Source organism: Halomonas sp. 18071143 (assembly GCF_019211725.1).
GTDB classification, from domain to species: domain Bacteria; phylum Pseudomonadota; class Gammaproteobacteria; order Pseudomonadales; family Halomonadaceae; genus Vreelandella; species Vreelandella stevensii.
On the sequence record NZ_CP078120.1, the window covers coordinates 1133732 to 1364417 of the forward strand.

Here is a 230686-nt window from a genome sequence, read left to right on the forward strand (position 1 = left end):
CTTCTTGTATGCCGGTTTGATGATCGACGCTGCGGGCCAACCCAAAGTGATCGAATACAACTGCCGCTTTGGTGACCCGGAAACCCAGCCCATCATGATGCGTCTGGTGTCGGATCTGGCGGAGCTTTGTCTGGCGGGCGCCAAAGGCGAGCTGGCAGGCAAGCAGTGTGAATGGGACAGCCGTGCGGCGGTGGGCGTGGTCATGGCGGCGGGCGGTTATCCCGGCAGCTATCGCAAAGGCGATGTGATTCACGGTCTGGCCGATGCCGAGCAGGCCCAGTGCAAGGTGTTCCACGCCGGCACTGCCCTGACCGATGAAGGCGAGATCGCCACGGCCGGTGGGCGCGTGCTGTGTGTCACGGCGCTGGGCGACAGCGTGTCGGCTGCTCAGCAGCAGGCCTATCAGGGGGTCAAGGCCATCCAGTGGGAAGGTGCCGAGTTCCGCCGTGACATCGCCTTCCGCGCCATTGCCCGGGAAGTGAATCACTAACGACCCCTTTCGTCACCCAAGCAGGAGAGCCGTCATGGAACGCGTTGCTATCGAATTTCCCGCAGACGCGGTGATCCACCGCCATACCCTCTCGGTGCGGGTGACCGACATGAACTACGGCCGCCACCTGGGGCATGATGCCCTGGTGTCGCTGCTGCATGAGGCCAGGGCACAAGCACTGGGTAGCCTGCACTTGCCCGAGTGGGACATGGGCGGCTATCCCAGCGTCGTGGTGGACCTGGCGATACAATATCAGCAGGAAGCGCGCTTCCCGGAGGTGCTGGTCATCGAGACGGCGGTGCCTGAACCGCAGGGCAAGGCACTGACTGTCTATCAGCGTGTCTTGAAGGAAGGCAGCGAGACTGTGGTGGCCACGGCCCGAATCAACAAGCTGCTGCTGGATCTGGGGGCGGGCAAGCCGGTGCCCATTCCTGACGCGGTGAAGCAGACACTCGCCGAGGCAAGGGGGAGCTGATGTCCCGAGAGTATCCCATCATTGCCATCACCGGCTCCTCTGGGGCTGGCACCACCACGGTGCGCCGTAGCTTCGAACGGATGTTTCTAAGAGAAGACGTTCACGCGGCCATGGTGGATGGTGATGCCTTCCATCGCTATACCCGCGATGACCTCAAACGTATCTTCCGCGAAGAGCCCGAACGCAAGGATGAGCTTTCTCACTTTGCCGTCGAGGCCAACCTGCTGGATCGCCTGGAGGGCCTGTTCGTCGAGTACGGTGAACACGGCACCGGTACCTACCGGCACTACATCCATGCAGAAGACAAGCAGAAGATCGAAGCCGGTTACCGAGTGGGCACCTTTACCGAATGGCAGGCGCTGCCTTGCGGCACTGACCTGCTGTTTTACGAAGGGCTGCACGGTGGGCTGGTGACCCGCGAGTACGATATTGCTCGGCACGTGGATTTGCTGGTGGGCGTTGCGCCGACCATGAACCTGGAGTGGATTCAGAAGATCGATCGTGACACCAAGCTGCGTGGCTACTCACAGGAAGCGGTCATCGACACCATTCTGGGGCGCATGGACGATTACGTGCGCTATATCCAGCCGCAGTTTTCGCGTACCCATATCAACTTTCAGCGCGTGCCTACCGTCGACACCTCCAACCCCTTCGAGGTGCAGGATATCCCCACCGATGCCGAGTCTTTCGTGGTGATTCGCTTTCGCGACCCCTCGACCGTGGATTTCCCCTGGCTGCTGGCCATGATCAAGGATGCGTTCATGACGCGGCCCCACACGCTGGTGGTGCCCGGTGCACGCATGTCGTTGGCGATGGAGTTGATCCTCGCCCCGTTGGTTCGCCACCTGCTGGCTCAGCGCCGTTTCCGATAGGCGCGTTTAGCTGGCTCTTTTGACAATAACGCGCCACACCAAGGAGGCTGCGATGGAGTGCCTGTTTTGTAAAATCATCAACCGCGAGATTCCTGCGGACATCGTCTACGAAGACGAGCATGTGCTTGCCTTTAACGATATTAGCCCTCAGGCGCCTACGCATCAGCTGATCATCCCCAAAAAGCACATCGCCACGCTCAATGACATTGCGCCTGACGACCTGCCGGTGATCGGCCGCTTGCAATATACCGCTGCCCAGTTGGCCAAACAGCAGGGATTTGCCGAAGACGGCTATCGGGTGGTCATGAACTGTAACGAAATGGGCGGGCAGACGGTCTACCACATCCATATGCACCTGATGGGCGGGCGCCAGTTCACTTGGCCTGCAGGCTAAGTCTAACGCGGGAGGCTCGCTTTGGCGGGCGAAGGGCGCCGTCAAGTGCCTTGGCAAAGTCAGCCATCGCGAGCTAAAGCTTCCTCCCACACCCGCCCTGCCAGGCACTGGGGGGAGGTCGCTTTAGCAGGCGAAAGGCGCCCGCGGTCAAGCGTCGATACGCTTGTACTTCATGCGCTTCGGCGTGTCGTTGCCGACTCGTTTCTTGTGATCTTCTTCGTATTCCGTGTAATTGCCATCGAAGAACACCACTTCCGAGTCGCCCTCGAAGGCCAGGATGTGCGTGGCGATACGATCCAGGAACCAACGGTCGTGGGAGATCACCATGGCGCAGCCGGGGAAGGCCAGTAGGGCTTCTTCCAGGGCGCGCAGTGTCTCGATGTCCAGGTCGTTGGAGGGTTCGTCCAGCAGCAATACGTTGGCACCCTGCTTGAGGGTTTGCGCCAGCTGCAGGCGCCCGCGCTCACCGCCCGACAGCTCATCCAGGCGCTTCTGCTGGTCGTTGCCCTTGAAGTTGAAGCGACCCACGTAGGCACGCGAAGAGACTTCGTAGCCGTTGATATTGAGAATGTCCTGACCGTCGGACACCGCTTCCCATACCGTCTGCTTGTCGTCCAGCGCATCGCGCAACTGCTCGACGTAGGCGATATCCACGGTTTCACCGATCACCACGTCGCCCGCATCCGGCTGCTCCTTGCCGGTGACCAGCTTGAACAGCGTCGATTTACCCGCGCCGTTACCGCCGACGATGCCGACAATGGCCCCTTGGGGAATGGTAAAGGAGAGGTCCTGGTAGAGCAGCTTGTCATCGAAACGCTTGGTGACGTTGTGGAATTCGATGACCTTGTCACCCAGGCGCGGGCCAGGCGGAATGTAGATTTCGTTGGTTTCGTTGCGCTTCTGGTAGTCGCCGGACTGCATCTCTTCAAAGCGATTGAGACGCGCCTTGCTTTTTGCCTGACGGCCCTTGGCGTTGCTGCGTACCCACTCCAGCTCCTGCTTGATGGCCTTCTGGCGCGAGGCTTCCTGCTTGGCTTCCTGGGTCAGGCGCTGCTCTTTCTGCTCCAGCCACTGAGAGTAGTTGCCCTCGAAGGGGATACCCTGGCCACGGTCCAGCTCGAGAATCCAGCCTGCCACGTTGTCCAGGAAGTAACGGTCGTGAGTGATCGCCACGACGGTGCCGTTGTAGTCGTGCAGGAAGCGCTCCAGCCAGGCCACCGATTCCGCATCCAGGTGGTTGGTGGGTTCGTCCAGCAGCAGCATGTCCGGGCTGGACAGCAGCAGGCGGCACAGAGCCACACGGCGGCGCTCGCCCCCGGAAAGGTTGCCTACCTTGGCGTCCCAGGGCGGCAGACGCAGCGCTTCGGCGGCCACTTCCAGCTTACGCTCGATGTTATGCGCATCGGCGGCTTCGATGATGTTTTCGAGACACGCCTGTTCGCTGGCGAGGGCATCGAAGTCTGCATCCGGTTCTGCGTAAGCCGCGTACACCGCATCCAGTTTCTGCTGAGCTTCCTTCAGGGCACCCAGCGCTTCTTCGACGGTATCCCGGACGTTTTTCTCGTCGTCCAGCTGCGGCTCCTGAGGCAGGTAGCCCACGTTGATGCCGGGCATCGGACGAGCTTCACCTTCAAACTCTTTATCGACACCGGCCATGATGCGCAGCAGCGTGGATTTACCGGCGCCGTTCAGGCCTAGTACGCCGATTTTGGCGCCCGGGAAGAACGACAGCGAGATATCCTTGAGAATTTGCTTCTTGGGCGGCACGACTTTGCCAACCCGATTCATGGTGAATACGTATTGCGCCATGGAAATCCGTTAGGTTGTGGTAAAAGCGGGGCCAGCGGTGCTGGCTTGGTGTACAGATGATAGTGCCCAGCGCGGCTAAAGGCCAGCCGCACGGTACTGAGTCAGGTGAGCAGGATGAAACGAAAAACCGTGCGGAAATGAAAAATTCTACGCAGACTGGTTTGAATCTATTGGCCTCCCACAGGCTGGCCTGGAGGCACTCACTGCTACGGGAGGGGGTTGTTGTGGGAGGGAGCTTTAGCTCGCGACGATTCAGGCACCAGTGCCTGCCCAGACAGTCGCCCAATGAAATTGGCCTCCCACAAGCTGGCCTGGAGGCACTCACTGCTGTGGGAGGGGGTTGTTGTGGGAGGGAGCTTTAGCTCGCGACGATTCAGGCACCGGTGCCTGCCCAGGCCGTCGCCCAATGAATTGGCCTCCCACAAGCAGGTTTGGGTGGCTACCCAGGCTATCCTGAATCCATTACGCGCTGAATTAAATGAAAAGGGGCAATCCAATGATTGCCCCCTGTTCGAACGACAGAGCATCTACCCGTAAGGCGCTACTCTTCTTCGTCCCAGTCGTCTTTGATGGCACGCTGCAGGCGTCGCTCTTCTAGCCATGCTTCCACCTGGCGCCGTGCGCGCAGGGTGTCGGCCTTGCTGGGTTTGCTCTTGGCGTATTGATCGTCGTTGACCGCGTCCAGGTTGTCGAAGTCGTCGGCGTCCAGCCCGTCGCTGGTGTAGGTCTCACGATTCAAGGGGTCACGGCTCATGGTATGCCCTCCAACCCAAGCCGGCGCACCGGCATCACAACGGCTCCCTTCCGCAGGGAGCGCCTAACGCTAAACAAGCGCCTAGGCGCTATATAACGCCAGTTGGGGTGAAGTTCAAGCACAAACTTGCCTTGGCCGCCATTAAATCCCCAGAGCTACCAAAATCCCCAGAGCTACCAACAGCAGCATGGCCACAAACGCTATTCGGCCAGCGCCTGCTGCTTTTTCAACGCTGCCAAAGCCAGCTGGGCTTCGACCCGTTCGGTGACGTCTTTCTGCACGCCGATGAAGTACATCAGGTTGTCGGCTTCATCATAAACCGGCGTAATCGATAGCTCGTTCCAGAACATCGTGCCGTCTTTACGATAGTTGCGCAGCACTTCGCGAGAGGGGCGGCCATCCTGTAGGGCATCACGAATCGACGCGAGGGCATCCTGGTCGCGGTCTTCGTTCTGCAGGAAACGACAATCTCGATACAGGATTTCGTCTGCACTGTAGCCGGTCAGACGCTCGAAGCCCTTGTTGACATAAATCAGAATGTTTTCGTCACCTTCCTGCTCTGCAACGACAATGCCATCTTCAGAAGCATCAACAATGCGTTCGAGTAACTCCGGGCTGATCAAGGGAGATCGTTTCATCAATGGATTCCTGTTGCTTCTCGTCATTCTAGCAGTCTGTCGGACTTGAGGTTAATGGATGAGCTGAGGCGTGGGTTCTTCACCCCCCCCTGTGTTGGTGTTGGTGCTGTTGTGTGGCTCTTAACCTGCCCCTCAGCTTCTGCAAGGCGGTTCTGACGCCTTGCCTGCTGGCCGGTTGGGCGCGGCGAGCCCTCAGCCCGCCGTCAACCGGTGCATCCGCTTGATATTCCACGCCATGGTGGCCAATCGCCACTCGCCGCTGACCTTATCCAGTCCGCGTAGCGAGAACTGCCGGAACCCCATCACGTGTTTGATGATCCCGAAGACCGGCTCCACGGTATGTTTGCGCAATGCGTAGAGCGCTCGGCCCGCCTGCGTCTTCAAGCGGTGTGCCATCTGTTCGACGGGGTCCTCGCTCTCCGGGGCAGGCGGATCCGCGGCGAAACGTTCAAAGACCGGAAGGTGATGGACGTCTCGCTTCATCGCCAACAGCGGTTCGATACCATGGTCATGGCAGGCCTGGATATTGCTGGCACTGAAGTAGCCGGTATCACCCAGCAGGTGGTCAGGTTTTCCCAGCGTTTCCGGGTAACCTTGCCAGGCCGTCAGTAGCGGCATGACTTGCTGCTTGTCATTGGTCGCCTGCGTGACGTGGACATGGGTCACCAGCAGACTCTCGGTATCAACCGCGGCTTGGGCGTTGTAGCACTGATCAAACCCCTTGCCGGTGACCGGCATGATGCGCGACTGCGGGTCGGTGAAATTGATCTGATCCTTGTCACGCGGGCCACCAGTGGGCGGTTCGGGGTCACGCCCACGGGGCTTCTTGCCGGCCTTGCGCTGCCCCTCCCGCCGCGCCACCTTTTCCTGATAGGCGGCTTGCTCGGTGGCGTCCCGCTCCTCGGCGCGCGCCTCGATCTTGGCCTTCGCCTCAGCGATGGCCGCCAGGCGGGCTTCACGGCGGGCAATCTCGGCGGGGATATCCATGCCGTCGGCCGCGTCCTCCTTGTCCGCCGACTCGGCCCGCTCGGTCAGCGCTTTCACCTCTGCCCTGAACTGTGCCTCCAGCTTCTTGGCATGGCTATACGACAACGCCTTGTGCTTGCTGGCGTTGGCCTTGAGCTTGGTGCCGTCGGGCGATGGTGCCAAGCTTGAGCAGCTTCATCTCGCGGGCCAGCAGCAGCACCTGTACGAACAACTGTTCCAGTTCCGGCAGAAAGCGGCGGCGAAAGGTGGCCAGCGTGTCATGGTCGGGATGGGTATTGGCGGCCAGGTAGCGGAACGCCACCGAGTCATAGGTGGCACGCTCGATCTTGCGGCTGGAGACCACCCCGGTGGCGTAGCCGTAGATCAGCAGGCTCAGTAGCACCGCCGGGTGATGTGCCTTGGAACCCCGCCCCATGTAACGCCGGGTCAACGTCGAGAGGTCCAGTTGTTCGACAACATCGACAACGAACCGCGCCAGGTGACCATCGGGCAACCACTCGTCTACCGAAGGCGGCAGCAGGTAATCGGTCTGGCGATCCACAGGGATGAAGCGGCTCATGGCGATCTTCTCAGCTCGGCGATGACGGTGGTCAGTATCTCACGGTGCAACGGAAAGACCGACAGGCTGCTAGCCGTGTCGCTGTTCGTCAGCGCGAGGCTCGTTATAGGCAGGGTAGGCGATGCCACTTACCACTGATTACAGCTAGGATAGCAAAAAAACCACGTTACGCCGTGATTCCCGCTCATCATGGCGAGCGTTGCACGGGTTTGCAATCCTTGAAGATCACTCTGCTTCTGGAAGGCGCTGAGCGCTTACCATGGCCCCCAATGCAGTGACCGCCAGCACCAGCAGCAGAAGGCTGCTGCCAAGCCACTGTGCCAGCCCGCCAATCAGGCCACCCACTGCCAGCATGAGCACTCCTGTGAAGGTGTTGGATAGCGCCACATAGAGTGCTCGGTTGTCCTGACTGGCTATATCGACCAGGTAGGTTTTGCGGCCCAGGCGAACCCCATGGTGAATGAGCATCAGCAGGGCATAAACGCAGGCATAGGGCAGCACGCTGCGTGTCCACTCGCCCGGTAGCCAGGCAATGCCCGCGCCCAGGCAGCAACACAGAGCGGTACCGGCGGCAGCATCACGCATGACGCGGCGGCTGGAGTGGTCCGCGCGTTTTCCCCAGATGGGGCTGGCAATCATCGCTGACAACCCGGACACCACCACCATGATGCCTAGCCCGCCCAGCTCACTGCCGCTTTGTTGTTGGCCCAGCAGCGCCAGGTAGGGCAGGGCAAGCGCACTGGAAAGCAATAAGGCCCTGGCCAGATTGAAGTGCAGGAAGGTGCGATCCTCGCGCATCAGGGTGGCCCCGAGCTTGATGCTGTCCCAGGCGTTTTCACCGCCTTCTACGGCCCCCGGCATTTCCTTGATGCGCGCGGCGCTGAACGCGTTGAGCAACCATCCCGCCGCCGCGACACATAGCAGCATGGCCAGCGCCACGTTACCTGGGCGATCACCGAACCACAGCAACACACCGCCCGCCGCCAGCGTGGCGGCACCTGCTACGCTGCCACTCCAGCCCATGAGGGTCCCTCGCCTGCGCTTGGCGATGGTCTTGCCAAGGACGTCCTTGGTGGCGATCGATGAGAGCCCTCTCGCTAATGACAGTACCACCAGCACCGCCAGCACCAGAAATCCGCCCAGCGTGCCACTTCCCCAGAGCGCCAGTAGCGCGAGGCACAGTGCGGCCAAGGCTTGAAGCAGCGCTCCGGTGACCCATACCCACTTGCGCTGAGGTTTCAGGCGAATGAAGCCTGCCACGAACAGCTGAGGCAGCAGCGCGCCAGCCTCACGGATGGGGACCAGCAAGCCCACCATCCACACTGGCGCACCGATGATGCCCATCAACCAGGGCAATACCAGCCGTGCACTGGAGAGTTCATCCGCCAGCTTGTTACCCAATGCCGCCCATAGATGATGGAAAAAGTTACGCGGCTGCTCCTGGCAAGCGCCCTCGGGGATGTCGGCACACATACGGCTGTCGTCATCGCCCGTCAGCCACTCATAGAGACGCGTTTGTGAAACACCTGGCTGAGCCATGGAGTTCCTTGGCAGTTGCTAATTTGACATCCTCCCCTCCCTCACTAAAAGTAAGCGGTTTTTCGCGCTGATTGATAAGATGACAGAATGCTTGATCAATATCATAGCGTAATCGACATGATAGTTTAGCTTGTCAGGGAATTGGCCGATAAGGAGTACGCCATGCCGCAGGTCCGGATTCACTACTGCACCCAGTGTCAGTGGCTGCTGCGCAGCGGCTGGTATGCCCAGGAGTTACTGTCCACGTTTGGTGAGCAGCTCGACCAGGTCGCGCTCGTGCCTTCCCATGGGGGCCGGTTTGAAATCTGGTGTGATGACACGCTGCTTTGGGAGCGCAAACGTGACGGCGGCTTCCCGGATATCAAGACGCTCAAACAGCAGGTACGCGATCACATCGACCCTGACCGTGACCTTGGGCACATCGACCGATGAGCCAGGATAGAGCGGCTATTTTATATGGGCTGGGGGCGGTCGCCCTTTGGTCGACGGTAGCGACCGCCTTCAAGCTGGCACTCTCCTGGATGAGCCCGTTAGAGCTGATGTGGCTAGCGGCGTTGGTGTCATGGCTGTTGATGGGCGCGCTGGTAGTTGCTCAAGGGCGCATGCAGCAGGCGCTCAGGTACGGCTGGCGCACGGCCTTATGGGCGGGGCTGATGAACCCCGTCGCGTATTATCTGGTGTTGTTTGCAGCCTACGACCGCCTGCCAGGCCAGGAGGCCATGGCCCTGAACTACACTTGGGCATTGGCCATGGCGTTTCTGGCGGTGCCTCTGCTGGGTCACCAGTTGACACGAAGAGACATGGTGGCCGGGCTGATCGCCTATGCCGGGGTGTGGGTCATTGCGACGCGTGGACAGGTTTTCAACGTCGCCTTCGAGGATGGTTTAGGCGTTGCGCTGGCGCTGGCCTCAACGTTGTTGTGGGCACTCTACTGGCTACTGAATGCGCGAGATGCCCGGCCGCCGTTAGTGGGGCAGTGGCAAAACTTCAGTGTTGGGTTACCTTTTTTAACCATTCTGTTACTTTTTGGTCCGGGGTTTCAGTGGCATGGCATGACCGCGCTGGCCTCCGGCGTATACGTAGGATTGTTCGAGATGGGCATTGCCTTCGTGCTGTGGCAGTTGGCGATCCACAAGGTGTCTCGAACCGCCAAGGTGTCTACGTTGATATTTCTCTCTCCGCCGGTCTCTCTGTTATTGCTCTATGTCGTGGTGGGCGAGCCATTACTGAGCTCGACGTTGACTGGTCTATTGCTGATCCTGGCGGGGCTGGCGCTTCAGCAGTGGCCGAGAAAGGAATTGCCCGCTACCGATTGAGTGTTTTTTCAGCATGTTATTGTAAATTTTTGTGACTTTTGTTTTTATGGCTTGCGACTGGTGCTCAGACGTTTAATTTTAGCTAATAGCAATTTGCCAGGGTGTTTTGTCTAGGCAGCACTCATGGTCAATTGAACTCGGCGACAACAAAGCGCCATAGATGAGCCAGTGTTGGCGGGTAAGCAGCCAAGAGGGGTAACAATGCGCGGCAGCGTTGTTGCACAGGGAAAGGCTACTTGCTCATCTGCAGCGAGAAAACGTTCATTAGGGATTTACGGCCATGAAGAACAGCAAAACTACGCAAACACCAGCTTTTTTTTTACAACGCGGCCTGCTCCCCGCAGCCGTGGCAACCCTGGGTTGCTTGCCGCTGACGGCATTGGCGCAAAACCTGCCTGCCACGCTGTACGCGCCCGGCACTACCGACGTGGTCAGCACCATTCAACAAACCATCGTCAGCAACCCTCAGGTTAATGCCGCCTGGGCTAACTTTAGCGCAGCAGGTAGCGACGTGCGCGTTGCTCAAGGTAATTATCTGCCCTCTATCGATGTGTCGGCGGGGGTAGGTCGTCAAGACCAGCAGAACGATGGGCGAGGCAGCTATAACAGTGATTTTGCCGAGCTGACGCTGACCCAGATGGTCTTCGATGGTTTCGCGACGCGCAGTGAAGTGGAGCGTCTGGATCGTACGCGCTTGATTGCCTACTTCGAGTTGCTGGGGTCCAGCGAAGAGATTGCCCTGGAAACCTTCCAGGCTTATCTGGATGTCATGCGCTTCCGTGAAATGGTGCGTTTGGCGCAGAATAATTACCGCGAACACCGCCGCGTGTTTTCGCAGATCGAAGAGCGCGCTCTTTCGGGTGCGGGCAGAGGGGTCGACCTTGAGCAGATTAGTGGCCGCTTGGCGCTCGCCGAGTCCAACCTGATGACCGAAGCCTCCAACCTGCATGACGTGACGGCGCGCTATCAGCGCCTGGTCGGCCAACTGCCGCCTCAGAACATGACGCCTGCGCCCTCACTGGCGGCTGATTTACCCACGGATGTGAGCCAGGCCATTCAGATGGCGTTCCAGGGGAATCCTGAATTCCACGCTGCCATCGAGAATATTGCTGCCCAGCGGGCCGTGCAGAGCGCTGAGCGTGCTGCGTTTATGCCGCGTCTGGATATCCAGGGGCGTACCGGCACCAATAATCAAGACGACGCCATTTCAGGACGTCGCGACGAGCACAGCATCCAGCTGGTCGCGAGCATGAACCTTTACCGCGGTGGTGCTGACAGTGCTGCCTTCGAGGCGGCCACTACCCGTATCGAGCAGGCGGTCAATCAGCGAGAAGTGGCTTGTACCAACGTACGTCAGACCACACAAATTGCTTACAACGATACCCAGCGCATTGGCGAGCAGCTGCGCTATTTGAATGACCATCGCCAGTCCATCGACCGGGTCCGCGGTGCTTATCAACAGCAGTTCGATATCGGTCAGCGCACCCTGCTGGACGTGCTGGACAGCGAAAACGAGTTCTTCGAGGCCAGCCGTGCCTATGCCAACGCAGAGTTTGATCTGACGCTGGCCCAGGCCCGCACCTTGGCCGCCATGGGCCAACTAATGCAAACCCTGGACGTCGTCCGTGACGACATCCCCAGCCTGGCAGAGCTGGGCTACGAAGGCATGGCGCAGAATCCCGAAATGGCGTGTGGTACGGAAGGGCCGCGCGGGTTTACGCTGGAAGACTTCACTCGAGGTATCAGTGCCCAGTTCAGTCACGAGTCAACTAGCCAGTCACCGGTGTACGCGTCAGCAGCCACCTATGTGATGATGCCTGACGTCTAAACAGTGTCGCTACGGCTGACGGTGTTCCATGGTTTTGAAAACGCCGTCAGTCTAGCTATCCATTATTATCCGGCTCACAAAAGCCCACCGCTGGCGGCCACTTTTTAGTCGTCAGGCATGTATAGTTAAGCGCTTCCCTGAGGATACGAGGTCTGTGTGACACAAGCGAAGCTAACGAAGACAGACGCAGCAAACTCATTTGCCAGCGAGCCGCCAGGTGGCGATGAATTGCTGGAATGCCTTAAGGCAATTGCCTCGTTTCATCAGCATGAAGTCTCTGCAGAAGCATTGCGAGCGGGGTTGCCGCTGGAAGACGGCAAGCTAACGCCTTCTGTGTTTGGCCGGGCAGCCTCCAGAGCTGGGCTGACTGCGCGTATCGTCAAAAGCCCACTCTCAGGGCTCAATCCAGCACTGCTACCTGCTGTGCTGCTACTCGAACCTGGCCGGGCCTGTGTGCTGTTGGCCATTGATCTCAAACAGCAAAAAGCCCGTGTGCTGTTTCCTGAACTGACGGAATCCGAAGTCGAAATCCCTTTAGCGGAGCTCCATGCGGGCTATAGCGGCGATGCTATTTACGTTCGCCCGAAGTTTCTGACGGACAATGCTTCCGAACCAGGCGTCAATAGTAAGAAGCGCCGGGATCAGCACTGGTTCTGGGGCGTAATTCGCGAGAATCGGCGGTTATATCGAGACATCGTGCTGGGGTCGGTGGCCATCAACTTGTTTGCCATCGCCATGCCGCTTTTCGTGCTCAACGTTTACGACCGCGTCGTACCCAATCAGGCGACTGAGACGTTGTGGGTGCTGGCTATCGGTATTTTTATCGTGTTGTGTTTCGATTTGGCGCTGCGACTGATGCGCAGCAGCTTTGTGGATCTTGCTGCCAGCCGCGCGGATGTCAAACTCTCTTCATCGCTCATGGCAAAAGCACTGGGTGTCCGGTTGGAAGAGCGGCCGGCATCGACCGGCGCGTTCACAGCCACCATGCAGTCGTTCGAATCGGTTCGTAATTTTATTGGTTCGGCGACGATTCTGGGGATTGTCGATCTTCCCTTCGTGCTGATGTTTGCGGCCATTATTGCACTGATCAACCCTTGGCTAGTACTGCCGGTATTGATCGGAGCCGTGTTTGTACTGCTATATGCATTGGCCGCGCAAGGCAAGTTGCACGAACTTTCGCAAACCGCTTGGGAGGTCGGTGCTCAACGCAACTCCTTGTTGGTCGAGTCGGTTTCTCAATTGGAAAACGTCAAGGCCCTACGGGCCGAGAGCCGCATTCAACGCCAATGGGAAAAAGCCACAGCGTTTTTGGCTAAAACCGGTAGCCAGCTGAAAATGGTCAGTACGTCGGTATCCAACGTGGCGCTATGGGCTCAGCATAGCGTCGCGGTCTGCGTGATCATTATCGGTGTCTACCAGATTATCGAAGGTAATCTCACCCAAGGGGGGCTAATCGCGGCCTACATGCTGTCTTCCCGTGCCATGTCGCCCATCAGCCAAACGGCAGCGCTACTGGCGCAGTACCATCAGTCTGCTACTACCTTGGAAACGCTCAACACCGTAATGGATAAGAAAAGCGAGCGTCATGAGGGTAAGTCCTACGTCGAAAAACCCAGCTTCGAAGGTAATATCCGTCTCGAGAAAGTCACCCTGCGCTACCCCAATGAAGAGCGCGATGCTTTGCGTGAGGTCTCGATTCACATCAAAGCAGGAGAGAAAGTCGCCCTGCTGGGTCGTATTGGCTGTGGCAAGTCATCTCTCAATAAGCTGATCATGGGGTTCTACCAGCCAACGGCAGGTGCCGTGCTGGTCGACAACGTCGATATCCGCCAGCTGGATCCGCTGCATCTGCGCCGCCATATTGGCTATGTGCCGCAGGATGTCAGTCTGTTCTCGGGTTCCTTGCGCGAGAACATCGTAGCCGGGGGTGGGAATGACCGCGTCGATGACGAAGCATTGCTCAGGGCGCTGGAACTCGCCGGGCTGGAAACACTGGTGAATGGCCACCCTCACGGGGTGGATTTGCAGGTGGGCGAGCGCGGTCAGGCATTGTCTGGTGGGCAAAAGCAGGCGGTGGCCATTGCCCGAGCGCTGGTGCAGGACCCGCCCATCTTGTTGTTGGATGAGCCGACCAGCTCCATGGACAACGCCAGTGAAGAAGCCTTCAAGGCCAACCTGACCCGCATATCGGCAGGCAAGACCATTCTTGTGGTGACCCACCGCACATCGCTGCTGTCGCTGGTCGATCGCATCATCGTCATGGATGCGGGCAAAGTGGTGGCCGATGGCCCCCGCGATACCGTGGTGGAAGCGCTGCGTAAAGGGCAAATCGGGAGGGCTTCCTGATGACACGCAAGCCTTCCGTGACACCAGAGCAAAAAGGCTTCGATGCGATTGGCCGTTTTTCCGAAAAGGGTCAAAAACCGTTCCGACCTTTCATGGATCGACTGTTCGCCAAACGGGTCACCTCTGCGCACCTCAATCGTGACTGGGCAAGTGATACCGACTGGGCGCGCATGCAGCAAGAGCCTATCCGTGCGCGCCTGTTTCTCTATACGGTACTGCTGACCATCGTAGCCCTGCTGACATGGTCCTATTTCGCCGCTATCGATGAAGTCACCCGTGGCACGGGCCGCGTCATCCCCGCCAGCCAGCTCCAGCGGATCCAATCCTTCGATGGCGGCGTGGTTAATCAGATCATGATTCGCGAGGGGCAGCTGGTCAGCGCGGGAGATGTGCTGATGCAGATCGACCCGACTCGCTTCGTCTCGGATTTCAGGGAAAACCGCGCCCAGCGCTTTGCGCTGGAGGCACGTGCCGAGCGGTTAAGGGCGCTGGCCACCAATTCACCCTTCGAACCCTCCGATGAGCTGCGCGAAGAAGTGCCGCATATCGTCATGCAAGAGCGCGAGGTGTACGAGAGTCGTCGCGAAGAGCTGCGCGAGCAGGAAAACGTACTCAATGACCGTATCCGTCAGCGTCGAGAAGAGCTACGTGAAGCACAGGCACGGCGCGACACGGCTCAGCGTGAAGCGAACATGGCTAGCCAGGAACTGAACCTGACGCGCCCCTTGCTGGCATCCGGTGCGGTGTCGGAAGTGGAGGTGCTGCGTTTGCAGCGGGAAGTGTCGCGTGCCACGGGTGAGCGCAGCCAGGCAGATGCTGCGGTATCACGTTTGCAAGCTGCCGTAGAAGAAGCCGAAACCCAGCTGAGGGAGCTGGGGGCCGAGCGTCGCAGCGAGTGGCGTAATGATTTGGCACAGGCGCTGGGTGATTTGAATGCATTGCAGCAGTCAGGCACCGGTTTGCAGGATCGCGTCCGGTTGACGGAGATCCGGTCACCGGTAGACGGCATCGTACAGCGTATCCACATCAATACGATTGGTGGTGTCGCTCAGCCGGGCCAGGAAGTTGTGGAAATCGTGCCGACCGATGATCAACTTCTGGTGGAGGCACGCATCGCCCCGCAGGATATCGCCTTCCTGCACCCGGGCCAGCCAGCCACCATCAAGCTCACCGCCTACGACTACGCGATTTATGGTGGGTTGCAGGCCGAACTCGAGCATATCAGCGCCGACACTATTACCGATGATGATGGCAATACCTTCTATCTGGTTCGCGTGCGCAGCCAAGAGAATGAAAACGTAGCCGACCGGCTACAGGTCATACCGGGGATGACCGCACAAGTGGATATCGTCACCGGTAAGCGAACCGTCATGCAGTTCATGCTGAAACCTGTTTTAAGGGCGTGGCGAGATTCCATGGGAGAGCGCTGATGAAACACTGGTTTATAACAACAGACGGGAGTTTGAAGGCGCGCTGGAAAAAAGCGTTTCAGGATGTGGGAGCCCTGACGCCTGACACCTTGGGCCAGCGCGTAGCGCCCAATGATCTTGTATGGCTTTCCACTACCGTGGATAGCTGGCCACTCATGGTTCCTGCCCTGATAGAGCAGGGTGCCATCGTGGTGGTGCTGAGCTATACCCCCGACGACCGTGAGGCGCTAAGGGCATTGGATCTGGGCGCCAGGGGCTATGTGCATACCCTGGCGGCGGCTGATGTGCTGAACCAGGTGGCTCTGGTCGTGACCCATCAAGGTGTGTGGGTTGGGCAAGAGTTATTGGCGAAAGTCCTCGGTGGTACGTTCAAGGCTCTCCAGCAGCGCGTTGACCATGACCGTTATCAACACAGCGACTACCTGCAGCTGCTCACCGAGCGAGAGCGTGGCGTTGCGTTGGCCGTGGCGCGTGGCGCCACGAACAAAGAGGTGGCCCGCCAGTTGGAGATCACTGAACGCACGGTCAAAGCGCATCTGAGCGCTATTTTTCGAAAGCTGTCAGTACGAGATCGGCTGCAGCTGATTCTCAAGTTGGCGCCGGTGGCGGAGCATGCCCCTGACAACGTTGAGTGACCCGCTGTGGCTGCGTTTTTGGGGGCCACATCGTTGCACACCAAAGCGTCCGCTGCCAGTACCTCACCTCGTTCATCACTTATACCCTCACTACTTATGCGAGCCATGACATGTCGGATCACGCCGTTCAGGAAGCACACGTTGCCCGTGAGGCTATCCACTCAGCCTTGCATGCTGCGGGTTCTGACGTGTTGTCACAATGGCAGCGTCAGCATGCCAGCGTAGCTCCTTTCGACTCACTGTTACTGGTCTCGGTAAGCGACGGCTATGCGCGGGCTCAGGTCACGACGCTGACGGTCGATGTCAGCGCACTGCGGGCGGGCCAGTGGGAAGTACTGGTGCCTGCGCTTGAACAAGCGATTACCCGACTGCAGCGCAAATTCGGGCATCCGCTGGTGGGGTGTCGCATCGAGTGGCCTTTCGCCGTGCGTGAAGGCCGTTGGGGGGCCTTCAAGCAGGAACTCATGCGCTATAAGCGTAGCTACTTTCGCAGTGGTTTGGCGTTTGAAGGCAAGCGCGAAGCCAGGCTGCTGCTCAGTGAAATGGAGCTGAATGCCAACGCCTGCCTGTATGGCGGGCACCAGGTGGGCCATGCGCAAATTAACCAAGCCCACCTGGAGCGCTACCTCAAGGCCCGCCACGGCTCTAGCCAGATGCCAAGCTTTGCCGACGAGATGCCCATGTGGAGTTTTGCTACGGCTGGCGTCTTTTTGGCGCTTGGCGGTGAACAGCCGAGCCATCATCTTCTGAGCACGCAGCCCCGCTGCTGGGGGCGTCGTGAAACTCCGCCGTTGACGCCTGCCTCCACCGCTGAACTGATAGCCCGCTCGACGCGCTTTCTGGGTAGGCAGGTACAGGCGAATGGCCGCTACGTGTACGGCTATTTTCCCTGTTTCAATCGTGAGATTGGTACCTATAACATCCTTCGCCATGCCAGCAGTACTTATGCGCTCTTGGAAGGTTATGAAAGCTGCCTTACTCAACGGCTTCTTGACGATGAACCGCTCCGTCAGTTGCATGGCCAGATAGACCGCGCGTTGGAGAGCTTGCGCGATCAAGACATCATCGAGCGTGATGGTGCCGCCTATGTGGTGGATACCGGCAACATCATCAAGCTAGGGGCTAATGCAGTGGCTATCCTGGCCCTGGTCAAGTATCAGCAGGTGATGGACGATGACCGCTATGCTGCGTTGGCCGACGCGCTGGCGTTGGGGATAGTCCGCATGCAGGAGGCTGATGGCAGCTTCGTGCATGTGCTGAATGCGGCGGATTTATCGCTCAAGGAAAAGAGCCGAATCATCTACTACGATGGCGAAGCAGCCTTTGCGCTGATGCGGCTTTATGGCCAAACCCGTAACCCCCAGTGGCTGGCGTGTGTCGTCAAGGCCTTTGACTATTTCATCGACAACGGCCATGAGCAGGCCCACGATCACTGGCTGGCCTACTGTACCAATGAGCTGGTGATGTACCGCCCCGAACGCCGCTATTTTGAATTCGCGGTGCGCAACGTAGCGGGGTACATCGACTTCATCCGTGATCGGATCACCACTTTCCCAACGCTGTTGGAACTCTCCATGGCGTTCCACAAGACACTGCTCACGCTGGAGCAGATGCCGGAGCTTGCCGATGTGCTCGATGGCCTGGACATCGATGCGTTCTATCACGCGCTGCATGCCCGCGCGAACTACCTGCAAAATGGATTTTTCTGGCCGGAAGTGGCCATGTACTTCAAGGCCCCGTACACCGTGCAAGACGGTTTTTTCATTCGTCATCACAGCTTTCGCGTGCGCATCGACGATGTCGAACACTACCTTTCTGGGCTAGTGGCTTATCAGCAGTTATTACTGGCGGGGCATCAGGCAGGGAGTGCATGACGCACCTGACCGTCGCGGTGCGTAAAGGGGCGCTGGTTCTGCTGGCCCTGTTGCTCGGCAGCGACCTGTGGGCGGGCGTGGCACAACAGGATGCCTCGATTGCCAGCGTTTGTCGCACCTTGTCACGTGAGCCCGCGCTGGCCCTTGTGGGGGCAGAGCACGCGCAAGTGGCCCATGAAGTGGGGGCGCATTTTTCCATGCAGGCGTCAGATCAGTACCGTGTCTCCGAGGCTGAGCGGCTTACAGACATTGCCACCCAGCTGCTGGCTGCCGACGTGCTGTTTCGTGAGGTATTGGGTCTGACGCCCCCCTTGCAAAGGCCCCGTTATCAGCAGGCCGACTTTATCATGGTGATTCTGCGTACGGAGCAGGTTCGCGGCGGCCAAGCCTATGACGAAGTAGTGCGAAACCCGGCCATTCCCGAATGCCATATTCGCATGGCCTTGGGCGGACGTGTTGAAGCTGCCACTAACCTGACACCAGCCCACGAGCTTTTCCACCTTTATCAAAACGCCCACATGATGTTCAAGCAAGGGTGGGTACACGAAGGGCTGGCACGCTGGTCGGAATCGCTGCTGAGTGGTGACGTGCAGCCCGGTCCCCCTCTGCCTACGGCTAGTAGCGACCTGGAAATCATCATGCAGTCGAGCTATGGCGCCGTGACCCTATGGCAACGATTATTTTATCTACTCGACCCCCAAGGCAGTATCTCGCTGCCCAGCTCACTGATGTCGCTGCGCTACCACGATGGCAGCCAGGTAGTGACATTGGAGCATCTTCACGGTAGCCGCTTCGTGGCTCCCCTGTTCGAAGCACTCCATCAGGCGAGTATTTCTCTGGCTCAACAACATCAATGGCCCACTTACGGCTGGGCCGAAGCCGAGCAGCGCAACTTGCAGTATAACCATGCCATTCTGGCGGCTTTATACCAGGCGATATCGGCCTATGCTCCGAAGGAGCAGCAGCCTGAAGAGTTGCGTAGTTTCATGCAGCTGATCGATACCATGCTGGAATCACGGGAGTGATGGGCTTCATGTCGGCAACCGAAGAGCAGAGGGCTCATCGTCGCCACCTACGCGACCTGATGTGGGCCCTTTTGGGTGAGGTGGTGCGACCATTCCGCTGGCAGGTAGGCGCCATTCTCTTGAAGCAAGTAACAGCGCAGATACTGTTGCTAGCCAGCCTGTTGCTACCTTGGCAGCTGTTACAAGTCTTGATGAGCGGTCAGAGTCGTTTGACCCGCGGATTGCCCGCACAGTTTGGCGATAATGACAAGATGGCGATGCTACTGGCTTTGGCCGTTCTCTGCTTTTGCGCGTTTGCGCTAATGCAGTGGTGGGTCAAACGCAGCATCTCACGTTTGTTCGACGCCCTTTTGCTTAGGCTCAACAAGACACGCCTGGTAGCCAATCATCGGCCTTTGGGCAGGCGCATGCTGGCCATCGTGATGGGAGCGCTCTCCTCGACGTGCATTGCCCTATTGTTTTGTTTGGTCATTGCCCTTTTGCACCCGGCGCTAGGGTTCCTGGCAGCGGTTTGCGTGGCCATCCTGGGGTTTATCGTGGCGCGTTACTACCGCTTCGAAAAAGTGCCACAGCTTCAGGAAACGCTGCAAAGCAACGTATTGTCGGTCATCAATATCAGCTTTGCGCTTGGCTTTGTCATCCTGGTCATCGACTATCTGTATGGATCGGCGCGTCCCCTGTTCACACTGTTCGTTCTGCTGATTGCGTTGCGCCAAATGATGGCCGCCAGCGTCAACGGCATGGTCAACGCTCTGGGTATCATCAAACACGTTCAGCACATCAACATGCTGTTGCTCCCTCGCGCCCGGCAGGTAGCGATTAGCGAAGCGACAGACTTCCTCAAGCGCTTCGATGCGGCACGATTGGCCCAATGGCTGCCCGGCTGGTTGGCCGAACGTCATCATCGCGTATTCGTCGATATCGTCGAGTGCCGTCTGCTGCACAGTCGTACCGTCGCCCATGTGCTGCTACGCACGCAGCAGGACAGCGCAAGCCCCTCCTACTGGCTGTTGAAATGTTACGTGCCTTCGCGAGAGAACGAAGCGCACCACGAAATTGCGCTGCTCGAAGAGCGCAGTGCGGCGGCGGGAGCAATGCCGTCTGAAGTACCCAAACTGATCGGTCATGGCGACTTGCTCTGGTGCCATTACGTCGCTCTAGACATCGGCAGCCTGCGCCCGCAATGGCTCAACTCGGAAGAACGCAAACCCTGGCTGGCGGCGCTTCGCCAAACGTTACTGCAGACGCCACTGTCACTGAGCCTGATAGCACAGTACCGAGCTACCTTTGCCACGTTGCCAGAACGCATGAGAAGCATTGATACGAACCGCTTTGATTATTTGACGCAGGAAGATCGGCAAGGCTTTCAGATCACGCGATTCCAGGAAAGCTGGCCACATATGATCGCTCTAGTCGAGAAGGTGCCAGCTGGCCTCACGCTTCAGAACCCCTCCAGTGCACGCCTTGCATTGATAAACCAACAACCTCTATTACTCGACTGGCAAGGCTGGAGCCATGATACCCTGGGCGCCCATTGGCCCCTCTCGGCCAAACTTAATAAAGAAGTACTCGCGCTGTTGTCGGCAAATTGGCCGCAGCTCACCCAGAGCCCCGAGTGGGAAGCGCTGCACTCCCCGGAAGAAGCCACGCTCCATATTGCGCTAGCCGCACGAGCCCATGAGTTTTGCCACCGCTGCCGCTACCATAATGACGCTGGCGCTCTCAATATGATGGCGGGTCTGTTAAAGGCTCATGAATCCCTGCGCGCAGACCCATAACCTCCGTTTCTCGTTTGCTTGACACGCAAATTTTGCCCGTTCATTACGTATTGGCCACCGGTACAATAGGCAACCCCGTTGGCCAGCGCTACCTTGTTTACAATGCCGCCAATAGGCTTTTCTGCGTCTGCAGTCAGTCAGCCTCGGCAACCCCTTAATCGAGCGGTGGGTGGAGAACAAGACATGGCAACGGTAATTGCGATTTCAGGTCAAGCATGGGCACGCGACGAAGATGGCAACCTGCGTGAACTGCGCATTGGTGACGTCATTCAGGAGGGGGAAACACTCATTACCTCCGCCGATGGCCGCGTCGAGCTGGACTTTGCCGACGGCACCGGCGCCAACGTGGTCGAGGGTGGCCAGGAAGTCGCCGTTACCCCTGAGCTGAACACAGACGCCATTGTCGCCACCGATGCCAGCGCCCAGGACGATGACCTGGAAGCCCTGCTTGCCGCCCTTGAAGATGAAGACGGTGACCTGCTCGACCTCCTTGATGCTACTGCTGCCGGCGCTGGCGCAGGTGGCGGCGGTGGCGGCGGCAGCAGTTTCGTCCGCGTTGCCCGGATCGCCGAAGAAACCGACCCACAAAGCTTCAACACCGACGGCGGCCTGGAAGGTGCCGAATTCGTAGAGTTTGACGGAGGTGCTGCCGCTACCGCTACTGCTGACGATACAGATGCCGACGCCGACGCCGACGCCGACGCCGACGCCGACGCAGATGCCGATGCAGATGCTGACGCTGATGCTGACGCTGATGCGGATTCCGATGCGGATGCTGACGCAGACGCCGATGCGGATGCCGACTCAGACGCCGATGCGGATGCCGATGCGGACGCAGATGCGGACGCCGACGCAGATGGCGATGCCGATGCTGACGCGGATGCCGATGCCGATGCGGATGCAGACGCCGATGCTGACGCAGATGCGGATGCTGACGCCGATGCGGATGCGGATGCGGATGCGGATGCCGATGCAGACGCCGATGCGGATGCGGACGCCGACGCCGATGCGGATGCCGACGCTGATGCCGATGCCGATGCCGATGCCGACGCCGATGCGGATGCTGACGCTGACGCTGATGCAGACGCCGACGCCGACGCCGACGCTGATGCTGACGCAGATGCCGATGCGGACGCCGACGCCGATGCGGATGCCGACGCAGATGCAGATGCAGATGCAGATGCCGATGCAGATGCCGATGCAGACGCCGATGCGGACGCCGACTCAGACGCAGATGCGGATGCAGACGCGGATGCCGATGCAGACGCCGATGCGGATGCAGACGCTGACGCTGACGCGGATGCAGATGCAGATGCAGATGCAGATGCCGACGCGGATGCGGACGCCGACTCAGACGCCGATGCCGATGCCGATGCGGATTCCGATGCGGATGCGGATGCGGATGCGGACTCGGATTCCGATGATCCCGAAGATCCCGAAGATCCCGAAGATCCCGAAGATCCCGAAGATCCTGAAGATCCTGAAGATCCCGAAGATCCTGAAGATCCTGAAGATCCCGAAGATCCTGAAGATCCTGAAGATCCCGAAGATCCCGAAGATCCCGAAGATCCCGAAGATCCCGAAGATCCCGAAGATCCCGAAGATCCCGAAGATCCCGAAGATCCCGAAGATCCCGAAGATCCCGATGATTCGGATTCGGATTCAGATGCGGACGCTGACGCTGACGCTGACGCTGACGCGGATGCCGATGCGGACGCTGATGCGGATGCAGACGCCGATGCCGACGCTGATGCCGACGCCGACGCCGACGCCGATGCAGATGCCGACGCAGACGCTGATGCAGATGCAGATGCAGACGCCGACGCGGATGCCGATGCAGATGCCGACGCAGACGCTGATGCGGATTCTGATGCTGACGCGGACGCGGACGCGGACGCCGATGCCGACGCAGACGCTGACGCGGATGCAGACGCTGACGCTGACGCTGACGCCGATGCGGATGCGGACGCAGATGCAGATGCCGATGCCGATGCCGATGCCGATGCCGATGCTGACGCAGACGCAGACGCAGACGCAGACGCGGACGCTGATGCGGATGCAGACGCCGATGCCGACGCTGATGCCGACGCCGACGCCGATGCAGATGCCGACGCAGACGCTGATGCAGATGCAGATGCAGATGCAGACGCCGACGCGGATGCCGATGCAGATGCCGACGCAGACGCTGATGCGGATTCTGATGCTGACGCGGACGCGGACGCGGACGCCGATGCCGACGCAGACGCTGATGCGGATTCTGATGCTGACGCGGACGCGGACGCGGACGCCGATGCCGACGCTGACGCGGATGCAGACGCTGACGCCGATGCGGATGCGGACGCAGATGCAGATGCCGACGCGGATGCGGATGCAGATGCTGATGCTGATGCTGATGCGGACGCCGATGCGGATGCAGATGCCGACGCCGATGCCGACGCTGATGCGGATGCGGATGCAGACGCTGACGCCGATGCGGATGCCGATGCGGATGCTGATGCTGATGCGGATGCGGACGCCGACGCTGATGCTGACGCAGATGCGGATGCCGACGCGGATGCGGATGCGGATGCGGATGCTGATGCCGACGCCGACGCCGACGCCGACGCCGACGCAGACGCAGACGCAGACGCCGACGCCGACGCCGACGCCGATATTACAGTCACTATCGATGTGCCGGGCAATGATGATTTTATTAATGCAGAACAAGTAGTTGGCGTCACTATTAGCGGCACCAGTACCGGGATTGAGAACGGTCAAAGTGTTGCCGTTACAGTGAATGGTGAAAGTGTGGGGGCGGCGTCTGTTGCTGAAGGCAAATGGAGTCTTGAAAATGTAAACTTGAGTAGTTTTGAAGAAGGCACGTTGACTGTGACCGCTAGTTTTACTGATTCAGCGGGCAGTCTTTCGAGTGATACTACTACTCCATTACTGGACACCACCGCCCCGGATGCGCCCGTCATCAGCCTGGATAACGACACCGGCGCGGACGCCAGCGACGGCATCACCAAGGACGGCGCGTTCACGGTGAGCGGCGTCGAAGACGGCGCGCTTGTGGAATACAGCACCGACGGTGGCAACACCTGGAGCACCGACAAACCGACGGCGGTGGAAGGTGAGAACACCATCAGCGTGCGTCAGACCGATGCGGCGGGTAACGTCTCCGACAGCAGCAGCCTCACGTTCACGCTGGACACCACCGCCCCGGATGCGCCCGTCATCAGCCTGGATAACGACACCGGCGCGGACGCCAGCGACGGCATCACCAAGGACGGCGCGTTCACGGTGAGCGGCGTCGAAGACGGCGCGCTTGTGGAATACAGCACCGACGGTGGCAACACCTGGAGCATCGACAAACCGACGGCGGTGGAAGGTGAGAACACCATCAGCGTGCGTCAGACCGATGCGGCGGGTAACGTCTCCGACAGCAGCGACCTCACGTTCACGCTGGACACCACCGCCCCGGATGCGCCCGTCATCAGCCTGGATAACGACACCGGCGCGGACGCCAGCGACGGCATCACCAAGGACGGCGCGTTCACGGTGAGCGGCGTCGAAGACGGCGCGCTTGTGGAATACAGCACCGACGGTGGCAACACCTGGAGCACCGACAAACCGACGGCGGTGGAAGGTGAGAACACCATCAGCGTGCGTCAGACCGATGCGGCGGGTAACGTCTCCGACAGCAGCAGCCTCACGTTCACGCTGGACACCACCGCCCCGGATGCGCCCGTCATCAGCCTGGATAACGACACCGGCGCGGACGCCAGCGACGGCATCACCAAGGACGGCGCGTTCACGGTGAGCGGCGTCGAAGACGGCGCGCTTGTGGAATACAGCACCGACGGTGGCAACACCTGGAGCATCGACAAACCGACGGCGGTGGAAGGTGAGAACACCATCAGCGTGCGTCAGACCGATGCGGCGGGTAACGTCTCCGACAGCAGCGACCTCACGTTCACGCTGGACACCACCGCCCCGGATGCGCCCGTCATCAGCCTGGATAACGACACCGGCGCGGACGCCAGCGACGGCATCACCAAGGACGGCGCGTTCACGGTGAGCGGCGTCGAAGACGGCGCGCTTGTGGAATACAGCACCGACGGTGGCAACACCTGGAGCATCGACAAACCGACGGCGGTGGAAGGTGAGAACACCATCAGCGTGCGTCAGACCGATGCGGCGGGTAACGTCTCCGACAGCAGCAGCCTCACGTTCACGCTGGACACCACCGCCCCGGATGCGCCCGTCATCAGCCTGGATAACGACACCGGCGCGGACGCCAGCGACGGCATCACCAAGGACGGCGCGTTCACGGTGAGCGGCGTCGAAGACGGCGCGCTTGTGGAATACAGCACCGACGGTGGCAACACCTGGAGCACCGACAAACCGACGGCGGTGGAAGGTGAGAACACCATCAGCGTGCGTCAGACCGATGCGGCGGGTAACGTCTCCGACAGCAGCGACCTCACGTTCACGCTGGACACCACCGCCCCGGATGCGCCCGTCATCAGCCTGGATAACGACACCGGCGCGGACGCCAGCGACGGCATCACCAAGGACGGCGCGTTCACGGTGAGCGGCGTCGAAGACGGCGCGCTTGTGGAATACAGCACCGACGGTGGCAACACCTGGAGCACCGACAAACCGACGGCGGTGGAAGGTGAGAACACCATCAGCGTGCGTCAGACCGATGCGGCGGGTAACGTCTCCGACAGCAGCAGCCTCACGTTCACGCTGGACACCACCGCCCCGGATGCGCCCGTCATCAGCCTGGATAACGACACCGGCGCGGACGCCAGCGACGGCATCACCAAGGACGGCGCGTTCACGGTGAGCGGCGTCGAAGACGGCGCGCTTGTGGAATACAGCACCGACGGTGGCAACACCTGGAGCATCGACAAACCGACGGCGGTGGAAGGTGAGAACACCATCAGCGTGCGTCAGACCGATGCAGCGGGTAACGTCTCCGACAGCAGCAGCCTCACGTTCACGCTGGACACCACCGCCCCGGATGCGCCCGTCATCAGCCTGGATAACGACACCGGCGCGGACGCCAGCGACGGCATCACCAAGGACGGCGCGTTCACGGTGAGCGGCGTCGAAGACGGCGCGCTTGTGGAATACAGCACCGACGGTGGCAACACCTGGAGCATCGACAAACCGACGGCGGTGGAAGGTGAGAACACCATCAGCGTGCGTCAGACCGATGCGGCGGGTAACGTCTCCGACAGCAGCAGCCTCACGTTCACGCTGGACACCACCGCCCCGGATGCGCCCGTCATCAGCCTGGATAACGACACCGGCGCGGACGCCAGCGACGGCATCACCAAGGACGGCGCGTTCACGGTGAGCGGCGTCGAAGACGGCGCGCTTGTGGAATACAGCACCGACGGTGGCAACACCTGGAGCATCGACAAACCGACGGCGGTGGAAGGTGAGAACACCATCAGCGTGCGTCAGACCGATGCAGCGGGTAACGTCTCCGACAGCAGCAGCCTCACGTTCACGCTGGACACCACCGCCCCGGATGCGCCCGTCATCAGCCTGGATAACGACACCGGCGCGGACGCCAGCGACGGCATCACCAAGGACGGCGCGTTCACGGTGAGCGGCGTCGAAGACGGCGCGCTTGTGGAATACAGCACCGACGGTGGCAACACCTGGAGCATCGACAAACCGACGGCGGTGGAAGGTGAGAACACCATCAGCGTGCGTCAGACCGATGCGGCGGGTAACGTCTCCGACAGCAGCAGCCTCACGTTCACGCTGGACACCACCGCCCCGGATGCGCCCGTCATCAGCCTGGATAACGACACCGGCGCGGACGCCAGCGACGGCATCACCAAGGACGGCGCGTTCACGGTGAGCGGCGTCGAAGACGGCGCGCTTGTGGAATACAGCACCGACGGTGGCAACACCTGGAGCATCGACAAACCGACGGCGGTGGAAGGTGAGAACACCATCAGCGTGCGTCAGACCGATGCGGCGGGTAACGTCTCCGACAGCAGCGACCTCACGTTCACGCTGGACACCACCGCCCCGGATGCGCCCGTCATCAGCCTGGATAACGACACCGGCGCGGACGCCAGCGACGGCATCACCAAGGACGGCGCGTTCACGGTGAGCGGCGTCGAAGACGGCGCGCTTGTGGAATACAGCACCGACGGTGGCAACACCTGGAGCACCGACAAACCGACGGCGGTGGAAGGTGAGAACACCATCAGCGTGCGTCAGACCGATGCGGCGGGTAACGTCTCCGACAGCAGCAGCCTCACGTTCACGCTGGACACCACCGCCCCGGATGCGCCCGTCATCAGCCTGGATAACGACACCGGCGCGGACGCCAGCGACGGCATCACCAAGGACGGCGCGTTCACGGTGAGCGGCGTCGAAGACGGCGCGCTTGTGGAATACAGCACCGACGGTGGCAACACCTGGAGCACCGACAAACCGACGGCGGTGGAAGGTGAGAACACCATCAGCGTGCGTCAGACCGATGCAGCGGGTAACGTCTCCGACAGCAGCAGCCTCACGTTCACGCTGGACACCACCGCCCCGGATGCGCCCGTCATCAGCCTGGATAACGACACCGGCGCGGACGCCAGCGACGGCATCACCAAGGACGGCGCGTTCACGGTGAGCGGCGTCGAAGACGGCGCGCTTGTGGAATACAGCACCGACGGTGGCAACACCTGGAGCACCGACAAACCGACGGCGGTGGAAGGTGAGAACACCATCAGCGTGCGTCAGACCGATGCGGCGGGTAACGTCTCCGACAGCAGCAGCCTCACGTTCACGCTGGACACCACCGCCCCGGATGCGCCCGTCATCAGCCTGGATAACGACACCGGCGCGGACGCCAGCGACGGCATCACCAAGGACGGCGCGTTCACGGTGAGCGGCGTCGAAGACGGCGCGCTTGTGGAATACAGCACCGACGGTGGCAACACCTGGAGCATCGACAAACCGACGGCGGTGGAAGGTGAGAACACCATCAGCGTGCGTCAGACCGATGCGGCGGGTAACGTCTCCGACAGCAGCGACCTCACGTTCACGCTGGACACCACCGCCCCGGATGCGCCCGTCATCAGCCTGGATAACGACACCGGCGCGGACGCCAGCGACGGCATCACCAAGGACGGCGCGTTCACGGTGAGCGGCGTCGAAGACGGCGCGCTTGTGGAATACAGCACCGACGGTGGCAACACCTGGAGCACCGACAAACCGACGGCGGTGGAAGGTGAGAACACCATCAGCGTGCGTCAGACCGATGCGGCGGGTAACGTCTCCGACAGCAGCAGCCTCACGTTCACGCTGGACACCACCGCCCCGGATGCGCCCGTCATCAGCCTGGATAACGACACCGGCGCGGACGCCAGCGACGGCATCACCAAGGACGGCGCGTTCACGGTGAGCGGCGTCGAAGACGGCGCGCTTGTGGAATACAGCACCGACGGTGGCAACACCTGGAGCACCGACAAACCGACGGCGGTGGAAGGTGAGAACACCATCAGCGTGCGTCAGACCGATGCGGCGGGTAACGTCTCCGACAGCAGCAGCCTCACGTTCACGCTGGACACCACCGCCCCGGATGCGCCCGTCATCAGCCTGGATAACGACACCGGCGCGGACGCCAGCGACGGCATCACCAAGGACGGCGCGTTCACGGTGAGCGGCGTCGAAGACGGCGCGCTTGTGGAATACAGCACCGACGGTGGCAACACCTGGAGCATCGACAAACCGACGGCGGTGGAAGGTGAGAACACCATCAGCGTGCGTCAGACCGATGCGGCGGGTAACGTCTCCGACAGCAGCAGCCTCACGTTCACGCTGGACACCACCGCCCCGGATGCGCCCGTCATCAGCCTGGATAACGACACCGGCGCGGACGCCAGCGACGGCATCACCAAGGACGGCGCGTTCACGGTGAGCGGCGTCGAAGACGGCGCGCTTGTGGAATACAGCACCGACGGTGGCAACACCTGGAGCACCGACAAACCGACGGCGGTGGAAGGTGAGAACACCATCAGCGTGCGTCAGACCGATGCAGCGGGTAACGTCTCCGACAGCAGCAGCCTCACGTTCACGCTGGACACCACCGCCCCGGATGCGCCCGTCATCAGCCTGGATAACGACACCGGCGCGGACGCCAGCGACGGCATCACCAAGGACGGCGCGTTCACGGTGAGCGGCGTCGAAGACGGCGCGCTTGTGGAATACAGCACCGACGGTGGCAACACCTGGAGCATCGACAAACCGACGGCGGTGGAAGGTGAGAACACCATCAGCGTGCGTCAGACCGATGCGGCGGGTAACGTCTCCGACAGCAGCAGCCTCACGTTCACGCTGGACACCACCGCCCCGGATGCGCCCGTCATCAGCCTGGATAACGACACCGGCGCGGACGCCAGCGACGGCATCACCAAGGACGGCGCGTTCACGGTGAGCGGCGTCGAAGACGGCGCGCTTGTGGAATACAGCACCGACGGTGGCAACACCTGGAGCATCGACAAACCGACGGCGGTGGAAGGTGAGAACACCATCAGCGTGCGTCAGACCGATGCGGCGGGTAACGTCTCCGACAGCAGCAGCCTCACGTTCACGCTGGACACCACCGCCCCGGATGCGCCCGTCATCAGCCTGGATAACGACACCGGCGCGGACGCCAGCGACGGCATCACCAAGGACGGCGCGTTCACGGTGAGCGGCGTCGAAGACGGCGCGCTTGTGGAATACAGCACCGACGGTGGCAACACCTGGAGCATCGACAAACCGACGGCGGTGGAAGGTGAGAACACCATCAGCGTGCGTCAGACCGATGCGGCGGGTAACGTCTCCGACAGCAGCAGCCTCACGTTCACGCTGGACACCACCGCCCCGGATGCGCCCGTCATCAGCCTGGATAACGACACCGGCGCGGACGCCAGCGACGGCATCACCAAGGACGGCGCGTTCACGGTGAGCGGCGTCGAAGACGGCGCGCTTGTGGAATACAGCACCGACGGTGGCAACACCTGGAGCACCGACAAACCGACGGCGGTGGAAGGTGAGAACACCATCAGCGTGCGTCAGACCGATGCGGCGGGTAACGTCTCCGACAGCAGCAGCCTCACGTTCACGCTGGACACCACCGCCCCGGATGCGCCCGTCATCAGCCTGGATAACGACACCGGCGCGGACGCCAGCGACGGCATCACCAAGGACGGCGCGTTCACGGTGAGCGGCGTCGAAGACGGCGCGCTTGTGGAATACAGCACCGACGGTGGCAACACCTGGAGCATCGACAAACCGACGGCGGTGGAAGGTGAGAACACCATCAGCGTGCGTCAGACCGATGCGGCGGGTAACGTCTCCGACAGCAGCGACCTCACGTTCACGCTGGACACCACCGCCCCGGATGCGCCCGTCATCAGCCTGGATAACGACACCGGCGCGGACGCCAGCGACGGCATCACCAAGGACGGCGCGTTCACGGTGAGCGGCGTCGAAGACGGCGCGCTTGTGGAATACAGCACCGACGGTGGCAACACCTGGAGCACCGACAAACCGACGGCGGTGGAAGGTGAGAACACCATCAGCGTGCGTCAGACCGATGCGGCGGGTAACGTCTCCGACAGCAGCAGCCTCACGTTCACGCTGGACACCACCGCCCCGGATGCGCCCGTCATCAGCCTGGATAACGACACCGGCGCGGACGCCAGCGACGGCATCACCAAGGACGGCGCGTTCACGGTGAGCGGCGTCGAAGACGGCGCGCTTGTGGAATACAGCACCGACGGTGGCAACACCTGGAGCATCGACAAACCGACGGCGGTGGAAGGTGAGAACACCATCAGCGTGCGTCAGACCGATGCGGCGGGTAACGTCTCCGACAGCAGCAGCCTCACGTTCACGCTGGACACCACCGCCCCGGATGCGCCCGTCATCAGCCTGGATAACGACACCGGCGCGGACGCCAGCGACGGCATCACCAAGGACGGCGCGTTCACGGTGAGCGGCGTCGAAGACGGCGCGCTTGTGGAATACAGCACCGACGGTGGCAACACCTGGAGCATCGACAAACCGACGGCGGTGGAAGGTGAGAACACCATCAGCGTGCGTCAGACCGATGCGGCGGGTAACGTCTCCGACAGCAGCAGCCTCACGTTCACGCTGGACACCACCGCCCCGGATGCGCCCGTCATCAGCCTGGATAACGACACCGGCGCGGACGCCAGCGACGGCATCACCAAGGACGGCGCGTTCACGGTGAGCGGCGTCGAAGACGGCGCGCTTGTGGAATACAGCACCGACGGTGGCAACACCTGGAGCACCGACAAACCGACGGCGGTGGAAGGTGAGAACACCATCAGCGTGCGTCAGACCGATGCGGCGGGTAACGTCTCCGACAGCAGCAGCCTCACGTTCACGCTGGACACCACCGCCCCGGATGCGCCCGTCATCAGCCTGGATAACGACACCGGCGCGGACGCCAGCGACGGCATCACCAAGGACGGCGCGTTCACGGTGAGCGGCGTCGAAGACGGCGCGCTTGTGGAATACAGCACCGACGGTGGCAACACCTGGAGCATCGACAAACCGACGGCGGTGGAAGGTGAGAACACCATCAGCGTGCGTCAGACCGATGCAGCGGGTAACGTCTCCGACAGCAGCAGCCTCACGTTCACGCTGGACACCACCGCCCCGGATGCGCCCGTCATCAGCCTGGATAACGACACCGGCGCGGACGCCAGCGACGGCATCACCAAGGACGGCGCGTTCACGGTGAGCGGCGTCGAAGACGGCGCGCTTGTGGAATACAGCACCGACGGTGGCAACACCTGGAGCACCGACAAACCGACGGCGGTGGAAGGTGAGAACACCATCAGCGTGCGTCAGACCGATGCGGCGGGTAACGTCTCCGACAGCAGCAGCCTCACGTTCACGCTGGACACCACCGCCCCGGATGCGCCCGTCATCAGCCTGGATAACGACACCGGCGCGGACGCCAGCGACGGCATCACCAAGGACGGCGCGTTCACGGTGAGCGGCGTCGAAGACGGCGCGCTTGTGGAATACAGCACCGACGGTGGCAACACCTGGAGCACCGACAAACCGACGGCGGTGGAAGGTGAGAACACCATCAGCGTGCGTCAGACCGATGCGGCGGGTAACGTCTCCGACAGCAGCAGCCTCACGTTCACGCTGGACACCACCGCCCCGGATGCGCCCGTCATCAGCCTGGATAACGACACCGGCGCGGACGCCAGCGACGGCATCACCAAGGACGGCGCGTTCACGGTGAGCGGCGTCGAAGACGGCGCGCTTGTGGAATACAGCACCGACGGTGGCAACACCTGGAGCACCGACAAACCGACGGCGGTGGAAGGTGAGAACACCATCAGCGTGCGTCAGACCGATGCGGCGGGTAACGTCTCCGACAGCAGCGACCTCACGTTCACGCTGGACACCACCGCCCCGGATGCGCCCGTCATCAGCCTGGATAACGACACCGGCGCGGACGCCAGCGACGGCATCACCAAGGACGGCGCGTTCACGGTGAGCGGCGTCGAAGACGGCGCGCTTGTGGAATACAGCACCGACGGTGGCAACACCTGGAGCATCGACAAACCGACGGCGGTGGAAGGTGAGAACACCATCAGCGTGCGTCAGACCGATGCGGCGGGTAACGTCTCCGACAGCAGCAGCCTCACGTTCACGCTGGACACCACCGCCCCGGATGCGCCCGTCATCAGCCTGGATAACGACACCGGCGCGGACGCCAGCGACGGCATCACCAAGGACGGCGCGTTCACGGTGAGCGGCGTCGAAGACGGCGCGCTTGTGGAATACAGCACCGACGGTGGCAACACCTGGAGCATCGACAAACCGACGGCGGTGGAAGGTGAGAACACCATCAGCGTGCGTCAGACCGATGCAGCGGGTAACGTCTCCGACAGCAGCAGCCTCACGTTCACGCTGGACACCACCGCCCCGGATGCGCCCGTCATCAGCCTGGATAACGACACCGGCGCGGACGCCAGCGACGGCATCACCAAGGACGGCGCGTTCACGGTGAGCGGCGTCGAAGACGGCGCGCTTGTGGAATACAGCACCGACGGTGGCAACACCTGGAGCATCGACAAACCGACGGCGGTGGAAGGTGAGAACACCATCAGCGTGCGTCAGACCGATGCGGCGGGTAACGTCTCCGACAGCAGCAGCCTCACGTTCACGCTGGACACCACCGCCCCGGATGCGCCCGTCATCAGCCTGGATAACGACACCGGCGCGGACGCCAGCGACGGCATCACCAAGGACGGCGCGTTCACGGTGAGCGGCGTCGAAGACGGCGCGCTTGTGGAATACAGCACCGACGGTGGCAACACCTGGAGCATCGACAAACCGACGGCGGTGGAAGGTGAGAACACCATCAGCGTGCGTCAGACCGATGCGGCGGGTAACGTCTCCGACAGCAGCAGCCTCACGTTCACGCTGGACACCACCGCCCCGGATGCGCCCGTCATCAGCCTGGATAACGACACCGGCGCGGACGCCAGCGACGGCATCACCAAGGACGGCGCGTTCACGGTGAGCGGCGTCGAAGACGGCGCGCTTGTGGAATACAGCACCGACGGTGGCAACACCTGGAGCATCGACAAACCGACGGCGGTGGAAGGTGAGAACACCATCAGCGTGCGTCAGACCGATGCGGCGGGTAACGTCTCCGACAGCAGCGACCTCACGTTCACGCTGGACACCACCGCCCCGGATGCGCCCGTCATCAGCCTGGATAACGACACCGGCGCGGACGCCAGCGACGGCATCACCAAGGACGGCGCGTTCACGGTGAGCGGCGTCGAAGACGGCGCGCTTGTGGAATACAGCACCGACGGTGGCAACACCTGGAGCATCGACAAACCGACGGCGGTGGAAGGTGAGAACACCATCAGCGTGCGTCAGACCGATGCGGCGGGTAACGTCTCCGACAGCAGCAGCCTCACGTTCACGCTGGACACCACCGCCCCGGATGCGCCCGTCATCAGCCTGGATAACGACACCGGCGCGGACGCCAGCGACGGCATCACCAAGGACGGCGCGTTCACGGTGAGCGGCGTCGAAGACGGCGCGCTTGTGGAATACAGCACCGACGGTGGCAACACCTGGAGCATCGACAAACCGACGGCGGTGGAAGGTGAGAACACCATCAGCGTGCGTCAGACCGATGCGGCGGGTAACGTCTCCGACAGCAGCAGCCTCACGTTCACGCTGGACACCACCGCCCCGGATGCGCCCGTCATCAGCCTGGATAACGACACCGGCGCGGACGCCAGCGACGGCATCACCAAGGACGGCGCGTTCACGGTGAGCGGCGTCGAAGACGGCGCGCTTGTGGAATACAGCACCGACGGTGGCAACACCTGGAGCACCGACAAACCGACGGCGGTGGAAGGTGAGAACACCATCAGCGTGCGTCAGACCGATGCGGCGGGTAACGTCTCCGACAGCAGCAGCCTCACGTTCACGCTGGACACCACCGCCCCGGATGCGCCCGTCATCAGCCTGGATAACGACACCGGCGCGGACGCCAGCGACGGCATCACCAAGGACGGCGCGTTCACGGTGAGCGGCGTCGAAGACGGCGCGCTTGTGGAATACAGCACCGACGGTGGCAACACCTGGAGCATCGACAAACCGACGGCGGTGGAAGGTGAGAACACCATCAGCGTGCGTCAGACCGATGCGGCGGGTAACGTCTCCGACAGCAGCAGCCTCACGTTCACGCTGGACACCACCGCGCCGACGCTGACGGTGGATGCGCCGAACAGCAACGACACGACCCCGACCATTACCGGTACCTCCGATGAAATCGGTGCCACGGTGACCGTGGTGGTGACGGACGCCAATGGTGTTGAGCAAACCCTGACGGCCGAAGTACAGCAGGACGGCAGCTGGAGTGTTGATGTCACCACACCGCTGGCCGAAGGCGACTACGAGGTCGAAGCGAGCGTGAGCGATGCGGTGGGTAACGAACAGACCGCGAGCGACACCGGCGAGATCGACGTGACTGCGCCGACGCTGACGGTGGATGCGCCGAACAGCAACGACACGACCCCGACCATTACCGGTACCTCCGATGAAATCGGTGCCACGGTGACCGTGGTGGTGACGGACGCCAATGGTGTTGAGCAAACCCTGACGGCCGAAGTACAGCCGGACGGCAGCTGGAGTGTTGATGTCACCACACCGCTGGCCGAAGGCGACTACGAGGTCGAAGCGAGCGTGAGCGATGCGGTGGGTAACGAACAGACCGCGAGCGACACCGGCGAGATCGACGTGACCGCGCCGACGCTGACGGTGGATGCGCCGAACAGCAACGACACCACGCCGACCATTACCGGTACCTCCGATGAAATCGGTGCGACGGTGACCGTGGTGGTGACGGACGCCAATGGTGTTGAGCAAACCCTGACGGCCGAAGTACAGCCGGACGGCACCTGGAGTGTTGAGGTAGAAAATGCGTTGCCGGAAGGCGGCTACACGGTCGAAGCGAGCGTGAGTGATGCGGTGGGTAATACCACCACGGCAACGGACAGTGGAGCAATCGATTTAACGCCACTCATTATTGCTGAAGATGACTTTGCAACGGCACAGCTGAATATCCTTCCAGCAGAGGGCGGGACAATAAGCGAGAGTGATAGTCAGAAGGTTCTTGTAAAGCTAGGGCCGATAGGACTTGGTACTCGCTCTCCCGAGGTTTACTTTACCATCCCGGAAGGGCAGACGGGGGACGCTACCGTAACAGTCACTAATAATGCTGTTGTAGGCGTTTTTGACGATGCATATGCTATTGTTCAAAAGCTTGATCCGGAGACTGGCGAGTATGAAACGGTAACGACAATAGGCTCTCAGGGCTTGATTGGCTTCGTTTTTCTCTTTGGTGAAGGTGCCCAAGTCGAGCTGAGTGGCCTTGAAGCAGGCGATTACCGAATCGTCGGGGGATCAAGCTCTGCTCTAGCTGTAGGGTCTATTACAACCGTTAAAGTGGAAGTCGATCTCCTTGATACCACGAGCACGGTCGAGGCGGATCTGGTAAGTGGCAACGTGCTGATCAATGACATCCCCGGCTCTACCGACACCGTGTTGAAGGTTTGGAACGGTAGTGAGTTCGAAATGGTCACAGACTCAGGTATCAAGGTTATGGGAGAATACGGCGAATTTGAGCTGTTCGCAGACGGTACGTATACCTATTTACCTGATGCGAACCTGGATAACGTCGGTGAGATCGATAGCCTCACGTATCAACTGGTGCACCCAACGGGTGTGACGGCGGAAGCCACCCTGCACGTTGGTATCACTGGCCCCGGCGTCGACAGTTTTGTCTGGGGAAGTGAAGGAGACGACACGCTGCAGGGCGATGACTACAACGACGTTATCTACAACGACGTTATCTACGGCGGCGAAGGTAACGATATCCTCACTGGTGGAGCGGGAGCAGATACCTTCAAGTGGGAATTCGGTGATCAGGGCACCAGTGGGTCGGGTGCTGCCGTGGACAAGGTCACGGACTTCACGCTGGGTGAGTTTGGCGCAAATGCCTCGGCAGATCGCCTGGATCTTGCGGATCTTCTCCAGAACGAAAACGCTGATACTATCGATCAGTACATCATGGCTGTGCAGCAGGGTGGAGACACCGTATTGCACATCAAATCTGATGGCGGCATTGCCACTGATGGCAGCAACGCGGATCAGCAGATCGTGCTGAAGAACGTACAGATGTCGCCGGAAAGCACTTCATCTGACTTCATTCAGTCTCTTTTAGAGAATGGCCAATTGAAGATAGACCTCTGATATCGTTGACCCAACCCAAAGGCCGCCTACGGGCGGCCTTGTTGTATCTACAGTAAGATGACGTTTAACAACCAACCAGCGCGTTGACTGACAGGGGAAGCCGCTATGCTCTATATCAAACGTAACGCCAAGGGGGAGATCGTGACGCTTAGCAAGGAGCCTACGCCCGAGTGTAGCGAGACCATCGCGGCCAATTCGCCAGAGGTGTTTGCCTTTCTGGCCCAGCAAACGGGGCAGTCGGCGCAAATGATAGCGTCTGACCTGGCTTTCGTGAGGGTGGTAGAAGACATGCTGGAGGTGTTGCTGGAGAAGGGCGTGCTGAGCTTTACCGATTTGCCTGCTGCCGCCCAGAGCAAGGTGATGGAGCGTAAGTCGCTTCGCGCAAGGAATGACGTGAACCTGCTAGGGGATGACGATACGCCACTCTGGTAAGGACGTGCCTCAGGCACGCCCTTACCACCATGGTGGGGCCTAGCTGGCTCGAACAGCTGGGCCTGTCACGCCATCTACACCGGTGCGGAACAGGCTTTCCAGCTCCTCTGGGGCGGCCACGCCCTCGGCGATCACCTCAATGCCTAGTGAGTGGCACAGGGTGGCCATGCCGCGCACGATGGTTTGCTGCTCGTGGGAGGTATCGATACCCCGCACCAGGCTGCTGTCCAGTTTCAGGTAGCTCAACCCTACGTCGTGCAGGTCGGCCAACTTGGTGAATTCAGCACCCACGTGTTCGATGCCGAACTGGCAGCCCAGCGGGCGCAGAGCGCTGCATAGCCCGCGCAAGCTGCCAATGGCGTGTGGCGTTAGCGTAGCGGGTACCTCGAAGCAGAGCTTGCGTGCCTGGGCAGGCTGCTTCTCCAATAGCTGTCTCAGCTCATTGACGAACTCGGCGTTGGTAATCGATGCAATCGACAGGTTGATCCCGAGCGACTGCTCGCCGTGGGCCTTGAGCTTGTCAAGTGCCTTGCGCACTACTGCGATATCCAGCGCGGGCTCCATCGAAAAACGCGTGACCCAAGGAATGAAGAGCCCCGCACTTTGCCACTGGTTAGCCAGCTGTAGGCGGGCAGGGCATTCGTAGTGCAACACCTGCTGCTCGGCATCCATGACCGGGAAGTAGGCCAATTGCGGCCCCTGGGCAATGGCGTCGGTCAGGGCCGTGCGCCACTGCGTGTGGTTGCCGAACAGAGAGCCCTGTTCACGCTGCCGCACCACGATATGGGTAGCGCTGCTGGCACTTTCCGCCTCTGCCAGGGCGTCGTCCAGCGTCGCCAGCAGCGGGCCACGTTCATCATGCGGATGGTAGGCTACCACGGCGGTGGCCAGGCCCGGTGTGGCGCTATTGTGGGGCGACGTTACCTGTGCCAGCGCTTCTTCCAGGCGAGGCAGTAGTGCGTGAGGCTCCTCCTCCATGGGTAGTATCAGCAGAAAGTCACTGCCGTTGAGTCGGCCCACCAGGGGCTCTTCCGACGTGCTATCCAGCGCGGCCAACTGCTGGGTGAGCTGCTTGAGCAGGGCATCGGTGGCCTGGTGGCCAAGCTGCTCGTTCAACTGCTCCAGGGCGCGCACACGCACCATGACCAGCAGCCCCGTGGCACGGGCGTCTTCACTCTCCAGCAGAGCGCCCAGCTTGCCCAGCATCACATCGCGGTTCAAGGCGTCGGTCACACGGTCGTGCTGCAGATGACGGCGTAGCTCGTCCAGCTTTTGCCCTTCGTCGCTGAGCATCTGGCGCACGTTGGCCGACAGCACGTTCATGGCCTGGGCCACTTCACGCAGCTCCAGCGTGCGGGGTTCCTTGATGGTGGTGAAGCGGCGCGCGCTGATGTCCTTGGCCTGGGCCACTACTCGTACCAGCGGGTGCTTGATGCCCCGCACCATCACCGTGGCCAGGGTCAGGCTGATCGCCCCCGCCAGCAGGAACCAACCCGCCAGCTCCAGCATGCTGCGCCATAGCGAGGCATAGGCAAAACTGTGCTGGCTCTCCAACTCCAGCGTGCCAAACTGCCGCCAGCCATCCTGAACGGTGGCCGTGCCCGTTGGCACATCGAACTGCACCAGGCTACGAAACCAGCCGGGGACGTCGCCGCTGTACTCACCGGCGCGGCGTTCCACCAGCACGTCGCCTTCGGCATCGCGCAGCACGATAGAACGGTAGTAACCGGTATCGAACTGCGCTGCAATCAGCAATTCGAGGATCACCAGTTCCTTGTCCAGCTGGCTCATGGAAAGCGCCAGTGCCGTGGCGTTGTCCTCGTTCTTGATGCGCACTTCCTGCTCGATGTAGGCGCGGCTGCTGTTGATGCTGATGGCCAGGCTGCCGACGAACGACAGCAGCAACAGCACGATAATGGCCAGCCAAAGCTGTTTGATCAGCGACATGGTGCCTGTTCCTCTTAGATGAATCCTTGTGATTGCATGCGCTCGATGACGCTGCGCCAGCGAGACAACCGCGCCAGCGGGTCGGCGCGAGACTCGGAGCCGCCGCCTGCCCACAAACCACTGCTATTGAAACTGAAGACCGGGTCCAGGTCGTTACGCTGGGAAGCGGGCGTGATGGAAGGCATCAGGTTATCCAGCACCAGCGGTTCGGCATTGGGCGTCGAGTAGTAGCCCAGCACCATGTGCGCCTGGGTAATCTGACTACGCCCGATCCGCGCGCGTACGTAAATCATGCGAAGCCGGTCACCCGGAACGCCCAACTGCTTTAACGTGATGTATTTGGCAATCGAATAATCTTCGCAGTCGCCCTGGCCCTTGCCCATGGCTTCCAGGGGCGTGGCCCAGAAGTCTTCCTGGCCCCAGTTGTTGATATCATCTACCCAGCGAATGCGCCGGTTGAAGAAGTCATTCACGTCGCGCAGTTGCGTTTGAATATCCTGGCCCTGCAGGCGGTCGAGCAGGCTGAACCACTCTTCCAGCACGTTCACGCCGCTTTGGCCATAAAGCCGTTGCATGGATTGACGCAATTGCTGAGGGTTGAAGGCGGCCGCAGGAGAGGGCTGAAACCCCAGCCCAACACCCAGCAACAGAGCGCCTGTGACGGTCAAGAACCGCCGACGTGTCAGGCCATGGGGAGGAGGGAGTGAGTGCAGGGACATGGACGCCATGAGCGTTGGGTAAATAGGCCTTCAGATTACTCGCTGACATGCAAAAGCGCTATCCCTGCTGGTCACAAATCATCAACGTTTTGTTACCGAGTGGCCTGGTGCGATGCCTCCAACATAGGCTCCAGTTCGGGCCAAACGTTGTCCAGAATGATAGGCTGAGCCTCTGCCGTGGGATGAATGCCATCGCTTTGCATCAACTGGGTATTGAGCGCCACATCTTCCAGCAGGAAGGGCACCAGTGAAAGCGCGTACTCATCCGCCAGCGAGTGGAACACGCCGGTAAAGGCATCACGATATGCCTGCCCGTAGTTGGGCGGAATATCGATGCCCAGCAGCAGTACCTCGGCATCGGCCTGCTGGCTCTGTTCGATCATGCTGGCCAGGTTGGCGCGCATCTGGGCGGGGGGCAGGCCACGCAGGCCATCGTTGCCGCCCAGCTCCAGCAGAACGATATCCGGCTGACGCTGTCGGAGAATATCGGCGAATCGTTGCGCACCGCCAGCGGTGGTTTCACCGCTGATGCTGGCATTGACCACCTCGGCCTCGCCCTCCAGACGCTGGGCGAGCAGCGCCACCCAGCCTTGCTCTTCTTCGATACCATAGGCAGCGCTCAAGCTATCGCCCATCACCAGCAACGTGGGCAATGCGCGAGTATCCGAGGATGTGTCGTCGTCATCGGCGTACAAGGGGAGCACGCTCAAACAGGTCACCAGGGTGACGGCCGTCAGCATGAAGGCTCTTGAAAGTGCTGTTGGTGAGAAAGCCGTGTTTGCGAGTGTCGTGTGCATCGCCTGTCGTACAGGTACCATTCGTTGTCGAACCGTTATTAAAGGGAATCCACGCTTCATGTCCTACTCCTCTGACCCTACTTCCAAAGTGCCCACCGATGCTGCCAATGCGCATGCGCCCACCACCGACACGCCAACGTCAGGTAAGGTTCCCCCGGCCATGGCGCCCAACGTGGTGCTACATGCCCATCAGTTGGCAAAACGCGTCGCCAGTGGCGAGCGTTCGCTGACCATACTGGACCACCTCGACCTCAGCGTGGCCGCCGGTGAAAGCGTTGCCATTCTAGGCAAGAGCGGGGCAGGCAAGTCAACCTTGCTGGGGCTGCTGGCGGGGCTGGACACGCCAAGTGATGGTGAGCTGACGCTGTTTGGTCACCCGCTGAGCCAGCTGGATGAGGATGGGCGTGCCGCGCTCAGGGCCGGACGAGTAGGTTTCGTGTTTCAAAACTTCCAGCTGCTGCCCACGCTCAGCGCCTTCGAAAACGTGCTGCTGCCGCTGGAGTTGTCGCCCCGGGCAGGGGAAACCGCCGCCGCCCAGCAGTGGCTGGAGCGTGTGGGGCTAGGGGAGCGCACCTCGCATCTGCCCAAACAGCTCTCTGGGGGCGAACAGCAGCGCGTGGCGATTGCCCGTGCCTTCGTCACCGACCCGGAGCTGGTGTTCGCCGACGAACCCACCGGCAACCTCGACCCGGATACCGGCGCACAAATCATCGACCTGCTGTTCACGCTGAACCAGCAGGCGGGCACCACGCTGATCCTGGTGACTCACGACCACGCATTGGCGCGCCGTTGCGACCGCTGCCTGCGGCTCACCAATGGCCAATTGACGCCTTTCGTTCCCGCCCCGGCCACCAGCGAGGAAGGCAATGAGTGACATCAACTGGCGGCTGGCCGCCCGTAGTTTAAAACGTGACTTGCGCGCGTCAGATGTCCGGGCGCTGTTCGTGGCCTTGATGTTGGCGGTGGCGGCATCCACCATGATCGCCTTCTTCCTGGACCGTCTGGAGCGTGGCCTGGAGCGCCAGGCCAGCCAGATATTGGGCGGCGACCTGGTGCTGGAACAGCGTGAGCCCTTCGATGAGAGCCTGCGTGCCGAACTCGAAGCGGCGGGCTTTATCCTGAGCGACCAGGTAGACCTGGTGTCGATGATTAGCCGCGGTGAGCGCTTTCAACCGGCCAGCCTCAAGGCCGTCGATGATATCTACCCGCACTATGGCGTCAACCTGGTTGATCTGGGCAATGGCGTCGAACGCCTGGCCTCCGGGCCTGGCGCCGGTGAGGCTTGGGCCGACCCGCGTCTGGCGGAGCTGATCGAGATCGAAATCGGTGATCAGGTACAGGTAGGCCAAACCGAGCTGACCATCACCGGCATCATCGAGCGTGAAGCCGACCAGTCCGCAGGGTTTGGCAACTTCAACCCTCGGCTGATGCTCAATACCGCCGACCTTGACGCCACCGGACTGGTGCAGCCTGGCTCCCGGGTCGAGTTCGAGCTGCTGGCCGCCGGGCCGCCTGCCGCTCTGGAGCAAGTGCAAGGCTTGCTGGCGGAATTACGCCGGGAGGGCGTGGACGTGCGTGATGTCCGCGTCGACCGGCCGCAGTTGGGCAATGCACTGCAGCGCGCGGAGAGCTACCTGGGGCTGGCAGGGCTGGCGGCCGTGCTGTTGGCCGGGGTCGCAGTGGCCATGTCGACTCGTCGCTATGTCGAGCGCCATCTGGACACTGCCGCGCTGCTGCGCTGCTTCGGCGCTAGCCAGCAACAGCTGGTCATGCTGTTTAGCCTGCAGCTGGTGGGCCTGGCGTTGATAGCCTCGCTGCTGGGGGCCATTCTCGGGCTGGTAGGCCAGGCACTGCTGCTGTGGTTGTTGAGCAGCTTCCTGCCCATGACGCTGCCTGCCCCCGGCATCATGCCGCTATGGCTGGGCATCTTCACCGCGCTGGCGGTACTGGTGGGTTTTGCTGGCCCCACCTTGCTGCGCATCAAACAGGTGAGCGCGCTGAAAGTGCTGCGCCGTGAACTGGACCCGCTGCCGCCTGCCGCCTGGCTGGTGGTGGGCGTGGCCAGCCTGGTGTTTGGTGGCCTGCTGTGGCTCTACTCGGGCAGCTTCTCGCTGGCTCTGGCGCTGCTGCTGGGCGGTTCGCTATTGCTGGCACTGTTGTGGGGCGTCAGTGCCTTGCTGCTGAATGGCTTGTTGAAGGCAGTGCAGCGCCTCTCCGGTGCCAGTGAATGGGGCCAGGCCCTGCGTTTGGGAGGGCGGCAGTTGGCCCGCCGCAAGCAGGCCGGGCTAGGGCAACTGCTGGCCTTTTCGGTGACGTTTTTCGCCATGGCCATGATCGTGCTGGTACGTGGTGATCTGCTGACCACCTGGCAAGACCAGCTGCCGGACAACACACCCAACTACTTTGCCATCAATATCCAGCCCAGCGAACGCGAGGCCTTCGAGCAGGCCGTGGCCCCGCGCGTCGAGACCCAAAGCACGCTCTACCCCATGGTGCGCGGGCGCATCAGTGCCATCAACGGGCAAGCCCCTCGGGACGCCGTGCCACCCGATGCCCGGGGCGACAACTCCTTGCGCCGCGAGCTGAACCTCACCTGGCAAGCCACGCTGCCGGAAGGCAATCGCGTGGTGGCCGGGCAGTGGTTTCGCACCCCCAGCGAGCCCCAGGGTTGGATGAGTGAAGTCGAGGCCACTGCCTCGGCGGTGGCCAGTACCGTGCCCATTTCGGTGGAAGAGGGGCTGGCAGCCCGCCTGGGGCTAGGCGTGGGCAATGAAATGACCTTCACCGTGGGGGGCGATACCATCACCACCCGCATCGACAGTTTGCGCAGCCTGAACTGGGATAGCTTCAACCCCAACTTCTTCGTGATCTTTCCGCCGGGCGTACTGGAGTCCTTTGGGCATAGCTTCATCACCGCCTTCCACTTGCCAGACGCGGAGCAGAGCCTGGTTCGCCAACTGGTCAGCGACTTCCCGGGCGTCTCGTTGCTCAACGTCGATGCCATCCTGGGCCAGGTGCGTGACGTGCTCACCCAGGTAACGCGGGCCGTCGAACTGGTGCTGGCCCTGGTGCTGTTGGCAGGGGTGAGCGTGTTGTACGCCGCCCTCACGGCCAGCCGACCGGTACGCGCCCATGAAAGCGGCCTGCTGCGGGTGTTCGGGGCGGGTAATCGGATGATCTCCCGCGTGCAAGGAGCCGAGTACGCCCTGCTGGGCTTTGCCAGCGGGCTGCTGGGCGCGGTGCTGGCCGAGCTGGTCACCGCCGCGCTCTACCTCTACTGGCTCGACCTCACCCCGCGCCTGCATTGGGGCCTATGGCTAGTGCTGCCCCTGGGCGGCGCGCTGCTGATCGGCATCATTGGTCATCTGCTTTCTTACCAACTGCGCCGCCAAGCCCCCGCCGCCAGCCTGGGGCTGTTGGGAGAAGCGTAGGCAATGAAGGAGTGGCTGCCCCGGCAGCCACTCAAGCCCACTTGAGGGAGGCCCATCCATTGGCTTATAGCCAGAGCAGCCACCCAAGCTATCCTGTGGGAGGCCAATTTCATTGGGCGACTGCTTGGGCAGGCACCCGTGCTTGAATCATCGCGAGCTAAAGCTCCCTCCCACAATAGGCTTCCAGCCACAAGAAGCTCCCAGCCACAGCAGGTCTTCTTAACCTCTGGGAGGTCAACTCATTGGCTATAGCCTGAGCAGCCACCCAAGCTATCCTGTGGGAGGCCAATTTCATTGGGCGATTGCCTGGGTAGGCACCCAAGCTATCCTGTGGGAGGCCAATTTATTGGGCGATTGCCTGGGCAGGCACCTAGGCTATCCTGTGGGAGGCCAATTTATTGGGCGACTGCTTGGGCAGTCACCCAAGCTAACCTGTGGGAGGCCAATTTCATTGGGCGACTGCCTGGGCAGGCACCCGTGCTTGAATCATCGCGAGCTAAAGCTCCCTCCCACAAGAAGCTCCCAGCCACAGCAGGGCTTCTTAACCTCTGGGAGGTCAACTCATTGGCTATAGCCAGAGCAGCCATCCAAACCATCCTGTGTGAGGCCAATTTCATTGGGCGACTGCCTGAGTAGGCACCTAGGCTATCCTGTGGGAGGCCAATTTTATTGGGCGATTGCTTGGGCAGGCACCCGTGCTTGAATCATCGCGAGCTAAAGCTCCCTCCCACAAGAAGCTTCCAGCCACAAGAAGCTCCCAGCTTCACCTGCGCTTTCTGTCATCGCTCAATCGATTAACGAAAATATGCTAGTTTAAATAAAGTTAATCACATAAAGGGAGAGTGGCCACATGAATAGAAGTTATCAGCTGAGACGTGGCAGGCTCTCCATCCCCAACAGTTACTACCTGGTGACCATCACCACTCAGCGTCGGCAACCTGTCTTTTCCACTTTTTCCCAGGCCCGTCACGCGGCTCGACACTTTTATCATCCACGTGTGTCAGTTCTTGCCACTACCTACGCCTATGTCGTCATGCCAGACCACATTCATTGGCTTTTTCAACTAAATGAACAGCTATCGGAGGCCGTAAGACGCTACAAGGCTTATGTCTCTTTGGATATTGGACAGAGCGTTTGGCAGGACGGCTTTCATGATCGAATGATTAGGGATGAAACTGCCCTAAAAGCGGCGGCCAGATACATTGTCGCCAATCCATTGCGTGCCAACCTGGTCGACGATATCAAAGCCTATAGCTACTGGAATGCTATATGGCTGTAACTGGGTAGCGCAGCCACCCAAACTAACTTGTAGGAGGCCAATGCATGGGCTTATAGCCTGAGCAGCCAACCAAGCTATCCTGTGGGAGGCCAATTTCATTGGGCGACTGCTTGGGCAGGCACCCGTGCTGGAATCATCGCGAGCTAAAGCTCCCTCCCACAATAGGCTTCCAGCCGCAAGAAGCTCTCAGCCACAGCAAAGCTTCTTGAACAGAAGGAGGCCAATTCATTGGGTTATAGCCTGAGCAGCCACCAAACCAACCTGTGGGAGGCCAGTTTATTGGGCAACTGCATGAGCCGGCGCATTCTTCGCTTTTCACAAAGCAGGCTTCGTGTATGCTACGCGCCTCTTCATTGGAGTTCGCGGCATGTGGTCGTTCAACGTCTCTCATTTCTTACCTGTGCTTCCTCGTTTTCAACAGGGCATGCCGATCCTGGCAGGACTTGTCGTCACCCTGTTGAGCGTTGGTGATGCCCATGCATCCGTGGCGCGTCTGGAGGCTGACCTGCAGGCCCAGTGGGGCCGTGGCGAGCAGCTCATCGAAATCGGCGAACTCCGTGAACAGGAGCAGCGCGTGATCGCCGAGCACATCGTGATCCGGCAGGCGCAAGGCGATGTGGTGACCATCGAGGCCTACCACGTGCAGGGCGATTACGACCAACCCGAGAGCGTCTCGTTTCACGGTATTCGCGTCATCGAGCCTGACGTCAGTGACCCGGTCTTGACGCTGACCGAGCTGGCCCTCGATCGCCCAGGAGCGGCCGTCCCCGACTTCGCCAACTTCACGACCCCAGATGCACCGCTTCACGGCTTGCGTTTGCAGGAGCTTTCGCTGTGGCTGGACGGCACCTTGGCCAAGCAGTGGACAGCAGAGTGGGGCAACGACGCGGCGCTGACGGGCTACCTCACCTTGCAAGCGTTGGTGCTGGAAGAGATGAGCGACGCTGCCCTTGGGCGCTTTGAGCTTCAGGGGCTGAAGGCCGAATTCAATGATCTGGCGTTGGGCTTTAGCGCTTCGCTGGGGCTGGATGAGCTGAGTATACGTGGGCTGGAAGGGCTCGATCGTCCAGGGCAGGAGCAGCTGGCGTGGGCCGAAGTGAACGGCTTCAGTCTGACCGGTGACCGCTGGAGCATACTGCTGGAGCGTGCCTGGGCCAGCGGCAACCTCTACGTCAGCGATATGGGCTTTCAGGGGGCCGCGCTGGATATGGGGGCGTTGATTGACCTGGCGCCACCGCAAGAGCGTCGGGATCTACAGGCCGTGAATAACGTGCTGACCGGTGGCAGCGGGCGCCTGAATGCCGCAGGGCGCAGTGCCTCTGAGTGGCATGAGGATACTCAACCGCCGCAGCTGAAGGCGGAAGGTTTTTTACAGCTCAGCGAGGCGGGGGAGGTGAGCTACCAGATGGCGCTTCCCGTGACGCTACCTGGGCGTGCCACCATCGAACAGGCGATGCAACACCCAGCCCTGTTCGAAACGGCCAGGCTTCACGGCGGTAACGTCACCCTGGCTTACAAGGATGCTGGCCTGCTGCCGCGCCTCGCCACCGAGCTCGCCACCCAGGAGGGGATCAGCACCTCGCAAATGGTGGCGCAAGGCTGGGCTCAGGCTCGCCAGTTCGAAAGGCTGGCAGGCCCGCAGGTCGCCAAGCTGATGGTAGCTCTGGTCGATATCATGGGGGGGCACGCCCAATCCTTGACCACGCACATCGCGCTGCCGGACCCCTTTACCCTCGAACAATTCATGATGGACCCGCTGGGCAGCAGTCAGCGCCTACGCGTCACTTTCGAATTGAAATAGCGCGGTTGTCCAGTTGGTCAGCCTGTAAAGGCTACCGCCAACATGAAACATGCTCATGTAACACCTGATACGGATGCGATGAAAGTCGCGTCCGAGTGGGTTATCATGGCTCCCTCGCTTCTCCATGATGACCGTTTCGTTACGAGGTTCCCGCCGATGTTCAGCCGCGACATGACAATTGCCGGATTCGATGATGTGCTGTTTGATGCCATGCAGAAGGAAGTGGCACGCCAGGAAGCCCACATCGAACTGATTGCTTCCGAAAACTACGCCAGCCCGCGTGTCCTGGAAGCACAAGGCAGCCAGCTGACCAATAAATACGCTGAAGGCTACCCCGGCAAGCGCTACTACGGCGGCTGTGAGTTTGTCGATATCGCCGAGAACCTGGCCATCGATTACGCCAAGGAGCTGTTTGGCGCCACCTACGTCAACGTGCAGCCGCACTCCGGCTCTCAGGCAAACAGTGCCGTATTCCAGGCGCTGGTCAGCCCCGGCGATACCATCCTCGGCATGAGCCTGGACGCGGGCGGTCACCTGACCCACGGTGCCAAGCCCAACTTCTCTGGCAAGCACTACAATGCTATCCAGTACGGTCTCGATGAGCAGGGCCTGATCGATTACGCTCAGGTGGCTCAGCTGGCTCGTGAGCACCAGCCGAAAATGATCATTGCGGGCTTCTCGGCCTACTCCCAGATTGTCGATTGGGCCAAATTCCGCGAAATCGCCGACGAAGTAGGGGCTTACCTGCTGGTCGATATGGCCCACGTGTCGGGTCTGGTGGCGGCCGGTGTCTACCCCAGCCCGCTGCCCCACGCCCACGTGGTCACCTCCACCACCCACAAGACCCTGCGTGGCCCCCGTAGCGGCGTGATCCTCTCGGCGGAAAACAACCCCGAGATCGAGAAAAAGCTCCAGTCTGCCGTGTTCCCCGGCGGCCAGGGCGGCCCGCTGATGCACGTCATTGCGGCCAAGGCGATCTGCTTCAAGGAAGCCATGGCGCCCGAGTTCAAGACCTACCAGCAGCAGGTCGTCAAGAACGCACAGGCCATGGCAACCGTGTTCATCGAGCGTGGCTACGACATCGTCTCGGGCGGTACCGAAGACCACCTGTTCCTGCTTTCTCTGATCAAGCAGGGCGTGACCGGCAAGGATGCGGATGCTGCCCTGGGCCGCGCCCACATCACCGTCAACAAGAACGCCGTGCCCAACGACCCGCAAAGCCCATTCGTCACCTCCGGCCTGCGTATCGGCACCCCGGCAGTGACCACCCGCGGTTTCGGTGAGCAAGAGTGTACCCAACTGGCAGGCTGGATCTGCGATATCCTCGATGTGCTGGCCAAGGGTGAAGACACCAGCGGCATCGAAGCCCAGGTGTTGGATAAAGTGGCAGAGGTGTGTGGCCGCTTCCCGGTTTACAAGTAAGCGCTTCTGTCTTCAGTAAGTAAAAACGCTAGCCTTGGGCTAGCGTTTTTTTTGGTAGGTCGCGTTTCCCAGGTCAATCGGCAGAGCGGTCCTGAGCATCACGTGCAGGCTCTGGTCTCACGACGCTGACGGTGCGCTGCTCCTTGGTCCATTTTCCCGCTGTTTTGTCGATATACTGAAAATGCTCGTTGGTGAAGCTGCCCTGGTTACAGGCATGCCGATAGGAGACAGTGGGCACGGCTTGTTGATCGAGTAGTTCGATGAACACCCCCGGCCCGGTCAGCTCGAAGACGTTGGTCAGGGAGCTGTCCTGAATGTTGTGCTGCACTCGTTCGATCAGCTTCAACAGGTTCGGATTGCCGGGGCGGCTGGCAATGAAATAGTTGCTGAGCTCACCACGGCGGGTGGTGATATACAGCTCCTCATGCTTGCCTAACGTGTTGGCCAAGGGCCAGATCGCGTGGGCATCGATATCCAGATATACGCCACCGTGTTGGTAGAGCACCAGCAGCCTCCAGAAATCGGCCTGGGCGGCACCGATTTGTAGGCGGTCATATTGCTGATTGATCTCTGGAGAGTAGTGAGCGGCAATGAACGCTTTTCTGGCCTCGGTAATCATGAACCGATATTCGAAGCGCGGGGCCATCAAGCGATTGAACAGGTAGTTCAAGTAAACAGGGAGCGTGACCTTATTGGTGAAGTTGGTTTGCCAGATGATCCTGGGGATGGGCGTTGGCTCTTTGGGCTTCAGCCAGGGGGCCGCTTGTTCCGGTAGCGTAAAGCGTTTTTTGGGGAACAGGGCATGAAAGCCATAGCTCAACAGCTTGGTGATGTTGGCCACTAGCTTGATGACTCTGCTGGTCGCCACGATATGCGGCTTGCGAGGTTTCGGTTGAGACGGCATCGCTTCTCTTTGCTCATTTCAATGAAAAGCCTGGGGAGTAAGCTCCTCAGGCTTTTCGACAATATTGAATGTTGCGGGGACGTTTACCCGATCATCACCAGCCGCCCTGGCCTTCCAGCAGGCTGCGGATGTTGTTATCGAGGGGGAGACGGAAGTCTGCACTGCCCAGCACCATGGCATCACCCGCACGCACTACCCGTGCACTCACATACAAGGAGTCCTGACCCTGGGCATAGGTTCCCATGAGAATGGAGCGAGCGTTGTGCTGAGAGCTGAGCCTTTGCACCTGACGGGATAGAATCAGTTCCCCTACATTTTCTTCGATGAACATGCTATCACGCATTTTGACTTCACGGACCTGCATGCCTTGCTGGGCTAACGCAGACGCCATGATTTCGGAACTGATACGCCCAAACGTGGAGGACTGGCTCAAGTTGTCGATGCTGACAAAAGTCGCGGCAATCATGGGGCTATAGCGTGTTAAATCTGGATTGCTGGCAACCATTTGCTGCGCGGCTTGATGCGCCAGGCTGGAAAGGTCGGGCTTTGGTTCTACTGACGATGCAGTGTTGCCAAACGTTGAGCAGCCTGCCATCAACAGTGAGGCAAGAAGGGTGGTCATCGTGATCAGGCAGCGAGGCAGTCGCTGTGCTCTCAAGGCATTGGGAAACATATACATTACCACGTGTCGGTGATGGAAACGGTGGGCGTCGAGGGGGCTTGTGGGACTCTGTGGGGGGCGTATTGGCGACGGTCACCGGCGTTGATGTAATAGATGTTGGAGGAGGAGTATAAAATGCGCTCGCCATCGACGATTTGGGTGGTAATGATGACTTCTTCATTGCCGGTATGAGTCCAGCTGCCGCTGGTGATGTCGGCCAGGATGCCGCCGGGAATGAGTCCCAGAGCGGGTTCGCTCCACTGGTTATAGGGGATAGTGGCAACGGCAATACCCGCCGTGAGGGCGGTAAAGGCACCGACAGGGGGGCGAATGAAGCCTCGGTCACGGTGAGTGACGATCTCAACACCCACGTGTACCTCCGCCGTGTCGGCGGTGGGTTCGGTCATGACCGATGCCCCACGCGTGACGAGTTCGCTGGTTAGCAGGGTACGAAAACCTCTGCCAAATTCGCCGCCGCTGTAGCCATGCAAGCTTTGATCATCGGCGGGTGTAATGTACAAGTCGCGAAACCGTACGCGTTCACGCTGCAAAATGTGGTTGGCTTCGTGATGGGCCAGTACGTTCCAGTGATGTGCAGCCTGCATGCGCTGCTGCTCACTGTAAGGGTAGGTGGTGGCAATCGGCGCCTGGGATGTGTTGGCGTAAAAACAGCCGCTTAGCATCAAGCTAACCGCGCCAAGCCCGAGTGGGGCAAGATAGCGGCGAGTGAAAGACAGCAAAGGACGAATGCGCACCGGGTAGTTCCTTATCGCTAGTAAACGGCTTTTTGACAGGGCTTTTTGATAGACTAGTTTGCCATGCTCATAGTAGATCGGCCACGAGGTTTAAAACTTGAATGAGTAACCCCCATGCTTGAGGACCACCGTAGCGGCCCCCGTCACGATTCGTTGTTGTCATCATACCCGGAAGACGATAGCAATAATGGCTGGATGATTAGTTATATCGACATCATGACGCTGCTGGTGGCGCTGTTCGTGATCATCATTGCGGCGGCCGGGGTGACCGGCACCAGTTGGAGCCCTGAAGCAGATGACACCGACGTCAGCGAAAGCAGTGTGCCTGCTCTTGAAGTGCCGCTGCCCGCATTGTTGGATGAGCGACGCCAAAAGCGCAACATCGCTTACCTGAATGAGCCCGGCACGCTTAGCCCGATGGCCATCAGTGCGGCTCTGGGGGTCGCAGGATTACCTGCTCCGATCATGCGCGTTCCCGAGCCTATGGGGGCGCCACCCTTGCTGGCATTGGCACCCGCCGAAAGCGACACATCGCCCGTCGCGCCGCTGCTGGAGCGCTACTTGCCCGCCTTGCCTACGCCGCTGCTCGTCGATGAGACGCAGCGCCTGGGCCAGCCGTTGGCCAGTTACATGGTACTGCTGACCGACCGGCCGCCTGTCAACGTGCAACAGATCGACGATGAGGCCATTAGCAGCGCTTTGGCGCTGGATGAGCAGCTGCCCGAACGTGTCGAAACATCGCTTTATTTGCCGAACCTGGAAGGCGTCGAGGTCTCCAGGGTAGCGGAAGGCATCAGTCTGCGGGTGCAGGATCAGCTGCTGTTTCCCTCTGCCGCGGCGGGGTTGTCGGAAGGCGGCACATCGCTGGTAGGCAGCCTGCTGGAAACCATCCAGCGCTATGACGGCGAAGTATGGGTCGAAGGGCACTCGGACAGTCAACCGATCAATACCCCTGAGTTCTCGTCCAACTGGGCGCTCTCCAGCGCACGGGCCATTGCCATCGTTGAAGCACTAGAGGCCGCTGGGGTCGAGCCTGAGCGGCTGCGCGCCGTCGGGTTTGCCGATACCCGCCCGCTGGAGGATAACAGCAGCGCCGAAGGGCGCGCCCGCAATCGCCGTGTCGAAGTAGTGATTCACGTGGAGTAGGTACTCACACACTGGCTTGGGGCGGCTCACTGTTGTAGGAGGAGGCTTCAGCCCGCGATGATTCCTGCACTCAGCTTGATATGGGTGGCTACTCAAGCAGTCGCCCAATAAATTGGCCTCCCACAGGATAGCCTGGGTGGCTGCTCTGGCTATAAGCCAATGAATGCTCCTCCCACTGTTCAAAAGCCCTGCTGTTAGTGGGAGCTTCATAATCCCGCGCTATTTCTCCGTCTTCCGTGCCTCTTTTTGGCGCTCTATTTTGGTGCATCATGGGTTGCCCTATTTTGGTGCTTGCTCTGGCATCGCTTCGATCGTGTTTTAATCTTTTGATTTTATTTAATTAAAGCATCTTGGCGTGCATTTTGCTTTGGTGGTTGTCTACCTTGGGTATTGATCTCAAAAGATGGCTACGTTGGGCTTTTGGGTGACCTGATTTCAGTTTGCAGAAGGTGCTGCCATGACCGAGTTCACGAGTCCTGAACTACTTGATCCCGCGTTACAGCCGCGTTTGGTGGTCACGGATCTCGACGGTTCCTTGCTGGACCACCATAGCTATGACTTTTCGCCTGCCGCTCCCTGGCTTGCTCGTCTCAAGCAGCTGGGTGTCCCGGTGATTCCCGTGACCAGCAAAACCCGGGCAGAACTACTGCCACTGCGTGAAGCCCTGGGGCTGACGGCGACGCCCTTCATTGCCGAAAACGGTGCCGTGATTGGCCTGCCGCCAGGCTGGTGCCATGCCAGCCTTGATCGGCCGGGTAGTGGGCCAGACGGCGTGGTCATCAAGCACACGGGGGTCGATATCCGCTTTATCCGTGCGCGGTTGGCCATCTGGAAGCAGCGCCTCAACCTGCGGTTTACGCCCATGGGAGAGATGCAGGTGGCGGAAGTCATCGCCAGAACCGGCCTGGACGAGCCTCGGGCCAAGGCGGCCAAACGGCGTGAGGGCAGCGAGCCGCTGATCTGGGAAGACGACGAGCGTGCCCTGGAGACCCTGCGCGAGGCGCTGGAGGGCGATGGTTTGACCATGACCCAGGGCGGGCGTTTTTGGCACGTCATGGCGCAGGCATCAGGCAAGGGGAGTGCGGTGACCTGGTTGATCCAGCGCTTTGCGGCGCTGCGCGGGCGCCAGCCGCTGGCGCTGGGGCTCGGCGATGGCCCCAACGACGTTACCATGCTGGAAGCCGTGGACCAGGCCGTGGTGATCAAGGGCTGCCATGACCTGATAGTGGCACCGCACAACCGGGCGTTGTATCGCACCCAGGCAACCGGGCCAGCCGGATGGGCCGAGGGGGTGGCTCACTGGTGGGGGCGAGACGACCGCCGATTAGCGGCGGACTCCCACCAGCAAGCGGCCACGGCTTAACCCAACGAGGAAGTGCCCATGAGTGATTTTCATCAGAATGGCGTCATCACCGATTTTCATAACCTGACCCGTCGCCCCGTGGAAGAGCTCGAGCGGGAGCTGTGCCAATTTGCCAAGCGCCGCCCCATGGGGCTGATTCTACCGTCGCTGTTTTCCGAGCTGGAAGGGCCTGCACTCTCGGCCATTGTGGACGAGCTGGCCAAAGTGCCGTATCTCAACGAAATCGTGATTGGACTGGACCGGGCCGATCGCGAACAATTTCTTTATGCCCGCGAGTTTTTCTCACGCTTGCCGCAGCACACCCGCATTCTATGGAACGATGGACCCCGGCTGCGTGAGCTGGATGCCGAGCTCGAACACCACGGGCTGGGAGCGTTGGAACCTGGCAAGGGGCGCAATGTGTGGTATTGCGCGGGCTATGTGCTGGCCTCCGGGCGCTCGACCGTGGTTGGGCTGCACGACTGCGACATTCTTACCTATGACCGTAGCCTGCTGGCGCGCTTGATGTACCCGGTGGCGCACCCACGCTTCAACTACAGCTTCTGCAAGGGGTACTACCCGCGCATCGCCGAAGGCAAGCTGAATGGCCGGGTGTCTCGCTTGATGGTAACGCCGCTGCTGCGAGCGCTGAAGACCGTGTGCGGCCCGCTACCGTATCTGGATTACCTGGACAGTTTCCGCTACCCACTGTCGGGGGAGTTTGCCATGCGCAGCGACGTGCTGGAGGGCATTCGCATTCCTGCCGATTGGGGGCTGGAAATTGGCGTACTCTCGGAGCTACAGCGCAACTACTCGCATCGCCAGCTGTGCCAGGTAGATATTGCCGATGCCTATGACCACAAACACCAGCCAGTGAGCGAAGAGGATGCCAGCGGTGGCTTGAACCGCATGAGCCTGGATATTGCCAAGGCCCTTTATCGCAAGCTGGCGACCCACGGGGTGAGCTTCAGCAGCGAGGATTTCCGTACACTGAAAGCAACCTATTATCGGCTGGCGCTGGACTTGATCGAGGCCTACGACCACGACGCTACCATGAACGGTTTGAGCCTCGACCGTCACTGCGAAGAGCAGGCAGTAGAGCTGTTTGCCAGCAACCTGCTGGAAGCCGGTAACCTGTTTCTCGACAACCCGCGTGAGCGCCCATTCATTCCCAGCTGGAACCGAGTGCAGGCTGCTGTACCCGACCTGCTGACCCGCATGCACGAAGCCGTTGCGCTGGATAACCAGGGCAAGGTGTAGCCGGTGTCGCCATGGCGGCCCTTTGCTGACAAGGGCCGCTGGCCTTGGCGCACACCCTGCAAGGGTGTGCGCTGTCAAAGGCGTTCGCTATCACTGTGGTTAAACATCGGGGTTACATCGGGGTTAACAGCGCTGCTGGATAGCGTTACTGGATAGCGCTGCCAGGGGACGTTTCTAGAAGTCGTCGTGGTGGGTAGATTGGCGTGGCGGCGTGAGCGACAGCTCAGTGGCCTGACGCCGCTGGGCGTTGAGCTTGAAGTTGCTGACCATTTGGCGCAGCTGGGTGCTCAAATGTGCCAATTGCTGGGTAGCATGGTTGCTCTGCTGCACCAGTCCGGCATTTTGCTGGGTCATTTGATCCATCTGTGTCACGGCCTGGTTGACCTGCTCGATGCCGCTGCTCTGTTCGATGGTGGCCGCAGAGATCTCCTGAACCAGCGTGCTGAGCTGCTGAATATCGCCCACCATGCCATTGATCACTTCGCCAGTACTGCGCACTCGGCGGCTGCCTTCCACCACCTGGGCATCGGCATTTTCGATCAGCCCCTTGATCTCCTGAGCGGCAGAAGCGGAGCGGCTGGCCAGTTGGCGCACCTCATTGGCCACCACGGCAAAACCGCGACCCTGTTCCCCGGCGCGGGCGGCTTCTACGGAGGCATTCAGCGCCAGGATATTGGTCTGGAAGGCAATCGCATTGATCGTCTCGACGATGCTGCTCATGCGAGTGGCGCTTTCATTGATGGTGGCCATGGTGTCGATGACGGACGACATGGCGTCACTACCGCGTTGAGCGCTCTCAGCGGTTCGCGAGGCCAGGTTGCGGGCATGGTCGGCATGCTCAGCGTTCTGTTTTACCGTGGCGGTCAGCTGCTCCATGCTGGAGGCCGTTTCCGCCAGCGACGCAGCCTGCTCTTCGGTGCGCGTCGAGAGTTCTTCGTTGACCCCCACGATCTGCTCGACGCCGTTATTGACCTGGTCCGCGCCGTGATGGATATCGCTGATGGTGTCCGCCAGGGTTTCACGCATGCGGTTGATCAAATTGCGCGTCAAACCTCGGCCTTCCAGGCCGGGGAAGGATAGCGCGAGGCGTGCAGCGCCTCTTGGTTGACAGGCTATATTTACCGCGCTAGATTCAAATCATGATGACCGTACACCGCGCCTACCGTTATCGTTTTTATCCTACGCCTGAGCAAGCCGATCAGCTTGCCCGGACGTTTGGCTGTGTGCGGTACGTCTACAACCACTTCCTGCGCCAGCGCACCGATGCCTGGTTCGAGCGCCAGGAACGCATGGGCTATAACGCCACGGCCAAAGCGCTCACCAGCCTCAAGAAAGAGCCGGACACCGCCTTCCTGGCCGAGGTGTCCAACGTCTGCTTGCAACAGTCGCTCCGGCATCTGGATCGGGCCTTCAGCAACTTCTTCAAAGGCCAGGCGCGGTATCCCACCTTCAAGAAGAAGCAGCGCAAGCAATCGGCCACTTACATGGCCAACGGCTTTCGCTGGCGCGACGGCAAACTGTGGCTGGCCAAGCAAAAAGACCCGCTGGCTATCCGCTGGAGCCGGTCTTTTTCCGGCACGCCGAGCAGTATCACGGTGAGCTGTGACACCGCTGGCCGTTACCATGTCAGTTTTTTGGTGGAGGAAGCGGCCACACCACTGCCGGTCACCCCCAACATGGTCGGCATTGATCTGGGGCTGACGCACCGCGTCATCACCAGCGACGGCGACAAAATCCCCAACCCGCGTTTTTTGCGGCGCACTGAGCGTAAGCTGGCACGGGCGCAACGGAACCTGTCGCGTAAACAGAAAGGGTCGCAGAACCGCGCCAAAGCGCGGCATCGGGTCGCCAGGGTGCATGCCAGGCTGACCGACCAGCGCCGTGACGCCACCCACAAACTTTCCACGCAGCTTATTCACGAGAACCAAGTCATTGCTGCCGAAAGCTTGCAAATCAAGAACATGGTCAAAAACCGCTCGCTGGCCAGGGCCATCAGCGACGTGGGCTGGCATCAGCTCACCCAACAACTGACGTACAAGGCCGAACGATACGGGCGTGAGTTCGTCCAGATCGACAAGTGGTATCCCAGCTCGAAGCGTTGTTTTCACTGTGGTCATATCACCGAGAAGATGCCACTGAACGTCCGCACCTGGGACTGCCCTGGCTGTGGCACCCAAGGCATTGACCGCGACGTAAACGCTGCCCGCAACATACTGCAATCGGGCAAAGCCATTCTGGCCGGGGCTGACAAGCTTCGCCAGCATGAGAAAACTACCGTGGGGCTCACGGGAGGTTAAGCCTGTGGAGCTTGTGTAAGACCTGAGGTGCTATCACCAGGGGCAACGGGCTGCGAAGCAGGAACCTGGAAGGCAACAACCAGGGAATCCCCTTCCTTTCCGTCGTCAGACGGCAGCGCAAGCTGAGGGAGGGGAGGAGGTCAAGTCGAACAGCAGGCTGCTGTGGTCACTGCTTTTCAGCGTGGCGGCCTGGGTCAGGTCGCCATCGGCAATATGACGCACTACGCTGGCGGCATAGCGTGGGTCACCGCCCAGCCGACCCGCCACATCCCTGATCACCCAGCCCATCAGCAGCGTCACGGGCAGACCAATGATCAGCAGAATGACCGCCGAACGCACCAGCCCAGCGACAAAGGCAGCATCGATATCGTCCACATAAACACCCGCCGCCATGGACCAGCCCCATTCGGGTAAGTGGGCCACATAGCTCACCTTGGGCGATTGCTCTTCCCCCGAGATGCGTCGTGAGTAGTAGTCCACGTGGCCACCGCCCGCCTGGGCCACGTCACGCAGTACGCTGTAAAGGCGCATACCGCTGGCGTCCTGGAAGTTGGTCATGTCTTCGCCACGGGGGCGATTGGGGTGTGACACGATGGCCAGCTGGTTGTCGAACGCAAACACGTACTCGCCGTCACCAAAGCGTACGCTGGCAAGGTTGTCGATGGCCCGCTGCTGCGCTTCATCGACGCTCAGTTCACCGCTGGCGGCACGGGCCTGCAGATCGGCGAGCTGACCGTGAACGCTGTTGACGATGTACTGGATGCTGTCGCGGCGTTCATTGGCGATGGTCTGGCGGTTTTCCCACGCCAGCCAGCCCACCAAAAGCAGCATGGCCACCCAGATGATGCCCAGCGTGCTCCAGAGTTTCTGTGTTGTGGTCAGGTTGTTCATGGCGTCCTTATATCAAACGAGTTCAGTGAGTAAGCCTTCACTTTTATCGGCCATGGTGCATGCAACCTTAGTAGAAAGGAGTATTTTTAACTAAATTTTACAATTGATAATTCTAAAAGGTAATAAACATATAATATTTTGTGCGCTACACTGGGTGAAATGCCTAACGCATGCGGTCAACTGCTGGAGGTCCATCATGCAACGTTCCGTCGTCACGCCCTTTTTCGATGAGCCAACCAACACGTTCAGTTACGTGGTGAGAGACCCCGATGGCACCGCCTGCGCCATCATCGACTCCGTACTCGATTTTGATTACGCCGCTGGGCGAACCGATACCCGTTCAGCGGAGCAGATCATTGCGTTTGTGCGCCGTGAAGGGCTAAGCGTGGCCTGGATACTGGAAACCCACGTTCATGCCGACCACCTTTCGGCGGCCCCCTACTTGCACGCCCAGTTGGGCGGCAAGACCGGCATTGGAGCGTACATCGTCGAGGTACAGGAGATCTTCGGCAAGGCCTTCAATGCGGGCACCGAGTTTGCCCGGGACGGTAGTCAGTTCGACGCGCTGTTCCAGGAGGGTGATACCTTCATGATTGGAGCCCTGGAGGCCAGCGTCCTGCATACGCCTGGCCACACGCCCGCCTGTTTGACCTATGTGGTGGGGGATGCCGCGTTTGTCGGCGATACGCTGTTCATGCCCGACTACGGCACCGCCCGCTGTGATTTTCCCGGTGGCGATGCCCGCACTCTCTATCGTTCGATTCAGAAAGTGCTGGCCCTGCCTGACACGACACGGCTGTTTTTGTGCCACGACTACAAGGCCCCGGGGCGTGACGTGTACCAGCACGAAACCAGCGTTGCCGAGCAGCGCCAGGCCAACGTTCATGTGCATGAGGGCATCAGTGAAGACGCCTTCGTGCGTATGCGCACCGAGCGAGATGCCACCCTGGGCATGCCTCGGCTGATCATCCCGTCGGTGCAGGTCAACATGCGGGCTGGGGAGCTGCCCCCCGAGGAAGACAACGGTCAGGTGTATCTCAAGGTGCCGCTCAATCGTTTCTGAATCTTTTCAACCCACGTAATACGAGGAGCAGACGGTGGACGTAATGGCAAGCCTGCAAGGGCTGGTGGGGGGCGTGTTGATTGGGCTCTCCGCCGTTTGGTTGATGGGGGCGCTGGGGCGTGTTGCCGGCATCAGCGGGATTATTGGAGGGCTGGTGCTTCAGCGGCCCAAGGGCGATAGCGCCTGGCGGGTGGCTTTTTTGGCGGGCCTGGTCAGCGGCCCGCTGCTAGTCATGGCGCTGGGCGGAGGCCTGGGCAATGTGGCTGGCAGCCCCGGTGAGGTGATTGGCGCGCCTGCCGGTGGCGTTGTGTTGATGCTGTTGGCGGGCCTGCTGGTGGGGCTGGGCACCGGGCTGGGCAGCGGCTGCACCAGCGGCCACGGCGTATGTGGTTTGGCGCGCTTGGCGCCGCGTTCCATGGCGGCCACGGGCATGTTTCTGGTGACCGCCATCGCCACGGTGTATGTGGTGCGTCATGTCATTGGGGGTGGCGTATGAGCCGGGCGGCGTTGAAAACGGCAGCGGGCTACGTGGCAGGGCTGCTGTTTGGGTTAGGGCTGGCTATTTCCGGCATGACCGACCCAGCGAGGGTGCTGGGGTTTCTGGACATCGCGGGCGCCTGGGACCCCACGCTGATGTTCGTGCTGGGGGGCGCGGTGTGCACCACGTTTGTCGGTTACCGGCTGGTGTTTGCTCGGGGGCAGCCGCTGTTGGCCGGTGGCTTTCAACTGCCCACGCGCCAGGAGCTGGATGGCAAGCTGCTGGGCGGTGCGGCGCTGTTTGGAGTGGGTTGGGGGCTGTCCGGCTACTGCCCAGGGCCTGCCATTGCTTCTTTGGGCGGCGTCACGCTGCCGTTACTGGCCATGTTGGCGGCCATGATGTTGGGCTGGTGGGGGGCTGCACGCCTGTCTCGCTAGCACCACCGAACCAACGCGGCATGTTGTCGCCCTTGCCTCTGTCGGCAGGGGCGTTTTTTTTGATCTGCGGCAAGGGTTTTCGACCGGCGCTTAACGCTCGGTTAATACGCTTTTGTCATGCTGCTTCCATAACAAGGAAACCGCTATGCACGTCCTATTGATTGAAGATGACCCGCTGGTGGCGTCGGGTATTCGCGCCGGACTGATGATGTATCACTTTGTGGTCGAGCACGTGACGTCGTTACAGGCAGCGCGGCAGGCCATGCAGAGTGTCGCCAGCGACGTGGTCATCCTCGACCGTGGGTTACCGGATGGCGATGGCTTGACCCTGCTGCAAGCCTGGCGTGACGAGGGGGTCACCACGCCGGTGCTGGTGCTTACGGCCAGAGATGCCGTGCGTGACCGGGTGGATGGGCTGCAAACCGGTGCCGACGACTACCTGATCAAACCCTTCGACCTGGATGAGCTGGTCGCGCGCCTGCATGCGCTGTTGCGGCGTGTGGCAGGACGCAGCCAGGGCTTGACCGTGCACGGCACCCTGACCCTGGACCCGGCTGCCCGAGAAGTGAGAGTGGCCGATCACCTGGTTGCCCTGTCGCGTCGTGAACTGGTGCTGCTGGAAGCTTTCCTGCATGCGCCGCGCAGCGTGCTTTCCGCCGACCAGCTCAAGGATAGCCTGTATGGCTTGAGCGACGATGTCGAAAGCAACGCGCTCAATGTGCACATTCACCACCTGCGGCGCAAATTGGGCAGCGGCATCATCGAAACCGTGCGTGGGTTGGGGTATCGGTTGGGCAAGCCCGAGGCGGTCCAGGTGCCCGGCCAGCGGCCCAAGGGGCAGCGATGAGCCTGCGCGCACGGCTACTGTTGACGCTGGGCATCACGCTGGTGCTGCTCTGGGGCGTGGCTGCCGCGTGGCTGTTGAACGATTTGCAGGCGTCTTTCGTGCGCACCCTCGACCAGCGGCTGGCCCAGTCGGCGCGCATGGTGGCTGGGCTGGTTCATCAGCTGCCGCCAGAGGTGTGGGAGCAGAACATGACTGCCGCGCTTTCCATTCCACCCATTGAAGGGCTGGCCTGCCAGGTGCACTCGCCACGTGGAGAGATCATTGCACGCACCCACGCCAATATGGAGGCCGTGTTGGCTCCCGGTCAGCACGGCCATAGCTACCGTCAGGAAGGGGAGACCACCTGGCGTGTGTTCACCTACGAGCGAGGTGGGCTGATCATCACCACGGCAGACCGCATGGATGAGCGCAACCTGCTGCTGGGCGGCATCGTGCGGGTGGCTGTGGTGCCGTTCGTGGTGGCGCTGGTGGGTAGCCTGGTCGCCCTGTGGATTGGGGTATGGCGTGGGCTGGCGCCACTGTCACGTTTGCGCGCCTCCCTGGCCAGCCGCCATCCGGAAGCGCTGGCGCCGGTGTCTACCTATGGTGTGCCCAAGGAGATCAAGCCGCTGATCGACACGCTCAATGGGCTGTTGGTGCGCGTTCAACAGACGCTGGTGCGCGAGCAGCGCTTCACCAACGATGCCGCCCATGAGCTGCGTACGCCGCTAACGGCTATCAAGACCCACCTTCAAGTGGCGCAGCGGGCAGAAGGCCCGCTGGCACGCGAAGCCTTGAGCCACGCCGAAGAAGGCGTGGTGCGGCTGGCCGATACGCTGGATCAGCTGCTCACCCTGGCCCGGGTGGAAGGGCGCATGCGTTTCGACGATGGCGAACCCTGCAGCGTCGTTCCGGTGGTCGAGCTGGCCGTCACCGATAGCGTGGTCGACCCAGCACAGTGCCGCGTGCCTGAGGCATTACCCGATGTGCAGCTGGCCATGCCTCGTGAGCTGGCGATTACCGCGCTGCGCAATCTGCTGGACAACGCTGTACGCCATGGGCCTGCCAACGCGCTGATTCACCTGAGCGTGCAGCGTTTGGGTGGTCGGGTCACGTTCACCGTGGCCGACGAGGGGCCAGGGGTGGATGACGCCACGCTGAAACAGCTAACGCAACGATTCTGGCGGGCCAGCAAGCACCAGGGCAGTGGCCTGGGGTTGGCCATCGTGGCCGCCATCGCCGAGCGCTTTGGCGGCAGCGTTCACTTTGCCAATGCACCCACCGGAGGTTTCCTGGCCCACCTCACGGTGCCCGAAGTGCTACCACCACACGCGTCATCACCAACGACGACATTACTGCAAGACCCAACATAACAAGCAATGCCAAGGGGGAAGAATGCCATACATCCAATCGACGCACGTCGGCCTGCTGGCGGGGGCCTGCTTGCTGGCAAGTGCTGCCATGGCCCAGGCGGGAGACCCGGAACGGGGGCAAACCGCCGCCGCCACCTGTGTTGCCTGCCACCAGGCAGACGGCAGCGGCATGAACATTCCGGGCGGCGAGTCCTGGCCGCGCCTGGCGGGGCTGGATGCCGACTATCTGGCCAAGCAACTGCACGACTATCAGTCCGGTGAGCGGCAAAACGCCACCATGCTGACCTTTGCCAACATGCTCAATGACCAGCAAATCGCCGATGTGGCTGCCTACTACAGCCAACTGCCCGCGACACCAGGCCAAGGCGGCGACGTGGAAGACAGCTTGCTGGCGCGTGGCCAGCAGCTGGCCGAACGTGGCGACTGGAATGCCTACATCGTGTCGTGTCAAAGCTGCCATGGGCCCGGCGGCTACGGAGTGGGCAGCGACTTTCCCGGGATTGCCGGGCAGCATGCAGGCTATATCAGCGCCCAATTGCACGCATGGAAAAACGATACCCGTCATAACGATCCACAACACCTGATGGGCGCCGTGGCCAAGCGCATGAACGATGACGACATTGCCGCCGTCTCGGCCTGGTACGCCGCTCAACCCCCTCAACGCGACCAGGAGGCTAGCCAATGATGACGCGTCCAACGACCTTGACGTTCACCTTGTCGGGCGGCCTTCTGGCCTCGGCAGCCGCGCTGGCGCTCTATGCAGGCGCGGTGTCGGCCCAGCAGCCGCGTGCCGATGACGCCCTGGACATGCTGGTCCACGAGCCGCCCACCATGGACGACCTGGAAGCCTCCGATCTGCACCCGGAGCTCAAGAAAGTCATTCGCTACGGCTACGACCTGTTCACGGATACCCAGCAGCTGCGCGGTGAGTACGTGTACAACGATATGAACTGCTCCAGCTGCCACCTGGGAGAAGGGCGCGTGCCGTTCAGCGCGCCGGTATGGGCCGCCGCCATCACGCTACCGGATTTTCGTGGCAAGAATCAGCACGTCAACAATCTGGAAGAGCGCATTGCCGGATGTTTTGCCTACTCCATGAACGGCACACCGCCGGCGTACGGCAGCGATGAAATGCTGGCGTTGAGCGCCTACCACCAGTGGCTGGCCACGGGGGCGCCCATGTACCCCGACAAGCCCATCTATGGGCGCGGCTTTCCAGCCCCCGAGCATGAAGAAGCGCCCAGCTATGCCCGAGGGGAAACGGCCTACCTGGAAAATTGCGCTCTGTGCCATCAGTCCGACGGCTCAGGCCACTACGAAAACGGGGAATACGTCTTTCCACCGCCCTGGGGCGATGGCTCCAACAACTGGGGGGCCGGCATTGTTCGGGTAGAAACCATGGCAGGCTTCATCTATCAGAATATGCCGCTGGGCCAGCCACGCTCGCTCACCGGCCAGCAAGCCTGGGACATCGCCTACTACATCAATAGCCAAGAGCGCCCCCAGGACCCACGCTACACCGGCGATATCGCCGAAACCGCCGAGCGCTTCGGCCCCACCTTCCACAACCGTTCGCTCTACGGCCACACCCGTGAGCATGACGGCCACGTCCTCGGCGACCACGACAACTACGGCGAAAACGGTAACATCCAACCCTGGAACGTCGGCGCCCCGCGTTTTCAGCACCTTTCGGAGGAGTAGCAGCTGTGGGGTGGGCGGCGGCTGCCCGTAACGATGAGGCCGCCGCCACGTTCGGTGGCTCCATCGGCAACGCTGGCGCGTTGCTTCGCGGGTGCGCTCCGCTTACGCCGCGCTACGGGTACATCGCCAACATTGGGTATGGGGGCACGGGCACGGATACCCCCGTAGCGCGGCGTAACGAAAGAGCGAGAGCAACGAGCGAAAGAGGCACCCGCGGAGGCGGCGCCAGCCGCCCTGATGGTGCCACAGCACCCACAGCATCCTCGAATGACAACATACCACCGCCACCCCCGTCGCCCTCATCGGCAACGCTCTCCGCGTTGCTTCGCGGGTGCGCTCCGCTTACACCGCGCTACGGTATGTCGCCAACATTGGGTATGGGGGGCACGGGCACGGATACCCCCGTAGCGCGGCGTAACGACTGAGCGAGAGCAACGAGCGAAAGAGGCACCCGCGGAGGCGGCGCCAGCCGCCCTGAGGTGCCACAGCATCCACAGCATCCTCGAATGACAACATGCCACCGCCACCCCCGGCGCCCTCATCGGCAACGCTTTCCGCGTTGCTTCGCGGGTGCGCTCCGCTTACACCGCGCTACGGTATGTCGCCAACATTGGGTATGGGGGGGCACGGGCACGGATACCCCCGTAGCGCGGCGTAACGACTGAGCGAGAGCAACGAGCGAAAGAGGCACCCGCGGAGGCGGCGCCAGCCGCCCTGATGGTGCCACAGCACCCAAAGCACCCAAAGCACCCACAGCATCCACAGCATCCACAGCATCCTCGAATGACAACATGCCACCGCCACCCCCGGTGCCCTCATCGGCAACGCTTTCCGCGTTGCTTCGCGGGTGCGCTCCGCTTACACCGCGCTACGGTATGTCGCCAACATTGGGTATGGGGGGGCACGGGCACGGATACCCCCGTAGCGCGGCGTAACGACTGAGCGAGAGCAACGAGCGAAAGAGGCACCCGCGGAGGCGGCGCCAGCCGCCCTGAGGTGCCACAGCATCCACAGCATCCTCGAATGACAACATGCCACCGCCACCCCCGGCGCCCTCATCGGCAACGCTTTCCGCGTTGCTTCGCGGGTGCGCTCCGCTTACACCGCGCTACGGTATGTCGCCAACATTGGGTATGGGGGGGGCACGGGCACGGATACCCCCGTAGCGCGGCGTAACGACTGAGCGAGAGCAACGAGCGAAAGAGGCACCCGCGGAGGCGGCGCCAGCCGCCCTGAGGTGCCACAGCACCCACAGCATCCTCGAATGACAACATGCCACCGCCACCCCCGGTGCCCTCATCGGCAACGCTCTCCGCGTTGCTTCGCGGGTGCGCTCCGCTTACACCGCGCTACGGTATGTCGCCAACATTGGGTATGGGGGGCACGGGCACGGATACCCCCGTAGCGCGGCGTAACGATTGAGCGAGAGCAACGAGCGAAAGAGGCACCCGCGGAGGCGGCGCCAGCCGCCCTGATGGTGCCACAGCACCCAAAGCACCCAAAGCACCCACAGCATCCACAGCATCCACAGCATCCTCGAATGACAACATGCCACCGCCACCCTCATCGGCAACGCTTTCCGCGTTGCTTCGCGGGTGCGCTCCGCTTACGCCGCGCTACGGTATGTCGCCAACATTGGGTATGGGGGGCACGGGCACGGATACCCCCGTAGCGCGGCGTAACGACTGAGCGAGAGCAACGAGCGAAAGAGGCACCCGCGGAGGCGGCGCCAGCCGCCCTGATGGTGCCACAGCACCCACAGCATCCTCGAATGACAACATGCCACCGCCACCCCCGGTGCCCTCATCGGCAACGCTCTCCGCGTTGCTTCGCGGGTGCGCTCCGCTTACACCGCGCTACGGTATGTCGCCAACATTGGGTATGGGGGGGCACGGGCACGGATACCCCCGTAGCGCGGCGTAACGACTGAGCGAGAGCAACGAGCGAAAGAGGCACCCGCGGAGGCGGCGCCAGCCGCCCTGAGGTGCCACAGCATCCACAGCATCCTCGAATGACAAAGCGCCACCAGCCACCCCCGTCGCCCTCATCGGCAACGCTCTCCGCGTTGCTTCGCGGGTGCGCTCCGCTTACGCCGCGCTACGGTATGTCGCCAACATCACTCCCAATACGTCACCACTTCAAATCGCGGCACCCCCGTAGCGCGGCGTAACGATTGAGCGAGAGCAACGAGCGAAAGAGGCACCCGCGGAGGCGGCGCCAGCCGCCCTGAGGTGCCACAGCACCCACAGCATCCTCGAATGACAACATGCCACCGCCACCCCCGGTGCCCTCATCGGCAACGCTCTCCGCGTTGCTTCGCGGGTGCGCTCCGCTTACACCGCGCTACGGTATGTCGCCAACATTGGGTATGGGGGGCACGGGCACGGATACCCCCGTAGCGCGGCGTAACGATTGAGCGAGAGCAACGAGCGAAAGAGGCACCCGCGGAGGCGGCGCCAGCCGCCCTGATGGTGCCACAGCACCCAAAGCACCCAAAGCACCCACAGCATCCACAGCATCCACAGCATCCTCGAATGACAACATGCCACCGCCACCCTCATCGGCAACGCTTTCCGCGTTGCTTCGCGGGTGCGCTCCGCTTACGCCGCGCTACGGTATGTCGCCAACATTGGGTATGGGGGGCACGGGCACGGATACCCCCGTAGCGCGGCGTAACGACTGAGCGAGAGCAACGAGCGAAAGAGGCACCCGCGGAGGCGGCGCCAGCCGCCCTGATGGTGCCACAGCACCCAAAGCATCCTCGAATGACAACATACCACCGCCACCCCCGGCGCCCTCATCGGCAACGCTTTCCGCGTTGCTTCGCGGGTGCGCTCCGCTTACACCGCGCTACGGTATGTCGCCAACATTGGGTATGGGGGGGCACGGGCACGGATACCCCCGTAGCGCGGCGTAACGACTGAGCGAGAGCAACGAGCGAAAGAGGCACCCGCGGAGGCGGCGCCAGCCGCCCTGATGGTGCCACAGCACCCAAAGCACCCAAAGCACCCACAGCATCCACAGCATCCACAGCATCCACAGCATCCTCGAATGACAACATGCCACCGCCACCCCCGGCGCCCTCATCGGCAACGCTCTCCGCGTTGCTTCGCGGGTGCGCTCCGCTTACACCGCGCTACGGTATGTCGCCAACATTGGGTATGGGGGGCACGGGCACGGATACCCCCGTAGCGCGGCGTAACGACTGAGCGAGAGCAACGAGCGAAAGAGGCACCCGCGGAGGCGGCGCCAGCCGCCCTGAGGTGCCACAGCATCCACAGCATCCTCGAATGACAACATGCCACCGCCACCCCCGGCGCCCTCATCGGCAACGCTTTCCGCGTTGCTTCGCGGGTGCGCTCCGCTTACACCGCGCTACGGTATGTCGCCAACATTGGGTATGGGGGGGCACGGGCACGGATACCCCCGTAGCGCGGCGTAACGACTGAGCGAGAGCAACGAGCGAAAGAGGCACCCGCGGAGGCGGCGCCAGCCGCCCTGAGGTGCCACAGCACCCACAGCATCCTCGAATGACAAAGCGCCATCAGCCACCCCCGGTGCCTTCATCGGCAACGCTCTCGCGTTGCTTCGCGGGTGCGCTCCGCTTACGCCGCGCTACGGTATGTCGCCAGCATCACCCCATACGTCAAATCGCGGCACCCCCGTAGCGCGGCGTAACGATTGAGCGAGAGCAACGAGCGAAAGAGGCACCCGCGGAGGCGGCGCCAGCCGCCCTGATGGTGCCACAGCACCCACAGCATCCTCGAATGACAACATGCCACCGCCACCCCCGGTGCCCTCATCGGCAACCCTTTCCGCGTTGCTTCGCGGGTGCGCTCCGCTTACACCGCGCTACGGTATGTCGCCAACATCAATCCCAATACGTCACCACGTCAAATCGCGGCACCCCTGTAGCGCGGCGTAACGATTGAGCGAGAGCAACGAGCGAAAGAGGCACCCGCGGAGGCGGCGCCAGCCGCCCCGATAGCGCCACGGTCATTACCCCAGCACGATATCGCTAAAAGCCACAGCCACCTTGGGCGTGGTGGCTAGTCTGGCCTCCATGCTTACGGTGCTTCGCTGCCCATCATGTCCAGAAGGCGGGCTTCGTTGGGCATGCCTTGGATGCGGTCGATGCGTAGCAGGCCTGTGTCGGTTTCGCGTTGGTAGGCGCTGGTGGGGGTGGCGTACAGTCCCAGCTCATCGAAAAGCTGGTTATTGGCATAGACCTGTTCTTCGATATCGCGAGGTTGCGCACTGGCGCTCAGGGATTCGCCGTCGCTGTGGCGGTGCAGGGCCTCGGCGGGGTCGTCGGCACCGAGGAGGGTGGCGGCGAGGGCGGGACTATTCGGCGCCAGAATGCCTACCATGATGTGGCGTAACTGAACTTCGCCTGCTTCCACCCAAGGGCGCGTCTGTTGCCATAGCTGGCGGCAGTAAGGGCAGTTGGCGTCGGTGAAGGTGTAAATCACGCGGGGGGCGTCCGGGTTGCCGTCCTGAATCCAGTGACTCTCTTCCAGCAGTTGCCAGGTTTCGGCTTCGAGCGGGACGCGCACATGTTCGTCCAGCTGCGCTTCGGTCAGGTCATTGCCCGCGCTGTCCATCAGTGTGCCGACAATGGCGTGTTCGCCGTCGGCGGTCAGGTAGATGGCCATGTCCTGGCCTTGCACGCTGGCGCCGTAGCCGCGCATACCGCCGGGGGCCTCGAATTGCCCGTGAATGCTGATGCCCTGGTCGGCCAGGGCTTGCACCGGGGCGGGTAGAACATCGGCCTGGCTGGTAATGGCAAAGCCGCTCAACGCAGCCAGCAGGGTCAGACGGCCCGTCTGAATGGGAAACATCCGTTGCATCACTTTATCCTCAAATAGGCCGCACTCGCGGCAGCGGGTAACTCATGATCACGCTGTAGAAGGCTTAACGAATACGTGATAGCCCATCGTTCAGGGTGGCTCGGGAAAGCTCGCCAAAGTGGGTGCTGACCAATTGGCCCTGGGCGTCATAATAAAGCGTGGTGGGCATGGCGTGGGCACCTGTCACTTGACCCAGCGCATTGCGCGGGTCTTGCCAGACGTTGTCGAGCTGAAAGCCATGTTCTGCCATGAAGCGGTTGATCTGTGGAAGACTCTCCCCCTGATTGACGAACACGAACGTCACGTCCTGCTCCTGCTGCTGAGCCGCTTCGAAGACCGGCATTTCGCGAATGCAGGGCGGGCACCAGCTGGCCCACAGGTTCACTACCATGGGTTGGCCCTGTTGCTGAGCCAGCTCCGGCAGGCTGATGGGGGTGTCTTCCAGGGTGCTGAGCGGGGTGGTGGGCAGCGGCCGGGTCTGCTGTTCGATGAGCAGGGTGCTGCCCAGCGTGACGCCCCACACCAGACCGCCGGTGAGCATGGCCGCGCCCAGCGGCGCGCGTTGACGCGGCGAGCGCCACAGTGCCCAGACGCCATACCCTATCCCGGCCAATGCACCGGCCAGCAGATCAAAACCACCGTCACGAATATCCAGCCGCGCGAGCAGGCCGTCGTATTCCCCCCAGTAACGCACGACGAATACCAGCCTGGCCGCCAGCAGGGCGACCATCAGCAGGGTAAACAGGGTATCGCTGACCGAAACCTGCTGGCGCCTGCCCAGCAGGGCGCCTACCAACAGGGCGAGTAAGAAGGCAAAACCGATGATCAACTGATGCAGGCTGAATCCCATGGGGCCAATGGCCAGGCTTTGTTGCAACATAAACGCTCACGTATCCACCGTCGAATTGGATGGACAGTGTCGCAGGACAGGATTATTAAAGGATTATCTTGTTCTGTCCTGAGACGTTATGTCGCAAGGCGTCAGGCGTTAGCCACCAGCCAGAGCACGGCATAGGGGGGCAGGGATGCCAGCGGGTGAAGCGAAGACGAGGTGTCCAGCGGCTGCCAGGCGTGCTGCTGCAGTCGCTGAGTCAATGCCTCGCCGCCCTGGTCGAGGGCTATGCGGCGGTCGGTGACGTTGAACAGGGCCAGCAAGCGTCGGCCATCGGCCAGCGGACCGCGCTCGATGGCCAGCAGCTCTGCTGGCGTGCTGATGACCTGCTGGGGTACGTTGGGGTGAAAGCAGGGCTCCTGACGGCGAAGGTCCAGCAGCCGACGCAGGGCATGGAAGACATCGTGGGTCGGGGTAGAGGGGCTTTCCAGCAGCAGCTCCAGTTCGTCCAGCGGCCAGCGACGCCGGTTGATGGAGCGCAGCCGCCCGCTGCGCTCGACACCTTCGACATCGTTGAGCGTGCCGGTCAAGGTGTGCAGGTAGAGCGCAGGAATGCCTTGCAGGCTGAGCATGATGGCCTGACTGCACAGGAAGCGCGCAATTTGCCAAGGGTCGGGGCCGCGCCGGGTGCCGCGCATGGCCTCGAACCAGGTAATGTTGATTTCGTAGGGTGTGTCGCTGCCGTCCGGGTTGCTGCGCATGCTGACGAAGCCACCGAAGCGGTGCATCAGCTCCAGCAGGGCGTCCCGTTCGTGGTCCGGCAGCAGGCCCTCCAGCGGGCGTACCCCGATGCCATCGTGGCTGGCGGTAAAGTTGAGGTAAGTGCAGTGTTCAGGCAGCACCGGCAGGCTGGATAGCCAGCTTTGCAGTGTGCTGGCCTCCCCACGGGTGAGGGTGTGCAGCAGCAGCGGGGGCAGCGCGAACTGGTACACCATGTGCGCTTCGTCCGGCGGGCCTTCCGCCAAGCGTTCGAGACCGAAATAGCTGATGTTTTCGGCATGGGGCACGTTGGTTTCGGTGATGATCAAGGTGCCGGGAGCGATCTCATCGACGATGGCGCGTAGCAGGCGTACCACAGTATGGGTTTCGGGCAGGTGAATACAGGCCGTGCCCAGCCGCTTCCATAGGAATGCCACGGCATCGAGGCGAATGATTCGCACTCCCTGCTGCAGGTAAAACAGCAGGATGCCGACGAATTCCAGCAGGACATCCGGGTTCTCGAAATTCAGGTCGATCTGGTCTTCCGAAAACGTGGCCCACAGGTGGCGGGTGCCCCGGCGGGTGGAAACAGGCACGAGCAGCGGACTGCTGCGTGGCCGCGTGACCTGGGAAACATCGGTATCTGGGTCCACCTCGATAAAGTAATCCCGCCCCGGCAGGCTGCCGGTCAGATAATCCACGAACCACAGCGATTCACGGGAAACATGGTTGAGCACCAGATCGCCCATCACGTCATAGTGGCTGGCCAGGTCACGAATATGCGACCAGTCCCCCAGTTCAGGGTTGACCTCTCGGTAATGGATGACCGAAAAACCGTCGTCGCTGCTCCAGGGGAAAAAGGGCAAGACATGCACCCCGCTGATCGTCTCCCCCAGGTGGCGCTGCAGAAAGTGGTTCAGTACGCCCAGTGGGGGCGTGCCGTCTGCCACGATGGAGTCACCATAGCTGATGACCCACTGATCCTTTTCGCTCCATGTTGGTGCAATGCCGCTCTGCTCAGCAGATAAAGGCGCCGCTGGAAGCAGCGGTCGGAAGTGGGCCAAATGCTGTTCGAGGCGCCGCTGTACCTCTCCTGCGCGCTCGCCGTACAGGTGGGTCAAGTAATGCTGTAGCCTGAGCTCAAATGCCGTCATGGGTGCCTCCTTTCAATCAACCTTCGACAAACGCTGCAGCTTGTGTGCCAAATCGTTACAATATAGGAGAATACTGTGCGAAATGACGTACAAGTCATGAGTACGCCTGCTTTTGCAGGCACGACAATCGGTAGTGGGATGGTTTACCCAACGATCCTTGAAGAGTTCTTAAAATAGCTTACAAAACAAGAGATAGCAGGCGGCCTGTTGGCACGGCTGGTATCTACGGGGCTGACACGCTGAGCGCACTTGAGGGTGCGTGCCGACAATAGGTTGACTGCCATGCATTGTCCTTTTTGTGGTGCAAACGATACGCGAGTAACGGATTCACGCCTGGTGGCCGACGGTGACCAGGTGCGTCGCCGTCGCCAGTGTGCAAGCTGCCATGAGCGCTTCACGACCTACGAAACGGCGGAGCTGATCATGCCCAGGGTGGTGAAGTCGGATGGCTCGCGGGAGACTTTCAGCGAGGCCAAGTTAAGGGCTGGCATGCTGCGGGCGTTGGAAAAGCGCCCGGTCAGCGCGGAAGCCATCGAAGCCGCCGTGGAGCGTATCCGCCAATCCCTGCGTGCCCGCGGTGACCGCGAGGTGAATGCCCGTGACGTGGGCGAGGCCGTCATGCAGGCGCTACGCAGCCTGGATCAGGTGGCGTATATTCGCTTTGCGTCGGTGTATCGCAAGTTTCAGGATCTGGACGAGTTTCGGGCTGAAATCGACCGGCTGTCTCAGGAACCTGCTCAAGCGCCTGGCGATGACGCTGCCAGTGGGCCCGCGTCGAAAGAGGCTGAAGGATGAGCCTGTTCTCTGTTGCAGACCACCGTTTCATGGCCCGCGCCCTGAAACTGGCCCGCCACGGCCTGTATACCACGGACCCCAATCCCCGCGTGGGGTGCGTCATCGTCCGCTACGATCGTTCGGCCGAAGGGCAGGTCGTGGGCGAAGGCTACCACTTACGCGCCGGTGAGCCTCATGCCGAAGTGCATGCGTTGGCAGCTGCAGGGGAACAGGCCCGTGGGGCCACGGCCTATGTGACGCTGGAGCCCTGTTCCCATACCGGGCGTACCGGCCCCTGTGCCGTGGCGCTGGCCAATGCCGGTGTAGGGCGCGTGGTAGTGGCCATGGGGGACCCCAATCCGCAAGTGAGTGGGCGGGGGATAGAGCATTTGAGAGCTGCCGGTATCGAGGTTCACGTGGGCCTGCTTGAGCAGGATGCACGGGCGCTCAACCCCGGGTTCGTGTTGCGCATGCAGTCACGGCGTCCGTTGGTGCGCTTGAAAATGGCGATGAGCCTGGATGGTCGAACGGCCATGGGCTCAGGGGAGTCGCAGTGGATCACCGGCCCGCAGGCGCGCACCCAGGTGCAGCGCCTGCGGGCACGCTCCAGCGCGATCCTTAGCGGTGTGGAGTCCATGATCATGGACGATGCGCGGCTAACGTTGCGGCCCGAACAGCTGGCGCTGCCCCAGGCCGATGAGATCGTGCTGCGCCAACCGCTGCGGGTCATTCTGGATTCTCGGTTGCGGCTGCCGCTGGCGGCGGCCTGCCTGCGTGAGCCGGGGCGCACGCTGATCATCACCACCGAGCAGCACAGCCCCGACAAGCGTCAGCGACTGGAAGCGGCTGGTGCCGAGATTCAGGTGTTGCCCAGCGACGCCGGCGGGCGCGTCGAGCTTGCTGACATGCTGCGCTGGTTAGCCGATAATGAGCAGGTAAACGAACTACTGGTAGAGACCGGTGCGACGCTGGCCGGGGCACTGCTGGACGCGCAGCTGGTCGATGAGTTGCAGCTGTTCGTCGCTCCTACACTACTCGGGGGCGATGCCCGGCCGCTATTCGAGTTGCCGGGGATCACCCGAATGGCGGATCAAAAGCGCCTGGTGTTCAAGGAGTTTCGCCAGGTAGGCCAGGACTGGCAGATTATCGCGACCCCCCGGGGCGACTAGCGCAAGCGGCCATAGCAAGGTACCCTGACGCCCGAAATCGCATCCCATGCGACCACTTTTTTTGGAGATTCCATGGCGCACTCCGCTTCTGAGGGCCTGTCCCCTATCGCCGAGCTGGTGGAAGACATTCGCCAGGGCAAAATGGTGATCCTCATGGACGATGAGGATCGCGAAAACGAAGGCGATATCATCATGGCGGCCGAACTGGTCAAGCCAGAGCATATCAACTTCATGGCGCGCTACGCCTGCGGTCTGATCTGCATGCCCATGACCCGAGAACGCTGCGAGCAGCTTAACCTGCCGCTCATGGTGCGCGACAACGGGTCCGGTTTTGGCACCAAGTTCACGCTGTCCATCGAGGCGACCGAAGGCGTGACCACCGGCATCTCTGCCGCGGACCGCGCACGCACGGTGCAGGCCGCCGCTGCGCCCAATGCCAAGCCCACGGATATCGTGCAGCCCGGCCATATCTTTCCGCTGATGGCCGAGCCGGGTGGCGTACTGCGCCGGGCAGGCCATACCGAAGCGGCCTGCGACCTGGCGGCGCTGGCAGGGCTTGACCCCAGCGGCGTGATCTGTGAAATCATGAACGACGATGGCAGCATGGCGCGCCGCCCCGAGCTGGAAGCCTTCGCCAAGGCCCACGGTATCAAGATCGGCACCATTGCCGATTTGATCCACTACCGGATCGTCAACGAACAGACTGTCGACGCCATCGAGACCAGTCGTGTGTCCACGGTGCATGGCGAGCTGGCGCTGCATGTGTTCCGTGACCGTATCCAGGGGGCTCACCACCTGGCGCTGGTGAAAGGCCAGCCCACCGCCGAGCAGCCCACCACGGTTCGTGTACACTTGGCCGATACGCTGCGCGACGTGCTGGGGCTGATGAAAGGCGAGCAGTGCCGCTGGGATGCCCACCGTGCCCTGCGTGAAATCGCCGAAGCGCCCGCCGGTGTGTTCGTCCTGATCGATGACGGGCGCCCCCATCAGGATCTGAAAGATCAGCTGGACATCTTCCTGGATCGGGTACGCCAGCCGCGTACCAACGATTCGGACGGTGCCGGCAACTATTTAACCATTGGTACGGGTTCGCAAATTCTGCGCCATCTGGGCGTCGGCAAGATGCGGCTACTCAGCTCTCCGTGGAAATTCTCGGCGCTTTCCGGGTTCGATCTTGAAGTGGTCGAGCGTCTGGGGCCCAATGACACGGCGTATGAGCCCACTACTCAGCAGGAATAAATCGATGCAATCCCTTTCGCAAGTTGAAGGCACTTTTGTCGACGTCGATGGCCGTTATGTCATCGTGGTGGGGCGATTCAACCATCACGTGGTCGATAGCCTGGTAGAAGGCGCGGTGGATAGCCTGACCCGCCACGGCGTCGATGCCGAGCAAATCCATATCGTTCACGTGCCGGGTGCCTGGGAACTGCCGTTGGCGGTCAAGCGTGTGCTCAGCGTCATGAAGCCGGATGCCGTCATCGCGTTGGGCGCGGTCATTCGTGGCGGCACGCCGCATTTCGAGTACGTGGCGGGCGGCTGCAACACGGCCATCAATCACCTGCAGCTGGAATTCGACACGCCGGTCGCCAACGGCGTGCTGACCGTGGAATCCATTGAACAGGCCATCGAACGAGCGGGCACCAAAGCAGGCAATAAAGGCACCGAAGCCGCCATGGCCGCCATGGAAATGGTGTCGCTGCTGCGCGCGCTGCCCGCAGGAGATACCCAATGAGCGAGCGACGTGAGCGCAAGTCCTCTGCGGCACAGCAGGGACGCCACGCCGCAAGGGAGTTGGCGGTACAAGGGTTATATCAATGGCACATGACCGGCAAGTCGATCTCGACCATCGAAGCCGAGTTTCGTAGCCAGAAGGCGGACGACGACCTGGAAGACCACGAGAACTGGGTCAAGGTCATGGAAATCGCCGACAAAGCGCTGTTTCATGAGCTGCTGCACAACACGGTGCGCTTCAAAGCCGAGCTGGATCGTGACATTGCACCGCTGCTGGATCGTCGTCTGGAAGACCTGGACGCGGTAGAGCTGGCTATTCTGCGTCTGGGCGCTTACGAGCTCTCGCGCCGCATGGAAGTGCCTTACCGCGTGGTCATTAACGAAGGCGTTGAGCTGGCAAAATCGTTTGGCGCCACCGACGGCCATAAGTACGTGAATGGCATTCTCGACAAGCTGGCCAACCGCTTGCGAAGTGCCGAAGTCAGCGCCCGCCGCTTGTAAGCGGGCGACCTGATCAAGCGTTTAAGGGGCCTTTGTGCTTGCCGAATTTGATTTGATTCGACGTTTCTTCATGTCGCCGCAGGAGGCGAAAGCGACGGATGGCGTTGCCCTGGGATGCGGCGATGACGCCACCTTACTGCTGCCCCAAGCGGGGCAGCAGCTCGTGGTCAGTGTGGACACCTCCGTGGTGGACGTGCATTTTCCCCATGATGCGCCTGCTCATGCGGTCGGCCATCGCGCCCTGGCCGTGGCGCTCAGCGACCTGGCGGCCATGGGGGCACGCTCCCGCTGGTGCTTGATGGCGCTGACCCTCGACCAGCGTGCGTTCCCCGGCAGTGCGGCCGCCGAGGCGTGGCTGTCGGGCTATGCCGATGGCTTCCATGACCTGTGCCGTCGGCATGAGACCACGCTGGCGGGGGGCGATGTCGCCGCAGGAGCGCTGAGCATAGCCGTGACGGTGATGGGAGAAGTGCCTTCCGGTGAAGCATTGACCCGCTCCGGGGCTCGTGTCGGCGATGTGATTGCCGTCACGGGCGCTTTGGGCGGTGGTGCGGGCGGGCTAGCGCTGTGGCAACAGGGTGAAAGAGACATGCAGCATCCGTTGCTCCAGCGCTATCTGTTGCCCCAGCCACGCCTGGCGGCGGGTGTTGCCCTGCGTGGCCTGGCCAGCGCGGCGCTGGACATCTCCGATGGCCTGCTGGCGGATCTCACGCATCTTTGTGAAGCTTCCCAGGTGGGGGCTGCGCTGGAGGCAGAGCAACTACCGCTGGCGGAAGGGCTGGAAGCCTGTCTGGGCGCGCAAGCAGCCCAGCGGGCAGCGCTTTCCGGAGGCGACGACTATGAGCTGCTGGTCACGCTGCCCCCTGCGCACGTTTCCCAGGCCAGGCAACGGCTGGCAGAGCAGGGGACCGCGCTCAGCGTGATTGGCCAGTGCACCGATGCGCCTGGCATTACCGGCGTGGCGCCGGTGGCCGAGTCTGGCTGGCAGCACTTTCGTGGGGGTGTCCAATGAACCGCGCACCGGCTAGCGTCTGGCGACGCCCCACCCACTTCTTCGCCTTTGGCTTGGGGAGTGGCACGGTGCCCTGGGCGCCGGGCACTTTCGGTACGCTGGCGGCAATTCCCTTCTATTGGATGATGGCGGACCTGCCGCTGGTCTGGTATCTCAGTATCGTGTTCGTGGCCTTCATTGTCGGTGTCTGGCTATGCGATAAAACTTCCCATGATCTAGGGGTGCACGACCACTCCGGCATCGTGTGGGACGAGTTCGTCGGTTACTGGATCACCATGGCCGCGGTGCCCTTTTCCTGGGAAGCTGCCCTCTGGGGGTTCATCGTCTTTCGTATTTTCGATGTGTTCAAGCCCTGGCCCATCCGTTGGGCCGACCGCCGAGTGGCGGGGGGCTTTGGCATCATGATCGACGACGTCATGGCAGGCATCTACGCCTGGAGTACCATGCACTTATGGTTCTGGCTCCACTAGTCGACGCCCGATAGCAGGCGCTGCGCTTTGTCAGGAGGCCATACAAGGAGATAGCATGCGCAAGGAACGTTTAATCGTGCCTATCCTCTCGGTGATTGCCGTGATATGGATGGTCGCGCAACTGCTATCGAGCATCCTGTTCGAACGGAGCCTGCGTCAGGGGCTGGAAGACCTGGAAGCCCGAGGTGAATGGCGGGTAGAGCGCCTGGATAGCCGTCAGGGCTGGTTGACATCACGCGGGCAACTGGTGCTGTCGCCCTTATTGGGCCGCCCTTGGCAGTTGGAGCTGACCTACGACGCCCGCCATGGATTGCTGTCTACCGATGTGCAGGGCACTCTGCTACCCCGGCTGGACAATGTGCTGCAAAAGGCCGTGGGCGATGTGTCTGCCCCCTCCGTGCCGCGTTGGCAGGGTCGCTATCAGACGCTGAGTGGTCGCACCGAGCTGCGGCTGGCGCTGGCCCCCTTCGTGATTCAGCAGAATGGCCGTGAGTTGGAGGTGCGGGGGGCTCGCGTGCGCCTGGAGGGCATGTTTGGCGACTGGCGCTTGCGGGGGTTGTTCGATCAGTTGACGCTGACCGATGGCTTGTCCCAATTGACGCTGGGGCCCACCACCCTGGAAAGCCGCTACACCTACATCGACGATGCCTACCACTTCACCCAGCGTGACCACCTGCGCATCGACCGCCTGTCGATGCACTACCCCGCCTACGATATCCAGATCACCCCGCTGGATCTCTACAGCCAGATGACGCTGGATGAAACCGAGCTGAGCATTCAGGGAGAGCTGGTGCTGGGCGAGGTGCTGGTGCCTAGCGAAGCGCCGGAGACACCGCTGCTGAGCGGTCGTGTCGCGGCCGAACTGTCGCGGCTGAACGGTGATGCCATGCGTCAGGTGATTCGTCGGCTGCGCCAGGAAGCTGCCTGGGGGGATACCGCGCTGCCCATGGCCGAAGGCCTGCTGGCGCGGCTGGAACCTGATCTGCTGCAAGTATTGAGCGACTCTCCGCGGCTCGATGTGACCACCATCGAGCTCGATAGCCCGCTGCTCGGCCTGCAAGTTGCCGCAGACGGGGCGCTGTTTTTCGACGGTCGACAGCTGGATAGATTGCGCGTCGTCTCGCTGAACAAGCCCGAGGAGCAAGCGCGCTGGCGGGCACGTATCGACGGCGACTTCATCTGGCACGACGCCCCTACCGTAGCGGCCCTGTGGCTGGGGTTGCCCCTCGGTACCCGGGAGCTGCAGTTCGACGTGGTGCGCGGCGTCTGGCGCGTCAATGGTCGTCCCATGCCGACACTGTGGCCGTAACGTTCCACCAATAAGTACGCTGTCAAATGGCGCTCAGGGTTGAAGTTTTCCCTGGCTGCCCACATCCCAGTAACCATACGAAGCGGCGACAGTGGCAGGCAAACCACTTGCTGGCCACTGCTGCTGGTTACTGTGGATGGGGAGGGCGCATGAGCGACCAGGATTACGACCGCGATCACGAACACCTCGATTGGCTCGCCGCAGGCGAGCATTCGGACCGTCACGAAGAACACCACGCAGAACACCACGACGAAAACGACCACCGCTCGGATGGTGAGCGCACCCATTCACTGGTGCCTGCCAGCGATATGCTGCCCGAGCGTATTTATCTGCTGCCAATTCACAACCGCCCGTTCTTTCCCGCTCAGGTGCAGCCGCTGGTGATCAATCGTGAGCGCTGGGAAGAGACCATGCGCCGCGTTGGCAATACGCCACATCACACCATTGGGGTAGCGTTCGTAGGCGAGCAAGGGGTGGGCTCCCTGGGTCACGATGGTTTTCCCGAGATCGGGACAGCCGTCAAGGTGCACAAGCTGAAGAGCGAAGAGCAGCAGATCCAGTTCATTGCCCAGGGCCTTCAGCGTTTCAAGATTCAGCGCTGGCTCTCCAAGGAACCGCCCTATCTGGTGGAAGTGACCTACCCGAAAGAGCCGGTCAATGCCGAAGATGAAGAAACCCGGGCCTACGCCATGGCGATCATCAACGGCATCAAGGAACTGCTGCCCATCAACCCGCTGTACGGGGAGGAGCTGAAGCACTACCTCAATCGATTCAGCCCCCATCAGCCTGGGCCGCTCACCGATTTTGCCGCTGCCATCACCTCGGCCAAAGGCCCTGAATTGCAGGACGTGCTGGCCACGCTGCCCGTGGCGGAGCGCATGCACAAGGTGCTGCCGCTGCTGCGCAAGGAGATCGACGTTGCCCAGCTGCAAAGCGAAATCAGTGAGCAGGTCAACGCGCAGATGCAGGAGCGCCAGCGTGAATTCTTCCTGCGTGAACAGTTGAAGGTGATTCAGCGTGAGCTGGGTATCTCCAAGGGCGACCGCGAGAACGACGTGGATACGTTCAGGAACCGTCTGGAGTCTCTGGTGGTGCCGGAGCGTGTTCAGGCCCGCATCGACGAAGAGCTCAACAAGCTCAGCGTGCTGGAGACCGGCTCGCCGGAGTATGGCACCACGCGCAACTATCTGGACTGGCTGACATCGCTGCCCTGGGGTGTCACCAGCCAGGACAAGCTGGACCTTGGCCATGCCCGCGCGGTGCTGGACCGAGACCACGATGGCCTGAAAGACGTCAAGGAGCGCATCATCGAGTTCCTGGCCGAAGGCACGTTCAAAGGCGATGTGGGGGGCTCCATCGTGCTGCTAGTGGGGCCGCCGGGGGTGGGCAAGACCTCCATCGGCCGCTCCATTGCCGAGGCGCTGGGGCGTGAGTTCTATCGTTTCTCGGTAGGCGGCATGCGCGACGAAGCCGAGATCAAGGGCCACCGACGCACCTACATCGGTGCCATGCCCGGCAAGCTGGTGCAGGCGTTCAAGGAAGTGGAAGTTGAAAACCCGGTCATCATGCTCGATGAGATCGACAAGCTGGGCCAATCCTTCCAGGGGGACCCGGCCTCGGCACTGCTCGAAGTGCTGGACCCCGAGCAGAACGTGGATTTCCTGGACCACTACCTGGACGTGCGCATGGACCTTTCCAAGGTGCTGTTCGTATGTACGGCCAATACTCTGGACAGCATCCCTGGCCCGCTGCTGGACCGCATGGAGCAGATCCGCCTGTCCGGCTATATCGCCGAAGAGAAGCTGGAGATCGCCAAACACCACCTGTGGCCCAAGCTGCTGAAGCGCGACAACCTGCCGAAAAAACGCATCAACCTGACCGATGCCGCCCTCAAGCAGGTCATCGATGGCTACGCCCGCGAGGCGGGGGTGCGCCAGTTGGAAAAACAGCTGCACCGCATCGTGCGCAAGGCGGCGGTCAAGTTGCTGGAAGAGCAGGTGGAAACGGTCAAGATTTCGGTCAATAACCTGGAAGAGTTCCTGGGCGCGCCGCTCTTCCGCAAGGAGAAAGTACTCAAGGGTGAAGGGGTCGTGACCGGCCTGGCCTGGACCTCCATGGGGGGCGCTACGCTGCCCATCGAGGCGGGCAAGATCCATTCTCTGGACCGCGGCTTCAAGCTCACCGGCAAGCTGGGGGAGGTCATGCAGGAGTCGGCCAATATCGCCTACAGCTACACCTTGGGGCACTTGGCCGAGTTCGGTGCCGATGCCGACTTCTTCGACTCCGCGTTCGTGCACCTGCACGTACCAGAAGGGGCAACACCCAAGGATGGCCCATCGGCGGGGGTCACCATGACCACGGCGCTGCTGTCGCTGGCCAAGCACCAGGCCATCAATCGCCCGCTGGCCATGACTGGGGAGCTAACCCTGACCGGGCAGGTTCTGCCAGTGGGCGGGATACGCGAAAAAGTCATTGCTGCCCGGCGCAGCGACATTTTCGAAGTGATCCTGCCGGAAGCCAACCGCCGTGATTACGATGAGCTGCCGGAGTACCTGAAAGAAGGCATGACCGTACACTTCGCCAGCCGCTACCGGGATGTGGCCAATGTAGTGTTCCGGTAACCTGGAGTATGGCTATGTAATGACTTGGTGTGTCACGTGACGTCAAACCTTGCGATTAGCGCCGCTCTTTGAAGAGCGGCGTTTTTTATGTGGCTATTCAACGATTAATCACGATTGAGTAGGGTAGATAATGAAATCACTAAAAAAATATTGAATCACCCCTGGGGAGCAGCGATGCGTAACAACCAGCCTGTGACACAGCGCGAATACGTGCTGGATGAAGAAACCGTGCTGATTTCTCGTACGGACCTGAAAGGCAACGTGACCTACGCCAATGCGGCCTTTGTGGAGGTCAGTGGCTACAGCCGTGAGGAGTTGGTGGGCGCGCCCCACAACATGATCCGACACCCGGACATGCCCGAGGCCGCCTACGCCGACTTCTGGAAAACCATTCAGGCCGGCGGTACCTGGCAGGGCACGGTCAAGAACCGCCGCAAGAACGGCGACCACTACTGGGTCATTGCTACCGTGGCGCCGCTGCGCGACGGCGAGCGGATCGTGGGCTACACCTCGCTGCGCCGCAAGGCGTCTGCCAAGCGTATCGCCCGGGCCGAGCAGGTATATGCCGAGATTCGTGCCAAGGGCAAGTCACGCCGCTACCGCTTACACCAGGGGGCACTGATTCGGCGTGGCCTGGGTGGGCTCCTTGCTCGCTTTCAGTTCAGTAGTTTAAAGGCCAAGCTGACGGGGATGGTCATTACCGCGCTATTGTTGCTGGGCATGGCGGGTGGGCTTGGCGTTTATGGGCTGATGGTGTCGGGGGAGCGGTTGGATACGCTGAACCGCTCGGGACTCGAAGCGATTGCCAATCTGCAGCTGATGGAGCGCCAGGTGGGGCTCACCGTCGAACAGCTGGAACCCGCAGTGCGCAACCCGCGCCGGGTAGACTTGGTGGCCCTTGAAGCGCGGCTGCAAGAAGTCACTCAGTCGGTTCAGACCCTGTGGGAAGAGTATGAGTCGGATAGCGCAGCCGACCCTGACGTGCTGCAAGTGGTCGAAGAGTCGTTGAATGCCTGGATCACTGGCGTGACCAGCGCCATGACGGCCGTTAGCCAGGCCAATGGCTTCGCGGCGTTCGAGGCCTTCAATGATGCCGTGCAGCCCGCCACTGAGCAGTTGCGACAGTTGAGTGACCAGCTCGTCGATGCCGAGCGGGAAGGCGCCCATGCGCTAGTGGCTCAGGCGCATCAGGGGCGCCAGCAGATGCTGGTGGCGCAACTGGTGCTGATGGCCGTAGGACTGCTGGTGATGATTGGCTTGAGCGTGATGATCCTGCGCTCGGTGATGCGCAGCCTGGCAGGCGCGCGCTATATGACCTTCCAGATTGCCGCAGGTAACCTGGCCGCCCGCGAACGCCGACAAAGCAACGATGAGCTGGGAGAGCTGCTCTATTCGCTGGACACCATGCGTTTCAGCCTTTCCAGTATCGTCAGCGAGGTTGAAAACCGAGTGGCGGTGGTGACGCCTGCGATTCAGCAGATCGCCGCTGAGAACGAAGAACTGGCGTCACGCACCGAACAACAGGCCTCCTCGCTGCAGCAAACGGCCTCCAGCATGGAAGAGATGACCTCTACCGTGCAGCAGAATACCGACAACGCGCGCCAGGCCACCGAACTGGCTCAGCAAAACGCCAGCAGCACTCAGGAAACCCGCCAGCAAATGGAGCAGCTGGTAGAGCGTATGCAGCGTATTGCCCAGCGCGCCGAGAAGATGACCGAGATGATCGGCGTGATTGATGGCATTGCCTTCCAGACCAATATCCTGGCGCTGAACGCCTCCGTCGAGGCCGCCCGGGCCGGAGAGCATGGTCGCGGCTTTGCCGTGGTGGCCAGTGAAGTGCGCACCCTGGCCAGCCGCAGTGCCGATGCTGCCCAGGAAATCCGCAAGATGATCGACAGCACCACTCAGGAAGTCAGCGGTGGGCGCAATGCCGTGGAGCAAGCCGAAAGCGCCATCGAGAACGTCGTCCGCCAGGTCAACCAGGTGAGCGAGCTGATGGCCTCGATCAGCACCGCTTCCAGCGAGCAGAGCAGTGGAATCGGCCAGATCAATTCGGCGATTGCGGAGATGGACAACGTCACACAGCAAAACGCTACCAAGGTGCAGTCCATTGCTGCCTCCGCAGACAACCTGACCCTGGAAGCGTTCGAGCTGGCCAACGTGGTCGATGCGTTCCGCCTGGAAGGTGCCCAGGAAGAGAGTATTGCGGCAGCGCGGGAAAAACTGGCACGTGTGAAGAAAGCCGTTCCTCAGCAGCCTGATGCGTCGGCACGCCATGCGTTGCCCCACCAGGACGAGCCTTGGGAAACCTTCTGACGGAGTGCTGTGCTCAGCATCAATGAAAACCCACGATGTGTTTTGCCTATGCCACCCCCGGGTGGCATATTTTTTGCCTGTTTTTTATAACGACGGCTGCATATCAATGCGCGTCACTAGGTCGGCTTGGTAAAAGGAAGCGCTGGGTCATCAGGCGAAACATGCCTTTCAAAAAACACAGGGGACTTCATGAGCACATCTAGCCAGGCAACCCTTGAGCTGACAGACGATCAGGTGCTGATTTCACGCTCCGACCGCCAGGGTAATATCACCTACGTCAATCAGACGTTCATTGAAGTAAGCGGCTATTCACAGGCTGAGCTACTGGGCGAACCCCATCGTATTTTCCGTGATCCCGAGATGCCTGCTCAGGTCTTCAAGAACATGTGGGCCACCATCGAGCAAGGCAACACCTGGCAGGGGGTGGTCAAGAACCGCTGTAAGAACGGCGATACTTATTGGGTGCATACCACCGTGGCGCCACTGCTGGACGGTGAGCGGGTGGCGGGTTACACCGCCATTCGCCGCCGGGCATCGCACAAGGCCGTCACACGTGCTGCCAAAGGTTATAGCGCCATGCAGCAGGGGCGTGCCAGAGGGTTTATGCTCCATCGTGGTGCATTACGTCGCACCGGGGTGCGTGGTTGGGTGCAACGCTTCAGTTTCAGTAGCATGCAGGCCAAATTGATGGGCATGGTCGTCGCTGCGATTCTACTGCTGACGGTGGCAGGGGCCGCCGGTGTCTATGGCTTGACCAGTTCTGCCGAGCGGCTACGCACCCTCAACCAGACCGGCCTGGAAGGCATCGCCGACTTGCAACAGATCGAGCAGCGTAGCGCCCAGTTACTGCAGGTGTTGGAGCCTGCCGTGCGTAACCCTCGCCGCGTGGACCTCACTCAGCTCGATGAGCAGCTGGCATCCCTTCAGGAGCAAATCGAGCAAACCTGGCAAGGCTTTACCGAACAGCGTCAGCAGGCCAGCGGTGTGCAGCAAGGGTTGACCGCCCATTTGGCGACGTTTCTTGGTGGCTCGACCACCGCCATGACGGCGATTCGCGAGGGCAATGGCTTTGCGGCCTTTGAAGCCTTCAACGACATCGTCAGGCCCACCTCGGAGAGTATCAGTGCCACCATCAATCTGCTGGTAGATAATGAGCGCGCGGCAGCTCACAGCCTGATGGCCGATGCCGAGCGTCAGCAGCAGTGGCTGCTATGGGGCCAGGTGGGCGTGCTGCTGTTCGGTATCGCGCTCATGGTCGGGCTCAGCGTGGCGGTGTTGAAATCACTGCTGAAGTCGCTCAGCGAAGCCCGGCGTGTCACCTTTCAAATTGCCGCGGGCAACCTGGCCAACCGCGTCACCTTGAAGCGGGATGACGAACTGGGCGAACTGCTGGCCTCGCTGGAAACCATGCGGGCCAGCCTCTCAGGGCTGATTACCGAAGTGGGCAACAAGGTCGAGGTGGTCACGCCTGCGTCCGAGCAGATCAAACAGGAAAACGAAGACCTCGCTTCACGTACCGAGCAGCAGGCTTCGTCGCTGCAGCAGACGGCGTCCAGCATGGATCAGATCACCGCCACGGTGCAGCAGAATACCGAAAATGCCCGCCAGGCCAACCAACTGGCCATGCAGAATGCCGCCACCAGCCGTGAAACCGGCGAGCACATGCAGGCACTGGTGGAGCGTATGGAGCGCATTGCGGCCAGCGCCGACAAGATGAACGACATCATCAGCGTCATCGATGGCATTGCCTTCCAGACCAATATCCTCGCGCTGAATGCCTCGGTGGAGGCCGCCCGTGCCGGAGAGCAGGGGCGTGGTTTTGCCGTCGTGGCCAACGAGGTGCGCAATTTGGCGGGCCGCAGCGCCGACGCAGCAGGCGAAATTCGCCGCTTGATCGACACCTCTACCCAGGAAATCGCGGGTGGGACCAGTGCGGTAAAGCAGGCCGAGCAGGCCATCGAACAGGTGGTCAATCAGGTCATGCGCGTCAGCGACATCATGGAAGAGATCAGCACCGCGTCCGACGAGCAGAGCAGCGGCATCGCCCAGATCAATATGGCCGTCTCCGAAATGGACCACGTGACCCAGCAAAATGCTAACAGGGTGCAGTCCATTTCCAGCGCTGCCCAGCGGCTGACCAACGAGGCGCTGGATCTTGCCAACGTGATCGCGGCTTTCCGCCTGGAAGGGGCCGAGGAGGAGAGTAGCGAAATGGCGCGGGTTCGCGTGGCGCGTACCGAGCAATCGGCCAGCTTGCCGTCACCCTCGGCCACTCCGTCAGCGCCGCTCAAGCGCCCGGTGGCGAAGGCCCGTGCCGAGGAGGAGTGGGCAACCTTTTAAAGCGTGTCCGGTATTGGTTGTTCTCTACGTCTAGTCTAAGCGGGTCGCTCATGCCACAATCGAAGACCGCTGGATTCACCCGCCCGCCACCTCGTATGTGGCGGGCCATGATAAAGACGTAGAGGACACCATGCCCCAGTATCGCTCCCGTACCACTACCGCTGGCCGCAACATGGCAGGCGCTCGTGCCCTTTGGCGTGCCACCGGCATGAAGGATGACGACTTTCACAAACCGATCATCGCGGTAGCCAACTCGTTCACCCAGTTCGTGCCGGGCCATGTGCACCTCAAGGACATGGGCCAGCTGGTCGCCCGCGAAATCGAAAAAGCGGGCGGCGTCGCCAAAGAGTTCAATACCATCGCCGTAGATGACGGTATCGCCATGGGCCACGACGGCATGCTCTACTCGCTGCCTAGCCGCGATATCATTGCCGACAGCGTCGAGTACATGTGCAATGCCCACTGTGCCGATGCGCTGGTGTGCATTTCCAACTGCGACAAGATCACCCCCGGAATGCTGATGGCCGCCATGCGGCTCAATATTCCCGTCATTTTCGTCTCCGGCGGCCCCATGGAAGCTGGCAAGACCAAGCTGCTGGATCACGGCCTGGATCTGGTCGATGCCATGGTCATGGCCGCAGACGACAGCGTCGACGACGAAACCCTGGCAGAAGTCGAGCGCAGTGCATGCCCCACCTGTGGCAGCTGCTCGGGCATGTTCACCGCCAACTCCATGAACTGTTTGATGGAGGCGCTGGGCCTGGCACTTCCCGGTAACGGCACCGTGCTGGCCACCCACGCCGATCGCCGTCGCCTGTTCGAAACGGCGGGCCATCGTATCGTCGAGCTGGCCAAGCGCTACTACGAAGGCGAAGAGGCACACCTGCTGCCCCGCGCTATTGGCAACAAGGCCGCCTTCAAGAATGCCATGACCCTGGACATCGCCATGGGCGGTTCCACCAATACCATCCTGCACCTGCTGGCGGCGGCTCAAGAGGCAGAAGTCGACTTCACCATGGCGGATATCGACCGTCTTTCCCGTGAAGTGCCCCAGCTGTGCAAAGTGGCGCCCAATACTCAGAAATACCATATCGAAGACGTGCACCGCGCGGGTGGCATCATGGCCATTCTGGGCGAGCTGGACCGGGCGGGAGTATTGGATACCTCGGTGCCCACTGTATACGGTGACAGCCTGAAAGCCGCGCTGGACGAGTGGGATATCATGCGCTCGCCCAGTTCAGAAGTGGTCGAGTTCTTCAAGGCCGGCCCGGGGGGCATTCCGACCCAAACCGCGTTCTCCCAGAGCGCCCGTTGGCCAAGCCTGGATGGCGACCGTGCCACCGGCTGTATCCGCGACCTGGAGCACGCCTTCTCCCGTGAGGGCGGCCTCGCCGTGCTCTACGGCAACATCGCCCTGGATGGCTGTGTGGTCAAGACCGCCGGTGTAGACGACTCCATCCTGGTATTCGAGGGCAAGGCTCACGTGGTGGAGTCCCAGGATCAGGCAGTGGCCAACGTGCTGGATGGCAAAGTCAAAGAGGGCGACGTGGTGGTCATCCGCTACGAAGGCCCCAAAGGTGGCCCCGGTATGCAAGAGATGCTGTACCCCACCTCCTACCTGAAATCCAAAGGGCTGGGCAAGGCGTGCGCGCTGCTGACCGACGGCCGTTTCTCCGGGGGTACCTCGGGTCTGTCGATTGGTCACGTATCACCTGAGGCCGCCGCTGGGGGCGCCATTGGGCTGGTCGAGCAGGGCGATACCATTCTGATCGATATCCCCAACCGCACCATCAACGTACAGCTGAGCGATGCCGAGCTGGCCAAACGTCGCGAGGCCATGGAGTCGCGTGGCAAGGACGCCTGGAAGCCCGTCGAGCAGCGCCCGCGCAAGGTGACGCCTGCCCTCAAGGCCTATGCCCTGCTGGCCACCTCTGCCGACAAGGGCGCAGTACGCGACCTCTCCAAACTGGATTGATCGGCGTATCTCACAGCCCGCGCAAGCGGGCTGTTTTTTTGTGATATATCACCCAACACCTATCGAGGAGCGTCATGAAGGCGACGATCAATGTGGGCCTGGTCGGCTATGGTTTTGCGAGTAAAACGTTTCATGCACCGCTGATTCAGGCGGTACCGGGGTTGGAACTGGTGGCGGTGACTTCCAGCGATGCCAGCAAGGTGACCGCCGATTTGCCCCGGGTGGACGTCGAGCGCGAGGCCCTGGCGCTGTGTCAACGCAAGGATCTGGATCTGATCGTCATCCCAACGCCCAATGATACTCACTTTCCCCTAGCCAAGGCTGCCTTGGCGGCGGGCAAGCATGTGGTGGTCGACAAGCCCTTCACCGTCACGCTGTCGGAGGCCAGGCAGCTCAAGGCCTTGGCGGCGGATAAAGAGTGCCTGCTCTCGGTGTTTCACAACCGACGTTGGGACAGTGACTTCTTGACCGTCAAGGCGCTGCTGGCCGAAGGCACGCTGGGGCGAGTGACGGGCTTCGAATCCCGCTTCGATCGTTTTCGTCCGGAGGTGCGCGACCGCTGGCGTGAAAAAGCCGCGCCCGGGGGCGGCATCTGGTACGACCTGGGGCCTCACCTGCTGGACCAGGCCTGCGAGCTGTTTGGCATGCCCCACGCCATCCTGCTGGAGATCGGCGCGCGCCGAGACGCCGCCCATGCCGACGATGACTTCCTGGCCTTGCTGGAGTACGACGACTGCCGTGTCAGCCTGAGTGCAGGCACCCTGGTGGCCGAACCCACTCCCCGCTACCGCCTGCATGGCACGCTGGGCAGCTATGTGAAGATGGGACTCGACCCACAGGAAGCGCGCTTGAAAGCAGGCGAGACCCCCACGCCGCACTGGGGACAGGACATTCCCGGCACGCTCACCCTACGCGAAGGGCACGGCGAAGATGCCCCGCTGGTCAGTCACGAACACCCCTCCCTACCCGGCGACTACCTCGCCTATTACCAGGGCGTTGCCGACGCCATCCGCCAACAAGCCCCTCTCCCGGTTTCCGTCGAGGACGCCCTGCGCAGCATGACCTTGCTCGAAGCCGGCCTCGACAGCCACCGCCAACGCCGCTGGATAGCGTTGAAGCACCACTCATAAAGCTGCCCGTGTATTAAATGCCTGCCTGAATGTGGAGCGGCAGGGTGGTTTCGTGGCCTCACCGGGGCGGCTGGTGCCGCCTCCGCGGGTGCCTCATTTGCTCGTTGCTCTCGCTCAATCGTTACGCCGCGCTACGGGAGGTTGCATGTGCTTGGGAAGCGGGTTACCCGTAGCGCGGCGTAAGCGAAGCGCACCCGCGAAGCAGCGCGAAGAGCGCTGCCGGTGGGGGCTCGGGGATGGCGGTGGCACGGTGGGGGTTGGTGGCATGATCGGGGCGGCTGGCGCCGCCCTTCGCGGGTGCCTCTTTCGCTCGTTGCTCTCGCTCAATCGTTACGTTGCGCTACGGGAGGCTGCATGTGCTTGGGGGGCGGGATACCCGTAGCGCGGCGTAAGCGAAGCGCACCCGCGAAGCAGCGCGGAGAGCGCTGCCGATGGGGCCACATGGGGCGGCGGTGGCACGGTGGGTGATGGTGGCATGATCGGGGCGGCTGGTGCCGCCCTCCGCGGGTGCCTCATTTGCTCGTGCCTCGCAAGATTCGTTACGCCGCGCTACGGGGTGTTGCCGGAATTTGGAGGGGCGGGTTACCCGTAGCGCGGCGTAAGCGAAGCGCACCCGCGAAGCAGCGCGGAGAGCGCTGCCGATGGGGCCATCTGGGGTGATGGTGGCACGGTGAGAGATGGTGGCATGATCGGGGCGGCTGGTGCTGCCCTCCGCGGGTGCCTCATTTGCTCGTGCCTCGCAAGATTCGTTACGCCGCGCTACGAGGTGTTGCCGGAATTTGGAGGGGCGGGTTACCCGTAGCGCGGCGTAAGCGAAGCGCACCCGCGAAGCAGCGCGGGGAGCGCTGCCGGTGGGGCCACATGGGGCGGCGGTGGCACGGTGGGTGATGGTGGCATGATCGGGGCGGCTGGTGCTGCCCTCCGCGGGTGCCTCTTTCGCTCGTTGCTCTCGCTCAATCGTTACGCCGCGCTACGGGAGGCTGCATGTGCTTGGGGGGCAGGTTACCCGTAGCGCGGCGTAAGCGAAGCGCACCCGCGAAGCAGCGCGAAGAGCGCTGCCGATGGGGGCTCGGGGGTGGGCGGTGGCGCGGTTGGTTGTGGTGGCATGATCGGGGCGGCTGGCGCCGCCTCCGCGGGTGCCTCTTTCGCTCGTGCCTCGCAAGATTCGTTACGCCGCGCTACGAGGTGTTGCTGCAATTTGGAGGGGCGGTATAACCGTAGCGCGGCGTAAGCGAAGCGCACCCGCGAAGCAGCGCGGAGAGCGCTGCCGGTGTGGCCACATGGGTGGGCGGTGACATGGTGGGTAATGGTGGCCTCATCGGGGCGGCTGGCGCCGCCTCCGCGGGTGCCTCATTTGCTCGTGCCTCGCAAGATTCGTTACGCCGCGCTACGGGAGGCTGCATGTGCTTGGGGGCGGTATAACCGTAGCGCGGCGTAAGCGAAGCGCACCCGCGAAGCAGCGCGAAGAGCGCTGCCGATGGGGGCTCGGGGGTGGGCGGTGGCGCGGTTGGTTGTGGTGGCATGATCGGGGCGGCTGGCGCCGCCCTCCGCGGGTGCCTCATTTGCTCGTGCCTCGCAAGATTCGTTACGCCGCGCTACGGGAGGCTGCATGTGCTTGGGGGCGGTATAACCGTAGCGCGGCGTAAGCGAAGCGCACCCGCGAAGCAGCGCGAAGAGCGCTGCCGATGGGGGCTCGGGGGTGGGCGGTGGCGCGGTTGGTTGTGGTGGCATGATCGGGGCGGCTGGCGCCGCCCTCCGCGGGTGCCTCATTTGCTCGTGCCTCGCAAGATTCGTTACGCCGCGCTACGGGAGGCTGCATGTGCTTGGGGGCGGTATAACCGTAGCGCGGCGTAAGCGAAGCGCACCCGCGAAGCAGCGCGGAGAGCGCTGCCGATGGGGGCTCGGGGGTGGGCGGTGGCGCGGTTGGTTGTGGTGGCATGATCGGGGCGGCTGGTGCCGCCTCCGCGGGTGCCTCATTTGCTCGTGCCTCGCAAGATTCGTTACGCCGCGCTACGGGAGGCTGCATGTGCTTGGGGGCGGTATAACCGTAGCGCGGCGTAAGCGAAGCGCACCCGCGAAGCAGCGCGAAGAGCGCTGCCGATGGGGGCTCGGGGGTGGGCGGTGGCGCGGTTGGTTGTGGTGGCATGATCGGGGCGGCTGGTGCCGCCTCCGCGGGTGCCTCATTTGCTCGTGCCTCGCAAGATTCGTTACGCCGCGCTACGGGAGGCTGCATGTGCTTGGGGGGCGGGGTACTCGTAGCGCGGCGTAAGCGAAGCGCACCCGCGAAGCAGCGCGGAGAGCGCTGCCGATGGGGGCTCGGGGGTGGGCGGTGGCGCGGTTGGTTGTGGTGGCATGATCGGGGCGGCTGGTGCCGCCTCCGCGGGTGCCTCATTTGCTCGTGCCTCGCAAGATTCGTTACGCCGCGCTACGGGAGGCTGCATGTGCTTGGGGGCGGTATAACCGTAGCGCGGCGTAAGCGAAGCGCACCCGCGAAGCAGCGCGAAGAGCGCTGCCGATGGGGGCTCGGGGGTGGGCGGTGGCGCGGTTGGTTGTGGTGGCATGATCGGGGCGGCTGGTGCCGCCTCCGCGGGTGCCTCATTTGCTCGTGCCTCGCAAGATTCGTTACGCCGCGCTACGGGAGGCTGCATGTGCTTGGGGGGCGGGGTACTCGTAGCGCGGCGTAAGCGAAGCGCACCCGCGAAGCAGCGCGGAGAGCGCTGCCGATGGGGGCTCGGGGGTGGGCGGTGGCGCGGTTGGTTGTGGTGGCATGATCGGGGCGGCTGGTGCCGCCTCCGCGGGTGCCTCATTTGCTCGTGCCTCGCAAGATTCGTTACGCCGCGCTACGGGAGGCTGCATGTGCTTGGGGGCGGTATAACCGTAGCGCGGCGTAAGCGAAGCGCACCCGCGAAGCAGCGCGGAGAGCGCTGCCGGTGTGGCCACATGGGTGGGCGGTGACATGGTGGGTAATGGTGGCCTCATCGGGGCGGCTGGCGCCGCCCTCCGCGGGTGCCTCATTTGCTCGTGCCTCGCAAGATTCGTTACGCCGCGCTACGGGAGGCTGCATGTGCTTGGGGGCGGTATAACCGTAGCGCGGCGTAAGCGAAGCGCACCCGCGAAGCAGCGCGGAGAGCGCTGCCGATGGGGGCTCGGGGGTGGGCGGTGGCGCGGTTGGTTGTGGTGGCATGATCGGGGCGGCTGGCGCCGCCCTCCGCGGGTGCCTCATTTGCTCGTGCCTCGCAAGATTCGTTACGCCGCGCTACGGGAGGCTGCATGTGCTTGGGGGCGGTATAACCGTAGCGCGGCGTAAGCGAAGCGCACCCGCGAAGCAGCGCGGAGAGCGCTGCCGGTGTGGCCACATGGGTGGGCGGTGACATGGTGGGTAATGGTGGCCTCATCGGGGCGGCTGGCGCCGCCCTCCGCGGGTGCCTCATTTGCTCGTGCCTCGCAAGATTCGTTACGCCGCGCTACGAGGTGTTGCTGCAATTTGGAGGGTCGGGATACCCGTAGCGCGGCGTAAGCGAAGCACACCCGCGAAGCAGCGCGGAGAGCGCTGCCGGTGGGGGCTCGGGGGTGGGCGGTGGCGCGGTTGGTTGTGGTGGCATGATCGGGGCGGCTGGTGCCGCCTCCGCGGGTGCCTCATTTGCTCGTGCCTCGCAAGATTCGTTACGCCGCGCTACGGGAGGCTGCATGTGCTTGGGGGCGGTATAACCGTAGCGCGGCGTAAGCGAAGCGCACCCGCGAAGCAGCGCGGAGAGCGCTGCCGATGGGGGCTCGGGGGTGGGCGGTGGCGCGGTTGGTTGTGGTGGCATGATCGGGGCGGCTGGTGCCGCCTCCGCGGGTGCCTCATTTGCTCGTGCCTCGCAAGATTCGTTACGCCGCGCTACGGGAGGCTGCATGTGCTTGGGGGCGGTATAACCGTAGCGCGGCGTAAGCGAAGCGCACCCGCGAAGCAGCGCGGAGAGCGCTGCCGATGGGGGCTCGGGGGTGGGCGGTGGCGCGGTTGGTTGTGGTGGCATGATCGGGGCGGCTGGTGCCGCCTCCGCGGGTGCCTCTTTCGCTCGTTGCTCTCGCTCAATCGTTACGCCGCGCTACGGGAGGTTGCATGTGCTTGGGAAGCGGTATAACCGTAGCGCGGCGTAAGCAGAGCGCACCCGCGAAGCAGCGCGAAGAGCGCTGCCGATAACGGCGCAGGAGTGGTTAAACGGCGCTAGAGCAAATCAATGCCGTTGCTGCGCTGCTCTTCGCGTAATCGGTCGCGTGCGATGTAGAGGGCGGCGATGGCGCGTGCTTCGTGGAAGTCTTCTCGAAGCAGCAGTGCGGGGAGCTCTTCGATGGCGTGAGTTTCCACGATCAGCGGTTCGGGCTCGTCGCCGGGCAGGCGTTTGGGGTAGAGGTCGGTGGCGATCAGTACCTGCATGCGGTGTCGCATGTAATTGGGGGCCAGCGAGAGTTCCACCAGCGGCTCGATACGGTGGGCGCCAAAGCCGCACTCTTCCATGAGTTCACGGTTGGCGGCGGCCACGACATCCTCGCCGGGGTCCACCAAGCCTTTGGGCAGGGTGAGTACGTAGTCCTCGAAACCGGCCGCATACTCACGAATCAGCAAGACGTGTTCCGGGTCCGGCATGGCGATGATCATTACGGCGCCTCGGTCGGCACCGGTGAGGCGCTCGAACTGGCGCTCCTCGCCGTTCGAAAAGCGCAGGTCCAGCGCCTCGATCTGGAACAAGCGGCTTTGGGCCACGGGGTGGCGAGCCAGAATCGTGGGCTTGCGCGGGTAGCGCTCTGTGGCGTCGCTGGTGGTGGAATCGTCGCGGTCCATCATGCCTCCGTGGCTGCAAAAAACGGGTTACGCTACAATAGCACGCTTACTCTCAAAGACTGGAGTGGCCATGATTGATTGGCGCGAGATCGACACGGTGCTGCTGGACATGGATGGCACGCTGCTGGACCTTCACTTCGACAGCCACTTCTGGCTGGAGCATCTGCCACGCCGCTACGTCGAGCTGCACCAACTGGATCAAGCCAGTCAGGAAGCGCTGAAGAGCCGCATCATCGGTGAGCAGGGCACCCTCAACTGGTACAGCCTGGCCTATTGGAGCCGCGAGCTGAACGTCGATATCGTGGCCCTCAAGCGTGAAGTACAGCACCTGATTGGGTTACGTGGCGATGCGCTGGATTTCCTGGGCTGGCTCAAGCAGGCCCATCCTCGTGTGGTGCTGGCCACCAACGCCGACCGTGCCAGTCTTGCACTGAAATTGCCGCTCACCGGGTTGGAAAACTACCTGGATGCCATCATCTCCTCGGAAGACGTTGGCGCTGCCAAGGAGGAGCAGGCCTTCTGGTTTGCGCTGCAGGAGCGAGAGCCCTTCGACCCCGCACGCACCCTGTTCATCGACGACAACGCCCGGGTGCTGGAAAGTGCCAGAGAGTTCGGAATCAAGTACTTGCTAGGCATCAAACAGCCTGATAGCCAGCGGCCCGAGAAGGAGCTGCAAGAGTTCGTGGCTCTGGACCGATTTGCCCAACTGCTGCCATGAGTGCGGCCTGGGCATCGGCCACTGAGTGATCCGCCAGTGGCGACCTTCAGGGGCAGCCAATAGATTAGGAGAGTGCCAATGAGCGACAGCGTTCGCCTGGACAAGTGGCTATGGGCTGCACGGTTTTTCAAGACCCGCGCCCTGGCAAAGAAAGCGATAGAAGGCGGCAAGGTTCACTATAACGGTGAGCGTGCCAAGACCAGCAAGAACGTCGAGCTGGGGGCGCTGATTCGCGTGCCCCAGGGCTGGGACATTTACGAGGTGGAAGTCACGGCGCTTTCAGACCAGCGCAGGGGCGCACCTGAAGCACGCACTCTGTACGCCGAAACCGAGGCCAGCGCCCAGCGTCGTGCCAAGGAAGCCGAGGCGCGTCGGCTCACCAACGAAGCGATGCAGCACCCCCTCAAGCGCCCCGATAAGAAGCAGCGCCGCGATATACACCGATTTCAACGCCAGCAGGGCGAGTAGCGTCGCTGACGCCTGCCTTGCCGACGTTCCCCTTTCTCTATTCATGGTTTCACTATGTCTGATCAGATCCAGCGTTTCCTGTTTGACCAAACCAACGTGCGTGGCGAAATCGTCACGCTGAGCACCGCCTATCAGGAAGTGCTCGATCGTCATGCCTACCCACCGGCGGTCAATGCCCTGCTGGGCGAGCTGCTGGCAGCGGTGGCTCTGCTGACCGATACGGTCAAGCTGGACGGTACGCTCAGCATCGAAGTGCGCGGCCAGGGCGCGCTGGCGCTGCTGATGGCAGAGTCCAACCCGGGCGGTGAGCTGCGCGCCATTGCGCGTATCGCCGAAGAGGCCGCGCTGCCCAGCGAGCAGGCCAGCTTCCGTGAGCTGGTCGGTGACGGCCAGATCATGATCACCCTGGACCCCAAGGAGGGGCACCGCTACCAGGGTATCGTGGCACTGGATCACGATACGCTGAGTGGCTGCCTGGAAGCCTATTTCGGCCAGTCCGAACAGCTACCTACCCGGCTGTGGCTGGCCGCCGATGGTCAGCGAGCGGGTGGGCTGCTGCTGCAGCGCTTGCCGGATGCCTCGCAAAACCAGGACGTGGATGCCTGGGAGCGCAGCGTGCACCTTGCCGAAACGCTCAAGAATGAAGAGCTGCTGGGGCTGGAGCAGCGTGAGGTACTGTATCGGCTCTATCACGAAGAGACCGTCAGGGTCTTCGAACCCAAGGCGCTGCGCTTTGGCTGCACCTGTTCACGGGAGCGTATGAGCCATGCGCTGCACACTCTGGGCAAGGAAGAGTTGATGGATATTCTTCAGGAGCAGGGCGCCATCGACACCCAATGCCACTTTTGCCACACGAAATATCACTACACCGCCGCAGATATTGAAATTTTGTTGGAAGACCCGGGCGCACCACCGCCAGTCATTCACTGATTGTGTAGTCGGCTGCTGATGGGGTGGGCTTCCAGGCCGCCTGGCGCCACCCCAGAGGAGACAATGCGCTCGGCGCATCCAGCAAACGGTTGTTTGAAAATATACTGCGCTGCAACACAAAATGTAGTGTCATTGTAGTAGTTTAACTACAAGATATTTGCGAGAAGCCCCCGTTTCCCGGGGGCTTTCTTTTTGCCATAATGCGCCGGACTTCAGCGCGCCCAGCCCGTTCGCGAGTGGTTGGGATGACTTTTAAAGGCGTCGTACGACGCCCGGTAAACGAGATAAACGGCCGCAAGGCCCAGGAATCGACATGACCACGACTCAAGCCGCTCCTCAAGCCCACGTCAATCTCAGCAGCGCCGAACTGATCGAGCGCGCCGTGGCCCGTGGTGAAGGTCGCCTCTCGGCGAACGGAGCCCTGGTAGTCAACACCGGCGTACGCACCGGGCGTTCACCGAAAGACCGTTTTATCGTCGATGAGCCCTCTACTCGTGACAGCATCGATTGGGGCAGCGTCAACCGCCCGTTCGACGCCGAGAAGTTCTCGGCGCTGTGGGCGCGTGTCGAAGACTACCTGGAAAGCCGTGAGCGCTTCGTGGCCGAGCTGCACGTGGGCAGCGACAACACCCACTACCTGCCGGTACGTGTCACCACGGAAACGGCTTGGCAAAACCTCTTTGGCCGCACCATGTTCGTGCGCCCGCTGGCCTACAACCAGGCCGCCAAGGAAGAGTGGACCATCCTCAACGCTGCAGGCTTCGAGTGCGACCCGAACCGTGATGGCACCAACTCCGACGGCTGCGTAATCATCAACTTTGCCGAGCGCAAGGTGCTGATCGCTGGCATGCGTTACGCCGGTGAAATGAAGAAAGCCATGTTCTCGGTGCAGAACTACCTGCTGCCCGCCGCCGACGTGCTGCCGATGCACTGTTCTGCCAACGTGGGTGAAGATGGCGAAACCTGCCTGTTCTTCGGCCTCTCGGGCACCGGCAAGACCACGCTCTCAGCGGATCAGGCGCGCTTCTTGATTGGTGACGACGAGCACGCCTGGGGCGACGGCATTGTCTTCAACATGGAAGGCGGCTGCTACGCCAAGTGTATCGACCTTTCCGAGAAGAACGAGCCGGTCATCTGGAACGCCATCAAGTTTGGCACCGTGCTGGAAAACGTCGTGCTGGATGACCGCCGCGAGCCGGACTACGCCGACGACAGCCTGACCCAGAACTCCCGTGCAGCTTACCCGCTGGAGCACGTCGAGAAGCGCGTGGCCGAAAACCTGGCGGGTGAGCCCAACGCCATCGTATTCCTGACCTGCGACATGTCGGGCGTACTGCCGCCGGTGTCCATCCTGTCCAAGGAAGCCGCGGCCTACCACTTCCTGTCGGGCTACACCGCCAAGGTCGGCTCCACGGAAATGGGCTCTTCCGAAGGTCTGGCGGCAACGTTCTCTACCTGCTTTGGCGCGCCGTTCTTCCCGCGTCCGGCCCGTGAATACGCCGACCTGCTGATCAAGCGTGTCGAAAAGAAAGACGCCCAGGTGTACCTGGTGAATACTGGCTGGACCGGTGGTGCCTACGGTGAAGGCGGCTCGCGCTTCTCGATCCCCACCACGCGCGCCATCATCAGCGCGATTCAGTCAGGCATCCTGCGTGATGTCGAGACCAGGCACATCGACGGCCTGAACCTGCAAGTGCCGCTGGCCGTGCCGGGCGTGGACTCCAGCCTGCTGGACCCCCGCGACACCTGGACCGACCGCGACGCCTACGACCGTCACCTGCAAGACCTGGCCACCAAGTTCGTGGACAACTTCAAGAAGTTCGAAGGCATCAACGAAGCGATCATCAAAGCTGGCCCGCAGCTGACCTGATACTCGCTGTTTCATCGCTTCAAGGGAGGATGCCTGGCATCCTCCCTTTTTTGTGCTTGTGATTTTGTGCTTCCGTCAGGCCATCCTGGACTGGTTCGCCTGGGCGTACAGGCCCTTACAAACGAAACCCCTCCGCAATGTGCTCTGCGAGGCTATCGATGATCGGTGACTGGGTCTGGGAAGTGCGTTGCAGCACGATGGAGGCCTCGGGGAGAGCAGGGTAGCCCTCCTGTCTGCCGAGAATCAGCATGTCGGGGGTGACCAGGCTGTGCATCCAAGCAGAAACGGCCAGCCCAGCCCCGACCACGGCCTGCAAGGTGGCCAGGCTGGGGCTGCTGTAAGCCACGCGATAGGTCTTGCCCGCGCGGTCCAGCGCATGGCAGGCATGGCGGCGGCAGAAGCAGGGGGCTTCGAACATGGCCAATGGCACCGGCGTTTGTAGATGGATGGCGTGGTCGGCGGCCGTCACCCAGACGGTGGGTTCGCGTCTCAATAGCGTGCCGATCTCATCGCCTACCTCCCGGGTCATGATGATCAGGTCGAGGCTGTCCGGGGGCTGTCGTGAGAGTACCGATGAAGGAGCGCAGTGCACCTCGACATCCACCAGTGGCCATGCTTGGGAGAAGGTTTTCAGGATCCCCGGTAGAAAGCGCATGACGTAGTCGTCGGGCACGCCCAGGCGCACACGACCCACCATATCGGGCTGGCGCAAGAGCGTCAGCGCCTCACCCTGTAGCGAGAGAATCTTGCGCGCATAGCTCAGCAGCGTATGGCCTTCGCTGGTCAGCAGTAGCTGCCGATTCTGGCGAACGAAGAGGGGGCGTTGAATGACATCCTCCTCCAGGCGCTTCATCTGCATGCTTACCGCCGACTGGGTGCGGTTGACCGTCTGCGCCGCGCGGGTAAAGCCGCCCTGGTCGACAATCGCCACAAAGGTGCGCAGCAGTTCATGATCGATGGTCGGTAACGTTGCCATGAGGTATCAATCTGTTTGATATTATGGATAAGGAGTATTCGTTGGATTGATTTTAGGCGCTCTTTGATACTTCTTCCACACCCAGAAGGAGAGATCGACATGGAGCGCATCATGACCTGTGTAAACGAGCGTCACGCATTATCAGAGCGGCAGCCGAACGTGGTGGAACGCCGCCGCACCCCTTGGCGGGTCAGGCTGGCGCGATGGCGGCAACTGCGTCGCGAGCGCTATGCACTACAGCAGCTCAACGATGACCTGCTCAAGGACATTGGCTTGAGTCGTGAAGTCGTGCAGCGTGAAGCCAGGCGCCCTTTCTGGGATGATCGCGGCTGGCGTCGTTAAAACAACGTTTATCAAATTTGGTTAATGCACCAATAGTGGGCAAAAAAAGTGCGACTTTAGTCGAGTTGCAGCCGGTTTTTTGCCCATACCAAACCGGCATAGGGTATGCAGAAAAACGCCGTCACAGTTAAATACCGTCATGCGCTGGCCAGCATAACGACAGTCTCATTACGGTAACGGTACGACGCCATGCCCTACGTTCATGACACCCTTGCGCGGCTAGCCAAGAGTAGCCCTGCCCAAACCGAGTTCTATCAAGCCACCGAGGAAGTGCTCGAGTGCTTGCGCCCCCTGTTCGAGCGCTCGCCGCACTATCACCAGCACAGTATCATCGAGCGTATGATCGAGCCTGAACGGCAGATCATGTTCCGTGTCAGTTGGCTGGATGACAAGGGTCGGGTGCAGGTCAACAAAGGGTATCGAGTGCAGTTCAACTCGGCCCTGGGACCTTATAAAGGGGGGCTGCGGTTTCATCCCAGCGTGACCGCAGGCACCATCAAGTTTCTGGGGTTCGAGCAAATTTTCAAGAACGCGCTGACCGGCCTGGCGATTGGCGGCGGGAAGGGCGGCGCGGACTTCGACCCCAAGGGCAAGTCGGACAACGAGATCATGCGCTTCTGCCAGTCGTTCATGACCGAGCTGTACCGCCACGTGGGGCCCCATAGCGATGTGCCCGCCGGCGATATCGGCGTGGGTGCCCGCGAGATTGGCTATCTGTTTGGCCAGTACAAGCGGCTGACAGGACGTTACGAAGGCGTGCTGACCGGCAAAGGGCTGAATTGGGGCGGCTCGCTCGGGCGCAAGGAGGCCACCGGCTACGGCGCGGTCTACTTTGCCCAGAACATGCTGGCCGCCCGGGGGGAGAGTCTGGCAGGCAAGACTTGCCTGGTGTCCGGCGCGGGCAACGTTGCCATCTATACCATCGAAAAGCTGCTGGAACTCGGTGCACTACCAGTGACCTGCAGTGATTCCAAGGGCATGATTCATGATCCTCGAGGCATCGACCTGGGGCTGCTCAAGCGTCTGAAGGAAGTGGAGCGTGTTTCCCTGGAGGCTTACCTTCACGAGCATCCTGAGGCACACTATGTGGCGGCACGGGATTACCCCGCCGATGGCCATGCCGTATGGCGACTACCGGCGCAGGTGGCGTTTCCCTGCGCCACTCAGAACGAACTGACCGAACAGGATGCCCAGGCGCTGATCGCCAACGGGGTGAGCTGTATCAGTGAGGGGGCCAATATGCCCTCTACCAAGGCCGCCGTCGAACGCTTTATTGAAGCCAGGCTCGCTTATGGCCCTGGCAAGGCCGCCAACGCCGGTGGCGTGGCCACGAGCCAGCTGGAAATGGCCCAGAACAGCAGCATGGAGCAGTGGTCGCTAGAGAAAGTCGATGACAAACTCAAGCGCATCATGGCCGATATCTATCAGCAGTGTGCTGACACGGCAGAAGAGTTCGGCGAACCCGGTAACCTGGTGCTCGGTGCCAACATCGCAGGCTTCCGCAAGGTGGCCGATGCCATGATCGAGCAGGGCGTTACCTGATCATGCCAGTGGCCTGGTTCAATGAGTTACCGGGTCACTTTAAATAAGTTATCCTGCATATGGCAGATATTCACAGTCCTTTCCCTTTGGGGAAGGGCTGTTTTTTATGGTCGGTATCATCAAGGAGAGAGACCATGGGGCAGCGTCCTCCAATCATCATCAACCGTCTCGATGCAGAGCGTCTGCAGCGACTGATCGATCAAGCACCGGAAAAGGATCAGATGGTGGCGGAATTGCTCGAAGAAGAGCTGCTGCGCGGTGAGGTGCTCGACCCGCAGGACATTCCCGATAACGTTGTGAGCATGAATAGCCAGATCCGCTTCACCGACCTGACTCGTGGGCGGCAAATGATCCGCACGCTGGTCTATCCCCATGCGCTGGCCAGCGTGGAAGACGGTATTTCCGTCATGGCGCCGATCGGGGCCGCGCTGATTGGCCTCAAGGTGGGCGATGTCATCGAATGGCCGCTGCCTAATGCCACCGAAGTGAAGCTGCGGGTGGATGCCATCTTCTGGCAGCCCGAGCGGGAGAAGCAGTTCCACCGCTAGGGCGGTCTCGGGCGCGCAAGCCATGCCAGCACAGGTGCTTTGTGGTACCGTGTCGGCACCTCGAAGGCTGCATGAGCTGGTTGCACGTTATGGATGTCAAACAACGGATTATTGCGCGCCTGGCGTCAGAGCTGGGCGTACGACCTGAACAAGTCCTGGCCACGGTGGAATTGCTGGATGGCGGTGCCACCGTGCCCTTCATCGCCCGCTACCGCAAGGAAGTGACCGGCGCGCTGGACGATACTCAACTGCGCCAGTTGGATGAGCGCCTGCGTTACCTGCGCGAACTGGAAGAGCGGCGCGAAGCCGTGCTGGCGGCCATCGATGAACAAGGCAAGCTGGACCCCGCGCTCAAGGCCACCATCGAGGCCGCCGACACCAAGCAGCGCCTGGAAGACCTCTACCTCCCGTTCAAGAAAAAGCGCCGCACCAAAGCCCAGATTGCCCGGGAAGCCGGTCTCGAACCCTTGGCGGATGCGCTGCTGGCCGACCCCACCCTCGACCCGGAAAACGAAGCGGCACGCTACCTGCGCCCGGCAGAAGGGGAAGTACCTGCCATCGAAGATGCCAAGGCCGCCCTCGACGGTGCCAAGCAGATTCTGATGGAGCGCTTTGCCGAAGACCCCGAGCTGATCGGCCAGCTGCGTGAGCGGCTCTGGCAGGAAGGCGAGCTGAGCGCCCGAGTGCTGGAAGGCAAGCAGCAGGAAGGCGCCAAGTTTTCGGATTACTTCGAGCACGACGAAAAACTCGCCAGGGTGCCCTCGCACCGTGCGCTGGCCATGTTCCGTGGCCGCAACGAAGGGATTCTGGGGCTGGCCATCCGTTTGCCCGGTGAAGAAGACGCCCCGGTGCATCCTGCCCAGGTGGCCATTGCCCGTCAGGTCGGTATTCGCGATGAAGGGCGCCCGGCCGACAAGTGGCTGGGCGAAGTGGTGCGCTGGACCTGGCGTGTCAAACTCTACACCGCACTGGAAACCGAGCTGCTGGGCCGCCTGCGCGAACAGGCCGAGCAGACCGCCATCGATGTCTTTGCCGCCAACCTGAAAGACCTGCTGCTGGCGGCCCCGGCGGGGCAGAAAGTCACCCTGGCGCTGGACCCCGGCCTGCGTACCGGCTGCAAGGTAGCGGTCATCGATGCCACCGGTCAGTTCATCGACCAGGCCACCATTTACCCCCACGCTCCCCAGAACCGCTGGAACGAATCGCTGGAGGTGCTGGCGCGGCTGGTCAAGCAGCATCGCGTGCAGCTGATTGCCGTGGGCAACGGAACCGCCAGCCGTGAAACCGACAAGCTGGCCGGGGAGCTGGTGAAGGCGCTGTCGCCCGCGCAGCCGCTGAGCAAGGTCATGGTGTCGGAGGCTGGGGCATCGGTATACTCGGCGTCGGAATACGCGGCCCGTGAGCTGCCCGACCTCGACGTCACCATCCGGGGGGCGGTCTCGATTGCCCGCCGCCTGCAGGACCCGCTAGCCGAGCTGGTGAAGATCGAGCCCAAATCCATCGGGGTAGGCCAGTATCAGCATGATGTCTCCCAGGTGCAGCTCTCGCGCAGCCTGGAAGCCGTCATCGAAGATTGTGTTAACGCGGTGGGCGTGGACCTCAACACGGCCTCCAGCGCGCTGCTCTCCCGAGTGGCTGGCTTGAGCGCCGCGATGGCCGAAAACATCGTCGCGCAGCGCAACCTGCAGGGTGCCTTCAAAAGCCGCAAGGAGCTGCTCGGCGTCAGCCGTCTGGGGCCCAAGACATTCGAACAATGCGCCGGTTTCCTGCGCATCAGCAATGGCGACAACCCGCTGGATGCCAGTGCCGTTCACCCAGAGGCCTATACCCTGGTCGAGCGCATCGCCAAGCAGAGCGGGCGTGACCTCAAGGGCCTGATTGGCGACAGCGCTACCCTCAAGGCGCTGAAGCCCGCCGATTTCGCCGATGAGCGCTTCGGGGTGCCCACCGTCAGCGACATTCTCAAGGAGCTGGACAAGCCAGGCCGAGACCCGCGCCCGGAGTTCAAGGCGGCGGAGTTCCGCGAAGGCGTCGAAACGCTCAAGGACCTCACCCTGGGCATGGTGCTGGAAGGCACGGTGACCAACGTGACGCACTTCGGCGCGTTCGTGGATATCGGGGTTCATCAGGATGGCCTGGTGCATATCTCGGCCTTGTCCGAGCGGTTCATCGACGACCCGCGCAGCGTGGTCAAGGCGGGTGACATCGTCACCGTCAAGGTGATGAGCGTCGATATTCCCCGCAAGCGAGTCGGGCTTTCCATGCGTCTCAGTGATGAACCAGAGCAGCCTGAGCAAAACGGCAGCCGCGCCGTTCAGGAGCCGCGCAAGCCTGCGCGCAGCAGCCGTCAGGCGAGCCAGCGCCAAGGGCAGCAACAGGGCAATGCACCAGCGGCCATGGGCGCCCTGGGTGCCGCGTTGTTGAAGGCCAAGCGGGGCAAATAGTCGCGTGTCTTGAAAAACACAGGGTTGCCGCCATATCCTGCCCATTATTCCCTATCAGGTAGGATACAGCTCATGGTCACGCCCGCCGGTTTCCACAAGGCCTGCGTCATGCAGGCCTTATCAACAAGGAGTGTTCACCTTGTCTGAACCACTCACGGTGCCTACGTCGCTGACCGCTCAGGTCGAGCGCCTGCTCCCCAGCGCCCGTCTGGGTCGTTTGGGGCGGCTGCGTCGCGGGCTAGAAAAAGAGGGGCTGAGGGTCGATGCGCAGGGCCATATCGCACAGACCCCACACCCCCAGGCGCTGGGCTCCAAGCTGACCCACCCGCACATCACTACCGACTACTCCGAAGCGCTGCTGGAGTACATCACCCCGGTGTATTCGGAACCCAGGGAGGCGCTGGCCTTCCTGTCCGATCTGCATACCTTTACCTACCATCATCTCGATAACGAGTGGATCTGGCCTGGCAGCATGCCTTCTCGGCTCTCCGGTAACGACAGCGTGCCGATTGCCGACTACGGCAGCTCCAACGTGGGCACCATGAAGCACGTTTACCGCAAAGGGCTGGACGTGCGCTACGGGCGGATCATGCAAGCCATTGCCGGTGTGCACTACAACGTCTCACTGCCTGAAGACATGTGGTACGCCCTGCGCGAGATGGAAAAAGCCACCCACGTACCGTTCAACGACTACCGTTCGACGCGCTACTTTGGCTTGATTCGTCACTTCCGTCGCCATAGCTGGCTGCTGCTCTATCTGTTTGGTGCGTCTCCCGCCGTGGACAAGAGCTTCCTGCCCAATGGGCAAGTGCCGAGCAAGCTGCAGCCGCTCGGTGACGATACTTATATCGCCCCCTACGCTACCACGCTGCGCATGTCCGACCTGGGGTATCAGAACAAGGTCCAGTCGCAGCTGAAAATCTGCTTCAACTCGCTCTCCAACTACGTCAACACTCTGCGCCATGCGATTTCCACACCGTGGCCCGATTATGAAGCGCTGGGCGTTCGGCAAGGCGATGAGTGGCAGCAGCTCAATGCCAATATCCTGCAGATCGAGAACGAGTACTACAGCGATATTCGCCCCAAACGCGTGGCTCGGCACAACGAAACCCCGAGCCAGGCACTCGAAGCTCGTGGCGTCGAGTACATCGAAGTGCGCTGTCTGGACCTCAACCCCTTCGATCCGTTGGGCGTCACGGAAGTGCAGATGCGCTTCGTCGACACCTTCCTGATGTGGTGTCTGCTCAGCGACAGCCCCTGGATTTCCGATGAAGAGTGTGACCGCCTGGATGACAACCGTCGCCTGGTGGTGGAGCGTGGGCGTGACCCCGAGCTGCGTCTCGTGCGTCAAGGGGAATCGGTGACGCTACCCGAGTGGGGCGAGCAAATCTTCGCGGAAATGGCCGAGGTCGCTCGGCTGCTGGACGCCGTGGAAGACGACGCCCCCCATGCGGCCGCACTGGCAGAACTGCAGCCACGCTTGCGACAGCCTGAATTGACGCCCTCTGCGCAACTGCTGGATAAACTGCAATCAGGCAATGGCTCGCTCAGCAAAATGCTGCTGGGTATAGCTCAGGAGCAGGCGGATGCCTTGAAGAGCACTCCCATGCTGCGCTCACGGGAAGCACTGCTGGCACAGCTCATCGACACCTCGCACCAGCAGCAGCGCGATATCGAAGCGGCAGATCACGAAAGCTTCAGCACCTTCCTGGAAAACTACTTCACCAAGGCGCGTGAATCGCGAGCACTATCGGCCATTACACCTGAGGATGGGCAATGACCTCATCCGCTATTCGTCCGGTCGCGCTACTCGGCGTCGCCTTTTGTATCCTGATGATGGCCGTGGCGTTAGGACTGGAGCACATTGGCGGGCTGGAGCCTTGCCCGCTGTGTGTTTTCCAGCGCGTCGCGGTCATCGCCGCTGGGCTGGTGCTGGCCGTGGCTGCCATTCATAACCCCCGCGGCCGTTTCGGCAAGGGGTTATATGGCGTGCTCAGCCTGGCGGCGGTAGGTATCGGGGCATTCATTGCCGGCCGCCATGTCTGGCTGCAGGGCCTGCCCGAAGATGAGGTGCCCAGCTGTGGCCCAGGGCTGGACTATATGATGGATATTCTGCCCATGCAGGAAGTCGTGGCCATGGTGCTCACCGGCTCAGGCGAGTGCGCGGAAATCGATTTCATGCTGCTGGGGCTGTCGCTGCCTGGCTGGACACTGGTCGGGTTCGTCATTCTCGCCCTGGTGCCGTTACGTATGTTATGGCTGGCCGTGACAGGGCAGGGTACGTTAGCCAAGCGTTGATTATTCAAGGCACACTCGGCAGTATCAAGGAAATCGTGTCCGTCTGCATTGACAGGGCTAGAAGGAACAGCGAGTCTAGCCCTGATGAAGGCGGCTATCAGCAAGGAGAAGCCCCATGCTCGAAGATTGCAAAAATGCCCTGGAGCGCTGGGGGGGCGTACACAGCCTGATCGACCGCTGGCTGGATCAACGGCGCGCACTACTGGTCAGCTTCATTGAGCTCAAGGAAGCCTGTGATGCCGAGCTCGAAGCCGTTAGCAAGGCGCGCATCGACACCTTCAGCGAGCTGCTGATGGATTACATCAGCGCGGGTCACTTCGAGATCTACCCCCAGTTGGCCGAAGAAGCCAAGGCCTTCGAAGATGAAGGAGCCCTGCAAATCGCGGCCCTGTTGCTGGAAAGGCTCGAAATGTCCACCGCCATGGTGCTGGAGTTCGACGAAGACTTCGCCAGCCCGGTACGCTGCCAGCAAAACCTGGCCCGGCTGCCCGCCTGGATCGACCGACTCGCCAAAGGGCTCACCGAACGCTTCGCCCTGGAAGACCAGCTCATCGCACGCCTCCACGCAGCCCACAGCCCCCAACAGATCAAATCTCCCGCTTAATGCCGCGCCCCCTGTAGCGCGGCGTAACGAAAGAGCGAGAGCAACGAGCGATAAAGGCACCCACGGAGGGCGGCGCCAGCCGCCCCGATAGCGCCACCGAACCACAAACGTGCCCTCGCAACACAAAACGCCACCGCCACCCGCCGCGCCCTCATCGGCAACGCTCTGCGCGTTGCTTCGCGGGTGCGCTCCGCTTACGCCGCGCTACGGTATGTCGCCCACACCAACCCCAATACGTCACCACGGCAAATCGCGGCACCCCCGTAGCGCGGCGTAACGAAAGAGCGAGAGCAACGAGCGAAAGAGGCACCCGCGGAGGGCGGCGCCAGCCGCCCCGATAGCGCCACCGAACCACAAACGTGCCCTCGAAACACAAAACGGCACCGCCACCCCCGGTGCCCTCATCGGCAACGCTCTCGCGTTGCTTCGCGGGTGCGCTCCGCTTACGCCGCGCTACGGTATGTAGCCCACATCCAGCCCAAGGCGTTACCACGGTAAATCGAGCCACACCAACCCCAATACGTCACCACGGCAAATCGAGGCACACCCGTAGCGCGGCGTAACGAAAGAGCGAGAGCAACGAGCGAAAGAGGCACCCGCGGAGGGCGGCGCCAGCCGCCCTGATAGCGTCACCGAACCACAAACGTGCCCTTGAAACACAAAGCGCCATCGCCACCCCCGGTGCCCTCATCGGCAACGCTCTGCGCGTTGCTTCGCGGGTGCGCTCCGCTTACGCCGCGCTACGGGTACATCGCCAACATTGGGTATGGGGGCACGGGCACGGATACCCCCGTAGCGCGGCGTAACGAAAGAGCGAGAGCAACGAGCGAAAGAGGCACCCGCGGAGGGCGGCGCCAGCCGCCCTGATAGCGTCACCGAACCACAAACGTGCCCTTGAAACACAAAGCGCCATCGCCACCCCCGGTGCCCTCATCGGCAACGCTCTGCGCGTTGCTTCGCGGGTGCGCTCCGCTTACGCCGCGCTACGGGTACATCGCCAACATTGGGTATGGGGGCACGGGCACGGATACCCCCGTAGCGCGGCGTAACGAAAGAGCGAGAGCAACGAGCGAAAGAGGCACCCGCGAAGGTGGCGCTAGCCGCCTTGATAGCGTCACCGAACCACAAACGTGCCCTCGAATCACAAAACGCCACCGCCACCCCCGGCGCCCCAATCGGCAACGCTCTCCACGTTGCTTCGCGGGTGCGCTCCGCTTACGCCGCGCTACGGTATGCGCCCGCATCGACCCAAGGCGTTACCACGGCAAATCGAGGCACACCCGTAGCGCGGCGTAACGAAAGAGCGAGAGCAACGAGCGAAAGAGGCACCCACGGAGGCGGCGCTAGCCGCCTTGATAGCGTCACCGAACCACAAACGTGCCCTCGAAACACAAAACGCCACCGCCACTCCCGGTGCCCTCATCGGCAACGCTCTCGCGTTGCTTCGCGGGTGCGCTCCGCTTACGCCGCGCTACGGTATGTCGCCCACATCCAGCCCAAGGCGTTACCACGGCAAATCGAGCCACACCAACCCCAATACGTCACCACGGCAAATCGCGGCACACCCGTAGCGCGGCGTAACGATTGAGCGAGAGCAACGAGCGAAAGAGGCACCCGCGGAGGCGGCGCCAGCCGCCCTGATAGCGTCACCGAACCACAAACGTGCCCTCGAAACACAAAACGGCACCGCCACCCCCCGCGCCCCCATCGGCAACGCTCTCCGCGTTGCTTCGCGGGTGCGCTCCGCTTACGCCGCGCTACGGGTGTGGCGGCAACGATGCAAATGGGGTTGCCTGTAGCGGGGTGGGGCGGCGTTTCATCCCTGATCTTTCTCCCGCCGTAAGCGGCCGCCGATCACCAGCATGCAGGGGGTGAGCAGCAGGGTGAGGAAGGTGGCGAACGTCAACCCGCCGGCGATGGCGCTGGACATTTGTGTCCACCACTGGGCGGAGGGGGCGTTGAACCCCAGCGCGGGGGCGAAGAGGTTGACGTTGACTCCCAGTACCATGGGCATCAGCCCCAGCACGGTGGTGATGGCGGTCAGCAGGACGGGGCGCAGGCGTAGGCAGCCTGCCTCCAGGGCAGCTTGCGCAGGCGACATGCCGTCGCGGCGCAGCTCGTTGTAAGTGTCGATCAGGACGATATTATTGTTGACCACGATGCCCGCCAGCGCGATCACCCCCATGCCCACCATGACGATGCCAAAGGCCTGGCCGGTGATCAGCAGGCCCATGAGTACGCCCGCCGTGGAGAACACGATGGCGGACAACACCAGCGCGGCCTGGTAGTAGCTGTTGAACTGGGTCACCAGAATCAGCGCCATCAGGCCCACCGCAATCAGGAAGGCGCTGATCAGAAACTGCATCGACTCCTGCTGATCCTCCTGCTCGCCAGCCACATTGACCATCAGGCCATCCGGCAGTTGGTCTTGGCCAGCGGTCAGCAGGGCTCTCAGGCGCTCATCGGCCAGGTAGCCGGGCGCCAGATCCGCTTCCAACGTAATCGCGCGGCGGCCATCGATGCGGTTCAATGTCCCCACCTTGGGCGCCGGGGCGATCTCCACGAAATGAGAAATCGGCACCTGCCCACGGGAGGTGTTGATAGTGAGCCGCTCCAGTTGGTCCAGCGTGCGCCAGTGTTCCGGAAGGCGTACGCGAATATCGACCTCGTCGCTCACCGTGGGTGGGCGGTAGCTGGCCACCTGCAGGCCGGTGGTGAGCAGTTGAACCGCGCTGCCAATGGTGGTGATGTCGGTGCCCATGCGGGCGGCGGCCTCACGGTCCACGGTGATCTGCCACTCCACCCCTGGCAGGCTGCGGTTGTCCTGAATATCCACGAATCCGCCCAGTTCGCGCATCAACCGGGTGAGCTGATCGACCCCCGCATCGGCAACGTCCGGGTCCGTGGCGCTGACTTCCAGCACGATGGGTTTGCCGCCGCCGGGGCCCATTTCCTGCTCGCGGAATTCCAGGGTGATCCCCGGAATATCTGACGTGCGTTCGGCCATGTCCGCCAGAATGGTGCGTGCCGGACGGCGCTGATACCAATCAATGAACTGAAACTGCAGCATGCCGACCACGTCGCTGCCCATCTGCTGGTCGGGCACTGCAAAAGAGCGTGCGTAGAGAGCCTCCACTTCACCCAGGCCGCCCAGGCGCTGCTCCACGCGGCGCAAAATGGCATCGGTTTCCTGAGCGGAAAAATCGCCCCGGGCGCGCACCAGCACCTGGGCGCTATCGGGTTCGACATTGGGGAAGAAATCCACGCCGTGGTTGAACCGCGCATAGCCGGTATACAGCAGCGCGATCAGCAGCAGGGCGAAGGCCAGCACCCAGCCGGGGTAGCGCAGCAATCGGCTCAGCAAATGGCGGTAGCCTCGGCCCATCGCAGTGCTTTCATCCAGGGGGCCAGTGCCTGCACCGCTGGCCTTGGCGGTACGGGTAAACAGCCGCCCAAGCGTGGGCAGGAAGATGAGTGCCATGACCAGCGAGGCCAGCAGGCACAGAATCACCGTGGCGGGCAGGTACTTCATGAACTGGCCGACGACGCCGGGCCAGAACAGTAGCGGTAGAAACACCGCCAATGTGGTTGCCGTGGAGGCAATCACCGGCCAGCTCATCCGCGACGCGGCGTTCAGCCACGCCTGATGAGCCGTCTGCCCCTCGTGCAGATGGCGGTCGGCGAGCTCGCTGACCACGATGGCACCGTCCACCAGCATGCCCGCTACCAGAATCAGCGCAAACAGCACCACGATGTTGAGAGTAAAGCCAAAGGCCCAGACCAGCAGAATGCCGGTCAGGAAAGCCCCCGGAATGGTCAGTCCGACCAGCAGCGCCATGCGCCAGCCCATCACGGCGACCACCACGATCAGCACCAGCACCACGGCGGTCAGCACGTTGTTGAGCAGCTCGGAGAGCATGTTCTGCACGGTGACCGACTCATCCATGATCGTGGTCACCCGCAGCTGCTCGGGTAACAGCGTTTGCGCCTCCGCAAAGCGGTCCCGCACGGCGTCGATGGTGGCGATGATGTTGGCCCCGGCGCGTTTGGAGATTTCCAGCACCACGGCAGGCTGGCCGTCGATACGCGCAAAGCCTTCGGGCTCTTTGTAGGTGGGGTGAATCCAGGCCACGTCACCGAACGTGACCACTTGCTCGCCCTCTACTTTCACGGGCATGTTCATCACGTCTTCCAGGGCGGCGATGATGCCGGGCACCTTCAGCGCCAGCCTGCCTGCGCCAGTATCCAGGCTGCCGGCGGCCACCAGCCGATTGTTGCGCGAGACCTGGTTGAACAAGGCATCGAAATCGACCCCGTAACTCTCCAGCACCAGCGGGTCCACAACGATTTCCAGCAGGTCTTCACGGTCACCGGCAATGTCCACCTCCAGCACGTCGGCAATGCCTTCGATCTCCTCCTTCAGGCGGCGGGCGATGGCAATGCGTTCGCGGGTGTCCAGCTCTCCTGAAAGGCCGATGCTCAAGACCGGGAACTCCGAGACGTTGACCTCCATGACCCTCGGTTCGTCGGCTTCGGTGGGCAGGCTGCTACGCGCAATGTCTACCCGTTCTCGCACGTCGGAAAGCGCGGTGTCCGGGTCGAAGCCCGGGTCGAACTCCAGCGTGACGGAGCCATGCCCCTCGCTGGACTGCGCCGTGAACTTGCGCAGTCCGGCAATGCCCCGCAGCTCCTGTTCCATCGGGCGAATCAGCAGCCGTTCGCCATCTTCCGGGCTGACCCCCTCCAGCGAGAGCGAGACATAAATGATCGGGATGGTGACGTCCGGGTTGGCTTCCTTGGGGATCACCTGCCAGGCCGTGAGCCCAGCCAGCAGCAGCCCGACCAGTAGCAGCAGGGTGGTGCGCGTATGGGTCAGCGCCGCATTAATGAGTGAGCGCATTTCCACCTTCCTGGGCAGGCACGGGAGTCACTTCCTCGCCGGGGCTCACAAGTCCAGCCCCCAGTGTAATCAGCGTGACCGGGTCGGGCAGGCCGCTGACATAGGCGCGCTGGGTGTCGGCACTGACCAGCTCCACGGCAGACTGCACCACGCGGTTTTCGGCGTCCAGATGTCGAATGGCCAACTGGCCCCGCTCATCCAGGTTGAACAGCGCAGGGGAAAGCGTATGCACGGCGCGAGGGGGCAGGGTGATGGTCAGCTCGGCGCTGCCGCCTGCCAGCCGCTGGCGTTCGGGATTGTCGAGGATGACTTCCACGTAAAACGTCCGGGTCGCCTCATCGGCGCGGCGGCTGATATAACTCACTTCGCCCGTCAGCTCGCCGCCATTCAACAGGCGGGCCGCCACCGGCAGCCCTTCACTCAGAGCGCCGACCTGCTGCTGGGACACCCAGGCCTCTCCTTTCAGGTGACGGTCATCGACCAGGCGAGCCCACTCTTCTCCGGGTTGCAGCAGGTCACCCATTTCCACCTGTACTCGGTCCAGCACGCCTTCGAACGGAGCGCTGGGGCGGGTATCGCGTAGCTGCTTCTCCAGTTGAGCCACCTGGGCCGCGCTGGCGCTGAGAGCGCTTTGCAAGCGCAGCAGCTCAGGCTGGGAGATCAGCTCGCGACGACGCAGGTTCTGGGCCCCCGCGTACTCCGCCTGCGCCAAGGCCAGCTCGTCGCGTGCCTGTTGCAGGCGCTCCGGCAGGGCTTCGCTTTCCAGTATCAGCAGCGTCTCGCCCGGTTGAACGTGTTCGCCCTGAGAGACGGGTGTTTCCGCCACCAGCCCGGCTACGTTGGCGCGTAACACCGCCTCGCGCGCTGCCGCCAGCTGGCCTTGAACCACCACCTGAGGAATGTAGAGCGTGCTGGGTTGGGTCGATACCTCTACCCGCGTCAGAGATTCGCCGTGGGTGTCGTGGTTTTCGGCAGGCGTCGACTGAAAACGCTGAAAGTCGCCCAGGGCAAGCCATACCACCAGGGCCAGCACCAGCAGGCTAGCCAGTGCATAAGAGGGGGGGATTCTTCGCATGGGGAGTCACTGTTCCAAATAAAGAGGGGCTCGCAACCCGAGACACCATAGCGCAAGTGCTGCCGGTCAGCGAGTACCAGGCCGCCGTGCGAATGGGTAGTAGTCTCAAGTCTGATTGAGTTTTTGAGCGTGTGGGCATAACATCGGTGCGCGAATCTTTACCGGGCGAACCTTCACTAGGCGAACCATCAAGGAGCAATGATGAAAGATCCAGTACGTATTGCGATTACCGGCGGTGCCGGCCAGATCAGCTACTCTCTTATTTTCCGCATTGCCGCTGGCGACATGCTGGGGCCGGATCAGCCTGTCATTCTCCAGCTTCTCGAAATTCCTCAGGCCATGGATGCGCTCAACGGCGTAGTCATGGAAGTGAACGACTGTGCGTTCCCGCTGGTGCAAGATATCGTCGCCACCGACGACCCCAACGTGGCGTTCAAGGATGCCGACTTCGCTCTGCTGGTAGGTGCTCGTCCGCGTGGCCCCGGCATGGAGCGTAAAGACCTGCTGGAAGCCAACGCCGCTATCTTCTCCGTACAAGGTAAAGCGCTGAACGACCACGCCAGCCGTGATGTGAAAGTGCTGGTCGTCGGCAACCCGGCCAACACCAACGCGCTGATTGCCTCCTGCAACGCGCCGGACCTGGACGCTGGCCAGTTCACCGCCATGACCCGTCTGGACCACAACCGCGCCCTGACGCAGCTGGCACAGAAGACCGGCAAGCACGTCACCGACGTCGAAAACATGATCATCTGGGGCAACCACAGTGCCACCCAGTACCCGGACCTGGCCCAGTGCAAGGTAGACGGCAAAGCCGCTTTCGATCTGGTCGAGCGCGACTGGTACGAAAACGACTTCATCCCGACCGTACAGCAGCGCGGCGCTGCCATCATCAAGGCGCGCGGCGCCTCGTCTGCCGCCTCTGCTGCGTCTTCCGCCATCGATCACATGCGTGATTGGGCGCTGGGCTGCGACGGTATCGTCAGCATGGCCATCCCCTCCGACGGCAGCTACGGCATCGCCGAAGGCATCATCTACTCCTACCCGGTGCGCTGCCAGGGTGGCAAGTACGAAATCGTACAAGGTTTCGAACTCGATGCGTTCAGCAAAGAGAAGATGCAAGCCACGGAAAAAGAACTGCGCGAAGAGCGCGCTGCCGTCGAGCACCTGCTCGGCTAAGTACGCCGTTTGGCACCCGCCAACCGCACCCACCCCGCAAGTTATGCTTGCGGGGTTTTTTTATGGGCATGGGATGCTGCAAAAGTATGCCCCTTCAATAGGGTCGTCGTCGCGAGTCACCGAGCGACTCGAATTTTTGAGCAAAAGCGTGTCAAATGTAGAGGGTATAGAAAAAATATTGGAGTACCGGGTTGCTCATCAGCAGCGCTTGAGGAGAAGAGTATGCAGGCGATTGAATTCGAAACAGATATTCAAGACGGTATGGTTAAAATTCCAGACGAATACGCAGAGCTGAGAAACAGGCATGCCCGGATCGTGGTGCTGTACGAAAACAGCACATCAGCGCCGAGCGAGCCCGAGGCGTCATCCGGTCTTGATTTCTCGTCTGTAAAAGCGCCCACGCTGACAGCGCAGGAAGGGCTCGAGTATCAACGGAGCATGCGGGATGAGTGGTGATTATCTGCTCGACACGAATGTTTTTATTAACGCGATCAAGCGACAGCTATGCCTCCCGCCTGCTCATTACGCTTATTCCGTGATCACTGAGCTCGAACTGTTGGGATTCCCGGGGCTACCCTTGCAAGAAGAGCAGGCTATTTCAGCTTTATTAGCCAATCTGACACGCGTCGAACTCAACCATCTAGTCAAACAGGAGACGATCAATACACGTCGTCATACGCTGATGAAATTACCTGACAGCATCATTTCTGCATCTGCCACCGTTACCCAAGCCACATTAGTCACAGACGATGCCACACTGGCCGCTAGGCACCAGGGCAAAGCGATATCGTTGAATATGCTCTTGCGTTCTTGATAGTCCACATCGTTCCAGACAGAGACTCGTTACGCCGCGCTACGGGGGTGCCTCGATTTGCCGTGGTGACGTATTGGGGTTGGTGTTGGCGATGTGGTCGGGGTGGTTTATGCGTTGGTGTAATGTTGGCGGCATACCGTAGCGCGGCGTAAGCGGAGCGCACCCGCGAAGCAACGTGGAGAGCGTTGCCGATGGGGGCGCGGGGGGGTGGCGGTGGTGTTTTGTGATTCGAGGGCGCGTTTGGTTCGGTGGTGCCATCGGGGCGGCTGGCGCCGCCTTCGCGCCGGGCCGCCGCTGCGGGTGCCTCTTTCGCTCGTTGCTCTCGCTCAATCGTTACGCCGCGCTACGGGTGTGCCTCGATTTGCCGTGGTGACGTATTCGGGTTGGTGTTGGCGATGTGATCGGGGTGGTTTATACGTTGGGGTGATGTGGGCGCATACCGTAGCGCGGCGTAAGCGGAGCGCACCCGCGAAGCAACGCGAGAGCGTTGCCGATGAGGGCGACGAGGGTGGCGGAGGCATATTGTCGTTCGGTGGCTTCATCTCTGTGGGAGGCCAATTTCATTGGGCGACTGCCTGAATAGGCTGGGAGCCTGAATCATCGCGGGCTGAAGCCCCCGCCCACGCACCATTACAGCAACGCGGAGAGCGTTGCCGATGGGGGCATGGTGGGTGGCGGTGGCGTTTTGCGGTTCGAGAGCGTGTTGAAGTCGGTGGCTTCATCGGGGCGGCTGGTGCCGCCTTCGCGCCGGGCCGCCGCTGCGGGTGCCTCTTTCGCTCGTTGCTCTCGCTCAATCGTTACGCCGCGCTACGGGGGGGCCTCGATTTGCCGTGGTGACGTATTAGGGTTGATGATGTGGGCGGCATACCGTAGCGCGGCGCAAGCGGAGCGCACCCGCGAAGCACCCCGATAGGGGTGCCGGTGGTGGCAATGGCTTGGTACACATGACGATAGGGTTGTCGCCACACCATTCAATGCGAGACGCTTACCTCAATCCCGTAAGCTCATGATGCGCCAATGGCGCGCCTCGGCCACTTGGCGCAGGGTATCGTCAGGGTCTACGGCAACGGGGTTGTCGACCACTTCCAGCAGCGGCAGGTCGTTGTGTGAGTCGCTGTAGAACCACGCACCATCGAGGGTGCAGTCCTGGTCTTCCAACCATGCTTCCAAACGTGTGACTTTGCCTTCTCGGAAGCTGGGCACCCCGGCCACGCGTCCGGTATAGCGGCCATCGACCATTTCGGGGTCGACGGCAATCAGATCATCCACGCCCAGCCGCTTGGCAATTGGGCCGGTGATGAAACGGTTGGTGGCCGTAATGATCAGCAGCGTATCGCCCTTGGTGCGGTGGCGGGCCAGCAGCTCTTCGGCCTTGGGCAGAATATGCGGCTCGATCTTGCTAATCATAAACTGTTGGTGCCAGGCAGCAAGCTGTTCCGGGCTGTTGTCAGCCAAGGGTTTCAGCGCCAGCGCCAGAAACGCCATCATGTCCAGCGTACCGGCGTTGTAATCGGCCAGGAAGCGCTCGTTGGCCTCGCGGTAGGCCACTGGGTCCACCGCCCCTTGTTCTACCAGGAACTCCCCCCAGGCATGATCGCTATCGATGGATAGCAGCGTATTATCCAGGTCGAAAATGGCCAGACTCACGGCGCTCCCCTTGGTGGTTGATGTTGGTGAGATGTGCGCGGCACAAAGCGCCGGATTATCGCAGAGTCGCCTGGCTTTCACCACTTGGCGTTATCAAATTGTATTGATACGGTTGACTCCCTTGTGGAAAAATGGGGACAACTGAAAATTTATGAAGGTGATGTCCGTGATCGACGCTGACGGCTTTCGCCCCAATGTTGGCATCATTATTGCCAATAGCCAGGGGCAACTGCTTTGGGCGCGTCGTGTAGGACAAAATGCGTGGCAATTCCCCCAGGGAGGCATCAAGGCAAGCGAGACTCCACAACAAGCACTTTTTCGTGAGCTTCACGAAGAAATCGGCCTGACCGCCGACGATGTTGATATTGTCGCCTGCACCCGGGGCTGGCTGCGCTACCGTCTGCCACGACGCATGATTCGTACCCACTCAAGGCCAGTCTGCATCGGCCAAAAACAGAAGTGGTTTTTACTGCAAATTCGCTGCCAGGAAAACCGGATTTGCATGACGGCGACACCCAAGCCGGAGTTCGACGGTTGGCGATGGGTGAGCTACTGGTACCCGCTGGGTCAAGTGGTGCCCTTTAAAAGAGAGGTTTATCGACGCGCGTTACGAGAGCTGTCTCCCCGCGTTCAACGGTTGGCACAAGATAATGAAGGATGACGTGCGCGTCACTGCTGGAAGTCGGCAGTGGGCTATAGCCGGACACTTCCTCAGCGAGGCAAACAACAGTGAATAGTAAAACGTCGATGCTTGAGGTGCTACGACGCGTGATTCAGGAAGTGAATGGCGCGCGCAACCTCGATGCCGCGCTGTCCACCATGGTACGTCGCATCCGTAAAGCCATGCAGACGGATGTCTGCTCGTTCTATCTTTACGATAAAGAGCTGGAGTCACTGGTGCTGATGGAAACCATCGGCCTGCGCACCCAGGCCGTGGGGCGAGTCATTCTGCCGCTGGGCGAAGGCCTGGTGGGATTGGTAGCCAAGCGCAGTGAACCTCTCAACCTGGAAGATGCGCAGTCGCACTCGCACTTCCGCTATTTCGAGGCTACCGGAGAAGAGCGCTACTGCAGCTTTCTCGGCGTGCCGATCATCCACCAGCGTCACATGCTGGGTGTGCTGGTAGTGCAGCAGGCGGAAAAACGCCGCTACGATGACGAAGATGAAGCCTTTCTGGTCACCATGGCAGCCCAGTTGGCCGGCGTGCTGGCCCATGCCCTGGCCACGGGCCATCTGACCCGCCCTGCGCTGCCCGGCGGCCAAGCCATGTTCAAGGGCGTGGCCGCTTCGCCCGGGATGGCCATGGGCGAGGCCGTGGTCATTACTCCGCCCGCTGACCTCAACAGCGTGCCAGACCTGATTCCCAGCGATCAGGAGTACGAAATCGCCCGTCTCAAGGAAGCCATCGGCAAGACCCGCGACGAGATCCGCGCGGCGGCCGAGCGGCTGGTCAACCGTATCTCGTCTCAGGAACTGGCGCTGTTCGATGTCTACCAGCAGATGCTGGGCGAAGCGGCGCTCTCTGAGGAGGTCGAAAAACGCATCCGTGAAGGGCAGTGGGCGCCGGGGGCGTTGGCCGATGTGGTGCGCCGTCACGTGCAATACCTGGAGCGGGTCGATGACGACTACCTGCGTGAACGGGCGGCGGATATTCGCGACCTGGGCCGTCGTGTGCTGGCGCATCTTCAGGAAGATACGCCCGCCACCCCGGAAATCTACCCGGACGACGCCATTCTGGTGGGCGATGAAATCAGCGTGGCGATGTTGGGCGAAGTGCCCCGCGACAAGCTCAAGGGGCTGGTCTCGGTGCGCGGCTCCAGCACCTCGCATGTGGCCATCGTCGCCCGTGCCATGGGTATCCCCACCGTGCTGGGCATGATGGATTTGCCGCTGCCCCGCCTGAACGGCGCGCCTGTGGTGCTGGATGGCCACCGTGGGCGGCTGTTCGTGCGGCCCATGGCGGAGCTCAAGGCTCGCTACGCTAGCCTGATTGCCGAAGAGAAAGTGCTCAGTGAGGTGTTGGCCCACGAGCAGGACCTGCCCAGCGAAACCCCGGATGGCCACGGCATCCCGCTGATGGTGAACACCGGCCTGGCGGTGGATGCGTCTGCCATGCTGAAAAGCCGGATTGGTGGGGTAGGGCTCTATCGCACCGAAGTACCGTTCATGATCACCGAGCGCTTTCCCGGCGAAAAAGAGCAGATGCGCATGTACCGCGAGCAGTTGGCAGGCTTTGCGCCGCTGCCGGTGGTCATGCGCACGCTGGATATCGGCGGCGACAAGGATTTGCCCTACTTCCCCATCGAAGAGGCCAACCCCTTTTTGGGCTGGCGCGGCATGCGCGTCACCCTCGACCATCCTGAAGTGCTGATGGTGCAACTGCGCGCCATGCTCAAGGCCTCTCAGGATCTGAACAATCTCCACGTTCTGTTCCCGATGATTACCAACGTCGAAGAGGTGGATGAAGCCATTCGCTTGCTCGACCGTGCCATCATCGAGCTGGGCGAAGAGGGCATCCAGGTGGAGCGGCCCAGCGTGGGGGTCATGATCGAAGTGCCCGCCACCATCTATCAGATGGATGCGCTGGCCAAGCGGGTGGACTTCTTCTCGGTGGGCAGTAACGATCTCACCCAGTACCTGCTGGCGGTGGACCGCAACAACGCACGGGTATCCAGCCTCTACGATGCGCTGCACCCAGCGCTGCTGGGCGCGCTGGTCGAGCTGTCTCAGGATGCCCGGCGGCTGAACAAACCCATTTCGCTGTGTGGCGAGCTGGCCGGGGACCCGGCAGGGGCGCTGCTGCTGATGGCCATGGGCTTCAATAGCCTCTCCATGAATGCTCCCAGCCTGCCCAAGGTGCGAGCAGCCATTCGGCGTGTCACCCTGGCTGATGCGCAAACGCTGCTCAAGGAGATCATGCAGCTGGATACGCCTTCCCAGGTGCATGCCCATCTCAACCAGCGCTTCGACGAGTGGCAGCTTTCCCACCTGCTTCCCCCCAGGGATTAATACCCCTTGTAAGCGGGCGTTGCCAACGTGGTCTCACCCAGAAACCGACCGAGGGGCCCAAAACGCTGCTCGGTCAAGGTGACGCTCCCTGCGTGGCTCAATGAGAGCCACGTAGTGGCTCGTGTGCCGTAGGTCTCGCCCACGATGAACGCCGCAGAGAGCTGACGCTCCAGTATCAGCCCCACGCCGGTATCGGGTAGCGCCGCGTCATCGGCAAGGCGGGCATCGTGAAGCGCCTGGCGGGTGGCCTGACGCCAGTGGCCCGCTTCATGCTGGCGTAGGGCATGGCGCACCGCCTGGAGCTTGGGCCATGCGGTGTTCAGACTGGCATTCGATAACCCGTGAACCCCCTCGGCCACTTCGTTCAGCGTCACGCCGTTGCGCCCCCGGTGCAGGTGCCAGCAGTGGGTGGGCGTCGCCACCAGCAGGTTGAACCCGGCATAGCGGGCTGCGCCGTGCTCGGCCATGTCCCTTAACCACTGGGCAGGGTCGCTACTGGTGAGTGCGTTGGCCACCAGTTCGCCCCGGCTGGGCGGGTGAGCGGGGGCCAACAACCGGGTGTCGCGCACGTTGGTCAATGCGGCTACCATTCCTTGCCGGTTGGCCGCCAGCCAGGTGCCACCTGCCTCCAGGTCACGGCCTCCCAACAGCGGTTTGTCACCCCAGTGGCCCAGTGGTGCCGTGGGACGGGCATGAAATTCATCCCGATTACCGGCCAGACGCAGCGGGAAACGACTCCCTGGGCGCCATGAAAAAGTGATCAAGCACATAAACGACCCCTGTTGGTCACGAAATCCGACTCCTTGCAGTGTGCTGCATGACAGCATCCAAGAGTGGACGTACACTTAGCTTAAAAGCTAAAGCAATAAGGCGGTTCACCTGCCGCGACAGAGCCTCATATCAACGAGGAAGACGCACACTATGCAACGTGATCAGCGAGAGCACTTCTGGAACGCCATCATCTGGCCCGTTCTGTGGCCGCTGCTGTTAGTGCAAGCCGTACTCGTACTGCTCTGCCTGTTGATGGGAGTGGTGATCTGGGTGATGTCGCCAGGCCAGGCCTCCTGGTCGACCACGTTATGGCTTACCCTGGCCCTGCTGCTGGGCAGTTGCATGAATGTAGGCGCTTTCTTGATGTTAATCAAAGCCCGGGCCAGATATAAGGATGCCCGTTTCATGCAGTGCCTGGTCGAGCTGGAGTGCCGTGTCGCCTCCTTGGGGCAGAAGGTCGCTCCCAGCCAGCCATGGGCGGCGGAAGAAGACACCCACCAGCGCCCCCTCAAGCGCCTTACCCATGTCAATGATCAGCTGGCCGCCATGCTGGAACAGCTGGAAAAAATACCCACGGCGACGCAAGAGAGCGCGGGCCGGGCCGACCAGGCGCTGCTCGAAGACCTGCACCACCAGCAGAAGCAGCTCAAGCACTTGATGGCAGGCAGAGAGCGGGCCCGAGAAGAGTCACGACTGAAGTCAGGCTATCTGACCTTGATGCAGCGGGAGGCCGATAGCCTGTTCGAGCATCTCGGCAGCCTGCTCCAAAAAGACACCACCGAAGAGTATCGTCAGAATGTCACCCATGTGCGAGAGCGGCTGGCCGACATACGCTCGCTGCTGGCCAATTTCGTGCAGCAGAGCGTTAACGAGGCCACCACCTACGACGTGCTGGACAGCGCCACTCATCAGCCTCGAGTGCTGGTGGTGGATGATGGTCCCGTCAATCTGATGCTGGCGCGGCAGATGCTCGAATCCCAGGGGCTTCAGGTAGAAGGCGTCAGTAGCGGAGAGCAGGCGCTGGAGCGTCAGCAATCGAGCTTTTATGATCTGGTGTTCATGGACATCTTCATGCCCACCCTGGATGGCCTGGAGACCACTCGCCGCTGGCGGCAGCATGAACGCCATGACCCCACCCGCCGCAGCATCATCATCGCCCTGACCGCGAACGTCGACAACGCCGGGCGGGGCACCTGCGAAATGGCCGGCATGGATGATATTCTAGCCAAACCTTATCAACCTGAAACCTTACATCGCATGCTCAGAAAATGGCTGCCTGACGCTTTGGAGAAGCCCGCACAATGACCTTCGCTGCCATTCTGGCCAGTTATCTCGTACTCGGTGCCGCCGCAGGCACCATGGCAGGACTGTTTGGTGTGGGGGGTGGCATCATCATCGTACCGGTGTTGGTGCTCGCCTTTGGTTTGCAAGGCATCGCCCCGGAAATCACCATGCACCTGGCGGTGGGCACCTCGCTGGCCACCATCGTTGTTACCGGAGCTTCATCGGCCCTTGGCCATGTGCGCCGAGGCAGCGTGCACCGCCCCTGGTTCATGGCGCTGCTGCCGGGGCTCATGCTCGGTGCCATTGCCGGGGTGTTCATTGCGGGCAACCTCTCGGGTACCGTGCTGGGCACTCTGTTTGGTGTTTTCGTGCTTCTGCTGGCGGCCAAAATGGTCATTGGCCTGAATCCAAAGCCGGGCAGCGTACCGCCTGGTAAAGTGGCCATGACCGTGGCTGGTGGCATCGTGGGCGCCATTTCGGCGCTGTTCGGTATCGGCGGCGGGGCCATGACGGTGCCCTGGCTGTCCCGTGCCGGGGCCAGCATGACCCAAGCCGTGGGCACCTCCGCCGCCTGTGGTCTGCCTATTGCCATCGTCGGAGCGCTCACCTTCATCGTCGTCGGCTGGGGCCACCCGCTGCTTCCGCCGTGGGCCACGGGCTTCGTCATGTGGCCCGCCTTCATTGGCATTGTCGCCACCAGCGTTCCCTTTGCACGGTTAGGAGTGCGGCTGGCCCATGTGCTGCCCGCTAACATACTGCGCTACGGTTTTGCTTTACTGCTCACGGTGGTAGGGCTGCGCTTCATATTGGCGTAATCGCCACCCGGCAAGCTGCCACTTCTTTTGTTCACCTAGAGAACCGGAATGATCAATTACCCCACGATAGACCCTGTCGCGATTTCGCTCGGCCCCCTGCAAGTACACTGGTATGGCCTGATGTACGTGGTTGGTTTCGTTGCTGCCTGGTGGCTGGGCTGCCGCCGTGCCGCGCGGATTGGGCTCACCAAGGATGATATCAGCGACCTGCTGTTCTACTGCGCGATTGGCGTCGTGGCCGGTGGGCGGCTGGGCTACGCGCTGTTTTACGGCCTGGGGCAGTGGTCTGCCGACCCGCTGTGGATCTTCCGCGTCTGGGATGGTGGCATGAGCTTCCACGGCGGTTTGATCGGCGTGTTGCTGGCCGCCTGGTTCTTTGCCCGTCGCAAGCAGCTGGCGTTCTTCACCCTCACCGATTTCATTGCCCCGCTCGTGCCCATCGGCCTGGGGGCAGGGCGCATCGGCAACTTCATCAATCATGAGCTGCCCGGTCGCGTGACCTCGCTTCCCTGGGGTATGCCGTTTCCCGGCATGGGCCCAGAGCCTCGCCACCCCTCGGCACTTTACGAAGCCGTATTGGAAGGCGCCGTGCTGTTCGTCATCCTCTGGTGGGTCTCGGCCAAGCCTCGCGCGCGCGGGTTCGTCTCCGGCCTGTTCCTGCTGGGCTACGGCGTCTTCCGCTTCATGGTCGAATTCGTCCGCATGCCCGACGCCCACATCGGCTACCTGGCCTTCGGCTGGTTCACCATGGGCATGCTGCTCACCTTGCCCATGATTATTCTCGGACTCCTCCTGATGCTCTGGTCAAAAGGCAAGCCCATCGACGCCAAGGTATAGAAAGCAGTACACCCCGTAGCGCGGCGTAAGCGGAGCGCACCCGCGAAGCAACGCGAGAGCGTTGCCGATGAGGGCGCGGCGGGTGGCGGTGGCGTTTTGTGTTTCGAGGGCACGTTTGTGATTCGATGACGCTATCAGGGCGGCTGGCGCCGCCTCCGCGGGTGCCTCCATCGCTCGTTTCTCTCGCTCTTTCGTTACGCCGCGCTACGGGGGTGCCGCGATCTGCCGTGGTGACGTATTGGGGGTGGTGTACCTCGATCTGCCGTGGTGACGTATTGGGTTGATGTGGGCGCATACCGTAGCGCGGCGTAAGCGGAGCGCACCCGCGAAGCAACGCGAGAGCGTTGCCGATGAGGGCGCGGCGGGTGGCGGTGGCGTTTTGCCGTTTGGAGGCGTAATCAGGGCGGCTGGCGCCGCCTCCGCGGGTGCCTCCATCGCTCGTTTCTCTCGCTCTGTCGTTACGCCGCGCTACGGTGTATGGCTTGCGGTGGAAACGTAGCGCGGCGTAAGCGGAGCGCACCCGCGAAGCAACGCGAGAGCGTTGCCGATGAGGGCGCGGCGGGTGGCGGTGGCGTTTTGTGTTTCGAAGGCGCGTTTGGTTCGGCGGCTCTATCGGGGGCGGCTGGCGCCGCCTTCGCGGGTGCCTCTTTCGCTCGTTGCTCTCGCTCAATCGTTACGCCGCGCTACGGAGCCTGGCTTGCGGTGGAAACGTAGCGCGGCGTAAGCGGAGCGCACCCGCGAAGCAACGCGAGAGCGTTGCCGATGAGGGCGCGGCGGGTGGCGGTGGCGTTTTGCCGTTTGGAGGCGTAATCAGGGCGGCTGGCGCCGCCTCCGCGGGTGCCTCCATCGCTCGTTTCTCTCGCTCTGTCGTTACGCCGCGCTACGGGTGTGGCTCGATTTGCCGTGGTGACGTATTGGGTTGATATGGGCGACATACCGTAGCGCGGCGTAAGCGGAGCGCACCCGCGAAGCAACGCGAGAGCGTTGCCGATGAGGGCGCGGTGGGTGGCGGTGGCGTTTTGCCGTTTGGAGGCGTAATCAGGGCGGCTGGCGCCGCCTCCGCGGGTGCCTCCATCGCTCGTTTCTCTCGCTCTGTCGTTACGCCGCGCTACGGGTGTGGCTCGATTTGCCGTGGTGACGTATTGGGGGTGGTGTGCCTCGATTTGCCGTGGTGACGTCCTGGGGTTGATGTGGGCGCATACCGTAGCGCGGCGTAAGCGGAGCGCACCCGCGAAGCAACGCGAGAGCGTTGCCGATGAGGGCGCGGTGGGTGGCGGTGGCGTTTTCCTGTTTGGAGGCGTAATCAGGGCGGCTGGCGCCGCCTCCGCGGGTGCCTCTTTCGCTCGTTGCTCTCGCTCTTTCGTTACGCCGCGCTACGGGTGTGGCTCGATTTGCCGTGGTGACGTATTGGGTTGATATGGGCGACATACCGTAGCGCGGCGTAAGCGGAGCGCACCCGCGAAGCAACGCGGAGAGCGTTGCCGATGAGGGCGCGATGGGTGGCGGTGGCGTTTTCCTGTTTGGAGGCGTAATCAGGGCGGCTGGCGCCGCCTCCGCGGGTGCCTCCATCGCTCGTTTCTCTCGCTCTGTCGTTACGCCGCGCTACGGGTGTGGCTCGATTTGCCGTGGTGACGTATTGGGTTGATATGGGCGACATACCGTAGCGCGGCGTAAGCGGAGCGCACCCGCGAAGCAACGCGAGGAGCGTTGCCGATGAGGGCGCCGGGGGTGGCGGTGGCGTTTTGTGTTTCGAGGGCACGTTTGTGATTCGATGACGCTATCAGGGCGGCTGGCGCCGCCTCCGCGGGTGCCTCCATCGCTCGTTTCTCTCGCTCTGTCGTTACGCCGCGCTACGGGTGTGGCTCGATTTGCCGTGGTGACGTATTGGGTTGATATGGGCGACATACCGTAGCGCGGCGTAAGCGGAGCGCACCCGCGAAGCAACGCGGAGAGCGTTGCCGATGAGGGCGCGATGGGTGGCGGTGGCGTTTTCCTGTTTGGAGGCGTAATCAGGGCGGCTGGCGCCGCCTCCGCGGGTGCCTCTTTCGCTCGTTGCTCTCGCTCTTTCGTTACGCCGCGCTACGGGTGTGGCTCGATTTGCCGTGGTGACGTATTGGGTTGATATGGGCGACATACCGTAGCGCGGCGTAAGCGGAGCGCACCCGCGAAGCAACGCGAGGAGCGTTGCCGATGAGGGCGCCGGGGGTGGCGGTGCCGTTTTGTGTTTCGAGGGCACGTTTGTGATTCGATGACGCTATCAGGGCGGCTGGCGCCGCCTTCGCGCCGGGCCGCCGCTGCGGGTGCCTCTTTCGCTCGTTGCTCTCGCTCAATCGTTACGCCGCGCTACGGGTGTACCTCGATCTGCCGTGGTGACGTATTGGGTTGATGTGGGCGCATACCGTAGCGCGGCGTAAGCGGAGCGCACCCGCGAAGCAACGCGAGGAGCGTTGCCGATGAGGGCACGTTGGGTGATGGAAGGCTTAACATAGACGTTGCCTTTAGGGGAGCCTAGAATACAGCCTCATATTCGCTGTTAATCTGGAAACCTTGTGACTGCTACAACGCCTTCGCTTACCACGTCGAATGAATTGCCTGCGCTTGAGCAGCCTTACCTGGACTTGATGCGCACTGTGCTCGAACAGGGCGTTGATCGCGGTGACCGTACCGGTACAGGTACGCGTTCGGTGTTTGGCCACCAGATGCGCTTCGATCTTTCCCGTGGGTTTCCGCTGCTGACCACCAAGAAGCTGCACCTGCGCTCGATCATTCATGAGCTGCTGTGGTTTCTGAAGGGCGATACCAACATCGGTTACCTGAAAGAGCATGGCGTGCGTATCTGGGACGAATGGGCCGATGAAGCGGGCAACCTGGGCCCCGTATATGGCTACCAGTGGCGTAGCTGGCCGCACCCCAAGGGCGGCAGCGTGGATCAGATTGCCAACCTGCTGGAGCAGATTCGCCATAACCCGCAGTCGCGCCGCTTGATCGTCTCGGCCTGGAACCCGGGGCAGGTGGATGAAATGAAGCTGCCGCCATGCCACTGTCTGTTCCAGTTCTACGTGGCGAATGGTCGACTCTCCTGCCAGCTGTACCAGCGCAGTGCGGATATTTTCCTCGGTGTGCCGTTCAATATCGCCAGCTACGCGCTGCTGCTCAGCATGGTGGCGCAGGTGACCGGGCTGAAGCCGGGCGAGTTCATCCACACGCTGGGCGATGCCCATCTCTACAGCAACCACCTGGAACAGGCGCAGGAGCAGCTGACGCGTACGCCCATGGCGCCGCCAGCGCTGGTGCTCAATCCGGCGGTCACGGATCTGTTCGACTTCACCTTCGATGATATTCATATAGAAGGGTACCAATCGCACCCCCACATCAAGGCAAAGGTTGCCGTATGAGCCAATCTCTCCCGACTGACGAACTGCTGGTGCCGGTGGCGATGATCGTCGCCATGGCGAAGAATCGTGTCATTGGCGTCGATGGCAAGCTGCCCTGGTACCTGCCGGAAGACCTGAAATTCTTCAAGCGCATGACCCAGGCCAAGCCTCTGGTGATGGGGCGCAAGACCTATGCATCCATCGGCAAGCCGCTGCCCAATCGGCTGAATATCGTGGTGACCCGAGACACGGCCTTCACCGCCGAGGGCACGCGTATCTGCCACGACCTGCCGTCTGCCCTGGCGCTGGCCGACCAGCACGCCACCATCGAAGCGGCGGAGGAGATCATGGTGATGGGAGGCGGCGAGATCTACCAGCAAGCCTTGCCCTTCGCCCAGCAGCTGTATATTACTGAAGTCGATATCGACGTCGAGGGCGACGCGACGTTTCCAGAATTCTCGGCAGACGAGTGGCGTGAAGTGCAGCGCGTACCCGGCCAGCCAGCGGAAGGGCAGCCACGTTATGATTTCGTGGTATATGAGCGTGTCAACGACTGAGCAAGGAAAGGAGGAGGTGATGGCTGCCAACGTACTGCAACTATTAGAACTACTCGAAACACGGCTCGACCAGAAAAACGCCGAGCTGGAAGCATTGCGTGCCGAAAACAGCCGCCTGAAGCAGCAGCTGGCACGTGGGGAAGCAGCACCTCCCCAGATAGCGCAAGCGCCGCTGCCCACGGAAGAGAGCCAGCCCCAGGCAGAGCGTCAGCACCAGGAAAAGCCCCCGGTGGTAGCCGAGCAAACGCCGCCGCAGGAAGAAATAAACGAAACGCCAGCGCCTGCCGTTGAACCTGCTGCCGAAGCGACTCAGCCGCCATCGCCCCACGCGTTGTTGAAACAGTGGTATCAGCGCTACCCCAATGCTTTCTTCAAAGGGCATACCAAGCCGCTGAAAGTGGGCATTCACCACGACCTGGCCGAGCGTGAGCCCTGGTCGGGCAAGCTGGTGCGTCGTGCGCTGGCCAACTACGTCAATCTGCCGCGCTACATCAAATCCATGCGGGAAGGCGTAGAACGGGTCGATCTGGAAGGCAATCCGGCAGGCAAAGTCGACAAGGAAGCGGCACAGCACGCCAGTGCGCGGCGCCACGAAAGCCAGGCGACCAAAGCAACAGAAACCGCGCCGACCCCGCGTGCCAAACCCGCTCAACGAACGCCGCTGCCGAGGAAAGAAAAACGTCAGGAAGTGCCCCGGCAGGAAAAAACCGAGCAGGCAAAACCGCTTAGCCTTGAAGAGAAGCTGAAAGGTTTGCAGCAGAAATTCGAAGGCCGCTGAGACCGGTTTGGGTTGGCTGGGTTCCATAAAAAAACACAAATCATAAAAAAACACTGTTTTTTTCTATTGCGTTCCTTGGAATCCCAGTATAGAGTTTGATCTGCGAGCATTGGACTATAACAAGGCTTTGTTGAGGACATGTCGCATACCACCGGGAAAAACCGGCGGATGAGAAAAAGAGCATGGCCCGCAAGCCACTTACTGGCTTCTACGAAGGCCAGTAATAACGATCGAAACAGTAAGCTAGTTAAAGGAACCTACATCATGAAAAAGACACTTTTAGCGACTGCCATTGTTGGCGCCCTGGGTGCCTCCGCTGCCGCTCAAGCAGCCACTGTCTATGACCAGGACGGCACCAGACTGGACATCTATGGCCGTATCGCCCTGGGTATCGCCGGTGGCGGCCCCGAGTTCGATTCTCAAGACCGTGAAATCGACAACGGCGCTGAGTTCGTAGACGTGGCCTCTCGTATGGGTCTGCGCATGAGCCAGCAGGTCACGACTGACCTGAGCGCTTTCGGTCACCTGGAATGGCGTTTCCGTGCTGACGAGCGTCGCAGCGACGAAGCCTTCCGTGAGACTCGTCAAAGCTACATCGGTCTGAAGAGCGAGCAGTACGGTACTGTTGTTGGCGGTAACTTCGACAGCTTCTACCTCCAGTTCGTTTCCAAGCCGTTCGACGTATACATCGACCAAGGCTTTGAATTCGCTGATCATTCGAAGCAGTCTCGCGGCAACTCTATCGGTTACTACACGCCTGACCTGAGCGGTTTCACTGCCTTCCTGCAGCTGAAGCACTACAGCGAGCGCGGCCTGCTGGAAGGTATCGAAACTACTGAGCAAGGCGAAGTTGTAGCCGCTCAGGGTGGTGTTCGCTACGCTGAAGGTCCTGTGACTGTTGCTCTGGGCTTCGTTGACGACGTAGTTCGTGGCGGCGGCAACGGCGAAATGCTGTACGGCCTGATCGGTTCTTATGACATCACTGACCAGTTCACTGCACGTCTGGGCTACGAAGGCCGCGACAACAGCACTGAATTCGGCGGTGGCTTCGACACCGTAGGTCTGGGTGGTACTTTCACCACTGGTCCTTGGGCGTTCAACGTTGACTACTACAACATCGAGCGTGACGACGACTCTAACAGCAAAGCATGGTCTGCTGGCGCATACTACAAAGTATCCAGCAACTTCGACGTATTCGCTGAGCTGGCTGACGGCGATGCGCCGAGCGTCAACCGTGACACCACTCTGGGCGACCTGACCGACAACGTATACTGGCTGACTGGCGCTCGTTACCACTTCTAAGCCTGGCTTTCGCCAACGCTTGAATGGATAACTGCCTAACAGCAGATAGAACCGGCCCTCAGGGCCGGTTTTTTATTTGATGGCCTATGGTCAGTTAGTGAACAGGTTGGCCAATCTCTTGGCCGTCTGAAGCAAGGTACAGTAGCTTTATCAGTATTTACTAAACACATCTCATTGCTATTGACAATGGAGGAAATAGGCAAGATTTATGAATCCTGCTTCCACCTTGTTACATGCAGGCGCCGAAAAGGGTATGATTCATACGTTAGGCTAAGCACACTTACATTAGTGATAACGCTTATCAGGTAGTGGCGTTCGATGGCCATGCCTTTCTGAATTTACGCGCAAAGTCAAAGAGTTGACTTCTCCAAGAGTCACGGATGATAAAACGAATTCTGCAGAACCAGCTGCTCACCACGCTGGCTGCGCGCGGTATTGCCGCGGGTGGTACATTCCTGCTTTCCTACGTGCTGGCCACGTTCGTCACTATTCAGGCCTTTGGTGCCTTCATGCTGTGCCTGTCGATCATGATTGGCATGCAGGTGTTTGCCAGCCTGGGTACCGACCGGGCCACGCTCAAATACATGGGGGTAGCGACTTCCAATAATAGCCGCCGCGAAGTGGCGTGGATTTACAAGCATGCCATGGTGGTCAACGTGGTGGCAGGTGTGCTGCTGGGGGGAGGGCTATGGACAGCAGCACCCAGCGTGGCGCAAATGCTGCTTTCCTCGACAGACAATGCGGTCGAGACCCTACGAATGACCGCGCTGCTTTCGCCGGTCTACAGCATTATTTACCTGTGCAACTTTCTGATGAAAGGGTGGGGCAGGGCCAATGTCTCCTGTCTGTTCGAAATAGGCTGTATCTCCATCGTGTTGAGTGGTATCGTGCTGGTGTATGCCTGGCTGGGGATCTCGCTGGGGGCGCTGGCGCTGATGACCGCGCTGGGTGTGATTTTGGGGCTCTACCTGCTGGTGGCGCTGTGGGCCGTCTGGTGGCTCTACCGGCGCAGCGCGCTGGTCGACAGTGACAGTGTCAGCTTTACCAAAGGCTTCTATCGTCACCTGCCCGATTTTTTGCTGGTAGGCATTATCTTCTACTACACCCAGTGGGGGGTTGGCCTGGTATTGGGCGCTTTCCATAGCGAAAGCGACGTTGCCCTGTTCAGCCTGGGGCTACGGCTAGCCATGATCATTGGCTTCATCCTGACCGTATACGACAGTATTCTGGGGCCGCGTTTCTCCCGGCTTCAGCACGAAGGCAATGGTGAAGGGCTCAAGCAGCTTGCCCAGAAAAGCGCTTTTCAAATGACCTGCTTTGCGCTGCTGCCTGCCCTGGTCTTCATCATTTGGCCCAGCGCTGTGTTGGCTCTGTTTGGCAGTGATTACAGTGGTGCCGCCAGCGTTGTGAGAATCCTCGTGATTGGGCAACTCGTCAATGTGATGACCGGCTCGGTCATATTGCTGCTTTTAATGGCTGACCAGCAGCGTGCCGCGCGAAATATACTAATCTGGTCTGTGGTGGTAGGGGGCATCGCCTCGCTGCTGCTGATTCCGCGTTACAGCGCAGAGGGGGCGGCCTATGCGCTGCTGCTGTGCCTGCTGATTCAGAATGGCGTGGCGGTTTACGTGGTCAAGAAAAAGTTCGGTTTCCTGATGACCGACTGGCGCTTTGTCTTAACGCCACGAAACCGAGCTTAACAATGATGGTGAACCAAGATGATTAGACTCGAAAGGGAGTTTCACCTGGAAGAAGGGATCGATTACAGCTTCATCAATCCGTTCTCTCTAGGGGGCGTGGCGCAAAGCCTGAGCGAGCAGGAGTGCCGACAGATTCGCTTCTACGCCGATGGCATTGCCGTTGTGCTCTATACCCGGCTGTTCAAGGGCAAAAAGATTCAGCGTACCAGCTTCGACGACACCTCGATTGCCCCAGTGGTACTAGGCCATGCCCAGGCCACACAGAAGCGCGTGGCGCTGGTGGGCGGCACCGAAGAGAACGTCCGTCAGGCGGCGCAGCTGCTGGCGCAGAAATACCCGGGGCTGGAGATCAGCTACGCGCGCTCGGGCTTTTTCAGCAGCGACGAAGAGCGCCAGCAAAGCCTGGTGCAGGCAGCCAGTGCTGACATCGTCATCGTCGGCATGGGCGCGGGCAAGCAGGAGCGCCTGTTGCTGGACCTGCGTGCCATGGGCTGGCAAGGCACCGGCTTTACCTGTGGTGGTTACCTGGATCAGTTCGTGCAGGCCAAAGGGCAAGACTACTATCCCGCGTGGGTAGACCGTCTCAACCTGCGTTGGCTGTACCGAATGATGAAAGAACCCAATCGGTTGCTGAAACGCTACTTGAAAGACTATCCCCGGTTTTTGATCAAATACGGCAACAAGATTGAGTGAATCATGATTCCTAAAAAGATCCATTTCTGTTGGTTTGGCGGTAACGCGATGGGCACGCTCTATAAAGAGTGCATTGCCACGTGGAAAGCAAAAATGCCCGATTTCGAGATCGTCGAGTGGAACGAGTCCACCATCGATCATGACAATCCGTTCATCAAATACTGTCTGGAAAACAAGAAGTGGGCCTTTCTGTCCGATTATGTGCGTATGGCGGCACTTCACGAACACGGTGGCGTGTATCTGGATGTGGACATGGAAGTCGTACGCTCGCTGGAGCCGCTGCTGCAAAGCCCGTGCTTTTTGGGCTATGAAGATGAAGGCCGACTGAATACCGCCGTAGTAGGTGGCGTGGCTGGGCACCACTTCTTCAAGAATGCCATGGCGCTGATCGAAGCTCGGCACCAACAGAAAAAGCCCTTCCTGATTGCCCCAGAAGTCGCCAATGCCTGTGTCGAACAGGATGCCAGTGATATCGATCTCAAGCCCTGGCACTTTTTCTACCCCTATAACCCCTATGCCAAGGCGCATGATCGCAAGCAGCTGATGTACTGCTATATCGAAAGCGATACCTACCTGATCCACCACTGGGGAAAAGGGTGGAAAATGGGGCTGGTGGAAAGAGTATTCAGAAAGTTGTTCAAGTAAGCCATCGCGGTAAAGGGATTCAATTTAGCGAGATCGTTTGGGAGCAAGGAATGCAAGGTCATTACCCATGGGGCAATACTCTGTTGGCTTATCGCCGCAAGGCTCAGCCGTTGGCTGCGATGCTGCTAATGGCCGTGATCGTGGCACTGGGCGTCGTGGGCGTGATGTCGCCCTGGCACTACAACATTCTGCCTGCCGTACCGCTACTGGAACTGGCTGTGCTGGGCATGTCCGTATTGGTGTTTCCGCCGAAAAGCCGCTCTGCGTGGCTATTCATGCTGGCGGCGGGTGGCTACCTGGCCGTCACCCTGGCCATTGCACTGCTGATGAGCGGCAGCCATATTCTCGATTACGTGCAGGCGTACAAGGCATTCTTCTACGTCCTGCTGCTTTGCTCGTTCATCGGTCAGCCGCTATTCAAGCAGGCCCAGGTCGTCAAATTCTTCTATGTGCTATTAGCGCTGTTCTTCCTCAAGTACACCTACTCGCGGCTGATTGGACTGGACGCTTGGGTCAGCCAACGGCCGGGTATCTTCACGGAAAATAATTTCGAGCTGGTGCTGCTGATTCTGCTGCTGTATCTGGTGCTCCCTGTGATGCGCTGGCGGTTCGTCTCGTTTGTCGCCGTGATGCTGATCATCTTTTTATCAGGGTCGCGCAGCGCGTTCCTGTGTTTTCTGGCGGTGTATTTTTTCAGCGTGTTCCGGGTAGGCAAAGGGTTTATCAAGCCCTGGCTGCTGCTTTTTCCATTACTGGTGGCATTGGCTTACGGCATCGTGAACGATCGCATGGATATTTCGCTGGGCAGTAGCGAGGGAGCTGCAAACGAGCATCCCAGCATGCCCGCATTAGAGGAGCAAAGAGAGCCCGAAGTGATTCTGGACAGCCAGGGTGAACTCATCGAACCGCCGCTCACCTTTCGCTCCCTGCTGGAGCGAGGCGCGTCCATCGACCGTGTTCGGTTCCTGCTCTACTTCCTCGACGACGTAGAGGGTTGGCAGTGGTGGAACGTGATGTTGGGTACCCAGCCCCTGACGCCGATGTCTACACAGACGTGCGAAGCGCTCTCCTACTGGAGCGACATGTACAGCTTCTCTGGGGATGGCACCTGCTATTCGGTCATTTTGCACTCTTATATCATTCGCGTGCTTTACGACCATGGCGTGCTGGGGCTGATCTTTCTCGTGGTATTTACCGGCTATGCGCTGCGCAAGAGCGGCTATGGCTGGGTCGACACGCTGTGTGTGCTTGGCGTGCTAATGGCCTCATCGCTCTCCGTTTCGGCATTCAATAGCGTGTTTGCCATGCTTTCCATGATGTTCTATCTCTCATATGGGCGAACGCAACCAGCCCCGGCGCCCTCGGTGGAAGTCGCCAGCAATAGCACGACCTGAAAGTAGCCTGGAAAGCCCATCGCAGCGCCCAATAATTAGATCGTAGAGTAGAGACCGTACTATGCACTCAGACAGTAAGCTGGGAGCCGCTCAGAAAAGAGGCGTGATCTTTTCCGAGCGCTATCCGCCCAAGATCATCTTCCCGGTATTCGACTTCGTCGTTGTCGTGTTCTCGGGGGTAATGGCGTACCTGTTGCGTTTCGAGACCTTTCATTTGCATGAGCGCTACGTTCTGGCGCTGGCCTGCATGGCCTTGCTGGTGGTGGTGGCCAACAGTTCCACAGGTAGCTATAAACGCTGGCGCATCTCGTCCACGTTTTACATCATCACCAAGTTGATGCTGGTCTGGCTGGTGATCGGCATCATCGTCACCTCCATCATCTACTTTGCCCACGCGGCAGAGCGCTACTCGCGGCTATGGGTAGGATTGACCCTGCTGTTCTCCTTCGTGCTGGCCGCCAGTGCTCGAGCGCTGGTGCAATATGGGTTACGGCGCATTCGTATCCGCGGCGGGGCACGGCGCCCGGTTTTCCTGGTGGGTCCCGCCAAGAACGTACTGCACGTGGCGCGAGGCATGCGGGCTGCTTCCTGGGAAGGGCACTCCATTGCCGGGGTCGAGCGCCTTCCTGATGGCTCGCTCGATCAAGAACAGTTGGAGCGCATTGCTGCCCGGATAGGCGACGCAAACGCGGCCGAAGTGTGGATCTGTGTGCCGCTGGAAATGGGCGATACCGTGCATGGCCTGTTCTATGCGTTGCGTAACCACACCGAAGAGATTCGCCTGATCCCGGAATTCAAGGACATGCGCCTACTCAACCACCGCACCAGCGAAGTGGCGGGGCACTTGGCCATCGACCTCAGCGTATCGCCTATCAACGGCATGGCCAGAGTCGTCAAGCGCGCCGAAGACATCATCGTCGGCAGCCTGATCTCGCTGATGATTCTGCCGGTGTGCATTGCCATTGCGCTGGCCATCAAGTTCACCTCGCCTGGCCCCGTACTGTTCAAGCAGCACCGTACGGGCTCCAACGGCAAGGTGTTCAAAGTTTACAAATTCCGCTCGATGAAAGTGCACCAGGAAAAAGAGGGCGTCGTCACTCAGGCCACCAAAAACGACAACCGTCTGACGCCGATAGGAGCCTTCCTGCGCCGCACCTCCCTGGATGAGCTGCCGCAGTTCTACAACGTGCTGCAGGGGCGCATGTCCATCGTGGGGCCACGGCCCCATGCGCTGGCTCACAATGAGTACTACAAGGAACTGGTGGAGTCCTACATGCGCAGGCACAAGGTGAAGCCCGGTATTACCGGCTGGGCTCAGGTCAATGGGCTGCGCGGTGAGACCGATACGCTGGAAAAAATGCAGCGGCGGGTCGAATACGACCTGTGGTACATCGACAACTGGTCGGTGTGGCTCGATCTCAAGATCATCTTCATGACCGTATTCAAGGGCTTTAAACACACCAATGCTTACTAACCGGAGCCTCTGATGATCCTGGTGACAGGTGGCACGGGCTATATTGGCTCGCATATCGCCGTCGAGCTGCTCGCAGCAGGGCACTCAGTGGTATTGCTGGATAACCTTGCCAATAGTGTGGCTTCCGTGGTGCCGCGTATTGAAAAGATTACCGGACACTCGGCGGCGTTCTACCAGGGCGACGTGCGCGACGCCGCGCTGCTGGCAACCATTTTTGAACGCCATCCCATCCAGGCGGTGATTCACTGCGCAGGCCTGAAGGCCGTGGGTGAAAGTGTCACCCAGCCATTGGCCTATTACGATACCAACGTGTACGGCTCCATCGTGCTGTGTCAGGCCATGGCCAGGGCCGGCATCAAACGGCTGATTTTTAGCTCGTCGGCCACCGTGTATGGCGTGGATGCCATTCCGCCCTACGTGGAAACCATGGGGCGGGGCAGCTGTACCAGCCCTTACGGCACCTCCAAAGCGATGGTCGAACAAGTGCTGGAAGATCTGTGTGCCAGCGACCCAGCGTGGTCGGTAGCCATACTGCGTTATTTCAACCCCATCGGGGCGCACCCCTCGGGCCTGATTGGAGAATCCCCCCAAGGGGTCCCCAATAACCTGATGCCCTATATCAGCCAGGTGGCGGCAGGCGTCCTTACCGAGCTGCAGGTCTATGGCAACGACTACCCCACCCAGGACGGCACCTGCGTGCGCGATTACCTGCACGTGGTCGACCTGGCCGTAGGGCATCGTATGGCGCTCAAGGCGTTGGAAGCACCCGGCGCCAGCCACTACAACCTGGGCACGGGGCAAGGAGTGTCCGTCAAGCAGATGATCGATGCCTTCAGCCGGGCGACTCAAGTGCCCGTCGCTTTTCGCTACGCCCCCCGGCGTGATGGCGACCTGGCCGCCTTCTGGGCCAGTGCCGAAAAGGCGCAGCAAGAACTGGGCTGGCAAGCTACCCGAACCCTCGACGATATGATGATCGACACTTGGCGCTGGCAGCAGTACGCCAACCCATGAGAGGGCGCGCCGGGCAAACGCCTGGCGAGCCACCGCACAGCCTGTGCTACTATCGGCCTCCTCAAATGAATTGCCGCCCCAGGGCCATGAAAGGAAGTCTGTTTCAATGTTGGCAACGCACTCCCCCTCGTCACACCCCGGCACTCAGCCTCCTCAGTTATTTACCGGCGTGGCCGTCTTTCTTTTGGCCGCCATCGCGCTGGTCGTGCCCAGCGGCTACTCGCTGGGGGCGTTGTTGCTGCTGCTGGCGGGCCTGGGGCTCATCGCCCTACGCCGTGTTCCTAAGCTGACACGCCAGGATGGTGCCATCATGGCCGTGCTGCTGGCCTATGCGGCCATCACCATGCTGGAAGCATGGCTGGATGGCCAGGGCAGCAAGGGTTTCGACAAGCCCAGCCGCTTCATTCTGGCCATTCCGGCGCTGTTCTGGGTGCTGCGCTACCCGCCCAATCTGGCCTTTCTATGGAGCGGTGCCGCCGTGGGCGCGCTCAGTGCAGGTACCTGGGCCGGGTGGCAAAAGCTGTTCGAAGGCGTAGACCGCGCCCAGGGCCATACCCACGTGATTCAGTTCGGTAACCTCAGCATGCTGCTGGGCGTACTGTGCATGGCAGGCCTGGGGTGGGCCGTGGTGCAGCGCCAGCGCCAAGTTTGGGTCGCCCTGCTGCTGGCGGGGGCATTGGGCGGCATACTGGGCTCGCTGTTTTCCGGCAGCCGTGGCGGCTGGGTAGGTTTCCCCATCGTGCTGCTGGTGCTGTATCGCGCCTACGGTACCCAGCTTTCCAGCCGCCTCAAGGTGGCCGTCGTGGCGGCCGTAGTGGTGGGGGGGCTGGTGGTATATTCAGTGCCTCAGTCGGGGGTTCAAACTCGCGTACAGCACGCCTTCAGTGACGTGGCGTTGTATATTTCCGGTGAAAATCGCTCGACCTCTGTTGGGGCTCGATTCGACATGTGGCGCGGTGCCGCCATGCTGATTCAGGAAAAACCGCTGACGGGGTGGGGCAGTACCGGTTACGCCGAAGCCATGTACGCCTTTGGTGAAGAAGGCGTCATCAGTCGTGAAGCGGCTCAATATGGTCACGCTCACAATGAATTCGTCGATGCTTTCGCCAAGCGCGGCATTCTAGGGCTGGTGATTTTGTTGGCACTTTATCTGGTGCCCATGCGAATGTTCGCCCGCGATTTGCAAGCCCCCGATCTGGCCGCTCGCGCTGTGGCCACGGCGGGCGTGCTGCTACCCGTCACGTTTCTGGATTTCGGGCTTTCCCAGGTCTTTCTGGAGCATAACAGCGGCGTCATGATGTACGCCTTCCTGCTGGTGGTGCTGTGGGGCTGCCACCGTCGGCAATCTGCCCCCAAGGTGGCCTAGCAGCGTTGCTGGATAGACCCGCATGGGAAGCCCAAACGAATACGCCCGGCCTTGGCGCCGGGCGTCGTCTTTGTGGTGTCTCCTGAAGGCTCAGGCAGGCTGAGGGCTGCGGCGGCCAACGCCCACGTAGCGCAGCCCGGCACTCGCCAGGGCGGCGGGCGAATAGAGGTTGCGCCCATCCACCACCAGCTTGTCGTTCAACTGGCTGGCCAGCCAGGCAAAGTCTACCGTGCGGAACGCCTTCCACTCCGTGCAGATCACCAGCGCATCGGCGCCTTTCACCGCCTGAATACGGTCACCGGCCAGCATCAGGTCGTCGCGTTCGCCGTACAGGCGGCGGCATTCGGCCATGGCTTCCGGGTCGAAGGCCTGCACCGTAGCGCCCGCCGCCCATAGCGCCTCCATCAGCGTGCGGCTGGGGGCCTCGCGCATGTCATCGGTATTGGGTTTGAAGGCCAGCCCCCACAGTGCGATGGTCTTGCCCCGCACATCGCCCAGTTCGGCGGTCAGCTTGTCGAACAGGGTCTGTTTCTGGCGCTGGTTGACCGCTTCCACGGCACCCAGCAGCTGGGGTTCGAAACCCAGCGCCCTGGCGGTGCGTTCAAGGGCCTTCACATCCTTGGGAAAGCAAGAGCCACCGTAACCGCAGCCGGGGTAGATGAAGTGATAGCCAATGCGCGGGTCGCTACCAATACCCCGGCGTACCTCTTCGATATCCACCTCCAGCCGCTCGGCCAGGTTGGCCATCTCGTTCATGAAGCTGATCTTGGTGGCCAGCATGGCGTTGGCGGCGTACTTGGTCAGCTCCGCGGCCCGCACGCTCATGAACATCAGCTTGTCGTGGTTACGGTTGTATGGTGCATAGCACTCGCGCATCAACTCTCGCACCCGTTCGCTTTCGGTGCCCACCACGATACGAGCGCCCCGAGTAAAGTCCTCGATGGCTGCGCCTTCCTTCATGAATTCCGGGTTGGAGCACACATCGAAGGCGTGGGCCGTGCCGCGCGCTTGCTGGGCCTGTGCGATGGTGGCCGCCACTTTCTCGGCCGTGCCCACGGGTACGGTGGATTTGTCGATCACCAGCTTGTAGCCGGTCATGTGCTCGCCAATGCTGCGCGCCACGGCCAGCACGTGGCGCAAATCGGCACTGCCATCTTCATCCGGCGGGGTGCCCACGGCGATGAACAGCAGGTCACCCTGGCGAACGGCCTCTTCGGTGTTGGTGGTGAAATGCAGGCGGCCAGCCTCGCGGTTCTGCTGCAACAGAGTGCTCAAGCCTGGCTCGAACAGCGGGCACTCGCCCGCATCGAGCAGGGCAATACGCGCCGGGTCGATATCCATGCAGGTAACCTGATGGCCCACTTCGGCCAGACACGCGCCCGCCACCAGCCCCACATAGCCCGTACCAAAAACCGCAATATTCATGGTGCCTTCACTCGTCAATACAAACGTTCAGCGAGCTTACCACAGCCGTGTGACACACCTACGACAAGAAAGCCACGGAACTAAAAGGCTATTTTTCGTCAAAAGAAACCGTAGTGTGACTGCGCACGGAAGCGCCAGCGTGAAAAGGGCGGGCTGTACAATGCTTGTTGACGTAGAGCCCAAGCAACGAATCCCTTACAATAGCCGAGCATTTTTATATCTCAGGTTAACCTCTATTCATCCGCACAGCGTAGGGCAAGGGAATGCGCCCGTATGAATCCCTGGGCGGTAGCGTGCCTTTTTGATGGAATCTTCTATGTTGAACACCCCTATTTGCGTCTCGCGGCCAGCTCGCATGCTGTTGGCGGCGGTCAGCGTGGCCCTGGTCAGCGGCTGCGCCACCCAGTACCCCTCTGGCAGCGCCCAGCAAGCGCCTCAATACGTGCTTACCCAGGATGCCGCGTCGCTGCTGGAAGACGAAGCCCTCAATCGCTTCCTCACCCAATCGCCCGCCAGCGGTGTGCACACCGCCGCCCGCACCCCCTGGGGCGACAACGTGGAAATCATTGCCGAGGCCCCGTACCTGGCCGCCAGCGGGCGCAAATGCCGCCAGCTCCAAGTGATGGAGCCCGGCGGCAGCGTACGCGCAGCACTCGCCTGTGAAACCCCCAATGGCTGGGCACACCAGCGCCTGGTCACCCAAGCAGGAGGGCGCTGACATGCCGGCCACGATCACTTCCACCCCCGCCCTGTTGGCTCCGCTGAAGCGCGTGCTGGCTACGGCCGGGCTGGTGTTTGCCACGCTGGCCACAGCGCCCGCCATGGCGCAATCCATCAGCCTCTCCAACGACATTCTTCCCCAGCAGGGCAGCCAGCAACGCGGCCAGCCGGGGCAGCAAGAGCAAGTGGACGACACCCCCCGCGCCGACTGGCGCAGCGGCACCTACGGCCCCATCGCCACGCCGCCCCAGGACCCCGATGCCTTGCCGCCCTTTGGTGCCAACCTGTTCAGCGGTGGCTTTCGTGGTGCCATGGGGGATGGCCTGAATGCCGACTACCGCATCAAGCCCGGCGACCAGATCACCGTGCGGGCCTGGGGCGCGTTCGAATTCGACCGCGTGCTGCCCGTGGATGCCCAGGGCAACATTTTCATCCCCGGCTCCGGCCCGTTGAATGTGGAAGGCCAGAACAGCCAGCAGGTAGACGGCAGCGTGCGTAGTGCCATTACGGCGGTGTACCCGGATAACGTCGAGGTCTACACCAACGTGCAAGGCGTTCAGCCCGTGGCCGTGTTCGTCACTGGCTATGTGGAAAACCCGGGCCGCTATGCAGGCACCCCCAACGACTCGCTGCTCTACTTCCTCGACCAGGCCGGTGGCATCGACCAGGACCTGGGGAGCTACCGGCAGATTCGTGTGGTGCGTGACGACCGCACCGTGGCCACCGTCGACCTCTACGACTTCCTCATCAACGGCACCATCGCCCGCCCGCAGTTTCAGGATGGCGACACCATCGTAGTGGAAGAGCGTGGCCCTGCCATTGCCGTGGTCGGTGATGTACACCGTGAACACCGCTACGAACTGATCGGTAATCAGCTTAGCGGTGCCGAAATCATCAACCTGGCCCGGCTGAGAAGCGGCGTTTCCCACGTGCTGCTGCGCGGCGACCGTGACGACGGCCCGATTGCCCAATACTTCCCCATCAACCTGTTTGCAGGCCAAACGGTACGCAGCGGTGACGAAGTAGTCTTCAGCGCCGACCAGCGCAGCGAAACCATCGTGGTGGAAATCGAAGGCAGCTACTACGGCCCCTCTCGGTTTGCGCTGCCCCGCAATGCCCGCCTCAGCGAGCTGCTGGACGCCATTGCCGTACCGGAAAACATGACCGCCGTGGAAAGTGTCTCGCTACAGCGGGAAAGCGTGCGCCAGCAGCAGGAGCAATCCTTGCAGGACAGCCTGCGCCGCCTGGAAACCACTTACCTGGGCGCATCTTCCCGTACCGACCAGGAAGCCCAGATCCGGTTGCGCGAAGCCGAGCTGATCGAACGCTTCATCGAGCGTGCCCGTGAGCTCGAACCCAGCGGCCGGTTAGTGGTGGCTTCCAGTGACGGCATCACCGATATCCGCCTCCAGGATGGCGATGTCATCACCATCCCTGAAATCAGCGACTCGGTACTCATCAGCGGTGAAATCCTCGTGCCCCAGGCCGCCGTTTACCGTCCCGGCATGAGCGTCATCGACTACGTGGAAAGCGCCGGTGGCTTCACCGAACGCGCCGACCGCGACCAGATCCTGCTGGTACGCCAGAACGGCGCCGTCGAACACGCCCGCAACACCCCGCTGCGCCCCGGCGACGAAATCCTCGTCATGCCCAAGGCACCCACGCACAACCTGCAGCTCGCCTCGACCCTCACCCAGATCCTCTTCCAGATCGCCGTCACCACCCGCGTCGCCCTGGACCTGTGATCAGACCCGCTGCAATGGCCCAGCGCCATCACCGGCACCCCTAACGGGGTGCTTCGCGGGTGCGCTTCGCTTACACCGCGCTACAGACAAATCGCCAATGATACGAATGGGCGAGCACCCCGTAGCGCGGCGTAACGAAAGACCGAGAGAAACGAGCGAAAGAGGCACCCGCGGAGGGCGGCGCCAGCCGCCCTGATCGAGCCACGGTAATTGAGCAAACCTCATTGGCCTCACCGGCACCCCTAACGGGGTGCTTCGCGGGTGCGCTCCGCTTACACCGCGCTACGGGAACACCGCCAACGTTATGAGGCGTGGCACCAACCCCGTTTCGCGCCATAACGAGCAACCGCGTCAACACCTCGAATGGCGGCACCAACCCCGTAGCGCGGCGTAACGAAAGAGCGAGAGAAACGAGCGAAAGAGGCACCCGCGGAGGCGGCGCCAGCCGCCCTGATTGGGCCACGGTGGTGGAATAACCCTCATTGGCCTATTCAGCACCCCTCACGGGGTGCTTCGCGGGTGCGCTCCGCTTACACCGCGCTACGAAACACCGCCATCATTGGCCACGTACCCCCGTAGCGCGGCGTAACGAAAGAGCGAGGCAACGAGCGAAAGAGGCACCCGCGGAGGCGGCGCCAGCCGCCCCGATTAAGCCACAGTGATCGAGCAAACCTCATTGGCCTCACCGGCACCCCTAACGGGGTGCTTCGCGGGTGCGCTCCGCTTACACCGCGCTACGGGAACACCGCCAACGTTATGAGGCGTGGCACCAACCCCGTTTCGCGCCATAACGAGCAACCGCGTCAACACCTCGAATGGCGGCACCAACCCCGTAGCGCGGCGTAACGAAAGAGCGAGAGCAACGAGCGAAAGAGGCACCCGCGGAGGCGGCGCCAGCCGCCCTGATCAAGCCACTACTCCATTTACGTTCTTGAATCAAAAGACACAGCATCATGGATAACACAAGCAGTACCCCGAAAGGCGCGCGCACCCCCTGGCAGGTCACGCGCAGCGTGTGGTACGCCATGTTCATGCGCGAAGCCGTTTCGCGCACCATGGCCGACCGCATGGGCTGGTTCTGGATGATCTTCGAGCCCTTCGCGCTGGTGGCCATCATGGTGGGCATTCGTAGTTTCATCCGGGGTGACCGCCTGATCGTGAATGCCGAGTTCATTCCTTGGATGATCGCCGGCATGATGGGTTTCTTCCTGGTGCGAGAAGGCATGCTGCGCGGTATGGGTGCCATCGATGCCAACAGCGCGCTGTTCGCCTATCGCCAAGTGCAGCCCGTAGACCCCGTGCTGGTGCGCAACTTTCTGGAAGGCATGCTGCGCACCTTCGTCTTCCTGCTGTTTATCGTGGGGGGGCTGCTGCTAGGTCTGGACATGTACCCCGACAATGCCATCAGAGCCATGTGGGCATGGGTCTCGCTTTGGAGCCTGGGCATCGGGCTGGGCCTGGTCACCTCGGTGGCCGCTACTCTGGTGCCGGAAGTGGGCCGAGTGATCCGCATGCTTTCGCTGCCACTGTTGATCATTTCCGGCGTCATGTTTCCGCTCAACCAGTTACCCCACTGGCTACTGGAATACCTGATGCTCAACCCCATTCCCCATGCCCTGGAAACTCTGCGGCTGGGATTCTTTGAAAACTATCAGGTCATTCACGGCACCAGCATGCTCTACTTCTGGCTGGTGACCCTGAGTTTGAATGCCCTCGGGCTACTGATGCACCTCCGTTTTGTTGACCGGTTGAAGGCCAAATAACCCATGCAATCCTCATTAACCCGTTTCGTAAAACAGTCACCGCACTGGGCCATGGCCTTGCTCGCCATTCTCCTGGTCAGCTTTTACTGGTTTGTATGGGCAGAAGAGCGCTACGTTTCCCGTGCCACCGTAGTGCTGGAAAGCCCACAAGTCGCCACACCGGAATTCAGCCTCTCATCGCTCATGGGCGGCGGCGGAGGCAACACGGCCGACCTGCTGCTACTGCGCGAGCACCTGCTCTCGGTAGACATGCTGCGCCTGCTCGATGAACAGCTAGGCATTCGCCAGCACTACAGCGAACACGGTGACCTGTTTGCCCGCCTGCGCGACCCGAACGTGCCCATTGAAGACCTGCACCGCTACTACCTGCGCCGTGTAGAAGTGGAGTTGGACGAATACGCGGGGGTTCTCAACATTCACGTTCAAGGCTACACCCCCGAATTCGCCCACAGCATGGCATCGCTGCTGCTGGAAGCAGGCGAAAACCACATGAACGAAATGGGCCACCGCCTGGCCGATGAACAGGTACGCTTCCTGGAGCGCCAAATGGTGCGCCTGGAAGAGCGCTTCAATGACACCCGCGCCCAACTGCTCGAATTCCAGAACGAGCACGGGCTGGTATCACCCACCAGCACGGTGGAAAGCATCAACCAGGTCGTCGCCACCCTCGAAGCCGACCTGGCCCGCTTCCAGGCCCAGCGCAACGCCCTGGCCAGCTTCCAAAGCGCCCAATCCGCCGAGCTGCGCCAAGTAGAACGCAACATCGAAGCCCTGCGCGACCAGATCGTCGAACAACGCGACCGCCTGGCCCAAGCCACCGGCAACTCGCTCAACCGCATCTCGGCAGAATACGAAACCCTGGAACTGCAAGCCCAGTTCGCCCAGGAAACCTACTCCAGCGCCCTGGCCGCCCTGGAAAACACCCGCCTGGAAGCCGCCCGTCAACTCAAACAAGTCAGCGTGTTGCAAAGCCCGCTCATGCCCGAATACCCCACAGAGCCCAACCGCCTTTACAACAGCACGGTATTCGCCATCATCACCATCTTCCTCGCCTTCATCCTCAGCATGATGATCATGATCATCAAAGACCACCGGGATTGATAGCAAGGGGTAGGGCACCGTAGCGCGGTGTAATGGTTAATCGAGGCAACCACCCCGTAGCGCGGCGTAACGAAAGAGCGAGAGAAACGAGCGAAAGAGGCACCCGCAGCGGCGGCCCGGCGCGAAGGTGTCAGCAATACGCCCAAACCAAACAGGATAAGTAATGCGAACTACGTACGATGAAGCAGATGATATCCTGGTTCTGCACCTATCAGAAAAGCCTACCGTTAGGGAGGTTTCTCAAGATTGGCATACACATATTAGTTACGCAGAGGATGGCACGATCAATGAAATCGTCATTCTGGAGGCCTCGAAGCAAGGTGCATGGCCACTCTTAAAAAGCCAAGCCGCTTAACTAACCGCAACACCACTCCCGCTGCTCCTGCGGGTGCGCTCGTTTACACCGCGCTAAGGGAACACCGCCAACGTTATGAGGCGTGGCACCAACCCCGTTTCGCGCCATAACGAGCAACCGCGTCAACACCTCGAATGGCGGCACCAACCCCGTAGCGCGGCGTAACGAAAGAGCGAGAGAAACGAGCGAAAGAGGCACCCGCGAAGGCGGCCCTAGCCGCCCCGATTGAGCCACGGTGATCGAGCAAACCCCAGTGGCATATTCGGCACCCCTAACGGGGTGCTTCGCGGGTGCGCTCTGCTTACACCGCGCTACGAATACGTAGCACCTTTAGAAGCGCGGCAGGATTCCCGTAGCGCGGCGTAACGAAAGAGCGAGGTCACGAGCGAAAGAGGCACCCGCGTTGGCGGCGCCAGCCGCCCCGATCAAGCCACGGTGATCGAGTAAACCCCAGTGGCATATTCGGCACCCCTAACGGGGTGCTTCGCGGGTGCGCTCTGCTTACACCGCGCTACGAATACGTAGCACCTTTAGAAGCGCGGCAGGATTCCCGTAGCGCGGCGTAACGAAAGAGCGAGGTCACGAGCGAAAGAGGCACCCGCGTTGGCGGCGCCAGCCGCCCCGATCAAGCCACGGTGATCGAGCAAACCCCAGTGGCATATTCGGCACCCCTAACGGGGTGCTTCGCGGGTGCGCTCCGCTTACACCGCGCTACGAACACCGCCAACCTCGAAAGCGTGCAACCGCGTCAACACCTCGAATGGCGTCACCAACCCCGTAGCGCGGCGTAACGAAAGAGCGAGAGAAACGAGCGAAAGAGGCACCCGCAGCGGCGGCCCGGCGCGAAGGGCGGCGTCAGCCGCCCTGATCGAGCCACGATATTTAATGAATCATTGCAATAGCCTGCTCTATTCGAAACTACTCGGTCTATAATGAATCTATGGTTTCACAAGCTGTACTGAGAAGGGAGAAATCATGAGTCAGAAATCAAACCACGAGAAGCTAGCGATGGTGCGCAAAGGTAAGAGAAAAGATCCAATGCAAGACACGCGCTCACTCATGCAGTTTGCGAGCGAATCCTCTCGCGCGGCCATCCAAAGAAATTTGGCAGCAGGTGTTTCTGTGGTCTATGAACGTGATGGCTATCTGGTTGAAGAGTCGCCCGATCATCAGGTCAAGCAGCTTAAAAAGTTAAAACAAGCCCAGCCGTTCAATCTTAGGGAGTATTTGTGCCAAGGTTAAGGCTTGTTGCTGGCCCAAATGGCTCGGGTAAAACAACCCTGACTCAATTTTTGCTTAGTAAGAAAATACCATTAGGGCAATATTTAAATCCTGATGATATTGCGAAGCATATTGAGCTAAATGATGTTATTGAAAAAACCTCAACCGCAATGTCTGAGGGCAAGGCGTTCGTAAAGTCTTTTGCTAAAGAGTTTGAAACGTATTTTGCTGCGATCTCTGCGCAAGCGATTGCCACAGGCCTGAGAGAGGATTGGTTGGAGTCTGGCCTATCCCTCACCTATGAATCTGTTATGAGTCATAGTAGTCACATAATATTTGTTGAAAAAGCACTAGATTTTGGGTTTGAGCCCTACCTCTATTATATTTGCACATCAAGTCCTGAGATTAATCAGGCTCGTGTTGCACAAAGAGTTTCGAGTGGTGGGCATGATGTCCCTGCCGAAAAGATAATAAGTCGCTATCAAGCAAGCTTGTCACTTTTGCATGAAATGGTTGTGAAATGTAGAAGAACTTATTTTTTTGATAATTCTAGTGAAATGCATCTGCATTTTGCAGAAGCCACACCTGATGGTTTTCTAGATATCTATGAAAGCGAATTTAAAAAATTTGATTCACAGTGGTTTGTTGATTCAGTGCTTAGAAAATGGGACAGATCTAAAGTGAGATCTGCACGCCCCTCATAACGCACGTAGCAATAAATAGCCGCCAACACCCGTATTAGCGGCCCTAGCCGCCCCGATTGAGCCACGGTGATCGAGCAAACCCCAGTGGCCTATTCGGCACCCCTCACGGGGTGCTTCGCGGGTGCGCTCCGCTTACACCGCGCTATGCTTACACCGCGCTACGAAGCACCGCCATCATCAAAATGTGCCACCCCGTAGCGCGGCGTAACGAAAGAGCGAGAGCAACGAGCGAAAGAGGCACCCGCAGCGGCGGCCCGGCGCGAAGGCGGCGCCAGCCGCCCTGATTAAGCCACAGCAAGGAAAAGCCATGGCGAACCGTACAAGCCACGATCAAAATTTCAAGAACCTGATTTTGGACTATCCTCGCGAAGCCCTCGCTTTCTTTGCATCAGAAGAGGCTGGAGATTTACTGCCTAGCGTCAAAGTCACTCCTATTCGCCAGGAGCAATTAAAAGAGCGCCTGGGTGACAGATTTCATGAGCTAGACGTACCGTTGCTGGTAGAGTGGCCAAATGGGCAACGCGAAGCGCTACTGTTCACGCTAGAAGAAGAAACGGATCCCGGCCGTTTCTCGATCCACAGGCTGGCGCACTACACACTGCACCTGAGTGAGCTATTCGATACAGAACGAGTGGTACCGGTGGTGATTTTTTTGAATTCTAATAAAAAAGTGGTAGAAAGCCTGCATATTCGAAGTGAACGCCATAGCTACCTACAGTTTCACTATTTACATACACATTTAAATAAATTGCCGGCCAATCAGTATTTTAGTAGCCAAAATATCGTAGCACGGCTTAATTTACCGAATATGGAATGGGCAGAGAAAGATAAAATCGATGTATACGCCAATGCCATACAAGGCCTGTTTTCGCTGGAACCAAGCATTGAAAAGCAACTCAAATACATAGACTTTGTCGATATCTACAGCGATTTAAGCACAGATGAAAGAAAAGCCTACCAAAGGCGCTATCCTCAGGAGGAAAGCAAAATGGCTGGTTTAGCAGAGCGTCTTCGTACGGAAGGTATTCAGCAAGGCATGCAGCAAGGTATGCAACAGGGCATGCAACAGGGCCGTCAGCATGAAGCACAAAACATGCTGCGAAAGCTGCTCATGCTGAAGTTTGGCGAGTTACCGTCATGGGCCGATACCCAAATTGAGACGGCTTCCATAGAGCAGCTGGAAAACTGGATGGAAGGCATATTGAGTGCCAACACATTGGAAGCCCTGATCGAACCTATTCAGTAACCGCTGACACTCACGCCATCACCGGCACCCCTCACGGGGTGCTTCGCGGGTGCGCTCCGCTTACACCGCGCTACGGGGGCGCCGCCAACGTTATGAGGCGTGGCACCAACCCCGTTTCGCGCCATAACGAGCAACCGCGTCAACACCTCGAATGGCGGCACCAACCCCGTAGCGCGGCGTAACGAAAGAGCGAGAGCAACGAGCGAAAGAGGCACCCGCGTTGGCGGCGCCAGCCGCCCCGATTGAGCCACGGTGATCGAGCAAACCCCAGTGGCATATTCGGCACCCCTAACGGGGTGCTTCGCGGGTGCGCTCCGCTTACACCGCGCTACGGATGCATCGCCAACGATACGCATGGGCGATCACCCCGTAGCGCGGCGTAACGAAAGAGCGAGAGCAACGAGCGAAAGAGGCACCCGCGAAGGGCGGCGCCAGCCGCCCTGATCGAGCCCTAGCTCGCTAAAGTGCCATCATCGCAGCTATCCTCAGGAGGAAAGCAAAATGGCTGGTTTAGCAGAGCGTCTTCGTACGGAAGGTATTCAGCAAGGCATGCAGCAGGGCATGCAGCAAGGCATGCAGCAAGGTATGCAACAGGGCATGCAACAGGGCCGTCAGCATGAAGCACAAAACATGCTGCGAAAGCTGCTCATGCTGAAGTTTGGCGAGTTACCGTCATGGGCCGATACCCAAATTGAGGCGGCTTCCATAGAGCAGCTGGAAAACTGGATGGAAGGCATATTGAGTGCCAAAACATTGGAAGCCCTGATCGAACCTATTCAGTAACCGCTGACACTCACGCCATCATCGGCACCCCTAACGGGCTGCTTCGCGGGTGCGCTCTGCTTACACCGCGCTACGGGAACACCGCCAACGTTATGAGGCGTGGCACCAACCCCGTTTCGCGCCATAACGAGCAACCGCGTCAACACCTCGAATGGCGGCACCAACCCCGTAGCGCGGCGTAACGAAAGAGCGAGAGCAACGAGCGAAAGAGGCACCCGCGTTGGCGGCGCCAGCCGCCCTGATCGAGCCACGGTAATTGAGCAAACCTCATTGGCCTCACCGGCACCCCTCACGGGGTGCTTCGCGGGTGCGCTCCGCTTACACCGCGCTACGGATGCATCGCCAACGATACTCATGGGCGAGCACCCCGTAGCGCGGCGTAACGAAAGAGCGAGAGCAACGAGCGAAAGAGGCACCCGCGTGGGCGGCGCCAGCCGCCCCGATCACGCCACCAAACGCCAAAATGCCATACTGCTAAGAGAAAGCACGAAAAGGAAGTCAATGCTCAATATCACCCACCACGGCGGAGCCAAAGGCGTCACCGGAAGCTGCCACCAGCTCACCCTCGATAGCGAACATTCACTGCTCATCGACTGCGGGCTATTCCAAGGCGAAGACGCAAAAGAAGACGCCTTCGATCAGCTACAAATCGAATTCGATATCAGCGCCGTCAAAGCGCTGATCATCACCCACGTACACATCGACCACGTAGGCCGCTTACCCTACCTGCTGGCGGCGGGATTCAAAGGGCCCATCATCTGCTCCATTCCCTCGGCCAAACTGCTGCCCCTGGTGGTCGAAGACGCCCTGAAAATCGGTTTCACCCGTAACACCCAGTTGATCGAGCGCTTCCAGCAGCAGTTGGCTTCCCAGCTCATCAGCGTGCCCTACGGTAAATGGCACACCGTGTTTGAAAAAACCGAAGCAGGCCACATCACCACACGGGTAAAACTCAAGCGAGCAGGGCACATACTGGGCTCCAGCTACGTGGAAGTAGCCCACCAGCACCCCAGCGGCGAAAAGGAACGGGTCATCTTCAGCGGCGATCTAGGCGCTCCCTACGCACCGCTACTGCCCGCGCCCCAATCGCCCTACGGCTGCGAACAATTGGTTCTCGAAAGCACCTACGGCGACCGCCAGCACCCTGACCGCCGCCAGCGCCGCGCCACGCTGAAACAGGCCATCGAGCAAGCGCTCACTAACGGCGGCACGGTCATGGTGCCCGCCTTCAGCATTGGCCGTACTCAGGAGCTGCTCTACGAGCTGGAAGGCATCATTTATGAGGCCGAGCGCAACGCCAAACGCGGGCTGCCCAAAAGCCTATGGCAAACGCTGGAGATCATCGTCGATTCGCCGCTTGCTGCCCGCTTCACCCAGGTATACCGCGAGCTGAAGCCCTACTGGGACGACGAAGCCCAACGCCGCCTGCGCAGTGGCCGTCACCCGCTCAACTTCGCCAACCTCTACACCGTAGACAGCCACGAAGCCCACGAGCGAACGGTCAGCTACCTGGCCAGCACAGGCCGCCCAGCGGTGGTCATCGCCGCCAGCGGCATGTGCGCAGGCGGGCGCATCATGAACTACCTAAAAGCCATGCTAGGCGATGAGCGTCACCAAGTACTATTCGTCGGCTACCAGGGCTCAGGCACCCCAGGCCGTGCCATACAGCAGTACGGCCCCCAAGGCGGTTGGGTAGAAATAGACGGCCAGCGAATTGATATCAAAGCAGGCGTCACTTCTATCAGCGGCTACTCCGCCCACGCCGACCAGAAAGACCTGCTCAACTTCGTCAAACGCATGCGCCGCTGGCCCCACACCATCCACCTGGTGCACGGCGAACAAACCGCCCGCAGCGCCCTCAAACGTGAGCTGGAAGCAATGTACGCTCGGAAAGGGAAAGAAGTGAAGGTTCATAATGGCTAATCAACAGGCCAGGTATGTTACTGAGATCGATCAGCTGCACATTTTGAGACAATGCAATGGATAGAGTGTATGCATTTCCAAAAGAAACCAAACATTTTCATTGTTTCACGAGTGATGAAGATATAAAGCAGCATGCTGCTTATAGAGATGCCAAGTCAGGAGATGCAGAAGCTGCTTTACAACTTGTGGGTGATTTGGCTCTTGAGTTTCTGTTCTCTCTTGAAAATGAATTTCCTGAAGGAAGTATTTTTGTATCGCCCTACGCTCAAGAGGCTTCAGGTGATAATGCTTTACCTCTGATCCTCTCGCTGATGTGCGCAGAGGTGCTAGATGGTGTTAGTGAAACAGATATCGTTCAAATGCAAAAAGTGTTTCATACCGGGGCTGACCCTATGGAAAGACTCATTGCAAGACCCTCATTCGAGGGAGCTGTTCAGCATGGTGGTCGTTATATATTAGTAGATGACGTCACTAGTATGGGTAGCACGTTAGCTGAGCTGGCTAATTATTTGTTAATGAATGGTGGATACGTTATTGGGACGGTTCTGTTAGTAAATGCAGGTCGTTCGAAGGAGTTTCGAGCCTTAAAAAAACATACTCAGCTATTGGAGGAGCGTTTCTCTGATGAAATCAAAAATATCTTCGGAATACACATCTCAGCCCTCACCGCCAACGAATCAAGTTATCTCGTCGGCTTCAGAACCGCTGACGAGATCCGAAATCGATGCATTAAGGCAGAAAAAGAGACAGTTAAGCGCTTATTATCAAAAAATTATCCATATGCGGCTGGCAGCTAAGTAATGACTAACGGCTCATCATTTCCCGATGCCTGTTACCTATATGGAACCACCACCCCGTTTCGCGCCATAACGAAAGAGCGAGAGCAACGAGCGAAAGAGGCACCCGCGGAGGGCGGCGTTAGCCGCCCCGATCGAGCCAGGGTGATCGAGCAGGCCTCACCAGCACCCCTAACGGGCTGCTTCGCGGGTGCGCTCCGCTTACACCGCGCTACGGGGCGCCGCCAACGATACGCATGGGCACCAACCCCGTTTCGCGCCATAACGAGCAACCGCGTCAACACCTCGAATGGCGGCACCAACCCCGTAGCGCGGCGTAACGAAAGAGCGAGAGCAACGAGCGAAAGAGGCACCCGCGTTGGCGGCGCCAGCCGCCCTGATCGAGCCACGGTAATTGAGCAAACCTCATTGGCCTCACCGGCACCCCTAACGGGGTGCTTCGCGGGGGCGCTCCACTTACACCGCGCTACGGGAACACCGCCAACGTTATGAGGCGTGGCACCAACCCCGTTTCGCGGCATAACGATCAATCGCGGCAACACCTCGAATGGCGGCACCAACCCCGTAGCGCGGCGTAACGAAAGAGCGAGAGCAACGAGCGAAAGAGGCACCCGCGAAGGCGGCGCCAGCCGCCCCGATCACGCCACCAAACGCCAAAATGCCATACTGCTAAGAGAAAGCACGAAAAGGAAGTCAATGCTCAATATCACCCACCACGGCGGAGCCAAAGGCGTCACCGGAAGCTGCCACCAGCTCACCCTCGATAGCGAACATTCACTGCTCATCGACTGCGGGCTATTCCAAGGCGAAGACGCAAAAGAAGACGCCTTCGATCAGCTACAAATCGAATTCGATATCAGCGCCGTCAAAGCGCTGATCATCACCCACGTACACATCGACCACGTAGGCCGCTTACCCTACCTGCTGGCGGCGGGATTCAAAGGGCCCATCATCTGCTCCATTCCCTCGGCCAAACTGCTGCCCCTGGTGGTCGAAGATGCCCTGAAAATCGGCTTCACCCGTAACGCCCAGCTCATCGAACGTTTCCAGCAGCAGTTGGAAAGCCAGATCATCAGCGTGCCCTACGGTAAATGGCACACCGTGTTTGAAAAAACCGAAGAAGGCGGCATCACCACCCGAGTGAAGCTCAAGCGGGCAGGGCACATACTGGGCTCCAGCTATGTGGAAGTAGCCCACCAGCACCCCAACGGCGAAAAGGAACGGGTCATCTTCAGCGGCGATTTAGGTGCCCCCTACGCTCCGCTACTCCCCGCACCACAATCGCCCTACGGCTGCGAACAGCTAGTACTCGAAAGCACCTACGGCGACCGAAACCACCCCGACCGCCGCCAGCGCCGCGCCACGCTGAAACAGGCCATCGAGCAAGCACTCACTAACGGCGGCACGGTCATGGTGCCCGCCTTCAGCATAGGCCGCACCCAAGAGCTCCTCTACGAGCTGGAAGGTATCATTTATGAAGCCGAGCGCAACGCCAAACGCGGGCTGCCCAAAAGCCTATGGCAAACGCTGGAGATCATCGTCGATTCGCCGCTGGCCGCCCGCTTCACCCAGGTATACCGCGAGCTGAAACCCTACTGGGACGACGAAGCCCAACGCCGCCTGCGCAGTGGCCGCCACCCGCTCAACTTCGCCAACCTCTACACCGTAGACAGCCACGAAGCCCACGAGCGAACGGTCAGCTACCTGGCCAGCACAGGCCGCCCAGCGGTGGTCATCGCCGCCAGCGGCATGTGCGCAGGTGGGCGCATCATGAACTACCTAAAAGCCATGCTAGGCGATGAGCGCCACCAAGTACTATTCGTCGGCTACCAGGGCGCAGGCACCCCAGGCCGCGCCATACAGCAATACGGCCCCCGTGGCGGCTGGGTCGAGATCGACGGCCAGCGATACGATATCAAAGCAGGCGTGACCTCCATCAGCGGCTACTCCGCCCACGCCGACCAGAAAGACCTGCTCAACTTCGTCAAACGCATGCGCCGCTGGCCCCATACCATCCACCTGGTGCACGGCGAAACAACCGCCCGCAGTGCGCTCAAACGTGAGCTGGAAGCGATGTACACCCGAAAAGGAAGGGGAGTGAGAGTGGTGAATGGTGAGTAGTTTTTGGTGAACAGTGAGTGGTGAATGGCGAGTAGTGAGTGATGTGGGGAGGTGGGATGAGGAAGCATCAAGAGTTGAGGGTTTGGCAGCAAACGATGGACCTTGTCGAACATGTATACACACTCACCAAAACCTTCCCAGATGATGAAAAGTTCGGTTTAACAAGCCAAATGCGGCGTAGTGCAGTCTCCGTTCCCAGTAACATTGCTGAAGGTGCCGCTCGGGGCAGTACACAAGAGTTCATCCGTTTTCTCTACATCTCCCAAGGCTCACTCAGCGAATTAGAGACGCAGCTGCTCATCGCAAAGCGCCTTAACTATTTACCAGATATTTCGTTAGCACTAGCATCTATTAACCAAGCTTCTTCCCAGCTAGGCGGCTTAATTAAACATTTAAAGAATCGGTGAAATCTATGCACCCCATGAACTCCCCATTCACCCTTCACCCTTCACCATTCACTAATATCAAATGATCGAAATCAAAAATCTCTACAAGCGCTACCACAACCACCACGGTAGCGATTGGGTGCTGAAAGACATCAACCTCACCATACCCAAAGGCGTGAGCGTGGGGTTGATTGGCCCCAACGGCGCAGGTAAATCGACCCTGTTGCGCCTGATCGCTGGTATGGATACCCCCGATAGAGGAGAGGTCATACGCCACAGTCGTGTTTCATGGCCGGTGGGGCTATCGGGCGGCATGCAGAACAACATGACAGGGCGGCAGAACGTCAAATTCGTGGCCAGGGCGCAAGGGAGTGATGTTGAAGAGGTTCAGCGAGTCATTCGATTCGTGCAGGACTTTGCAGAGATAGGTAGTTCGTTTGATGAACCGGTACGCACTTATTCATCAGGCATGCGCTCAAGGCTTTCCTTTGGTCTATCGCTTGCCTTCGATTTTGATGTGTATATATCAGACGAAGCAACATCCGTAGGCGACTTGCGTTTCCGCAAGAAAGCCACATCAGCATTTAAAGAGAAGGTCGGTAAGGCCAGCATTATTATCGTTTCACACAGTGAAGGTATTTTGCGTGAATTATGCGATGCAGGAATATGGATAAACAATGGTGATGCTATCTGGTACGACAGCGTGGACGATGCCATCAAGGCATATCATGACAACATGGCAGAGCAAGATGGCGATAATCAAACTCAAGGAGAGAGTGGAAGTGCGAACGAGCAAGAAGTCCTAGCGGCCAAAAAACAAATGGAAGTGGCAAGAACTGAATATCAAAAGCTGCGCGACCAGTACGCAGCCCTTCGTGATTCATATTTCGATTAATAGGTGAAACAGTGAGTAAGTTGACCAAGTTTTTTAAACACCCCGTCATGTTTTTTGAAGATGCGCAGAAAAACAAAAAATTAAAAAAGGGGAAACCTAAGATTTTTGTCGTTGGATTCAGTACCTGGAAGACATATCTTCGGATGTACTTCTCGGAATATGACCTTATTTTCTTGCCAAAAGATATTAAAAAAAGTCAGTTCAATTCACAGTATCGCAAGCAAATTGTTTCTCTAAAAGATTCCTGTCAGGTGTTTATCTGGGGTTTCAAAGCGCCTGAATATATTCTGGAGTTTTTAAGAGAAGAAAAAATTTCGACCAAGTTTGTTGAAGACGGCTTTGTGCGCTCTGTACAACTGGGCGCTACCAAAGCACCACCCATGTCATTGTGCCTGGACAGCAAAACACCCTATTTTGATGCTACAAGGCCTTCTGAGCTAGAAGATTTACTGAATAACTTTGACTTTACGAGCAAACCGGAGTTGATCGACCAGGCAAAAGAAGGCATCAACCTGCTGTTGGAAACGGGTGTCAGTAAATACAATAACAGTGAAAAAGTTAGCATTGAAAAATTTTATGGCCCTAAAACAAAAAAACGTATACTGGTGCTAGGTCAGGTAGAAGATGATGCATCTATCCAATACGGTTGTGAGAAAAAACTGACCAACAACGATGTAGTACGCTTGGCTGCTGAGGAAAATCCTGGTGACCAGATAATATACAAGCCACATCCTGATGTAATGAATGGACATCGTCCGTATCAATCGAATCCAACCGATGTTGAGAATATTGCACTGGTGCTGAAGAAAGATGTGCCGCTGTCAAATGCCTTCGAGACAGTTGACCATGTGTATACGGTGACATCACTAGGCGGTTTTGAAGCACTACTAAGGGGCATTAGAGTTACAACGCTCGGTGCGCCCTTTTACTCTGGCTGGGGGTTAACTGATGATAGACAAGTAAGCATTAGAAGAAAGAGAAGCTTAAGTATTGAAGAGTTGTTTGGTATATCATATATAATTTACCCTAATTATTACTGTGTGGAAACAGGAGAAAAGATAAGCTTTTTAGAGGTTGTTAATAAACTTGATAAGTTGAGAAAAGAGGTTGGTTATAATGTTACACATGAAGTAAATGTTTCGAGTGTAGATGTGAATGAATCTTCTGTCAAAACACCTCCCCCTGTTAAAGCAAAAGCCGCTGTTAAAGCAAAGCCTGCGGTGAAAGAAGACGTAATCCCTACATGGTATGATTCAAAAAAAATCGAAATAAAAGATGATTTCAAGCCTGTTTTTTTATATATGCCTTGGATTGCAGAGCATGGTAATACACTTATAGAAAAAATAGAAAATGAACAACACTACCAAATTAAACAGTTCAGTCTTGTCAAAGGAGGAGAGCCTAATGAGTTAAGAAGAGAAGTGTTGCGCTTTGCTTTGAATAAGCCTGATTTATATAGAAAAATGGTAGCGAGAAAACTTATTCCAATAAGTAAACATGTAAAAGCTTTTGTGTTTACATTTGACTGGTCCCCAGTTATGCGGATCATTGTTTCTGTGTGTAAAGAGTTGGGAATAAAAACAATTCTGATACCCCATGAGTCCGTCTTTGCTAATCGAGATAAATACTATTGGTGTCCAACAACATTTGCCTCGGTACCTTCAACAGATATAGTATTAAGTTGGGGTAGCCTACAAAATGATATATTTATTGAAAGGGGATATCCAAAAGATAATATTATCACTGTTGGAGCTCCAAAGTTTGATGTGTATTTCAACTATGAGCCTTTAATTTCTCGCCATCAGTATTGCAGCTTTTTCGGTTTAAGTGCCGATAAAAAAATTATCCTTTTTGCGTCGCAGCCTTTAGACTCACAATACGATGCGCAAGTGGCGAGAAAAGCACAAGTTGATGCAGTGAACGACTTGATTTCGGTCGCTGAAAAAAGAGATATGCAAGTAATTATCAGATTACCTCCTTCTAAAGATAATATTTTAGGTGAGGCACTCATTAGACGAATTGAAGAGTCAAGTTTTTGTGCTATTGATGATGCAATTTGTTATTTTGTAAATGCTGAAGAGTCCATTCACCATGCAGATATTATTACGTCTATTAACAGCACTATGTTGTTTGAAGCGGTTATTGCCGGCAAGCCTTCGTTTAGCCTTAAATATATAGAGTTTACGCAGATTTGGGAGAATGTGGGGATACCAGCTGTAAGGGATATTGAATCATTAGAAGATATTATAACAAGCATTGAAAGTGGTGGCTATGCCATACCTGAGCGAGGAATGAGTTGGGCTAAGAAGCAACTTAGTGCTGGTGAATTCGATGGAAAGGCAAAAGACAGAATTATAAAAACTCTTATTTCAATTGCCAATAATGACATAAATAAAAAATTAAGCTCACCAACCGAAAAACTTTTTAATGAAATGCCTCTTGATGTAATTGGAATTCCCAGTACTAAAAAAGTATGGGAAACTACACAAGCATATGTGTTGCCAATGCTTAGAGCTAGGGCACGTATAGATAGTGGTAGTCAGGTTAATGCATTAAAAGCATCCTCTTCTGCCGATTTGCTTTTTCAATGGGGAATTGGAGAAAATGCAAAAAAAATAAATCAAAGAAAAGTTGCCGTTAAATTAGGAAAGAAAGTCATCTATATTGAAGACGGTTTTATCAGATCATTGAACATAGGTCTTTCAGGGGACCCTGCGTTATCTGTTATCATTGACGATATGACACCTTACTATGACTCTAATTCTGAAAGTCGCTTAGAATTTCTGTTGAACTCAGATAGTGTTGTGGCTGAAAAAAATATTGAAAGAAGCAAGCTTGTAATTGGTCAGATACAAAAAAATCGTATAACTAAGTATAATCACGCTTGTGATATAAAATTAAATATTGGAAAATCTGAAAGAAAAATTCTATTAATTGACCAAAGGTATGGTGATCAATCGGTAGCATGTGGCAAAGCAGATGAAACTACGTTCCAGACAATGTTGCTTGATGCAGTAAATAATAATCCAAAATGCGATATCTTGATTAAACAACATCCAGATGCAATAGGAGGGGGGAAGGAAAGTTATTTTAGCAACGATAAAATTTCATTTACTAAACATTTAGAAAATGTTTATTTGATTGATTATGATGTAAACCCTCATGCTCTTTTTGATATTGTTGAAGAAGTCTATGTGGGAACTTCAGGTATGGGTTTTGAAGCGTTACTTGCGGGTAAAAAAGTTACATGCTATGGAGCACCGTTCTATTCGAATTGGGGAGTCACGACAGATAAGCTAAGTGTAGGTCGTAGAGTAAGAAAAAGAAGTATAGAGGAGATTTTTTACTTTAGTTACATATTTCTTTCTAGGTATTATAATCCTGCTGCGCAAGCTAAGTGTGAAATTGAGGATGTGATTAGCTATATCGTATCAAAAAAATAAAATACTAATTGGCTTAAGGGCTATGTAAAAATTGCATAGCTCTTTTAAGGAAAGGAATAGCATTTATGAATTTTGCAGTATGTATGAGCGGCCATCCAAGAACTTTCGATAGAACAGCCGCTAAGATTTTTGAAGTGTTTCGTGGAGCTGATTTTTATTTTTCTACTTGGGACTCTGACTATAATCAGCAGCTAACCTCACTGTTTGAAAGTTATAATGTTAATTTAATGGCCTATGAATTCGTCAAAGAGCCTTCGCAATTGCACAATGAAAGAAAAATTTGTGAACTTTTTGCAAACTCATATCCTGATTTTTTTATATTGAATCAATGGTATGGCGTTGCAAGATCCATAGCGCTAGCTCATGAAAGCTCCTTTATTCATGGGAAAAAGTATGATCTGATCTTCAGATGTCGTTTTGATTTAAATTTTAAATTTAATTTTGATGATTTGATTTGTAAGCAAAGAAAGGGGACTTTGAATTATATAGAAGCTTTAACAAAAGGGTCGGATCAGTTCTTCTTCGGTGAAACGGAGCTTATGACTCAGCTTATGAATTTGCCTGAGTGGCTAGTTGATTATGGTAATCAGTTCGGAAATAATTTTGGATTCTTTGCTTCCCCATTAATTAAAGCTTTCTTTCTTGATCAGGGCTACGACTTGAACAAGATAAAATTACCTATGACTGTACTTAGGCCTAAAGGTGAAAGCGCATCAGCTCATGAGATTAGAGAGAAAAGAACACGGGATTATATAGCGCGTCACTTTCCAGATTTGAAGCATGTGCTATGGAGTGGTGATCGTTCTAAAGATATTAAGTGTCTTGATCTTAAGCGTCCAGCACCTTGGGATAAAGAGTACTATAATGGGAAAAGAAATTTTTACGTTGACGGTGAGTAGATATGAAGAAATTAATTTTAGATTTAGATGACACCCTGTGTCATACAGTTTCTGGTGATTACAAAAACTCTAAGCCAAATCTAGATTTGATTGATGTGGTTAGAAAATATAAATCCCAAGGATTTGAGATAGTCATTGCCACAGCAAGAAATATGCGGACCTATGAAGGTAATGTTGGTAAAATAAATGCCAACACATTGCCGATTATTATTGGTTGGCTTGATAAGTATGATGTCCCTTATGATGAGGTTATTGTGGGAAAACCCTGGTGTGGAACTGAGGGGTTCTATGTTGATGATAAGGCGATTAGGCCAAATGAATTTTTAAATTTCACATATGAAGAGATAAAAAAGCTAGTAGGGATTAAAGATGATAATAATTAATTCTGGCGCATACGTTGTGCCTGAGCTGCAGGCAGAGTATGGTAAACTGCCTCCAGTGATGCTGCCTTTAGGGAATCGTTTGTTATTATCACATCAATTAGAGTCTCTTAATCGTAGTTTTCCTAGTGAAAAGGTAGTCCTGTCTCTTCCAGAAAGTTTTTTACAGGATGAAATTGCAAAATCTTATCTAAACACTTTAAGTCTCAATGTTGTAGCTGTTCCTGAAGAGTTTTCTTTGGCTGAGTCTGTGTTGTACGTTATCAACACTGTCGAAGGAAGTATGCCTGAAAATGTTCGTTTACTTCATGGTGACACTCTTTTTACTACGCTGCCTCAAGATCTTGATATAGTTGCGGTAGCTTCGACTGATGAAAATTATGGTTGGGAGTTTGAAGGGCATGAAAACGGTTCTGAGTTAGTTTGGTGCGGTTTTTTTGCTTTTGAAAACTCACGTTCATTAGTTCGAGCGCTTGCAAGCGCTAAAGGTTCTTTTGTAAATGCGGTTCGTAGTTATTTTTCGCCAAATACCATTCGCTTCCACTTTGCAGATGATTGGTTAGACTTGGGGCATGTTAATACATATTTTAAATCAAGGGCTAAATTGACCACTCAGAGGTCTTTTAATAGTCTTTCAATTGAAAGCGGAGTTGTGCGTAAAACGGGAAGTCCGCCAGTTAAAATTCAAGCTGAGGCTGAGTGGTACAGAAGTTTACCTTCACATCTAAAAAAATTTACACCTCAGCTCTTACAAGCCTCTAATGGTAGTGCAACATTTTACGAGCTCGAGTATTTGCCATACCTCCCCCTCAATGAGCTATTTGTGCATGGTCGAAACCCTGTTTTTTTCTGGCATAAAATACTTAAAATTTTAAAAGTATTGTTTTCTGATTTTTCTGGAGGTAATGCCCAAAATTTTGAATGCATTGAAAACGACATGCGTTCATTGTACGTAGATAAAACATATCAACGATTACAGCGTATACAAGACGAAGGTTATTTTGATATCAATGCTGATAATATGTATGGTGGCTCTAATTTACCTTCTTTATTGAAGATTTCTAAAGAGTGTATTGAAAAACTATCTGCTAATAGTAATTCTTTGTACGGCGTGTTACATGGAGACTTGTGTTTTAGCAATATCATGTATGATTCGCGCCTTGATATAATTAAAGTTATTGATCCGCGTGGTATTGCTAAAGACAATGAATTTACGATTTATGGCGATCAACGTTACGATGTTGCCAAGCTTGCCCATTCTATTATTGGTCTTTACGACCATATTATATCGGGACAGTATTTTTTGTGCGAATGTCCTGACTCAGGTTGCCATATTGAATTTATATTGGATGATAGATTAACCCAAGTTCAAGACTTGTTTTACAATTTCGAGTTTTTTGAAGGAGTGTCAATTAAGTCCATTATGCCGCTCGTTGTTTTGTTGTTTGTGACCATGATACCGCTTCATAGCGATAGAGAGGATCGGCAAAAAGCTATGCGAGCTAATGCGTTACGTCTTTATAAAGATTATGTGAGGTTTCAATGATTGTAATTCCAATGGCTGGCTTAAGTAGTCGTTTTTTTAAAGAAGGCTATGAGCTTCCAAAACATCAGCTACCCTTGTTTGATCGCACAGTTTTTCAATGGGTAATGAAATCTTTTCAATTGTATTTCGAGACCGATTATTTTGTCTTTATCGTGCGTGATGATTATGACAATGTCGAGTTTATTAATAATGAATTGGCCGCGCTGGGTGTTGTCAATCATACTGTAGTAGTTCTCAATGCAGAGACCAGAGGGCAAGCTGATACTGTCTATTTGGGGCTCTCGGGTTTTGATTTAGATAGTGAACTCTATATTTTTAATATCGATACCATTCGCTGGGGTTTTGTAAAGCCAGATTTTATAGATAAGTGTTCGGGATATTTGGAGGTCTTTGAAGGTGAGGGCGATCATTGGTCATTTGTTCTTTCCAGTGATCAAGGGAAGCGGGTGCTCAAAACTACAGAAAAAGATCGTGTTTCTAATTTGTGCAGCGACGGGCTTTATTATTTTTCTTCGCTTCGTATCTTTAATCAGATCTTTGAGGAGATGGAAGTTCAGGGTGGTTTTGTAAAGGGCGAGTTATATGTTGCTCCGATGTATAATTATTTAATCGAAAAAGGCCTGCCTGTGTTATACGATCTGATTGATAAGAGTAAGATTAGCTTTTGCGGCACGCCTGCTGAATACGTAGCTCTCTTAGATAAAGCTGACATTTTTCATGATTAACAAAATCATTGGCTTTTTCGTGAAGGGAAATGCTTCTACTACTAAAGTGCAAGCTCCTTTGTACTCGTTGAGTGGAGAGAATGGAAATGCTTTCTCTTCTGGATGTGACTCTTTGGTGAAGGGGCGTGTTGAGTTTGATGGCCTCGGAAATTCTCTAGAAGTTAGAGATGGTTCAACTCTGTCAGGTAGAGTCTCTATTGAGGGAAAGAATAATAAAGTTATCTTGGATTCTAATTCTGTCTATCGAGGGCGTCTAATTGTAAGAGGTAATGACCAAGTTGTTTTTATTGGTAAGAATACCACTTTTCAGTCCGTATATATTCTCTGCCAAGAAGGCTGTAATATCGAGATAGGTGACTGGTGCATGTTCTCTCGTGACATAGAGATACGTACCACTGACGCTCATTCAGTAGTCGATGTACAAACGCGTGAACGAGTTAACAAACCTGCTTCGGTTAAAATTGGTAATCATGTGTGGGTAGGTGTTGGCAGCTTAATTAGCAAAGGCTCACAAATTCCCAATGATTCCATCGTAGGTGCATATTCTTTCGTAAATAAGAAATTTACCGAGGAAAATGTGCTAATCGCAGGGACTCCTGCAAAAATTGTCAGGCATGGGGTGACCTGGAACAGGGGCCGTAAGCCCAAGTTCACCCAGGCACAGCTTGAACATTGGAAAGAACCACCATCAAAGACGGAATGATGACCATGAATTTGAACGGCTACAATATCTCTATCGCGAACGACAAGGCATTTACCCTGCTGGCGGGTATCAACGTACTTGAGTCCCGTGACCTTGCCATGACGGCCTGTGAAAAATACGTGGAAGTCTGTGGCAAGCTGGGTATCCCTTACGTGTTCAAGGCCAGCTTTGACAAGGCCAACCGTTCTTCCATCCACTCTTACCGTGGCCCCGGCCTGGAAGAGGGCATGCGCATTTTCGAAGACGTGAAAAAAGCGTTCGGTGTGCCCGTGATTACCGATGTACACGAGCCTTGGCAAGCCGCTCCCGTGGCGGAAGTGGTCGATATACTCCAGTTGCCCGCCTTCCTGGCTCGCCAAACGGATCTGGTCATGGCACTGGCCAAAACGGGCAAGCCGATCAACATCAAGAAACCCCAGTTCTTGAGCCCAGGGCAAATGGTCAATATCGTCGAGAAGTTCAAGGAAGCAGGCAACGACCAGCTCATGCTCTGCGACCGGGGCACCAGCTTTGGTTACGATAACCTGGTGGTGGATATGCTCGGCTTTGGGGTGATGAAAAATACCTGCGGCAACCTGCCCATCATCTTCGATGTGACCCACGCGCTGCAGCAGCGTGACCCGCTGGGTGCCGCTTCCGGTGGCCGTCGCAAGCAGGCCCTGGAACTGGCCCGTGCGGGCATGGCGGTGGGTATTGGCGGTTTGTTCCTGGAAGCCCACCCCGACCCGGACAACGCCAAGTGCGATGGCCCCAGCGCTTTACCGCTGCATTTGCTGGAGCCGTTCCTCACCCAGATCAAGGCCATTGACGATGCCGTGAAGGCCATGCCTGCGCTGGAAATTGATTAAGGAGCTGGCTGTGTCTACCTCTAACCGTGTGGCGCTGGTCATTCCTGCGCGCTTTGGTTCTAGCCGTTTGCCGGGTAAGCCGCTGGCGGATTTGCTGGGCAAGCCCATGGTGCAATGGGTGTTCGAGAAGGCACAGCAGGTGCCTTCTGCGCATACCGTGGTCGTGGCGACGGATGACCAGCGCATTGTCGATGCCGTGAATGCTTTTGGCGGCAAGGCGGTGCTGACTTCGAAGCATCATCCTTCCGGCACCGACCGCCTGGTGGAAGTAATGGGCCAGGTAGAGGCTGATATCTACATCAACCTGCAAGGTGACGAACCGCTGGTTCGCCCGAGTGATGTAGAGCAGCTTGCCCAAGGCATGCTGGCCGACCCCACCGTGGATGTGGGTACGCTTTACCACGCCATCGAAGATGAAGAAGCCCAAAACCCCAACACCGTGAAAGTGGTGCTGGGGCAGGCGGGTAATGCGCTTTACTTCAGCCGTTCGCCCATTCCTTACCCCCGTGAGGGCGATAAGCACCCTGGCTTTAAAAAGCATGTGGGCGTGTATGCTTACCGTAAGCGCATTCTGGAGCAGTATGCCCAATTGCCTGCCTCGGCATTGGAGCAAACCGAACAGCTCGAGCAGCTTCGGTTGTTGGCAGCGGGCCTGAGCATTCGTGCCTTTGAGGTCGAACCGACGGGGCCAGGGGTGGATACCCCCGAATGCCTGGAGAAAGTGCGGGCGATCCTGGAAGGCAAGCCCTATGCACCGGTGTCGCCGCTGGCTCAGGTCAAGCTGCTGATTACCGATGTAGACGGTGTGCTGACCGATGGCGGCATTTACTACGATGCTACGGGCGAATGCTTGAAGCGCTTCCATGTGCGTGATGGCCTGGGCATGCGGTTGCTGGAAGAGTGTGGCATTCGTGTGGCCGTGCTTTCTGGCCGAGATTCGCCCACGCTGCGCAAGCGGGTAGCCGACCTGGGAATTGGCCTGCACGCCTTTGGCGTCAAGGATAAATACGCGGCATGTTTGGCGTTGATGGAACAAGCAGGCGTAACTGCGGATCAAACGGCTTGTATCGGGGATGACTCGATCGACCTTCCTGCCTTTGCGGCGTGCGGGCTCTCTTATGCCGTGGCGGATGCACCCAGCTATGTGAAGCAGCACGCAAGTGGTGTGTTGGCCTTGGCGGGTGGCCAGGGTGCCGTGCGAGAACTGGCGGATGCCATTCTTACCGCCCATGGAAGGGCAGATGTGTTCAATTCAGCGAAGGGCTTCCATTCGGTATCCGGTGGAGCCGCCCAATGAGTGGTAGAGCAACGTGATAGAAAAGGATAGTAATCAAATGTCGAGTGTCGGTGTCGGTAAAGAAGTCTTTGAAGTACAGGCCCGTGCATTGGAAGCGGCGGCTGCCCGACTCAATGGTGCTTTCGACCAAGCTGTCAATATGATCCTCGAAACGCCGGGGCGCGTCATCATCTCCGGGATGGGCAAATCGGGCATCATTGGTAACAAGATTGCGGCCACGCTGGCATCAACGGGCACGCCCAGTTTTTCCGTGCATCCTGCGGAAGCCTATCATGGCGATCTGGGTATGTTCACTGCCGACGATGTGGTGGTGTTGATCTCTTACAGTGGTGAAACGGAGGAGGTCATTCGCTTGATTCCTTCCATGCGCCATTTCGGGGTGAAAACCATCGCGATGGTTGGTAACCCGGATTCAACCCTTGGCCGCAATTGTGATCTGGTATTGGATGTGTCGGTAGAGCGTGAAGCGTGCCCCAACAATCTGGCGCCTACCACGTCCACTACCGTAACACTCGCCATGGGCGATGCCCTGGCGGTGGCGTTGATCGAACGTCGTGACTTCCAACCCCATGACTTCGCGGTGTTCCATCCGGGCGGGAGCCTGGGCAAGCGTTTGCTGACTCGCGTCAAAGACGTGATGCACACCGAGCTGCCCATTTGTGCCCCGCAGGACAACATGAAAGAAGTCATCATGACCATTACCCAGGTGGGGCTGGGCATTGCCGTGGTGGTCGATAACGGCACCATCAAAGGCGTGATTACCGATGGTGACTTGCGCCGTGCATTGTTCAACCACGATAGCTTCGATGGCATGACGGCAATGAGTGTGATGACACCTACGCCGCTCACGATCAATGAGACGGAAATGTTCGCGGATGCCGAGAACATCATGTTGAAAGCAAACGTTACGTCTTTGCTGGTAGTGAACGAGGATGGCGCGTTGAGCGGCCTGTTAAAATTGCAGGATGCCAACCGTCTGGGCTAGTTCTGCGATAAGTGTTACGTTTCACAAAGCCAGCCGCAGGGCTGGCTTTTTTTATGGCCTGAGCAAACGTCAATGATATTAAAAGAAAAACTTTTCTTGGCAAATTGCGATTCCGTGCGCCGCTTGAGTGAACAGGAAGTGCGGGCACGTTTCATGGCGGGGGTATTGTTTGCCGATGGCGTGGTGTTGTCGCCCAATTTATTGATGGATAACCCCTCGATTATTTCGTTACTTTCTTCTGATGCTGTACAGCGTTGGTTCAAGAGTGATCGGCACAATGAAAGCAAGTTGGTGATTAGAGGGTTTAATCTGGGCAGTGAGCTTTCATTGGCGGAGTACTTTACGGCACTGGATGACAACTATGTGGTTTCTCAGTTAGGCGGCGTAGCCAAAAAAGACTTAACTTCTGAACAGTGGAATCATATGATGAAGGCCCTGAAAAAGGCCGATGAAACACTGAGCAGTTATCAGCCCGCCGTGGTGGCATTACCGAAGCAGCCCGGCGCGTTAACGGAACATATCCATTCACGTTTGAAGTCGCCTTCCGCGTTAGCGGCAGCGGAACGCCAGCGCCATGTGCATCTACATACCCTGGCATTGGCCGAGCAAGGCGGTTTGCCGCTGGGTTCGCGCTCCGATTGGTACGCGGCACTGGGCACCTTGGCGGTGCCGGCTACCCCCAGCGCGACCAGTTTCGGCTGGAGGTGGTGGATGCCTGTTACAATGGCCTGTTCGTGGCCCCAGGCGAAGCCTTCGTGATGGACCGCATTGCCGGGCTTTCACGCTTTCCACCCTGGTTGCTGGAAAGTAAGCGTTCATTCCACGACGTTCTGCCACCCCGCTAAAATTCGCCCTAAAGTAACCTCACAGTTTCCAAGCGAGGTTACCCCCATGAGAAAGCACCGCACACCCGAACAGTGGCAGGCCCTGGTCAATCAGCAGCGAGACAGTGGTCTGTCAGCTTCGAAGTTCTGCAAACAAGAGAACATCGGCTACGCCAGTTTCTGCAACTGGCGCAAGCGCCTGTCCGATCAGGCGGCCGGTGACTCAGCGGATTCCGGCGAAGCCGGTTTTCTGGACCTGTCCTCTCTGATGGGTGCAGCGCAGTCCGGCCCAGGCTGGAATATTGTGCTCAGCCTCGGCAACGGCGTCGAATTGCGGCTGAGCCAGAACGGATGATCGGGCTCGATAGTCAGGCGCGCATCTGGCTGTGCACCGAGCCCACGGATATGCGCAAATCGTTCCGGGGCCTGAGCGCCCTGGTCCGGAATCAGTTGAAGCACGACCCACTCAGTGGCCAGTATTTCGTCTTCGTCAATCGTCGCAAGACCCAGATGAAGATGCTGTATTTTACCGCTACCGGTTATTGCCTGTGGGCCAAGCGCCTGGAGCAGGGGCAGTTCCGGGTGCCGTTATCCGCCTCCGGTCAGCGAGCCCTGACCCTGACGGATCTGCAACTACTGATCGATGGCATCGAGGTGCAGAAATACCGCCAATTCAAGCGTTTTCGAGGGGTATAGAAGACGGACTTCCGGTATAATGTCGGCCATGAATTCAACGGCTTCCGACCCCCAACCCAATGCACCTTCCTACTCGGCCCTGGCCGAGGAAAATGCGTTGCAGCGCGAGCAGTTGGAGGCCCAGGCGGAATCCATTCGGCAGTTGAAACACCAGTTAGACTGGTTCAAGAAGCAGCTGTTCGGCCCCAAATCCGAGAAACAGGTTTACGATATTCCGGAACAGGACAACCTGTTCCAACCGGATGACGCACCGCTACCGGAACAGCCTGCCGAGGAAGAAAAGCGCACCATCAAGGCCTACCAGCGCGGCACCGGCAAAAAGCAGCGCGATGACGACTGCCTGAACGACACCGGCCTGCGCTTTACGGCGGATGTACCGGTGGAAGTGATCGAGCAACTGCCGCCGGAGCTGACCGGGCCGGACGCCGACCAATACGACATCATCGGCACCAAAACCACCTACCGTCTGGCCCAGCGGGCGGTAACTGTCAAGGTATCTGTCGCCCTGTTTGATTTTTATGCAGCTATTTTCTCTACCTCCCTAACTACTCGGCGCTCTGGGTTTAGCGATACTAATGTCACAGGATGCCAGTTGCGGGTGTCCCCACTCCAGCGCTCAGGATGCACAGCTCTGGCTGCAAGGTTGAGGGCATGTCTCTTGGCCAATATGACTTTGTCTTCTCCTGTGTGGCGCTGCATCGGCGTCACGAAGCGGATAGCACTGTGGCGGTGCTCATAGTTGTACCACTGGACGAAGCCGTGCACCCAACGCTGGGCAGCTGATAGGTCAGCGAAGCCACTGACAGGGTAGTTCGGCACATACTTGCAGGTGCGGAACAGAGCCTCGGAGAAGGCGTTATCGTTGCTCACACGCGGTCGACTGAACGAAGGCTGGATCTGCAGATCTCTCAGCTTCTCAAGCAAGGTAATGCCTTTGAAGGGGCTGCCGTTATCTGCGTGCAGCACCAGAGGCTGGCCTACCATGTTTTCGGCCAGCACGGCTCGCTCAATGACACGGCGTGAGTTAGCTGCAGACTCCCCCAGAAAGGCTTCCCAGCCCACGACTTTACGGCTGAAGATGTCGAGGATCATCACCAGATAGTAGTAGGTACCCTTGGCTGGCCCAGGAAGCCAGGTGCAGTCCCAGGACCACACCTGGTTGGGGGCGGTTGCTGTATGTGTAGTCGGCGCTGGCTGTGATTTGCGGGCTTTGGCGCGTCCCCGGTGTGCCAGCTGGCCATGTTTACGCAGCACTCGATAAAAGCTCGATACGGAGGCAATGTAACGCTGCTCTTCATCCATCAGCCGAATAACAATTTGATCCGGCGGTAAAGCAGCAAACTCGTCACGGTGGCATTGCCTCAAGATCTCGGCCTCTTCTTCTGGGGTCAGCGCATTAGCGGGGGCTGGGCGTTCGGCTAAAGGGCGTTTGTCGCCTGTTAGCTTTCCCGCCTGCATCCAGCGTTGGTGAGTCCGGATAGAAATCCCGACAACTTCACAGGCAGCCGCCAAGGTGGCGCCCTCGTTGCAGGCAACAGCAATCAGCTCTACGGCATGTTGGCGATCCTCGATGCTGATCATGACTCCTCGTCCCCCCAGATCGCCCGTGCTTTTTTTGACAGCGTCAGCAGTGCAGCTGTCTCCGCGAGTGCTGTGTTCTTGCGCTGTAGCTCTCGTTCCAGCTCTTTGATCCGCTTGCGCTGCTGCTTGGCTTCATCCGCTTCTCGACGGCGGTCCTCATGGGACAAGCTGGCGGCTTGTTCGCAGTCATGACGCCAGCGTTGCAGCTGCTCGGGATACAGTCCCCGTTGACGACAATAGGCAGCAACGTCTTCGGTGTTCATCGCTGCGGTCTCAACCACCGCTGCAAACTTGTCTCGGGACGACCAGCCGGTCGTACCCTGGTCACTTGCATCGGGCAGGCAGCGTCCCTCCGCACGGGCTTCTTTACGCCACTTGTAAACAGTTGCTGGCGAGATCCCCTCCTGCCGAGCGACCTCTTCTACGCTTTGGTTATAAGGCGGTAACAGCTTGGCCACAGCGGCCTGACGTCGCTCATCGGAATAGCGAGGCATACAGATCTCCAAACGCCCCTGAATATTTAAGAGAGTGTAACAAGGGACACGACATCAATCCTGACAGAGGGGGCGGGCCTCCAGCTATGTGGTGCTCAAATGCGAACGCCCGGTGTTCCGTCGTAAGGGCACGGATCAAAAACCTGTGACAACACCAGCCCCGTTCAACGTGCTGGACAACAGCCTGGCCGATGTCAGCCTGCTGGCCGGGTTGCTGGTGGACAAGTTCCAGTTCCACCTGCCGCTGTATCGCCAGCACCAGCGCATTCAACAAGCGGGTATTACCCTCAGCCGCAGCACCCTGACGAACCTGGTGAAGCGGGCCATCGACCTGCTTCGGCCCATTGTGGACGCCCAGACCGACAACGTGCTGCGCAGCCGGGTGCTGGCCATGGACGAAACACCCATCAAAGCGGGCCACCAGGGCCGGGCAGGCCCGCAGAAAGGCAAGATGAAAACAGGCTGGTTCTGGCCCCTATACGGTGATGACGACGAAGTGGTGTTTACCTACTCGAACAGTCGGGGCCGACTGCACATCGAGCAGGTTCTGAACGACCAATTCAGTGGCACTCTGATCAGCGATGGTTATGCCGCATATGCCCGCTATGCCGCGGCCCAGAAAGGCATTACTCATGCTCAATGCTGGGTGCATAGTCGCCGTTGCTTCGTTGAGGCCCAAAAGGATCATCCTGAGAAGGCCACCGAAGCCCTGCAACAGATCGCGAAGCTGTACCAGATTGAAGATACCATTAAGGAAAAGGAGCTCACCGGCGAGAAGAAGCGTCAATACCGGCTGGACCATGCGAAGCCGGTCGTCAGCGGCTTCTTCCAATGGTGCCGGGATCAGTTGGGGCAAGGCGGCCTGTTACCCAGTGAACCGTTAACCAAAGCCCTGAATTACGTGCTCGGCCGGGAAACGAGCCTGACGGTGTTCCTGGAAGATCCGGGCGTACAACCCGATACCAATCACCTGGAACGGGCCCTACGGCCCATCCCCATGGGCAAGAAAAACTGGATGTTCTGCTGGACCGAACTGGGCGCGGAACACCTGGGCATCATCCAGAGCCTGATCAGCACCTGCAAGCTGCACGATATTACCCCCTACACCTACCTGGTGGACGTGCTGCAACGCATCAGCCAGCACCCGGCCAGTGACGTCAGCGACCTGACGCCTCGTCTCTGGAAAACCCGGTTTGCCGACAACCCATTACGGGCGCTGATCGACCCACGCCATCCTGATCGACAGAGCAAACAGCCGGAGGCTACCGTCCGTGCGCATTGAGGACATGAGCATCGACCAGTTGCTGGAATTGAATCAATACGTCTGCCGGCGCATCGACGAACTGAGGGATCAGGAAAATCTGCAGGCACTGAGTCAGTTGCGGGTGGGCCTGAAAGTAACCTTCGAGGGCCGGGAAGGCCCGGTGCTGGGGATCGTCACCAAGATCAACCGCAAGAGTGTGATTGTTCTGGCCGAGGACGGCACCAAACAGTACAAGGTCTCGCCGGAGTTATTAAGGCCTCTGCGTGACGTGAAGTAGGTCAACTACGTCGTGGAATGAACGCTTACGCTGGAAAGTGGTATTGCCATTGGCAGCCGCCGTGAGACGTTGGCGGCTCTGAACACAGGCTATGACTTGTGATGGGGGTGGAACTGAAGCGATGATCGAGTATCAGAACCCTTGGTTTCGGGTGGTGCGCAACGGCGACTTTTTCTACGTGGACGAGCCCCGCTCGGGGAATGGCGCGGCGGTATTGCCCATCGTGGGCGATGAGGTCTGGTTGCTTGAAATGTGCCGTACCGCGCAGGGCGGTCAAACGACCTGGGAAATCCCCCGTGGTTATGGTGAAGTTAATGAAACTTCGGCGGCGTGTGCGCTGCGAGAACTACGTGAAGAAACCGGGCTGGTGGCCGATGCGGCACACTTGAGCTGGTTGGGCAGAATGCGCCCTAATACGGCCATTCTTTCTTCGTGTATCGACCTTTATGTGGTGGCGTTGCCGCCCGAGGCGGTGGCGGGTAACCGCGACGATGAAGCCGAACGCATCGTGAAAGTGCCGCTGGCATTATTGCCGCTACAAATGGCGCAGGGCAAACTGGAAGACGGTTTTACCCTGGCGGCCTTGAGTTATTATCAGTCAGCGCGTAAAACCTCGTACTTTGAGTGCGAGGATGGATAGCGCGGCGTCCGGCAGGACGCCTTGTGCCTTGCAACCTTACATAAAACACGATAATTTGTAAGATATGATAACCGAACGCGCTTTCAAATACCGCTTCTACCCCACGCCAGAGCAGGCAACCCTGCTGGCGCGAACGTTTGGGTGCGTGCGGTTTGTCTGGAACGCGGTGCTGCGCTATCGCACCGATGCGTTCTATCAGCGTCAGGAAAAAATCGGTTACACCGACGCCAGCGCGTTTTTGACACAGTTAAAAAAGCAGCCTGACACCGCCTTTCTGGCCGAGGTCAGTTCGGTGCCACTGCAACAATGCCTGCGCCACCAACAAACCGCTTTCAAGAATTTCTTTGCCAAGCGGGCGCGGTATCCCAGCTTTAAATCCAAAAAGCACCGCCAGTCGGCAACGTTTGCCAGTTCAGCGTTTTCCTACCGTGACGGTAAAATCACCCTGGCTAAATGCAGTGAACCGCTGAGCATTCGCTGGAGCCGTGAGCTTCCTTCTGCCCCAGGCACCGTCACGGTATCCAAAGACGCCGCAGGCCGTTACTTCATTAGCTGTCTTTGCAAAGTGGACACCGACGCCCTCCCTATAACGCCGAAGATGGTCGGTATCGACCTGGGACTGAAAGACCTCTTTGTGACCAGCGACGGAATGCGGGTTAACAATCCCCGCCATACGGCACGCTATGCCCGTAAACTGGCGCGGGCGCAGCGCCAGCTATCACGTAAGCGGAAAGGCTCCAATAACCGCGCCAGGGCGCGGTTAAAGGTCGCCAAATGCTACGCCAAAATTGCCGACACTCGGCTAGACCGCCTGCATAAACTCACTCGCCAGATCGTTAACGAGAACCAAGTGATCGCAGCGGAGAGTTTGCAGGTGAAGAACATGGTCAAAAATCCCCATCTCTCTAACGCCATCAGTGATGTTGGCTGGGGGGAGCTGGTGCGCCAGCTTGACTACAAAGCGGCTTGGGCCGGACGCCAGTTCGTCCAGATCGACCGCTGGTACCCAAGCTCAAAACGCTGCCATGGCTGTGGATTTGTCATGAAATCGCTACCACTAAATATTCGCATGTGGGATTGCCCAGGCTGTGGCACCGAAGGCATTGACCGTGACCTCAATGCCGCCCGCAACATCCTACAAGCTGGCACCGCGCTATTAGCGGGTGCCGAGTGTTGAAGTAACTACCGAGGGGCACTCGGGAATTAACGCCTGTGGAGTTTGTGTAAGACCGGCAATGCCAAGGCATTGAGGGCAACGGACAGCGAAGCAGGAACCAGGAAGGCAACAACCTGGGAATCCCCTTCCTTTCCGCCGCGAGGCGGCAGCGCAAGCTGAGGGAGGGGAGGATGTCAATGGGCTACGCTGCGTTAAGTGTGGGTTAGTCCTGAATTGTTTTTATTCATGAGTCATGTCGTCATGTTGAAAGGTGCGCGTTGGATAACGCACAACAGGAGTGGCGATTCACGCAAGGGAGAAGCAAATGGACGCCATTATCCAGGCATTTCATGAGCAAACGCCGAATGCCAGTGTCGTGAAGGAACGCATCGCCTTTGGTACGTCTGGCCACCGTGGTCGCGCCACCGAGCGCACCTTCAACGCGGCGCATATCATCGCGATTACCCAGGCGGTGGTGGATTACCGCAAGGAAGAGAACTATCAGGGGCCGCTGTTTTTGGGCGTTGACACCCACGCGCTTTCGCGCCCCGCCTGGGAGTGCGCACTGCGTGTGCTGGTCGCCAACCAGGTGCCGGTGTTGGTCGAGAAGGGTCATGGTTATACGGCCACCCCGCTGGTGAGCCAGGCCATCATTCACTACAACACTCAGCACCCGCTGGGTGACCCTGCCGCCAAGGCTGATGGTTTGATCATCACGCCTTCGCACAATCCGCCGGAAGATGGCGGCATCAAGTACAACCTGTACCACGGTGGCCCTGCCGATACCGAAGCCACCCGCTGGATCGAGCTGCGTGCCAATGCCTACCTGCTGCGCCAACTGAGCGATATTGCTCTGGTGTCGTTGGAAGAGGCGCTGGCCCAGGTGCAGGAGTATGATTTTACTGCGCATTACGTTGCCCAGTTGGGGCGTGTGGTGGATATGGACGCCATTCAAAAGGCCAACTTGACGCTAGGGGTAGACCCCATGGGCGGCACGGCGCTGCCAGTGTGGCAGGCGGTGGCCGAACATTACGGGCTGAATCTCGAGGTGGTGAATACCACCATTGATAGCCGTTTTGCGTTCATGCCGCCAGACCACGATGGCAAGATCCGCATGGACTGCTCCAGCGCGGCGGCCATGGCCAACCTGCTCAAGATCAAGGACCGCTTCGATATCGCTTTCGGCAACGACCCGGATGCCGACCGCCATGGTATCGTGGATGCCAACGGCTTGATGAATCCCAACCATTTCCTGGCCGTGTGTGTGGATTACCTGATGGGCCACCGCCCTGAGTGGAGCCAGGAGCTGCGCATTGGCAAGACGCTGGTGTCGTCTTCCATGATCGACCGGGTGGTGGCTTCCCATGAGCGGGAGCTGCACGAGGTGCCGGTGGGCTTCAAATGGTTCGTGGATGGCCTCTCCGATGGTTGGTTGGCCTTTGGTGGCGAAGAGAGCGCCGGGGCCAGCCTGCTGACTCGCGACGGCAAGGCGTGGTCTACCGACAAGGACGGCATTGCCCTGTGCCTGCTGGCCGCCGAGATTCTGGCCGTGACCGGCAAAACGCCCAGCGAGTATTACCAGACGCTGACCCAGCGCTTTGGCGAGCCTTGCTACAAACGTGTGGACACGCCGTGCAGCGTGGAAGAGAAGGACGCCTTCAAGCAGCTCACCGCCGCCAGCGTTACCGACACCACCCTGGTGGGCGACCCCATCACCGCTGTACTGGTCAAGGCCCCTGGTAACCAGGCTGCCATTGGCGGCTTGAAAGTCACCACCGACAACGGCTGGTTCGCCGCCCGCCCCAGCGGCACGGAATCGCTCTACAAAATCTACGCCGAAAGCTTCAAAGGCCCCCAACACCTGGACGAACTGATCGACAGCGCCAAGCAGTTACTTTCGGGCGTGCTGAAAGGTTAAGCCTTTGTTATAAGCATGATGGTCGCAAACCAAAACCACCCTTGATGGGTGGTTTTTTTTGGCTGGTTGCCAGGTTTGTGGGGGCGCGGTTGATTGTGGTGGCGTGATCGGGGCGGCTGCCCATGCGTATCGTTGGCGATGTACCCGTAGCGCGGTGTAAGCGGAGCGCACCCGCGAAGCAACGCGGTGAGCGTTGCTGATGGGGCCATATGGGTGGGCGTTGGCGCGATGGCGCGGTGGGTGAGGGTGGCGTGATCGGGGCGGCTGGGCGCCGCCTTCGCGGGTGCCTCTTTCGCTCGTTTCACTCGCTCTTTCGTTACGCCGCGCTACGGGTATGTGCAATTGCCCAGTGTTGGTAGGTTTTACGACACCTGAGGCAGGCCCCCGTAGCGCGGCGTAAGCGCAGCGCACCCGCGAAGCACTCCGCGAGGAGTGCCGATGGTGGTACCCAGTTATGATCACTCACGGCGGCATCATCCAGGCGGCTACCCGCCGCCTTCGCGGGTGCCTCATTTGCTCGTGCCTCGCAAGATTCGTTACGCCGCGCTACATGGTGCCAAAATTGAGCATCATGTGTCCCGCGTCTCCACAATATGCAAGGCAAGGCACCCGTAGCGCGGCGTAAGCGGAGCGCACCCGCGAAGCACTCCGCCAGGAGTGCCGATCTTGGCACCGAGATGTGACCATTCACGGAGGCTTGATCCAGGCGGCTACTCGCCGCCTTCGCGGGTGCCTCATTTGCTCGTGCCTCGCAAGATTCGTTACGCCGCGCTACGGGGCAAGCACTTCGCTCTAATGGTTCGCGGCACTCTAGGCAGGCACCCGTAGCGCGGCGTAAGCGGAGCGCACCCGCGAAGCACTCCGCCAGGAGTGCTGATGGAGGCACCCAGGCTCGCGCCGGTAGCTGCGTTCCTGCTATATTGATCGGCATGTCTATTGCATATCGTTTAGCGTGGTTTGTTAGTTGAAAGTTCACATTGGAAAGCACGCTTAGTAAAAGGACGTTAATGATGACTCAAGTACGCAAAGCGATTATTCCGGTGGCCGGTTTCGGTACGCGTCTGCTGCCGATCAGCAAGGCGATTCCTAAAGAGATGGTGCCGGTGGTGGATCGTCCTCTTATCCAACACGTGGTGGAAGAGGCGCTGGCCGCAGGCATCAACGAGATCATTTTGGTGACGCGTGCCGGTAAATCGGCCATCGAAGACCATTTCGATGCCCACTTCGAGCTTGAGCATTCGCTGGCCAGCAAGGGTAAGGATGCACTGCTGGAGACGCTATCGGCCATTTCTCCCAAGCAACTGAAAGTGACCAGTGTTCGCCAGCCCAATGCCAAGGGCCTGGGGCATGCGATTTTTTGCGCGGCCCACCTGCTGGACCAGGGCGAGCCGTTCGCGGTGATTCTGCCAGACGTGTTGGTCAAGCCGCAGGTGGATAGTAGTGCTTGTGACTTAGGCAGCATGGTGGCGCGCTGGGAAGCCAACGACGCATCGCAAATCATGGTGGAAGCCGTGCCCCAGGAAGAGGTGTACCGCTACGGCATCGTGGATTGCGATGAGCCTGCGGCGGGCGAAAGCGCCAACATGCGCGGCGTGGTGGAAAAGCCCAAGCCGGAAGAAGCGCCTTCGCGCCTTTCCGTGATTGGCCGCTACGTGTTGCCTTACCGCATCATGGAGCTACTGCGCGACCAACCGCCCGGCGCGGGCAACGAAATCCAGCTCACCGATGCCATCGACCGCTTGATGCAGGAAGGGCAAACCGTGCAGGCGTACCGTATGCATGGCCGTACGTTCGACTGCGGGCATATCGAAGGCTGGCTGCAGGCCAATACCACGCTGGCCCGTGAAGCGGGTTACAACGTTTAACGGCCTGTTGCAGGCTGTGTGTTCGAAAACCGTCCCCCGTGGGCGGTTTTTGCATGTTTGGGAGGTGCCATGCGGGAATTACTGGAACAGGTGTTGGCCATTGCCAAGGCGGCGGACAGTGCCATCATGGCGGTGTATGGCCGCGCCTTCGAAGTGACGGTCAAGCAGGATAACAGCCCACTGACCGAGGCGGACCGAGCGGCGCATGACGTCATTTGGCAAGGTTTGCAGGCGCTGCCGCCGACGTATCCCATTTTATCCGAAGAGGATGTGGAAGGCTTTTCAGGGGTTGGCGACGATGGCCGTTACTGGCTGGTGGATCCGCTGGATGGCACCAAGGAATTCATCAAGCGCAACGGGGAGTTCACCGTCAACATCGCGCTGATCGAACACGGCGCGCCAGTTCTGGGTGTGGTGACCGCCCCGGTCACCGGCGTTGCCTACCTGGCGGCAGAGGAGGTAGGAGCTTACAAGATAGCGCCGGATGGCCAGCGCACCCGTTTGCAGGTGGCGGGCAGGCCCGCCGAGGGCGCCATGTGGCGCGTGCTGGGCAGCCGCTCTCATCACGACCCCGCACTCACCGATTGGCTGGCGGCGTTGGGGCCTTATCAGATGCAGCCCATGGGCAGTTCGCTGAAAAGCTGTTTGATCGCCGAAGGCCAAGCCGACGTTTACCCCCGCTTCGGCCCCACCAGCCTCTGGGACACCGCCGCCGCCCACGCCATCGTCCACCAGGCCGGAGGGCGCATCGTCACCCTGGACGGCCACCCGCTGCACTACGCTACCCCCTCCCAAACCCTGAACCCACCTTTTGTGGTGTGGGGGAACCGGGGGTGATATTAGTGCGCGGGCGGTGGTGAGAGGGCGTTTTGTCGTGCGGTGGCACAATCAGGGCGGCTGGCGCCGCCTCCGCGCCGGGCCGCCGCTGCGGGTGCCTCTTTCGGAATGGTTATCCGTGCCCGACGTTGGCGATGACCCCGTAGCGCGGCGTAAGCGGAGCGCACCCGCGAAGCAACGCGGGAGCGTTGCTGATGAGGGCGCAATGGTTGGCGGTGGCGTTTTGTCGTTCGGTGGCGTAATCGGGGCGGCTGGCGCCGCCCTCCGCGGGTGCCTCTTTCGCTCGTTGCTCTCGCTCAATCGTTACGCCGCGCTACGGGTGCCACCATTCGGAATGGTTATCCGTGCCCGACGTTGGCGATGACCCGTAGCGCGGTGTAAGCGAAGCGCACCCGCGAAGCAACGCGGGAGCGTTGCCGGTGAGGGCGATGGTGTTCATTCCCAGTTCATTTGGGCGATGTCGGGTGGGGTTTGGGCGCCCCATTGGGGGTCGTACCAGCCTTTGGTGACGCATTGGTGGAAGCTGGACCATTTCCATTCGCTGGGGGCGGTGGCCCAGCCGTGTTTGACGGGGTTGTAATGGATGTAGTCCATGTGGTTTTGCCAGTCTTGCTCATTGCGGATGACGTGTTCCCAGAAGCCGCGCTGCCATGCGGTTTTGGTGCCCAGTGGGAGGGTGAAGTCTTGGGAGGCGTATTTTTTAATGTCTCGCCAGCGTGAAGAGTAATCAGCGTCGCCTTCGGGCAGGGTCCATAGGCAGTGTAAGTGGTCGGGCATCAGGACGAAGGCGTCCATGGTAAAGGGGCGTTCTTTTTTCACTCTACGGAAGGCTCGGCCCAAGGCGCGGATATTGAGATGATCTGTCAGCAGTGGTTGACGATTGTAGGTCACGACGGTGAAGAAGTAAGTGCCGCCAGGGATGAGAGCGCGCCGGTAAGTGGCCAAGGGCTGCTTCCCTTCATTGGATTTAGGTTAAGCGTACCGTGATTGGGAAAGAAGTGCATCTTTTGTGCGGGGGCGTGGTTGCCCTTGCCCGACGCTGGCGATGACCCCGTAGCGCGGCGTAAGCGGAGCGCACCCGCGAAGCAACGCGGGAGCGTTGCCGATGAGGGCGCGGTGGGGGCGGTGGCGCGGTTGGTGATGGTGGCGTGATTAATCCATACCCAACATCGGCGCGTTCGCGGCCATCCCCCATGCCCGATGTTGGTGATGACCCGTAGCGCGGTGTAAGCGAAGCGCACCCGCGAAGCAACGCGGGAGCGTTGCCGATGAGGGCGCGGTGGGGGCGGTGGCGCGGTTGGTGATGGTGGCGTGATTAATCCATACCCAACATCGGCGCGTTCGCGGCCATCCCCCATGCCCGATGTTGGTGATGACCCGTAGCGCGGTGTAAGCGGAGCGCACCCGCGAAGCAATGCGGGAGCGTTGCCGATAAGGGTACATGGGTGGGCGGTGGCGTGGTTGTTTATGGTGGCGTAATCAGGGCGGCTGGCGCCGCCTTCGCGGGTGCCTCATTTGCTCGTGCCTCGCAAGATTCGTTACGCCGCGCTACGGTTCACCCTTCACCCTTCACCCTTCACCCTTCACCCCTCACCCCTCACCCCTCACCCTTTGCCAAGCTCTCTACAGGGAGTTCGACGGGGTGGGGGCGTTGTAGCACGTTCAATAACACGATGGCGCGTTCTTCACCTTTGCAGCGGGTGAAGATGGCTTCCAGGTCTTTGAAGGGGCCTTCGGTGATGGTGACTTTTTCACCCGCCTTGAAATAGCTGTGATTGCCTTGCTGGCGGTGGGGCTGGGCGCGAAGGGTTTCCACGAGGGCGTCGGGGACGGCGATGGGGGTGTTGCCGAAGGTGAGCAGGCGTAGGACGCCCCGGGTGGAGCGGATGGGGCGCCAGTTGCTGTTGACCTGGTCTAACTGAATGAATAGGTAGTAAGGGAACAGCGGCTCGGAAACGGTGGTGAGCTTGCCTTGCCGTTTGCGTTTGACGTCCAGCACGGGGTGGAACACCTCGTAGCCCTGGTTGGCGAGGTGTTCGGCAGCGCGGAAGGATTCACCGCCTTTGCATTGGATGACGTACCAGTGGGCGGTGCTGGTTTGGGGTGTTGCGATTACCATGCGGTTACCTTTTTTTGCCCCGGGTGGCGTGATAGGCGGTGGTGGTGGCGCTTTATTGAACGGTGGCGTGATCGGGGCGGCTGGCGCCGCCTTCGCGGGTGCCTCCTTCGCTCGTTGCTCTCGCTCAGTCGTTACGCCGCGCTACGGTTTGCCTTTCGCCATGCATTGTGGGCCATTCACCATTCACCATTCACCATTCACCATTCACCATTCACCATTCACCATTCACCATTCACCATTCACCATTCACTCCTCACTTTCCCTCGGCCAATAGCTTCTCCAGTACATCCAACGTTTCGTCGATGTGGGCTTGGGTGTGCTCGCAGGAGAGGAAGAAGCGCAGGCGGGCGCTTTTTTCGGGGACGGCGGGGTAGAGGATCGGCTGGACGTTGATGTCTTTTTCGAGCAGGGCGTTGGAGAGCCTGGCGGCCAGCGGTGAGCTGCCGACGATGACGGGGACGACGGCGGAGCCGATGCTGTGGCCGGTGTCCATGCCGCGTGCTTGCGCCTGTTCGAGGAAGTAACGGGAGATGGCCTGTAGCTGGGCGACCCGCTCGGGCTCCTGGGGCATGAGTTCCAGCACCTTGAGCGAGGGGGCGGCGACCTGGGCGGGCATGCCGACGCTGTAGAGGAAGCCGGGCGCGAAGTAGCGCAGGGTTTCGACCAGGGCCTTGTTACCGGCAATGTAGCCGCCGCAGCCGGAGAGGGTTTTGCTCATGGTGCCCATCCAGATGTCTACCTGGGTGGGGTCGATGGCAAAGTGTTCCCGCAGGCCCAGGCCTGTTTCGCCCATGACGCCGAAGGAGTGGGCTTCGTCGACCATCAGCCAGGCCTGGTGGCGCTGTTTGATGGCGATGAAGCGAGGCAGGTCGGGGATGTCGCCGTCCATGCTGTAGAGCCCTTCGATCACCACCAGCACGCGTTCGAACTGGTGGCGGTGCTGGGTGAGCAGCGCGTCCAGGGCGTCGGGGTCGTTGTGGCTGAACGACATGCGCTTGGCCCCGGAGAGCTGGGCACCGACCAACGAGCTGTTGTGGATGTACTCGTCGTGGAGGATCAGATCCTTGGGACCCAGCAGGTAGCCTAGCGTGGAGACGTTGGTGGCGTGACCGCTGACGAAGGCCACGGCATCTTCCACGGCATACGCCTTGGCGATGGCCTGTTCCAGCTCGCCGTGAATGGGGCGCTCGCCCGAGACCACGCGGCTGGCAGATACCGAGGTGCCGTAGTGCTGGGCGGCCTCGCAGGCGGCCTGGATGACCCGCGGGTCGCCGGAGTAGCCCAGGTAGTTGTAGCTGGCGAAGTTGATGCAGGTGCGACCTTGCATGACGCTGGTGGCCCCGGCCAGGCCGTCGTGCACCTTGAAGAACGGCACCTGCAAGCCCAGCTGTTGCGCGCCCTGACGCATCATCGAGAGCTGTTGATAGCCTGGGTGGGCATCGAAGCGGGTGAAGCGTTCGGGCACGGAACGGGTTGCCCCTGCGCTGGTGGCAGGGGCAGTGGGCTGGCTGGCTCTTGCGGTAGGGCGCTTGCGCGCCTGTTCCAGTAGCTGGCGTTTTAGTTCTGAACGCTTGGCGGTCATGGTGTCTCTGTCGCTGGGGAGGATGCGGGCTCACTGGTAATGCCGTCCGCGCCGTGGCGAGCGGCCAGAGAGGCTAACGCATCTTGCGGCGACTCTTCAACATCCTCGTCATGCTGTTGGAGTTTCTGGATCAGCACGCCGGCCAGCTTGTCGAGAGTGGAGGCTTCGCTGAGGACCATGACCGGCACTTGAACGCCCAAGCGGTTCTCGATGGCGGTCATCAGTTCCACGCCCATCAGCGAGTCGAAGCCCATGTCGTACACCGAGCGGTTGACGTCGATCTTCTCTTCGTCGATGAGCAGAATGCTGGCCAGCTCTGCGCGCAGCAGCTCGGTGATGGTGCTGTGCAGCTCTTCCGGCGAGAGGTCGGCCAGCAGGGCGCTGATGTCGTCGTCCTGGTCGAGGCTGCCGTCGTCATCGCTGGCGCGGGCAATTTCGTCGAAACGCGGGGTGCCGGAGGTGGGCAAAAAGCGCGCCAGTGCGCCCCATTCCAGCTCCAGCACGCCCAGGCTTGGCCCGGGGGTCAGCAGCATCTGTTCCAGCACCTTCAGGGCGTCGTCGGAACGCAGCGCCGAGCCTCCCAAACGCTCTTGGAGGGCGTCGCGGGTGCGGGTGTTGCGGGCCAGGAAGCCGACGTCTTCGATGGCACCCCAGCGTACGCAGGTGGCCGGAAGGCCCTGAGCGCGGCGGCGGGCCGCGAAGGCTTCGAGCCAGTGGTTGGCAGCCACGTAGTTGCCCTGGCCAGGGTTGCCGAACAGCGTGGTGGCCGACGAGTAGACCACGAAGAAGTCCAGCGGAGCTTCCTGAGTGAGTGCTTCCAGGTGGCGTGCGCCGTCGATTTTCGGGGCCAGCACCTTGTGGATGCGTTCGGCGTCCAGGTTGCGGATCAGGCCGTCGTCGATCACCGTGGCGGCGTGGACGATGCCGTGCAGCGGGCTGAGCTCGGCCCTGGCGCGTTCCAGCACGTTGGCCAGGGCGTTGCGGTCGGTGATGTCGCAGGCGGCGGCCATGACCTTGATGCCCTGGGCGTCGAATTCACGGATGGCGGCCTGGGCTTCTTCACTGGCAGGACCGCTGCGGCTGAGCAGGATCAGTTCCCGTGCGCCTTTGCTGACCAGCCACTGAGCCGTCTTGAGGCCAAAGCCGCCCAGGCCACCCGTGACCAGGTAGCTGGCATTGGCGGGCAGGGTGAGGCTGCCGCTGCCCAGCTGCTCCTGACGCGGTGCGGCGATGGGCTGTTCATAGGTGACCACGACCTTGCCGATCTGGCGAGCCTGCTGCATGTAGCGGAAGGCATCGATGACCTGGCTGTGGCTGAAGGCAGTGAACGGCAGCGGGCTGAGGGTGCCGTCGTTGAACAGCGCCATCATTTCACTGAACAGGGTTTGGGTGAGCGCGGGCTGCACTTTCATCAGCTGGTCGGAGTCGATGCCGAAGTAGCTGAGGTTGTTGCGGAACGGGCGCAGGCCAATGTGGGTGTTCTCGTAGAAGTCGCGCTTGCCCAGCTCCAGGAAACGGCCGAACGGGCGCAGTGCGCGCAGGTTCTGGTTGATCGCTTCACCTGCCAGGGAGTTGAGCACGATATCGACGCCCTCGCCCTGGGTGTCTTCGAGGATTTCTTCGGCGAAGGTGAGCGAGCGGGAGTCATAGAGACGCGCTTCGCCCATCAGGCGCAGGAAGTCGCGTTTCTCTTCCGAGCCCACGGTGGCGTAGATGTCGGCGCCCATCCACTGGGCAATTTGCAGCGCGGCAATACCCACGCCCCCGGCGGCACCATGGATCAGCACCTTTTCACCGGGCTGCAGGCGTGCCAGGTGCTTCAGCGCGTAGTAGACCGTGAAGAAGGTGGTCGGAATGGTGGCGGCTGCGGCGTAGCTGACGCCTTCGGGCAGCGGGGCCACGGCGTGCTGGCTGGCGACCAGGCGGTCGCTGAAGCTGGCAGGGCCGAAGCCCACCACGCCCTGGCCGGGACTAAGATGGTTGACGTTGCTGCCGACGGCCACGATTTCCCCGGAGAACTCCAGGCCCAGCGTGGGGCCGGCAAAGCCGTTTTCGATGGCTTCATCGGAGAGCAGCCCCAGGGTGTACATGACGTCGCGGAAGTTCAGGCCGGTGGCCTTGACGCGCACTTCCACCTCGTCGGCACCCAGCTCGGGGAGCTGGCGTGGCCGCCACTGTAGCTGGCGCAACTGGCCGGGCAGTGTAAAGCCCAGCGTCATGGCTTGGCGCGGCGCTGCCTGGCTGGCCTTGTGCGGGTGCGGGGCGGGCAGGGTACGCAGGCGGGTGGCGTAGCGGGTGCCTGCCTGGGTAATGACCAGCTCGTTTTCCGTATCCGGGTGGGTCACGGAATCGGCGATACAGGCCAGGGCCTTGGTGCTGGGCTGCTCGGGCAGTTCCAGCTGGGTGACGCTGTGGCCAACGGCTTCGTTGGCCAGCGAGCGGCCAAAGCCCCAGAGTGCGGCGTCGTCGCCGTGCTGGTAACCCTGGGTGAGCAGCCACAGCGTGACACGGCTGCCTTGGGCTTCCAGGCCGCTGTGTTCGAGGGCCAGCGACCACTGCTGAGCAAGGTGGCAGCGCTGGGTCTGTGCGGCGGTGGTATCTTGGCCCAGGCCACGCAGGTCCAGTACGTTCAGCGCGGCGGGGGGCGTTTCGAGCTGGCGCAACTGCTCGGCCAGCAGGGCCGCAGGCTCGCCATCGCTGAGTAGGGTGACGTTGTCCAGCGCTGCCGCCAGCCCGTTGGCCAAGGCTTGCTGGGTGTCGTCGGCAATGACCAGAGTGTGTGCCTGGGGCGCTTGCGCGGCGCTGCCCGGCTGTTCGCTGGGCGCTTGCGCATGCAGCAGGTAGGCGCCGTTCTCTTCCAGCTCGATGGGCGCGGTCACGCTGAGCCCTTGGGCGGAGAGCCACTCGATGAGGGTGGCTTGTTCCAGCGCGGCCTGGCCAATGCCGGGGGTGGCCAGCAGGTCGTCCAGCCAGCGGCTGGGATGAATGCCGACCACAATGAGCTGTGCGCCCGGTGCCAACTGCGAAGGCAGTGCCTCGATGAGCTGGCGAGTGCGTTCAGGCTGGGTGACGTCGGCGCTGATGAAGGCCAACTGGGCTTTTTGTGCTTCTGCCAGCGTGGGCAGGGTCTCTTCCAACGGCTGAACGTCGATCAGCGGGTAGCGTTCCTGGAGCTGTTCCGCTTGATGGCGCGCGGTGTCGCTGGTGGTCAGCGCACGGTAGCGGTAGCTGTCGGTGACCCTGGGCGAGTGATGGGCAAGGCGTTCCAGCAGGCGTTGGCCCAGCGCTGGGGCGCAGGGGCCTGCTTCCAGCAGGGCCAGCCGCTGGCCTTCGGGCAGGGCGGTCAGGGCTGCTTCCATCAGGCTGCCCAGCTCGCTGGCCAGCACTTGCCAGCCGCTTTCGCCAATCAGGACACGGTTGATGCCTGCCAGGTGTTCGTGGGTGACGCCCAGGCTTTCCAGGGTGTCGGTGCCACGCGCCAGGGCTTCCTTGTGCAGACCAAGCCTGCCCACCAGATGAATGGGGGCGAAGTAGTCCGGGTAGTCCTGGACCAGCAGCTGCCAGATGGTTTCCGGGGGCAGGGGCGCTGATTCGTCGCTGTCGGCAGCGGCGGGAGTGCCCTGTTGGGCGAAGGCTTCGCTGAGGCTGTCCAGCAGCGGCGCGACTTCCTGGCCGTAACGCTGGCCGGTGCTGGCGCTGAAGGCCTCGCCTAGCCCCATCAGGCGCGGCAGGGCATCGCTGGGCAAAGGGAGCGCTGCGGCGCGCAGCGGCGCAGGCGTGAGTTCGATATCCAGGTAGCTGAAGTGCTGGTGGTGTGCGCGATTCAGGCGAATGGCCTTGAAGCGGGTCTGGCTGAGTACCGCCACGGCACGGCCTTCGGCATCGTAAAGCTCGAAGTCGGCGGTGAAGGAGTGCGGCGCCCGTTTGCCCATGACGGCACGGGCCAGCACGGGAGTGCCTGCTTCGGCATTGACCTGAATACGGCCTACGCGCACGGGGACGAACGCAAGCTGCGAGGCAAGCTCTGCCTGCTGAGCGAGCAGCGGAATGAACAGCTGGAAGGCGCTATCGAGAATGCCGGGATGCACGTGCAGCGTGTCGAGCTGGGCGGTGACGGCTTCCGAAAGGTGAATCTCGCCAATGACGCTGTCGCCCTCGATCCAGCCACGGGTAATGGCCTGGAAAGCGGGGCCGTAGTGCAAGCCGATACGTTCGGCCATTGCCAAGTGCTGTTCCAGCGCGTAGTCGGCATCGCGGCTGGGTAGCGCCGGGGCTTGACGATTGAGCAGGAAACCACGGCTTTCGCGCATGCGGCGCGCCACGGCATTGAGCTGCCATTCACTGCCCGTGACGGGTTCTCGGGAGTGAATTTCCAGACGGCCGTCGTTGGGGTCCAGCGTCAGGCGCATGGAGCGCCCGTTGGGGCCATCCAGTAGCAGCGGCGCGCGGATTTCCAGCTCTTCGATATCCAGCAGCGGGGTATCCTTTTGCTGCATGGCCGCGGCCAGGGCCAGCTCGATGAAACCTGCGCCAGGGAAGACAGCCCCTTCACCCACCACGTGGTCGGCCAGCCAGGGCTGGCGCTTGGTGTCCAGCTGGCTTTCCCAGGTGTGCTCTTGCTGGGCTAGCGGGTAGCCCAGAAGTGGGTGCTGGTAGTAGCGCGACAGTAGGCCCTGGCCATCCCGGGTGCCTTGCACCCAGAGTTGGGTACGTTGCCACGGGTAACGAGGCAGCAGCACGCGCTGACCTTCCACGGGGAAGTAGTGTCCGCTGGGTAGGGTAAGCCCGCTGAGCAGCAGTTGGCTCAGCGTACGCTGTAGGCCATCGAGACCGGGTTTGTGGCGTTCGAGAGTGCCCAGCACCAAACCGCTTTGCGCTTGCTGGCGCAGCGACTCGTTGAGGTAGCGGCGCAAAATGGGGTGCGCGCCGACCTCGACAAAGACGTTATAACCCTGCTGTATCAGGTGCGTGGCGGCGTCGTCGAACCGTACCGGCTCGCGAATGTTCAGCCACCAGTAGTGGGCGTCCAGCGTGTCACCTGCCGCCACGGCCCCTGTCACGGTGGATACATACGGAATGCGGGTGGGCTGTGGCTGAATATCGGCCAGCGCTTCCACCACGCCTTCCTGAATGCTGTCCATGGCGGGGCTGTGGAAGGCGTAATCCAGCGGCAGGCGCTTGGCAAACACTTCCTCGGCGCTGAGGGCGCCTTCCAGTTTGCTGAGCTGGTCCTTGTCGCCTGCCAGGGTAATGCCTTTGGGGCTATTGATGCCGGCCAGGCTGACCCGGTCGAACTCGGGCTTGGCCAGCCAGGGGGCGATGTCGTCGGCGCTCATGGCCACAGCGGTCATTTCGCCCAGGCCACGGGTCTTGCCCTGGAAGTCGCTGCGGTAGTAGATCACCTTCACCGCGTCTTCCAGGCTCAAGGCGCCTGAGGCCCAGGCGGCGGCCACTTCACCCACGCTATGGCCAAACACGGCAGCGGGGGTAATGCCTTGCTCCTTGAGCCACTCGGTGAGTGCCACTTGTAGGGCAAACAGCGCAGGCTGGGCAATTTCAGTACTGACGAACCGCTCTTCTTCGCCCGCTTGCTGGTTGAGGCCCGCCAGCTCTGCACGCAGTGAAAAATGGCCGTGGCGCTGGAACAGGGCATCGACGCGGTCGATGGCGTCACTAAAGGCCGGGGCGGTGTCGAGCAGGTCATGGCCCATGGTGGCCCACTGGCAGCCGTTGCCGTCGTAGACGAATACCGGCCCCTGGGCGTTGCTCAAGCGCTCCAGTGTGATGAGTTGGCTGGTATCGCCTTCAGCGAACTGGCCCAGCGCGGCAGCGGCTTCTGAGGCGCTGCTGGCAAAACAGAGCGCTCCGTGGCTGTGCTGCTCACGGTGGTGAAACAGGGTATGAGCAGTGTCGTAAAACGGCTGCTCGGTAGTCTGCAGGTGGGTGGCCAACGCCTGAGCACTGGCGGCCAGGGCGGCTTCACTGCGTGCACTGATCCGAATGGGCAGCGGGGCATCCGGCACCTGACGCTCAGGCGTGGGTGTTTCCGGGGCACTTTCCAGAATGACGTGGGCGTTGGCGCCGCCAAACCCGAAGGAGTTGACGCCAATGACCAGCTTGCCCTCGGGCTTGAGGGGCTGGGCCTTGGTGACGACCCGCAGGTTCCATTCATCGAACTTGATGCGCGGGTTCAGCTTGCGAATGCCGATGGTGGCAGGCACTTCGCGGTGCTGCAGGCTGTACAGCGCTTTGGCCAGGCCCGCCACGCCGGAGGCGGTTTCCAGGTGGCCGACGTTACTCTTCACCGAGCCGATGAGTAGCGGCGTTTTGCGATGCTGACCAAGGGCTTCACCGATGGCGCGTGTTTCGATGGGGTCGCCCACGGCGGTGCCGGTGCCATGGGCTTCCAGGTAGTCGATTTCGTCGGGGGAGATGCCTGCCTGTTCGTAGGCGCTGCGCATCAGGGCAATCTGGGCGCTGGGGTTGGGCACGGTGAGCCCCGTTTTGTGCCCATCGGTGTTGACTGCCGAGCCTGCGACCACCGCCAGGATGTTGTTGCCATCGGCAACGGCCAGGTCGTAATCCTTGAGCAGAAACAGGCCTGCGCCTTCAGAGCGCACGTAGCCATTGCCGGCTTCGTCGAAGACCTGGCAGCGCCCGGTGGGCGACAGCATGCTGGCCTTGGAGAAAATAATGAAGCCGTAGGGGTGCAGGTGCAGGCTGATGCCCCCTGCCAGCGCCATGGAAGTTTCACCGCTGCGAATGGATTGGCAGGCCTGGTGGAACGCCACCATGGAGGACGAGCAGGCGGTATCCAGCGACATGCTGGGGCCGTGCAAATCAAAAATATAGGAGAGCCGGTTGGAGGCAATGCTGGACGTGTTGCCGGTGGCCGTGGAGGTATCGATGGCAGACATGTCGTCGGCAAGCCGGTAGGAGTAATCCAGGCTGGCAACGCCCACGAAGACGCCGCACTGGCTGCCGCGCAGCGTGCTGGGCACGATGCCGGCGCTTTCCATGGTTTCCCAGGCCAGTTCCAGCAGCATGCGCTGCTGCGGGTCCATGTTGGCGGCTTCCCTGGGGGAAATACCGAAAAACGCTGCGTCGAACCCGCTGATATCGCCCAGGCTACCGGCGGCAAACGTCACGCTGGTACCGGGATGGCGATTATCGGGGTGCCAGAACGCCTCGTGGCTCCAGCGATCGGGCGCTACCTGGGTGACGAGGTCTTTTTCGGCTTGCAGATCCTGCCAGAACGTTTCAGGGGTGGTGCCGGGGAAACGATGGGCGGCACCAATAATGGCCACGCGTTTAGTCATTCTTGCTCCTGAGGTTCTGGTTCTGCCTTGATCACATCGCTACTTATATCGCGTCCAAACACTTGTTTAAATAGCCGGACGCCAAGTTCGTTTGCTGCTATTCCCTGCGGCCTGTGCTCGGCAGGCGATGGGGCCAACGGTTGCCGTTGCGTTGACCATATCATGTATGGGGTGCTGCCCGAAGGGGGGCTGTAGTGCCCGTAAGCCTTGGGCAATATCGGCACATGGTCGCCATACCAACCCAATAGCCCCTCACGGGGGGCTGCGCCTAATGCCGCTTTGATGCTACCCAGCATTTTGTCTGCCTCGCCAAGGTGGTAGAGATAGACCGCCAAATCCCGCAAGTGGTTTGGCAGAGGCCACGGGGCGTTGGGCAGCGTCCTGGTGAGGTGCTGCTGCTCGGGGGCTTCCAGGTGCAGCGGGCCGTGATTTTCCATGGTGATCACGAACACGAATAGCGGCCTATTATCGTTATCTTTCAGCAGGCGTCCAACTTTTCGTGCTACCGCCTGGTCGCCGATGTATTGGCCGTGTTTATCCTGGGCTTCGAATGCGCTGAGATCCAGAAACGTGTCGAAGCCCAACAGCGGGATGACCTTGTCGCGCAGATAGAACGTGGCCGGGTACGGGTGAATACATACGGTGCGGTACCCCTGGGCCTTGAATGCACTGGCCACGCTGGCGAGAGGGTGGCGTGACAGGGTGCGGTAGGGGTTGAATTGACGCGGCCCCCAGTCACTGGGGGGTAGTCCGGTCAGCACGGCGCATTCGGTGCGCACGGTGTTGGCTCCCCAGGCGGGTACGTGCAGTTCGCCCTGTTCGAGGGCTTCGGCGGCGGTGGCATCGAATTGGTCAAGTAGCCCCGGTGCTACGTCCTTGCACCAGGGGCGGGGGTCGAAAAAAGACTCACTTTGCACCAGCACCACGTTGGGCAATGTTTGGCCTGGAAGCGTGGCTGCGGAGGGTTCTGTTCGGTGTAGGGGCTGGCTAAAGGGCTGGAACGGTGAGTTTTCCGGGGCGGGCGCGGGTGAGCGCATGAGTGCGACGCCGTAGCTCCACAGGCTGGTGTATAGCCCCGCTTCATGCAGGTCGTGTTTGGGCGCTAGCGTGGGCGGGGGCAAGCGTTTCAGGCTGGTCGCCAGCAGCAGTGCACCCGCCAGTATCAGCAGTAGGCAACTGAAGAGCCAAGGCAGGAGGCCCCAGTGGCTTACCAGGGAGGGCTCGAAATAGAAGAAGCTGCCGATGGCCACTGCCCCGGCGCTGCTGGCGGCGATGGCGAGCCCGATGCCGAAGAAGGGCACGTAGAGCCTGGGGTGCAGGATGGCATCCCAGAAGTATTCGAAATCGTGGCAGATGAAGGGCTCGTTGAGCGTGGCTGATTTGGTGTTGCTCGACTGCACCACCACCAGCTGCAGCGAGAGGATGAACACGACGGCAAACCAGGGGCGCTGTAGCAGCAGTGTGAACACGCCAAACAGCAGCAGCCAGCTGCCCAGGTGCACGGCATTGGCTGCCAGGCGGCGTTGCCAGAAGGGGCGTGGCTGGGGGCGTAGCAGCGCTTCAATCAGCAGGCTACCGAGTAGCCCGGTGACCAGTGCGGGCGCCATGGCGGTGAGCGCGGTACCGGAGAAGAGCATCATGAGCGGCCCTCCAGGTGATCGAATCCTAGCCGCTTGATCAGCCATTGGGACACCGCAGCGGGCAGAACGGCCAGCCACCAGGTGCCGAAATTGAGCGGAAACGGAAAGCTGACCCGTGGCCGATTGGCAGCGATGCCGCGGGCAATGACGCGGGCCGCACGTTCCGGGGGCCACTCCCAGGGTTTGGGGCCTGGCATGGCGTTGCACATGGGCGAGGTGACATAGCCGGGCATGACCACGGTGACGCCGATACCGGCCGGGGCGAGCAGCCCGCGCAGGCCTTCCCCGTAGGCTTTGATGGCCGCTTTGCTGGCGCTGTAGGTGGGCGTGCTGGGTAGCCCATGCCAGGCGGCCAGGGAGCTGATGAACACCAGTTGGCCGCTGCCCCGTGCGCGCATGGCCGGTACCAGATGGTGGGTCATGGCGATGGGCGTGGTCAGGTTGATGTCCAGCAGCGCCTGCACGTCTGGCCAGGCTTCCAGCTCGCCCATCTGCTGGGGGTGGGTGTTCTTGCCCGCATTGGCGATCACGATGTCCGGGAGGTGGCGAGCGCATAGCTCGGCCAGCCAGTTGGCCAGCGCGGTCTCATCACCGAGGTCGATGCTCGACAGCGTGACCCGGGCGCCTTGGGCGCGGCAATTTTCGGCTACCTGTTCCAGGGCGGCGAGATTGCGGCCGTGGAGGATCAGGTGGGTGTCGTGGTTGGCATATTCGTTGGCCAGGGCGCTGCCGATGGCTCCGGTGGCGCCGGTGATCAGCACGCAGCGGTGGCCTGTTTGGGGTGAGGTGCTCACAGCAGTCTCTCCAGCGGGGAGGGGCAGGCTTCGAGTACCTGGGCCGCGTTATTGACCGCCAGGTCGATGCTGGGCTGGCAGTAAAACCCCCCGTTGAGCTGGGTGGCATACATAACGGTGTTACGGAAATAGTCGAACAGCTGGGCGCTGGGCGGCGGTGGCTGGTGCCAGAACTCCTCCAGGCTGCCCTGGTAGGTCAGGCCCGCCATATGGTAGATGGGCTTGCTCAGTGCAAAAGTGGGGCACTGATGCTCCAGGGAGACGATGCCCACGGTGCTATTGACCGTCACCGTGCCTGCTGCATATTTGAGCAGTTGGTTGAGATCGCCCGACTCCAGGTAGACGATACGCCCCTTCAGGTCGTAGAAATTTTCCAGCCGCTGGATGATGGCCGGGTAGTCGACCAGGCCCATGTCCAGCGGGTGGTTCTTGATACATAGCAGAGCCTCTTGTGGGGCATGTGCGGCAAAGGAGCCCATCACATGATCCATGACCTCTTCCATGTTCTCGTAAGGAGAATGATGGATGATCTGCGCGTCGGTGTTGAGCTGTAGCGGCAGCATGAAATAGGGTTGGCCGCTGTCGATGAGCGTTTTGATGCGCTGGGCGTCGCGCTTTTTCCATTTTTTCAACTGTGCGAAACGCTTTATGTAGCCTGCATACTCGATGGGCGCTTTGATGGGGGAGTGGTTTTCATACCGGTGCGCTACCAGGGGGTTGGCTAACCCGGCGGCATGGTAAGCCACATCGTGCAGAGCGCGAATTTTGAAGGATGAGCGAAAGCGCACCGGTTTTGGCAACGCAGGTAATGCCTTGCCCGCTTCGTAAAACCAGGCGGGGTCTCGCGGAAGAAGAGAGTGTCCGTTAACGCCATCTCGCTCAAGTGTTACCCAGAAGGGGCGAAAGTAGCCTTCTTCGAAGACGTGGGTGCGCACTCCCGCCAGGGCGGCCTGTTCGATGGCTGGGCGGTGTATGGGGCGCCGGTCGCCGAACATGACCTGATCGGTGATCTCGTAGCGTTGCCACAGCGCTGTGATGTAATCGGGCAGCTCGCTGAGCGGGCCGCGAAACAGGTGGCTTTTGCTGTGGGTGCCCCGCCAGTAAAGGAGATCCCCTGCATTGAAATTGATTTTTACCACTCGGTGGCCGTCATCGGTCAAACGCCGAGCCAGACGCTGATAAAAGGGCGAGCATACGCCCTGCAGGAATAAAAATGCGCGCTTCTGCTTCAACTCAATGTCTTCCAATGAATACGTTACGATAGCTGCGATAGAGCCGCTGCTTCCATGTAAGCAAATGTTTTTGTGAGTGATGCTGACGCGTCCTGGCCTGCTCCAGTAGCGCGACGACGGTTTCAGCGTTGCATAGCTGACCCGTGTTTGGGTCGACATAGCCGGGGTATACCAGCAGGGTGCCTGCCACCAGCTCATCCAGGGTCAGCTTGCGTGTGCGTCTAGGGCAGTGCATGGCATCGCGGGTCAGCCCCCAACCGGCATAAAAGGGCAGGCCATAGGTGTGTACCTGACGATGTCTCAACAGCGCCTCGAAGCCGGTCAGTGAACTCATGGTGTGCACGGCATCGACCCGCTCCAGCAGGGCGGTGATCTCCATGTGGCTGCCGTCGAGATCATACAACTGTTTGGCGTCGCTATCGAGTTTGCCGACCCGCGCGCCACTGGTAACGTCTGGGTGAGCCTTGTAGATGATGAAGGCGTCCGGGTGGCCTTGGCGCACGGCACGCAGCAGGGCGCTATTGGTACTGACCTGGGGAGAACCGGTGGCGATCGAGGCGTCGCTTTCCACCTGGCCGGGCACCAGGATGACGTGCTTGCCACTGGGCAGGTCTATTTTGGCCTGACCATAGACGTTGTATTTGGAGAGCTTGAGGGCCACCAGGCGTTCACGCAGCGCTGCGGCGCGTTCGACCAGCGGCGCATCGAAGGCGTGGGTTTCCAGAAGCGTTTCCAGCTCGCTGGGCTGGGTGGGGTCGTAATAGATGCCTTGGCGGTCGATGGCCAGGGAGAGCGGCGTGGTCAGGTCTGCCCCAAGCCCTACCGAGCGAATGAAGCCATCTTCGATGCGCCATACTTTATGCAGAGCGTGGGCATTACGTGCCTTGAACTCTGGCGTGAGGGCGCTGGACCAGGCCAGTATGCGGGGTGCCGATGGCGTGCCTTCGATAGTGCTGGGCAGCGTTTCCTGGTAGTGAATGTTGGCGCAGGGGCCGAGAAAACAGCCGATGAAACCGCGTTTCCAGGCGGAGAAACCGCAGGCTACCCATGGCCCGCGCAGGCGTTCCTGCTGGCGACGCTGGTCGGCCAGCAGGGTAATGGTTTCTTCCAGCGTGGCGGGCTGACAGGTGTAGGGGTTGGCGTAGCGTGCGTAGCGCAAATACGCCGCCGCAAAGACTTCCGGCAAGGAGCGGGTGCGCGTACGGCGCGGGCAGGCCAGCTTGTCCTGGGTCAGCCCCCATCCTGCGTAGAAGGGCAGCCCAAAGCAATGCACCTGTTTGCCTGCCATGAGGGCTTCAAAGCCGAGTTGGCTGGTGACGACATAAACGCTCTTGACCTGGTCGAACAGTGCCCAAGGATTAATGTCTTCACTAACAATACGGCAGCGGGGATGGTCGACTGCCTGGGTCAGATGGCCTTTTTTCTTGCCAGCAATGACATCGGGGTGGACCTTGACCAGGATTTCCTCATCGGGATGGTTGCGCAATGCTTCCCGCAGCATAGTTTGAAAGCTGTCAGCGGTGGCGCCACCATAGGTAATCGAAGCATCGCCAGCAGTTTGGTCGACGACCAGTACTGTGGCCTGCGTGTTGCTTAACGGTACATCGGGAGCGTGGTTGTACTTGGAGAGACGATACTGTTTCAGCAAGGCCATGCAGCGCTCGGCGCGGGCAATATCATCGCTACTGAAGGTTGCCTTATTGAGGATCGTTTCCAAGTCGCTAGGACGTGAAGCATCGTAGTAGATGCCGGTGTAATCCACGATCATGCTATGTGGCTGATAGCCTTCTACACCGAGGCCAAGAGAGCGCAAAAAGCCGTCTTCCAGGGTAATGTGGGGCAGACCTTTACGTTCGGCATAACGTTTTGACCGTCGAGTCGAAGGCTTGAGCCCCCAGCCAATGACTGTCGATGGGGTGGGGCTAAACGGCCTGATAGGTATTACTTTGTCAAACTCAGTCAATAGCGCTGCAAGTGGTGCTATTTTACCAATGCCTGTCGAGGTATAGCCTGCCGTTCGTTTTTCCATGAAAGAGGTCGCCAGTCGCCCTGATGAAGGTACCAAACAGGCGGCGAACATACGTGAATTAAGCAGGGTTATCAATTCGTCGCGTCGTTACCAGAAAACGTGGTCTGTCCAGTCATCATGCTGGCATGCCTTGGCCTAGGGTGATACAAGGAGATTAAGTTGAATTATATCAACGCGCAGTTTGTGATTGTTTTTGGTAAGTTGATTGCCAGTGATGCAATAACGCTTGAACTTTAGGGCAGTATTCAAGGAACGTTGACGAAATAGGAATTTCTGGTGCGACTAGCCCCCCTCATCAACAGGCTGTTGACGTTACGCTCCTTGAAAGGGCGGCTGCTGCTGGGCCTCTCTTGCGCCTTGGCGATTCTGGCGGGTGCCGTATTGAGCATGGCCTGGCAGGTTGGCAAGACCATGGTGCACGAGACCAACATGTCTCATTTGCGCTACGAGGCCAGTTTGCTGGCCGACGAGATCACCCAGCAGGTGAATCAGCGTGTCCATGCGCTCAAGCGGTTGAGCAGCTCCATGGGGCCTTCCAATGACGTGGGTTGGCTTTCATACGAGCTGCAGAAAAACGATGCCTTGCTCTCCTGGTTCGATGGACTGATTGTGAGTGACGAGTATGGTGAAATCGTGGCGGACTGGCCCAGTGTGGTGGGGCGAGTGGGGCTCGATACCTCAGAACTCGAATATTTCAAGATGGTGCAGGGCATTCGCCGCCCTTATGTGAGCGAGCCTTTCATTGGCCGTGCCAGCGGCATGCCCATGGTGCTGATGACCGTGCCCCGCCTGGATGAAGACCGCCGTTTTGCCGGGTTCGTGGCGGGGGTGGTGAGCCTGGACCGTAGCGGCCTGTTCAACCGGTTGGCCACGATTCGTTTGGGTGACCACGGCTTTGCGGCGGTTTCCACGGCGTCGGGCAAGATTCTTTACCACCCTGATTACGAGCTGGTGAATGCAGAAATCAGCCACGCCCAGCGCAATGACCTGCTGGACATGGCGCTGGATGGCTGGCAAGGCGAGGGAGTCAGCGAGCTGGCCAATGGGCGCACCAGCCTTCAGGCGTATGCACAAGTGTGGCCTGCCGACTGGATCGTTGGGCTGTTCTTGCCCACCGAGCAGGCGCAGCTTCCGCTTTCGGGTTTCATCTCCAAGCTGTTTGGTATCTGGCTGGTGATTTCCCTGTTGATGATGCCGCTGCTGTGGTGGTTGCTGGCGCGTATTCTCAAGCCCCTGGAGCATCTCGAACGCCAGATTGGCGAAGTAGGGGCTGGGCGGCGTTCGCAGCTGGCCCTGGCCACGGGGATGCAGGAGCTACAGCAAGTCGCCAATACCTTCAATCGTGTGGAAGACGAGCGCCAGCAGCTGGTGGGGCATTTGCAGGAGCGTGAGGCGTTTCTCGATTCGGTGCTGAGCGCCACCCCCCAGGGCATGTTCGTGGCCAACTTCGGCGGCAAGATTACTTATATGAATCCTGCGCTTTTGCAAATTCTGGATATTCCTGCAGATACCCAAATGGAGCAGTGGCTGACACAAATTCACGCGGATGACCGCAATGGGGCGCGTGATATGTGGGTGCATAGTTTAAAGACCGGCAGCGACTTCGTGCGCCAGCTGCGTTTTCTGCGCAGCGACGGCGAAACGCTGTGGCTGGATATTCACGCTCGGGTGGTGATGTTGACCCAAGGCGGCCACTCCTTGGGGTTGGTTGGTGTGGTGAAGGACATCACCGAGCGACGCCAGCAAGAGGCATTGCAGCGGTGGGAGGCCGAACATGACCCCTTGACCGGGCTGCTGAATCGGCGTGGTTTCGAACGCCGCCTGGAAGAAGCGTTTGCTGACTTCCAGAAAACCAGCACGCCTTCGGCGCTGCTGTTGTTCGATCTTGATCACTTCAAGCCGATCAATGACGAAGGTGGTCATGCCATGGGTGACGAGATGCTGCGCCGCATTGCTCAGGTGGTGGCCTGGGAGGTACGCCGCAGCGACCATGTGGCCCGCCAAGGGGGGGATGAGTTTGGCGTGCTGTTGCCCAGCTGCACCCTGGGTCAGGCCAGGGTGATTGCCGATTCACTGCGCAAGGCGGTGAGCGAGGTGTCGGTGACCCACGAGGATAAGGAATATACCGTTACCTTGAGTATTGGCGTGACCGTCTTCGATGAGAGCGATGACGCCGTGGAAGTCGCCCTGGCCCGTGCCGATGCCGCCAGCTACGACGTCAAGGGCCAAGGGCGCGATGGCGTGATGGTCAAGCTGACGGGGGAAAGCGACCCGATGGCGTTGTTCGATTAAGGTAGTGCAAATCCTTCTGCCTGCCAGGTTTCCAGCCAGCCTGGTAGTGCGTCGGCGGGCATCGGGCGAGCAATACCGTAGCCTTGCGCCAGATGGCAGCCCATGGCCAGCAAGGCTTGGGCGTGGGCCATGGTCTCGACCCCTTCTGCCAGCACCGGCCGTGAGAATTTTCTGGCCATGAAGATGATGCTTTCCACGATGGCCTTGTCGTCCTCACTTTCCAGCATGTCGCGCACGAAGTCGCGGTCTACCTTGATCAACTGCACGGGCAGGCGACGGAAGTAGGCCAGCGAGGAGTAGCCGGTGCCGAAGTCGTCCAGGGCAATTTCGATGCCGAGCCGCTGGCACTCTTCCAGCACGTGCAGGGCGGCCTGCATGTCATCCAGCGTGGCCGATTCGAGTATCTCGATGGCGAGCAGCCGTGAGGGGACTTGCGGGTAGTACAGCAGCAGCTGTTCCAACTGCGGCAGAAAGCCGGGGTGCAGCAGGTGTTGCGGGCTGATGTTGACACTCACCTGCAGTTCGATGCCCATGGCCAGCCAGCTTTGCAGCTGCTTCAAGGCGGCTTCGATGACCCACTCCCCCAGATGAAACTCCAGCTCGCTGCCTTCCAGCAGCGGCAGAAACTCTGCCGGATTGCGCAGCCCGTGTTGCGGGTGGATCCAGCGAATCAGCGCCTCAGCCCCGACCACGGTGTGCGATTTGAGATCGACCTGGGGCTGATAGTAGAGACGAAATTCGTCATTGGCCAGGCCGTGCTGAATGGCGCTGCGCTCCTGCTGGCGCAGTTTGACCAGGTACTCCTGATCAGTGCTGTAGCGTACGCACTGGGCAACCCCTTGGGTCTTGGCCTGATAGAGTGCCTGATAGGCATGGCGAAACAGGGCGTCGGGGTCGACGTTGTCGTTGGGGTAGGTGGTCATACCGATACAGGCAGTGAGCTTCAACTTTTGCCCGTTGACGTGCAGCGGCTGCTGTAGGGCGTGCTGGATGGTGGACGGGGTGAGGCGTTGGGTTGGCCCTGCCAGCACAAATTCATCGCCACTGAGCCGTGCCGTGATGCCCTGGGCCTTGAAGGGGCTGACCAGGGCTTCCAGCCGTTTGGCTACCCGTCTGAGTATGCTATTGCCAGTGGCGTAGCCAAACAGGTCGTTAAGGCGTTTGAAGTCATCGATATTGAGCACTGAGATGGTCAGTGGCGCATGATGCTGCACCAGTGCTTCCAACTGCGTACGGGCTAGCCGCTGATTGGGCAGCTGGGTCAGCTCATCGATATTGGCAGCCTTGTAAAGCGCCTCTTCATGCAGCTTGGTGTCGGTAATGTCCGACTGGATGGCAATGAACCCACCGCCGGATTGTTCGTTGGCGGGGAGCGGGTTACAGCTGATATGCACCCAGTACGGGGTGCCATCCTTGCGGTAGTTGAGCAGTTCTTCTTCGAAGTGCTGGCGATGGCGCAAAGCCCGGGCAATGCGCAGCACTGTGGCGCGGTCGGTGGCTTTGCCCTGCACCAACCGTCCTGGCTTCTTGCCGACCGCTTCTTCGAAAGTGTAACCACTGAGACGGGTAAAGCCATCGTTGACCCATTCGATGTTGCCGTTGGGGTCTGTAATGACTACGCCATTGCTGGTGTTTTTCGCTACCATGGAAAGTCTTGCGATGGCCTGCTGGTCTTGCTGCTGTCGGCGGTAGTGGCTCAGAGTGTTGATGAACTGCCCGATACTGCCCAGCAGCGGTGCCAGGAATTCCACCAGCTCAGGGTGATAGCCATCAGGGCGATTGGCCAGGCCGATCATGGCGATGCAGTGGCCGTGAAACTGAATCGGTACTCCTAGAAACGCATCGAGCGTTGGATGCCCCGGTGGTAGGCCCCCGCGCCTGGGGTCATGGGCGGGCTCATTGGCAATGACCACTTCTTCGTGGCGCATCACATGGCCGAACAGCGTATCCAGGTTGCTGAACACCATGCCGCTGGGGGCGTGCTGAGCGTAGAACTGGCGTGAGGGCTCATCCCAACTGATGTCGGTGATGGCATGGGCCACCAGGTAGGGTGTCTTGTCGGGGTGGTAAAGCACTTCGCCGATGAAGCCGTATTCGCTGCCGGTTAAGGTGAGTAAGTCGTCGAGCAATGGGTTGAGCGCCTTGGCGTTGCCCTGTTCGTCGATAAAGCTGGCCTGCGCCCGCATGATGGCCTGTTCCAGCGCCTGCTGGCGCAGCAGCTGTGTTTCGATCTTCTTGCGAGGGGTGACATCGAGCATGGTGCCGATGATTTGTACCACTTGGCCATTCACGGCCAAGGGGTTGCCGGTGATTCTGACCCAAAGCGGCTCGCCCGAGGGGGGCTGCATCTCGAAGATGTCGTTGAAGGGCGTGCCTTGGGTAACCGCAGTATCAATGGCCTGGGTGAGACGAGCGCGGTCCTCAGGGGTGTACGCCTGCATGCGCGCTTCGAAGGTGTTGGCTTGTCTGGCATTGGTTTGATAGAGCGCATCGACCACATCGTTCCAGTGGGTCGTCCTGGTGGCGACATCCATCTCCCAGAGGCCGATAGCGGCATTGCCAATGGCCTGGTAGGCGCGTTGGCTAAGATAGTGCTCGAACTGCAGGACGGTACTGTTGGCCAGTTGTTGAAGCAGCTCCCGCTGGGTTGGCGTCAATTGGCGGGGTCGGTGATCCATGACGCACAGCGTGCCGAGGATGTCGCCATTGTCGGCGACCAGCGGCATGCCAGCATAAAACACCACATGGGGCGCTTCACTGACCATGGGCAAATTATGGAGCCGCGCATCCAGGCGTGCATCCGATACTTCGAACAGCTTGGGTTCGAGGATGGCTTCCCCGCATAATGAGAGCTGACGCAATACCGTGGGGCTGTATTCGCCCACGCCACTTTTGACCCAGACGTGACTGGCATCCACCAGCGTGATCAAGGCTATGGGGGTTTCGCAGTAAGCAGCCGCTAGACGGGTGATGCGGTCAAACTCCTGGTCAGCCGAAAGATCCCCCAGTGTGTACCGCTTCAGGGTGAGAAGCCGCTGTGCTTCGTGTTCAGGGGCGGCGGGCTGTACCATACGTAACGTATCCGTGATGCGCGTTTAGGGCTACTTTCCCTTATGCCGAGGTGCCTGTCTAGCCAGTCGACAAATCCTGGTCAACGGTAGAGTTTGACATCCTCCCCGCCCTCAGGACGGGGATTCCCACTTCTGGACGGCCATGCCCGACCGCAAGAATGTTCTTGGCCGCGTTCACATCGCGGTCGTGAGTGACACCACACTCACTGCAAGTCCACTCTCTTATTCTCAAGCCTGATCTACCCTTCGGACTACTGACGGAAATACAACCGCAGCTCGAACAGGCTTGGGTGGTGTACGACTCGTTGACCTCTTTAAAAACAATGCCTGCGCTATCGCATTTATATTCCAGCATTGTTTTCAGCATAGCCCAGCCAGCGTCCAGCACTGACTTGGCCATCTTGGTTTTGGCCAACGAGGATGATTTCACATTACCGACGTAGATTTCCCCCGCACGGTTCACCAATTGACGGCTGAACTTGTGCAAGGCGTCCTTGCGCCGATTGGCAATCTTGGCGTGAATGTTTTTGGTACGCTTTTTCTTTCCGGCGCGTTGTGCAACAGCCAGCTTATCTTCCATATCGCGGTAGAAACGACCGGCTTCCAGCCTTGTACCATCCGAGCAGGTGGCGGTATCTTTCAGACCAAGGTCGATACCGATCTTGTCTTGACCGGCTGGCGGGTCTACCTCAATTTCAACCACGACATTGAAGTACCAGCGCCCACGCGCATCCTCGTTGAAGGATGCAGAGCGGAGCTTGTACTGGCTCAGCCCGTAGCTGTCCCAGACTTTGAAGTAACTGCCGTTGTGGAATACTTGCCCGCTCTTCCATTTGGCCGCGCCGGTATTGACCGGAATCCAGCCGAGAGAACGACGAACGCCACGCGATTTGCGCCAGTTGAGACGAGCCTTCCTAAACTGCTTGCGGCGGGTGACATATTCGGCGGCGATGCACTGCAAGGTCTGGCTATGCAGACCAAGTTCCTTGCCCGCCCCTTTGGTATAGGGATGCAGGTCATACGCCGACAGAAACAGACCGCGCTCAAGAATGGCACGAGATGAGAGTTCGTTCAGATAGTTCCAGCAAAAGTTCACACTGCGTGCCATGCGGTTAAGCTGGGCAATGTGCTTGTCTCTTACGCGAACTTTTAATGTCTTGGTCTGTTTCATGGCTTTGAGTATACTTGGCCTATGGACAAGATCAAGACTATCAGAACAGGAAGACACTGCGTTTTTGAAATGCACGCCCACTTGGTCTTCGTAACCAAATATCGTGGAAGAGTATTCAATGACGCACACCTTCAATCCCTTGAAACCCTGTTCAGGCAGGTGTGTCAGGATTTCGAGGCTGAGCTAAAGGAGTTCCATGGTGAAACGGATCATGTTCACTTACTGGTGAACTTTCCGCCCAAGGTGGCGGTTTCAAGGCTGGTGAACAGCCTGAAAGGGGTTTCGAGCAGGCGGATGAAGCTGCTGCACCCCGAATTAGTACAGACTTCATACAGAAAAAATGCGCTATGGAGTCCGAGCTACTTTGCGGGAAGCGTCGGCGGCGCGCCGCTGAGTGTCGTAAAGCAATATATTGAGCAGCAAACAAGACCGGAATAGGGGACGCTTCGCGTCCCACGCTATTCATCCTCGCACTAGAAGTACGAGGTTTTTCGCGTTAATTGATAAGACGTCGCTTATCCAACTGAGAGAGCTGCTGTGGATCTACTGGAACTGTTTACCCGCACGCTAGACGTGACGCTACCCGTGTTTGCCATGGTGTTCATCGGCATTGGCCTGAAGCGCCTGGGCTGGATCGACAGCGCCTTTGTCAGCACGGCCTCGACGCTGGTGTTCAAGGCGACGCTGCCCACGCTTATCTTTCTGAGTTTAGTCAAAGCTGACCTGAGCGTTGCGTTGGACATTCCGCTGCTGCTGTTCTTCGCTGTGGCCACCCTGGCGCAGTTCGCCCTGAGCTGGGGGTGGGCGCATTTTCGTGTACCTCAACCAGACAGAGGGATCTACGTGCAGGGGGCTTTTCGGGGCAACTGCGGCGTGGTGGGGTTGGCCTTGGCGGCGGGCATGTATGGCAATTACGGGCTTTCGGCGGGAAGCCTGCTGCTGGGCGTGGTGATCGTGATGTACAACGCGCTTTCCGTGGTGGCCCTGGCGGCGTACCAGCCCGGCCAATCCACCGACTGGCGCAGCCTGCTGGGGCATATCGTCAAGAACCCGCTGATTCTTTCCGTGTTCGCGGCGTTGCCGTTCACGGCGTTCTCGGTAGGGCTGCCAAGCTGGGTGATGACCTCGGGCAACTACTTTGCCTCGCTGACGCTGCCCCTGGCGCTGATCTGCATTGGCGCCACGCTCTCGGTCTCCAGCTTGCGTGAAGGCAGCCAAGTGGCCATGAGTGCCAGCCTGATGAAGATGGTCGCCTTGCCCGCCTTGTCGACGGTCGCGGCGTGGCTGTTGGGCTTTTCCGGCGCGCAACTGGGGCTGTTGTTCCTGTTCTTCGCCAGCCCCACCGCCGCTGCCAGCTTCGTGATGGTGAAGGCCATCAACGGCAACGTGGCCCTGGCCGCCAATATCATCGCCCTTACCACGCTGATGGCCAGCATCACCGTGACGTTGGGCATTTTCGCCCTACGCCTGGCCGGGTGGATTTAAAGCGCGGCGGTTGGCCGGGGCGCAGCAACGCGCTATACTACGCGCCCCGTAAGTCCCTGTAGCTCAGTAGGATAGAGCAGCCGCCTCCTAAGCGGCAGGTCGCAGGTTCGACTCCTGCCAGGGACGCCAGTTAAATCAATGCTTTGTTTTATTCTTCTCTTAGCGTGCTGGGTATGTTTTCGTTTCGCCCCCACAGAAAACGCTCGCTACAGCATTACATCAGCACCACATCAGCCGCCTATTTCCTGTGCATCAGTCACCTATTTGCCGACCCGGATGCCTATGGCAGAGGGATTCTAATGAGAACACTAATGGGCTGTTGAGACAGTGCCTGCCGAAGGGCATGGGCCTGTCAGTCTGCAGCCAGAAAGAATGCGACAAGATCGCTGACTCACTGAATACACGACCACGCAAGACACTGGATTGGCACACACCGTTTGAAGTCTACGACGAGGTGTCTCTTAGGCAACTGGTTTTTTGTTTCAGGGGCGTGTTGCAATCACACTGTCAACGGAGGCGCAGAGGGGGCGCCTGGCCTTTGCTACGCTGAAAGAAAACCGGGAGGGTGGCGATGCACGTGCACGAGTATCAACAGTACGACGCAACGGGGCTGGCAGCGCTGATTCGTGGCGGGCAGGTGAGCCGGGAAGAGGTGCTGGAGGCCGCGCTGGTGGCCATCGAGCAGGCTAACCCGGCGCTGCAGGCCGTGGTGCGCATGCGGGTCGAGCAGGCGCGTCGTGAAAGCCAGCAGGTAGAAAGTTCGGCCTGTTTTGCCGGTGTGCCCACCTTGAGCAAGGATTTGTTGATGGCGCTCAAAGGGGAGCCCCTGGCATTCGGCAGTGCTGCGTTACGCGACTGGCGGCCTGCCGAGGATTCTCTGTTCATCCAGCGCTCGCGCAGGGCAGGACTGGTGGTGGTGGGCCAAACGGCCACGCCGGAGCTTGGCTTGATGGGCATCACCGAGCCTAGGGCATTTGCCCACCCTGAAAACCCGTGGTGCGCAGGCTATTCGCCCGGTGGTTCCAGCGGTGGAGCGGCGGCCGCGGTGGCCGGGGGCATGGTGCCCTTGGCGTTGGCAGGCGATGGCGGCGGTTCCATTCGTATCCCTGCCAGCTATTGCGGGCTGTTCGGGTTCAAGCCTTCCAGGGGCCGCGTGCCACTGGCGCCAGCCCATGGTGAGGTGTGGCAGGGAGCCGTCGTTGAGCATGCGATCACGCGGAGCGTGCGTGACAGTGCGGCCCTGCTGGAAGCGGTCAACGGCATGGCGCCTTCGGGCCCTTACCCGGTGCTTGCGGAACGCGGCTATGTGGAGGCGCTGTCGAAACCCTGCCCACCCTTGCGGGTGGCGATCTCTCTAGGGGAGCCTTTTGGGCGCAGTTTGGGTACACGGTTGAATCCAGAGGTGAAAACGGCCATCGAGAAAACCGCCCAGCGGCTGGAGGAGATGGGGCACACGGTAGCGTGGTGCGACCCGCCGGTCGACGGTGAGGCGCTTGCCGACAGTTACCTGACGCTCTACCTGGGCCACCTGGCGGCAGACCTGCGCTGGATCAGTCAGCAAACCGGCGTGCCGCTCGGCCGCCTGCCTCTGGAGCCTTCTACCCGAGCCATTGGCCGCCTGGGCGCCAAACTCTCTGCCTGGGAGTACGAGACGGCCAAGCGCTATTGGCACGTTGCCGCCGAGCAGATGAGCCAGTTTCATCAGCGTCATGATGTGTTGGTGCTGCCCGTGGCCGCAGACACCGCGCCTCGGTTGGGGGAGCTGTACCCGTCGGCCCTGCGCGAACGGCTGATGGCGCTGCTGGCGGTGCCGGGCCTGCCCGCGCTGGCCCTGAAGGCGGGGCTGTTGAAGCGCCTGGCCGTCGATGCCCTGAGCCGTACGCCTTTTACCCAGTTGGCCAACCTGACCGGCCAGCCTGCCATGTCGCTGCCGATGCACGTGGCGCAAAGCGGCTTGCCCGTGGGGGTGCAAGTGGTTGGGCGGCTGGGGGAAGACCGCCAGTTGCTGCAGTTGGCCGCCGCCCTGGAGCAGCAGGAAAACTGGCAGGCGAGGCTGCCTCGGCAAGCGTTTGCAGCTCAGGCAGGGTAAACTACGCCCCCGTCAATCGACGACCGTGATTCTATCTAGAGCTTGCTGCATGCACCCATCCTACGAACTGACCGAGGCGGGCGACCGTTATTTCGATGGTCTGGCGGAGAAATTTTCCCGCTCGCTGTATCAGGCCCCGCGTGGAGAGCTGCGCTTGGCCATGCTGGATTACCTGCTGCCTCAGATGCTGAACCTGAACGCCCAGCCGGTACTGGATGTAGGCGGCGGCCTGGGACAGCTGTCGGCCTGGCTGGCCGAGCGGGGGCATGCGGTGACCATGGCAGAGCCTTCCCAGGATATGTTGGCACACGCCCAGGCATGGCATGACCAGCGGGTCAGCGAAGGTGCTTTCAATGCCGACGCGCTGCACTACGTTGCGGCACCGTTGCAAGCGTTGCCCGTTCAAGCCCCCGGGCCCTGGCCGCTGATCACTTGTCATGCGGTGCTGGAGTGGCTGGGCGACCCGGCCCAGGCGCTGGCTACCCTGGCCAGCCTGCTGGCCCCCGGTGGCCAGCTGAGCCTGATGGTGTTCAACCGCGATGCGCTGCGCTTCTCCAACGTGGTGAAGGGCAACTTGAGCAAGGCGCTGGGCGACCAGTTGGCAGGCAAGGGGCGTCGCCAGCGCTTGACCCCCATTTCACCCATGACCCACGCGCAAGTTCTGGGCTGGGCCGATAGCTGCAGTCTGGAGATGGTCGACGTGGCGGGCATTCGTATCTTTCAGGACTACCTGCGCCAGGCCCCTGCCAGCGCTGACGACCAGGCCGCGCTCATGGCGCTGGAACGCCAGTACTGCCGCCAGGAGCCCCATTGGCGGCTGGGCCGCTATCTACTTTACACCTTCACCAAACCCGAGGCCGATGCATGAGCGCTCAACTGCCCGCCAGCCAACTTCTCGAACGTTACCATGGCCCTGCGGCTCAACTGCTGCCCATCGCTCCACCTGCCGATGGCTGGCTGGTGGAGCGCTCTACCGCCATGATCAGTGGCGATGTGGCGCTGCGCCAGCAGTGGCAGGACGCTGGAAAGCTGGCCAGTAGCCCGCTGGCGCCCATGAATGCAGAGCCCGCTGGCCGCGTGGTGCTGTTCTGGCCCAAGGCGCATGCCTTGGGCACGTGGTGGTTGCGCTGGCTGTGCCAATGGCTCCCCGAGAACACGCCTTTCGAGATCGTGGGGGAGCACCAGGGCGGGATCAAGCGTGTGCCGAAGCTGCTGGCAGCGCTGGGCATGGGGTGTGACAAGCTGGACAACGCACGCCGCTGCTCACTGTTTGCCAGCCGCACCGTGGCGCTGCCCGAGCAGCCAGATGAGTGGCAGCGCTTCGAAGCGCTGGGCATGACGCTGGTGAGCCACCCTGGTGTGTTTGGCCATGGCAAGGTCGACGAAGGAACCTTGCTACTCCTCGACACCCTGGAAGCGCACTTGCCCAGGCGCCCGCTGAGCGTGCTGGACATGGGCTGTGGTGACGGCATCATCAGCGCCTGGCTGGCCAGCCGTGGCCATACGGTGACAGCGGTGGACGTCAACGCCTTTGCCGTCGAGGCGTGTCGCCAGACCCTGGCGGCCAACCAGCTGACGGGCAGCGTGTGCGAAAGCGATGTCTACCGTGCGCTGGGCGATACGCGCTTCGACCTGATCGTCAGCAATCCACCGTTTCACCAGGAGCGCGAGATCAGCTACGGACCGAGTGCGCGACTCATCGACGAAGCGCGTCAGCACCTGACCCCCAAAGGCCAACTGGTGCTGGTGGCCAACGCCTTCCTGCCTTATCCCGAGAGGCTGGAGCGTGCGTTTGGAAGCTTCGAGACGCTGGCCGACAATCGGCGTTTCCGGGTGTATCGCGGGCAGTCGTGAAGGGGCCGCTGGCTCAGGCGTTGGGTGAAGCATCGGCATAGCGAATGTCGGTAATGGTGTAGAACGCCTCGCCGTTTGGCGTGATCACCGTGATCTCGTCGTCCACTTCCTTGCCCAGCAGCGCCTTGGCCATGGGGGCGTCGACACTGATCCAGTGCTTCCGGGTGTCGATTTCGTCATGGCCCACCAGGCGGATATGCAGGGCTTCCCCCACGTCGTCTTCCAGGCTCACGAACGCGCCGAAAAACACCTTGTCGGTGTTGGCGGGCAGCCTGTCCACTACCTGTAGTTCGTCCAGCCGCTGGGTCAGATAGCGGATGCGGGCGATGACCCGGTTCAGCTCTTTCTTGTTGTAGGTGTAGTCGGCGTTCTCACTGCGGTCCCCCAGCGCAGCGGCTTCCCCCACCTTGGCCGACAGCTCAGGGCGCTTGACGCGGGAAAGGTGGTCCAGAATGCCCCGCAGGCGGGCCGCGCCCTCGGCGGTAATCAGGTTGCTCTTGGGTGCCTGGCGCGGGTCTTTTGCCGGATCGCGCCAGCGCGTCATGTTGCGGCCTTTCATGGTGTCGTTACCTTCCCGGAAAAGTGCCTAGCTTACGCTACCAAGGTACAGGGCAACAAAGCGGTGATTCTCTGGCGAATCATTCAAACGTTCGTTACATTGTCAGTGTGGACGAGATATCGCCATGCCTTGAGCAGGTCTAACTCGATAGTGATAACTCAACAGTCATGACTCATTCCTCATTCTTCATAACAACAAGCAGGAGTTTTCCATGCGTACAATTCCATTTTCTCGACTCTTCATGGCGGCGGCGTTGGGCGGTGCCCTGGTACTGTCGCCGCTGAGCGCGTCGGCCTTCGAAAGCGAGCTGTTCTCCTTGAAGAACCGCTGGGAGCATACGGTGACCGACATGCCCGCCAACCAACGGGAGTCGACCCTGAGGGCATTGGCGGGCGAGGCAGAGCGACTGGCCCAGCAGAACCCCAACGAGGCCGAGGTGCTGATATGGCAAGGCATTGTGCTGGCTTCCTATGCTAGAGAGCGGGGTGGGTTGGGGGCGCTGGGTACCGCCGGTGATGCGCGCACGGTGCTGGAACGCGCCGTCGAGATCGACCCTACGGGGGGCAATGGCTCTGCGTATGTGACCCTGGGGGCGCTGTATGACCGTGCCCCGGGTCGCCCGCTGGGGTTTGGCAATAGCGCCACCGCTGAGCGGATGTTCCAGCGGGCGCTGGAAATTCGCCCGGACGGTATCGATGTGAACTACTACTATGCCGCTTTCCTGAAAGAAGAGGGCAACACCCAGGCGGCGCGGGAGCATGCTCAGCGAGCCGTGAACGGCACGGCGCGGGAGAGTCGCCAACGCTCCGACGAAGCCCTTCGCCGTGATGCCGAGGCGCTGCTGCGCGAGCTGTAATGGCCGTCAAATCACGCGGTTGATGATCCGATTGGCATTCCCGGTGGCCAGCATTGATAATGGTACGATCATGTTCACCGGGAGTGCCGTATGGGCCCCACGCTCAATCGCGACGATGTGGAACTCATCACGCGTGACACCCTGTACAAGGGGTTTTTTCGCCTGGAAGCGCTAGAGCTGCGTCATCGACTTTTCGAGGGCGGCTGGAGCTCCACCATGCGCCGAGAAATGCACAACCGCCACGATGCGGTGGGTGTGCTGTTGTATGACCCCGAGCGTGATGCGCTGATCCTCGTCGAGCAGTTTCGCGCCGGCGCCATCGACGACCCTCACTCCCCCTGGAAGCTGGAACTGGTGGCGGGCCTCGTCGACAAGGACGAGACCCTGGAAAACGTGGCGCGCCGTGAGGCCCAGGAGGAAGCCGGTTGCCAGGTGGGCCAACTGACCCGATTGCATACCTACTACCCAAGCCCTGGCGCCTGCAACGAGCGGGTCACGCTATTTTGCGGGCTGGTCGATAGCCAGGGCGTGGGAGGCGTGCATGGCGTCGAGGACGAGAATGAAGACATCCGTGTTCATGTCGTCTCTTTTCCCGCCGCCTGGGAACTCCTGGAGCAGGGCCGACTCGACAACGCCATGTGTTTGATCGGCATGCACTGGTTGGCCGGGCAGCGGGCATCGCTGCGGGCGGCTTCCCAGCGCGCGGCCGTGTCAGCCGTCGAGGCCAACACCCGGTAAGGAGTCATCATGGCAAGAGCCGCCTACGTAACCGATTTGAAAACCTTGCAAGGGGAGTGCAGCGCCAACTATCTGCGCCTGGTGCGCCTGGTGGGTGACCTGCAGAGCGGCCAGCGGCGCGATATCGCCTTGCGCGGTGATCACCAGCACTTTGGCGACCTCAAGCTGGCCATTCTTCAACAGGCCCCTTACACCACGCTGGTGGAGATCTCCCAGCGCGGCCCGCTGGATGCGGTCATCGAAGGGCCGCGCATGCGCGTGCACCTTTACCATGATGTGCGCATGGCGGAAGTCATCGACTTTCAGCGCGAGCGTCATTTCAGCGGACGCTATCGCTACCCCAATGCGCGCATGCATCAACCGGATGAAAAGCTGCAGTTGAACTGCTTTTTAGGAGAGTGGTTGGCCCATGGGCTGGCCCATGGTCATGTCGTCGATTTGCCGGAGCTACCCTGATGCGGTTGATACAGATTACCGATGCGCATCTGCACGCCGACAAGCAGGCACGCTCTCGGGCGGCCATTCCCTGGCAGCAGTTCGAAGCCGTGCTGGACGCCGTGGTGGCCGAACGCCCGGACGTGGTGGTGGTGAGTGGTGACGTCAGCCAGGATGAAACCAGCGCGTCTTACGTTCACGCCTGCGAGGCTTTGAACCGCCTGCCGTGCCCCTGGTTCTGGATACCGGGCAACCACGACCAGCCCGAGCTGATGGCCGCAGAACGCCCGATGCTGGATGAAGTCGATCTGGAACAGTGGCGCCTGTTGCTGCTGGATACCCATGTGCCGGGCAAGCCCCATGGCGAGCTGGGGGCGACCAAACTCACCGCCTTGGCCGAACGGCTGGAGCAGGACGAGCGGCCGGTGGCCATCGTCATGCACCACCCGCCGGTGGATGTCGGGGCGGCCTGGATGGATGCGATTGGCTTGCAGGACCGCGATGCGTTCTGGCAGCTGTTGAGCGCTTACCCCCAGGTCAAGATCATTCTGTTTGGGCATGCCCATCAGGCCTTTGCCCAGCATCAGCCGCTGGCGGGCTCGGCGATAGGCACTTATGGTTGCCCCGCCACATCAGACCAGTTTCTGCCCGGTGCGAAAACCTTTGCGGTGGATGAAGCGTCGCGGCCGGGTTATCGCGTGGTGGAGCTGCACGGGGAGGAGTGGCAGACCTGGGTCGAGCGTATCGACCTCTGATGCTTTTCTTTTTAGTTGATAAAGATATAAAAAGATAGTTATTAATTCTTTTGGGTTATTATTGACCTGGCGTTACCCTACCCACAAATGCCCGCCTTGCGATTCATACGCGCAGGGCGGCACACCATGTTTGCACAGGCTTCCTTGAAAAGCCGTCTCGATAAAAGCAAGCACCGTTTTGTGAGGGAGAAGGTAATGAACCAGTTTTCTGCGCCGTCGGCGGCGACGCAACAGGTGCCCATCGCACCGGATGCCGCCCGACTGACCCACCTGAAGCAGCTCGAAGCCGAGTCGATCCATATCATCCGGGAAGTGGCAGCCGAGTTCAGCAACCCGGTGATGATGTACTCCATCGGCAAGGACTCCTCGGTAATGCTGCATCTGGCGCGGAAGGCCTTCTACCCCGGCACGCCGCCGTTCCCGCTGATGCATATCGATACCACCTGGAAGTTCCGCGAGATGATCGCTTTCCGCAATCGCATGGCGGAAGAGGCGGGCATGGAGCTGATCGTGCATACCAACGAAGAGGGTCGCGCCGCCAACATCAACCCCTTCGACCACGGCAGTGCCAAGTACACCGATATCATGAAGACCCAGGCCCTCAAGCAGGCCCTGAGCAAGCACGGTTTCGATGCTGCCTTTGGCGGCGCGCGGCGCGACGAGGAAGCCTCCCGTGCCAAGGAGCGCGTCTACTCCTTCCGCGACAAGTACCACCGCTGGGACCCGAAAAATCAGCGTCCGGAGCTGTGGAGCGTCTATAACGCCAAGATCAACAAGGGCGAATCGATTCGCGTGTTCCCGCTCTCCAACTGGACCGAGCTGGATATCTGGCAGTACATCTATCTGGAGTCGATTCCCATCGTGCCGTTGTACTACTCCGCTAAGCGTCCGGTAGTGCAGCGCGACGGCATGCAGATCATGGTGGACGACGAGCGCCTGCCGCTGGCCGAGGGCGAAGTGCCGGAAGAGAAGTGGGTGCGTTTCAGAACCCTGGGCTGCTACCCGCTGACGGGGGCGGTGGAGTCCACCGCCGCCACGCTGCCGGAGATCATTCAGGAGATGCTGCTGACCAGGACCAGCGAGCGCAGTGGCCGCGCCATCGATCACGATCAGGCCGGTTCCATGGAGAAGAAAAAGCGTGAGGGGTATTTCTAATGGCGCACCAATCAACGTTGATTGCCGATAACATCGAGCAATACCTGCACGAGCACGAAAACAAGGATCTGCTGCGTTTCATCACCTGCGGCAGCGTCGACGACGGCAAGTCCACGCTCATCGGACGGCTGCTCCACGACTCCAAGATGATCTTCGAAGATCAGCTCGCCGCGATCACCAAGGCTTCCAAAACCAGTGGCACCACCGGTGATACGGTGGACCTCGCCCTGTTGGTAGACGGCCTGCAGTCGGAGCGCGAGCAGGGCATCACCATCGACGTGGCGTACCGCTTTTTCTCCACCGACAAGCGCAAGTTCATCATTGCCGATACGCCGGGGCACGAGCAGTACACGCGCAACATGGCCACGGGCGCTTCCACTGCCAGCCTGGCGATCATCCTGGTCGACGCGCGCTACGGTGTGCAGACCCAAACACGTCGGCACAGCTTCATTGCCGACCTGCTGGGCATTCAGCATCTGGTCATCGCGGTCAACAAGATGGACCTGGTGGGCTTCTCGGAGGCACGCTTCAACGAGATCGTGGCGGAGTACCGAGCCTTTGCGGCCAACTTGCAGGCCCCGGACATTCGCTTCGTGCCGATGTCGGCGCTCAATGGCGACAACGTGGTCAACGCCAGCGAGCACACGCCCTGGTACTTTGCGGCGGGCAGTGAAGGCTACGAAGGCAAGACCCTGATCGAGCTGCTGGAAAACGTCGAAGTCACCCGTGACCAGAACCTGAGCGACCTGCGCCTGCCGGTGCAGTACGTCAATCGCCCCAACCTGGACTTCCGAGGCTATTGCGGCACCCTGGCGGCTGGTGTGCTGCGCCCAGGCCAAGAGGTGAAGGCGCTGCCGTCGGGCAAGACCTCTCGCGTGGCGCGCATCGTCACTTTCGACGGGGATCTCGACGCTGCTTACCCCGGCCAGGCCATCACCGTGACTCTGGAAGACGAGATCGATATCTCCCGTGGCGATTGGCTGGTCAGCGCCGAAGATCAGGTGCCGCTTTCCAACGTGTTCAATGCCGATGTGGTCTGGATGCACGAAGAGCCCATGGAGCCGGGCAAGCTCTACGATATCAAGCTGGCCACTCGTGATCTGGCGGGCCAGATCAGCGCCATCGAGTATCAGGTGGACGTCAACACGCTGGAGAAACACCCGACCCAGCGCCTGGGGCTGAATGCCATTGCTCGCTGTGAAGTAGAACTGACGGCATCGATTCCGGTGGACGACTACCGTACCAGCCCCGGCACGGGCAGTTTCATCATCATCGACCGGCTGAGCAACGTGACCGTAGGCGCCGGTATGATTCGGCGGGTCGCGGATGCCCGTGAGCAGGCCGGCACCACCGACTGGGCCGCCTTCGAACGTGACCTGAACGCTCTTGTGCGCAAGCATTTTCCGCACTGGGGCGCGAAGGACATTCGTGACCTTCTGCGCTAATGGTTTGATGACGTTATCGAGATAATCGAGTAGACGCTTAGCCGTTGGCAACGCACACTGAACCTGCTGTTGGCGCAAGACGCTGCAGCAGGTTTTCTATATGGAGACAGCGGGTGGGTTACCGCTGTTTTAATGATCAAAGATGAAGTTTTATCTCCAATGCGCCCTGGAGCGAGTCGCGTTGGGGAAGAACAGCTGCTGGTCGTTGACCTTGAAGTCGGCAATCGCTTGCTGGCCTTCGTCGGACACCAGCCACTCGTGCCATTGGGTGGCCAGCGCATGTTTCAGGTGCGGGTGCTGCTCCTGTGATAGCAGCAGCGAACCGTATTGGTTGAACAGCGCTTCGTCGCCCTCGAACAGCAGGGTCAGGTCCTGCGGGTTTTCAAAGGCCACCCAGGTGGCGCGGTCGGTGAAGCTGTAGGCGTTCATGCCTGCGGCGGTATTCAGGGTCGGCCCCATGCCGCTGCCCAGTTCACGGTACCAATCTCCTTGCGGTGTGACGCCCGCATCTTTCCAAAGGCGCAGCTCGGCGCGGTGAGTGCCGCTGTCGTCACCCCGTGAGGCGAAGGGCGACTCGCTGTCGGCGATCCGCGCCAAAGCATCACTGACGCTGTCACTGGCGGCGATGTTGGCGGGGTCATCGCTGGGTCCCACGATCACGAAGTCGTTGTACATCACATCCAGCCGCTCGGTGGCGTAGCCATCGGTAACGAACTGCTCTTCGCCTGCGGTATCGTGAACCAGCAGGCTATCGGCATCGCCACGACGAGCGATTTCGAAGGCCTGGCCAGTGCCTACGGCCACCACGCGCACATCGATCCCGGTCGCTTCCGTAAAGACCGGCAGAATGGCCCCAAACAGGCCCGAGTTCTCGGTAGAGGTGGTGGAAGCCAGGGTAATGTAATCATCATTGGCCAGCAGCGAGGCGCTCCAGGCCAGTGCCGTGGTGGATAGGCTGGCGGTAACGAGGGTAGTGGTCTTGTTCACGGTCCTGCTCCTTTGGGTATTGTTCAAGCGTCGTAGCGGGGCTTACTAGAGTAGGGCTTGCCAGAGCAAGGCTTACCAGACCAGCTCGCCCCGTATGAACGCCCTGGCCTGCGCTGTTGCCGGGGTGTCAAAAAAGTCTTCTGCCGAGGTGTGTTCGATCAACTGACCGCTGTACATGAACAGCACGTCGTCGGCCAGACGCCGGGCCTGATGCAAATCGTGGGTGGTCATGACGATACGCGTGCCTGCCTGATGGAACTCATTGACCGCGTCTTCCACGGCCTTGATGGCCGCCGGGTCCAGGGCGGAGGTGGGTTCATCCAGAAACAGGACGGCAGGCTTGAGCAGCCAGGCCCGTGCCAGCGTGAGACGTTGCTGCTCGCCTCCGGAAAGCACCCGGGCGGGGCGCTTGGCCAAGCTGGTCAGGCCGAACTTTTCCAATGCCTGCAAGGCCAGCGCCTTGCGCTGGCGGCGAGGCACCCGATGCACGGCCAGCGCGTAGGTGAGATTGTCCAGCGCCGAACGGCGCAGCAGCACCGGGCGCTGAAAGACCATGGCCTGCACCGGCGGCTTGCCTTCCCAGGTCACCTGACCACTGCTGGGGCGCAGCAGCCCATGCGCCAAGCGCATGAGCAGGCTTTTGCCAGCCCCGTTGGGGCCCATTACCAGCGTCCGGCGGCAGCCGTGCAGCGCTAGCGTGGTCGGTGCCAGCAGCGTGTCGCCACGGTGGCAGAAACTGACCTGCTGAAAATGCAGTCTGGGGACGGTGGAAGCCGCGGGGCTGAGGGGTGCGTTCATCCTAACCGCCGTTTTGCCGTTTCACTGACCCAGTGGGCCAGTGCATTGATCAAGGTGACCAGGCTGAGCAGAATGATGCCCAGCCCCAAGGCCATCGCCAGGTTACCCTTGCTGGTTTCCAGCACGATGCTGGTGGTCATGACCCTGGTCACGCCGTCGATATTGCCCCCCACGATCATCACTGCGCCCACTTCCGCACTGGCGCGGCCAAAGCCCGCCAGTATCACGGTCAGCAGGCCAAATCGCGCATCCCACAGCAGCGTGGGCATCATGCGCAGTTGGCCGAGCCCCAGCGAACGCAGCTGTTCGGCGTACTCGCTGTGCAGGGCTTCCACCTGCTGGCGTGTCAGGGCAGCAATGATCGGAAAGACGAGAATCACCTGGGCAATGACCATGGCGGTGGGCGAGAACAGCAGCCCGAACTGACCCAATGGCCCCGCACGGGAAAGCAGGAGGTAGACGCACAGGCCCGCGACCACGGGAGGCAGCCCCATGAGGGCATTGAGCACCACGATCAGAGCGTTCCGCCCGGGGAACTGCCACAGTGCCAGCGCCGCTCCCAGGGGCAGTGCCAACAGGCTGGCCAGGGTGACGGCGATCAGCGACACCTGAAGCGATAGCGTCACGATGGCCACGAGCGCAGGGTCCATGCCCAGAATGAGCGCTATCGCGGTGCTGAATGGGTTATCCGACATGACGTTCCGTGGCCAGGGTTGCTGATAGGGGCAGGTTCATTGTGTTTGTAGGGTGTCGTTGTAAGGTCATGACGTGTCTAAAAAGTCACGATGCTGGTAGAAGCATCAGGTAGGTGCATAGTGTACGTAAATTTCCCGGGATGCACGGTGCGCTGAAAAATATGCGCTACTATGCAGTCTCATGCAGGAATTGAAGGTGGGCGGGTGAGAGAGTCTCTGAAAGAGTATTCAAAAGAGTACCTTACGACGGCGGAAGTGGCGGAGTATCTGCGGCTCAAGGAGCGCAAGGTGTATGACCTGGTGCGCCAGGGGCAGATTCCTTGTAGCCGTGCGACCGGGAAACTGTTGTTTCCTCGTCAGCACATCGACATGTGGGTGTTGAGCCACCTGGAAGGCGACCAGGCCCAACGGTTGCCGCCCCCTCAGGTACTGGCCGGAAGCCTCGATCCGCTGCTGGAGTGGGCGATTCGTGAGAGTGGCTGCGACCTGGCATCGCTGTGCCATGGGAGTGGCGACGGCATTCGGCGCTTGCTCGAAGGCAAGGCCATGGTGGCGGGTATCCACTTGCGGGACCCTGACAGCGGCCGCTACAACGAACCGACCGTGCTGGGGTTGGGTGGGGTCAAGGATCTGGTGGTGCTGCACTGGGCCAAGCGCCGTCAGGGTCTGATAGTGGCGCCGGGCAACCCGCTGGGCCTGAAGACGATCAAGGATCTTGCCCGCCCAGACGTGGTGTGTGCTCATCGCCAGCCCGATGCCGGGGCTGCGCATTTGCTGCGAGGCTTGTTGACGCAAGCGTCCATCGCGTCTGACGCGCTGCGCTGGGCCGATCACATGGCGCTCAGCGAGGAGGATCTCGGCCTGGCCATTGCTCAGGGAGAGGCGGATGTCGGGGTGGGCATGGAGGCGGCGGCGCATCGCCAGCAGCTTCATTTCATTCCCCTGGTGGAGGAATCGTTCGATCTGGTCCTGCATCGACGCAGCGCTTTCGAGCCCACCATGCAAGCGCTGATGGCCTTTGCCCGGCAGCCGCGCTTTCATCAGCGGGCCGAGGCGCTGAAAGGTTACGACATCAGCCAGCTGGGTCGCGTTTTATACAATGCTTGACGATGGTATAAGATGCGCCACACTGGTTAGGTGCTGTACACGACTACTCATCACGAAATGGAGAGCATGATGAATCAAGCGCTAAATAGTAAACGTGTTGCTATTCTGGCAAAGGATGCCTTCAACGCCAAGCTGCTGGAAGAGCTGCAGGAAGGGCGTCACTCGGGTCAGCACGCTTAATGGCGTGGTATCACCAGTGGGCAAGCTTTGCCAAAAGGCTTGCCCATGTCGTTGCCAAACCCATGAAAAAGGATCGTGGCCGGGGTGGCATGATGGTGCACCCTTATCGTGGCTACGGCTCTCAACAGGAAATTTTCGTCATGGGTCGCGTGTTTCGACAGGCGGCTCTTGGGCGTGCCATCCCGCGGCGCGGCATATTGCGTGACACGGCCGACGTGGCCCGGCGCATCTTTCGCCGTGGCCTGGCCGATGCCCAGGTAGAGATCCGCGTGGGCGAAAATCAGCTGACGCTGACCACCGACCGCGACGGTTATTTCGACGCCCATTTGCCCATCACCTCGACGCTGCCAGTGGACGTTTCCTGGCACCGTGCCGATATCGTCGTCCGTGCCAGCGGCCAGCCTACGGTGCGCACCAGTGTGGAAGTCTACGTGCCGCCCCCCGAGGCCGACCTGCTGGTGATCAGTGATATCGACGACACCGTGATGTTCACCGGTGTGGCCGAAAAGCTGAAGATGCTCTATCGACTGTTCGTGCGCAAACCCCATCGACGCACTGCGTTTCCCGGCGTGGCATCGCTGTACCAGGCGCTCCACCGTGGCCAGACCGAAAAGGCAGAGCGACCCATTCTGTATGTGTCCCGTGGCCCCTGGGCCATCTATGAAATGCTCGAAGCCTTCTTTCAGCTCAACCGTATTCCGGTGGGGCCGATCCTGTTTCTGCGCGAATGGGGTATCTCCTGGCGCAAGCCCTGGCCGCGCCGGGCAGAAGCCCACAAGCGCGACCTGATCGACCGCATGCTGGCGCTCTATCAGGACATGCCCTGCATCCTGATCGGCGACAGCGGCCAGCACGACCCGGAAGTGTATACCGAGGTCGTCAAAGCCTACCCGGAGCGCATCAAGGCGATCTACATCCGACGGGTGGACAGTGACCCCAAACGCGAAGAAGCCATTCAACGCCTGCGTGAGCAGTTGGCGCACACTCAGTGCGAACTGGTGTTGGCCGCTGACAGCGTGCTGATGGCCGAACATGCCCACGGGCAGGGCGATATATCTGCCCGCGGGCTGCAGGCCGTCAAGCGTGATGTCGCCGCACATCACAACGACCCCGACTGACGCTGCGCCCCCACGCGTATCATGGTAAAACTAATGGCCCGCTTGCGGGTCTTTTTACGTAGGCACTGACCGTCGCGAGCAGCTTGCTTTGCCGCCGTCAGTGCCCCCACGGCTTGTCGAAGCCTCTCTGAATTACCTGTGAACGCAGCGGTGGAGTTATGTGGATTCTGGTCATTGCCATCATGCTGGCAATCTTCGTACTGCCCAATGCCTGGGCGAAATGGGTGCTGAAGCGTCACACCCGTGGCCGCGACGACTACCCGGGCACCGGGGCCGAACTGGCCGAGCACCTGTTGCGCCGCCTGGGTGTAGAAGGGGTCAAGGTAGAGCGTACCGAGCATGGCGACCACTACGACCCGGAAGCCCGCTGTGTGCGCTTGACGCCAGACCACTACGACGGCCGCTCGCTCACCGCCGTCACCGTGGCGGCTCACGAAGTGGGCCATGCCCTGCAGCACCATGAAGGCTATGCGCCGCTGCTGGCCCGCAGCCGCCTGGTGCAGCTGGCGCAAAGAGCAGAAAAGCTGGGGGCGGTGCTGATGATGCTGGCGCCTTTCCTGTTCCTGCTGACCCGCTTGCCCGGCGGCCTGGCAGCGGTGGTGGCCATGGCCGTGATCAGTTTTGGCACTGCGGCACTGGTGCATCTGGTCACGCTACCGGTCGAGTTCGATGCCAGCTTCAACCGGGCCCTGCCGCTGCTGAAAGATTACGTGCCCCCCTACGACATGCCCGGTGCCCGCCACGTACTGACCGCTTGCGCCTTCACCTACGTCGCCGCCTCACTGGCCAGCGTCATGAACCTGGGGCGCTGGCTGGTGATTTTGCGGCGCTGAGCCTGGCTTACGCCGGCTTGTTCGCCAGAATCACCGCACGCCGAGGGGCGGGGTAGCCCTCTATGGTGCGGGTGCGGTCGTGGGGATTTAAAAAGTCGGCCAGCGACTGGTAGGTCATCCACTCGGTGGAGCGCTGCTCGTCCAGCGTGGTGACGGCTTCATCCACGACGCGCACGTTGGTGAAGCCGCAGCGCTCCAGCCAGTGGCACAGGGCGCGGGAGGAGGGCAGGAAGTAGACGTTGGGCATGGCGGCGTAGCGCTCGCCGGGCACGAACACGGTCTGTTCGTCGCCTTCCACCACCAGGGTTTCCAGCACCAGCTCGCCGCCGGGGGCCAGCGCGCCCTTGAGCTGTTGCAGGTGCTCCAGGGGGGAAGGGCGATGGTAGAGCACGCCCATGGAGAACACCGTATCGAAAAAGCCCAGGTTTTCCGGTACGTCCTCGATACCCACGGGCAGGAAGTGCGTGCGGCCTTCATCGGCGTCACCCACGAAGTGGCGCACGGCCTGGAACTGCCAGTAGAAGCGCGGGGAAGGGTCGATCACCAGCACGAAGGCGGCGCCTGCGCCTGCCATGCGCCAGGCGTGGTAGCCGCTGCCGCCGCCGACATCCAGCACTTTGCGATACTTGAGCGGGGCAAGGTGCGGCGCGACACGCTGCCATTTCCAGTCGGAGCGCCACTCGGTGTCGATATCAATACCGCCCAGACAAAATGGCCCCTTGCGCCAGGGGGCCAGCTTGCGCAGCAGGTTGAAACACTGGCGCTGCTGGCTCTCGGTAAGTGCCAGGTCTACCGTCAGCGTGTCGCTGTTGAGGTTGACGTGGCGCTCTTCGGGCAGCGGGGGCAGCTTGGCCACGGCCTTTTCCCAGGCGGAAAGGTCGCCGTGGCGCTGGCGGTCTAGCCCGCTGGCCAGCTGCTCGGGCAGCTTGGCCAGCCACGGCGTCAGCGAGGCGTCCTGGGCGGCCTGATCCAGAAACGCTTGATACAACACGCGATGATCGTCGGGAAGCAGCGCCACGTCAGCCCTCCTTGAACGCGATCAGCGAGGTGAAGTTCAGGTACTGAAACCAGGTCATCGAGCGCGGAAAGCCCGCCTGCGACAACCGCTCGTGCAAGGCATCCAGGGTGTCGGGAATCAGCACATTCTCCAGCGCCGTGCGTTTCTGGCTGATTTCCATGTCGCTGTAGCCGTTGGCGCGCTTGAAGTCGTGGTAGCGCTCGACTCGCCAGGCATTGTCGCGCTCATCGGCGTCGATGGTCTTTTCCGAGAGAATCAGCACGCCGCCGGGCTCCAGGGCAGCGTACAGCCGCTTGAGCAGGGCATCTCGGTCGGCGGGAGGCAGAAACTGCAGCGTGAAGTTGAGAATGATCATCCCCGACGGCGCGTACGCGTAGGTGCGGATGTCGGCTTCTTCCACCTGCATGGCGTGATCGGGGCTCTCGTCGAGAAAGGTCTGGCGAGCACGCTCGACCATGGCAGGCGAGAGGTCGATGCCGGTATAGCGGAACGCGTCGGCGGGCATGGCCCCGGCCAGCGCCAGGCCCGAGGCCCCCAGCGAGCAGCCCAGGTCGTAGACATGGGCGCCGTGGCGCAAATGGCGCTGGGCGATCAGGCTCAGCATGCCCAGGATCTGGCCATAGCCGGGCACCGAGCGGCGGATCATGTCGGGAAAGCAGGCGACGACCTGTTCATCAAAAGAGAACCTTGCCACCTTATCCAGGGGTGTTGAAAAGATAGCGTCGCGGTAAGATGCATCACTCATGGGCAAGCCAGGCTGGTTAATGAGGCTCGCTAGTTTACGCGCCCTTGTTAATCCAGAACAGGCCCGTCGATCACAGATTCCTGCCTCACGGAACGACGCCACAGGAGAGGGCACATGGCTTCAGCAAAGGCAACTCCCGATACGCTACCCGCTTGGCAAACGCTTACCCAGCATGCCCAGGCGATTCGTCACATCCATCTGAAGAACCTGTTTGGTGACGACCTCGAGCGCTGGTCACACTTCACCCATCACGTGGCGGGGCTGACGCTGGACCTCTCCAAACAGCGCTGGGATGACGACACCCTGGAGCATTTGCTGGGTCTGGCGGAAGAGGCGGGCGTACCGGGGGCCATCGAAGCGCTGTTGAGCGGCAAGCGGGTCAACGTCAGCGAAAACCGCCCGGCGCTGCATACCGCCTTGCGCTTGCCCGCCGATGCCCAGCTGGAGGTGGAGGGTGAAGACATCGTCGGGGCCGTGCACGACAGCCTGGCGCAGATGGAGCGCCTGGTGCAGCGCCTGCACGCAGGCCAGTGGCGCGGTGCCACCGGCAAGCCGATTCGTCACGTGGTGAACCTGGGGGTAGGCGGCTCGGATTTGGGCCCGCTGATGGTGACCCACGCGCTGGCCGATTATCGCCCCAGCGATATTCACCCCGTCGAGGTGCACTTTGCCTCGACCATGGATGGCTCGCAGCTGGCCGACTACCTGACGCGTTTCAACCCGGAAACGACGCTGTTCGTGCTCTCTTCGAAGTCGTTCACCACCATCGATACGCTGTCCAACGCCAACACCGCCCGTGACTGGCTGCTGGGACGGCTGTCCCGGCATGCGGAAGCTGGCGAAGCCCCTCAGGCGCACACCATCAGTGCCGAACTGGTCGTGCGTCAGCACTTCATTGGTGTCTCGGCAAGCCCGGAAAAAATGAGCGAGTGGGGCATCACCCCGGACCACCAGCTGATGTTCTGGGAGTGGGTGGGGGGGCGCTATTCGCTCTGGGGCACCATTGGCCTGCCGATTGCCCTGGTGATCGGCATGGAGAACTTTCGTGCGCTGCTGTCGGGCGCGCACGCCATGGATACCCACTTCAAGACGGCGCCCATGGCCGACAACCTGCCCGTGCTGCTGGGCCTGGCGGGTATCTGGAACGTGAACTTTCTGGATATTCGTGCCCATTCGATTCTGCCCTATGACGGGCGTCTGGAATATTTTGCCGCCTATCTGGAACAGCTGGAAATGGAGTCCAACGGTAAATCCGTGACCCGCCAGGGCCAGGCGGTGAGTTACTCTACCTGCCCGGTGCTTTGGGGGCAGTTGGGTCCCAATGCTCAGCATGCGTTCTATCAGCTGCTGCACCAGGGCACCCAGCCGGTGGTCTGCGACTTCATTGCCCCGCTCAAGCGCTACGACGAGGTCGAAGACCCGGACACTCGCCGCCACCTGAAGGCCCAGCATCGGCTGGCGCTGGCCAACTGCTTCGCCCAGTCGCGGGTGCTGATGCTGGGGGACGATGCGCTGGAGGAGGACGGCCCGCGCCCCGAACACAAGCGCTATCGCGGTAATCAGCCCTCGACCACGGTGCTGCTGGACAAACTCACGCCCGCCACCCTGGGGGCGCTGATTGCGCTCTACGAGCACAAGGTGTTCGTGCAGGCGGTGATCTGGGACATCAATCCTTTCGACCAGTGGGGCGTCGAGCTGGGCAAGCAGATTGCCACCGACACCCAGGCCATCATCGAAGGCGACGGCGAGCTGGCGCGTTTGGACGCTTCCAGCCGTGGGCTGATCGAAGCGTTCTGGGCGGCAGAGCAGACGCCGCGCGGCTAAGAGATGCGTGGCGCCCGTTTTTCATGGCTGGATATACAGCTTTTTGCTTTTCCGCTATCCTGTGCCCTTTTGTCGGTGGCGCACGCCGCCGACAGTACGTATTTTTAGGAACTGACGTTACATGACCCAGTTTGATGCTTCTCAGTACGGCGCGAGTTCCATCGAGGTTCTCTCCGGGCTTGAGCCGGTGCGCAAGCGCCCTGGAATGTATACCGATACCTCGCGGCCCAATCACCTGGCGCAGGAGGTCATCGACAACAGTGTCGATGAAGCGCTGGCTGGGCATGCCACGGCCATCAGCGTCGTGCTGCACGGCGATGGCGCCATCGAAGTGCAGGACAACGGGCGCGGCATGCCCATCGACCTGCATCCCGAGCACGGTGTCTCGGGGGTCGAGCTGATTCTGACCAAGCTCCACGCGGGGGGCAAATTCTCCTCGTCGAGCTATCGCTTTTCTGGCGGCTTGCACGGCGTGGGCGTGTCGGTGGTCAATGCGCTGTCGCGGCGGCTGGAGGTCGAGGTCACCCGGGACGGCGCACGCCACGCCATTGCCTTCGAACACGGCGAAAAGGTCGAAGAGCTCAAGGAGATCGGCAAGGCCGCCAAGCGTGCCACCGGAACATTGGTGCGCTTCTGGCCGGACGAAAGTTACTTCGACAGCCCCAAACTTGCGCTCTCACGATTGAAGCACCTGCTGCGGGCCAAGGCGGTGCTGTGTCCGGGGCTGGCGGTCACGCTGGTGGAGCCGGACGGCACCAAAACCGAGTGGGCGTACGCCGATGGCCTGCGCGACTACCTGGCCGAAGCCACCGATGGCTACGAGGTGCTTCCCAAGGAGCCTTTCGTTGGCCACTTCAATGATGACGAGCATGGCGTGGACTGGGCGATTCAGTGGCTGCCGGAAGGTGGCGAAGCGCTGCTGGAGAGCTACGTCAACCTGATTCCCACGCCCCAGGGCGGCACCCATGTGAACGGTTTCCGGGCGGGGTTGCTGGATGCCCTGAGGGAGTTCTGCGAATTCCGCAACCTGCTGCCCAGGGGCATCAAACTCACCGCCGAAGACCTGTGGGAGCGCGCATCCTTCGTGCTGTCGGTCAAGATGCTCGACCCTCAGTTTGCCGGGCAGACCAAGGAGCGGCTATCGTCGCGTACCATCGCCGGATTCGTGTCCGGCGTGGTGAAAGACGCGTTCTCGCTGTGGCTGAACCACCACGTGGAGCAGGCCGAGCAGTTGGCCGAGCTGGTGATCAGCGCTGCCCAGCAGCGTCAGCGGAAATCGAAGAAAGTGGCGCGCAAGAAGGTCACCTCGGGCCCCGCGCTGCCGGGCAAGCTGGCCGACTGTTCGGGCCAGGACCCGGCCCAGAGCGAGCTGTTTCTGGTGGAAGGGGACTCGGCCGGGGGCAGCGCCAAGCAGGCGCGCAACCGCGAAACCCAGGCCATCCTGCCGCTGCGCGGCAAGATTCTGAACACCTGGGAGGTCGAGACCCACGATATCTACGGCTCCCAGGAAGTCCACGACATCGCGGTGGCCATTGGCGCCGACCCCGGCAGTGCCGACCTGGAAAAGCTGCGCTACCACAAGATCTGCATCCTGGCCGATGCCGATTCGGATGGCCTGCACATCGCCACGCTGCTGTGTGCCCTGTTCGTGAGGCACTTCCCCGCCCTGGTGGATGCAGGCCATGTGTTCGTGGCCATGCCGCCGCTCTACCGGATCGATCTGGGCAAGGAAGTGCACTACGCCCTGGACGAGAGCGAAAAGGCCGCCATTCTCAAGCAACTGGCCAGCAAGCGCGGCACCCCCAACGTGCAGCGCTTCAAGGGGCTGGGCGAAATGAGCCCGCTACAGCTGCGTGAAACCACCATGGCCGTGGAGACCCGCCGGCTGGTGCAGCTCACGCTGAGCGAGGGGGACGGCACGCTGGAGATGATGGACATGCTGCTGGCGAAAAAACGTGCCAGCGATCGCAAGAAGTGGCTGGAAGATTACGGCAACCTCGCAGACATTGAGGTATAACCTCCGATGACCATGGATATTCAGGTAGCGGAGGGCGACGTCGAGCGTCTGTCCCTGCGCGACTACACCGAAAAAGCGTACCTCGACTACTCGATGTACGTCATTCTCGACCGCGCGTTGCCCAACATCGGTGACGGCATGAAGCCCGTGCAGCGGCGCATCATTTATGCCATGCGTGAACTGGCGCTGCACGCCAACGCCAAGTACAAGAAGTCGGCGCGTACCGTGGGCGACGTGCTGGGCAAGTTCCACCCCCACGGCGACAGCGCCTGCTACGAAGCCATGGTGCTGATGGCCCAGCCGTTCAGCTACCGCTACCCGCTGGTGGATGGCCAAGGCAACTGGGGTAGCCCGGACGACCCCAAATCCTTCGCGGCAATGCGCTACACCGAGGCCAAGCTCTCCAAATTCGCCGACGTGCTGCTCAGCGAACTGGGCCAGGGCACCGTGGAGTGGGCGCCCAATTTCGATGGCACCATGCAGGAGCCGGTGGTACTGCCGGCTCGTCTGCCCCATGTGCTGCTCAATGGCGGCACCGGCATTGCCGTGGGCATGGCCACGGACATTCCGCCGCACAACGTATCGGAAGTGGTCGATGCCACCTGCCATCTGCTGCGCAACCCCAAGGCCACCACGGCCGAGCTGATGGCGTTCGTGCCCGCGCCGGATTTCCCCACCGATGCCGAGATCATCACCCCCAAAGCGGACCTGCAAAAGCTCTATGAAAGCGGCCGTGGCTCGGTGAAGCTGCGCGCTCGCTACGTGCGAGAAGAGGCCAACGTGGTGATCACCGCGCTGCCTTACCAGGTCAGTGGTGCCAAGGTGCTGGAGCAGATCGCCGCGCAGATGCAGGCGAAGAAGCTGCCCATGGTGGCCGACCTGCGCGACGAGTCGACCCATGAAGAGCCCACCCGACTGGTGATCGAGCCACGCTCCAGCCGTGTGGACGTGGAGTCGCTGATGGCTCACCTGTTCGCCACCACGGACCTCGAAAAGAACGTGCGGGTGAACATGAACGTGATTGGCCTGGACGGTCGGCCACGGGTCATGCCGCTGAATGACATGCTGGGCGAGTGGCTGCGCTTTCGTCGTGCCACGGTGCGCCGTCGCCTGGAGCATCGGCTGGGCAAGGTGGAAGATCGCCTGCACATTCTGGAAGGCCTGCTGACGGCTTACCTGAACATCGATGAAGTGATTCGTATCATCCGCGAAGAGGACGAGCCCAAACCTGCCCTGATGAGCGCTTTTGGCCTCTCCGAGCGGCAGGCCGAGGCGATTCTGGAGCTGCGCCTGCGCCACCTGGCCAAGCTGGAAGAGATGAAGATTCGCGGCGAGCAGGACGAGCTGGAGAAAGAGCGCAAGACCCTGCAAGGCCTGCTGGGCAGCGACGCCAAGCTCACCACGCTGATCGAAAAAGAGATTCGCGCGGCGGGCAAGGAGCACGGCGATGCGCGCCGTTCGCCGCTGGTCGAGCGCAGCGAAGCGAAAGCGCTCTCGGAAGTGGAGCTGCTGGGAGCCGACCCGATTACCGTGGTGCTGTCCGACAAGGGCTGGATCCGTGCGGCCAAGGGCCATGACATCGACCCTGAAGGGCTATCGTACAAGGCGGGCGACAGCTTCCGCCTGGCGGCCCGGGGCAAGACCAATCAGCCGCTGGTGCTGCTGGACGATACTGGCCGTGCCTACACGCTGCCAGCGCACAACCTGCCCAGCGCCCGAGGGCAGGGCGAGCCGGTCACCGGCCGCGCCAATGTCTCGGCGGGCGCCCAGATGGCGGGCTTGATGCTGGCGCCGCCCACGCGACGCTTTTTGCTGGCCAGCGATGGTGGCTATGGCTTCGTCGCGCCCCTGGAGGCGCTGACCGGCAAGAACAAGGCGGGCAAGGCGGTACTCAGCGTGCCGAAGGGCTGCAGCGTCATGGCGCCCGTGGAGGTGCCGGAAGGCGAATCGCTGTGGGTGGCGTCGGTTTCCAATGAAGGGCGGCTGCTGCTCTTCCCGCTGGACCAGTTGCCCGAGATGGCCAAGGGCAAGGGCAACAAGATGCTCGATATCCCCGGCCCCCGGGCGGCGCGGCGCGAAGAGTTCCTGCGTGATATCGCCATTGTGCCGGAAGGCGGAGAGCTGATCATTCATGCGGGTAAGCGCAAGCTGACGCTCAAGGCCGATGACCTTGCTTATTATCGGGGTGAACGTGGGCGTCGGGGCAGCAAGTTGCCGCGCGGTTTCCAAAAAGTTGAACGACTAGAAGCAGGGGAGTGACCGATGGCACGCGGTGATGAAGCAGTAGCCGATGTGGTGATGAGTGTACTGGCACCACGCTGGACACCCGACATGGAGCCGCCCCTGGCGGCACTGCTGGCGCGGTTCGGCCTGCAGGAGCAGCAGCGCACGCCGTTGGCCCAGGTGGCAGAAGGCGCGCCGCTGGATTGCCTGGAGCTGCATTTGGCTGGCGCTCCCGCCGAGTGGCGGGAGCTGCGTCAGGCGGCGCTGGCGCTGGGGGAAACGCTGGGGGCCGACGTGGTGGTGCAACCTGACCGGCGCCACCTGGGGGCTCCCAGGTTGGTTTGTTTCGATATGGACTCCACCCTGATCAAGGCCGAGGTGATCGATGAGCTGGCGCGCCGCCACGGGGTGGGCGACGAAGTGGCTGAAGTCACCGAGCGGGCAATGCGCGGCGAGCTGGACTTTCAGGCCAGCTTCCGGGAGCGGATGAGCAAGCTGGCGGGGCTGGATGAGTCGGTGTTGGCCAGCATTGCGGCCGAGCTGCCGCTGATGGACGGTGTCGAGCGGCTGATGGCCAATCTTCGCCATCAGGGTATCCGCACTGCCATCCTTTCCGGTGGCTTTACCTATTTTGCCTGTGGCCTGCAGGCGCGGCTTGGCTTCGATGAGATCCACGCCAATGAGCTGGTGATTCAGCAGGGCAAGGTCACAGGCGAAGTCCAGGAGCCCATCGTCGATGCCGAGCGCAAGGCGCTGCTGCTGGAGCAGATTGCCCAGCGTGAAGGTATCGACCTGGCGCAGACGGTGGCGGTAGGTGACGGGGCCAACGACCTGAAGATGTTGGCCAAGGCGGGAGTGGGCGTAGCGTTTCGCGCCAAGCCACTGGTGCGTGCCGAGGCGCGTCAGGCGTTAGGCGTGGCGGGGCTGGATGGCGTGCTCTATCTGCTGGGCTATTCCCAGGCCGAGCTGATCGATCCTGTCTAGTGATGACGGGGCGGCGTTTGGCCGCCCTGTTCAGCTCGAAGGGCTCTCGGTGCTGGGCGTCAGGCTACCGTACTCGGCCCGCAGGGCTGCCAGCCGTTCGGTTTCGGCCTCCGTCAGCGTAGGCGCGTGCCACAGCCGTTGGCCCTGGGCATCCTTCACGCCCTTCAACGTGAGGGTGAGCTGGACATCCCGGGGTATCTGATCGTTGCCCCAAGGGCCAAAACGGTTGGGTGCCAGGCTCCAGGTGGCGCGCTCACCCGGCGCCAGGCCGCCGGAAATCACGTAGTAGAACGTCTCGTCTACCCAGGCAACGTCGCGGTTGGCGCTACGCAGTACGCCGCGCAGCTGCAGCTCGGCAATGGTCTCCTCGGAGTCGTTGCTGACCTCTAGTTCAATGACCGGCTCCAGCGCTCCGAATGGGCTGGAAGCAAGATAGTAGCGCGCCCTGTCGATAGTCACCTGCGCCAGCTGCTGCTGAGCGGCTTCGGCGTTGGCCTCTTTTTCTTCCAGGCGGCTCAAGGTGCGCAGGGCCTGGTCACGCTCTCGGGCACGGCGCTGGCGCAGCATCTCGTCGGCTCGCTCGATGACCTGGTCGCCGGTGAGCCCGTGCATGTAGGCGTTGGCCGACTCGGCGATTTCAGCTGCGTTCATGCGCCCGGGTTGCAGCGCACTCATCCCGCTGAAAGACGACATGGCGATGATCTTCAACGCCTGGTCGAACTCGTCGCGCTTGTAAGTGGGCAGCGAATCGCGGACTTTCTCGATGGACACCACGGCTGCGGGCATCGAACTCGTATCAATTTTGGGGTCAGCACAGCCCGCCATCAGCAGGGCCGTCAGCGACAGTATCGATAGCCTTGTCAGGCGCCGCATAGTTGTACCTCGTTACAGGCCAAAAAACCGACAGGGAGCTTACCCGAAAGTGGTATCGACCACTAGCCGGAGCAGCAAAACTCCCCTGTATCCAGCAGGTGGAAGGCGGCCCTTTTTGGTATAAAGTGTGCCGATTCAACGTTTCCGAGAAGCCCCGTTCCATGAGTGCATCCTTTACTACCTGGCAGGCGCGCTTTGAAAAGCTGCGCAGCAACAAGCTGTTCGAGACCGTGGTGATCGCCATCATCGTGGTGTCTGCCCTGACCATCGGTGCCCGCACCTATGATGAGGTCAGTCAGTTCGAGCAGTGGCTGATCTATCTGGACATCGCCGTCACCATCTTCTTTCTGGTGGAACTGCTGATTCGCATGGCCGCCGAACGCAATCTGACCAACTTCTTCAAAAAGGGTTGGAACGTGTTCGACTTCCTGATCGTCACGGCCAGCCTCATCCCTATGGACGACTCGGAGATGGTGCTGTTGGCGCGCCTGCTGCGCATCTTCCGGGTGCTGCGTCTGGTGTCGATGATTCCCGAGCTGCGCCTGCTCTTGGTGGCGTTGATCAAGTCCATTCCACGGATGGGCTATGTAGCGCTGCTGATGTTCATCATCTTCTATATCTATGCGGCGGTGGGCAGCTTCATTTTCCATACCGTGGATGAGCAGCTGTGGGGCAACATTGCGCTGGCCATGCTGACGCTGTTCCAGGTGGCCACCTTCGAGAGCTGGGCGACGGCGGTGCTGTATCCCACCATGGAGCACTACCCCTATGCCTGGATCTACTTTCTGACCTTCATCTTTTTGAATGCGTTCATTTTCCTGAATATGATGATCGGTATCGTGCTGGACGTGATGCAGAAAGAGAGCGCACAGATTGATTTAGAAAGCGGAGAAGGCGAAGCTGCAGAGATACAGGGCCTGCGTGACGACGTGCGCGCACTGCGCAGCCAGTTGGATCGCATGGAGTCCGCCCTGCAGGCGGCCGCGCAAGCAAAGCCTGGTCTAGCACAGCCTGGCCAAGCAAAGCCTGACCGCGACGAATAACAGGAGAGCCACGATGATGATGAAGGACCCTTCGAAAAAGTATCGCCCTTTCGTGGCGGTGGACCTGCCCGACCGTCAGTGGCCCGGCCAGCGTATCGACACGCCGCCCATCTGGTGCAGCGTCGACCTGCGCGATGGCAACCAGTCGCTGATCGACCCCATGGATCAGGAGCGCAAGCAGCGGTTGTTCGACATGCTGCTGAAGATCGGTTTCAAAGAGATCGAAGTGGGCTTTCCTTCTGCGTCGCAAACCGATTTCGATTTCGTGCGTTCGTTGATCGAGCAGGACAAGATTCCCGACGACGTCACCATCCAGGTGCTGACCCAGGCACGGCCGCATCTGATCGAGCGCACCTTCGAGGCGCTGAAGGGCGCCAAGCGTGCCATCGTGCACGTCTACAATGCCACCGACCCGATGTTTCGACGGGTGGTGTTCAACGTCGACAAGGCTGAGTGCGTGCAAATTGCCGTGGACGCCACGGCGCAGATACGTGACCTGATGGCCGCCAACCCGGAGACCCAGTGGACCTTCCAGTACTCGCCGGAACTGTTCACGACCACGGAAATGCCTTTCGCCGTGGAGATCGTCGAAGCCGTGATGGACACCTTCGGCCCCAGCGTTGACAACCGGATGATCGTCAACCTGCCGGCCACGGTCGAAGTGGCCACGCCCAACAATTACGCCGACCAGATCGAGTGGTTCTGCCGCCATGTGAAAAAGCGCGATACATTGATCGTCAGCGTGCACCCGCACAACGACCGCGGCACCGGCGTGGCGGCGGCGGAGTTGACGCTGATGGCGGGTGCCGACCGAATCGAGGGCACCCTGTTCGGTAATGGCGAGCGTACCGGCAATGTCGATATCGTGACGCTGGCCATGAATATGTACACTCAGGGCGTGCACCCTCAGCTCGATTTCTCCAATATCACGCCGATCATGCGCGAAGTGGAGTACTGCAACCAGCTGCCGGTTCATCCGCGCCATCCTTACGTGGGCGACCTGGTGTTCACGGCGTTTTCCGGTTCGCATCAGGACGCCATCAAGAAGGGCATGGCCGAGCGTCGCGCCAACCCCGAAGCCCCCTGGGACGTGCCGTACCTGCCCATCGACCCCATGGATGTCGGGCGCAGCTACGAAGCCGTGATTCGCGTCAACAGCCAGTCGGGCAAGGGCGGCATCTCCTACCTGCTGGAGCAGGAGTATGGCATCGAGCTACCGCGCAGGCTCTCCATCGAATTCAGCCAGGTGGTGCAGGAAGTGGCGGACCGTACGGGCCGCGAGATCACTTCCCGGATGATCTATCAGGCCTTCCTGGAAGAGTACCTGGAGCGGCAGGCACCGCTGGCGCTGGTCAACCACCGCTTGGTCTCCGAGCCGGATAGCCCCCGCGTCACCCTGGAAGCCGTCGTGGAGCAGCAGGGCGAACGCCATCTGCTGAGCGGTCAGGGCAACGGCCCGCTGGCGGCCTTCGTCAAAGCGCTACACGCCCAGGGTCACGACGTGGAGATCATCGACTACCACGAGCACTCCCGAGGCCAGGGCGCCGATGCGGAAGCCATTGCCTATGTCGAAGTCCGTATCGACGGCCAGGCCGTGTTTGGCGTCGGCAGCGACGAGAGCATCACCAGCGCCTCCATGAAAGGCGTGCTGAGTGCCATCAATCGTTATCATGCGGCTCGTTCCCAACAGTAAACGTTTAGGCGGCAACGTTGGAGTAAACACGGTTTACAAGATGCACTGACTCAGAGATCAGCATGGAGAATAACCCCCAGCAACGCACGCGTCGCTATATCGCAGCCAGGAAACAGCACCCTGCCTGGCTGTTGCTGGCATCCCCCCGAGCGCCCCTGGTGCTGGGCTGCCTGACCTCGTTGTTTGAATTTAGCGAAGATGGTATCGCCGAGTCAGACGCGCTAGAGGCGCTGTCGCAAATGCTGGGGCGTTATGCCGAGCAGGATGAGTACGCCATTGACCCTGACAATACGCGACAGCAGGCTGGGCGTGAGCTGCGCGAGTGGATACGTCGGGGGCTGGTCACTGAGCGTGGTCAACGGTTGTATGCCACGGATGCCTTGTCGTCGGCGATTCAGTTTGTCGATTCGCTGGACAATCGCATCATGACCTCAACTGCGTCGCGGCTGTCGGTGGTGCAGCGTGAAATCGAAAGCCTGGAAGTAAGCCTCAACCCCAATCCTGAGAGTCGCAAAGCAGCGATTCGGCGCAAAATCCAACAGCTGGAGGGCGAATTGGCCGACGCGGAGGCTGGTCATGTACCGGTGCTTTCTGAGCAGCAAGCTATTGAAAATATAAGAGAAGTTTTTCATTTGGCCACCGGTCTGCGTGCCGATTTTCGGCGAGTGGAAGACTCCTGGCGAGAGGCGGATCGCCAACTGCGCCAATCGATCATGTCCGAGAAGTATCATCGGGGGGATATTGTCGATCGCTTGCTGGATGGTCAGGAGGCTTTGCTGGACACCCCAGAGGGCCGTGTGTTCGATAGTTTTTTGCAACAGCTACGCCAAACCGCCGCGCTGGATATGATGCGCCAGCAGCTACGCACTATTCTCGTCCATCCCGCTGCTGGGAAAGCGCTTGGTCGGCTACAGCGGCTGGATCTTAAACAGCTGGGCATGCGGCTGGTTCTGGAAAGTCAGTCCGTATTACAAGCCAGAGCGCGCAGTGAAAAGGATGTCAAAGGCTTCCTCAAGACCGGTTTGGCGGCCGAACACCACCGCGTCGGGCAGTTGCTCAATGATATCTTTCATACCGCTCAGGCGCTGGATTGGCAGCGCCAGAAAGTGCGCCGTTCAGAGGTGTCAGCGCTGCCGCCGCTGGGCTTTGCCCTGGGCAACTTATCGGTGATCGAGCGGCTGCGTTTCAAGGTGCTGGAAAACGAGCAGGACGAGACGCTGGATTTGGCTCAGCAGACGAGCGATTTGAGCGATGTCGAGACTGAGTTCTGGGATTCTCTGGACGGGCTCGACCGCGACGCTTTGGTGCAGGAAACGCTGGCGCTGCTGGCGGCAGAAGGGCGCCCACTCACCCTACTGGAGCTCGCCGAGCGCCTGCCGCCCAGCCATGACCTGGAAACCCTGGCACTCTGGCTGGGCATGGCGCGGGAAGCTGGGGTTGAGATAACCGGGCAGGATGTTCAGGACGTGGTCATTACCGATGATGAACAGTGCGATTGGGTATTCAAAGTGCCGCTGGTTTCCCTGAGTGAGCAGGCGTTGCAGGGCATTGAGTGGGAGTTTTAAGTATGGCGGGTGTTTTTGATCAGATTGTTGGACGCCAGCAGGCAGATGAGGTGAGTGAAGAGCCATCGCCTCCCGAAGGGAAGGATTCGCCCCATTCAATGGCTGAGGAAGGGCTCACAGGTACCGACGGG

General features: G+C 60.2%; 170 protein-coding genes, 1 tRNA gene and 7 pseudogenes (2 of these 178 cut by a window edge). 135 read left to right on the forward strand and 43 right to left on the reverse strand.

Translation table 11 applies throughout. The features are described 5' to 3' along the window. The 4 genes in view from purD to KVY02_RS05445 are tightly spaced (at most 52 nt apart) and all read left to right on the forward strand, a layout consistent with a single transcriptional unit that may run on beyond the window. Positions 1 to 490 carry the 3' portion of a phosphoribosylamine--glycine ligase gene (gene purD, locus KVY02_RS05430; RefSeq protein ID WP_218314657.1) on the forward strand. 803 nt of this gene lie to the left of the window's left edge, so the window shows 490 of its 1293 coding nt (coding positions 804-1293); its start codon lies beyond the left edge, outside the window; its stop codon occupies positions 488 to 490. 34 nt (positions 491 to 524) lie between these two features. Further along, on the forward strand, positions 525 to 965 hold the full coding sequence (locus KVY02_RS05435) for an acyl-CoA thioesterase (protein ID WP_016916577.1): 441 nt from the start codon (positions 525 to 527) through the stop codon (positions 963 to 965). Beyond that, the gene (locus KVY02_RS05440) at positions 965 to 1837 is read left to right on the forward strand and encodes a phosphoribulokinase (protein ID WP_016916578.1); all 873 of its coding nucleotides are present in this window, start codon (positions 965 to 967) and stop codon (positions 1835 to 1837) included. Before KVY02_RS05435 ends, KVY02_RS05440 begins: the two co-directional genes overlap by 1 nt. A 52-nt stretch (positions 1838 to 1889) precedes the next feature. Next, a complete protein-coding gene (locus KVY02_RS05445; protein WP_016916579.1) occupies positions 1890 to 2231 on the forward strand; it encodes a histidine triad nucleotide-binding protein in 342 nt (113 codons plus the stop codon). Between the two features lie 147 nt (positions 2232 to 2378). On the opposite strand, the gene ettA is transcribed toward KVY02_RS05445, so the two are convergent. From ettA to KVY02_RS05470, 5 genes and pseudogenes are all read right to left on the reverse strand, one after another. Next, on the reverse strand, positions 2379 to 4040 hold the full coding sequence (ettA, locus tag KVY02_RS05450; protein WP_218314659.1) for an energy-dependent translational throttle protein EttA: 1662 nt from the start codon (positions 4038 to 4040) through the stop codon (positions 2379 to 2381). A gap of 541 nt (positions 4041 to 4581) precedes the next feature. After that, positions 4582 to 4794, reverse strand: coding sequence for a PA3496 family putative envelope integrity protein (locus KVY02_RS05455; RefSeq protein WP_016916581.1), 213 nt, complete (start codon positions 4792 to 4794; stop codon positions 4582 to 4584). A 200-nt stretch (positions 4795 to 4994) separates the two neighbouring features. After that, positions 4995 to 5432, reverse strand: a complete 438-nt coding sequence (locus KVY02_RS05460) for a PAS domain S-box protein (protein WP_081192212.1) — start codon at positions 5430 to 5432, stop codon at positions 4995 to 4997. A gap of 192 nt (positions 5433 to 5624) precedes the next feature. Further along, positions 5625 to 6978, reverse strand: a pseudogene (locus tag KVY02_RS05465) (IS1182 family transposase). A 225-nt stretch (positions 6979 to 7203) separates the two neighbouring features. Continuing rightward, the gene (locus KVY02_RS05470) at positions 7204 to 8517 is read right to left on the reverse strand and encodes an MFS transporter (protein ID WP_218314660.1); all 1314 of its coding nucleotides are present in this window, start codon (positions 8515 to 8517) and stop codon (positions 7204 to 7206) included. A 162-nt stretch (positions 8518 to 8679) separates the two neighbouring features. On the opposite strand from KVY02_RS05470, the gene KVY02_RS05475 reads away from it, so the two are divergent. The 9 genes from KVY02_RS05475 to KVY02_RS05515 all read left to right on the forward strand — a co-directional run bounded on the left by KVY02_RS05475 (position 8680) and on the right by KVY02_RS05515 (position 20749). Then, positions 8680 to 8949: a SelT/SelW/SelH family protein gene (locus KVY02_RS05475; RefSeq protein ID WP_016916584.1), complete on the forward strand. Its 270-nt coding sequence runs from the start codon at positions 8680 to 8682 to the stop codon at positions 8947 to 8949. Further along, positions 8946 to 9833 carry a DMT family transporter gene (locus KVY02_RS05480; RefSeq protein WP_016916585.1) on the forward strand — a complete coding sequence of 296 codons (888 nt, stop codon included), beginning with the start codon at positions 8946 to 8948 and terminating at the stop codon, positions 9831 to 9833. The genes KVY02_RS05475 and KVY02_RS05480 overlap by 4 nt, the downstream gene beginning before the upstream one ends. A gap of 280 nt (positions 9834 to 10113) precedes the next feature. Then, positions 10114 to 11661, forward strand: coding sequence for a TolC family outer membrane protein (locus KVY02_RS05485; RefSeq protein ID WP_218314661.1), 1548 nt, complete (start codon positions 10114 to 10116; stop codon positions 11659 to 11661). Between the two features lie 228 nt (positions 11662 to 11889). Further along, a complete protein-coding gene (locus KVY02_RS05490) occupies positions 11890 to 14007 on the forward strand; it encodes a type I secretion system permease/ATPase (protein ID WP_256357573.1) in 2118 nt (705 codons plus the stop codon). After that, entirely contained in the window at positions 14007 to 15437 is a 1431-nt protein-coding gene (locus tag KVY02_RS05495) for an HlyD family type I secretion periplasmic adaptor subunit (RefSeq protein WP_218314663.1), read from the forward strand. Before KVY02_RS05490 ends, KVY02_RS05495 begins: the two co-directional genes overlap by 1 nt. Beyond that, complete coding sequence (locus KVY02_RS05500) at positions 15437 to 16072, forward strand: response regulator transcription factor (protein ID WP_081135387.1); 636 nt, start codon at positions 15437 to 15439, stop codon at positions 16070 to 16072. Before KVY02_RS05495 ends, KVY02_RS05500 begins: the two co-directional genes overlap by 1 nt. Positions 16073 to 16182: 110 nt before the next feature. Next, positions 16183 to 17946, forward strand: a complete 1764-nt coding sequence (locus KVY02_RS05505; RefSeq protein WP_218314664.1) for a hypothetical protein — start codon at positions 16183 to 16185, stop codon at positions 17944 to 17946. Next, complete coding sequence (locus KVY02_RS05510; protein WP_218314665.1) at positions 17943 to 18971, forward strand: hypothetical protein; 1029 nt, start codon at positions 17943 to 17945, stop codon at positions 18969 to 18971. The genes KVY02_RS05505 and KVY02_RS05510 overlap by 4 nt, the downstream gene beginning before the upstream one ends. An 8-nt stretch (positions 18972 to 18979) precedes the next feature. Then, positions 18980 to 20749: an ABC transporter ATP-binding protein gene (locus KVY02_RS05515; protein WP_256357574.1), complete on the forward strand. Its 1770-nt coding sequence runs from the start codon at positions 18980 to 18982 to the stop codon at positions 20747 to 20749. Between the two features lie 204 nt (positions 20750 to 20953). Here KVY02_RS05515 and KVY02_RS05520 read toward each other — a convergent pair whose 3' ends face one another. Then, complete coding sequence (locus KVY02_RS05520; RefSeq protein ID WP_218314667.1) at positions 20954 to 21337, reverse strand: hypothetical protein; 384 nt, start codon at positions 21335 to 21337, stop codon at positions 20954 to 20956. A gap of 88 nt (positions 21338 to 21425) precedes the next feature. Between KVY02_RS05520 and KVY02_RS05525 the strand changes: the two genes are divergently transcribed. From KVY02_RS05525 to KVY02_RS05535, 4 genes and pseudogenes are all read left to right on the forward strand, one after another. Continuing rightward, on the forward strand, positions 21426 to 23459 hold the full coding sequence (locus tag KVY02_RS05525) for a hypothetical protein (RefSeq protein ID WP_218314668.1): 2034 nt from the start codon (positions 21426 to 21428) through the stop codon (positions 23457 to 23459). Then, positions 23420 to 23590 (forward strand): annotated as a pseudogene (locus KVY02_RS18530) (hypothetical protein); the annotation flags it as partial. The gene KVY02_RS05525 and the pseudogene KVY02_RS18530, both read left to right, overlap by 40 nt. Before the next feature lie 27 nt (positions 23591 to 23617). After that, positions 23618 to 36580, forward strand: a complete 12963-nt coding sequence (locus KVY02_RS05530; RefSeq protein WP_256357575.1) for an Ig-like domain-containing protein — start codon at positions 23618 to 23620, stop codon at positions 36578 to 36580. Positions 36581 to 36685: 105 nt separating this feature from the next. Continuing rightward, positions 36686 to 37012: a tryptophan synthase subunit beta like protein gene (locus tag KVY02_RS05535; protein WP_081193592.1), complete on the forward strand. Its 327-nt coding sequence runs from the start codon at positions 36686 to 36688 to the stop codon at positions 37010 to 37012. A 39-nt stretch (positions 37013 to 37051) separates the two neighbouring features. On the opposite strand, the gene KVY02_RS05540 is transcribed toward KVY02_RS05535, so the two are convergent. The 3 genes from KVY02_RS05540 to KVY02_RS05550 all read right to left on the reverse strand — a co-directional run bounded on the left by KVY02_RS05540 (position 37052) and on the right by KVY02_RS05550 (position 40418). Continuing rightward, positions 37052 to 38959, reverse strand: a complete 1908-nt coding sequence (locus KVY02_RS05540; RefSeq protein ID WP_218314671.1) for an EAL domain-containing protein — start codon at positions 38957 to 38959, stop codon at positions 37052 to 37054. A gap of 14 nt (positions 38960 to 38973) precedes the next feature. Next, positions 38974 to 39678: a transglutaminase-like cysteine peptidase gene (locus KVY02_RS05545; protein WP_218314678.1), complete on the reverse strand. Its 705-nt coding sequence runs from the start codon at positions 39676 to 39678 to the stop codon at positions 38974 to 38976. A 92-nt stretch (positions 39679 to 39770) separates the two neighbouring features. Beyond that, positions 39771 to 40418: an arylesterase gene (locus KVY02_RS05550; protein ID WP_371317404.1), complete on the reverse strand. Its 648-nt coding sequence runs from the start codon at positions 40416 to 40418 to the stop codon at positions 39771 to 39773. A 115-nt stretch (positions 40419 to 40533) separates the two neighbouring features. Between KVY02_RS05550 and KVY02_RS05555 the strand changes: the two genes are divergently transcribed. From KVY02_RS05555 to glyA, 5 genes are all read left to right on the forward strand, one after another. Next, positions 40534 to 41349 (forward strand): ABC transporter ATP-binding protein, encoded by an 816-nt coding sequence (locus KVY02_RS05555; protein WP_218314680.1) that lies wholly within the window; start codon positions 40534 to 40536, stop codon positions 41347 to 41349. Beyond that, entirely contained in the window at positions 41342 to 43906 is a 2565-nt protein-coding gene (locus KVY02_RS05560; RefSeq protein ID WP_218314681.1) for an ABC transporter permease, read from the forward strand. The genes KVY02_RS05555 and KVY02_RS05560 overlap by 8 nt, the downstream gene beginning before the upstream one ends. Positions 43907 to 44756: 850 nt before the next feature. After that, positions 44757 to 45185, forward strand: a complete 429-nt coding sequence (locus KVY02_RS05565; RefSeq protein WP_081138170.1) for an REP-associated tyrosine transposase — start codon at positions 44757 to 44759, stop codon at positions 45183 to 45185. Between the two features lie 367 nt (positions 45186 to 45552). Then, positions 45553 to 46986 carry a hypothetical protein gene (locus tag KVY02_RS05570; RefSeq protein ID WP_218314682.1) on the forward strand — a complete coding sequence of 478 codons (1434 nt, stop codon included), beginning with the start codon at positions 45553 to 45555 and terminating at the stop codon, positions 46984 to 46986. 156 nt (positions 46987 to 47142) lie between these two features. Beyond that, complete coding sequence (glyA, locus tag KVY02_RS05575; protein WP_016913272.1) at positions 47143 to 48408, forward strand: serine hydroxymethyltransferase; 1266 nt, start codon at positions 47143 to 47145, stop codon at positions 48406 to 48408. 73 nt (positions 48409 to 48481) lie between these two features. Here glyA and KVY02_RS05580 read toward each other — a convergent pair whose 3' ends face one another. The 3 genes from KVY02_RS05580 to KVY02_RS05590 form a co-directional block, all read right to left on the reverse strand. After that, entirely contained in the window at positions 48482 to 49312 is an 831-nt protein-coding gene (locus KVY02_RS05580) for a glycosyltransferase family 32 protein (protein WP_218314683.1), read from the reverse strand. A 94-nt stretch (positions 49313 to 49406) separates the two neighbouring features. Next, the gene (locus tag KVY02_RS05585) at positions 49407 to 49934 is read right to left on the reverse strand and encodes a FlgO family outer membrane protein (protein WP_218314685.1); all 528 of its coding nucleotides are present in this window, start codon (positions 49932 to 49934) and stop codon (positions 49407 to 49409) included. A 56-nt stretch (positions 49935 to 49990) separates the two neighbouring features. After that, positions 49991 to 50728 carry a hypothetical protein gene (locus KVY02_RS05590; RefSeq protein ID WP_256357576.1) on the reverse strand — a complete coding sequence of 246 codons (738 nt, stop codon included), beginning with the start codon at positions 50726 to 50728 and terminating at the stop codon, positions 49991 to 49993. 114 nt (positions 50729 to 50842) lie between these two features. Here KVY02_RS05590 and KVY02_RS05595 point away from each other — a divergent pair, with 114 nt between their 5' ends. The 3 genes from KVY02_RS05595 to KVY02_RS05605 all read left to right on the forward strand — a co-directional run bounded on the left by KVY02_RS05595 (position 50843) and on the right by KVY02_RS05605 (position 54476). After that, positions 50843 to 51874 (forward strand): OmpA family protein, encoded by a 1032-nt coding sequence (locus tag KVY02_RS05595; protein WP_081138176.1) that lies wholly within the window; start codon positions 50843 to 50845, stop codon positions 51872 to 51874. A gap of 457 nt (positions 51875 to 52331) precedes the next feature. After that, entirely contained in the window at positions 52332 to 53237 is a 906-nt protein-coding gene (locus KVY02_RS05600) for an HAD-IIB family hydrolase (RefSeq protein WP_218314687.1), read from the forward strand. A gap of 18 nt (positions 53238 to 53255) precedes the next feature. After that, a complete protein-coding gene (locus KVY02_RS05605; protein WP_100731738.1) occupies positions 53256 to 54476 on the forward strand; it encodes a glycosyl transferase in 1221 nt (406 codons plus the stop codon). Between the two features lie 174 nt (positions 54477 to 54650). Here KVY02_RS05605 and KVY02_RS05610 read toward each other — a convergent pair. Beyond that, positions 54651 to 55511: pseudogene (locus KVY02_RS05610) on the reverse strand (methyl-accepting chemotaxis protein); the annotation flags it as partial. 104 nt (positions 55512 to 55615) lie between these two features. Here KVY02_RS05610 and KVY02_RS05615 point away from each other — a divergent pair. Then, positions 55616 to 56773 (forward strand): RNA-guided endonuclease TnpB family protein, encoded by a 1158-nt coding sequence (locus KVY02_RS05615; protein ID WP_218314688.1) that lies wholly within the window; start codon positions 55616 to 55618, stop codon positions 56771 to 56773. Positions 56774 to 56878: 105 nt separating this feature from the next. On the opposite strand, the gene KVY02_RS05620 is transcribed toward KVY02_RS05615, so the two are convergent. Further along, on the reverse strand, positions 56879 to 57664 hold the full coding sequence (locus KVY02_RS05620; RefSeq protein ID WP_305729927.1) for a cache domain-containing protein: 786 nt from the start codon (positions 57662 to 57664) through the stop codon (positions 56879 to 56881). A 196-nt stretch (positions 57665 to 57860) separates the two neighbouring features. Between KVY02_RS05620 and KVY02_RS05625 the strand changes: the two genes are divergently transcribed. The 7 genes from KVY02_RS05625 (at position 57861) to KVY02_RS05655 (ending at position 63542) form a co-directional block, all read left to right on the forward strand. Continuing rightward, positions 57861 to 58727: an MBL fold metallo-hydrolase gene (locus tag KVY02_RS05625; RefSeq protein ID WP_218314689.1), complete on the forward strand. Its 867-nt coding sequence runs from the start codon at positions 57861 to 57863 to the stop codon at positions 58725 to 58727. A 34-nt stretch (positions 58728 to 58761) separates the two neighbouring features. Continuing rightward, a complete protein-coding gene (locus KVY02_RS05630; protein WP_218314690.1) occupies positions 58762 to 59223 on the forward strand; it encodes a YeeE/YedE family protein in 462 nt (153 codons plus the stop codon). Next, entirely contained in the window at positions 59220 to 59642 is a 423-nt protein-coding gene (locus KVY02_RS05635) for a DUF6691 family protein (protein WP_081138184.1), read from the forward strand. Before KVY02_RS05630 ends, KVY02_RS05635 begins: the two co-directional genes overlap by 4 nt. Positions 59643 to 59787: 145 nt before the next feature. Then, positions 59788 to 60489, forward strand: coding sequence for a response regulator (locus KVY02_RS05640; protein WP_016913284.1), 702 nt, complete (start codon positions 59788 to 59790; stop codon positions 60487 to 60489). Continuing rightward, positions 60486 to 61841 carry an ATP-binding protein gene (locus KVY02_RS05645; protein WP_081193619.1) on the forward strand — a complete coding sequence of 452 codons (1356 nt, stop codon included), beginning with the start codon at positions 60486 to 60488 and terminating at the stop codon, positions 61839 to 61841. Before KVY02_RS05640 ends, KVY02_RS05645 begins: the two co-directional genes overlap by 4 nt. A gap of 22 nt (positions 61842 to 61863) precedes the next feature. Next, positions 61864 to 62526 carry a c-type cytochrome gene (locus tag KVY02_RS05650; protein WP_016913286.1) on the forward strand — a complete coding sequence of 221 codons (663 nt, stop codon included), beginning with the start codon at positions 61864 to 61866 and terminating at the stop codon, positions 62524 to 62526. Next, complete coding sequence (locus KVY02_RS05655; protein ID WP_016913287.1) at positions 62523 to 63542, forward strand: c-type cytochrome; 1020 nt, start codon at positions 62523 to 62525, stop codon at positions 63540 to 63542. The genes KVY02_RS05650 and KVY02_RS05655 overlap by 4 nt, the downstream gene beginning before the upstream one ends. A gap of 4067 nt (positions 63543 to 67609) precedes the next feature. Here KVY02_RS05655 and dsbG read toward each other — a convergent pair. The 3 genes from dsbG to KVY02_RS05670 form a co-directional block, all read right to left on the reverse strand. Next, positions 67610 to 68392: a thiol:disulfide interchange protein DsbG gene (gene dsbG / locus KVY02_RS05660; protein ID WP_218314691.1), complete on the reverse strand. Its 783-nt coding sequence runs from the start codon at positions 68390 to 68392 to the stop codon at positions 67610 to 67612. A 64-nt stretch (positions 68393 to 68456) separates the two neighbouring features. Next, positions 68457 to 69272: a TlpA family protein disulfide reductase gene (locus KVY02_RS05665; protein ID WP_016913289.1), complete on the reverse strand. Its 816-nt coding sequence runs from the start codon at positions 69270 to 69272 to the stop codon at positions 68457 to 68459. 101 nt (positions 69273 to 69373) lie between these two features. Next, the gene (locus KVY02_RS05670; RefSeq protein WP_218314692.1) at positions 69374 to 71137 is read right to left on the reverse strand and encodes a sugar phosphorylase; all 1764 of its coding nucleotides are present in this window, start codon (positions 71135 to 71137) and stop codon (positions 69374 to 69376) included. 282 nt (positions 71138 to 71419) lie between these two features. Between KVY02_RS05670 and nrdR the strand changes: the two genes are divergently transcribed. From nrdR to KVY02_RS05735, 13 genes are all read left to right on the forward strand, one after another. Continuing rightward, the gene (gene nrdR / locus KVY02_RS05675) at positions 71420 to 71932 is read left to right on the forward strand and encodes a transcriptional regulator NrdR (RefSeq protein WP_081193629.1); all 513 of its coding nucleotides are present in this window, start codon (positions 71420 to 71422) and stop codon (positions 71930 to 71932) included. Next, positions 71929 to 73080: a bifunctional diaminohydroxyphosphoribosylaminopyrimidine deaminase/5-amino-6-(5-phosphoribosylamino)uracil reductase RibD gene (gene ribD / locus KVY02_RS05680; RefSeq protein ID WP_218314693.1), complete on the forward strand. Its 1152-nt coding sequence runs from the start codon at positions 71929 to 71931 to the stop codon at positions 73078 to 73080. Before nrdR ends, ribD begins: the two co-directional genes overlap by 4 nt. Positions 73081 to 73152: 72 nt before the next feature. After that, positions 73153 to 74319, forward strand: a complete 1167-nt coding sequence (gene ribBA, locus KVY02_RS05685) for a bifunctional 3,4-dihydroxy-2-butanone-4-phosphate synthase/GTP cyclohydrolase II (RefSeq protein WP_016913293.1) — start codon at positions 73153 to 73155, stop codon at positions 74317 to 74319. Between the two features lie 4 nt (positions 74320 to 74323). Beyond that, positions 74324 to 74812: a 6,7-dimethyl-8-ribityllumazine synthase gene (gene ribE, locus KVY02_RS05690; RefSeq protein ID WP_016913294.1), complete on the forward strand. Its 489-nt coding sequence runs from the start codon at positions 74324 to 74326 to the stop codon at positions 74810 to 74812. Continuing rightward, complete coding sequence (nusB, locus tag KVY02_RS05695; RefSeq protein ID WP_016913295.1) at positions 74809 to 75312, forward strand: transcription antitermination factor NusB; 504 nt, start codon at positions 74809 to 74811, stop codon at positions 75310 to 75312. The genes ribE and nusB overlap by 4 nt, the downstream gene beginning before the upstream one ends. Positions 75313 to 75346: 34 nt before the next feature. Then, a complete protein-coding gene (gene thiL, locus KVY02_RS05700; protein WP_218314694.1) occupies positions 75347 to 76324 on the forward strand; it encodes a thiamine-phosphate kinase in 978 nt (325 codons plus the stop codon). Further along, positions 76321 to 76794 carry a phosphatidylglycerophosphatase A family protein gene (locus KVY02_RS05705; protein ID WP_100731828.1) on the forward strand — a complete coding sequence of 158 codons (474 nt, stop codon included), beginning with the start codon at positions 76321 to 76323 and terminating at the stop codon, positions 76792 to 76794. The genes thiL and KVY02_RS05705 overlap by 4 nt, the downstream gene beginning before the upstream one ends. A 55-nt stretch (positions 76795 to 76849) precedes the next feature. Continuing rightward, entirely contained in the window at positions 76850 to 78103 is a 1254-nt protein-coding gene (locus KVY02_RS05710; protein WP_218314696.1) for a DUF945 family protein, read from the forward strand. Positions 78104 to 78252: 149 nt separating this feature from the next. After that, on the forward strand, positions 78253 to 80724 hold the full coding sequence (gene lon / locus KVY02_RS05715; protein WP_218314698.1) for an endopeptidase La: 2472 nt from the start codon (positions 78253 to 78255) through the stop codon (positions 80722 to 80724). A 174-nt stretch (positions 80725 to 80898) separates the two neighbouring features. Further along, positions 80899 to 83040, forward strand: coding sequence for a PAS domain-containing methyl-accepting chemotaxis protein (locus KVY02_RS05720; RefSeq protein WP_218314701.1), 2142 nt, complete (start codon positions 80899 to 80901; stop codon positions 83038 to 83040). Positions 83041 to 83229: 189 nt separating this feature from the next. Continuing rightward, complete coding sequence (locus KVY02_RS05725) at positions 83230 to 85380, forward strand: methyl-accepting chemotaxis protein (protein ID WP_218314702.1); 2151 nt, start codon at positions 83230 to 83232, stop codon at positions 85378 to 85380. 130 nt (positions 85381 to 85510) lie between these two features. Then, positions 85511 to 87355, forward strand: coding sequence for a dihydroxy-acid dehydratase (gene ilvD / locus KVY02_RS05730; protein ID WP_081193648.1), 1845 nt, complete (start codon positions 85511 to 85513; stop codon positions 87353 to 87355). Positions 87356 to 87429: 74 nt separating this feature from the next. Continuing rightward, positions 87430 to 88485: an oxidoreductase gene (locus KVY02_RS05735; RefSeq protein WP_218314704.1), complete on the forward strand. Its 1056-nt coding sequence runs from the start codon at positions 87430 to 87432 to the stop codon at positions 88483 to 88485. Between the two features lie 4207 nt (positions 88486 to 92692). Here the strand turns inward: KVY02_RS05735 and nudE are convergent. Continuing rightward, entirely contained in the window at positions 92693 to 93307 is a 615-nt protein-coding gene (gene nudE, locus KVY02_RS05740) for an ADP compounds hydrolase NudE (protein ID WP_218314706.1), read from the reverse strand. A gap of 70 nt (positions 93308 to 93377) precedes the next feature. Between nudE and yrfG the strand changes: the two genes are divergently transcribed. The 4 genes from yrfG to KVY02_RS05760 all read left to right on the forward strand — a co-directional run bounded on the left by yrfG (position 93378) and on the right by KVY02_RS05760 (position 97293). Further along, positions 93378 to 94025, forward strand: a complete 648-nt coding sequence (yrfG, locus tag KVY02_RS05745; protein ID WP_100731821.1) for a GMP/IMP nucleotidase — start codon at positions 93378 to 93380, stop codon at positions 94023 to 94025. A 78-nt stretch (positions 94026 to 94103) separates the two neighbouring features. Continuing rightward, positions 94104 to 94493 (forward strand): ribosome-associated heat shock protein Hsp15, encoded by a 390-nt coding sequence (gene hslR / locus KVY02_RS05750; protein ID WP_016913307.1) that lies wholly within the window; start codon positions 94104 to 94106, stop codon positions 94491 to 94493. Between the two features lie 54 nt (positions 94494 to 94547). After that, complete coding sequence (gene hslO, locus KVY02_RS05755; RefSeq protein WP_218314707.1) at positions 94548 to 95423, forward strand: Hsp33 family molecular chaperone HslO; 876 nt, start codon at positions 94548 to 94550, stop codon at positions 95421 to 95423. Positions 95424 to 95736: 313 nt separating this feature from the next. Continuing rightward, positions 95737 to 97293 (forward strand): phosphoenolpyruvate carboxykinase, encoded by a 1557-nt coding sequence (locus KVY02_RS05760; RefSeq protein ID WP_016913309.1) that lies wholly within the window; start codon positions 95737 to 95739, stop codon positions 97291 to 97293. Between the two features lie 115 nt (positions 97294 to 97408). On the opposite strand, the gene KVY02_RS05765 is transcribed toward KVY02_RS05760, so the two are convergent. Continuing rightward, entirely contained in the window at positions 97409 to 98269 is an 861-nt protein-coding gene (locus KVY02_RS05765; RefSeq protein WP_218314708.1) for a LysR substrate-binding domain-containing protein, read from the reverse strand. A 111-nt stretch (positions 98270 to 98380) separates the two neighbouring features. Between KVY02_RS05765 and KVY02_RS05770 the strand changes: the two genes are divergently transcribed. The 7 genes from KVY02_RS05770 to rsd all read left to right on the forward strand — a co-directional run bounded on the left by KVY02_RS05770 (position 98381) and on the right by rsd (position 106047). Beyond that, entirely contained in the window at positions 98381 to 98611 is a 231-nt protein-coding gene (locus tag KVY02_RS05770; protein ID WP_256357577.1) for a DUF1127 domain-containing protein, read from the forward strand. 189 nt (positions 98612 to 98800) lie between these two features. Beyond that, complete coding sequence (gene gdhA, locus KVY02_RS05775) at positions 98801 to 100153, forward strand: NADP-specific glutamate dehydrogenase (RefSeq protein ID WP_218314710.1); 1353 nt, start codon at positions 98801 to 98803, stop codon at positions 100151 to 100153. A gap of 134 nt (positions 100154 to 100287) precedes the next feature. Beyond that, complete coding sequence (rnk, locus tag KVY02_RS05780; protein ID WP_218314711.1) at positions 100288 to 100701, forward strand: nucleoside diphosphate kinase regulator; 414 nt, start codon at positions 100288 to 100290, stop codon at positions 100699 to 100701. Positions 100702 to 100790: 89 nt separating this feature from the next. After that, positions 100791 to 103145 carry a Tex family protein gene (locus tag KVY02_RS05785; protein WP_218314712.1) on the forward strand — a complete coding sequence of 785 codons (2355 nt, stop codon included), beginning with the start codon at positions 100791 to 100793 and terminating at the stop codon, positions 103143 to 103145. Between the two features lie 139 nt (positions 103146 to 103284). Beyond that, on the forward strand, positions 103285 to 104925 hold the full coding sequence (gene gshA / locus KVY02_RS05790; RefSeq protein ID WP_081138230.1) for a glutamate--cysteine ligase: 1641 nt from the start codon (positions 103285 to 103287) through the stop codon (positions 104923 to 104925). Continuing rightward, the gene (locus KVY02_RS05795; RefSeq protein ID WP_081138231.1) at positions 104922 to 105443 is read left to right on the forward strand and encodes a disulfide bond formation protein B; all 522 of its coding nucleotides are present in this window, start codon (positions 104922 to 104924) and stop codon (positions 105441 to 105443) included. Before gshA ends, KVY02_RS05795 begins: the two co-directional genes overlap by 4 nt. Before the next feature lie 115 nt (positions 105444 to 105558). Beyond that, positions 105559 to 106047 carry a sigma D regulator gene (gene rsd, locus KVY02_RS05800; protein ID WP_218314713.1) on the forward strand — a complete coding sequence of 163 codons (489 nt, stop codon included), beginning with the start codon at positions 105559 to 105561 and terminating at the stop codon, positions 106045 to 106047. Positions 106048 to 107863: 1816 nt separating this feature from the next. Here the strand turns inward: rsd and KVY02_RS05805 are convergent. Both KVY02_RS05805 and KVY02_RS05810 read right to left on the reverse strand, forming a co-directional pair. Beyond that, positions 107864 to 110947, reverse strand: a complete 3084-nt coding sequence (locus tag KVY02_RS05805) for an efflux RND transporter permease subunit (RefSeq protein ID WP_218314714.1) — start codon at positions 110945 to 110947, stop codon at positions 107864 to 107866. Next, positions 110931 to 112022, reverse strand: coding sequence for an efflux RND transporter periplasmic adaptor subunit (locus KVY02_RS05810; RefSeq protein WP_016913320.1), 1092 nt, complete (start codon positions 112020 to 112022; stop codon positions 110931 to 110933). Before KVY02_RS05810 ends, KVY02_RS05805 begins: the two co-directional genes overlap by 17 nt. A 201-nt stretch (positions 112023 to 112223) precedes the next feature. On the opposite strand from KVY02_RS05810, the gene KVY02_RS05815 reads away from it, so the two are divergent. The 3 genes from KVY02_RS05815 (at position 112224) to KVY02_RS05825 (ending at position 114012) form a co-directional block, all read left to right on the forward strand. After that, positions 112224 to 113198, forward strand: a complete 975-nt coding sequence (locus tag KVY02_RS05815) for a malate dehydrogenase (protein ID WP_016913321.1) — start codon at positions 112224 to 112226, stop codon at positions 113196 to 113198. Between the two features lie 222 nt (positions 113199 to 113420). Then, positions 113421 to 113654, forward strand: a complete 234-nt coding sequence (locus KVY02_RS05820; RefSeq protein WP_081138235.1) for a hypothetical protein — start codon at positions 113421 to 113423, stop codon at positions 113652 to 113654. Continuing rightward, positions 113644 to 114012, forward strand: coding sequence for a hypothetical protein (locus tag KVY02_RS05825; RefSeq protein WP_081138237.1), 369 nt, complete (start codon positions 113644 to 113646; stop codon positions 114010 to 114012). The genes KVY02_RS05820 and KVY02_RS05825 overlap by 11 nt, the downstream gene beginning before the upstream one ends. 990 nt (positions 114013 to 115002) lie before the next feature. Here KVY02_RS05825 and KVY02_RS05830 read toward each other — a convergent pair. Then, positions 115003 to 115659, reverse strand: a complete 657-nt coding sequence (locus KVY02_RS05830; RefSeq protein ID WP_218314715.1) for a histidinol-phosphatase — start codon at positions 115657 to 115659, stop codon at positions 115003 to 115005. Between the two features lie 166 nt (positions 115660 to 115825). Here KVY02_RS05830 and KVY02_RS05835 point away from each other — a divergent pair, with 166 nt between their 5' ends. Further along, entirely contained in the window at positions 115826 to 116320 is a 495-nt protein-coding gene (locus tag KVY02_RS05835) for an RNA pyrophosphohydrolase (RefSeq protein ID WP_039183147.1), read from the forward strand. An 86-nt stretch (positions 116321 to 116406) separates the two neighbouring features. After that, on the forward strand, positions 116407 to 118668 hold the full coding sequence (gene ptsP / locus KVY02_RS05840; RefSeq protein WP_218314716.1) for a phosphoenolpyruvate--protein phosphotransferase: 2262 nt from the start codon (positions 116407 to 116409) through the stop codon (positions 118666 to 118668). Here ptsP and KVY02_RS05845 read toward each other — a convergent pair. Next, positions 118665 to 119438, reverse strand: a complete 774-nt coding sequence (locus KVY02_RS05845; RefSeq protein WP_218314718.1) for an NRDE family protein — start codon at positions 119436 to 119438, stop codon at positions 118665 to 118667. The two genes, ptsP and KVY02_RS05845, sit on opposite strands and share 4 nt — an antisense overlap. 151 nt (positions 119439 to 119589) lie before the next feature. Here KVY02_RS05845 and KVY02_RS05850 point away from each other — a divergent pair, with 151 nt between their 5' ends. The 14 genes from KVY02_RS05850 to KVY02_RS05915 all read left to right on the forward strand — a co-directional run bounded on the left by KVY02_RS05850 (position 119590) and on the right by KVY02_RS05915 (position 136669). After that, a complete protein-coding gene (locus KVY02_RS05850; protein ID WP_218314719.1) occupies positions 119590 to 120744 on the forward strand; it encodes a response regulator in 1155 nt (384 codons plus the stop codon). After that, entirely contained in the window at positions 120741 to 121538 is a 798-nt protein-coding gene (locus tag KVY02_RS05855; RefSeq protein WP_016913328.1) for a sulfite exporter TauE/SafE family protein, read from the forward strand. The genes KVY02_RS05850 and KVY02_RS05855 overlap by 4 nt, the downstream gene beginning before the upstream one ends. 48 nt (positions 121539 to 121586) lie before the next feature. Next, on the forward strand, positions 121587 to 122375 hold the full coding sequence (gene lgt, locus KVY02_RS05860; RefSeq protein WP_218314721.1) for a prolipoprotein diacylglyceryl transferase: 789 nt from the start codon (positions 121587 to 121589) through the stop codon (positions 122373 to 122375). Positions 122376 to 124924: 2549 nt separating this feature from the next. Beyond that, positions 124925 to 125770, forward strand: coding sequence for a thymidylate synthase (locus tag KVY02_RS05865; protein WP_040460680.1), 846 nt, complete (start codon positions 124925 to 124927; stop codon positions 125768 to 125770). Further along, a complete protein-coding gene (locus KVY02_RS05870; RefSeq protein WP_081193676.1) occupies positions 125767 to 126306 on the forward strand; it encodes a dihydrofolate reductase in 540 nt (179 codons plus the stop codon). Before KVY02_RS05865 ends, KVY02_RS05870 begins: the two co-directional genes overlap by 4 nt. A 19-nt stretch (positions 126307 to 126325) precedes the next feature. Then, positions 126326 to 127084: a ProQ/FINO family protein gene (locus KVY02_RS05875; protein ID WP_218314723.1), complete on the forward strand. Its 759-nt coding sequence runs from the start codon at positions 126326 to 126328 to the stop codon at positions 127082 to 127084. Positions 127085 to 127348: 264 nt separating this feature from the next. Beyond that, the gene (locus KVY02_RS05880; protein WP_218314726.1) at positions 127349 to 128386 is read left to right on the forward strand and encodes a porin; all 1038 of its coding nucleotides are present in this window, start codon (positions 127349 to 127351) and stop codon (positions 128384 to 128386) included. Between the two features lie 380 nt (positions 128387 to 128766). Continuing rightward, positions 128767 to 130086, forward strand: coding sequence for an oligosaccharide flippase family protein (locus KVY02_RS05885; protein ID WP_218314728.1), 1320 nt, complete (start codon positions 128767 to 128769; stop codon positions 130084 to 130086). Between the two features lie 18 nt (positions 130087 to 130104). Then, on the forward strand, positions 130105 to 130779 hold the full coding sequence (locus tag KVY02_RS05890) for a WecB/TagA/CpsF family glycosyltransferase (protein ID WP_218314730.1): 675 nt from the start codon (positions 130105 to 130107) through the stop codon (positions 130777 to 130779). 3 nt (positions 130780 to 130782) lie between these two features. Beyond that, on the forward strand, positions 130783 to 131424 hold the full coding sequence (locus tag KVY02_RS05895; protein ID WP_016913336.1) for a glycosyltransferase family 32 protein: 642 nt from the start codon (positions 130783 to 130785) through the stop codon (positions 131422 to 131424). Between the two features lie 50 nt (positions 131425 to 131474). Further along, positions 131475 to 132818, forward strand: a complete 1344-nt coding sequence (locus KVY02_RS05900; protein WP_096923272.1) for a hypothetical protein — start codon at positions 131475 to 131477, stop codon at positions 132816 to 132818. Between the two features lie 61 nt (positions 132819 to 132879). Then, positions 132880 to 134292 carry an undecaprenyl-phosphate glucose phosphotransferase gene (locus KVY02_RS05905; RefSeq protein WP_016913338.1) on the forward strand — a complete coding sequence of 471 codons (1413 nt, stop codon included), beginning with the start codon at positions 132880 to 132882 and terminating at the stop codon, positions 134290 to 134292. A gap of 12 nt (positions 134293 to 134304) precedes the next feature. Beyond that, the gene (gene galE, locus KVY02_RS05910; protein ID WP_218314732.1) at positions 134305 to 135303 is read left to right on the forward strand and encodes a UDP-glucose 4-epimerase GalE; all 999 of its coding nucleotides are present in this window, start codon (positions 134305 to 134307) and stop codon (positions 135301 to 135303) included. Positions 135304 to 135409: 106 nt separating this feature from the next. Further along, a complete protein-coding gene (locus KVY02_RS05915; protein WP_218314734.1) occupies positions 135410 to 136669 on the forward strand; it encodes an O-antigen ligase family protein in 1260 nt (419 codons plus the stop codon). Between the two features lie 90 nt (positions 136670 to 136759). Here the strand turns inward: KVY02_RS05915 and KVY02_RS05920 are convergent, their stop codons facing one another. Then, positions 136760 to 138094, reverse strand: coding sequence for a UDP-glucose dehydrogenase family protein (locus tag KVY02_RS05920; protein WP_039183083.1), 1335 nt, complete (start codon positions 138092 to 138094; stop codon positions 136760 to 136762). A gap of 316 nt (positions 138095 to 138410) precedes the next feature. On the opposite strand from KVY02_RS05920, the gene KVY02_RS05925 reads away from it, so the two are divergent. The 27 genes and pseudogenes from KVY02_RS05925 to KVY02_RS18275 form a co-directional block, all read left to right on the forward strand. After that, complete coding sequence (locus KVY02_RS05925) at positions 138411 to 138812, forward strand: DVU3141 family protein (protein WP_218314736.1); 402 nt, start codon at positions 138411 to 138413, stop codon at positions 138810 to 138812. A gap of 1 nt (position 138813) precedes the next feature. Next, positions 138814 to 140559, forward strand: coding sequence for a polysaccharide biosynthesis/export family protein (locus KVY02_RS05930; RefSeq protein ID WP_218314738.1), 1746 nt, complete (start codon positions 138814 to 138816; stop codon positions 140557 to 140559). Between the two features lie 953 nt (positions 140560 to 141512). Continuing rightward, entirely contained in the window at positions 141513 to 142322 is an 810-nt protein-coding gene (locus KVY02_RS05935; RefSeq protein ID WP_081193700.1) for an ABC transporter permease, read from the forward strand. A 3-nt stretch (positions 142323 to 142325) separates the two neighbouring features. Continuing rightward, positions 142326 to 143423, forward strand: a complete 1098-nt coding sequence (locus KVY02_RS05940; protein ID WP_100732363.1) for a chain-length determining protein — start codon at positions 142326 to 142328, stop codon at positions 143421 to 143423. 163 nt (positions 143424 to 143586) lie between these two features. Further along, entirely contained in the window at positions 143587 to 143778 is a 192-nt protein-coding gene (locus tag KVY02_RS05945; RefSeq protein WP_016913348.1) for a DUF2283 domain-containing protein, read from the forward strand. A gap of 975 nt (positions 143779 to 144753) precedes the next feature. Next, positions 144754 to 145020 carry a hypothetical protein gene (locus tag KVY02_RS05950; protein ID WP_016913346.1) on the forward strand — a complete coding sequence of 89 codons (267 nt, stop codon included), beginning with the start codon at positions 144754 to 144756 and terminating at the stop codon, positions 145018 to 145020. Beyond that, a complete protein-coding gene (locus KVY02_RS05955; protein WP_218314739.1) occupies positions 145008 to 145703 on the forward strand; it encodes a zeta toxin family protein in 696 nt (231 codons plus the stop codon). Before KVY02_RS05950 ends, KVY02_RS05955 begins: the two co-directional genes overlap by 13 nt. A gap of 307 nt (positions 145704 to 146010) precedes the next feature. Further along, positions 146011 to 146949: a DUF4351 domain-containing protein gene (locus KVY02_RS18270; RefSeq protein WP_256357578.1), complete on the forward strand. Its 939-nt coding sequence runs from the start codon at positions 146011 to 146013 to the stop codon at positions 146947 to 146949. Positions 146950 to 147450: 501 nt separating this feature from the next. Then, positions 147451 to 147732, forward strand: a complete 282-nt coding sequence (locus tag KVY02_RS05965; protein ID WP_218314741.1) for a DUF4351 domain-containing protein — start codon at positions 147451 to 147453, stop codon at positions 147730 to 147732. A 501-nt stretch (positions 147733 to 148233) separates the two neighbouring features. Beyond that, on the forward strand, positions 148234 to 149655 hold the full coding sequence (locus KVY02_RS05970; RefSeq protein ID WP_218314743.1) for an MBL fold metallo-hydrolase RNA specificity domain-containing protein: 1422 nt from the start codon (positions 148234 to 148236) through the stop codon (positions 149653 to 149655). Between the two features lie 56 nt (positions 149656 to 149711). After that, complete coding sequence (locus KVY02_RS05975; protein WP_081136789.1) at positions 149712 to 150452, forward strand: phosphoribosyltransferase; 741 nt, start codon at positions 149712 to 149714, stop codon at positions 150450 to 150452. A gap of 696 nt (positions 150453 to 151148) precedes the next feature. After that, positions 151149 to 152573 (forward strand): MBL fold metallo-hydrolase RNA specificity domain-containing protein, encoded by a 1425-nt coding sequence (locus KVY02_RS05980; RefSeq protein ID WP_218314745.1) that lies wholly within the window; start codon positions 151149 to 151151, stop codon positions 152571 to 152573. A 56-nt stretch (positions 152574 to 152629) separates the two neighbouring features. Then, positions 152630 to 152980, forward strand: coding sequence for a four helix bundle protein (locus KVY02_RS05985; RefSeq protein ID WP_218314747.1), 351 nt, complete (start codon positions 152630 to 152632; stop codon positions 152978 to 152980). 61 nt (positions 152981 to 153041) lie between these two features. After that, positions 153042 to 153854 (forward strand): ABC transporter ATP-binding protein, encoded by an 813-nt coding sequence (locus KVY02_RS05990; RefSeq protein WP_218314749.1) that lies wholly within the window; start codon positions 153042 to 153044, stop codon positions 153852 to 153854. A gap of 11 nt (positions 153855 to 153865) precedes the next feature. After that, on the forward strand, positions 153866 to 157297 hold the full coding sequence (locus tag KVY02_RS05995; RefSeq protein WP_218314751.1) for a capsular polysaccharide export protein, LipB/KpsS family: 3432 nt from the start codon (positions 153866 to 153868) through the stop codon (positions 157295 to 157297). Between the two features lie 65 nt (positions 157298 to 157362). Continuing rightward, on the forward strand, positions 157363 to 158196 hold the full coding sequence (locus tag KVY02_RS06000) for a hypothetical protein (RefSeq protein ID WP_218314753.1): 834 nt from the start codon (positions 157363 to 157365) through the stop codon (positions 158194 to 158196). A 2-nt stretch (positions 158197 to 158198) separates the two neighbouring features. Further along, positions 158199 to 158579 (forward strand): HAD hydrolase family protein, encoded by a 381-nt coding sequence (locus KVY02_RS06005; protein WP_218314755.1) that lies wholly within the window; start codon positions 158199 to 158201, stop codon positions 158577 to 158579. Then, complete coding sequence (locus KVY02_RS06010) at positions 158566 to 160122, forward strand: hypothetical protein (protein ID WP_218314758.1); 1557 nt, start codon at positions 158566 to 158568, stop codon at positions 160120 to 160122. Before KVY02_RS06005 ends, KVY02_RS06010 begins: the two co-directional genes overlap by 14 nt. Then, the gene (locus KVY02_RS06015; RefSeq protein ID WP_256357579.1) at positions 160119 to 160847 is read left to right on the forward strand and encodes a glycosyltransferase family 2 protein; all 729 of its coding nucleotides are present in this window, start codon (positions 160119 to 160121) and stop codon (positions 160845 to 160847) included. The genes KVY02_RS06010 and KVY02_RS06015 overlap by 4 nt, the downstream gene beginning before the upstream one ends. Further along, positions 160840 to 161550: an acyltransferase gene (locus KVY02_RS06020; protein WP_218314760.1), complete on the forward strand. Its 711-nt coding sequence runs from the start codon at positions 160840 to 160842 to the stop codon at positions 161548 to 161550. The genes KVY02_RS06015 and KVY02_RS06020 overlap by 8 nt, the downstream gene beginning before the upstream one ends. Before the next feature lie 5 nt (positions 161551 to 161555). After that, positions 161556 to 162398, forward strand: a complete 843-nt coding sequence (gene kdsA, locus KVY02_RS06025) for a 3-deoxy-8-phosphooctulonate synthase (RefSeq protein WP_218315052.1) — start codon at positions 161556 to 161558, stop codon at positions 162396 to 162398. Between the two features lie 10 nt (positions 162399 to 162408). Then, complete coding sequence (gene kdsB, locus KVY02_RS06030) at positions 162409 to 163695, forward strand: 3-deoxy-manno-octulosonate cytidylyltransferase (protein WP_218314762.1); 1287 nt, start codon at positions 162409 to 162411, stop codon at positions 163693 to 163695. A 37-nt stretch (positions 163696 to 163732) separates the two neighbouring features. Then, positions 163733 to 164680, forward strand: a complete 948-nt coding sequence (locus KVY02_RS06035; RefSeq protein ID WP_218314764.1) for a KpsF/GutQ family sugar-phosphate isomerase — start codon at positions 163733 to 163735, stop codon at positions 164678 to 164680. 72 nt (positions 164681 to 164752) lie between these two features. Then, positions 164753 to 165439, forward strand: a complete 687-nt coding sequence (locus tag KVY02_RS06040) for a hypothetical protein (protein WP_218314766.1) — start codon at positions 164753 to 164755, stop codon at positions 165437 to 165439. A gap of 132 nt (positions 165440 to 165571) precedes the next feature. Further along, positions 165572 to 165859 carry an IS66 family insertion sequence element accessory protein TnpA gene (locus KVY02_RS06045; RefSeq protein WP_016915086.1) on the forward strand — a complete coding sequence of 96 codons (288 nt, stop codon included), beginning with the start codon at positions 165572 to 165574 and terminating at the stop codon, positions 165857 to 165859. Then, positions 165856 to 166200: an IS66 family insertion sequence element accessory protein TnpB gene (gene tnpB / locus KVY02_RS06050; RefSeq protein ID WP_016915087.1), complete on the forward strand. Its 345-nt coding sequence runs from the start codon at positions 165856 to 165858 to the stop codon at positions 166198 to 166200. Before KVY02_RS06045 ends, tnpB begins: the two co-directional genes overlap by 4 nt. A 28-nt stretch (positions 166201 to 166228) precedes the next feature. Next, positions 166229 to 166462, forward strand: a pseudogene (locus KVY02_RS18275) (transposase); the annotation flags it as partial. Here the strand turns inward: KVY02_RS18275 and KVY02_RS18280 are convergent. Beyond that, positions 166454 to 166597 (reverse strand): hypothetical protein, encoded by a 144-nt coding sequence (locus KVY02_RS18280; protein WP_256357617.1) that lies wholly within the window; start codon positions 166595 to 166597, stop codon positions 166454 to 166456. The pseudogene KVY02_RS18275 and the gene KVY02_RS18280 overlap by 9 nt on opposite strands. Positions 166598 to 166716: 119 nt before the next feature. Next, a pseudogene (locus KVY02_RS06060) lies at positions 166717 to 168275 on the reverse strand (IS3 family transposase). Between the two features lie 73 nt (positions 168276 to 168348). Between KVY02_RS06060 and KVY02_RS06065 the strand changes: the two are divergent. From KVY02_RS06065 to cysQ, 7 genes and pseudogenes are all read left to right on the forward strand, one after another. After that, a pseudogene (locus tag KVY02_RS06065) lies at positions 168349 to 169557 on the forward strand (IS66 family transposase); the annotation flags it as partial. Next, complete coding sequence (locus KVY02_RS06070) at positions 169547 to 169816, forward strand: hypothetical protein (protein ID WP_011783506.1); 270 nt, start codon at positions 169547 to 169549, stop codon at positions 169814 to 169816. The pseudogene KVY02_RS06065 and the gene KVY02_RS06070, both read left to right, overlap by 11 nt. 121 nt (positions 169817 to 169937) lie before the next feature. After that, entirely contained in the window at positions 169938 to 170456 is a 519-nt protein-coding gene (locus KVY02_RS06075) for an NUDIX hydrolase (protein WP_218314768.1), read from the forward strand. 64 nt (positions 170457 to 170520) lie between these two features. Next, a complete protein-coding gene (locus KVY02_RS06080; protein WP_218314770.1) occupies positions 170521 to 171633 on the forward strand; it encodes an RNA-guided endonuclease TnpB family protein in 1113 nt (370 codons plus the stop codon). Between the two features lie 304 nt (positions 171634 to 171937). Further along, a complete protein-coding gene (pgm, locus tag KVY02_RS06085; RefSeq protein WP_218314775.1) occupies positions 171938 to 173530 on the forward strand; it encodes a phosphoglucomutase (alpha-D-glucose-1,6-bisphosphate-dependent) in 1593 nt (530 codons plus the stop codon). Positions 173531 to 174540: 1010 nt separating this feature from the next. After that, positions 174541 to 175395 (forward strand): UTP--glucose-1-phosphate uridylyltransferase, encoded by an 855-nt coding sequence (locus tag KVY02_RS06090; RefSeq protein ID WP_218314777.1) that lies wholly within the window; start codon positions 174541 to 174543, stop codon positions 175393 to 175395. A gap of 69 nt (positions 175396 to 175464) precedes the next feature. Further along, positions 175465 to 176232 carry a 3'(2'),5'-bisphosphate nucleotidase CysQ gene (gene cysQ / locus KVY02_RS06095; protein ID WP_218314779.1) on the forward strand — a complete coding sequence of 256 codons (768 nt, stop codon included), beginning with the start codon at positions 175465 to 175467 and terminating at the stop codon, positions 176230 to 176232. Between the two features lie 435 nt (positions 176233 to 176667). Here the strand turns inward: cysQ and KVY02_RS06100 are convergent, their stop codons facing one another. The 8 genes from KVY02_RS06100 to KVY02_RS06135 form a co-directional block, all read right to left on the reverse strand. Next, complete coding sequence (locus KVY02_RS06100; protein ID WP_218314780.1) at positions 176668 to 177177, reverse strand: REP-associated tyrosine transposase; 510 nt, start codon at positions 177175 to 177177, stop codon at positions 176668 to 176670. Positions 177178 to 177829: 652 nt separating this feature from the next. After that, positions 177830 to 178351: a transcription/translation regulatory transformer protein RfaH gene (gene rfaH / locus KVY02_RS06105; RefSeq protein ID WP_218314781.1), complete on the reverse strand. Its 522-nt coding sequence runs from the start codon at positions 178349 to 178351 to the stop codon at positions 177830 to 177832. Positions 178352 to 178604: 253 nt separating this feature from the next. Next, the gene (locus tag KVY02_RS06110; protein WP_218314782.1) at positions 178605 to 179933 is read right to left on the reverse strand and encodes an aminotransferase class I/II-fold pyridoxal phosphate-dependent enzyme; all 1329 of its coding nucleotides are present in this window, start codon (positions 179931 to 179933) and stop codon (positions 178605 to 178607) included. Beyond that, complete coding sequence (locus tag KVY02_RS06115) at positions 179930 to 187252, reverse strand: type I polyketide synthase (RefSeq protein WP_218314783.1); 7323 nt, start codon at positions 187250 to 187252, stop codon at positions 179930 to 179932. Before KVY02_RS06115 ends, KVY02_RS06110 begins: the two co-directional genes overlap by 4 nt. Next, the gene (locus KVY02_RS06120) at positions 187249 to 188892 is read right to left on the reverse strand and encodes an LTA synthase family protein (protein ID WP_218314784.1); all 1644 of its coding nucleotides are present in this window, start codon (positions 188890 to 188892) and stop codon (positions 187249 to 187251) included. Before KVY02_RS06120 ends, KVY02_RS06115 begins: the two co-directional genes overlap by 4 nt. Next, entirely contained in the window at positions 188889 to 189686 is a 798-nt protein-coding gene (locus KVY02_RS06125; protein WP_218314785.1) for an SDR family NAD(P)-dependent oxidoreductase, read from the reverse strand. Before KVY02_RS06125 ends, KVY02_RS06120 begins: the two co-directional genes overlap by 4 nt. Next, a complete protein-coding gene (locus KVY02_RS06130) occupies positions 189683 to 190918 on the reverse strand; it encodes a capsule biosynthesis protein (RefSeq protein WP_218314786.1) in 1236 nt (411 codons plus the stop codon). Before KVY02_RS06130 ends, KVY02_RS06125 begins: the two co-directional genes overlap by 4 nt. Position 190919: 1 nt before the next feature. Next, complete coding sequence (locus tag KVY02_RS06135; protein ID WP_218314787.1) at positions 190920 to 192947, reverse strand: capsular polysaccharide biosynthesis protein; 2028 nt, start codon at positions 192945 to 192947, stop codon at positions 190920 to 190922. A gap of 276 nt (positions 192948 to 193223) precedes the next feature. Here KVY02_RS06135 and KVY02_RS06140 point away from each other — a divergent pair, with 276 nt between their 5' ends. Next, a complete protein-coding gene (locus KVY02_RS06140; protein WP_218314788.1) occupies positions 193224 to 195239 on the forward strand; it encodes a sensor domain-containing diguanylate cyclase in 2016 nt (671 codons plus the stop codon). Here KVY02_RS06140 and KVY02_RS06145 read toward each other — a convergent pair. Continuing rightward, complete coding sequence (locus KVY02_RS06145) at positions 195236 to 198310, reverse strand: EAL domain-containing protein (RefSeq protein WP_218314789.1); 3075 nt, start codon at positions 198308 to 198310, stop codon at positions 195236 to 195238. The genes KVY02_RS06140 and KVY02_RS06145 overlap by 4 nt on opposite strands. Positions 198311 to 198368: 58 nt before the next feature. Then, the gene (locus KVY02_RS18285) at positions 198369 to 199481 is read right to left on the reverse strand and encodes a transposase (RefSeq protein WP_256357580.1); all 1113 of its coding nucleotides are present in this window, start codon (positions 199479 to 199481) and stop codon (positions 198369 to 198371) included. A 21-nt stretch (positions 199482 to 199502) separates the two neighbouring features. On the opposite strand from KVY02_RS18285, the gene tnpA reads away from it, so the two are divergent. The 7 genes and pseudogenes from tnpA (at position 199503) to KVY02_RS06185 (ending at position 204909) form a co-directional block, all read left to right on the forward strand. Then, a complete protein-coding gene (gene tnpA, locus KVY02_RS06155) occupies positions 199503 to 199919 on the forward strand; it encodes an IS200/IS605 family transposase (protein WP_081136850.1) in 417 nt (138 codons plus the stop codon). A gap of 99 nt (positions 199920 to 200018) precedes the next feature. Then, positions 200019 to 200966 carry an AEC family transporter gene (locus KVY02_RS06160; RefSeq protein ID WP_218314790.1) on the forward strand — a complete coding sequence of 316 codons (948 nt, stop codon included), beginning with the start codon at positions 200019 to 200021 and terminating at the stop codon, positions 200964 to 200966. A gap of 52 nt (positions 200967 to 201018) precedes the next feature. Beyond that, a tRNA-Arg gene (locus KVY02_RS06165) sits at positions 201019 to 201095 on the forward strand. Positions 201096 to 201231: 136 nt separating this feature from the next. Then, positions 201232 to 201516: pseudogene (locus tag KVY02_RS18290) on the forward strand (transposase); the annotation flags it as partial. Between the two features lie 21 nt (positions 201517 to 201537). Further along, positions 201538 to 203055 (forward strand): amidase, encoded by a 1518-nt coding sequence (locus KVY02_RS06175; protein ID WP_218314791.1) that lies wholly within the window; start codon positions 201538 to 201540, stop codon positions 203053 to 203055. Between the two features lie 49 nt (positions 203056 to 203104). Beyond that, a complete protein-coding gene (locus KVY02_RS06180) occupies positions 203105 to 203923 on the forward strand; it encodes a methyltransferase domain-containing protein (protein ID WP_081136893.1) in 819 nt (272 codons plus the stop codon). Then, on the forward strand, positions 203920 to 204909 hold the full coding sequence (locus KVY02_RS06185; protein ID WP_193461130.1) for a class I SAM-dependent methyltransferase: 990 nt from the start codon (positions 203920 to 203922) through the stop codon (positions 204907 to 204909). The genes KVY02_RS06180 and KVY02_RS06185 overlap by 4 nt, the downstream gene beginning before the upstream one ends. Before the next feature lie 13 nt (positions 204910 to 204922). Here KVY02_RS06185 and greB read toward each other — a convergent pair whose 3' ends face one another. Beyond that, positions 204923 to 205468 carry a transcription elongation factor GreB gene (greB, locus tag KVY02_RS06190; protein WP_218314792.1) on the reverse strand — a complete coding sequence of 182 codons (546 nt, stop codon included), beginning with the start codon at positions 205466 to 205468 and terminating at the stop codon, positions 204923 to 204925. A 211-nt stretch (positions 205469 to 205679) separates the two neighbouring features. On the opposite strand from greB, the gene KVY02_RS06195 reads away from it, so the two are divergent. From KVY02_RS06195 to cysN, 6 genes are all read left to right on the forward strand, one after another. Further along, positions 205680 to 206324: a TRAP transporter TatT component family protein gene (locus KVY02_RS06195; RefSeq protein ID WP_218314793.1), complete on the forward strand. Its 645-nt coding sequence runs from the start codon at positions 205680 to 205682 to the stop codon at positions 206322 to 206324. A gap of 90 nt (positions 206325 to 206414) precedes the next feature. Continuing rightward, a complete protein-coding gene (locus KVY02_RS06200; protein ID WP_218314794.1) occupies positions 206415 to 207062 on the forward strand; it encodes an NUDIX domain-containing protein in 648 nt (215 codons plus the stop codon). A 9-nt stretch (positions 207063 to 207071) separates the two neighbouring features. Beyond that, positions 207072 to 207518: a DUF1249 domain-containing protein gene (locus KVY02_RS06205; RefSeq protein ID WP_016913401.1), complete on the forward strand. Its 447-nt coding sequence runs from the start codon at positions 207072 to 207074 to the stop codon at positions 207516 to 207518. Further along, positions 207518 to 208252: a metallophosphoesterase gene (locus KVY02_RS06210; protein ID WP_218314795.1), complete on the forward strand. Its 735-nt coding sequence runs from the start codon at positions 207518 to 207520 to the stop codon at positions 208250 to 208252. Before KVY02_RS06205 ends, KVY02_RS06210 begins: the two co-directional genes overlap by 1 nt. 195 nt (positions 208253 to 208447) lie before the next feature. Next, a complete protein-coding gene (gene cysD / locus KVY02_RS06215; RefSeq protein WP_100730731.1) occupies positions 208448 to 209407 on the forward strand; it encodes a sulfate adenylyltransferase subunit CysD in 960 nt (319 codons plus the stop codon). After that, positions 209407 to 210852 (forward strand): sulfate adenylyltransferase subunit CysN, encoded by a 1446-nt coding sequence (gene cysN, locus KVY02_RS06220; RefSeq protein WP_218314796.1) that lies wholly within the window; start codon positions 209407 to 209409, stop codon positions 210850 to 210852. Before cysD ends, cysN begins: the two co-directional genes overlap by 1 nt. Before the next feature lie 150 nt (positions 210853 to 211002). Here cysN and KVY02_RS06225 read toward each other — a convergent pair whose 3' ends face one another. From KVY02_RS06225 to KVY02_RS06235, 3 genes are all read right to left on the reverse strand, one after another. Continuing rightward, positions 211003 to 211839: a substrate-binding domain-containing protein gene (locus KVY02_RS06225; RefSeq protein WP_218314797.1), complete on the reverse strand. Its 837-nt coding sequence runs from the start codon at positions 211837 to 211839 to the stop codon at positions 211003 to 211005. Positions 211840 to 211911: 72 nt separating this feature from the next. Next, the gene (locus tag KVY02_RS06230) at positions 211912 to 212637 is read right to left on the reverse strand and encodes an ATP-binding cassette domain-containing protein (protein WP_016913406.1); all 726 of its coding nucleotides are present in this window, start codon (positions 212635 to 212637) and stop codon (positions 211912 to 211914) included. Next, the gene (locus tag KVY02_RS06235; protein WP_016913407.1) at positions 212634 to 213332 is read right to left on the reverse strand and encodes an ABC transporter permease; all 699 of its coding nucleotides are present in this window, start codon (positions 213330 to 213332) and stop codon (positions 212634 to 212636) included. The genes KVY02_RS06230 and KVY02_RS06235 overlap by 4 nt, the downstream gene beginning before the upstream one ends. 204 nt (positions 213333 to 213536) lie before the next feature. Here KVY02_RS06235 and KVY02_RS06240 point away from each other — a divergent pair, with 204 nt between their 5' ends. From KVY02_RS06240 to KVY02_RS06255, 3 genes are all read left to right on the forward strand, one after another. Next, complete coding sequence (locus KVY02_RS06240) at positions 213537 to 214439, forward strand: helix-turn-helix transcriptional regulator (protein WP_026001632.1); 903 nt, start codon at positions 213537 to 213539, stop codon at positions 214437 to 214439. Positions 214440 to 214681: 242 nt separating this feature from the next. Further along, positions 214682 to 215737, forward strand: coding sequence for an App1 family protein (locus tag KVY02_RS06250; protein WP_371317405.1), 1056 nt, complete (start codon positions 214682 to 214684; stop codon positions 215735 to 215737). 158 nt (positions 215738 to 215895) lie between these two features. After that, on the forward strand, positions 215896 to 216570 hold the full coding sequence (locus tag KVY02_RS06255; RefSeq protein ID WP_100730736.1) for a zinc metallopeptidase: 675 nt from the start codon (positions 215896 to 215898) through the stop codon (positions 216568 to 216570). Between the two features lie 7 nt (positions 216571 to 216577). Here KVY02_RS06255 and cmoB read toward each other — a convergent pair whose 3' ends face one another. Both cmoB and cmoA read right to left on the reverse strand, forming a co-directional pair. Further along, entirely contained in the window at positions 216578 to 217588 is a 1011-nt protein-coding gene (gene cmoB, locus KVY02_RS06260) for a tRNA 5-methoxyuridine(34)/uridine 5-oxyacetic acid(34) synthase CmoB (RefSeq protein WP_218314800.1), read from the reverse strand. Position 217589: 1 nt separating this feature from the next. Further along, complete coding sequence (cmoA, locus tag KVY02_RS06265) at positions 217590 to 218333, reverse strand: carboxy-S-adenosyl-L-methionine synthase CmoA (RefSeq protein WP_039177622.1); 744 nt, start codon at positions 218331 to 218333, stop codon at positions 217590 to 217592. A gap of 114 nt (positions 218334 to 218447) precedes the next feature. On the opposite strand from cmoA, the gene pgi reads away from it, so the two are divergent. From pgi to serB, 4 genes are all read left to right on the forward strand, one after another. Further along, entirely contained in the window at positions 218448 to 220157 is a 1710-nt protein-coding gene (pgi, locus tag KVY02_RS06270; protein WP_218314801.1) for a glucose-6-phosphate isomerase, read from the forward strand. Positions 220158 to 220278: 121 nt separating this feature from the next. Continuing rightward, positions 220279 to 222174 (forward strand): DNA topoisomerase IV subunit B, encoded by a 1896-nt coding sequence (gene parE, locus KVY02_RS06275; protein WP_096923197.1) that lies wholly within the window; start codon positions 220279 to 220281, stop codon positions 222172 to 222174. Between the two features lie 6 nt (positions 222175 to 222180). Continuing rightward, positions 222181 to 224433, forward strand: a complete 2253-nt coding sequence (parC, locus tag KVY02_RS06280) for a DNA topoisomerase IV subunit A (RefSeq protein ID WP_016913416.1) — start codon at positions 222181 to 222183, stop codon at positions 224431 to 224433. Positions 224434 to 224436: 3 nt separating this feature from the next. Further along, positions 224437 to 225381 (forward strand): phosphoserine phosphatase SerB, encoded by a 945-nt coding sequence (gene serB / locus KVY02_RS06285; RefSeq protein WP_218314802.1) that lies wholly within the window; start codon positions 224437 to 224439, stop codon positions 225379 to 225381. A 30-nt stretch (positions 225382 to 225411) separates the two neighbouring features. On the opposite strand, the gene KVY02_RS06290 is transcribed toward serB, so the two are convergent. Then, positions 225412 to 226254, reverse strand: coding sequence for a DUF6694 family lipoprotein (locus KVY02_RS06290; RefSeq protein ID WP_100730741.1), 843 nt, complete (start codon positions 226252 to 226254; stop codon positions 225412 to 225414). 161 nt (positions 226255 to 226415) lie between these two features. On the opposite strand from KVY02_RS06290, the gene KVY02_RS06295 reads away from it, so the two are divergent. The 4 genes from KVY02_RS06295 to KVY02_RS06310 all read left to right on the forward strand — a co-directional run. After that, positions 226416 to 227297: an ion transporter gene (locus KVY02_RS06295; RefSeq protein WP_218314803.1), complete on the forward strand. Its 882-nt coding sequence runs from the start codon at positions 226416 to 226418 to the stop codon at positions 227295 to 227297. Between the two features lie 13 nt (positions 227298 to 227310). Continuing rightward, positions 227311 to 228990 (forward strand): 2-isopropylmalate synthase, encoded by a 1680-nt coding sequence (leuA, locus tag KVY02_RS06300; RefSeq protein WP_218314804.1) that lies wholly within the window; start codon positions 227311 to 227313, stop codon positions 228988 to 228990. Between the two features lie 62 nt (positions 228991 to 229052). After that, a complete protein-coding gene (locus KVY02_RS06305) occupies positions 229053 to 230555 on the forward strand; it encodes a DUF3375 domain-containing protein (protein ID WP_100730743.1) in 1503 nt (500 codons plus the stop codon). Between the two features lie 98 nt (positions 230556 to 230653). Then, positions 230654 to 230686: the start of a DUF4194 domain-containing protein gene (locus tag KVY02_RS06310; protein ID WP_232710691.1), read on the forward strand. 630 nt of this gene lie beyond the right edge of the window; 33 of the gene's 663 nt are visible here — the first part of the coding sequence; the start codon lies at positions 230654 to 230656; its stop codon lies beyond the right edge, outside the window.

Coding starts and splice junctions, on each gene's coding strand:
- KVY02_RS05435 (WP_016916577.1), top strand. CDS start 525: ATGGAACGCGTTGCTATCGAATTTCCCGCAGACGCGGTGATCCACCGC.
- KVY02_RS05440 (WP_016916578.1), top strand. CDS start 965: ATGTCCCGAGAGTATCCCATCATTGCCATCACCGGCTCCTCTGGGGCT.
- KVY02_RS05445 (WP_016916579.1), top strand. CDS start 1,890: ATGGAGTGCCTGTTTTGTAAAATCATCAACCGCGAGATTCCTGCGGAC.
- ettA (WP_218314659.1), bottom strand. CDS start 4,040: ATGGCGCAATACGTATTCACCATGAATCGGGTTGGCAAAGTCGTGCCG.
- KVY02_RS05455 (WP_016916581.1), bottom strand. CDS start 4,794: ATGAGCCGTGACCCCTTGAATCGTGAGACCTACACCAGCGACGGGCTG.
- KVY02_RS05460 (WP_081192212.1), bottom strand. CDS start 5,432: ATGAAACGATCTCCCTTGATCAGCCCGGAGTTACTCGAACGCATTGTT.
- KVY02_RS05470 (WP_218314660.1), bottom strand. CDS start 8,517: ATGGCTCAGCCAGGTGTTTCACAAACGCGTCTCTATGAGTGGCTGACG.
- KVY02_RS05475 (WP_016916584.1), top strand. CDS start 8,680: ATGCCGCAGGTCCGGATTCACTACTGCACCCAGTGTCAGTGGCTGCTG.
- KVY02_RS05480 (WP_016916585.1), top strand. CDS start 8,946: ATGAGCCAGGATAGAGCGGCTATTTTATATGGGCTGGGGGCGGTCGCC.
- KVY02_RS05485 (WP_218314661.1), top strand. CDS start 10,114: ATGAAGAACAGCAAAACTACGCAAACACCAGCTTTTTTTTTACAACGC.
- KVY02_RS05495 (WP_218314663.1), top strand. CDS start 14,007: ATGACACGCAAGCCTTCCGTGACACCAGAGCAAAAAGGCTTCGATGCG.
- KVY02_RS05500 (WP_081135387.1), top strand. CDS start 15,437: ATGAAACACTGGTTTATAACAACAGACGGGAGTTTGAAGGCGCGCTGG.
- KVY02_RS05505 (WP_218314664.1), top strand. CDS start 16,183: ATGTCGGATCACGCCGTTCAGGAAGCACACGTTGCCCGTGAGGCTATC.
- KVY02_RS05510 (WP_218314665.1), top strand. CDS start 17,943: ATGACGCACCTGACCGTCGCGGTGCGTAAAGGGGCGCTGGTTCTGCTG.
- KVY02_RS05515 (WP_256357574.1), top strand. CDS start 18,980: ATGTCGGCAACCGAAGAGCAGAGGGCTCATCGTCGCCACCTACGCGAC.
- KVY02_RS05525 (WP_218314668.1), top strand. CDS start 21,426: ATGCCGACGCCGACGCCGACGCCGACGCCGACGCCGACGCAGATGCCG.
- KVY02_RS05535 (WP_081193592.1), top strand. CDS start 36,686: ATGCTCTATATCAAACGTAACGCCAAGGGGGAGATCGTGACGCTTAGC.
- KVY02_RS05540 (WP_218314671.1), bottom strand. CDS start 38,959: ATGTCGCTGATCAAACAGCTTTGGCTGGCCATTATCGTGCTGTTGCTG.
- KVY02_RS05545 (WP_218314678.1), bottom strand. CDS start 39,678: ATGTCCCTGCACTCACTCCCTCCTCCCCATGGCCTGACACGTCGGCGG.
- KVY02_RS05550 (WP_371317404.1), bottom strand. CDS start 40,418: ATGCTGACGGCCGTCACCCTGGTGACCTGTTTGAGCGTGCTCCCCTTG.
- KVY02_RS05555 (WP_218314680.1), top strand. CDS start 40,534: ATGTCCTACTCCTCTGACCCTACTTCCAAAGTGCCCACCGATGCTGCC.
- KVY02_RS05560 (WP_218314681.1), top strand. CDS start 41,342: ATGAGTGACATCAACTGGCGGCTGGCCGCCCGTAGTTTAAAACGTGAC.
- KVY02_RS05565 (WP_081138170.1), top strand. CDS start 44,757: ATGAATAGAAGTTATCAGCTGAGACGTGGCAGGCTCTCCATCCCCAAC.
- KVY02_RS05570 (WP_218314682.1), top strand. CDS start 45,553: ATGTGGTCGTTCAACGTCTCTCATTTCTTACCTGTGCTTCCTCGTTTT.
- glyA (WP_016913272.1), top strand. CDS start 47,143: ATGTTCAGCCGCGACATGACAATTGCCGGATTCGATGATGTGCTGTTT.
- KVY02_RS05580 (WP_218314683.1), bottom strand. CDS start 49,312: ATGCCGTCTCAACCGAAACCTCGCAAGCCGCATATCGTGGCGACCAGC.
- KVY02_RS05585 (WP_218314685.1), bottom strand. CDS start 49,934: ATGACCACCCTTCTTGCCTCACTGTTGATGGCAGGCTGCTCAACGTTT.
- KVY02_RS05595 (WP_081138176.1), top strand. CDS start 50,843: ATGCTTGAGGACCACCGTAGCGGCCCCCGTCACGATTCGTTGTTGTCA.
- KVY02_RS05600 (WP_218314687.1), top strand. CDS start 52,332: ATGACCGAGTTCACGAGTCCTGAACTACTTGATCCCGCGTTACAGCCG.
- KVY02_RS05605 (WP_100731738.1), top strand. CDS start 53,256: ATGAGTGATTTTCATCAGAATGGCGTCATCACCGATTTTCATAACCTG.
- KVY02_RS05615 (WP_218314688.1), top strand. CDS start 55,616: ATGATGACCGTACACCGCGCCTACCGTTATCGTTTTTATCCTACGCCT.
- KVY02_RS05620 (WP_305729927.1), bottom strand. CDS start 57,664: ATGAACAACCTGACCACAACACAGAAACTCTGGAGCACGCTGGGCATC.
- KVY02_RS05625 (WP_218314689.1), top strand. CDS start 57,861: ATGCAACGTTCCGTCGTCACGCCCTTTTTCGATGAGCCAACCAACACG.
- KVY02_RS05635 (WP_081138184.1), top strand. CDS start 59,220: ATGAGCCGGGCGGCGTTGAAAACGGCAGCGGGCTACGTGGCAGGGCTG.
- KVY02_RS05640 (WP_016913284.1), top strand. CDS start 59,788: ATGCACGTCCTATTGATTGAAGATGACCCGCTGGTGGCGTCGGGTATT.
- KVY02_RS05645 (WP_081193619.1), top strand. CDS start 60,486: ATGAGCCTGCGCGCACGGCTACTGTTGACGCTGGGCATCACGCTGGTG.
- KVY02_RS05650 (WP_016913286.1), top strand. CDS start 61,864: ATGCCATACATCCAATCGACGCACGTCGGCCTGCTGGCGGGGGCCTGC.
- KVY02_RS05655 (WP_016913287.1), top strand. CDS start 62,523: ATGATGACGCGTCCAACGACCTTGACGTTCACCTTGTCGGGCGGCCTT.
- dsbG (WP_218314691.1), bottom strand. CDS start 68,392: ATGCAACGGATGTTTCCCATTCAGACGGGCCGTCTGACCCTGCTGGCT.
- KVY02_RS05665 (WP_016913289.1), bottom strand. CDS start 69,272: ATGTTGCAACAAAGCCTGGCCATTGGCCCCATGGGATTCAGCCTGCAT.
- KVY02_RS05670 (WP_218314692.1), bottom strand. CDS start 71,137: ATGACGGCATTTGAGCTCAGGCTACAGCATTACTTGACCCACCTGTAC.
- nrdR (WP_081193629.1), top strand. CDS start 71,420: ATGCATTGTCCTTTTTGTGGTGCAAACGATACGCGAGTAACGGATTCA.
- ribD (WP_218314693.1), top strand. CDS start 71,929: ATGAGCCTGTTCTCTGTTGCAGACCACCGTTTCATGGCCCGCGCCCTG.
- ribBA (WP_016913293.1), top strand. CDS start 73,153: ATGGCGCACTCCGCTTCTGAGGGCCTGTCCCCTATCGCCGAGCTGGTG.
- ribE (WP_016913294.1), top strand. CDS start 74,324: ATGCAATCCCTTTCGCAAGTTGAAGGCACTTTTGTCGACGTCGATGGC.
- nusB (WP_016913295.1), top strand. CDS start 74,809: ATGAGCGAGCGACGTGAGCGCAAGTCCTCTGCGGCACAGCAGGGACGC.
- KVY02_RS05705 (WP_100731828.1), top strand. CDS start 76,321: ATGAACCGCGCACCGGCTAGCGTCTGGCGACGCCCCACCCACTTCTTC.
- KVY02_RS05710 (WP_218314696.1), top strand. CDS start 76,850: ATGCGCAAGGAACGTTTAATCGTGCCTATCCTCTCGGTGATTGCCGTG.
- lon (WP_218314698.1), top strand. CDS start 78,253: ATGAGCGACCAGGATTACGACCGCGATCACGAACACCTCGATTGGCTC.
- KVY02_RS05720 (WP_218314701.1), top strand. CDS start 80,899: ATGCGTAACAACCAGCCTGTGACACAGCGCGAATACGTGCTGGATGAA.
- KVY02_RS05725 (WP_218314702.1), top strand. CDS start 83,230: ATGAGCACATCTAGCCAGGCAACCCTTGAGCTGACAGACGATCAGGTG.
- ilvD (WP_081193648.1), top strand. CDS start 85,511: ATGCCCCAGTATCGCTCCCGTACCACTACCGCTGGCCGCAACATGGCA.
- KVY02_RS05735 (WP_218314704.1), top strand. CDS start 87,430: ATGAAGGCGACGATCAATGTGGGCCTGGTCGGCTATGGTTTTGCGAGT.
- nudE (WP_218314706.1), bottom strand. CDS start 93,307: ATGGACCGCGACGATTCCACCACCAGCGACGCCACAGAGCGCTACCCG.
- yrfG (WP_100731821.1), top strand. CDS start 93,378: ATGATTGATTGGCGCGAGATCGACACGGTGCTGCTGGACATGGATGGC.
- hslR (WP_016913307.1), top strand. CDS start 94,104: ATGAGCGACAGCGTTCGCCTGGACAAGTGGCTATGGGCTGCACGGTTT.
- hslO (WP_218314707.1), top strand. CDS start 94,548: ATGTCTGATCAGATCCAGCGTTTCCTGTTTGACCAAACCAACGTGCGT.
- KVY02_RS05760 (WP_016913309.1), top strand. CDS start 95,737: ATGACCACGACTCAAGCCGCTCCTCAAGCCCACGTCAATCTCAGCAGC.
- KVY02_RS05765 (WP_218314708.1), bottom strand. CDS start 98,269: ATGGCAACGTTACCGACCATCGATCATGAACTGCTGCGCACCTTTGTG.
- KVY02_RS05770 (WP_256357577.1), top strand. CDS start 98,381: ATGACCTGTGTAAACGAGCGTCACGCATTATCAGAGCGGCAGCCGAAC.
- gdhA (WP_218314710.1), top strand. CDS start 98,801: ATGCCCTACGTTCATGACACCCTTGCGCGGCTAGCCAAGAGTAGCCCT.
- rnk (WP_218314711.1), top strand. CDS start 100,288: ATGGGGCAGCGTCCTCCAATCATCATCAACCGTCTCGATGCAGAGCGT.
- KVY02_RS05785 (WP_218314712.1), top strand. CDS start 100,791: ATGGATGTCAAACAACGGATTATTGCGCGCCTGGCGTCAGAGCTGGGC.
- KVY02_RS05795 (WP_081138231.1), top strand. CDS start 104,922: ATGACCTCATCCGCTATTCGTCCGGTCGCGCTACTCGGCGTCGCCTTT.
- rsd (WP_218314713.1), top strand. CDS start 105,559: ATGCTCGAAGATTGCAAAAATGCCCTGGAGCGCTGGGGGGGCGTACAC.
- KVY02_RS05805 (WP_218314714.1), bottom strand. CDS start 110,947: ATGCGCTCACTCATTAATGCGGCGCTGACCCATACGCGCACCACCCTG.
- KVY02_RS05810 (WP_016913320.1), bottom strand. CDS start 112,022: ATGCGAAGAATCCCCCCCTCTTATGCACTGGCTAGCCTGCTGGTGCTG.
- KVY02_RS05815 (WP_016913321.1), top strand. CDS start 112,224: ATGAAAGATCCAGTACGTATTGCGATTACCGGCGGTGCCGGCCAGATC.
- KVY02_RS05820 (WP_081138235.1), top strand. CDS start 113,421: ATGCAGGCGATTGAATTCGAAACAGATATTCAAGACGGTATGGTTAAA.
- KVY02_RS05825 (WP_081138237.1), top strand. CDS start 113,644: ATGAGTGGTGATTATCTGCTCGACACGAATGTTTTTATTAACGCGATC.
- ptsP (WP_218314716.1), top strand. CDS start 116,407: ATGCTTGAGGTGCTACGACGCGTGATTCAGGAAGTGAATGGCGCGCGC.
- KVY02_RS05845 (WP_218314718.1), bottom strand. CDS start 119,438: ATGTGCTTGATCACTTTTTCATGGCGCCCAGGGAGTCGTTTCCCGCTG.
- KVY02_RS05850 (WP_218314719.1), top strand. CDS start 119,590: ATGCAACGTGATCAGCGAGAGCACTTCTGGAACGCCATCATCTGGCCC.
- KVY02_RS05855 (WP_016913328.1), top strand. CDS start 120,741: ATGACCTTCGCTGCCATTCTGGCCAGTTATCTCGTACTCGGTGCCGCC.
- lgt (WP_218314721.1), top strand. CDS start 121,587: ATGATCAATTACCCCACGATAGACCCTGTCGCGATTTCGCTCGGCCCC.
- KVY02_RS05870 (WP_081193676.1), top strand. CDS start 125,767: ATGAGCCAATCTCTCCCGACTGACGAACTGCTGGTGCCGGTGGCGATG.
- KVY02_RS05875 (WP_218314723.1), top strand. CDS start 126,326: ATGGCTGCCAACGTACTGCAACTATTAGAACTACTCGAAACACGGCTC.
- KVY02_RS05880 (WP_218314726.1), top strand. CDS start 127,349: ATGAAAAAGACACTTTTAGCGACTGCCATTGTTGGCGCCCTGGGTGCC.
- KVY02_RS05885 (WP_218314728.1), top strand. CDS start 128,767: ATGATAAAACGAATTCTGCAGAACCAGCTGCTCACCACGCTGGCTGCG.
- KVY02_RS05890 (WP_218314730.1), top strand. CDS start 130,105: ATGATTAGACTCGAAAGGGAGTTTCACCTGGAAGAAGGGATCGATTAC.
- KVY02_RS05895 (WP_016913336.1), top strand. CDS start 130,783: ATGATTCCTAAAAAGATCCATTTCTGTTGGTTTGGCGGTAACGCGATG.
- KVY02_RS05900 (WP_096923272.1), top strand. CDS start 131,475: ATGCAAGGTCATTACCCATGGGGCAATACTCTGTTGGCTTATCGCCGC.
- KVY02_RS05905 (WP_016913338.1), top strand. CDS start 132,880: ATGCACTCAGACAGTAAGCTGGGAGCCGCTCAGAAAAGAGGCGTGATC.
- galE (WP_218314732.1), top strand. CDS start 134,305: ATGATCCTGGTGACAGGTGGCACGGGCTATATTGGCTCGCATATCGCC.
- KVY02_RS05915 (WP_218314734.1), top strand. CDS start 135,410: ATGTTGGCAACGCACTCCCCCTCGTCACACCCCGGCACTCAGCCTCCT.
- KVY02_RS05920 (WP_039183083.1), bottom strand. CDS start 138,094: ATGAATATTGCGGTTTTTGGTACGGGCTATGTGGGGCTGGTGGCGGGC.
- KVY02_RS05925 (WP_218314736.1), top strand. CDS start 138,411: ATGTTGAACACCCCTATTTGCGTCTCGCGGCCAGCTCGCATGCTGTTG.
- KVY02_RS05930 (WP_218314738.1), top strand. CDS start 138,814: ATGCCGGCCACGATCACTTCCACCCCCGCCCTGTTGGCTCCGCTGAAG.
- KVY02_RS05935 (WP_081193700.1), top strand. CDS start 141,513: ATGGATAACACAAGCAGTACCCCGAAAGGCGCGCGCACCCCCTGGCAG.
- KVY02_RS05940 (WP_100732363.1), top strand. CDS start 142,326: ATGCAATCCTCATTAACCCGTTTCGTAAAACAGTCACCGCACTGGGCC.
- KVY02_RS05945 (WP_016913348.1), top strand. CDS start 143,587: ATGCGAACTACGTACGATGAAGCAGATGATATCCTGGTTCTGCACCTA.
- KVY02_RS05950 (WP_016913346.1), top strand. CDS start 144,754: ATGAGTCAGAAATCAAACCACGAGAAGCTAGCGATGGTGCGCAAAGGT.
- KVY02_RS18270 (WP_256357578.1), top strand. CDS start 146,011: ATGGCGAACCGTACAAGCCACGATCAAAATTTCAAGAACCTGATTTTG.
- KVY02_RS05965 (WP_218314741.1), top strand. CDS start 147,451: ATGGCTGGTTTAGCAGAGCGTCTTCGTACGGAAGGTATTCAGCAAGGC.
- KVY02_RS05970 (WP_218314743.1), top strand. CDS start 148,234: ATGCTCAATATCACCCACCACGGCGGAGCCAAAGGCGTCACCGGAAGC.
- KVY02_RS05975 (WP_081136789.1), top strand. CDS start 149,712: ATGGATAGAGTGTATGCATTTCCAAAAGAAACCAAACATTTTCATTGT.
- KVY02_RS05980 (WP_218314745.1), top strand. CDS start 151,149: ATGCTCAATATCACCCACCACGGCGGAGCCAAAGGCGTCACCGGAAGC.
- KVY02_RS05985 (WP_218314747.1), top strand. CDS start 152,630: ATGAGGAAGCATCAAGAGTTGAGGGTTTGGCAGCAAACGATGGACCTT.
- KVY02_RS05990 (WP_218314749.1), top strand. CDS start 153,042: ATGATCGAAATCAAAAATCTCTACAAGCGCTACCACAACCACCACGGT.
- KVY02_RS06000 (WP_218314753.1), top strand. CDS start 157,363: ATGAATTTTGCAGTATGTATGAGCGGCCATCCAAGAACTTTCGATAGA.
- KVY02_RS06005 (WP_218314755.1), top strand. CDS start 158,199: ATGAAGAAATTAATTTTAGATTTAGATGACACCCTGTGTCATACAGTT.
- KVY02_RS06010 (WP_218314758.1), top strand. CDS start 158,566: ATGATAATAATTAATTCTGGCGCATACGTTGTGCCTGAGCTGCAGGCA.
- KVY02_RS06015 (WP_256357579.1), top strand. CDS start 160,119: ATGATTGTAATTCCAATGGCTGGCTTAAGTAGTCGTTTTTTTAAAGAA.
- KVY02_RS06020 (WP_218314760.1), top strand. CDS start 160,840: ATGATTAACAAAATCATTGGCTTTTTCGTGAAGGGAAATGCTTCTACT.
- kdsA (WP_218315052.1), top strand. CDS start 161,556: ATGAATTTGAACGGCTACAATATCTCTATCGCGAACGACAAGGCATTT.
- KVY02_RS06035 (WP_218314764.1), top strand. CDS start 163,733: ATGTCGAGTGTCGGTGTCGGTAAAGAAGTCTTTGAAGTACAGGCCCGT.
- KVY02_RS06040 (WP_218314766.1), top strand. CDS start 164,753: ATGATATTAAAAGAAAAACTTTTCTTGGCAAATTGCGATTCCGTGCGC.
- KVY02_RS06045 (WP_016915086.1), top strand. CDS start 165,572: ATGAGAAAGCACCGCACACCCGAACAGTGGCAGGCCCTGGTCAATCAG.
- tnpB (WP_016915087.1), top strand. CDS start 165,856: ATGATCGGGCTCGATAGTCAGGCGCGCATCTGGCTGTGCACCGAGCCC.
- KVY02_RS06075 (WP_218314768.1), top strand. CDS start 169,938: ATGATCGAGTATCAGAACCCTTGGTTTCGGGTGGTGCGCAACGGCGAC.
- KVY02_RS06080 (WP_218314770.1), top strand. CDS start 170,521: ATGATAACCGAACGCGCTTTCAAATACCGCTTCTACCCCACGCCAGAG.
- pgm (WP_218314775.1), top strand. CDS start 171,938: ATGGACGCCATTATCCAGGCATTTCATGAGCAAACGCCGAATGCCAGT.
- KVY02_RS06090 (WP_218314777.1), top strand. CDS start 174,541: ATGACTCAAGTACGCAAAGCGATTATTCCGGTGGCCGGTTTCGGTACG.
- cysQ (WP_218314779.1), top strand. CDS start 175,465: ATGCGGGAATTACTGGAACAGGTGTTGGCCATTGCCAAGGCGGCGGAC.
- rfaH (WP_218314781.1), bottom strand. CDS start 178,351: ATGGTAATCGCAACACCCCAAACCAGCACCGCCCACTGGTACGTCATC.
- KVY02_RS06110 (WP_218314782.1), bottom strand. CDS start 179,933: ATGACCGCCAAGCGTTCAGAACTAAAACGCCAGCTACTGGAACAGGCG.
- KVY02_RS06115 (WP_218314783.1), bottom strand. CDS start 187,252: ATGACTAAACGCGTGGCCATTATTGGTGCCGCCCATCGTTTCCCCGGC.
- KVY02_RS06120 (WP_218314784.1), bottom strand. CDS start 188,892: ATGATGCTCTTCTCCGGTACCGCGCTCACCGCCATGGCGCCCGCACTG.
- KVY02_RS06135 (WP_218314787.1), bottom strand. CDS start 192,947: ATGGAAAAACGAACGGCAGGCTATACCTCGACAGGCATTGGTAAAATA.
- KVY02_RS06145 (WP_218314789.1), bottom strand. CDS start 198,310: ATGGTACAGCCCGCCGCCCCTGAACACGAAGCACAGCGGCTTCTCACC.
- KVY02_RS18285 (WP_256357580.1), bottom strand. CDS start 199,481: ATGAAACAGACCAAGACATTAAAAGTTCGCGTAAGAGACAAGCACATT.
- tnpA (WP_081136850.1), top strand. CDS start 199,503: ATGGACAAGATCAAGACTATCAGAACAGGAAGACACTGCGTTTTTGAA.
- KVY02_RS06175 (WP_218314791.1), top strand. CDS start 201,538: ATGCACGTGCACGAGTATCAACAGTACGACGCAACGGGGCTGGCAGCG.
- KVY02_RS06180 (WP_081136893.1), top strand. CDS start 203,105: ATGCACCCATCCTACGAACTGACCGAGGCGGGCGACCGTTATTTCGAT.
- KVY02_RS06185 (WP_193461130.1), top strand. CDS start 203,920: ATGAGCGCTCAACTGCCCGCCAGCCAACTTCTCGAACGTTACCATGGC.
- greB (WP_218314792.1), bottom strand. CDS start 205,468: ATGAAAGGCCGCAACATGACGCGCTGGCGCGATCCGGCAAAAGACCCG.
- KVY02_RS06195 (WP_218314793.1), top strand. CDS start 205,680: ATGCGTACAATTCCATTTTCTCGACTCTTCATGGCGGCGGCGTTGGGC.
- KVY02_RS06200 (WP_218314794.1), top strand. CDS start 206,415: ATGGGCCCCACGCTCAATCGCGACGATGTGGAACTCATCACGCGTGAC.
- KVY02_RS06205 (WP_016913401.1), top strand. CDS start 207,072: ATGGCAAGAGCCGCCTACGTAACCGATTTGAAAACCTTGCAAGGGGAG.
- KVY02_RS06210 (WP_218314795.1), top strand. CDS start 207,518: ATGCGGTTGATACAGATTACCGATGCGCATCTGCACGCCGACAAGCAG.
- cysD (WP_100730731.1), top strand. CDS start 208,448: ATGAACCAGTTTTCTGCGCCGTCGGCGGCGACGCAACAGGTGCCCATC.
- cysN (WP_218314796.1), top strand. CDS start 209,407: ATGGCGCACCAATCAACGTTGATTGCCGATAACATCGAGCAATACCTG.
- KVY02_RS06230 (WP_016913406.1), bottom strand. CDS start 212,637: ATGAACGCACCCCTCAGCCCCGCGGCTTCCACCGTCCCCAGACTGCAT.
- KVY02_RS06235 (WP_016913407.1), bottom strand. CDS start 213,332: ATGTCGGATAACCCATTCAGCACCGCGATAGCGCTCATTCTGGGCATG.
- KVY02_RS06250 (WP_371317405.1), top strand. CDS start 214,682: ATGAAAAAGGATCGTGGCCGGGGTGGCATGATGGTGCACCCTTATCGT.
- KVY02_RS06255 (WP_100730736.1), top strand. CDS start 215,896: ATGTGGATTCTGGTCATTGCCATCATGCTGGCAATCTTCGTACTGCCC.
- cmoA (WP_039177622.1), bottom strand. CDS start 218,333: ATGAGTGATGCATCTTACCGCGACGCTATCTTTTCAACACCCCTGGAT.
- pgi (WP_218314801.1), top strand. CDS start 218,448: ATGGCTTCAGCAAAGGCAACTCCCGATACGCTACCCGCTTGGCAAACG.
- parE (WP_096923197.1), top strand. CDS start 220,279: ATGACCCAGTTTGATGCTTCTCAGTACGGCGCGAGTTCCATCGAGGTT.
- parC (WP_016913416.1), top strand. CDS start 222,181: ATGACCATGGATATTCAGGTAGCGGAGGGCGACGTCGAGCGTCTGTCC.
- serB (WP_218314802.1), top strand. CDS start 224,437: ATGGCACGCGGTGATGAAGCAGTAGCCGATGTGGTGATGAGTGTACTG.
- KVY02_RS06290 (WP_100730741.1), bottom strand. CDS start 226,254: ATGCGGCGCCTGACAAGGCTATCGATACTGTCGCTGACGGCCCTGCTG.
- KVY02_RS06295 (WP_218314803.1), top strand. CDS start 226,416: ATGAGTGCATCCTTTACTACCTGGCAGGCGCGCTTTGAAAAGCTGCGC.
- leuA (WP_218314804.1), top strand. CDS start 227,311: ATGATGATGAAGGACCCTTCGAAAAAGTATCGCCCTTTCGTGGCGGTG.
- KVY02_RS06305 (WP_100730743.1), top strand. CDS start 229,053: ATGGAGAATAACCCCCAGCAACGCACGCGTCGCTATATCGCAGCCAGG.